Below are 227,633 nucleotides of genomic sequence, written 5' to 3'. Positions count from 1 at the left end.
GACGGGCGCGGCGCGTCGCTGAAAATCCGGGGTCGCGATCTGTTGAACGGTGTCCCCAAGGAAACCGAGATTTCTCAGGCACAAGTCGCTGAGGCGCTGGCCGAACCCGTGCAGCAGATTTGCGAAGCCGTGATGACCGCGCTGGAAGCGACTCCGCCCGATCTGGCGGCTGACATCGTGGATCGCGGCGTAATGCTGACCGGCGGTGGAGCGTTGCTTGGCGAGCTGGATCTTGCCTTGCGCGAACAGACCGGTCTGTCCATCTCGGTCGCGGATGAAAGTCTGAACTGCGTGGCGCTGGGCACCGGCAAAGCGTTAGAGTTCGAAAAGCAACTGCGCCACGTCATCGACTACGACAGCTGACAGGCCCGCCCCGCGCAGTCGGGGCTGGTCTCGTCTGGTGTGACCGGAGGCCATCTTGGCAAAAAAGAGCAATCAGAGCGACATCTATGCCCGCCCGCTGCGCAGGCTTATGGTCGGGATTCTGATGGTTTGTCTGTTTTTGGTCTTCCTTGTCTGGCGCATCGACAGTCCACGCGTGGAACGGTTTCGCGCCAATCTGGTGGATCGTGTGGTGCCCAGTTTCGATTGGGCCTTGGTGCCCGTCACGAAACTTGTGGGTATGGTCGAGGATTTTCAGTCCTACCAACGTATCTATGAACAAAATCAGGAATTGCGCCGCGAATTGCAGCAGATGAAAGCCTGGAAAGAGGCCGCGCTTCAACTGGAACAGGAGAACGCGCAACTTCTGAACCTGAACAATGTCAGGCTGGATGCGCAACTGTCCTATGTAACCGGCGTCGTGTTGACCGATAGCGGGTCGCCGTTCCGGCAATCGGTGCTTCTGAACATCGGGGCGCGCGACGGGATAATTGACGGCTGGGCCACCACGGACGGTCTGGGCTTGGCGGGCCGTATCTCGGGTGTCGGTCAGAAAACAAGCCGTGTCATTCTTCTGACTGACAGCAACAGCCGTGTGCCGATCATGGTTCAACCTTCGGGACAGACGGCCTTGCTGGTGGGCGACAACTCGGTCGCGCCACCGATTGATTTCCTTGAAGCGCCGGAAAAAGTGCGCCCTGGCGACCGTGTTGTCTCGTCAGGTGACGGAGGGGTTTTCCCGGCGGGGCTTTTGGTGGGGCACGTCGCCATGGGCACTGACCGTCGTTTGCGTGTCCGTCTTTCCGCCGATTATGAGCGGTTGGAGTTTCTGCGGGTTCTACGCAGTCACCCCGGCGAAAAAGTGGATGATGACGGGGCTTTGATCGTCTCGACGCCTGCGCTTCCCCCGCTGCCAGAAACGATCATTGATGACCTGGAACCCGACGCGCAATCCGATACGTCCTCGGCGGAAGGAGCCGACGGATGACGGACCACCTTACCCTCATGCGTTGGCTGTTCTCGATGGCACTTGCCGCTATCGCGGCGGTTGTGCTGTTCGCCCGTCTTTTGCCGATCGACCTTACGCCGGGGCGCTTTCCCGGCCCAGACATCCTGTTGGCTTTCACCTTCGCATGGGTGCTGCGCCGTCCGGATTATGTGCCGGTCCTTCTGGTTGCGATCCTGTTTTTTCTGATGGACATGTTACTGTTGCGTGTGCCTGGCGTTTGGCCTTTGATGGTTGTTGCAGGGTCCGAGTTCCTGAGGCGCCGCGAATCCGGTCTGCGCGAACAGCCATTCCTTGTCGAATGGGGGCTGGTCGCGATGACGCTGTTCGCCATGCTGATCGGGCAGCGAGTCTTGTTGGCGGTGTTCTTTGTTGATCAGGTGCCACTTGGCCGAGAACTGATGCAGTTGATTTCGACGACGGGGGCCTATCCGCTGGTGGTCTTTGTATCGGTCTTTCTGCTGGGCGTTGAAAAACTGCAACCCGGTGATGATGCAATTACAAGGCAAACGTCATGAAACGATCGCCAATTGATACCGAGAAAAGCGCGCGCGGCATCACCCGTCGAGGTCTTTTTCTTGGCGGATTGCAAGTATCTTTCGCTGCCTTGCTGGTGGGTCGAATGCGGTTCATGCAGGTCGATCAGACCGAAGAATATCGCACACTTGCAGAAGAAAACCGCATCAAGTTTCAACTGATCCCGCCCGCCCGTGGCATGATCCATGACCGGAATGGAAAGCTGATCGCGGGCAACGAGCAGAACTATCGCATCGTCCTGGTGCGCGAAGACGCCGGTGATCCTGCCAAGGTTTTGAAACGGTTGCGCAAGATCGTCTGGATCGAGGATGAAGAGATTGCACGTATCCTGTCCGAGATGAAGCGGCGCAGTTCATTTGTGCCGGTCACGGTGGCGGATCGTGTGGCCTGGGAAGATGTTGCCGAAGTTGCGATCAATGCGCCCGTGTTGCCAGGAATCACGCCCGAGGTCGGATTGTCGCGTATTTATCCCCGAGCCTCCGATTTCGCACATGTGGTCGGCTATGTCGGTCCGGTGTCCGACTATGATCTTGGCAAACTGGAAGACCCGGACCCGCTTCTGCAAATTCCGCGTTTTCAGATAGGTAAAAGCGGGGTTGAGGCGAAGCTGGAACTGTCTCTGCGCGGCTCAGCCGGCACGCGCGAAGTCGAGGTCAACGCAGTCGGGCGTGAAATGCGCGAACTCGGCCGGGAAGATGGGCAGGCGGGCGACAATATCCAGTTAACCATCGATGCGGATCTTCAAGCCTATGTTCAGGCGCGGATGGCAGGTGAGAGCGCGGCGGCGGTGGTCATGGACACGCAAACCGGCGATATATTGGCCATCGGATCGACCCCGTCCTTTGACCCAAATAAATTCGTCCGGGGCATTTCGGGACCGGATTACAAGGCGCTGCTGGACGACCCTTACCGCCCGCTTGCGGCAAAACCGGCACAAGGCACCTATCCGCCGGGATCGACATTCAAAATGATGACGGCATTGGCCGCGCTGGAAGAAGGCGTGATTGGGGTCGATGAAATCGTAAAATGTATCGGGTATATTGAAGTTCGCAATCGACGGTTTCATTGCTGGAAACGGGCTGGGCACGGCAAGGTCGATTTGGTGAAAGGCCTGCGTGAAAGCTGCGACGTCTACTACTATGAGATCGCGCAACGGGTGGGGATTGACAAGATCGCCGCGATGGCCCGACGTTTCGGTCTGGGCGAGCAGCCTGATCTGCCACTGTCCGCAGTCGCGGATGGTTTGATTCCGGACAAGGCATGGAAAAGAGAAGCCCGCAGCGCCGAATGGGTGATAGGCGACAGCCTGAATGCGGGGATCGGACAAGGCTTCGTGTTGACATCGCCGCTGCAACTGGCCGTGATGACGGCGCGGGTTGCGACTGGTCAAGCCATTTCCGCACGGCTGGTGCGCGCGATCAACGGGGTGGAGCAGCCGATCCTGAACGATGGACCGCTGGGCATCGGACAAGCCAATCTGGAGATCGTCCGGCAAGGGATGTACGAGGTTGTGAATGCCAAACGTGGCACGGCTGGGCGCTCCAGGATCGTAGCCGAAGGTCTTCGCATGTCCGGCAAGACCGGCACCAGCCAAGTGCGTAATATCACCAAAGCAGAACGCGCGCGCGGTGTGACCCGCAACGAAGACTTGCCGTGGAACCGGCGCGACCACGCGCTGTTTGTCTGCTATGCGCCGGCAGAAGCACCGCGATACGCGGTATCTGTGGTGGTGGAGCATGGCGGTGGCGGATCAACGGTCGCCGCCCCGATCGCGCGCGATATTCTGCTGCAAACCATTTACGAGGGCGAACCGCCGATTGAAGCCTATCCCTCCAGCCAACGTGGCACCATTCGATCGCGTCAGCGCGAGATAGAAGAATTGCTGAGCCGCCCCCCTGCCGAACGCTTTGCTGACCGGAACGATCAGGCATGAGTTATCTGGAGTATAACGTAAAATACGTGCCAACCGGTTTGCGGAAGGTGCTTTACATCAACTGGTTTCTCGTCCTGCTTCTGACAGCAGCGGCCTGCGTGGGATTCCTGATGCTCTATTCCGTGGCCGGGGGCAGCATGGAGCCGTGGGCTTCGGCACAGATGAAACGGTTCGCCCTTGGTATGTCGCTGATGTTTGCCGTCGCGATGGTGCCGATCTGGTTTTGGCGCAACATGGCAGGGCTGGGATATATCATATCGCTGGTCCTGTTGGTCCTTGTCGAGTTTGTCGGCTCGACCGGTATGGGGGCGCAGCGTTGGATAGATTTGGGATTCATTCGATTGCAGCCATCCGAGTTGTCGAAAATCACCATGGTGATGATCCTTGCCGCCTATTACGACTGGCTTGATATCAAGAAGGTCTCGCGCCCGTTCTGGGTGCTGTTGCCGATCATCCTGATCCTGTTGCCGACCGCGTTGGTTCTGAAGCAACCGGACCTTGGCACGTCGATCCTTTTGCTTGTGGGCGGCGGTGCGATCATGTTTCTGGCCGGTGTCAGCCTGTGGTATTTCGGCGTGGTGATGGCGGCGGGAATTGGGCTGGTGACAACTGTGTTCATGTCACGCGGCACGGATTGGCAGTTGTTGAAGGACTATCAATACCGCCGCATTGATACCTTTCTGGACCCGTCAACCGACCCGCTGGGGGCGGGGTATCACATCACCCAGTCGAAGATCGCGCTGGGGTCGGGGGGGTGGACTGGTCGGGGCTTCATGCAAGGCACGCAATCACGGTTGAACTTCCTGCCGGAAAAGCAGACAGATTTCATCTTTACCACCCTCGCAGAAGAGCTGGGCTTCATCGGCGGTGTATCCCTGCTGGCGCTCTATGTTCTGATCCTGGCATTTTGTATCGCCGCGGCTCTGCAAAACAAGGATCGGTTCAGTTCGCTTTTGATATTGGGCGTGGCGGTCACGTTCTTTCTGTTCTTTGCGGTGAACATGTCGATGGTGATGGGGCTGGCACCTGTTGTGGGTGTGCCGTTGCCGCTGGTCAGCTATGGTGGTTCGGCGATGCTGGTTCTGCTCGTGGGCTTTGGACTGGTTCAAAGCGCACATGTCCACAGGGCGAGGCAGAAACGGTGAGCATCAATGTCCTCTACGCCGGCAATCCCAAACTTTGGCCGGTCTATGACTTCGAACTGAGCAAAGCGCTGGATGAGCATGGTATCTCCGCCCACTTGTCGCGCGACATCACCCCTGAGGATGTGGATTATATCGTCCATGCCCCGAACGGTCCGGTGCAGGATTTCCGATCTTTCACGCGCACTAAAGCCGTGCTTGGCCTGTGGGCGGGCGTTGAAAAGGTGGTGGGCAACCCGACTTTGACGCAACCCTATACCCGGATGGTCGATGACGGGTTAACCGAAGGGATGACCGAGTGGGTCACGGGCCATGTGCTGCGCCACCATCTTGGGATGGATCAGTATATTCACAGAACCGACCCAATCTGGTATCAGCCCGCCCCACCTTTGGCGCGTGATAGGACGATCACTGTTCTGGGCCTTGGGGCCTTGGGGGCAGCTGTCGCGCAGTCGCTGCGGGCGCTGAACTTCAATGTCTGCGGCTGGAGCCGAAACCAGAAAGACATCGCTGGCATTGACTGCCACAGCGGGGACGACGGGTTGCGCGACGTGCTGTCCCGTGCCGAAATCGTTGTCCTTCTGCTGCCCAGGACATCGGCCACCAAGAACATCTTGAATGCCGAGCGTCTGGGTTGGTTGCCGACGGGCGCCGTGATCATAAATCCGGGGCGGGGGCCGTTGATCGACGATCAGGCATTGTTGGCCGCGCTGGACAGCGGGCAGGTTGGTCATGCCACCCTTGATGTGTTCCGGGTTGAACCCTTGCCCGATGATGATCCCTATTGGGCGCATCCCAAGGTGACGGTCACACCGCATATCGCGGCAGATACCCGCCCGACCTCAGCGGCGCGGGTCATTGCGGAAAACATCCGACGGGGCGAGGCAGGTGAGCCGCTGTTGCACGTGGTTGATCGGGGTGCCGGGTATTGATTGGGTCTGTCGCCTAGATGTCCATCCAGATCGTCACCGGTCCGTCGTTCACCAGCGAGACTTTCATATCCGCCCCGAAGCGTCCCTGCTCGGTCGAAATCCCAAGCTGGCGCAGGGCATCCGCGAAGTGATCATACAGCCGTTCCCCTTCGGCGGGGATCGCGGCGGTGGAAAAGCCCGGACGGTTGCCACGCGATGTGTCAGCGGCCAGCGTGAACTGGCTGACCACCAACGCGCCACCTCCGGTATCAAGCAACGAGCGATTCATCTTACCCGCATCATCCTTGAAAATGCGCAGTTTCGCGATCTTGGCGGCCAGCGCATCGGCATTGGCGTCGCTGTCGCCCTCCATCGCGCAAACAAGGATGAGCAGACCCGGCCCGGTCTGTCCAATCTGTTCGTCATCGACATGGACGGCGGCTTGGCTGACGCGTTGGATCAAGGTTCTCATGCTTGGTTTTCCTCTCCATGCCGGCGCACCCATTCATCCAGCGGCGCGCGCGTGGTGCGAAAATCGTTCGCGGGGTGCGTTTCATCGGCATAGCCGAAGGATATCCCGCACAGGATGATGCGATCTTCCGCCAGACCGAACCAGTTGCGCAGAAAAGGCGCATAGGCTGCGACGGCGGCTTGCGGGATCGAGGCGATGCCAAGCGATGTGGCCGCCAGTGTGAAGCCCGTAATGAACCCGCCGCAGTCCAGAAAGGCATAGGAGCCAAGCTCGGCCGGGGCGGTCAGCAAGGCAAAGCAGGGCGCGCCGAACAGTCGGAAGTTTTCCATCATCTGTTGGGCCGATGCCGCCCGATCGCCCCGCGCAACGCCAACGCTTTCATAAAGCTGCAAGCCGCAGGTCTTGCGCCGGGACTGATGCACACCGGTATAGGCGCTGGGCCAAGGAATGTCGGGGGTTTGGGCGGCAGTCATCGCGTGGCTATAAAGTGCAGTGCGCAGACGATCTGTTTCAGCGCCCAGTGTGACATCGACCTGCCATGGCTGCGCGTTGCACCAGCTTGGCACTTTTTGCGCGGCGGTCAGGATTTGGGTGATCGTCTCGTCACGCACCGGATCGGACCGAAATGCGCGGCAGGAATGTCGGGTGCCAAGAAGCGCCGTAAAATCTTCATATTGCATTGTGGGGTCCTATTGGCTTTGGGCCGATAGATAACCGATTGTTGCCGCCACAATCAGCCCCAAAATTACAGCGAAAGTGATCTTCCACGCGGAGTAGGGCCGTTCACCTTGCACGCGCCCGTTTTGCCCATTCACCACGAACCGATAGGTCTTGCCGCGATACTTGTAGGCGGCGAGCCAGACCGGCAGCAGAATGTGTTTGAAAGTCACGTCTGACATCTTTGTATCCATGGAGGTGACGCGCTGGCGGTCCCCTCCAATGTCGAATTTAACATCCCGCAGGATGATCCGGTTCATATAATCGCGGGCTTCGGAAAAGCCCTGCTCCAGATCGACGGTGTAGCCCTCGGCCTGAAACCCGGCCAGATATTCGGGTCGGTAAGGTTCAAGCCGCGACAGGTCCCATGGTTCCAGCGCATCGGTGTATTTTTTCGGCAATCCGCGTGACGCCAGCACAACAACATCATCGAAGAACCGCGCGACCCGCCCGGACACCGGGCGCCACCTGACGGTTTGCGAGCGCTGCTGACGTCGTTTGCCATTGATCGACACCGTTCGAACGCGGTCATGCACCGTTCCGCGTTGACCGCTATAGGTCGTGCGCGTGTCGGCGTCATAGGTCCAATAGGGGACATAGATCCCGGACATGCGGCGCCCCTTTCGAGCGTATTCACGCAGGCCGTTGGGTGCAAACCACAACCGCCCCAGCCATTTGGTCATCGCCTTATGCGCATCGCGTTCCTTGAGCTCAAACGGGGCAAGACCCTTGGGCTTAATCCGCCGATGCGCGCCTGTGTCGGTGACAATCGGCGTGGCGCAGAATGGGCATTCCGAGGCGTGAGTCTTTCCGTCGAACTCGATCAACGCTGCACAGTTCGGACAGGTCAAGACGCGTGTGACCTCTATCTCTGATTCAGGCAGTTGTTCGGACAGCGCACGTTTCAGATCCAGTTCGCGAATGACCGCGACGGCTTGCGGACGATCATCAATCGCCTGTTCAGCACCACAGTAATCGCAGGTCAGCAAGTTGCGTTCTGGATCGAAGCGCAGATCTGCCCCGCATTGATTGCAGGGGAAGCGATATTCTTCCAATGGCGCTTGGGGGTCTTCTGTGTCTTCGCGCGGATTGGCCATCCGGGTCAGCCTCGTATCTCAGGCAGTGGAAAGGGTCGGGCGGCACTAGGGTCGCCCAAAGCGATCAAGCGCCCGGAGCGGGGGGTGGCAGAACGGTGAACAACTGGGCCAGCTCTGAAACGTCTTCAGCCCGTTTCCAACCATCCTGACCGGGGGTCCAGACATGGGTGTCGCGTGTCAGACCACCGGAAGCAGACATGCGGCCCAATGCAGCCTTGGAAAATGGCCCCTTGGTTTCGCCATTTTCCGCAACATGCCAGACACGCTCGACCGGTGGCGGTGGAGGCGCTTGAGGGGCGGTTGCCGCGGGAGCAGCCCCCCAAGGACCGGCCTGTGCCATCTGTCCAGCCATTGCCATACCCATTCCCACACCAAGCCCCGCGCCCATGCCGCCGCCGCTGGGGTTCTGCGCGGCGGCAGTCATGGCTTCGGCGGCGGAATACTGTGTGAACGCGCCCAGATCGCCAGCCACACCCATCGAGGTGCGCTTGTCCAAGGCGGCCTCGACCGCTGGGGGAAGAGAGATGTTTTCGATGTAGAATTCTGGGATGATCAGGCCATATTCGGCGATGATCCCCGAAATTTCGGCGGCGATAAGTTTACCCAGATCAGCCGTGTTTGCGGCCATGTCCAGCACTGGGATGCCCGAACCCGCAATCACGCGGCTGAAGGCTTGCACGATGATGTTGCGGATCTGAAAGCTGATCTCGTCCATCGTGAATTCGCCGTCTGTGCCCACGATTTCAACCAGAAACTTCGCCGGGTCCGAGACGCGAACACTGTAGGTGCCGAAGGCACGGATGCGCGTCGGCCCGAATTCTGGGTCACGCAACATGATCGGGTTCTTCGTGCCCCATTTCAGGTCGTTGAATCTGGTCGTGTTGACGAAATAGACCTCGGACTTGAAGGGCGATTTGAACCCGTGGTCCCAGTTGCTGATCGTGGTCAGGATCGGCATGTTGTTGGTTTCCAACATGTAAAGTCCCGGTGTGAACACGTCGGCCAACTGGCCTTCGTGGACAAATACGGCGGCTTGCCCTTCGCGCACCGTCAGTTTCGCACCATATTTGATCTCGTGGTCTTCACGTTCGAACCGCCAGACCATGGTGTCGCGGGTGTCATCCACCCAATGAATAACGTCGATAAATTCGCCGGTCAGAAAATCAAGAATTCCCATTGTTACGCTCCCTCCCTGGGGTGTCGGTCATACTGCGCCGCCGGTCAATTCGGCGGCAATTTGTTTGATGATTGGGCGAGCCTCGTCCGCCGTCATGTTCGGTCGCAACCGATCATCATAAAGCATACGAAGCAGGTTTTCGTCATGCGTGGTCAGAAGACCGAATTCCTCGTCATCATTGAAGATCGACGGGCGGGCCATCGGGCTGTCATTGGATAGACCCAACCCTTGAGCAACTTCTTCATGGATGCAGGAGGTTCGCATCAGATCCGGGTGTTCGCTGCGGATCACGGCTACCGCTTGCTCGAACTGGCCATTATTGGCCGGGTCACGCCCAAAAACGAGACAATAGGTATCACGCGGCATGTCGATCACCGCACGTTGGCTAAGCGCACTGATCCCGGGAACCACCCGGCGCAGTTCCGGCCCGAAGGCTTTGCGCTCATCCTCGTTCAGAATATAGACGTGAAAATTTCCATCTCCATTGGTCATGCTGATCGGGTGGCCGGTGATCCGGGCCAGTCTGCGCACGTATCTGGACAGAGTGGCCCGATCTTGTGCCTTTTGCTCGTCCGGTGTGGACAATCCAAACTGTAGAGACACCCGCACCGGTTTTTCCCACCGCGTCAGGCGCGATGCATTTTCACGTGCGATCAGGCGTCCGCCGGCTGACGAATATTCCTGAAAGAACGCGATACGCTCGAAATTACGCGCAAGCATGGCCGCGCTGAACGGCACATCAGCGCCGCCCCCGTCGGTGCGCAACAGGCCCTGCGTCAACAAGCTGCGTTGAACGCTGGTGTAATAGGCGGCCAATGCCTCGCTTTCCGCACTGGGCACCACGGGGATCGAGATTGCCCTTGGTTTCGGTGTGGGCGATGTGGGCAGGCCCGCCCCGCTGGGACCGGCCATCTGACATCCCGACAGCGCCAGCATCACTGCCAACGCTCCGGTTGCCTTCGTCAAAGCGTTTCGCCGCATTCCGTCCCTTTCGCAGTCCGTTTATCCGCCTGGCACCGAGCTGGCCATGTTATGCGCAGATGCCGTGCCACGCGACGTGGCTGCGGCAAGCGTTTCTTTCAACTCGGCTTCCATTTTTATCAACTCTTCCTCGGCGGCTGCGCGTTTCGCCTTGCCCTCATCTGCAATCGCCAGACTTTCTTCGATTGTGGCGATCAGTGTCGCATTGGCGGATTTCACGGCTTCAATGTCAAAGACGCCGCGCTCCATTTCCTTGCGCACCATGCGGTTGGCCTCTTGCAGGTTCTCGGCATTTGCGGTCAGTAGTTCATTGGTCAGGTCGGTGGCGGATTTCACGGCCTTCGCAGCTTCGGCGGACCGTTGGATGGTCACTGCCTGCGCCAACTGGGTTTCCCACAGCGGCACGGTGTTCACCAAGGTCGAGTTAATCTTCGTCACCAGAGACTTGTCGTTTTCCTGCACCAAACGGATCGAGGGCAGCGACTGCATCGTCACCTGACGGGTCAGTTTCAGATCATGCACTCGACGTTCCAGATCATCCCGCGCGGCGCGCAGGTCGCGCAATTCCTGCGCTTTGATCACGCCCTGATCTTCTGGCGCACCTGCCACTTCGGCTTCTTTGGCGGGGATGATGGTATCATCAAGTTCGGCCAGCTTGGCCTCGCCCGCCGAAATATAGAGCGCCAGCTCGTCATAAAACTCCAGCGTCTTTTCATAGAGCTTGTCGAGTGATTTGATGTCTTTCAAAAGTGTATGTTCGTGACCTAGAAGATTGTCGGTGATCTTGTCGATCTGTCCCTGAACATCTTCATAGCGCGCCATGAATTTCGCGGCGGGTGCCATGCGGCCCAGCAGTTTCTCCCACCAACTGCGTTCGCGACGCATGTCCATCTCGCTGATCGAAAAGCCGCGGATCGTAGTGACGATGTTGCGCAGGCTGTCGCCGGCTGGCCCCACATCCTTGTTGCGCACGCCGGCCAGCATGTCCTGACTGATGACCTGCAACTCGGCCTGAGCCGCCGACCCAAACTCGATAATCGACTGAGTGTTTTCCATGTCGATCTCGGCCATGCGCTTTTCAATCTCGGCGCTGACTTTCTTGTTGGCCTTTTCCAACGGCACAAGCGCGCTTGAGGGTTCGGGCAGCACGACCGCCGTCACGTCTTCAATGTCCTTCAAGGCTGCTTCGGCCTTCTGGCGGGTTGTATCGGTCATTTGAAAATCCTCACAAGTTACTCGGTTCGCACGCCTTCGCGCGCCAGTCTTTCGCGCAGAACCTCGATTTCGACATCAAGGTCGGTGCGGTTGTCATTCAGGAATTGTCGGGTGCGGGCGGCGAAATTGGCTTCCAGATCGTCCAGCAGGGTTTCATAATCCGCGCGCGCCGTGCCACCGGGCTCGCGCATGTAGATGTCAACAAACTTGGCTGTCGCGTCACGTGCACCCAACAAGTATACACCCAGGTATTTACGTGCAGCGGTCAGGTCGCGGGGGTCGTCTTCGATCGTGCGAAACATATCACGGGCGGTTGCGATGAACCGGTCTACGCGCCCCTCAAGCCGACGATCCTTGGTGCGGTCGATGGTATCTTTCATGACGCGCAGATGTTTCTCGGCCTCGTTGACGGCTCGGGCAACACGGTCGGTCTGAAACTCATCCACATCTTCCATGCCTTTGTCGCGCAGTGGATCCAACCCGAACGAAAACATGTGCAGACCGACGCCCAGAAGTCCAAGCGCCGCCGCGATGATCGGCATGCCATCCACCGAGCCTGCCAGAAACAAGCCGATCCCAGTCATCGCCGAGCCGAACAGCTTGCGCGGAATGGCCGGGCGACGCGCGATCTTGCGAGCGTCATATTCTTCCTGGGCCAGGATGCCTTCGCGCGTCAGCCAGGCGGCGGCGATCAAGGCTCCGAACGCCAACAATCGCAAGATCAGGTCGCCGGGATCGCGGAAGAACGCCAGAAAAGCCAGCGGTATGGGGGCAAGAAACAACAGGTTGACCCGTCCGCCTGCGCGCGAGCGGGTTTTGCCATGATAAGGCGACCGTTCGGCAGGTCCGACATCAGGTCGTGTGTCAGAGTTCCGATCTGATGATTTCGGGCTGAACTCTCCGCCAAAACGCTGTGACATCACGCGCCCCCTGTGATGGAGACATAGAGGATCAACGCGACAAGCACGAAAAAAGCGGTCTTTTGTAGTCCGGTTTCAGACAATCGGGTCCCTTTCCTGGTCACCGTTTCAAAGCCAATATAGGGTCGTATGCTCTCTATCGCTATGGGTTTGTTGACGGAATGCCGTCAGGCCGCCGAAGGGTCTGGTTGGGCTGCCGAAGGTTGGTGTTCGATCAAGCGGTCCCTGTTCCCTTGGTGTGCGACGATGCTCACTTTATATGGGTGCGCTAACATGACAACGGGGAAACGCGCCAATCGTTCCCCGGACATGTAACCGCTTGCGGTCAGCCCTCTAACGGGGCGGATTGAGCGCGCCACTTGCGCAAGGCGCGTCCCATCACCCGATCCCACAACGGCGGGATCAAGGCGATCGTCGCCATCATCGGCAGGGAATAGGGCAACATTGGTGCTTGTTTCGCATCGGGCAGGGTCAACGCAGGATAAGGCCGCATCGGATGGGCGTGGTGGTCTGAATGGCGCGGTGCATTCAACATCATGTGGGACGAAAACCAGTGCGGTGCGTTCCAGCTGTGACCCACGTCCACGGGCACATAATCGCCGTCTGCGCGCTTGTCGCGCAACAGCCCGTAATGCTGGACGTAGTCTGACAACAGTAACTGCATCTGAGCGTGAAGACTCAGCAGAAGATAGGCCAGAAAACCGCCAATTCCACCTATCCACAAGGCGATGCCCATCGTCAGGATAGCCCCCGCGACATAGATGTAATAGGGGTTCATTTCCCGCCGGTGGCTGCGTGCAAGGTCTTGCTTTTCCATCTCATATCCCGCGACGAATGATCCAACCCAGGCGCGCGGCGCAAAGTCATAGAAACTCTCGCCTTCTTCGGCGGTGTTGGGGTCGTCGGGCGTTGCCACCCATCGGTGGTGCACTTTGGGATGGGCTGAACTGTGGTGGCCGAACAGAAGCGTGATATAGACCCATTTGCCAAGCGTGCGCAGTTTCCAGTTGCTGCGATGGATCAACTCGTGCGCATTCGCGTTGGAAACCTGCCCGAAAAACAGCCCAGTGGCCAGAAACGTGCAGGCGGTCGCCACAAGGCTGTGCTGCATCCCACCACCAAGTGAATAGACAACAAGACCCAACAAACCAAAATGGCAAAGCGCAAGCAGGGCCGACAGAAGATCGGCGTCATCGGCTGTTTCATCTTCGTCCAGTGCGGGCGAGATACGCGCGATGATCGCGTCCAGCGCATAGGCCAGCAATGTCATATAGGTCAGGGCCGCAACGGCAAACCAGCCCCCGAAAAGTGCTGCCAGCGCGATCAGCACGACGGGCGTAAGGCTGGCAATCGCGAAAACTCTCATTGGATGTGTTAAAAAACCTGCCATGGGTTCTCCGCTTGCGGCCTCAGGTGAGGACTTGCGCGAAATATCGTGGAAACGGCCAGGATACGCAATCCGCCACATCTATGTCGCTTTTGAATGGCGTCGGTTTGGGCGCGCTGTTTATTGTGGGGCCAGGACATGATTGGGGATCGCAATGGCGCTGGACGGTAAAAAAGGCATCTGGAAATCGGGCAAAGGCAAAGGGCCCCGCAGGCCCAAAGGCCGCCAGATTGATCCTGTGGCGCTGGAGGAGGTTCAGGCACTGTTGGGCGACCGCCCGCGGCGCCGCGATCTTCTGATCGAATTTCTGCACGTGATACAGGATGTCCAAGGCCACCTGTCTGCCGCCCACCTGCGCGCGCTTGCCCACGAATTGAAGATCGGCCAAGCCGAGGCTTACGAGGTCGCAAGCTTCTATGCCCATTTCGATGTGGTGCGTGAGGGTGAAACGCCTCCGCCAGCACTGACCATTCGTGTCTGTGACAGCCTGTCCTGCGAGTTGGCAGGTGCCGAAGCGTTGCAAAGTGCGCTGGAAGACGGATTGGACGCAGATCAGGTGCGCGTGGTGCGGGCACCCTGCATGGGGCGCTGCGATACAGCACCGGTGTTGGAGCTGGGCCATAACCACATCGACCACGCCACGCCCGAAAAGGTTCACGCCGCCATCGCCGCCGGAGACACACACGCCAAACTGCCTGCCTATGAAGACCTCGCGGCTTATCGCGCCGCTGGAGGTTATGCCAAGCTGGAAGACCTGCGCGCCCATGGCGATTGGGAAGCGGTTCAGGAAGATGTTCTGGACGCTGGCCTGCGCGGGCTTGGCGGGGCCGGGTTTCCGTCGGGCAAGAAGTGGGGCTTTGTGCGCGCCAATGCCGGCCCCCGCTATCTGGCGGTGAATGGCGACGAAGGCGAGCCGGGAACGTTCAAGGACCGTTACTATCTGGAACGCACACCGCATCTGATGCTGGAAGGCATGTTGATCGCCGCTTGGGCGGTCGAGGCTGAAACCTGCTTCATCTACATGCGTGATGAGTACCCGGCGGTGTTGGAAGTTCTGCGCCGCGAGATCGCTGCGCTGGAAACCGCAGGGCTGGTTGCGCCGGGCTATATCGACCTGCGCCGGGGTGCTGGCGCTTACATCTGCGGCGAAGAAAGCGCGATGATCGAATCGATCGAAGGCAAGCGCGGCCTGCCGCGTCATCGCCCGCCATTCGTGGCGCAGGTGGGGATATTCGACCGCCCAACACTGGTACATAACGTGGAAACCCTGCATTGGGTGGCCCGCATTCTGCGCGAGGGTGGGGACATTCTGACCGCAGAGGAAAAGAACGGGCGTTCAGGTCTGCGCAGCTATTCTGTTTCGGGTCGTGTGGCCAATCCGGGTGTATATTTGCTACCCGCTGGATCGACGATCCGTGATGTCATTGACGCCTGCGGCGGTATGGCCGGCGGGCATCGTTTCAAAGCCTATCAACCGGGCGGTCCGTCTTCGGGCTTGTTGCCCGCATCGATGGACGATATCCCGCTGGATTTCGACACACTCCAACCACATGATACGTTTATCGGCTCGGCGGCGGTTGTGGTCCTGTCGGATCAGGACAGCGCGCGCGATGCTGCGCTGAACATGCTGCGGTTCTTCGAAGATGAAAGCTGCGGTCAATGCACGCCGTGCCGGTCGGGCTGCGAAAAAGCGGTGAAGCTGATGCAGGCCGACCGCTGGGATCAGGATTTGCTGACTGAGCTTTGTACTGTGATGCAGGATGCCTCGATCTGCGGGTTGGGGCAGGCGGCACCGAATCCCATTTTGCTGACCATGAAGCACTTTCCCGACGAAATTTGACGCGCCTTCGGCGGCAGTGTTCTTCCCACGTCACACTTGATCCGTGTGGCCGTGCCGCGCATCAGTATGCACGTGGTAAGTCTTCTGCAAACACCCGATCTTAACGGCCTTCGTTCAAGGATGACGACATGAGCAACCTGCCGATCCTGTTGGGCCTGTGTTTTTCCCTGGCATATTTCCCCCTGACCTCGTCCGCGCCGTCTTGGCCGCGGTCGGCCATCAAGACCATACCGCTGTTGGCTTTCGCGCTGGCGGCCTATCTTGCAGATATGGGGCCATACCTTGTGGCAGGGCTGTTTCTGTCCGCGTTGGGGGATCTTGGCTTGTCGCGTGACGGAAACGGGCCGTTTCTTTATGGATTGTCCGCGTTTGCCTTGGCGCATCTGGCTTATATTCTGCATTTTCTGGGGGTCTCGGGTGCGCCGTTGTGGGATGCGTTCTGGACGGCTCCTGTTGTTGCAATCGCCCTTGTCGCCCTGATGGTGTCGACCGAGGTGTGGCTGGCAAGCCCTACCGGACATTTGCAATGGCCCGTCCGCATCTATGTCGTAATTATCGGTGCCATGGGGCTGGCCGCGCTGACATTGCCGTTCGGGTGGACCGTGGTTGGCGCGGGATTGTTTATTGTCTCGGACGTAATCCTTGCAATCAATCTGTTTCGGATGTCCGACACACATCACCATCGGCTTAAGGCCGGATACGCAGTCTGGGCGTTCTATATCGCAGGGCAGGCGTTGATCCTTTGGGGTGGGTTACAAGGCTGACCGCCACGCTGCCCCCTTCCATCCGTCCCCCATGTGGCTTAGGTGGAGAGTAAGCGATCAAGAGGGCGCACATGGCTTTTTTCTCGAAACTCAAGGAACGTCTGTTCAAATCGTCATCCAAGCTGGAAGAAGGGCTTGAGGCGATTGTCGAGGATGGTGGCGAAGAAGAACTGGTCGAAGCTCCAGTGGATGCCGGTAAGGCCGACAAGTCAGCACCGCTTGTGCCCCCGTCGGAAGCGTCGGATGTAGCGCCTGAGCCTGAGCCTGAGCTTGAGCCTGAATTTGATCAAGCCGCGGCGGATGCGGAATATGAAACTCTCATGGCCGAAATGGCAGACGTGACGCCCGAACAGGCGGCGGCTGCGGAGGCTTTGGAGCCTTGGGTTGAGCCTGATGAGGGGATCGCCGGATCGCTGAATGAGCAGCTCGATGAAGTTGAGGACGTGATCGAAACCTTGGCAGAACCGGCCAATGAAGCGATGGTTGAAGAGGCCCTTGAAGCGCCGGAAGAGGTCGCGGAGGCTTCACCCGAACCCGAACCCGAACCCGAACCCGAGTCAACTGCACCTGCCGCTCCCGCACCGCTGGATGTTGCCGCCGAGGTGGCACCAGATCCCGCCGCAAGACCCGGCCTTTTGGGTCGCATGTTCGGACGACGAGAGGCCAAGACCGTCGTGCGCCGGATCGTCGATGACGACATGTTGGAAAGCCTTGAAGATCTGATGATCACTTCGGATATGGGCGTCGACACGGCGATGCGTGTGACGGCCAACATCTCTGAAAGCTATTTCGGAAAGAAATTGTCAGTGGACGAAATAAAATCTGTTCTGGCCGCCGAAGTCACCCGCATCATGGAACCCGTCGCTGTTCCCATGCCGCTCTATTCCAAACGGCCGCAGGTTGTGCTGATCGTGGGCGTGAATGGTGCGGGCAAAACCACGACGATCGGCAAACTGGCAAGCCAGTTCACGGCTGCGGGGAAGAAGGTCGTGATCGCGGCGGGCGATACGTTCCGCGCCGCGGCGGTCGAACAATTGCAGGTCTGGGGGGACCGCGCCGGTGTCCCCGTCCTGACCGCGCCCGAAGGCTCGGACCCCGCCTCACTTGCGTACGATGCCATGACCAAGGCCGAGGCGGACGGTGCCGATCTGCTGATGATCGACACTGCCGGACGATTGCAAAACCGTGCCGATCTGATGGAAGAACTGGCCAAGATCGTGCGTGTTATCAAGAAAAAGGACGACACTGCACCGCACAATACCATTCTGGTACTGGATGCGACCACGGGGCAGAATGCCTTGTCGCAGGTTGGGACGTTTCAGAAACTTGCCGATGTGTCCGGGTTGGTGATGACGAAGCTTGATGGCACCGCAAAGGGCGGCGTTCTGGTCGCATTGGCCGACAAGTTCGCCTTGCCCATACACGCGATCGGAGTAGGCGAGCAGATCGACGACCTGGCTCCTTTCGATCCCGAAGAATTCGCCCGTGCCCTGATCGGCATCACCGAATAGGCACGTGTAATGAGTGAGCGGGAATGAGCGATTGGCTGCTATCGCTGGAAGGCACCGAGGCTGGTCAACAGGTCGCGTTGATGCTCGCCTTGCTTGCCGCTTTTCTTCACGCGCTCTTCGGGGCGTTGCAGAAGGGGCGTCATGATCCGTGGCTGTCACGCGGTGCGATTGATTTTTCATACGGTGTGATCGCGGCACCTTTCGCCTTGTTTGTCGTGCCATGGCCCGAACCGCATATGTGGCCGATCTTTGCCGTCGCGTTCGTAATCCATGTCACCTACAAGATCGCACAAAGCTATACTTATGTGCTGGGGTCCTACACGGTCGTTTATCCGGTGGTGCGCGGCACTGGCCCCTTGTTTACTGTGATCGGGGCCGGGCTGTTGTTTGGCGAACATTTCACCACCGTGCAGTGGCTTGGGGTGGCGACCTTGGTTGCGGGTATATTCGCGCTGGCGGCCTATAACTTGCGGCATTGGCCGTTGGGACGCGCACAGTTGAAGCCGGCGCTCGCCATGGCGGTTGTGACTGGCTTGTTCGTTGCGGCCTATACGACGTTTGACGCCTATGGAATCCGCGCCACAGCCAACCCCTTCACCTTCCTTGCGTGGTTTTTCTTCATCGACGGGTTCTTCATGCCCGTCATTGCCGGTCTGCGCTGGAGGAACATGTCAAACCGCCCGTCGCTTGGCCCCTTGATGAGGCGGGGTTTGCTTGGGGCGTTTGTTGCCTATTTCAGCTTCGGGTCAATCATGCTGGCCACCCGGCTGGACAGTGTCGGTGAAGCAGCCGTGTTGCGCGAAACCTCGACCGTTTTTGCGGCGCTGATCGGCTGGCTTGTGCTGAAAGAACGGGTCGGTCCGCGTCGTGTCGCGATGATGGCTTTGATCGCCGCAGGCGCCGTGATAGTCGAGATGGGCGGATAAGGAGGCACTATGACCGAGAAGCAGGTAAACCCGACCCTGAGGGCAGCGTTGGAATATGGACCAATCATATTGTTCTTCGTGGCCTACACGTTTCTGAAAGATCGTAGCTTCATGGTCGGCGGCACCGAATATTCGGGTTTTGTCGCGGTAACGGCGATGTTCATCCCGGTGCTTGCTCTGGCGACCTTGGCGATGTGGAAGCTTACCGGACACCTGTCAAAAATGCAGATCGTGACGCTTGTGCTGGTGATAGGCTTCGGCGGCATGTCGATCTGGTTCAACGATGAACGCTTCTTCAAAATGAAACCGACGATGATCTATCTGCTGTTTGCGGGTATTCTGGGCTTCGGCCTGCTGCGCGGCACCAGTTATCTTGAGGCCGTGATGGACCGCGCGCTACCATTGGAGCGCGCAGGCTGGATGATCCTGACCAAGCGGTTGGCCCTGTTTTTTCTGGCGCTTGCCATCGCGAACGAAGTGATCTGGCGCAGCATGTCCACCGACGCTTGGGTGAATTTCAAAACCTTCGGCCTGCCGTTGGCGATGTTTGCGTTTTTCATGACGCAGGCCGGACTGTTCAAGCGTTACGGGACAGACGAGGACGCCAGTGAAAGCTGACGCCCGCTTGGCGTGCCGCCCTATCGTTTGAACAAAACGTCCTGCGCTTTCTTGTCGGTTTGCAGATTTCCACGTTGGTCTGACGCCACGGCGCGACCGCGTTGCACCGCTGGGCGCGCGCCCACCTCTTCCAGCCAGCGGGCAAGGTTGGGTTTGTCGTCCAGCGTCTGGTCCTGCCCTTCCCACAACGACGCCCAGCCCCAACAGGCCATGTCGGCAATCGAATAGAAGTCACCGGCCAGAAAGCGATTGTCGGCAAGTTGCCGGTCCATCACGCCGTAAAGCCGTGCGGTCTCGGTGCGATAGCGGTCCTTGGCATAGGGCAGGTCGTTGGGCGGATCCATGGACGGCGCGTATTTCAGAAAGTGATGCGCCTGTCCGGCCATCGGCCCCAAACCGCCCATTTGCCACATCAGCCATTGATCCACCGCAATCCTTTCACGCTCGGTCGTGCCGTAAAACGTGTCAGTCTTGCGGGCAAGGTATTGCAGGATCGCCCCGCTTTCAAAAATCGAAATCGGCGCAACGTCCGGCCCGTCGGGGTCAATGATGGCGGGCATCCGGTTGTTGGGCGCGATTTTCAGAAAGTCCGGCTTGAACTGATCACCCGCGCCGATATTCACCAGGTTTACTTCGTAAGGCAGCGCCATTTCCTCCAGCGCGATGGATATTTTCCATCCGTTCGGAGTGGGCCAGTAATATAGCTCGATGGGTTTGGGCATGTCGTCTCTCCTTCGTTACGGGCAGGATGACAGGCTTTGGTCGATTGGCAAGACAGCAACGGGTCTGCGGCTTCAGGAACGGGCAAGCGGGTGGCGGCTGTGCACTTGACGCAATTCACAAGGGGCGCTAGGGCTAACGCGTGGCGATTTGTTTACCGGATTGCGGGCCACGTAAAATATTCTGCTAAAGAGGTCAGGGACCTTGCGGGCGACATGCCCAGCAAATTCACCCCCGGCGCTCGTGATGCGGTGGGGGTTTTTTTGTGCGAAAGGAACGCGCGATGACAGAGGCGAAATCGGACTGGTCGAAACGGACGAAGGCGGTGCATGGTGGCACCCGTCGCAGCCAGTATAATGAAGTCAGTGAAGCGATCTTTCTGACGCAAGGCTTCGTTTACGACAGTGCCGAACAGGCCGAGGCACGCTTTATCGAAAGCAGCCGGGACGAGTTTATCTATGCCCGCTATGGCAACCCGACCGTCGCCATGTTCGAAGATCGGATTGCGGCGCTCGAAGGCGCCGAGGACGCGTTTGCGACCGCCTCGGGCATGGCCGCTGTCAACGGGGCGTTGATGTCGGTTCTGAAAGCCGGGGACCATGTGGTTGCCGGGCGGGCGCTGTTCGGTTCGTGCCTCTATGTTCTCGAAGACATTCTTGCGCGGTTCGGGGTCGAGGTGACGCTGGTCGATGGCACCGACCTTGAAGCTTGGCGCGCTGCTATGCGCCCCGACACAGCAGTCTGTTTCTTCGAAAGCGTGTCCAATCCGGCGCTTGAGGTGATCGACATCGAAGGCGTTGCCCAGATCGCCCATGAGGTTGGCGCGCTGGTTGTCGTGGACAACGTCTTTGCTACTCCGGTGTTTAGTCGGGCAATTGAGCAAGGTGCCGATGTCGTTGTCTATTCCACCACCAAACACGTGGACGGGCAAGGGCGGTGCCTTGGTGGCGTCGTGCTGGGCACACAGGACTATATCCGCAAAACGCTTGAACCCTACCTGAAGCATACTGGCGGCGCGATGAGCCCGTTCAATGCGTGGGTCATGCTGAAAGGGTTGGAGACGATGGAACTGCGCGTGAAGGCGCAAGCCGCGTCAGCGTTCGAGATCGCAAGCGCCTTGGAAGGTCATGAAAAACTGGCCCGTGTTGTTCATCCGTTGCTGGACAGCCACCCGGACAAAGCTTTGGCTGAGCGTCAGATGATCGGCGGGGCGGGCACCGTTCTGGCCCTGGAACTGGCGGGGGGAAAAGAAGCCGCTTTTCGTTTTCTGAATGCGCTTGAGATTGTCTTGATTTCAAACAACCTTGGCGATGCGAAATCCATTGTGACCCACCCAGCGACCACCACGCATCAACGCCTTCCAGATGAACAGAAAGCACTGTTGGGCATCACGCCGGGCCTTTTGCGTCTGTCCATCGGTCTTGAAGACGCGCAGGATTTGATCGCGGACCTGATGGCCGCCCTAAACGCCGCCTGAATGGTCGCATCCTGAGCATCGTGTTTGGAGAATCCTTGTCACACACTTATGTTATGAGGGTGCGACAGGATCGGAGGGTCCGATATGAACCAGATGAAGCGCAAAGGGGGTATCGCCCCTGACGCAGCCGCAGCGCGTGATGCGCTTGACGTGTTGCGCGACTGGGCTGCAAAGGCCGACCCGGTCGAGGTCGCAAAGCTGGACCCGGCGATTGCCCGCCTTTTACCGGGTGCTGAATTGCCGAATTATCCTGACCTCAACCGCGACTATCCGGCCGATTTCACGCCTGACGCGGCTTACAGGGCGACGATGCCCGACCTGCAAAACGGCCCTGCCAGTCTTATTCAAGGTGCCAAGCGGCATATTCAGCACGTGGGCATCTCGAATTTCCGACTACCGATCCGCTATCACACCCGCGACGGCGCAGACGTGACGCTTGAGACCTCGGTGACAGGGACCGTCAGTCTTGAGGCGGGCAAGAAGGGCATCAACATGTCGCGCATCATGCGCAGTTTCTATGCCCACGCGGAAAAGACCTTCAGCTTCGACGTGATCGAAGCCGCATTGGATGATTACAAAACGGATCTGGAAAGCCTGGACGCGCGCATTGAGATGCGCTTTTCCTACCCAGCGCGGGTCGAAAGCTTGCGGTCTGGCCTTTCCGGTTATCAATATTACGACATTGCGCTGGAATTGGTCGAACATCGCGACCAGCGACGCAAATTCATGCATCTGGACTATGTTTACTCCTCAACCTGTCCCTGTTCGCTGGAACTGTCCGAACACGCGCGGCAGATGAGGGGGCAGTTGGCAACGCCACACTCGCAACGGTCGGTCGCGCGGATTTCAATCGAGAAGATCCATCAGCCGCATCACACGCTGTGGTTCGAGGATCTGATCGATATCTGCCGCAACGCGGTGCCGACCGAAACGCAGGTGATGGTCAAACGAGAGGACGAACAGGCTTTCGCCGAGCTGAATGCAGCAAATCCGATCTTTGTCGAGGACGCCGCGCGCCTGTTCTGCGAACACTTGCAGAAAGATGCACGTATCGGAGATTTCCGCGTTGTCGCCAGCCATCAGGAAAGCCTTCACAGCCATGATGCGGTGTCGATCCTGACCGAAGGTGAGACGTTTGAAGCCGAAAGCCTTGATCCAAAACTATTCTCGACCCTGTTTCACGTTGGCTAGGATTGCGCATGTCATGGCAGCATTGCGGTTTTCGCAATGGTAAAGTCAATCATGCTGACCTAAACTAGATGCAGGGAGGAAACCACAAGTGATAAAACGAGGTTTCCAATGGCAACTTATAGCACAGACATCAAATTCGACCGTCATCCGGTGCGTGCCCGCATCGCGTCGTTCTTCGCGTCGATTGGCCAAGCCATCATTATTGCAAGCGAAAGCCGTTCGCGTATGGACCAAATCAAAGCACTTGAAGCTCGCAGCGACGACGAATTGGCCGAGATGGGCTTGAAGCGCGAAAACATTGTGCAGCATGTTTTCCGCGATTTGTGTTACATCTGATCAGACACATCTGCGCATCTTTGATGCGTGTGATTTGATCTGATCCTTGACAGTCAACATGGCTGAGGCCAACCCTGCGCCCATGTTCGATCTGCGACCTGTCGTATATGTCACCGGCCTTTTGGTTGCCGCCCTGGGAGTCACCATGGTGATTCCGATGGGCGTCGATCTGTTTTACGGCAGCCCTGACTGGGCAGTCTTTCTTGAAAGCGCAGTCATCACGACGCTGATTGGTGGATCAATGTCGCTGGCGACAGCCAACGGCGTTGGCAAGGGGCTGTCGATCCAGCAAACCTTTCTGCTAACCACCGGTGTCTGGATTGCATTGCCCGTCTTTGGCGCGATCCCTTTCGTTCTATCCGATCTTGGCGTGCGACCGGTGGACGCGTTTTTCGAGGCGATGTCGGGTCTGACAACCACAGGGGCAACCGTGTTGTCGGGGCTTGATGACATGCCGAAGGGGCTGTTGTTCTGGCGGGCACTCTTGCAGTGGTATGGTGGCATCGGAATCATCATTGTTGCCATGGTTTTCCTGCCTGAATTACGGGTGGGTGGGATGCAGATTTTCCGATCCGAGGCCTTTGACACGATGGGTAAGGTGCTGCCCCGCGCCGCTCAGATCGCCGGGCGCATCAGCCAGATATATTTGCTTCTGACAGTTGCTTGTGCCGTCCTGTATGTGGCAGTCGGTTTGCCGCCGTTTGAAGCAATCTATCATGCAATGACGACGCTATCGACCGGTGGATTCTCGTCAACTGACAAATCGTTCGGCGCCTTTCAGGGTGTTCCGGAATATGTCGCAGCGGTCTTCATGATCTTGGCCAGCCTGCCTTTTGTTCGCTATATCCAACTGCTCAGCGGCACGGCACGGCCGATTCTGCATGACACTCAGATCCGAGCCTATCTTATCATCATTCTGACCATCACATTGATGATGACGGTGTATCGGCTCATCGCGAACGGCGACTATCTGGAGCATGGCTTTCGTGAAGGTGTCTTCAACGTTACCTCGATCATAAGTGGCACCGGCTATTCCAGTGTTGACTATCAGCTTTGGGGAACGTTCCCGGTGGTTGTGTTTTTCTTTCTTGGTCTGATCGGCGGGTGCGCTGGGTCGACCGCCTGTTCGATCAAAGTGTTCCGTTACCAGCTGCTTTTTGCCTCGATCAAGGCGCAAATCCGATCAATCCATTCGCCTCATGGCCTGTTCACACCGCGCTATGCCGGGCGTCGCGTGGATGACGAAGTGCTGTCCTCGGTCATGGGTTTTTTTGTGTTTTTCGTTGTCACGCTGGGGATTGTTGCCGTGCTGCTGGGCATGACCGGACTTGATTTCACAACATCAGTTTCTGGCGCGGCTACCGCCGTCGCGAATATCGGCCCTGGCCTTGGCGAGATTATTGGACCGGCAGGGAACTTCGGCAGTTTGAACGATACCGCAAAGTGGATATTGGCCATCACGATGCTGATCGGCAGGCTGGAGCTTTTGGCCGTCTATGTCTTGTTCACCGTGAAATTCTGGCGCGGGTAAGTCTGCCCGCGCAAACACAGCGGGCAAACTTGGTGACAGTTCAGAAACGATCGCCTATTTCCAGCAGCTGACCAGAACGGTCATGCCGACTGCCTGTGCGTTCAGATCCACCGGATCCAAGGATGCACCCGCATCGGTGGCGTCCGGTGTGACCCCGTTTTCAGCAAGGAAAGACGTGACGGATGCGGCATCCAGCGCAAAGCTGACACCTTCGGGAAGCGTGCGATTTGCGAATGACTGGCTGGGCAGGAGCATTCCCATCACAGCGCCACCGGCGTCCAGCACCGGCCCGCCGGCATCCCCAGGAAGCGCCGCAAGGGTCAGGCGGTTCAACTCGGTTTCGCCGTTCAAACCGGTCAACTCGGACAGGCTGCCATAGGTCAGGCTGGGCGCGCTCAGCCGCCCTTCATAGCTGTATCCGGCGACCGCAACATCGGATTTCAGGCGCGGATCAACCGTCAGGAAAGCCGCATAGGCCAGAGGGGCCAGTGGATTCTGTGGCGTTAGAAGCGCCAGACCGCGAGTTTCGTCCAGAGCCGCGACATCGGCAACGTAGTCTTCGTTTACAGTGACACGGCCACACCCTCTGACCGCCTCTGCCGTGGTCAGGATTGTTCCCTTGGCATCGACATAAAAACCTGAACGCGACATCTCGGGCGTGCGGATTTCAAGACCGGACAGAAGGTCGAGGCTTTGGGTTGCAGCATCCAGCCCCGCATTGTCTGGTAATGCCTGTGGGCCAAGCGAGGCAAAGCTGGACTTCATGTCCTGCAAGACCTTGTTGCGACGTTTTTCGTCGCCCACTGGCCAGATCAAGGTGAAGCCTTTGACCGTTCCATCCACCAATTGTGCTTGCGTGTAAGATGTGATTTTACCATCCGTGCCCTCAATCGTGAACGAGCTCTTCTTGCGCTCGCGTGGGCCTTCGACCGGCACGATCTCAAGCGATTGCAGGATATCGTAAAGGCCATATAGCGTGTCCTGATCGCCGGTCTGGCTGATCAGCACCACACGCACACCGCTGTCGCCCTTTGTGTCAAAATGCACAAACGGTGCCTCATAGCGTGCAAACTCGACGATCGCGCTTGGAATGGCGACTGATATCCCGGCCTGAATGTCCTCGTAAGGACGAATGCCCAAGGACGCGATGACAGACTGAAAACTTGCCAGAAGTTCTTCGCGCTGGCGGGTGGTCAGAACGCCCGTTGGATCATAGCCACGATCAGTCTGCCAAGCCGCCATGGACCGACGCGTGCCGGCACCAAACGCCCCGTCGATGGCCGAAGTATAATACCCTTCCCATTGCAGTGCGACCTGCAATGCCTTTCGGCCGTCGCGATCCAGAAGCCTTTCGCTGCCCAAGGCCTCGCGCCGGGTCTCGTCCCGTGGCGGTTCAGGCTCGGTCAGGGTCGGGGATGTGTCAGGTTGAGCCACGGACGCAATCTGATCACCCTGTTCAGGTGCTTGGCTTGATTCCGTTGCAATCTTGGCGGCATCAGAAGCTTCAAGCGGGTCAGTGTTCAGTGTATTGGCCCCGACCGGCCAGAACTGTTGCCGCAACTTGCTGGAAAAGGTGATGAAGCTGTCACGCGGGATCAGCCCGGCGTTCTTCAAGGACCGCATCTGAATATTTGCTGCGTCTTCGGTATAGGGGCCAAGAATGACGCCATACCAGTTGCCGCCAATGCGGAATCCGTTCACGCCGTCAAGCCGCGCGGCATAGCTGCGCACCCGCTCTTCAGCTTCGCCGAGGGTCGGTTGCGCCTCGATCTGGATCCAGAACAGGTTTTCAGTCTGAACCCCTGATGCCGACGATGAATTTTGCTGGGCTATCGCTGGCAGGCTGATCAGGCTGGCCGCAACTCCGGTGAAAAGGGCAGCAGCAATACGTTTGGTCATGGATCCTCGTGGCCTTCGCGGCATGGCTTGAAAAGTCTTCGGGCAGATAAGCATCCCCCCTGGGCATGGTCAATAACTGGGTCGCAATATGACAGTTTCGTGCGGTGGGTCCAGCGTGTTCATCAATATTTACGCGAAACGCCAGCGCTTGTAGCCTGACCGGTTCAAAAGCGGCGCTTTCACGCGTTGACCCTTTGGGGGGCAGGCCGTATTGAGGGCTGATATTCCGGGAACGACCATACGGGCAGGGCCATGGGCAATAGCGAAACGCGTCCAAAAAGCTTTCAAGAGATCATCCTGCGGCTTCAGATCTACTGGGCCGAACAGGGCTGTGCGATCTTGCAACCTTACGACATGGAAGTTGGCGCGGGCACCTTCCATCCGGCCACCACGTTGCGTTCGCTTGGTTCTCAACCGTGGGCGGCGGCCTATGTGCAACCATCGCGACGCCCGACTGATGGGCGCTATGGTGAAAACCCGAACCGATTGCAGCATTACTATCAATATCAGGTGCTGATCAAACCCAGCCCGCCCAATCTGCAAGACCTCTATCTTGGGTCACTGCAAGCCATCGGCATCGACATGGATCTGCATGACATCCGATTTGTCGAAGACGACTGGGAAAGTCCCACGCTTGGGGCCTGGGGTCTTGGGTGGGAAGTCTGGTGCGACGGTATGGAAGTCAGTCAGTTCACGTATTTCCAGCAAGTTGGCGGCTATGACTGCCACCCTGTTTCAGGCGAACTGACCTATGGGCTTGAGCGTCTGGCGATGTACATCCTTGGCGTGGATCACGTGATGGACATGCCGTTCAACGATCCCGGTGCGCCAATCCCGCTGACCTATGGCGACGTCTTCAAGCAGACGGAAGAAGAATACGCCCGCTGGAATTTTGACGTGGCCAACACGGATGTGCTGCTGAAACAGTTCGAAGCGGCCGAGGCAGAGTGCAACGCCATCCTTGATCAGGCACATGTGGATCCCAAGACAGGCAAGCGTATCGTCATGGCGCATCCCGCTTATGACCAATGCATCAAGGCCAGTCATTTGTTCAACCTGCTGGATGCACGTGGCGTGATTTCGGTCACGGAACGTCAGGCTTATATCGGGCGAGTGCGTGCGCTCGCAAAACTCTGTGCGGATGCCTTTGTGCAGACCCGTGCAGGTGGCTGGACGAAAGAGGACGCGGCGTGAGCGGCAAGATCATTGGAATATTTATTGTGATAACAGCACTTATCGCAGGTGCGGCACTCTATTGGTTGCAGCTCTACGCGTATTACGACGACGTATCATTGAACACCGAACTGCGTATGACGAATGTTGTAACGGGCGAACCCGAGGTCGTGCTTTACGAAAACTTTCAGGGGATTGACGCCGACAGTTCTCCGCTTCGGTTCCGCGGGTGTTTCACTACGACCATGAGCCTTGCGATGCTGACCGAGACCTTCAAGACATATGAGCAGGCAACGCCCCTGACCGCACCCGGCTGGTTCGACTGCTTTGACGCCAGCCAGATAGGCGCCGCCTTGGAGGCCGGAGAAGCCATCGCCTTTTTGGGCGAACGCGACATTCAGGACGGGGTGGACCGTGTGGTCGCAATCTTCCCTGATGGCCGGGGTTATGCCTGGCATCAGCTGAACGAAAAATACAGCGAGTGAACGATATGCCCGACCTGCTGATTGAACTCTTTTCCGAAGAAATCCCGGCGCGGATGCAAAAACGCGCTGCGGAGGATCTGAAAAAGCTCGTGACCGATGGTCTGGTCGAGGCCGGGTTGACCTATGCGGGTGCCGCCGCGTTGTCGACGCCGCGCCGCCTGACACTTGCCGTCGAAGGGCTGCTGGACAAATCGCCGGACACGCGCGAGGAGCGTAAGGGGCCCAAGGTGGGCGCACCAGACAAGGCAATCGATGGGTTCTTGCGCGGCGCAGGTTTGACCCGCGAACAGCTTGAAGAACGCGACACGCCCAAAGGCCCGGTCTACTTCGCATTGATCGAACAGAAAGGCCGCCCCGCTGCCGATATCGTCGCCGAGGTGCTGGAGGCCGCGATCCGCAACTTCCCCTGGCCCAAAGCCATGCGCTGGGGCGCGGGCAGCCTGCGTTGGGTGCGCCCGCTACATTCGATCCTGTGCATCCTGTCGGATGAGGCGGGGGCAAGTGTGGTGCCTTTGGATGTCGACGGGATCAAAGCGGGCGACATGACCGAAGGGCATCGTTTCATGGCACCCGGACCTTTCGCCGTGGTCAGTTTTGCGGATTACGAGGCGAAGTTGAAAGCCACCAAGGTGATCCTGTCGTCCGACGAGCGCGCCGATCATATCTGGGCCGAAGCGCAGAATGCGGCGTTTGCCCAAGGGTTGGAGATCGTCGAGGATCGGGGCCTGCTGGCCGAGGTTGCGGGGCTGGTCGAATGGCCCGTCGTGTTGATGGGCGATATTGCGGATGAATTCATCCCGTTGCCGCCGGAGGTTTTGCAGACATCCATGCGCGAGCATCAGAAATTCTTTTCGGTGAAAAACCCGAAATCGGGCCTGATCGAGAAATTCGTGACCGTCGCTAACCGCGAAACAGCGGATCATGGGGCGACCATATTGGCGGGCAACCAGAAGGTGCTGTCCGCCCGTCTGGCCGATGCCAAGTTTTTCTGGGAGAACGATCTGCGTGTGGCCGAAACCGGTGGTGCGCCGTGGCTGGACAGCCTGTCGAACGTCACCTTCCACAACAAGCTGGGCACGCAAGGCGAGCGGATCGAACGAATTGCGCAGTTGGCCCGCGCGATTGCTCCATCCGTTGACGCTGATCCTGACCTGGCCGCAAAAGCCGGGCGCTGGGCCAAGGCCGATCTGTCATCCGAGATGGTCTATGAATTTCCAGAGCTTCAGGGCCTGATGGGCAAATACTATGCCGCGCCCGCAGGCTACCCGGTCGAGGTCGCGAATGCGGCGATGGAACATTATTCCCCGCTTGGACCGTCAGATGATGTGCCGTCTGCCCCGGTTTCCGTGGCTGTGGCGTTGGCCGATAAGCTGGATACTCTGACGGGCTTCTGGGCGATTGATGAAAAGCCCACCGGCTCGAAAGACCCGTTTGCACTGCGCCGCGCGGCGCTGGGGGTGATCCGGTTGGTGTTGGACAATGATCTGCGTATCGCGCTGGACCAGCTTTTCGATGCCCAATTGCTGCGTCACGAGATTGAATTGAATGAAAACGGGTCCGTGCGCGAAGCTTTGCTGCGCGATCTGGACAAAGAGATCGCGGACCATGGCGTGTTCGGTGCAGCCATCCGCACAGTCTTGGACCATTTTGATGGCGATTTGTCCAAGCATCTTGAGAAGGTGAAAGAAAGCCTGCCCGATACTTCGCGCGACCTGCTCGGTTTCTTCCATGATCGTCTGAAAGTCTACCTCCGCGACAAAGGCGTGCGCCACGACGTGATCGACGCCTGTCTTGCGATGCCGAACAATGACGACCTGACCTTGCTGGTGAAGCGGGCCGAGGCGCTGAGCACTTTCCTGACCACTGATGACGGTGAGAACCTGCTGCAAGGGGTCAAACGCGCCAGCAACATTCTGGCGCAGGCGGAAGATAAGGACGGCGTGGAATATTCCTATGGCGCTGATGTGAAATTCGCAGAAGCGGACGAGGAAAAGGCGTTGTTTGCCGCGCTGGACACAGCGGAAGCCGCGATCAAACCAGCGATGGAGGCCGAGGATTTCGCCGCCGCCATGCAGGCGATGGCCAGTCTGCGCGCGCCCATCGATGCGTTTTTTGAAGCGGTTCAAATCAATACCGACAATCAGGTGGTGCGCCGCAACCGTCTGAACCTGTTATCACGTATTCGAATGATCTGTGCGGGCGTCGCAGACCTGTCCCGTATCGAAGGCTGACGTGTTTCTACCGGTTGCCCCCGCAAATTTGTGGCAACCGGGCTGACCCGGTCAGATACGGCCCCATTTTGTCGCGTGTATTGCATATAACGTAGCACTTGTTTGACGCGCCGCGCGCGCTATGGTGGCGTATGACATCCGTGCTGCGGTGCAGAAAAAGTGAGAGCCATGACCTTCACAGAGATCACGCCGACAGCGGCGATTGAGAACGCACGCCATGGCGGGCGGGCGAAATGCCTGCAACGCCTGATCCGGCTGGATATGCCTGTACCACTTACCGTCGCCCTGAGTTTCGACGCCGTTCACGGTATATCCGCAGGCGACATGCCTGATCTTGGCGCGATGCTTGCACTTTTTGGCTCTGACCCACTGGTTTCGGTGCGACCGTCATCCGAAGACCCAGATTGGGGTGGCCCGGGGGCTATACTGAACATCGGCATGAATGACGCGGTTCATGCCAGGCTGACAAAGTCGCATGGGGAAACCGCGGCCAACGCGCTTTATTTGCGGTTCATCCAGTCCTATGCTGTTCATGTCGGGCGTCTGGATCCTGACGAATTCGAAACCTTTTCGACGCCATCCCCAGACGCTTTGCGCGCGGCGCTAGAGCTTTACGAGGAAGAAACCGAGAGCTATTTCCCGCAGGATCCGAAAGAACAATTGGCTGAAATCCTACGCTCGATGGCGCGCGCGTGGGAGGGTACGACGGCGCGGCTACTGCGGCAGGCCAAGGGGGCACCGGCGGATGCAGGGCTGGGACTTGTGGTGCAGAAAATGGCCTTGGGTGTTGGGCAAAATACTTGTGGGTCAGGTGTCATTCAGTTCGTCAACGGACAGACCGGCCGCAGAGAAATTCGCGGGCGCTATCTGTGTAAGAGCCAGGGTCGGGACGCGTTGACCGACGCCGAAGACCGCGACGTCATGTATCTGACAAAAGATCGTCGCGGGCGTTCAATCGAAGAGGTTTTACCGGAAAACTTCGCCAATCTGCTGAAATACGGCGAGCTGTGCCGGACGCGTTTGCGCGAAGAGATGGAGATTGAGTTTACCATCGACAATGAGGAACTGTTCATCCTCGACGCCGTGCGGGTGCAGCGCAGTGAACGTGCCAACGTGCGCATTGCCGTATCACTGGCCAATGACGGGATCATCAGCCGGGAAGAGGCTGTCTTGCGTATTCCCCCCCGTGCGCTCAGCGAATTGCTGCACAGCCAGTTTGACCCAAGCGACAAGCGTGACCGTTTTGCCCAGGGGATTGCCGCCAGTCCGGGGGCCGCAACAGGCAAGATCGTCTTCAACGCCCGCGCAGCGCAGGCCATGGCGGCCCAAGGTGAAAACTGCGTCCTCGTGCGCAGCGAAACCAGCCCGGAAGATATACGTGGTATGCACGCGGCCAAAGGCATTCTAACGGTCCGGGGCGGTATTACCAGCCATGCGGCAGTGATCGCGCGTGGTCTGGGCCTGCCTTGTGTGGTCGGTGCGCAAGACCTGTCGCTGGACAAGAAGCAGCGTAAACTGATCGCCAAGGATGGACGCGAATTTGTCGAAGGCGACGTGATCAGCATTGATGGTGCGCTTGGCTTTGCCTATGCGGGCGCGGTGAACATGTTGCCGCCCGAACTGGGCGAGGGGTTCCAGACCCTGATGGCTTGGGCGGATGAGTTTCGCGATATAGGCGTGCGGGCGAACGCTGACACACCGCCTGATGCGCGCAATGCCCGCATGTTTGCCGCCGAAGGCATTGGCCTGTGCCGGACCGAGCATATGTTCATCGACGATGACCGCCTTCTGGCGATGCGCGAAATGATCTTTGCCGATCACGCCAATGATCGCCGGACTGCGCTTGACCGTCTGCTGCCGATGCAGCGCGACGATTTCACCGAGCTGTTCGAGATTATGCAAGGTCTGCCGGTTTGCATCCGCCTGTTCGACCCGCCGCTGCACGAGTTTTTGCCGCACGGGCGCGAAGGTCTGCGGGAACTGGCCGAGGCGCTCGACCTGCCCTTGCGCGACGTTGAACGGCGGGTGGATGGCCTGCGCGAATTCAACCCGATGCTGGGCATGCGCGGCGTGCGCCTGGGCATCACTGTGCCGGAAATCTATGACATGCAGGCCCGCGCGATATTTGAAGCAACGGTCGCGGCCTCCAAACTTGGCGATCCCGTGGTGCCCGAGGTGATGATCCCGCTTGTATCAGCCAAGCGCGAGGTTGAGATGGTAAAGGCTCGGGTCGACGCCGTGGCCGCCGAAGTGCGCATCGAAACCGGATCGGATTTCACCTATCGGTTGGGTGTGATGGTGGAAACGCCGCGTGCCGCCCTGCGCGCGGGCGAAATTGCGCAACATGCCGCCTTCATGTCTTTCGGGACCAATGACCTGACCCAGATGACCTATGGCCTGTCGCGCGATGACGCAGGTCGCTTCATGGGCGAATATGTGGCTCAGGGTGTCTATGAAGAAGACCCGTTTCACATGCTAGACGCTGACGGGGTGGGCGAGCTGTTGCAGATGGGTGCAACACGCGGGCGGGATGCGAACCATGATCTGACTTTGTCGATCTGTGGCGAACATGGCGGCAACCCAGAATCGATCCGATTCTGTCGCGATGCCGGCTTTGACTATGTATCGTGTTCCCCCTTTCGAGTGCCCATCGCCCGATTGGCCGCCGCTCACCTTGCGCTGGAGGGTTGGGCAGAAGAATATAGGCTAATAGACTGAAAATATGACAATAGTCATTGGAAGAGGGCATTCCGATCGGCGACTTTAACCGTCGCTCTCACACTGTGACAACCTGCCTGACTGGACCAAAGCCGCTTTTTTTTGTACCCAGACCGCCAGACATCAAACGTTTTCCGGTGTGGGGGGATAACGAATGTTTCAGCTTCTTCAGAAGGTGGCTGCGGGGCTTTGCTTTGCTCTGGCGCCGCTGGCAATGCCAGTATCCGCAGTCGCACAAAGTGCCGCCAACCCGTTTGGCGCGTTGTTGCTGCATGATCGCACCGCGGTTGAGACAATGGCTGAGGACCGGATAGCAGCTCTCGGCATCCTGCCGTCCCCTCGCAAGGTCAGCGCGCCAAATGAAGTGCTGGCGACGAAATATTCGCCCAAATGGTTGGCGACGCTTCCCAAGCCACGTCAGGACGAAGAATCGCGCTGCCTGACCGAAGCGCTGTATTTCGAAGCGCGCGGGGAAACGATCAAGGGTCAGTTCGCAGTTGCCGAAGTTATCATGAATCGGGTTGAAAATCCTCGGTATCCAAATTCAGTTTGCGGTGTGATTAATCAGGGCACGGGTCGAAAATATGCCTGTCAGTTCACATTCACCTGTGACGGTCGACCCGAAGTGATCAACGAACCGGCCATGTTTGCGCGGTTGGGCAAGGTTGCGCGAGCGATGATAGATGGTATTGATCGCCCTTTGACGGGTGGAGCGACACATTATCACACCAGCGCCGTCGCGCCTGCGTGGGCCAGCCGATTGACACGCACGGCGAAAATCGGCGTGCATCGGTTCTATCGATAAGGTACTTTCATGTGACGCGCCCAGGGGCGTCTGTGTCGTTTTGCGCTGGCAATCAGACCTCTAAAAAGGGCAATGTGACCGCATCTTTGATGAGGGTCACAATGACAGACGAAACCGCAGCCGCCTTTGGATCATTGGACCTTCGCGCCGCGTCACAGCCGGACCAGACCCCCACGCCCGACCGCATTTCCGTGCGCGATCATCAGGTCGAGGTCGAAATCGGGGCTTTTCAATCCGAACGCGACACGACGCAACGGCTTAGCTTCAGCGTTGTGGTCGAGGTTGCTCCAAGCCAAGGCGCGCAGACCGATGATGTCGATGATATCCTGTCCTATGATACAATCACCGAAGCGATCACGGCTGAGCTTGCTGCGGAACGTCTGAACCTGCTTGAAACCTTGGCAGAGCGAATAGCAAAGCGCATTTTGGCAGAACCGCAGCCGCTGCGCGTCTTTGTGCGGATCGAGAAGCTGGATCGTGGCCCCGGCAAGTTAGGGGTCGAAATCATGCGCACCCGCGAAACCGTGGCGTCACAGCGCGACACCCATGCGGCCCCGGACTTGCGGGTGATATTGCTGGAAAACGAAGCGTTTGCCGACCCGGATTTGCCGCTGTTTCTGGATCGCCTCGGCGCGGACTCGCGCGCCTTTGTTTTGTGCGTCGGCCCTGCTGTCACCCGTGTTCCGCAGGTTGCTGACGGTGACGCGCAAAGACACATTGATCTGTTGGAGATCGAACAAAACGCCTGGCGCCTGACCGCCATCGACAAGCGGTGCGTCGTGGTCGGAACGCGGACCGAACTGGATTGGGGCATGAAAAACAACCAGATCAGCGTTTGGGCACCCTCTAAACTCGTGCTGGACGCTGTGGACGGCCCGCGCGATTTCACCCCCCCTCGCCTTGCCCAATGGTTCGCCAGATTGATGGGGGCAGAAACGGTCGTGACGGTTGGTCCGGCCCACAGCGCTCTGGCCGATTTGCCATGACCGCGCGCCTGCAACCCATCGCGCGGTCAGGCGTGCCTTTCGCGGGTCATTCGCTTGCCGGGTCCGCCGACCTGTGGTTCGATGAAGTGTTGTTGCGCGACCGCAATGTCCCGGCAACTCGGAAATCTTTGGCAGAGTGCACAGCGCAGGAGCAAACCCGGCTGTCGCAACGTCGTGCGCCAATATGCGATCTGCCGATGGACCGCCCCCGGATAATGGGTGTCTTGAACGTCACACCTGACAGCTTTTCCGATGGCGGCGATCACGCCAGCCTGGACGCCGCTGTCACCCGTGCCCGCCAGATGGCAGAAGAGGCCGATATTCTGGACATCGGCGGTGAAAGCACCCGACCCGGCGCAGAGGAGGTGTCGGTGGCCGAAGAAATCCGCCGCACATCGAAGGTCATCGCAGCGATACGCAACGCCGGGATCACCACTCCGATTTCCATCGACACCCGAAAAGCGCGTGTGGCCGAGGCCGCGTTGGACGCAGGCGCCAATATGGTCAATGACGTGGCCGCGTTCACCTTCGACCCAGAGCTTGCCGATCTGGTGGCCGAGCGTGACGTGCCGGTCTGCCTGATGCACGCGCAGGGGCGGCCGGATACCATGCAGCACAACCCACGATATGATGACGTGTTGTTTGACGTGATGGATTTCCTGGAGGATCGTATCGCCTTTGCCACTGGTCGTGGTATTGCGCGTGAGCGGATAGTGACCGACCCCGGTATCGGGTTTGGTAAGACTCTGGAACACAATGTGACTTTGCTCAGAAACCTGTCACTGTTACACGATCTGGGTCTGCCAATCCTTCTGGGCGTGTCGCGCAAGCGGTTCATTGGGACAATCGGACAGGCCGCCGAGGCGAAAGAGCGATTGGCTGGGTCGCTGGCTGTTGTGTTGCATGGCGTGCAGAATGGGGCACAGATCCTAAGGGTCCACGACACGTATGAGACCCGGCAGGCCATTCGCCTGCAACAGGCAATGATGAAAAGAGAGAGCTAGGCAGTGGTTGATAGACTTTTCGGAACAGACGGCGTGCGGGGTCTGGCAAACAGCTGGCCAATGACCGCAGAGATGGCTCTGAAGCTGGGCGCTGCCGCTGGCCGCCATTTTCGCCGTGATGGGTCGAATGGCCACCGTGTGGTAATCGGCAAGGATACGCGCTTGTCAGGTTATATGCTGGAAAACGCATTGACCGCTGGTCTGACCTCGACCGGTATGAATGTGCTGTTGCTGGGTCCGGTTCCGACCCCAGCCGTGGGGCGGCTGACACACTCGATGCGGGCGGATCTTGGGATCATGATCTCGGCGTCGCACAACCCCTATCATGACAACGGTATCAAGTTCTTCGGCCCCGATGGGTTCAAACTGTCGGACGAGGACGAGGCCGAGATCGAAAGTCTTGTGCACCACGGTGTCGACCCCGTTCAGAACCAAAACATCGGGCGGGCCAAGCGGATCGACGAAGGGCGGATGCGCTATACCGAATACCTGAAAACCACCTTCCCCGAAAACAAGCGGTTGAACGGGATCAAGGTCGTGATTGATTGTGCCAATGGGGCCGCCTATCGCACTGCGCCGGAAACCCTTTGGGAACTGGGGGCCGAGATTGTGCCGGTGGGCGTTGCGCCCGATGGCACCAATATCAACAAGGGGTGCGGGTCCACCGACACAGCTCTGGCGGCCAGGACAGTCGTGGAAACCGGCGCCGATCTGGGCATCTGTCTTGATGGCGACGCCGACCGCATCATGATTATCGACGAAAAAGGGCAGGTTGCCGATGGCGATCAGGTCATGGGTCTGTTCGCAAGCCATTGGGCGAGTGAAGGACGCCTGAAAGGTGGCAAGCTGGTTGCGACCGTGATGTCCAATCTTGGACTGGAGCGGTTCATGTCAGCGCAAGGGCTGGAACTGTTGCGCACCAGGGTCGGCGACCGCCATGTTGTGGAAGCAATGCGCGCCGGGGGCTACAACCTTGGCGGCGAACAGTCGGGTCATATCGTCATGACCGATTTCGCAACGACGGGTGATGGTCTGCTGGCGGGTATCCAGTTTCTGGCCTGCATGATCGAAACCGGCAAACCTGCGTCCGAACTGTGCAGGGTGTTCGATACCGTGCCGCAGCTTCTGAAAAACGTCCGCTACTCTGCCGGGCAAACGCCGCTTGAGGCTGACAGCGTGAAAGCCGTCATCTCGGATGCCGAGACGAAATTGAACGGGCAAGGGCGTCTGTTGATCCGCAAGTCGGGAACCGAGCCGTTGATCCGTGTCATGGCAGAATGCGAGGATGATGCACTGCTTGCCGAAGTCGTCGACGGCATCGTGGCCGAGGTCGAAACCGCCGCCTCAAGCGGCTGATCGTCCAGATCCCTTAAGCATCCTCGTCAGGCTGACCCACTGACTGATGGCCAGACCTGTCAGGATCAGCGCGAGCGCGATGAAGAAACGTAAGGGCAGGGCCTCGGACAAGACCCAGGCACCGAAGACCATCGACCAGACGGGCACCTGATAATTCACCAGTGTCATGAACACCGATCCGGCGCTGCGAATGATCGACACCCTCAGCAACGTCGCCAGCGCGGTTGGGACCAGTCCCAACGCAATGATTGCCAATCCGGATCGCGAGCCGGACCAGCCGGGCACGCCTTCTGTCGCCAACATGACTGGCAAAAGAACGAGCGACCCCACCACCAGTGTCAGCGCGGCCAAGGTGACTGGATCGACCGGCGGGCAGCGCCGCGTGAAGATGGACGCAACCGAATAACACAGGGCTGCACCGATGCAGGCCAGTTGGGCCAGCGGCTCAGCCCCTTGTCCAAGCTGCGTAAGACCCGGACCAATCAGCACCAAAGCACCGCAGAAGCCCAATGATACGCCGATGAACTTTCGCGTGTTCAATGGTTCGTCCGAAAAGAAATGGGCGAGCGGCAGCACCATCAAAGGGATTGCCGCCATAGACAAGCCAGCGAAGGCAGATGGCACGAATTGTTGCCCCCAACTCAGCAGAACGAAGGGCAGGGCAGTGGACAGAAGACCGATCCATACAATGTAGTTCCAAAGCGTGCGATCCCAGCGCGGGATGCCCCGCCCGGTGATCACCATCACCGCCAATAGTGCGACCGCGCCCAAGGTTGTGCGGGCGGCTGCCACAGTCACGGGACCATAGCCTTCCAATGCGATGGACACGACCATGAAGGTCGCGCCCCATATCAGGCCAAGCGCCATGACGCCGCCCCAGTCGCGGTGGGTGGGATTGTCTGTCATGCTTCCCACTTAACTCGTGAATTTCATGATGTCATCCGTTGAAATTGCATAATAGTAAGTTATGGCTTACGGTAAGTAATGACTTACCAAGAATCACTTGCCGCACTGGCGGACCCGACGCGACGCCGAATTTTCGAGGCGATCGTGGACGCGCCGCGACCTGTAGGAGAGCTGGCGCAAGACATGCCCGTCAGCCGCCCCGCCGTGTCGCAACATTTGAAAGTGCTGTCCGACGCCGGTCTTGTCATGTGTCGCGTCGAAGGTGCGCGCCGGATCTACGCGGTTCGCCCTCAAGGGCTTGCGCAGTTGCGGGCGTGGTTGGACAGGCACTGGGACAACGTCATGGATGGTTTTGCTGAAGAAATTAACGGAAGGGACGGCTTAGATGACTGATCCAATTGTGAAAAAACTGAATGTCGCCTGTGATCCTGATCGCGCCTTCGATGTGTTTGTAAACCGCACTACGTCGTGGTGGCCACTGGGTGATCATGCGGTCTCCGCTGGTCAGGGTAAGGCAGCACTAGCCGTCACCATCGAACCGCGCGTTGGCGGAGCGGTCTATGAAACTATGTTCGACGGCGCCCGAACAGATTGGGGCAAAGTGCTGGTGTTTGAGGCCGGTCGCAAGCTCTCTATGACCTGGCACCCCGGCAATAACGCAGATGCACCGACCCGCGTTGATGTGGAATTCGAAGGGTTGGGTGACGGCACGACACGGGTGACGCTGACCCATTCCGGTTGGGAGGTTTGGGGAGAAGATGCCGACACCCGTCGCGGCAGTTATGATGGCGGTTGGGACAACGTGTTCGGCATCTGCTATGCAGCGGCTTTCGCGGATTGAGAGACGAAAAAGGGCGGCCGCGCGGGCCACCCTTCCAAGGACTGTCGTCGATCTTAGTTCTTTTCCTGATCGACCAGTTTACCGGCCGAGATCCAAGGCATCATGTCGCGCAGCTTCTTGCCGACGACCTCGATCTGGTGCTCGTCATTGGCCCGGCGCGACGCTTTGATGGTCGGCTGCCCCACGGCGTTTTCCAGCATGAAGTCACGCACGAATTTGCCCGACTGGATGTCTGCCAGCGTTTCCTTCATCGCCTTCTTGGTCTGCTCATAGGGCAGAATGCGCGGGCCGGTGACATACTGGCCATATTCTGCGGTGTTTGAGATCGAGTAATCCATGTTCGCAATCCCGCCTTCATAGATCAGGTCCACGATAAGCTTGGTTTCGTGCAGACACTCGAAATATGCCATCTCGGGCGCATAGCCCGCTTCGACCAGCGTTTCAAAGCCGCAACGGATCAGTTCGACGATGCCACCGCACAGAACGGCCTGCTCACCGAACAGATCGGTTTCGCATTCCTCGCGGAACTTGGTTTCAATGATGCCCGAGCGTCCGCCGCCGATGGCCGAGCAGTAGGACAAGCCGATTTCCAGCGCCTTGCCGGTCGCATCGGTGTTCACGGCCACAAGGCAGGGCACGCCGCCGCCTTTCTGGTATTCGCCGCGCACGGTGTGACCCGGACCTTTGGGGGCCATCATGATGACGTCCACGCCTTCTTTCGGCTCGATCAGTCCGAAATGCACATTCAGACCGTGGGCGAATGCAATTGCGGCACCGGGCTTGATGTTGTCATGCACGTATTTCTTGTAGGTCTCGGCCTGTAATTCGTCGGGCATGGTGAACATGATCAGGTCGCACCAGGCTGCCGCTTCGGCAATGCCCATGACCTCAAGCCCTTCGGACTGGGCTTTTTTGGCGGATTTGGAACCTTCGCGCAGGGCGACGACAACGTTTTTTGCACCCGAGTCGCGCAGGTTCAGCGCGTGCGCGTGACCTTGGCTGCCATAGCCCAGAATGGCGACTTTCTTGTCTTTGATCAGGTTGATGTCGCAATCGCGATCATAATAAACGCGCATATCAAGCGCTCCTTGCATGAGTTTCGTTCTGACGGGCATCATAGGGGCGTTGTTCACGGTGGCGAGATGGGCGACGACAGTATTTTCGCCCAAATTGGTCATTTCAATTCGCCAATCTTGGTGATAATGAGAAAATCATGCTCGATGACACCGATAGGCGCATCCTTAGACAAATGCAGGCCGACCCAGCGATGGCCTTACCGGACTTGGCTGATCTGACCGGCGTGTCCTCCGCGCGGCTTGCGCGCCGGATCGAACGGTTGCGCGACCAGAATATCCTGCGTGGCCCGCGTGCCGTCATCAACTGGCGCGCCTTGGGCTACACGGTCGAAGTCAGCCTGCGCATCACGCTGGACAAAACACAGGTGCGAGCATTTGACGAGTTCATCGAAGCCGCGCGTGACATTCGCGAAGTCATCGAGATTCAGACCTTTCTAGGCCGCGTTGATGTCCGTCTGTCCGTCATCGCCCGCGATATGGCCCATTATCAGGCGATCTATCGCGACCAATTGCTGGCGCTGCCGCACATCGCCGACATCGAGGCACTGATGCATGTGGCGCGGATCAAATCGGACGAGGCATTGCCGCTGTGATTGAGTTGAACGATATCGACCGGGCGCTTCTACGCGCCTTGTCCGAGGACGCAACGCAGTCGGCCGGCGCGTTGGGGCGAGTTGTCGGGCTTAGCCAACCGGCGACATGGCGGCGCATCAAACGCCTGACCGACCACGGTGTGATTGCCGGGCGGCGTTTGGACTTGGACCGGGAGGCGCTGGGCTTTGGCGTCGCTGTCTTTCTGGGCATCAAGCTGGCCACCAAGGGGCGCGTCAGTCTGGAAGATTTCGAACGTGCGGTGTCGGCCATCCCCGAAGTTCAGACGGTTGAGCATGTGTTGGGAATGTATGATTACCGCCTGCGCGTGGTGGCCCGCGACATTGCTGATTTCGAACGGGTGCTAAGGCGCCGGATCATGACGCTTCCCGGTGTTGGGGATGTTGAAGCCAATGTCCTTCTGTCCGAAGAACGCCGGATGGGGCCGATTTGACGCCTTCCAAACCGGACCAATTTGGGTCACGGTGAACCCAACCTGGAACCCTTGAACGGAGTCTGCCATGAAAGCCCTTTTGCCTGATATTGACCCGGATGGAATGCTGGAATTTTCGGTGGTGTTCACCGACCGATCGCTGAATCATATGTCCAAAGCCTTTCAGGGCGTGATGAACGATATCTCGGCCACGTTGAAAGAGGTCTACAACGGGGACGCCGTGGCAGTCGTACCCGGCGGCGGCACCTACGCGATGGAAGCCGTCGCGCGCCAGTTTGCCACCGGCAAACGTGTGTTGGTCATCCGCAACGGGTTCTTTTCCTTCCGGTGGAGCCAGATATTCGAGATGGGGTCGATCCCGTCAGACGAAACGGTGATGAAGGCCCGCCGCGTTGGCAATGCGCCTGACGCCCCATTTGCACCCGCCCCGATTGACGAGGTGGTGGCCCGCATCACGGACGAACGTCCCGATGTTGTCTTCGCCCCGCATGTGGAAACGGCCAGCGGAATGATCCTGCCGGATGATTATTTGAAAGCCGTGGCTGATGCTGTGCATTCGGTGGGCGGCATCTTCGTGCTGGACTGTATCGCGTCTGGCTGTGCGTGGGTTGATATGAAGGCAACCGGGGTGGATGTGCTGATCTCGGCCCCACAAAAAGGGTGGTCGGCGCAGCCCTCTGCCGGGCTGGTTATGATGAACAAAGCCGCCCGTGATCTGGCGAAAGCGGCGATCTCGACCTCGTTCGCGGTCGATCTGGGCAAATGGCTGTCCATCATGGAAGCGTATGAGGGCGGCGGTCACGCTTATCACGCGACCATGCCAACAGATGCGTTGCGCGCCTTCCGCGACACGATGTTGGAAACCAAGGCCTACGGGTTCAACAAGCTGCGGGAGGCTCAATGGGAACAAGGTCGCCGGGTGCGCGAACTGCTGGCGTCCAAGGGCGTGAAATCCGTGGCAGCGGATGGGTTTACCGCGCCGGGGGTCGTTGTGGCCTATACCTCAGACCCGGATATCAAAGCGGGCAAGCCGTTTGCCGCTGAAGGCGTTCAAATCGCTGCCGGTGTGCCGTTAATGTGTGACGAAGGCGACGACTATTCCAGCTTCCGTCTCGGGCTGTTTGGCCTCGACAAGCTGTATGACGTGGACGCAAGTGTGGCCCGGCTGGACGCCGTTCTGTCAAAAGTGCTGTGACAGGCAGGCGCGCGGATGTCGCCCGCGCGCTTTCAGTGATGTCTGGCGGTCAGGCTTTGCCGCCAGCCATCAGGACCAGCAAGATGTAGATTACCGGAACCGTCGCGACCGCGACCAGCCCGACACCTGTCAGGCCCATGGTCAGAAACGCAAGGACAAGCACGAGCACGATGCCACCAAAAATGCCGAATGTAATCTTCTCGGCGCGGGCATCGGCGGCTTTCTGTTCCGGGGTTTGTTCGTTTGTCATGGCTGTGTCTCCTGTTCGCTGTTTGGTTGGGGTATCATTCACTTGTGAACAGAACGGAATGCGACAATCCGGCATTGCGGCGGCATGACGCAGACAGGTTATTTTGGTCCCAACCCGGCCCGCATCACGCGTTTGCGCATCGGAGTCACGTCATGCACCGCTTTCAGCCCAATCAGACGAATTGCCTGCATGACCCCGTCGCCCGACCGGGTGACACGGTTGAACAGGTCAATCACCCGCGCCCGCCGCGCTATGTCACTGGCGCGGATCTTGGCATAGGCTTGCATCATCGGCGCATCGCCAAGCGTGTGGGGGGATTTCACGGCCAAGTCCAGCAATGCGATCACGTCATTCAGCGACGTGTTCAGCCCTTGCGCGCCAATCGGCGGCAAGGCGTGCGCGGCCTCTGCCACCACGGCCACGCGGCCTGACGTCAGTTGATCCGCCGTTTGTGTGATGATCGGCCAGACCGAGCGATTGCCTTGAAGATGCATCCGCCCAAGCAGGCCGGTCGAGCGGGTGAACATCACATCCTCGAACCGGGCAACCGGCATGTTCATCAGTTCCACCGCGCGCGGACCCTTGTTCATCCAGACGATAGCGGATGCATTCTGTCCGTCGATGTCGGGTAGCGGCACGATGGTAAACGGACCACCTTCATTGTAAATCTCGGTCGAGATGTTCCGGTGCGGTAAGTCATGCGTCACCGTGAATGCCAGAGATTTCTGGCCATAGCGGGTGGTGGAGATGGAAATTCCAGCCGCTTCGCGCAAGGGCGAGAATTTGCCATCCGCCGCAACCCCCATTCGTGCCCGCACGATGTCGCCATTGGTCAGCGTCACGATAATCTGGCCCGTGCGCTGCACGAGCGAACGAAATCCTGTGCCATAGAGGGATTTGATGCGCGGCTGGTCTTGCAGATAGCTCCAGATTTCCCGCCGCACGACCCAGTTCATCAGGTTCCAGCCAAAGGGCTCGTTGCCCATGTCATCGGATTGGAAGACCCGACGCTCGCGGGTTTCGGGGGGCCAACCGACCGTGTCGATCACCGCCAATTGATCCAAGGGTTTTGCGTGGGTTTTCAAAATGGGCCACAGCCCAATTCGATCGAACAACTGTCGTGCGGGCTGCAAAAACGCGGTGGAGCGCAGATCTGATTTGTCCTCATCCGCCGTGATGACCGGTGTGAACGGGTCCGCCATGACGACGCTGAACCCGGCCTCGGCAAAGGCGGCAGCGGTGACTTGTCCGGCGATGCCACCACCCGAGATGAAGATATCAGCGCTGTGGTCCGTCATGGATCATTCCTTCGTGTCAGGGCAGGCGGCATCAACAAGCTGGTGCAGGAATGTGGTCAGATTGTCGGTGTGGTGGTGTATGTGATCGGCTGGCGCGGGGTCCGGTGCAACATGGACCGTACGCATGCCCAAAGCGTGGGGCACGGCCAGATTGCGCGGATCGTCTTCGAACATCGCTGCAACCTCGGGCATCAACCCATCGCGGGCAAACACCGCGTCAAAGGCCGCCCGGTCGGGTTTGGGGTGAAAATCTGCGTGTTCCACGCCATACACCGCATCAAACAACCCCGCCAATCCCCGCGCGGCCAGCACCCGTTCGGCATAGGGTGCCGAGCCGTTTGTATAGACGATCTTGCGACCGGGCAGCGACCGAATGTGCTGCGCCAAGGCCGGATCGACCTCAAGATGCTCCATCGAGATGTCGTGTACATCATGCAGGTAAGGGGCAGGATCGACCCCGTGTTCACGCATCAGCCCGGCCAGCGTGGTGCCATAGGTTTTCCAATAGTATTGGCGAAGCTGGTCAGCCTTGTCCCGGTCCACGCGCAATTCCTGCATCACCCAATTGGTCATGCGGATTTCGATCTGATCGAACAGCCGCGCATGGGGTGGATACAGCGTATTGTCCAGATCAAAGACCCAGGCGCTGACATGAGAAAAGCGATCTTTCACCATGGCGTGACGCTATCCTTCTTGGCAGGCCAAGGGAAGGGGACGGGATGAAGTTCGGGCGGGCTGCGACAGTATGTTTGCCGGTTCATGTTTGCTTTGACCAGTCGTGCGTGGTTAGGTAACGCGATAAAATGCCCGAAGCATGAACGAGGACGACGTGGCAGAAACCAAACAGGGACAGAAAGACGCATACGAGCTGATCCTCGAAGCGATAGATACGGGTACGTACAAACCGGGTGACAGGCTGGTCGAGAGCGAACTGGCCGACAGATTCGGCGTATCACGCACACCCATCCGCGAAGCTCTGCAACGGCTTGAGACGCAGTCGCTTCTGACGCGGGATGGGCGCAGCCTGATCGTTGCATCGCTGAGCCATAATCAACTGGCCGAACTTTACGTGGTGCGTTCGGCGCTTGAAGGTTTGGCCGCGTCACTGGCGGCCCAACACGCCACGCCGGAAGAGATCAGCGTGCTGCGTGAAATGGTCGAGGACGACCGCAAGCGCCTGTCTGATCCGGCGGCCCTGTCGCGATCTAACCGCCGTTTTCACAAGCAACTGCATCTGGCATCACACAACCGCTATCTGGTGCAGCAGTTGGATCTTGTGCACCGTACGATGGCCTTGCTGGCAACCACGTCGCTGGCTGCTGAAGGGCGAAGCGAAAAAGCAATTGCCGAACATGACGCGATTGTCACCGCGATCGAGGCGCGGGACCAAGTGGCGGCGCACACTGCGCTCAAGACCCATATCTCAAAAGCGTTCGAAACGCGGATCAAGCTGGATTCATTGGCGGGGGAATAATCCCCTCGGCATCAGGTTCATCAAACTTACCATGCTGGGTTTTATCCCAGTAAAAAGGTTTGGTCATGATCTCGGTAAAGCCTTTCATCGCGGCCAGCGACGCGAGCGGATAATAGAAATGCAAGGTCGGCACCCAGAACCGCAGCCATCGCAGCTTGTCGTTGCTGACCGCCTGGATGCCAACGGTAATGGTCAATAGCTCGGTTGCCATAAAAACCGTGCCCAGGAGGATCAGAAGCTCACTGGGCATCACCCCGCGCAACGGGTGGGGCAGACCAAGGGGGAACGCCCAGAACGTCCACAGGATCGGGGCCAGAAGGAACTGTGAGAGGCTGCCAAGAAACAGGATTTGAAACCCAAGGAATTTCCACCAACCCAGATCATGCAGAAGTTTGCGGGGCTGACGCATATGAACGCCATAGGTCATGGCATAACCTTTGATCCAGCGCGAGCGTTGTTTGATCCACGGCCAGACGCGGCAATTGGCTTCTTCTTCGGTGACGGTGTCAATCAACTCGGTCCGATAACCATGCCGCGCCAACCGGATCCCCAGATCGGCGTCTTCGGTGACATTATGGGCATCCCAACGCCCTAGCTCCTCCAATGCGTCGCGGCGAAAGAAAAGGGTCGTGCCACCCAGCGGGATAGCGAATCCCGCACGTTCCACACCGGGCAGCACAATTCTCCACCAAGTGGCATATTCGACGGTAAAACAGCGGCTTAACCAGTTTGTGCGCGCGTTGTAGAAATCCAGCTTGCCTTGCAGACAAGCCACCTCGGCCCCGCGTTGGGCGAACCTGCGCACGACTTTGTGAATTTGGTCAGGGTCTGGTGCGTCCTCGGCGTCATAGACGCCAATCACCGAACCTCGGCAAAAATCCAGCGCAAAATTCATCGCGCGTGGTTTGGTTTTCACCACCCCACGCGGCACCACGATCTGCCGCATCCAACGTGGTAGATTAGCCTGCGCGAGGGTCTCTTGCGTCAAAGTATCATCTTCTTCGACCACCAGACACACATCCAATAATTCTTTGGGATAGGACAGCCGCGCCAACCGTTTCACCAAACGCCCCGCGATCTCGCGTTCCTTGTAAAGCGGGACGAGAATGGAAACGGTTGGCAGTTTCAGAAACCCGTGTTTCGGAGCGGATTGTTGGGGGTTCAACGGCGTGGGCGCCCCCCGGCGCCAATACTGAATGGCCGCAATGCCTTTGAGCGCCGAATTCAGAAGCAAGGTCAAAACCGCCCAGATCACCAGCGTTAGAAAACCCGCGAAAGACGAGACAACGAAGATGGCGCACAAACAGATCACAAGTGCGGCCGCAAATCGAGCGACAGTTCCTGCCTGCCAACCGCGACAGCTTTCCGAATCGGAGACGCGGGTTTCGGCGTGGAGTGCCAGCGATCTGTGCCGCATCGCAATCAGCGCGGCCTGAATGTCGCCTTCGGGGGCGACGGCCAGAAAACAGCGCCCCCATTCGGCGGGAAACGTGCGAGATAGCGTGCGGAATTCATCCGGGCGAGAGCAAATGATGACGGTTGCCCCGCCGACCGATTTCCATGGTACGATCCCGTTCCTGATGCAGAATGCGGCACCCAATTGGTCAATCAGACGAACATCTGGCGGCTCGCGTTGCAAATCTGCAATCTGGCACCGATATTGCAGGGCCAATCCAGCATAAAGATCGGCCTCACGCACCCAGCCTTGGGTCAGAAGGATATCACCAAACCGCGCATCCTCGCGGGCCTGTAGCGATACCGCCATGGCGAGGTTTTCAGGGCTTACAGCACCCATCTCCACAAGGATTTGTCCAAGTGGTTTACGCGTTCGCCGACGTGGTATGACAGAGGTCGTTGCCTGCGGCGACGACCGGGCGTCGGTTTGAACAAGGCGCAGGTTGGCGGTTGGCATCTTCGTGCTCTTTGGATTGTCAGACCAAGAGAGCATGTCGAACCTTTGGTTAACGACGAGTTAACCAAAGGTCTATCTTGCAGATTTGTGTGAAATTAGAAGCGGTTTAGGCCCGTGCGTCCATGGCTTGGGCGAAGCGTTCAAACAGATAATAGCTGTCCATCGGACCCGGGCTGGCTTCGGGATGGTACTGCACCGAGAATACCGGGCGGTTTTCCATGCGCAATCCACAGTTTGATCCGTCAAACAACGACACGTGAGTTTCAACCACGCCGTCTGGCAGGCTGGCTGTGTCCACCGCGAACCCGTGGTTCATCGAAGTGATTTCGACCTTGCCCGTATCTTTGTCTTTCACCGGGTGGTTTGCACCATGGTGGCCGTGGTTCATCTTGATCGTCCGCGCGCCAAGCGCCAGCGCCAGCATTTGATGCCCGAGGCAGATGCCAAAGACAGGAATGTCTGTGGTGTCCAGGATCGTCTTGATCATCGGGACCGCATATTCACCCGTTGCGGCAGGATCTCCGGGCCCATTGGACAGAAACACTCCGTCGGGGTTCAGGGCCAGCACCTGGTCGGCCGTAGCGGTGGCGGGCAGAACGGTGACATCGCACCCTGCCGAGGCAAGGCACCGCAGAATGTTGCGTTTTGCGCCATAATCCAACGCGACGACCTTGTGGCGCGGGGTGTCCTGCTTGGGATAGCCGTCGGGCCAGGCCCACCGCATCTGGTCCCATTTGTAGCTCTGCGCACAGGTGACGTCCTTGGCCAGGTCCAACCCCTCCAACCCAGAAAACGCGCGGGCTTCGGCGACCAGCGCCTCGATGTCGAAATTACCCTCTGGGTCATGGGCAATGGCCACATGCGGCGCGCCCTGATGGCGGATCGCGCGGGTCAGACGCCGTGTGTCCACGCCACCAACCCCAATTCGGCCACGTCTTGCCAGCCAATCAACCAGCCGTTCTGTGGAACGCCAGTTAGATGGCTCGGTCGGATCCCATTTGACCACCATCCCCGCAGCGACCGGTTCGCCTGTCTCGTCATCCTCGGGGTTCACACCGACATTGCCGATATGCGGAAAGGTGAAGGTCACGACCTGGCCGGCGTAAGACGGGTCGGTCATAATCTCTTGATACCCCGTCATAGCGGTGTTGAAACACAGCTCGGCGGTGGTGGTGCCGGTTGCCCCGAACCCATGGCCATAGAATATGGTCCCATCGGCAAGGGCCAGGCAGGCGGTGGGTTTTGCAGATGCTTGGACTTGGGCGGTGGCAGCGGACATGTGGCGACTCCCGATCGACAAATTGGCGCGAAACTAGAGGTGCTGGCCTGTCGGGTCAAGAGGCAGTGGAAATAGCGGGCAATTTTACATCTTGTTATTTATCAACATCTTAGAAGATTGCCCTTCCGGTTGAATGCCCCTGCTCTTTTCGATAAGTTGCGAGCTTCGTAAAGGTCACTGTAGATGGATGGACCCATGGACATGCGCAGCCAGGTGAATGACGCCCTGAAGACGGCGATGAAAAACAAGGATGCGGCGCGGTTGTCGACGCTTCGCTTGATCAGCGCTGCGATCAAGGATCGCGATATTGCCATGCGTGGCACCGGAGACGAGGCTGAGGTTACGGACGCGGATGTTTTGGCAATTCTTGGCAAAATGGTAAAGCAACGTCAGGAAAGCGCGCGCGCCTACGAAGAAGGCGGACGGTTGGAGCTTGCTGAGAAAGAGCGCTCGGAAATCGTTGTGATCGAAGAGTTTCTGCCGAAACAATTGTCCGACGAAGAAACCGAGGCCGCTGTTGCCGAGGCCATTTCCGAGGTGGGAGCGGACAGCATTCGGGACATGGGCAAAGTCATGGGCGCCTTGAAAGCCAGATTTACCGGGCAGATGGATTTCGGAAAAGTTGGGCCCATGGTGAAAGAGAAGTTGGGGTAAACTTGACCCTTGCCAACTTGGGCAGGACTTTTCGCACCGATCAGGTATACTGTGTGTATCCGCCGTGCGAGACACCTAAGCCATGCTGACAATTGAACGAGCCAGATTTCCTCAGGATGCGCAAATCGTTGCGACCCTGTTCCTTGGGTATATCGCATTCCTTTTTGATCGATCGCCCGAAGAGCGGGAAAATATCCAGAAAAAATATGACCCGGATAAGATCGATGATCTGGTGACAGGATTTTCGCAGATACACGCCCGTCCGCATGGTGATCTGCTTCTGGCATATCACGGCGAAAAACCCGTTGGCTGTGGAATGATGCGCACGCTGGAGGATGGAATTGCGGAGATCCAGCGAGTTTTCGTGACCGATGAAGCGCGTGGGCTTGGGGCAGGGAAGGCGCTGACCTTGGCGCTGATGGATCAGGCCCGGAAAGACGGCCACTCAAGCGTCCGTCTTGATACCGGTCGGGCGTTGGTCGAAGCATCGGGCCTGTACGAGAAACTGGGCTTCAAGGAATGCGCCCCCTATCATCAGGAAACACCTTATCTGGATCATTTGATCAGGTATTACGAGCGCCCGCTTTAGGCCGCCCTCGCACGGCTTTTGCCCGGTTAACCAATAGATTTGGCGCGCAACAACACCTCAGCAAGCTCGTCGTACAGTCGTGGCCGCTCTTTCTCGGATAGGAATGCGCCAATCTCGACTTCGCGATTGTTTCCTTTCAGCGTCACATAATTCGGGACGGGTCCGCCTTTCTTGTGCATCTCGACCGTGACCCAATAGGTATTTGCCTCCCAGTGTTGGACTTTTCGCCCCGGACCGTGGCGGGTCAGGGTCATGTGGTCAGACCAGATCAACAGTTTTTCAAGTATTTCGCCGTCCTTGTAGCTTTTCTCGATAAAGAACCACAGCGCGCCCATGGCGCCCAAAGCAAACGGCAGTAGCCACCACAGCGTCGTAGAGCCCAACAGCGCCAGAAGTGGGATCAGTATCAATGAAAAGCCCAGCCCCATGATCCAGACAAAGCCGCGACGTGGCAGGGACCGGAACGGCCATAGATGCAGCTCTGCTTTTGGGGCGCCGGGTGCGTCTGTTGGCATCCACTCGTAAGGCATCAGGACGGGCTTTCCAGCAGTTCAAGAACATCTATGAAGAACCGGAGCAGGTCGATGACGCAAGAGAAAAAGCTGAAACGGACGCAAGTGGCGTTGTCGTAACCCGGTGCACCGCTCGCCCAGACGTGATTGGCACAACGCGCGACGGTGGGGCACACTGGCCCTTATCTTGCGAGGAAGGGTATGATGCGATTTCTTTGGATTGGTCTGCTGTGTGCTGCCACCCCCGTCTTTGCGGATGATGCCCAGATTGTGGGCGCGACTGTAACACCCGCTGACGTTGGGTGGACCGTATCGGTGACGATTGCCCATGAAGAAACCGGATGGGATGACTATGCCGATGAATGGCGGATCGAAAATTGGGTGGGTGATACGTTGGGCACACGCGTCTTGCAGCACCCTCATGTCAACGAACAGCCTTTCACCCGAAGCCTGAAAGAGGTCACACTGCCGCAAGGAACCGAAGCCATCTGGATCCGGGCGCGAACCAGTGTCGACGGGTGGGGGGATGAACGATTTGAACTGACACTTCCCGTGGTCGAGTAGCCAGACGTCATACAGATATCAAAAGAAAAGGCCCGGACATCGACCGGGCCTTTTTTGCGATTGTCAGGTCCGCTCAGTGCGAGTGACCTTTGTCCCAGTCTTCCTGTTTGGGCAGGATTTCAAAGGTATGCTCGGGTGGCGGGCTGGGCAGGGTCCATTCCAGCGTATCCGCATATTCGTTCCAATAGTTGTTTTCGGTCACGCGTTTGCCTTTGAACAGCGTGTAGAACACGATGCCAATGAAGAACACGAAGGACGCGAAGGACAGAAACGCACCATAAGAGCTGATCTTGTTCCAGTAAGCGAACGCTTCCGGGTAGTCGATGTAACGACGGGGCATGCCTTGGCGGCCCAGGAAGTGTTGCGGGAAGAAGGTCAGGTTCACGCCGATGAAGAAGGTCCAGAAGTGGATCTTGCCAGCCAACTCAGGATACTGACGACCGCACATTTTGCCGATCCAGTAGTAGATGCCTGCAAAGATACACATCACGGCACCGATCGACATCACGTAGTGGAAGTGCGCCACAACATAATAGGTGTCGTGATACACCCGGTCCACGCCAGCTTGTGACAGCACAACGCCGGTCACGCCACCAACGGTGAACAGGAACAAGAAGCCCATTGCAAAAAGCATGGGTGTCTTGAACTCGATCGAACCGCCCCAAAGCGTCGCGATCCAAGAGAAGATCTTGATCCCGGTCGGCACTGCGATGACCATCGTTGCCAGCATGAAGTAAGATTGCTGGGTCAGTGACATGCCAACCGTGTACATATGGTGCGCCCACACCACGAAGCCGATAAAGCCAATGGCAATCAGTGCCCAGACCATCGGCATATAGCCAAAGATCGGTTTGCGGGCAAACGTAGCAATCACGTGGCTGATCAGACCGAAGCCGGGCAGGATCACGATATACACTTCGGGGTGGCCGAAGAACCACAGGATGTGCTGATACAGCACCGGATCGCCACCGCCCGACGGATCAAAGAATGTCCCGCCGAAGTTGCGATCAATCAGCAGCATGGTGATCGCGCCCGCCAGAACCGGCAGCGACAGCAGGATCAGCCAAGCAGTCACGAAGATGGACCAAGCAAACAGGGGTACCTTGAACAGGGTCATGCCGGGGGCACGCATATTCAGGAACGTGGTGATGATATTGATTGCACCAAGGATCGACGAGGCACCGGAAACGTGCACAGCGAAGATTGCAAGGTCCATGGAATAGCCGCCTTCCGAGGTCGACAAAGGCGGATACAGAACCCAGCCAACGCCCGACCCAAGCTGGTCATTGCCACCCGGCGCCAGCATGGAGGCCACGCCAAGCGCCACACCCGTAGCGTAAAGCCAGAACGACAGGTTGTTCATGCGCGGGAAGGACATGTCCGGAGCGCCGATTTGAAGCGGCATGAAATAGTTGCCAAACCCGCCGAACAGGGCGGGGATGACCACAAAGAACATCATCAAGACACCGTGATAGGTTATCAATACGTTCCAAAGGTGGCCATTTGGCGTGCATTCGGCCGATGCGTCAGCGATGAAGCGCGCACCTTCAAGGCACATATACTGAACACCGGGGTTCATCAGCTCAAGCCGCATGTAAACGGTGAAGGAGACGGAAATGAAGCCCGTCAGACCGGCCAGAAACAGATACAGAATCCCGATATCTTTGTGGTTGGTCGACATGAACCATCGGGTAAAGAACCCGCGATCATCGTGGTGGTCATGGTCGTGAATGGTTGCGTCCGCCATGTATCCCTCCCTTTAGGGTTAACGTGACCGGGGCAAGGAGCAACCTCACCCGGCTTTTTAACGTGTGTAATATGAGGCGCGGAAGCGGGCAATGTCGCAATGGCCGCAATCGACAAAAAAATTCACCCCGCACCGGTATTTACCGGGCGGGGCGCTTCGTTTCAGCAGAAAACCGGCGTTATCGCCGACGCGTCTTAGTTGGTTGCGGTCGAATCGCTTTCGGTCGCTTCATCTTCAGACGCTTCGTCTTCGGCGGCTTCACCATCATCCGACATCTCAGAAGAGAAGGTCGCCAAGAAGGCAACGATGTCTTCCGGTTTGCCCCATTTGAACGTCATTTTCGACTTGGCGGCGGAATCACCGGTATATTCTTTCAGGAACCCTTTGGGATCCTTGATGTATTCCACCAGCGTTTCTTCGGTCCAAACCAGACCGGCTTCGCCGGCAGCAACGATCGAATCGCCGTATTTGAAATCCTCGTAGGCACCAGCTTGCCGACCGACAACGCCGTAGAGGTTCGGGCCGGTCTTGCCACCTTTGAACAGTGCTTCGCCGTTCTCGTCAGCAATAGTGTGACAGGATTTGCATTTTTTGAAGTCTTTTTCGCCTGCGGCAACATCACCTTCTGCGAAGGCTGTGCCCGAAAGCGCAAGAATCATGACGGCGGAAGAGAGAATCGTCTTCATTTTGGTCCTCTTGATAGATTATTTTACGCGTTATGCGTCTTTCTCGTGCGGACCCTGCAGTCATAACAACCCAATTGAAAGACGGCGTGCTGTCGCAGGGAGTTTAGGGATCCACACAGTCTAGTTTTCGCCGACAGGGCCGAAGACCGTATCAAAACATCTGCGCAAGGCATTGTCCACATCGACCATCGTAACAGGCAAACCAAGATCAACCAAGCTGGTCACGCCATGTTCGGAAATGCCGCATGGCACAATGCCCGAGAAATGTTCCAGATCCGGTTCGACATTGATTGATATGCCATGGAAGCTGACCCATTTTCGAAGACGCACCCCGATTGCGGCGATCTTGTCTTCTGGCGACCGCCCCAAGGCTGTTTTGGGCTTGTCGTTGCGAACCACCCAAACCCCAACACGACCTTCGCGCCTCTCTCCGGTGACGTTGAACTCGGCAAGCGTGCTGATAACCCATTCTTCAAGAGCGTTGACGAACGCACGAACATCGCGCCCACGCTTGCCCACATCCAGCATCACATAGGCGACGCGCTGGCCTGGCCCGTGATAGGTGTATTGCCCGCCACGCTTTGACGCGTGGACCGGAAACCGGTCAGGTGCCACAAGATCCTTCCGGTCGGCAGAAGTTCCCGCTGTGTAAAGCGGCGGGTGCTCCAGAAGCCAGATCATCTCGCCTGCTTCGCCGCGTGTCATGGCATCGACATGCGCTTCCATACGCGCGACTGCGGCGTCGTAATCGACCAGTGTGTCGGCGGTCTCCCACGTGACAGGGGGCATATCAGGCAAGGCTTTCATAAGCTTCATTTGGCACCGCCTTGAGGCTTTGTCAAAAAGCATCCTGAATTATTTCCGGCACGCGTTTTTTGGACTTCACATCCCAAGACCCCTTCGCTATGAAGCGCGTCACCTAGCCTGGGCTTGCGGTCGTGGCGGAATTGGTAGACGCGCAGCGTTGAGGTCGCTGTGAGGTAACACTCGTGTGGGTTCGAGTCCCACCGACCGCACCATCCTTGCAGATATTCACCCAATGACAGTCACTATGTTGGTCGGACCGGGTGCCGAGCGCTTGCCCGCTGTTCCGACGCAAGGCTATGGTCACGCCATGATTGATCCAGCCGACAAAGCCTTCCTGACCGACCTGTTCAATGCGGCGATCAGGGCAGCTGACGCAAAGAAGGTCTTGCAGGGTTATCTACCTGCCAAGCCGAAGGGCAAAACCGTGGTCATTGGCGCGGGCAAGGGGGCTGCGCAATTGGCGGCGGCCTTTGAAGAACTATGGGGTGAGCCGGTCGAGGGGGTCGTCGTCACACGCTACGGCTATGGGGCACCATGTCAAAACATCCGGGTAATGGAAGCCGCGCATCCCGTGCCGGATGCGGCAGGGCTTGCGGCCGCGGACGCCCTGATCGAGGCGGTCAGCGGGCTGTGCGAGGACGATCTTGTCGTTGCGTTGATCACCGGTGGAGGGTCCGCGCTTCTGCCTGCGCCGCCCGGTGGCCTGACGCTGGATGACGAACAGCTATTGAACGAGGCGTTGCTGGCCTCCGGGGCTCCGATCTCAGTGATGAATGCGATCCGCAAGCATGTATCGCGGATCAAGGGCGGGCGTCTGGCGATGGCCGCGTTCCCTGCCAACGTGCTTAGCCTGATCGTGTCGGATGTGCCCGGCGATGCCCCGTCGCAGGTGGCATCCGGCCCAACGGTGCCTGACGAGGCTGATCAGGCACAGGCGCTCGCGGCAATCTCGGCGTGGAATATTGATGTGCCGCCACATATCGTGGAGTACATACGGACCAATCCGGCACCCGCGCCGTCAGATCCGGCATTTGCGCGCAACCGGGCAGAGGTTGTCGCGTCGGCCCGATTGAGTCTGGAAGCCGCCGCCGCACGGGCGCTGATGTTGGGCATACCTGCTGTGATCCTGTCTGACGCAATTGAAGGCGAGGCGCGCGAGGTCGCGAAGATGCACGGTGCCATGACGCACGAGGTTCTGACCCGCAATCGTCCGTTCAGCGCCCCCTGCGTCTTGTTGTCGGGTGGTGAAACGACCGTCACCTTGAACGGCGCGGGGCGCGGGGGGCGAAATACCGAGTTCCTTTTGTCTTTGGCGATCACCTGCGAGGGCCTGAACGGGTTCACCGCCTTGGCCGCGGATACCGACGGGATCGACGGATCAGAAGATAATGCCGGGGCGTTTGCCAATGGTCGGTCTGCCGGGCGGTTGCGCGCCATGGGTCAAGATCCGTCCGCACTGTTGGCCGCGAACGATGCTTGGGGGGCTTTCGATGCTTTGGGTGATCTGTTCTCGCCGGGGCCAACGGGCACCAACGTCAATGACTTCCGGGCCATTCTGATCCGATAACCTGACGGATGGGGCGCCGCGCACAGCGCCCCAACGACCTCTATGCGGCCAGTTTTTCGATATGTGCGTCGGCGTCGGCTAAGCCATCTGCGCCGGTTGCGGAAATAAACTCGACATCAGAAATGCCCATGAAGCCCAGAATGTGTTTGAGATACGGTGTCACGAAATCATGTGGTGCCCCAACAGGTGTGCCAGCCGATGCGGTCACCACGATAACGCGCTTCCCGGTCAACAGGCCTTCGGGTGTGCCGTCTTCGCGGTAGCGAAAGGTGACACCGGCACGCGCAAGGTGATCGACCCACGCCTTCAGTGTGGACGGGATCGAAAAGTTATAGGTCGCGGCGGAAATCACGATCAGGTCGGCGGCCTGAACCTCGGCTACGATCTGATCTGAAAGAGCGAGTGCGGCGTTGTCGTTTGCGCTCCGCGCCTCGGGCGGGGTAAAGGTTGCGGCGGTCCAGGCGGCGTCCAGATGCGGGATGCCCTGTGCCAGATCGCGGGTGGTCACAGTGGTGTCAGCGTGTTTGGCAACCACTTTGTCAGCCAGTGCGCGCGAGATCGAACCGTCGGTCCGGGCGGAACTGTCGATGCGAAGGATGTGTGTCATGTTGTGCTCCAGTTTTGCTTTGGAGGAAATATGTGACCTTGCAAAAACAAACGCAATCTGCGCAATTTAACAGTATATGTTGGAAAATGCACAGAAGACTTGAATGAATCACTGGGACGAGATCAGAACCGCCTATCACGTCGCGCGGGCGGGCACGGTCAGCGGCGCAGCGGAAGCCTTGGGCATCCATCACGCGACGGTCATTCGCCATATTGACGCGCTGGAGCACCGGTTGGGCGTGAAACTGTTTCAACGCCACGCGCGCGGCTATACACCGACCGAAGCGGGGGCGGACCTTGCGCGAATTGCGCAGGTGACGGAAGACCAGTTCACCCAGCTCGAGGGGCGGTTGAAGGGTCAGGGGGATGATGTAGCGGGCGATCTGGTCATCACAGCCTTGCCCGGTTTTTCCGCGCGGTTGGCCCCGGTGTTGACGGAATTTCAATCCCGCCATCCCGGACTGCGCGTGCAGCTTTTGACCGGGCCGAGAATTTTCAAGCTTGAGTATGGCGAAGCGCATGTTGCGATCCGCGCCGGGACTGCGCCGCAGGAACCCGACAATGTGGTCCAGCCGTTCCTGGATGTAACCTTCGGCCTGTATGCCGCCCAAAGTTACATCGACAAGCACGACCTGCCGACGGAAGAGACATTGGCCGACCATCGTTTCATCGGAACGGGTGATCTGAACTCTCGCGCGCCGTTCATGCGGTGGCTTGCGCAAAATATCCCGGCCGAGAACGTGCGGTTTCAAGTGTCCGATGACATCGCAATGCGTGAGGCGTTAATCGCCGGAGCAGGCTTGGGCTTTGCGGTGGATGGGTCGCAGGACGGTCTGGTTCGGATCATACCATCCAAAGAAGAATGGAAGTCGCGTTTGTGGCTTGTGACCCATGTCGACCTTCATCGGTCAACCAAAGTACAGGCTATTCTTGCCCATCTGAAAGCCGCCGCGCGCCAATGGGCAAAAGATGATGCGGGCCTGTCCTTGCCTTAGCCGTTATGATCGTCGCGAAGTTCGGTTTCAAGGAACCGCTCGAAGGCATCAAGGTTCACGGGTTCGAACTGTCCAAACCCCTGCATCCAGACCGATGCATCGCGCAACGCGTCGGGTTCCAGCTTGCACCACTTCACCCGTCCGCGCTTTTCCTGGCTGATCAGCCCGGCGCGGGTCAGGATCGTCAGGTGCTTCGAAATCGCTGCCAGCGACATCTCGAACGGCTCCGCGACGTCTGTGACGGCCATGTCATCTTCCAGAAGCATTGTCAAAATGGCGCGCCGGGTCGGGTCGGACAGGGCGGCAAAGGCAAGATCAAGACGAGTGCTCATGCCTTTGGGTTAAGTCTGGGCGGTTCAATCGTCAACCAAATGGTTGAATAAGCGGATTTCACACGAAAGGGGGTCTGACGTGGGCCTGTGTCGCCGCAACGAATCCCGGCCCAGATCAAAAACGATATATATCAATACTTTAAACAATATCCTGTTCGCGCTAAACACCGTTGACTCACAACGTTCCAGCCCTTAGCACATGCAGCAACCGTTACCGGAGGCATTTCCTTGTCCAACGAACCCGATCGCGAGCGTTTGCGACAGCTCGAGACGCGCCTGAAAGAGGCGAAGGGTGAGGAGAAGCAAAAAAAGACCGGAGACGAGGCCTACAATCAGGCGTCCTTCGCCTGGCAGATGGTCATAGAGCTTACCGTCGGTCTGTTGATCGGCTTTGGCATCGGATACGGGTTGGATGCACTGTTTGGCACGAAACCCATCTTCATGGTGCTGTTCATAATGTTGGGTTTCGCCGCAGGCATGAAGGTTATGCTGTCCACGGCTGCCCAAATGCAGAAGAAAGCGGAAGATGCGCAGAACGCGCAGACCACCGCGGAAGAAGAGGGTAACGGACGTGGCTGATCAAAGCGCAAAACAGGGTGGCGGCCCGATCATCAAGATCGCATTCTTTGTTGTTCTGGCTCTGGTGCTTCTGTCTGGCTTGCTTTTCGCGCCGGAACAACCTGGTCTGGCCATTCATCCGATGGAACAGTTCGAGATCAAACCGCTGTTTGGCGGTGATCATCTTGGGACATTTACCCCGACCAACCAAACGCTTTGGTTGTTTCTGGCAATCGTCGGCGTCGTGCTGCTGCTGGTCGTCGGATCGCGTGGTCGTGCGATTGTGCCGACACGTGGGCAGTCGGTCGCCGAACTGGCATACGGCTTTGTTTACAAGATGGTCGAGGACGTTGCGGGCAAGGATGCCGTCAAGTATTTTCCTGGCGTCATGACCCTGTTCATGTTCATCGTTTTCGCCAACGTCCTTGGTCTGATCCCGACCAGCCTCACAACTACCAGCCATATCGCTGTCACGGGGGTGCTGGCCCTGATCGTGTTTGTTTTCGTAACAGGGCTGGGCTTTGTGAAACACGGCGTTGGCTTTCTTGGGTTGTTCTGGGTGTCGGCCGCACCGTTGCCGCTGCGCCCGGTATTGGCCATCATCGAGATCATTTCCTACTTCGTGCGCCCCGTCAGCCACTCCATTCGTTTGGCCGGCAACATGATGGCTGGCCACGCAGTGATCAAGGTTTTCGCCGGCTTCGCCGCAGCCCTTGGGCTGTTCGGCTTCCTGCCGATCCTCGCAATTGCAGCGTTCTTCGCTCTCGAAGTGCTCGTGGCCTTTATTCAGGCTTATGTCTTCGCGATCCTGACCTGCGTATATCTGAAAGACGCACTGCATCCGTCGCACTAAGATAAGACGGTTGCAGCCCGCTCATCCAACCAATTCAAGCATTCCAACGTAAGGAGAAATCACAATGGAAGGCAATATCGCTCAAATGGGTCAATTCATCGGTGCAGGTCTGGCAGCTATCGGTTCGGGTGCCGCCGCTATCGGTGTGGGCCACGTTGCTGGTAACTTCCTGGCTGGTGCCCTGCGCAACCCGTCGGCAGCTGCCGCACAAACGGCGACCCTGTTCATCGGCATCGCATTTGCAGAAGCTCTGGGCATCTTCTCGTTCCTGGTCGCACTTCTGCTGATGTTTGCTGTCTAAGACCTGAACCTTCCTTACGAAGGGGTGGATCATCCTTGATCCGCCCCATCTAATCCGGTTCCAGGAGATAAGACATGGCAATTACTACGCAACAGACCGCGGCAGCCACAGAAGGTGGTGCAGAAGCCGCAGGCATGCCGCAGCTGGATTTCTCGACCTTCGGGAACCAGATTTTCTGGCTCGTTGTCACGCTGGTGGTGATCTATTTGGTCCTGACCAAAGTCGCATTACCTCGGATCGAGGCTGTGTTGGCGGAGCGTCGGGGCACGATCACAAGTGACCTGACGGCGGCCGAAGATCTGAAGCAGAAGGCCGTCGAGGCCGAAGAAGCCTATAACAAAGCCCTTGCCGACGCCCGTGCAGAAGCAAACAAGATTGTTGCAGAAGCCCGCGCCGACATTCAGGGCGAAGTCGATGCAGCCGCCGCCAAGGCAGATGCAGAGATTGCGGCCAAGGCTGCCGAAAGCGAAGCCGCCATCGCGGAAATTCGCGCCGGTGCGGTTGACAGCGTAAAAGCGGTGGCCAAAGACGCGGCGAAAGAAATCTTGACATCAATGGGCTACAAGGCGGACGCCAAATCAATCACCGCTGCGGTGACTTCGCGGATGAAAGGGTAAAGACATGAAGACATTTACTCTTGCGCCACTGTTTTTGGTAATCGCAGCGCCGGCATTTGCCGCAGAAAAAACGGGTTGGGCTGATCTGGCAAACACCGATACTGTGGTCGTGCTGGCTTTCCTGCTGTTCGTTACCTTCCTGGGATATATGGGCGTTCACAAAATGCTTGGTTCCCAGTTGGACAACCGCGCCGAAGGCATCAAGTCCGAACTTGAAGAGGCACGTGCGTTGCGTGAAGAGGCGCAGACCATTCTGGCGTCTTATGAACGCAAGCAGAAAGAAGTAGCCAAACAGGCTGAACGCATTGTCGCCCATGCGAAAGAAGAAGCAGCCAACGCCGCGACAGCTGCGAAGGAGGACCTGAAAGCCTCGATCGCACGTCGTCTTGCGGCCGCGGAAGACCAAATCGTTTCGGCGCAATCCGCCGCAGTGAAAGAGGTCCGCGATACTGCGGCTCAGGTCGCAGTGGCTGCCGCGCGCGATGTGATCGCCAAGCAGATGACAGCAACCGAGGGCAACAGCCTGATCGACGATGCGATCAAGACGGTTGAAGCCAAGCTGCACTAAGCCTCAGATCAATCGACATTCAAGGAACCCGGCCATTCAGGTCGGGTTTTTTGTTGGATCCGGAGGCGTGTGCCGCGACTCTATGTGCGTTCCTTTTCGTAGGTCAGACGCTGGCGCGCGACCTCTTCGTTCCGGTCAGCGCGGCGCAGATCGGCATAGGCTTGCGTCACGAAATCCATATGCGCTTCTACAGCCGCCCGCGCACGGACTGGGTCACGTGCCTGCAACCCGTCATTGATGGCCCGGTGCTGTTCTAACAGGTCAAGGCGTGTGTTGGTGATCTGGATCACCACCTGACGGCTGTAAAACACCCCTTGCTTCAAAAGGTCATACATCGCCCGCATCATGTGAACCATCAGCACGTTGTGGCTGGCTTCAATGATTGCCATGTGAAAATCGCTGTCCAGATCGGCACCTTGCCCCTCGGCTGCGTCTTCCATCTTGTGAAACAGTTCCGCGATCACCTTCAGATCGGTGTCGGAAGCAAATCTGGCGGCACGCTCGGCGGCCAGGCCCTCCATATCCCGGCGAAACGCGATGTAGTCATAAACCGCTTCGTCGTGACGCGAGAAAAGCTGAGTCAACGCAGGTGGAAAGGAACTGTCCAGGCTTTCACTGACGTATATGCCAGCGCCTGCCCGGCGGGACAGAAGACCCTTTTCCTCAAGATCAGCAATCGCATCGCGCAAAGAGGGTCGAGACACGCCCATACGATCAGAGAGGTCCCGCTCAGACGGCAGGCGTTCGCCGGGGCGCAGAATGCCACGCAATATCAACAGTTCAATCTGCTCAACCACTGATTGTGACAGCTTGCCTGCCGCTATTTTCTGAAAAGGCATTCTGTGTCCTGTGCGCGAATTGGTCATATTATATGACCACACTCACAGCGTTGTCTCAATGAAAAAAGCCGGACAGATGCCCGGCTTTCTTGGGATTTCGACTTGCGGGTCAGTTGCGGATCGGACGAATGATAATCTCGACCCGACGGTTTTGCTGACGGCCATAGGCATCCAGGTTCGATGCAACCGGACGGTCTTCGCCATATCCGATAGTGACGACGCGAGAGGTCGGAACACCGTTCGATGTCAAAACAGCTGCTACTGAAGCAGCCCGGCGGCGCGACAGGGACATGTTGTAATCGGCATCCCCAACATTGTCGGTGTGACCCACAACTTCGATCACCGAGTTCGGATATTGGCGAAGGTTGTCCGCGACGGCGCGCAGATCGGATTGCAGCGCATAGCTGACATCGGCGCTATCTGTCGCGAACAGGATGTCCTGCGGAAGTGTGACGATCAATTCGTTGCCGGTATTCACGATCTTCACCTGATCATTGTCGATCGACTGGCGCAAGTCGCCCGCCTGTTTGTCAAGCTGCTGACCGATTGCACCCCCGACGATGCCACCGATGACGGCACCCACAGCGGCCTTGCCCAGTTTGCCGTCGCCTTTGCGGGTAGCCCCCAGAAGGCCACCGGCGATGGCACCGATTGCCGCACCGTTTTGTGTGCGCGGACCGAGATTGCTGGTGGGGCTTTGGGTTGGCGACGTACAGGCGGTCGTGGCCAGCGCGCCAACAATGGCGAGCGTTAAGATTGAACGTTTTACGTGCATACTGCATTCCTCGGGTTTGTTATTCTCGTTTGTCTTACATGAACGACGATTGATATCGAATAACAAGCCCGATTTTTGACAAAACCGGGCGGAAATCAGGCGCTTGCGACATCCTCGGTCTGGGCGCTTTCCCAGGCAAGCAGCGCTCGTTTCACCGGCAAGCCCCAGTGATAACCGCCCAACGCTCCGGATTTGCGCAATGCCCTGTGACAGGGGATCAGCCAACTGACCGGGTTGCGCCCAACGGCGGTGCCAACCGCACGCACCGCGCGTGGCGAGCCGATTGTTTCGGCGATCTGTGAATAGGTCGTCACGTGGCCCGATGGGATGGACAACAATGCCTCCCACACCTTGATCTGAAACGGGGCACCGATCAAATGCAGGGGCGTCATGCCGCGCTGATTAAATGCCTGATCGACCCATGGTGCCAAGGTCTCGGGGTCTTCGCGGAAAATCGCATTGGGCCAGCGGGATTTCAGATCAGCCATCGCCACTTGCGGACCGGTTTCAGACGCAAAACCCAGACCGCAAATACCCCTGTCCGTCCCCATGACCAAAGCCGGACCAAAAGGGCTGTCAAACCATCCCCAATTGATCGTCAAGCCATCACCGCCCGCAGCATAGGCGCCGGGGCTCATCGCTTCCCACCGCAGAAACAGGTCGTGGAGCCGTCCCTGCCCGGACAGCCCGACAGAATGCGAGGTTTGCAACGTCGAAAACCGGTCCTGCAACAAGGTCTTGGCATGGCCCAGCGTCAGAAACTGCTGATACCGCTTTGGCGACACCCCGACCCAGCGCGAGAACACGCGCTGAAAATGGGCGGGGGACATATCCATCTTGGCGGCCAATGTTTCCAGCGACAAGGGCTCTCCGTCGGTTGCGTCGATATGCTCGATCGCGCGGCGGATCACGTTGTAATGATAGCTGTCTTCCTGGCGTGTCATGGCGGCCTCTTTTGTTCTGTCGTCCCAGATTGGCGCGGATCGCCCTAACAAAGCGACCCGGAAATTGCGCATCCGCTCGAAATCACCGGGCATCCGCCTTGTCGGATTGTTCAGAAACGGGCATAGCATCTGCATGGTAAAGCAACTGGGATATCACCAGATCCGTGCGATCTTTGACCGCTTTCACGCGACAGAGCCAGAGCCGAAAGGCGAGCTTGAGCATGTGAATGCCTATACGCTGGTTGTGGCTGTGGCACTGTCGGCGCAGGCCACCGATGTTGGCGTCAACAAGGCGACACGTGCGCTGTTCCAAATCGCGGATACGCCGGAAAAGATGCTTGCGCTTGGTGAAGAGGGTCTGATTGAACACATCAAGACCATCGGTCTGTATCGGCAGAAGGCCAAGAACGTCATCAAGCTCAGCCGCATTCTGGTCGAGGATTATGGCGGTGTCGTTCCAAATTCCCGCGCGGCGCTTCAATCGCTTCCCGGGGTCGGGCGCAAGACGGCCAATGTGGTTCTGAATATGTGGTGGGGTGTGCCCGCGCAGGCGGTTGATACACACATCTTTCGTGTCGGAAATCGCACCGGGATCGCGGTCGGAAAAGACGTGAACGCGGTCGAACGTGCGATCGAAGACAACATCCCCGCAGATTACCAACAACACGCCCATCATTGGCTTATCCTGCACGGGCGTTACACCTGCAAAGCGCGCAAGCCAATGTGTGGAAACTGCATTATCCGGGATCTCTGCCCCTACGAGGACAAGAATATATGACGAAAAAGTATAAGGTGGTCGGCATCGGCAATGCCGTTGTGGACGTGTTGACCGTGGCGGATGACAGCTTTCTGGAGATGATGGGGATCGAAAAAGGCATCATGCAGCTGGTCGAACGCGATCGGGCCGAGGTGCTGTATGGTTCGATGAAGGAACGCAAGCAGGCGGCGGGTGGATCGGTTGCCAATACGCTGGCCGGGATTGGGAAGCTGGGCTTGCCAACCGGTTTTGTGGGTCGTGTGCACGATGATGCGCTGGGTCACTTCTATGCCGACGCGATGGAGATGGACGGCACGCGTTTCATCAACCCGCCGGTGCCGGGCGGAGAACTGCCGACATCGCGATCCATGATCTTTGTCTCGCCTGATGGCGAGCGGTCGATGAACACCTATCTGGGCATCTCGGCCGAATTGGGGTCCGAGGATGTCGACCCGGACGTTGCAGCAGATTCCGAGATTGTTTTTCTGGAGGGATACCTGTTCGACAAGGACAAGGGAAAAGACGCGTTCATCGCAATGGCGCAGGCGTGTCGGACCGCAGGCGGTCTTGCCGGGATCGCCATTTCCGATCCTTTCTGTGTCGAACGTCATCGGGACGACTTCCTGTCGCTGATCGAAAACGATCTGGATTATGTCATCGGCAATGAAGAGGAGATTAGATCCCTGTTCCAAACCGATGATATGGAAGACGCGATCGCCAAAACCGCCGCGATTTGCCCGATGGTGGTGTGCACCCGTTCGGGCGATGGTGTTGCGATTCTGGCAAATGGCGAACGCGTGGATGTAGCTGTCGAACGCATTGTGCCTGTTGATGCAACAGGGGCTGGCGACGGATTCGCGGCGGGTTTCCTCTATGGTCTTGCGATCGGTGCCGATATGCGCACATGCGGTGAAATGGGCTGCGTAATAGCAGGTGAAGTGATCCGACATATCGGACCACGCGCCGACCGCAACCTTCTGGCGCTGTTGCGCGACAAAGGGCTGGTCTGACCCGAATAGGACGGCGGTGCGGAATCAATCGCCAAGTTTGGCGTGCACCTCGTTCAGATCAATCTCGCCGACAGGCATCTTGTTGGCCGGGTTTTCAAAGTCGTATTTGAACAGCTCGAAATCGTGTTTGTAGATTTCATAGACCAGATGCATCGACAGATCGTCAAAGTAATCCTCGACGGGGTGGGCCCGTTTCGGGCCGTGGCCTTCACTTTCATTGAAGCGGGGAATGTCGGACAGAATCACTGGATGCGGTGTTTCAATTGCATCAAGCACTTGCTGCATCCCGTCATTGAATTGTTCGGTCCAGACGATGTTGTCATAGCGTCCGCCATTGGCAATGAAGGTTGCCACATGTCCAGACATCGCCGACCAGTGAATATCCGGGTCCATCGGACGCCGCCACCGGATCGTATCGCGGGCAAACAACAGGAACCGCCGGAAACTCTTCACCTGGTCAAATTCAAAACCGCTATCGGGATCGCCAACTTCGATCCCGTATTTCTGGATCAGAAGCGGCACGAGATTTCCGCGATACCGGCGGCCGTTGCGCTGAATACCACAAATCTTGTCAAAGAAGCTGGACAGAATCCGGGTATAGGGATTGCGAACACAGGTGAACGCATAGCTTGAATGCGCCAACACATTGTCTTCGATCAGCTTTTGTGACGCATCCTGCGCCCATTTGTGCAGCCCGCCGGTGCTGTCATGGATGTCGCCGTCGAAGAACTTGCCGTGATCCGAATAATACATGATCTGGCCGATGGTCGAGCAGGCGCATTTGGGCACGACCCGATACACAACGCTTTCGCTTTCGGTCATCCAGGTGCCGGGAAATCCCATAAACTCAATACCTCCGAGGTCCTTTCAACGACCGATTGCGCAAACCATAGCTATACCGCCCAGAAAAAAGCAAAGAAACACTGTTTATTCAACGGTCTTTCACGCTATCAATGGCCGCAGTCTTCGTGCCTACAAGGATTTTGTGACGTCACCATGGCCAAAATTGCCTTCATTCTGCTGTGCCACAAGGATCCTGACGCAATCATAAATCAGGCAACGCGACTGACGGCGGTTGGTGATTGTATGTCGATTCATTTCGATGCGAGCGCCAATCCCGAGCATTATCAGAAAATTCGCGACGCGCTGGCAGACAACCCGAACGTTACTTTTGCGCGAAAACGCGTCAGATGCGGCTGGGGCGAATGGTCCTTGGTGCAGGCCACCCTGAATGCAGTCGAGGCGGCGCTGGACGATTTTCCGCGTGCCACACATTTCTATATGGTGTCCGGCGATTGCATGGCCATCAAGTCCGCAGAGTACACGCATAAGTTCCTTGATTCCTCTGACGTCGATTACATCGAAAGTTTCGACTATTTCGAAAGCGATTGGATCAAGACCGGCATGAAAGAAGAACGGCTGATCTATCGCCACTTCTTTAACGAACGGACCCAGAAGCGCCGGTTCTATACCAGCTTCAACCTGCAAAAAAAGCTCGGGTTGACGCGAGAGATTCCACATGATGTTCAGGTGATGATCGGCAGCCAGTGGTGGTGTCTCAGGCGGCGCACGGTTGAATGGATCGTAGAATTCGCCCGCAAGCGCAAGGATGTCATGCGGTTCTTCCGCACCACATGGATCCCCGACGAGACCTTTTTCCAGACCTTGGTCCGGCATCTCGTGCCCGAAGGGGAAATTCGCTCGCGCACCCCGACGTTTCTGATGTTCACCGACTATGGTATGCCCGTCACGTTTTATGATGACCACTATGATCTGCTTCTCAGTCAGGATTTTTTGTTTGCGCGGAAGATCAGCCCGGAGGCACGTGAGTTGAAGCGCCGTTTGGGAGATTTGTATGCTGCCAAAGGTGTCACGTTCCAGATCTCGAACGAGGGGCGCAGCCTGTTCAAGTTCCTGACGGGCCGTGGTCGGATCGGGCAAAGGTTTGCTCCGCGATTCTGGGAGGCTGAAAGCAGTCTTGGACGGGATCGCGAACTGCTGATCATCGTGTCCAAGAAATGGCATGTCGGCAAACGGCTCTTGCAAAAGGTCGCCGAGGTGACGGGGCTTCCCGCCATCGAATATCTGTTTGATGAAGAAAGCTGCCCGATGCCTGATCTTGGGGGGATCGAAACGCGGATGGGCAAGCGCACGCGGCACCGCCGGGCGCTGATGCGGATGCTATTCGACTACCATGACACCAATCGCTTGGTCGTTTGCATGGACCCGAACAACCTTGATTTGTTGCAGGACTTCTTTTCTGACAGATCAACGACCCGGCTGTTGGAGGTCCATTGCGATTTCACGGATGATTATCTGCTGGGCCACGCGAAACGGGTGGGGCTGGCGGGTGACAACACACCGCGGGACGCAATCGACCGATTGTTGCCGACGATCCGATCCGATGTTGCTTTTGAAAGTGAACAGATCCGCGATGCTGGCTTTTCCGAGTTGTATCGGATCAGCGAAACCGCCAGCGTGGAAGAAAATACCGTGCCGCTGTCGCGCTTCCTATCAATCTCGGAGGATCATGCCAAAGAGATTGCAGGGCGGAGCCATCTGTTCGCCGATTGACGATCCCTTCCGGATAAACGACAGGAGACCACCATGCCCTACACCTATGACGATCAGAACATTTTTGCGAAGATACTGCGCGGAGAAATCCCAAATGATACGGTCTATGAGGATGACTATGCGCTGGCGTTTCGGGACATCCAGCCGCAAGCGCCCGTCCACGTTCTGGTGATCCCCAAAGGGCCATATGTGAACCACGACCATTTTGCCAACGCCGCAACAGATGCCGAGATCGCCGGCTATACCCGTGCCATCGGCAAGATATGTGAAGCTTTGCGGATTGCGCCTGGTGGCAACGGGCGAGGCTATCGAACCATTGCCAATTCCGGCGAGGACGGCGTGCAGGAGGTGCCCCATTTTCACACGCATATTCTGGCTGGGCGCGTGTTGGGCCGGATGTTGAAACGCGCCGATGACTGATCGGTTCTGCCTTGCAGCGCGTGGCGGTGCTGGTATCATGCGACGAAACGCAAGAACGAGGTGTCTGTGATGACCCAGTCTCCACCCGAAACCAAAATTGTGGACAGTTATAAAGTCGCCTGTGATGGGGGCGAAGGTGCGCTTGGCCACCCGCGCGTTTACCTGCAAATTCCAAGGGAACATGGCTGGGTGGAATGTCCTTATTGCGACGCAAAATTCGTTCACAAGGATCATGCGGGCACGGCGGCATAAACGTCGCCAACCGGTCAGATAAGACGGGCCGCGGGCAGACGCCACGCGGCCTTTTGCGTCTCGGCGCGCATGAAGAAAAGGGAGGGGCCGATGAGCTTCGGTAAAGGTTGTCATCTGCATCTGGTCGACGGGTCGGCCTTTATTTTCCGTGCCTATCACGCGCTGCCACCTTTGACGCGCAAGTCCGACGGATTGCCCATCGGGGCTGTTGCCGGGTTTTGCAACATGCTGTTCAAATTCATCGAAGATAATGCGGGCCCGGATGCGCCAACCCATGTGGCCGTGATCTTCGACTATTCAGGCAAGAGCTTTCGGAACGACATGTATCCGCTCTACAAGGCCAACCGACCACCGGCGCCAGAAGATCTTGTGCCGCAGTTTCCGCTGACCCGCGATGCCACCCGCGCATTCAACATTGCCTGCATCGAAAAAGAGGGATTCGAGGCGGATGATATCATCGCTACCCTTGCAAAACGCGCCAACGACGAAGGCGCGCGCGTGACCATCCTGTCGTCTGACAAGGATCTGATGCAGCTGGTCGGTGGTGGGATCGAGATGCTCGACCCGATGAAGAACAAACGCATCGGAGTTGAGGGGGTCGAAGAAAAGTTCGGCGTTGGCCCGGACCGTGTCGTGGATGTGCAGGCGCTTGCGGGCGACAGCGTGGACAACGTGCCGGGCGCGCCGGGCATCGGGATCAAGACGGCGGCCCTGCTGATCAACGAATTTGGCGATCTGGAAACGCTTCTGGAACGCGCGGGCGAGATCAAGCAACCCAAACGCCGACAGACCTTGCTCGATAACGCCGAGCAGATTCGCCTGAGCCGCGAGTTGGTGAAGCTGGACGAAGACATGGAGATGGACCTTCCCTTCGAGGAATTGGAGTTGAAAGAACCCGACCCCGAAACGCTGTTGCAATTCCTAGCCGAAATGGAGTTTCGCACGCTGACCAATCGCGTCGCAAAGAAGTTTGAGGTGGATCCGCCAGAGATCAAGATTGTCGAACCGGAGGCCGACGCAAGTGGTCCCGAAATGCCCGATATCAATCCCGAGAGTTATGAATGGGTGAAAGACGCGACCACTTTGACGGCTTGGATCGACCGCATTATTGGGCGTGGATATGTGGCCTTTGACACTGAGACCACTGGTTTGGACGAGATGCGCGCGGAACTGGTCGGCATCTCGCTTGCGGTCGAGCCAGGCGAGGCGTGTTATATTCCCCTGATCCACAAAACCAGCCAGACGGATGATCTGTTCGGCAGCGATGATCTGGCTGATGGGCAGATGCCGCTGGACGAGGTGTTGGCCCATCTGAAACCCGTGCTTGAGGATCCCGCGATCCTGAAAATCGGGCAAAACATGAAATACGATGCAAAGATATTGGCGCGCTATGGAGTCGATATTGCACCGATTGATGACACGATGCTGATGTCTTATGCGCAAAATGCCGGGCTGCACAATCACGGCATGGACACGCTGTCTGACCGGTACCTGGGGCACACGCCGATTTCCATCAAATCACTGCTTGGCAGCGGCAAATCGGCGATCACCTTTGACCGTGTGCCAGTCGAGGATGCGGTGAAATATGCCGCCGAGGATGCCGATATCACACTGCGGCTTTGGCACTATCTGAAACCGCGTCTGCACAGCGCCAAAGTGACCCGTGTCTATGAGCGTCTGGAACGTCCACTTGTGCCGGTGCTTGCGCAGATGGAAATGGCAGGCATCAAGGTTGACCGCGATGTGTTGTCGCGCATGTCGAACGCCTTCGCTCAGAAAATGTCCGGGTTCGAGGCAGAGCTTTACGAAATTGCGGGCAAGGATTTCAACGTGCAAAGCCCGGCGCAGGTTGGGGAAATCCTGTTTGACCAGATGGGGTTGGAGGGCGGCAAGCGCACAAAATCGGGACAGTGGTCAACACCGGCTGATGTTCTGGCCGATCTGGCCACCGAACACGACTTTGCCGCCCGCGTTCTGGATTACCGCCAGCTTCAAAAGCTGAAATCGACCTATACCGATGCGTTGCAAGACCACATCCACCCGGAAACGGGTCGCGTGCATACATCGTACTCGATTGCCGGGGCTAACACGGGGCGTCTGGCCTCGACCGACCCGAATCTGCAAAATATCCCCGTGCGCTCCGAGGAAGGCCGTCGCATCCGCGAAGCCTTCGTCGCGCCAGAAGGCACCAAGTTGATCAGCCTCGACTATAGCCAGATCGAGCTGCGCATTCTGGCTCATGTGGCCAATATAGATGCGTTGAAGCAAGCCTTCCGCGACGGGCAGGATATCCACGCGATGACCGCATCCGAGATGTTCGACGTGCCGATGGAGGAGATGACACCCGACATTCGCCGTCAAGCCAAAGCGATCAATTTCGGTGTGATCTATGGCATCTCGGGCTTTGGTCTGGCCCGCAACTTGCGTATTCCGCGATCAGAGGCACAGGGCTTCATTGACCGCTACTTCGAACGGTTCCCCGGTATTCGCCAATATATGGAAGACACGGTTGCCTTTGCGAAGGAACACAAGAGGGTCGAAACCCTGTTCGGTCGTCAGATACACACGCCCGAGATCGACGCCAAAGGCCCCCATGCGGGCTTTGCCAAACGCGCGGCGATCAACGCACCCATTCAAGGCACGGCTGCCGATATCATTCGCCGCGCGATGATCCGTATGCCTGATGCCATTGCCAAACTGCCTGCCAAGATGCTGTTGCAGGTTCACGACGAACTGATCTTCGAGGTTGAAGATGGCGCCGTGGATGAGGTGATCGAGGTCGTGCGAGACGTTATGGAAGGTGCGGCCGAACCGGCGGTGAAACTCGATCTGCCACTGACCGTTGACGCAGGCATCGGTATGAACTGGGCCGAGGCACACTGACCGCTTATCCCCTTGGGTCAATGCCTTGTTCAGCCAGTTGCGCGTAAAGCGCAGGCAAGCTTTTGTCGCGCTCTTCCCGGAACCGTTCCCCGGTTGAGAACCCCTCGATCCGGTCGATGCGGAACATGCGGAAATCTTCGCGCAGTTCGCACCAGCTGACAACGCACCACCCGTTTTTCCATAGCCACAAAGCCAGGGGGCGGATATCACGCGTGGTCTTGCGCGCCTCTTCATCGGCATATGTCAGGGCAAGGCGCAGACGACCGTCGATGGCGGCTTCGATCTGATCAATGAAATGCCTGTCGCGATCAGATGGCATCAGGTTTGGACCGGCGTGGATTTCGACCCGGTCGGCCTGCGCACCAAGACTGTCGGGCAACACGGACCGTACCTTGACCAAGGCTTCCGTTGCCGCACGTGCCATGGAGGCGCCGCCCATCCGTTCGATCAGGCGGGTGCCTGCGATGACTGCCATCACCTCGTCGCGGGTGAACATCAGGGGCGGGATGTCATACCCCGCCCGCATTACATATCCGACGCCGGCCTCGCCTTCGATCGGGACGCCTGATCCGATCAGGTCCGCGATGTCGCGATAGATCGTCCGCTCGCTGACTTCCAGCGTGTCAGACAGATCACGCGCGGTGGTCAGCCGACCGCCCCGAAGATGTTGGATGATCTGAAACAGGCGGTCGGCACGGCGCATGGCCTATCCTTTCGGTTCGAACAATCCAATCGAGTTGCCGTCAGGATCGGTGGCATATTGGAAACGGCCCGGCGGTATTTCGATGACAGGGCCAGTCATGGTTCCACCAGCAGCTTCGCACCGTTTGGCACAGGTTTCCAGCTTGTCAGGTGTCGCGATATGCACGGTGGGGCCATTTCCATTGGTGGCAGGCTTTCCGGCATAAAGATGACCGCCCACGCCTGTCATGTCACTGGAAAAATTGGCCATGGGGGTGGGGCCGGTCTCGTCAATTGCCATCTTCCACTGGAAAACCTCGGAATAGAATGCGACGGCCTTGTCAAGGTTCGTGACTGGGATTTCTGCCCAGACGACAATGGGTTGGGTGTCCATGATATGCTCCTTCATATGTTGTTGGTGAAGCCTGTATCGCACACCCCTCCTGACAACGTGCTGTCAGGAGGTTGGGCCTTGGTCAATCTCCGCCTCGATTGATCTGACGGGGTGGGCTGGAAATTGCGTGGCCGCCCTAATCGTCGTTCGCTGAGCTTGACCAGAGACGCAGGTGCTATAGGCTTCGGAGGTCTGATCAGAGGGCTGACATGCGCCGAATATTTCTTACTGCCGTAATCCTGACGTCAATCACTCTGGCGGGGTGTCAGACCACCAAAACACAATCTCCCAGTGGCAATGTTACCTTCTGCGATCGCGTGATCGGCTGGGAGCCGATTGCCGGCGAAAATGGTGCCGAACGGGCGGTAACGCGTGCAGAGGTTTGTTCGAAACCAGCCGATGCTGGCGTTTGGATGGAGGTCGGGCAAGTGCATTCGAAACTGAGCGGTCGCAGCTTTTGGCTTTGGATGCCAAAAGAAGATCGCCATCTGACTGTCTCGTCCACCGATGGGACACCGATGCTGTCCGGATGGTCGCTCCAGGCCCGTCCGTTTGGATGGGCGCACGAGGTTGTGGCCGTGCCAGATCCGGGCAAGATCAACGCAGGTGCCTTGCCTGCCGGGGCCTGCCCGCGAAAGGCGGTCGGGAAAAAGCCAGAAAAGCGTTACTGTATTGCCAGCAATTAGGCGTTTCGTGGATGGTTCAGGCTTGAAGCGCGGCGAACCGCGTCAGGTGTCGCCGCGCGGATCCAGCAGACGTTTCATCACATCATCCGATGTAATCCGACCGATCGGCTTGCCGCGTTCGGTGACGGACAACTCCGCCTGACCATCCAGAGCCGTCATAACCTTGCCCACACGGTCCCGTACATCGACGCTGACGGTGGCAGCGCAGGTTTCGTCGGTCATGACATCCCGGGCAGTCAGAACGCCCAGCGGGTTCATGTGGGCGACGAAATCGGCCACATAGTCGTCAGCGGGGTGCGTAAAGATATCGCGCGGCGTGCCACATTGCACGATACGCCCACCTTCCATGATCGCAATCCGGTCGCCCAGTTTGAACGCCTCGTCCAGATCGTGACTGACAAAGATGATCGTACGTTTCAGGGTTTGCTGCAATTCCAACAACTCGTCCTGAAGCCGGGTGCGGATCAGGGGGTCAAGGGCCGAAAACGGCTCGTCCATCAACAGGATTGGAGCTTCGGTGACAAAAGCGCGCGCCAGGCCAACACGTTGCTGCATCCCGCCGGACAAATCGCCAACCTTGCGGTCAGCCCAATCGGACAGGCCCACAAGTTCCAACTGTGCGTCCACCCTGTCTTTTCGGTCGGCGGCGGAAACGCCGTCAAGCTCCAGCCCCAGCCCGACATTCTGACGCACGGTCCGCCATGGCAGCAGGCCAAACTGCTGAAACACCATCGCGACACGGCGGGCACGGATGCGACGCAGCGTGTTCTTGTCGGCATGGGTCACATCGACCAAGACGTTGCCGTCGCACACATGTGCGGCACCACGCACCACGGGGTTCAGCCCGTTCACCGCGCGCAGAAGGGTTGATTTTCCTGACCCGGACAACCCCATCAGCACAAGAATTTCTCCTTCCTGCACGGTCAGCGAGCAATTGTGAACGCCGAGAACCTGGCCTGTGGCCTCCTGAATTTCAGAGCGGCTCAAACCCTGATCCATCAGAGGCAGGGCTTTGTCAGGCGATTGGCCGAACACGATCGAGACGTTGTCGAATTTGACGGCAACTCCCGCAGTGTCTGTTGGGGGCGAAATCTGGGTCATCTTAACGCTCCACTCGCAAAACGCGATCAAGCATGATCGCCACAACCACAATGATGAACCCGCTTTCAAACCCGAGCGCGGTGTTCACCTGGTTCAACGCCCGCACGACCGGCACGCCCAGACCGTCGGCCCCAACAAGGGCGGCGATAACGACCATGGACAGTGATAACATGATGGTCTGGTTCAGACCGGCCATGATCTGAGGCAGCGCATAGGGCAGCTCCACTTTCCACAAGATTTGCCGGGGCGTGGCACCAAAGGCCTGCGCCGCCTCCAGCAAGGCGGGGGGTGTGGAACTGACACCCAGATGGGTCAGACGGATCGGTGCGGGCAGCACAAAGATTACGGTTGCGATCAGGCCGGGCACCATGCCGATGCCGAAAAACACGATGGCCGGGATCAGGTAAACAAAGGTTGGCAGCGTTTGCATCAGGTCCAACACCGGACGCATGGCGCGAAACAGCCGTGGGCGATGGGCCGCCGCGATGCCGATGGGCGTGCCGACCGCCATGCAGACCACGCAGGCCGACAGAACCAGTGTCAGGCTTTCGGTCGTTTCCTCCCAATAGCCCTGGTTCAGGATGAACAGGAACCCGAAAAACACCAGCGCGCAGGTTTTCCAGTTGCGTTGCAGAAGCCACGTGATGGCTACGAAAACCGCCGTCACCAAAAGGGGATGTGGGGTTTGAAGCACCCACAGGATGGCGTCGATCAGCAATTCCATCAGCCAGCTGAGCCAGTCAAAAAACGGCTCTCCCGTGTCCTGAAGCCAGTCAAACAGCCGTTTGGCGGTCTTCCCGACGGGTATCTTTGTCTCGGTCAGCCAGTCCATGCTCTGCCTTACTTACAGAAAGATCGAAGAAACGCGCCGGAGAACCCCCCGGCGCGTCCTTGGTTCAGGTTCGGATCACAGACCCAATGCGCCTTTGACGGCGTCAACGCTGTCGCCACCATCGACGGTGGTCACGCCATCCAGCCACGCCATGAAGGCGTCGGGATTGGCTTTCAGCCACGCGCTGGCAGCATCCGCAGGATCTTCGCCGTCATTCAGAATTGCGCCCATGATCTCGTTTTCCATGGCCAGAGTGAATTCCAGGTTTTGCAACAGCTTGCCGACATTCGGGCACTCTTCAACATAGCCCTTGCGGGTGTTGGTCATCACCTGTGCGCCACCCAAATTGGGTCCGAAAAAGTCGTCACCACCGGTCAGATAGCCCATGTCGAAATTGGCGTTCATCGGATGCGGTTCCCAGCCAAGGAATACAATCGGATCACCCTTTTTGTCCGCACGTGCCACTTGCGCCAGCATCCCTTGTTCCGAGCTTTCGACGACTTCAAAGCCCTCAAGGCCAAAGGCATTGTCGTCGATCATCGACTGGATCAGACGGTTGCCATCGTTGCCCGGCTCGATACCATAAATCTTGCCTTCCAGCGCCTCGCTGTTGGCGGCGATATCGGCGAAATCCTTGATGCCCATATCCATGGCCGCCTTGTTCACGGCCAAAGTGTATTTCGCGCCATCAAGGTTCATGCGCACGGTGTCCACGGTGCCAGCTTCGCGATAGGGCGCGATGTCGGCTTCCATTGTGGGCATCCAGTTGCCAAGAAATACGTCAATGTCGCCTTCGGCCATCGACGTGTAGGTGACGGGCACCGACAACACCTTGATATCAGTATCATAACCCAGCGCGTCCAACACGACGGTGGTGGCTGCCGTGGTGGCGGTGATGTCGGTCCAGCCGACGTCCGATAACACGACTTCGTTGCAGCCTTCTTGCGCAACGGCGGCGGTGGCCACGGCGGAGAGTGCAATGGCTGATAGAGTTGTTCTGAGGTTCATTTATTCGCTCCCTGTGTATTTGTGTAGTTTCTTATTGACCGACGGTTCAGGCATCCCGAACCACTCGTGCCAACCCTAGCGCAGTGGGTGCACGGGTGAAACCAGCTTCATTGGTCACAGACGCTGCTTATTATTGATTGACGAGTCAATCAAAAAAACGCAAACCTGCCCAGATACCAATATTGGAGGGGGCATGCCGAAGCTTGGAATGGAGCCGATCCGGCGCGGTGCGTTGGTGCAAGCCACGATTCACGAGATCGGGCGCGCGGGCAGTCTGGATGTCACCGTGACGCAGATTGCCAAGCGGGCGGGCGTGTCCAGCGCCTTGGCGCATCACTATTTTGGTGGGAAGGACCAGATTTTTCTGGCCGCGATGCGTCATATCCTGTCGGTCTATGGCGCGCAGGTGCGGGCAGCCTTGTTTGGTGCCATTTCGCCGCGCGATCGGGTCGAGGCAATCATCCGGGCGAATTTCGAAGCTGGCAACTTCCGCCCGGAAGTCATCTCGGCCTGGTTGAACTTCTATGTCATGTCCCAAAGCAATGATGGTGCGCGACGCCTTTTGCGTGTGTATCAACATCGCCTGCACTCAAACCTTGTCGATGGCCTGCGCCCGCTTGTCGGCGACGACGCGCATGACGTGGCTGACACCCTCGCGTCGATGATTGACGGTCTCTATATCCGCCACGCCCTGCGTGAAGACACGCCAAGCGGCGTCCGCGCCTGCGACCGGGTTCTGGCCTGTCTTGATGTCATACTGGAGACTTACGCATGACCAAACCGAACATCCTGATTATTATGGTGGACCAACTGAACGGCACGCTGTTTCCGGATGGCCCGGCGGATTGGCTGCACGCTCCGCACCTGAAGAAACTCGCGGCGCAGTCGGTTCGGTTTCAGAACGCCTATACCGCCAGTCCGCTTTGCGCGCCGGGTCGCGCCAGTTTCATGTCGGGCCTGCTACCTCGCCGCACCAGGGTTTATGACAACGCAGCCGAGTTCGCGTCGGACATTCCAACTTATGCGCACCATTTGCGCCGCGCCGGCTATCAAACCGCGCTCTCGGGCAAGATGCACTTTGTTGGCCCCGATCAGATGCACGGGTTCGAGGAACGTCTGACCACCGACATATACCCCGCCGATTTCGGGTGGACGCCGGACTATCGAAAACCCGGCGAACGAATTGACTGGTGGTATCACAATATGGGGTCTGTGACAGGCTCCGGGGTCGCCGAGATTTCAAACCAAATGGAGTATGACGACGAGGTTGCCTATAACGCCTGCGCCAAACTCTATGATCTGGCGCGTGGGCATGATGCGCGCCCATGGTGCCTGACCGTCAGCTTTACCCATCCGCACGATCCGTATGTGGCGCGTCGCAAATACTGGGATCTCTATGAGGATTGCGAGCATCTTTTACCCGAGGTGCCGGCGATGGATTACGAAAAGCACGACCCCCATGCGCAGCGGATATTTGACGCCAATGATTGGCGAAGTTTTGACATCACCGATGACGATATCCGCCGCTCGCGCCGCGCCTATTTCGCCAATATCTCGTATCTGGACGACAAGGTGGGCGAGATGCTGGACGTGATGGAGCGCACAAGGCAAGAAGCCATCATCCTGTTCGTGTCAGACCATGGCGACATGCTGGGCGAGCGCGGGTTGTGGTTCAAGATGAACTTCTATGAAGGCTCTGCGCGGGTTCCCCTCATGATCACCGCCCCCGGATTGAAGCCGGGACGGATCGAGGCGGCCGTATCGACGCTGGATGTAACCCCGACGCTGGCCGATCTGGCGGGCATTTCGCTGGATGACGTGAAACCCTGGGTCGATGGCGAGACACTTGTTCCCTTGGCCAAAGGAGAGGTGCGCGAAAGCCCTGTTGCAATGGAATACGCGGCGGAAGCCTCTTATGCGCCACTTGTCTCTTTGCGATATGGACCATGGAAATACACCCGTTGTGCGCTGGACCCTGATCAGCTTTTCAACATCGAGGCCGATCCGCATGAATTGACCAATCTGGCAGATGACCCGGCGCATCTGGGCACGCTGAACAGTCTGCGTGCGAAGTCAGAAGCGCGTTGGGATCTCGCGGCCTATGACGCCGAGGTGCGCGAAAGCCAGGCCCGGCGCTGGGTGGTGTATGAAGCCCTGCGCAACGGCGCCTATTTCCCATGGGATTACCAACCACTGCAAAAAGCGTCCGAACGCTACATGCGCAATCACATGAATCTGGACACTCTGGAAGAAGGTCAGCGGTTCCCGCGTGGGGAATAAGCGACCCATAATCGGCGGAACGAATATGCAAGCAGAATACATCATCGTGGGTGCAGGCAGTGCGGGCTGTGCGATGGCCTATCGACTGGCCGAGGCGGGCAAGCGGGTTCTTGTAATTGAGCACGGCGGATCAGATGCGGGGCCATTCATCCAGATGCCCGCCGCGCTGAGCTATCCGATGAATATGGGCCTGTATGACTGGGGGTTCAAAACCGAACCCGAGCCGCATTTGGGTGGCCGCACCTTGGTGACGCCACGCGGCAAGGTGATCGGCGGATCCAGTTCGATCAACGGCATGGTCTATGTGCGGGGGCATGCCAAGGATTTCGACCATTGGGCGGCGATAGGTGCGGATGGCTGGTCCTATGCGGATGTGTTGCCGTATTTCAAACGGATGGAGCACTGGCATGACGGGGGCCATGGCGGGGATGCAGGCTGGCGCGGTAAAGACGGGCCGCTGCACGTCACCCGTGGCCCCCGCGCCAATCCGCTGTTCCATGCCTTTGTCGAAGCCGGGAAGCAGGCCGGGTATCCGGTGACGGGCGACTACAACGGGCAGCAGCAGGAAGGCTTTGGCCCGATGGAACAAACCGTCTGGCGCGGACGGCGCTGGTCGGCGGCGAACGCCTATCTTCGCCCCGCACTGAAACGGGACAATTGCGAGCTGATCCGGGCCTTCGTCCGAAAGGTCGTGATCAAGGAAGGCCGCGCCATCGGGGTCGAGGTTGATCGTGGCGGCAAGATCGAAATCATCCACGCTGAAGCCGAGGTGATCATCGCCGCAAGCTCGATCAACTCTCCCAAGCTTCTGATGCTGTCTGGTGTCGGCCCGGCGGCGCAACTGGCCGAACACGGGATTGAAGTGGTCGCCGATCGCGCGGGCGTCGGTCAGAACCTGCAAGACCATCTTGAAGTCTATGTGCAATACGCGGCGCAGAAACCGATCACGCTCTATCGCTATTGGAACCTGGTCTGGAAAGGCATTCTGGGCGCGCAATGGCTGTTCACGAAAACGGGGCTGGGCGCGTCAAACCAGTTTGAAAGTGCCGCGTTCATCCGGTCGCGCGCCGGTGTCGAATATCCTGATATCCAGTATCATTTCCTGCCCATGGCTGTGCGCTATGACGGCACCGCGGCTGCCGAAGGGCACGGCTTTCAAGCCCATACCGGCCCCATGCGATCACCGTCACGTGGGGAAATCACGCTGAAATCGGCGGACCCGAACGAAGCCCCGCGCATCTTCTTCAACTACATGTCCACAGACCAGGATTGGGAAGACTTCCGCACCTGTGTTCGCCTGACTCGTGAAATCTTTGCCCAGGACGCATTCAAGGATCATGTGAAGCATGAAATCCAACCCGGCAACGCTCTGCAAACCGACGACGAGATAGACGGCTTTATCCGTGAACATGCGGAAAGCGCCTATCATCCCTGCGGCACATGCCGGATCGGGCGGGCCGACGATCCAGGTGCGGTGGTCGATCCCGAATTGCGGGTGATAGGGGTGGATGGATTGCGTGTCGCCGACAGTTCGGTCTTCCCGCGTATCACCAACGGAAACCTGAATGCACCTTCAATCATGGTAGGGGAAAAGGCAGCGGACCATATTCTGGCGCGCCGACTTCCTGCGTCAAACGACGCACCCTGGATACATCCGGACTGGCAAAATTCGCAACGGTAACAACCACTGGTTTGATCCCGGTCAATGCGGCGGGTGGTCAACGCGCGCAATCTTGCGACGGACCAAGAGAAAAAGGAGAAGTCGCGAATGTCTCACACCCCCCATGAACTGCACGAAGAGTTCCCGGAACTGGTCGATCGAATGACCGAGATGAAGCAGTCGGACGCCCATTTCGCCAAACTGGCAGATGAATATCACGAGTTGAATCGTGCGGTGCACCGCGCGGAAACCAATGTGGAACCTACAGATCAGTTCAACGAAGAGGAAATGCGCAAGAAACGCGCGGTCTTGAAAGACCAGATTTACCGGATACTGACGGCGGCTTAGGTCAGGTTGTTCGGTCGCGATCCGGGTCGTCGCCTCTGGTTTCCGATGCGGTTGGCTCAGTAAAGAGCTTCGATCCACTTATGCATCTTTGCAACCGCATCTTTGTTCCAAATAGATGTGTGACCTGCATTTGGATAGGTGATAAACACTTTGTTTGGGCTGGGCGACAGTTTGAAAAGCGTTCGGCCCATCGAGACTGGAATCGTTTTGTCGCTGCCGCCGTGCAAGATGAGCAAAGGTGCATCGGTCTGTTTGATCGTGCGTTTTGACGGCCACAGATCGGACCTTGCGCTGAACAGGGGAAGCATCGCGGGATTCTTGTAAGCGACCAGATCGACAAGTGAAGTGTAAGGTGCTTGCAGGACAATACCGAGCGGCGGTCGTTTACGCCCGACCGCGCTGGTAGCTATTTCCAGCCCGACGCCCGTGCCAAGGCTCTCGCCCCAAATGATTGTGGGGCTGTTGCCGACCAGCGTTGGCAATGCGTCGTATAGTTGATTGGCGCGTTGCTGTATGAGCTGGCGGCTTGGAAGGCCCTTGCTGCCATTCATGCCGGGGTAGGCCATCGCGACAACTCCGTAACCTCTGTCAAGAAACCACGGGAACTTCCAGCGTCGTACGTGCAGATTCCCACCCGATCCTGGCAGGTAGAACACAGTCGGTTTGCCGGGTTGGGGTTGACCAACCCACAAGACCAGCCCCTGGAAGCGTTTTTCCACCAATCTTTTATCGACCGATTTGGGGTCCGCACGTGCTGGATCGAACTGATAAAACACCCGGCGTTCCAGCAGCGTTTGCGCGGATTGTGCGGTTGCCGGGGTGCCGGGCAGTGAGACAAGGGTGAACACTGCCAGAAGAACCGTTAACAGGAAATTATTCATCGTTTGATCTCGTATGGAAGTGTGCCACGTGAATATGGATCGACTTGCAGCTTGCGTTCAAGGGGAGGAACGGATCGCTGGTGGCAATACTGGCGTTCACAGATGCGGCAGGAGACGCCAATGGGCTCGAACGCCGCGTCATTCGTGACATCCAGATCGTCAGCATAAACCAAGGCGCCCGCATGTTTCACTTCGCAGCCCAGCCCGATTGCATAGCGTCGCACCGGGGCGTCAAAACTGCCCCCCGATTTCGAAACGTTCCGCGACAGGCAGAAATATCTGACCCCATCGGGTGTCTGCGCGAGCTGACGCAAAAAACGTCCTGGTGTTTCAAAGGCTTGGTGGACGTTCCACAAAGGGCAGGCGCCGCCGAAACGGGCGAACTGAAGGCGCGTGGCCGAGTGTCGCTTGGTGATGGTGCCAGCCTGATCGACCCGGACGAAGAAGAAGGGAATTCCCTTTGCGCCGGGGCGCTGAAGGGTAGAGAGACGGTGGGCCACTTGTTCGATCGACGCACCAAAGCGATCTGCCAGCCGTTCAAGGTCGTGTCGCGTCTCGTGTGCTGCGGCAAGAAACTGCTCATATGGCAGACGAGCGGCCCCGGCGAAGTAGTTGGCAAGTCCGAGTTTCGCAATGGCACGGGCTTCTTCGGTCTGGAAACGGGCAAAATCCAGCGTGGCTTCCAGCAGCGCATCTTGGGTCAGCAAGGCGATTTGCATCAACAACTGGAACTCCTGCGTGGCGCGGGGCGGGCGCTTGGACAGGCGCAGAACCCGGTTTTCGGGGTCATAGCTGCGCATCGCATCCTGATCGACCCGTTGAAGCCGGATCCCTCGATCCTTCAACACGGACTCCGCCATTTCGGCAGAGTCCAACCCGCGGGCTTTTCCGGTGGTAGCGAAATGTTCCGCCGCGCGATCCACAGCGTCAATGTAATTATCGCAATAGTGAAAGAAGTCGCGGACTTCGTCCCATGGGCTCGCCTTTGACTGATGATCCACGTTACCAAGGTTTTCATCGAGTGATGCCAGCCGTTCGTGGCCCATGCGATAGGCGCGGTGCAGTTCCAGCAAGGCATGGGCAAGCGCGGGCGCGTTGGACGCCGCAAGTCTGAGATCCGCCAGCGGCGGCACGTCTGAAAACACCGGGTCCGCGAAAGCTTCACGCATGTCACTGACCAGCCGTTCGGCGTCACCTGTGGACAACTCGGCCACGTCGAAGCCAAATTCCTGCGCCAGTGCCAACACCACTCCGGTCGATACCGGTCTGTTGTTGTTCTCCATCTGGTTCAAATAAGGCAGGCTGACACCAAGCTTTTCGGCAAAGTTTTTTTGCGTCAATCCAAGTCGGGAGCGGATTTCACGAAGTTTCACACCAGCATAGAGCTTCTGAGTGGCCATGCGCAGGGCATTCCTTTGAGGGGTTTGCAGAGTTTGCTACTGAAACCTCATACCATTTGCAAAGGCATCGCGTCAAAGGTTCAACCGCTTTTCGCGTTGTTTCACCAGCAGGATGGCACCCACCGCCAAAGCCGAGGATGAGAGCATAAGAAGCAGAAGCGGCATAGCGGTTGATCCGGGGGCCAACAGCCATCCGGCCAAGGCTGACAAGGCTGCACCGCCACCGATGTTCAACGCCCCACCAAGACCCGAAGCGCTGCCCGCGAGATCCGGCCGCACGCTCATCATGCCCGATGTCGCGTTGGGTAGGGTCATACCATTGCCGACGCCGACCCATGTCATGAAGCCGAAAAAGACATACTCGGATCCGAAGCCAAGCAGGAAAAGTATAAGCGAAAGGGTTAGGCCCGCAGCCGTGATAATGGCCCCCCAGAACACCATATTGGTCAAGCCGATCCGCATTGAATGGCGCCCAGAGATATAGTTTCCGACGAGATAGCCGGCAGCAGGTGCACCGAAGAACAACCCAAGACGCGCCGGGCTCATGCCGTAAATCTCGCTGCCGACAAACGGCGCGCCGCCAAGATAGGCGAAAAACGCGCCCGACGTCAGCGCTGCCGACGCGCAGTAACCCCAGAATCGCGGTGACGTCAGCAGGGACGGATAGGCGCGGAACTGGGCGCGGAACCCACCCACTTGCGGCGTGATCGTTTCGCCCAGATCGCGCCATGTCAGAAGGATTGCTGCAACACCCGCGCCAGCTTGTAGCCAGAAGTTGGCTTTCCATCCGAACGCCTGATCCAGAACGCCGCCAATCGACGGTCCGATCATCGGAATGATCGACATCCCCATGGTAACATAGCCGATCATTGAGGCCGCCTGATCGCCGGGCACCATGTCACGGATTGCGGCGCGTGACAGGACGACACCGACAACGACAGATGCCTGTAGCATTCGAAAGCCCAGAAAGACCTGAACAGAGGGCGCATAAATGCAGCCAAGTGTCGCAAGGATATAGATCGCAAACCCCGCCATGATCACCGGGCGGCGACCAAACCGGTCAGACAGCGGTCCGACCACGACCTGCATCAGCGCGTTGACGCACAGATAAAGCGCGACCGACAATTGCACGATGCGATAATCGGTGTCGAAATACCGTGCCATGCCGGGCAGCGACGGCAGAAAGACATTCATCGACAAGGTTGCCGCTGCGGCCACGAATGTCAGCGTAAAGACATGTGGCGGTGTGGTGGGATCCAAAAAACGGGATGCGGTTTTTGACGGCATCTGTCATGGCTAGGCGCGGTCATGCAGACTGTCCATCCTGAGATCGCATAATTTGCAGTTATTCAATTTGCAATATCTACATTGCAATAAATTTGCAAATTCGCCCAATTTCTCTTTCAGGATGGGCGGTTAAGCGTTACTTTGCCTCGAAATCAAGGAGTGCCGCCAGATGAAAGATATCCTTCAGGAGCTGGAAGATCGCCGCCAAACCGCCCGACTTGGGGGCGGTCAGCGTCGGATCGACAATCAACACAAAAAAGGAAAGCTGACCGCGCGTGAGCGGGTCGAGCTTCTGTTGGACGAAGACTCGTTTGAAGAATTCGACATGTTCAAGGCCCACCGCTGCACCGAATTCGGTATGGAGGCAGACAAGCCCGCAGGTGATGGGGTTATTACCGGGTGGGGCACCATCAACGGGCGTCTGGTTTACGTCTTCAGTCAGGACTTTACGGTCTTTGGCGGATCGCTGTCGGAAACACACGCAGAAAAGATATGTAAAATCATGGATATGGCGATGCAGAACGGCGCGCCTGTCATTGGTATCAACGATTCTGGCGGTGCGCGCATTCAGGAAGGTGTGGCGTCTCTGGCCGGTTATGCCGAAGTGTTCCAGCGCAACATTATGGCCTCGGGCGTCGTGCCGCAAATCTCGGTGATTATGGGGCCATGCGCGGGTGGTGCTGTCTATTCGCCAGCCATGACAGATTTCATCTTCATGGTGAAAGACAGTTCCTACATGTTCGTGACCGGTCCAGATGTTGTAAAAACCGTGACCAATGAAGTGGTGACAGCCGAAGAGCTTGGCGGCGCATCGACACATACCAAGAAATCTTCGGTCGCGGACGGCGCGTTTGAAAATGATGTCGAGGCACTGTCCGAAATTCGCCGCCTCGTTGACTTCCTGCCCCTGAACAATCGTGACAAGGCGCCCACGCGTCCGTTTTTCGATGATCCCGCACGAGTTGATGAAAGCCTTGATACACTCGTGCCCGACAACGCCAACGCGCCTTATGATATGAAAGAACTGATCGCGAAACTTGCCGACGAAGGCGATTTCTATGAGATTCAGGAAGACTTCGCCAGGAACATCATCACCGGGTTCGTGCGGCTGGAAGGTCAGACTGTCGGCGTGGTCGCCAACCAACCGATGGTGTTGGCCGGGTGTCTGGACATTGACAGCTCACGCAAGGCAGCCCGCTTCGTGCGCTTTTGTGATGCGTTTGAAATTCCGATCCTGACGCTGGTGGACGTGCCGGGCTTCCTGCCGGGCACCAGTCAGGAATTCGGAGGCGTGATCAAACACGGCGCAAAACTGCTGTTTGCTTATGGCGAGGCGACGGTGCCGAAAGTCACGCTGATCACCCGCAAGGCCTATGGCGGGGCGTATGACGTGATGGCGTCAAAGCATCTGCGCGGCGACTTCAACTATGCCTGGCCCACCGCCGAAATCGCTGTGATGGGTGCCAAGGGTGCCACCGAAATCCTCTATCGTTCCGAACTGGGTGATGCGGAAAAAATCATCAAACGCACGCAGGATTACGAAGAGCGGTTCGCCAATCCCTTTGTCGCAGCCGAGCGTGGCTTCATTGACGAAGTGATCCAGCCGCGCTCGTCTCGGATGCGCATCTGCCGGGCCTTTGCCTCCTTACGCAACAAGAAGCTACAGAACCCGTGGAAAAAACACGACAATATCCCGCTTTAAGCATGGCGCATTTCACGCGAAATCGCGGCCGATTGGGCCTTGGCAGAGTGGTGGCATGTGTCGCCGCCCTATCTTTGTCTGCACCAGTTGCGGCGGGATCCGCTGGTGCACTGTTTGAACCTGGCACGAGGATCAATGTGCCTTCAGGACAAGAGATCACGTTTCTGGATGTGATTGAAGGCGAAGAAAGTGCCGGTGGCACTGCGGTCCGGGTTCGTTTTCTCGCTCCGCGCATCGCCCGAAAAAATGGGGAAGTAGAGTTCTTGCAGGCAGAAGAAGATATGGCCGCGCTGTGCCAGGATTATGTTTTGCCTCAAATGGTGAATGCCGGTGCCGCACTGCCCGCCCAAATCATCATCGTTCTGTCTGATCGCGTCGTTGAACATGGCGTGGCAGATCAAGATGCGACCCAGTTTTTTGAAGCCTACCGCCCCGAAGGCGGCATGTGTGTTTGGGAGGGGTTCTGATGGCCTTACCCTACATGACCAAACACAAGGGGTTTCCGGGGCGACTTCCGGGGTCGGACTTTCAGTTCACCATTCGCCGACCCAACAAATCCGGCGCGACCCCCCTTATCGCGCGTGAACGCTTTGCCGATCGCCGCCCCGCAGACCGCCGTGCCGATGCCGGCTTCATGGGCGCGCTGTGGGATTATTTTGGAGATCAACCGTTTGAGCGTGGAAATCTGGATGCCGGACGCTTGTCATGGTTGTTCGGGCGCGAAGTCATAGCGGCCGAAGATCCGTTTGACCCGGAAAGCTATGAAGCCCTTCTGGTGATCGACGTGAACCGTGCAACTGCCGCATTTCCGGACATTTTTGAGGATTGATCGGCATGAACCCGCCCGCCCACTCTTCGAACCGGCAAATTCCAGCCCAAAAGCTGATGATGGCTGCAAGGCGTTCTTGTAACACGGGAAAAGCGTGCCAATCTGTTCCTCAAGCGGAAAGCATATCCCCGTTTTCCGCTATGGTTTGTCGAAACCATTACCCTTCCCCTTCTTCAGCCCGGTTCTTTGCGAAAGCAACTGAACCGGGCCTCTTTTTTGCCGATTGCGCGGGTTCCGCCGGGCATGGGAGAAAATTGTGCTTTCGAAATTCTGCAAATCAAGGCAAACTGGGTGTAATAAATAATACAACCAGAGGCAGTCGAAGATGCAGATCAGCAAACTATTCGTGGGGGCCGCAGCCCTTGTCGTGCTGGCAGGATGCCAGTGGAACGATCTTCAGCGCGCCGGTGTCGGCGCGGCCACAGGTGCGGTGGTTGCGAAAGCGGCCAGCGGCAACCTTCTTACAGGCGCGGTCATCGGCGCGGGCGCGGGTGCGCTGTGCGACGATGTCGGCATGCGCATTTGTAACTGACACCAACGCCGCGTCACGCGGCATTTCATATGTTTTTCAGCCCGCCGGGACCATTTCCGGTGGGCTTTTCTATGCCACTTTGCGCGATGGGTCAGCCCGTCGTGCCCATACATGAACGGAAGGGACAGGACATGTTCAAGAAGATCCTGATTGCAAACCGGGGCGAGATCGCCTGCCGCGTGATCAAGACCGCCCGAAAGATGGGTATCCAGACGGTTGCCATCTATTCGGACGCTGACAAGAACGCGCTTCATGTAAAAATGGCGGACGAGGCGGTTCATATCGGCCCCCCACCTGCCAACCAATCTTATATCGTCATCGACAAAGTGATGAAGGCCATCAAGGACACGGGTGCCGAAGCCGTGCATCCGGGCTATGGGTTCCTCTCTGAGAACTCGAAATTCGCCGAAGCGCTGGCCGCGGCTGGTGTCGCCTTTATCGGGCCGCCCGTTGGTGCAATCGAAGCCATGGGCGACAAGATCACGTCCAAGAAAATCGCGCAGGAAGCGGATGTGTCGACAGTGCCCGGTTACATGGGGCTTATCGAAGACGCGGACGAAGCCGTGAAAATCTCGAACGAAATTGGCTATCCAGTGATGATCAAGGCCTCTGCTGGTGGCGGCGGCAAGGGCATGCGGATTGCCTGGAACGATGACGAGGCCCGCGAAGGCTTCCAGTCGTCAAAGAACGAAGCTGCCAGTTCGTTCGGGGATGATCGCATCTTCATCGAAAAATTCGTAACTCAACCGCGACACATCGAAATCCAGGTTCTTTGCGACAGCCATGGCAATGGTGTGTATCTGGGCGAGCGAGAATGCTCGATCCAGCGCCGCAACCAGAAGGTTGTGGAAGAAGCGCCTTCGCCGTTCCTTGACGAAAAAACCCGCAAAGCGATGGGCGAGCAAGCGGTCGCCTTGGCGCAGGCCGTGGACTATGCGTCCGCCGGCACCGTGGAATTCATCGTCGATGGCGACAAGAACTTCTATTTCCTTGAGATGAACACCCGTTTGCAGGTGGAACATCCCGTGACCGAGCTGATTACAGGGGTCGACCTTGTGGAGCAGATGATACGCGTAGCGGCGGGTGAGAAATTGTCGATCAGTCAGAAGGATGTCACCCTGACGGGCTGGGCGATCGAGAACCGCCTTTATGCCGAAGACCCTTACCGGGGGTTCCTGCCGTCAATAGGTCGGTTGACCCGCTACCGCCCGCCCGAAGAAACCGCAGCCGGTCCGCTGTTGGCAAATGACAAGTGGCAGGGCGACGCGCCAAGCGGAGACATAGCGGTTCGCAATGATACCGGTGTGTACGAGGGTGGCGAAATCTCGATGTATTACGACCCGATGATTGCCAAACTCTGCACATGGGCCCCCACGCGGGATGAAGCGATCGAAGCGATGCGTGTTGCACTGGACAGTTTCGAGGTTGAAGGTATTGGACATAACCTGCCGTTCCTGTCAGCTGTGATGGATCACCCGATCTTCATCAAGGGCGATATGACGACAGCCTTCATCGAGGAACAATACCCCGATGGGTTTGAAGGTGTCGAACTGGCGCAGGACGTGCTGAAGCGTATCGCCGCTTCCGCTGCCGCAATGCACCGGGTTGCCGAGATACGACGCACCCGCATTACAGGCCGCATGGACAATCACGAGCGAAAAGTGGGCAAACACTGGGTCGTGACGCTGCAAGGCACTGAGTTCGCCGTCAAGATAAAGGCGGACAAGAAAGGGTCAACCGTCAAGTTTGCGGATGGATCAAAGTTGCGGGTGAAGTCGGACTGGACACCTGGCGACAGTCTGGCCGTTCTCGAGGTTGGTGGCGATCCGCTTGTTCTGAAAGTGGACAAGATCACCGCAGGATTCCGCATGCGGTCGCGTGGGGCTGATTTGAAGGTCCATGTGCGCACCCCGCGCCAGGCCGAACTGGCCCGTCTTATGCCCGAGAAACTGCCGCCAGATACCTCGAAAATGCTGCTGTGCCCGATGCCGGGATTAATGGTGAAGGTTGGTGTGGAAGTTGGGCAGGAAATTCAAGAAGGCCAAGCGCTTTGCACCATTGAGGCCATGAAGATGGAGAACATCCTGCGCGCCGAGAAGAAAGGTGTCGTGACCAAGATCAACGCCACGGCAGGCGACAGTCTGGCGGTTGACGAAGTGATCATGGAGTTCGAATGAAGATGAGTATGGCCGCCACGATGACACGCGAAAGGCGCATTGAACCCGCGGTAGCGGTCGGCGTCAGCGTGGCGGTTTTCTTGCTGGTGCAGGCTACGGCTTACGACCTGGTTGGAGCGTTCGAATATCCGCTGGATGACGTCTATATCCATCTGGCTGTGGCAGAACAGATCGCGGCTGGCGGATATGGGGTAAACCCCGGTGAATATACGTCGGCTGCGTCTTCGCCGATTTATCCATTCTTGCTTGTGCCGTTCGTCGGAACCGCCATACACGCCTATGTTCCGTTGGTCTGGAATGTCGTTGCGTTGATCGCATGCGCGGTTCTGTGGGGGCGGATCGTTCAGAACGCAGTGCAGGATTGGCGCGTGGCACTTGCGCTGGCTATCCTCGGCCCGCTGGCGTTCAACCTTGCAGGCATTGCGCAGGTGGGCATGGAACATACCTTGCATGTGCTGGCTGGCTTGGCCGTGCTGCGAGGCTTGCAGCAACAACTTGACGATGACCGACTGCATTGGCTTCTGGTTGCAGGTATGGTGTTGGGTCCGCTTGTTCGGTTTGAGGGTCTGGCCATAACAGGCGGTGCGGCCCTTGCGTTGGTGATGATGGGACGGTGGAAGACCGGTCTGTCGCTATTTGCCGTCGCATTGGCATTGGTTGCCGGTTTTATGGCCTTCCTGACCTCGCTTGGCCTTGAACCTTTACCGAATTCGGTCATGGCAAAATTGGCGGGTGGTGGACAAGACAGCCGCTTCAGCCTGCTTGATCTGCCGATGAAACTGGCAACCCAGTTGCTGTTGTCAGACAAGGCCATCGTGATGTTGTTCGCGGTGGTGATCGCCACGGTGGCCATTCCGCGCGTAGATCGCAAGGCGCGCGCGATTTTGGCAGGAGCGGTTTTCGCAGGAACGGGGCATTTATTGCTGGGGCAGTTCGGCTGGTTCAACCGGTACGAGCTTTATGCGCTGAGCTTCGTGTTCGGCATGGTCATGCTGGGCTTGTTCCAGGCAGAAAACATGAAATCAGCGCGCGCGCTGTTGATCGTCGGCTTCGCTTACCTGGCGCTTTCTTATGGGGTGTGGCTGGTCCAGAATGGCAAATACGGCGCGTTGGGCATCTATTCTCAGCAACGCAACATGAGCACTTTCGTGAAAGAAGTATATCAAAAGCCCGTTGCAGTGAACGATTTGGGATATGTCGCTTGGAACAACCCGAATTACGTGCTGGATTTATGGGGACTGGCTTCATACCGCGCGCTATCCACCCGGCTGGACAACCCGTATGACGGTTGGGCGGACGAGATCGTAAAAGACGCGGGCGTCGAGCTTGCAATCATTTATGACCACTGGATTGACGACGGGATCGGGGACGATTGGGTCAAGGTGGGAACGCTCGTTTATACCGGCGCGCGCGCCTTCCTTGGGGGGCCGATCGTCAGCTTCTATGCCACCACCCCTGCCGCTGCACCCGAGTTGCGAAAACAGATTGCAGACTTCGCCCCGCGCGTCGTCGGCGCCGCTGAACTGCGGGTCGAGGATGTGCCATGACGGGCGGTTCAACAAAAGCAGTAAGCCCGCAGATGTGCGGCGACCAGATATGACGAAAAGGATGACGTGATGAGCGATACAGCCAAGTGGAAGGAACTGGCCGAGAAAGAACTTCGCGGTCGCGCGCTGGATGACCTGACGTGGAACACGTTGGAAGGCATCGAGGTCAAGCCGCTTTACACCGCCGAGGACACGCAAGGGTTGGGCCATACGGGCACTCTGCCGGGTTTCGGTCCGTTCACCCGCGGCGTGAAAGCGACCATGTATGCGGGCCGTCCCTGGACGATCCGGCAATATGCCGGCTTTTCAACCGCCGAGGAATCGAACGCCTTCTATCGCCGCAACCTTGCGGCAGGTCAGCAGGGTGTCTCGGTCGCCTTCGATCTGGCCACGCATCGGGGATATGACAGCGACCACCCGCGCGTGGTGGGCGATGTGGGCAAGGCCGGTGTTGCGATTGACAGTGTCGAGGATATGAAGATCCTGTTTGACGGCATTCCGCTGGACTCGGTCTCGGTCTCGATGACGATGAACGGCGCGGTGATCCCGATCCTCGCCAATTTCATTGTGGCGGGGGAAGAGCAGGGGCACGACAAGGCGCTGCTGTCTGGCACCATTCAAAACGACATTTTGAAAGAATTCATGGTGCGCAACACCTATATCTATCCGCCGGAACCGTCGATGCGGATCATATCGGACATCATCGAATACACATCGAACGAGATGCCAAAATTCAACTCGATCTCGATATCCGGCTATCACATGCAGGAAGCGGGCGCGAACCTGGTGCAGGAGTTGGCGTATACGCTGGCCGATGGTCGCGAATACGTGCGCGCGGCGATCGAGGCCGGCATGGACGTGGACAAGTTCGCGGGGCGTCTGAGCTTCTTCTTCGCCATCGGCATGAACTTCTTCATGGAAGCCGCCAAACTGCGCGCCGCCCGCACCCTGTGGCACCGCGTGATGACTGACTTCAAGGCCAAATCCGAACGCTCGAAAATGCTGCGCACGCACTGCCAGACCTCGGGTGTCAGCTTGCAGGAACAAGACCCCTATAACAACGTGATCCGCACGGCGTATGAGGCGATGTCGGCAGCCCTTGGCGGCACGCAGTCGCTGCACACAAACGCGCTGGACGAAGCTATCGCGCTGCCCACCGATTTTTCCGCTCGGATCGCACGAAATACGCAGATCATCTTGCAGGAAGAAACCGGTATCACCAATGTCGTCGATCCTTTGGCCGGATCTTACTATGTCGAGGCGCTGACCGACGAGTTGATCAACAAGGCCTGGGCCTTGATGGAAGAGGTCGAAGAGATGGGGGGCATGACCAAGGCTGTCGCCAGCGGCATGCCCAAACTGCGGATTGAGGAATCTGCGGCCAAGCGCCAGGCGATGATCGACCGTGGCGAAGAAACCATCGTCGGTGTCAACAAACACCGGTTAGAAAAAGAAGACCCGATCGACATTCTGGACGTGGACAACGTGGCCGTGCGCGAAAGCCAGGTTGCACGCCTTGAAAAGATCCGCGCCACGCGGGACAGCGCGGCCTGCGAGGTTGCATTGGCCGAACTGACCCGCCGTGCAAAAGAGGGTGGCAATCTGCTTGAAGCGGCCGTCGAAGCCGCACGGGCCCGTGCAACAGTCGGAGAAATCAGCATGGCTATGGAAAAAGAATTCGGCCGTCATCGCGCCGAAGTGAAGACGCTGGCCGGTGTTTACGGTGCGGCCTACGAAGGCGACGAGGGCTTCGCCGCGATCCAGAAATCGGTCGAAGATTTCGCCGAAGCCGAAGGCCGGCGCCCGCGCATGCTGGTGGTGAAGATGGGCCAAGACGGGCATGATAGGGGCGCGAAAGTGATCGCCACCGCCTTTGCCGATATCGGCTTTGACGTGGACGTTGGCCCACTGTTCCAGACCCCGGAAGAAGCGGCACAGGATGCCATCGACAATGATGTGCACATTGTGGGCATCAGTTCCCAGGCTGCGGGCCATAAGACCTTGGCCCCGCAATTGGTGAACGCACTGAAAGAACAGGGTGCCGAAGATATCATCGTAATCTGCGGCGGTGTCATTCCTCAGCAGGACTATGATTTTCTTTACAAAAATGGCGTGCAGGCGATCTTCGGACCGGGCACGAATATTCCCGAAGCCGCGCAGGACATCCTGAAACTGGTGCGCACGACGCGCGACTGACCGATAAGACACTTGCAGCTGGCGGCTTTTCCCGCCAGCGTCACCCCAGACCAGAAGGAGAGAAGTTTGGCTCTGGGAGAGATTGATCACCTTGTGGTGTCCTCCGCAACGCTGACAGAAGGCGTTGCGTTCATCGAGGACCTGCTGGGGGTGCCCATGGCGGGGGGAGGAGAACACCCGCTCATGGGCACCCACAATGCGTTGTTGTCGTTGGGTCCATCCGCCTATCTGGAAGTTATCGCGATCAATCCAGACGCGCCTGCGCCGTCGCGCGCGCGTTGGTTTGACCTGGACTATTTCACCGGTCCCGCACGTCTGACCAACTGGGCGCTTCGGGTGCCGGATCTGCACGAAGCGCTGCACAGGGCGCCCGATGGGATGGGGGACGCCATTGCGCTGGAACGGGGCGATTATGCTTGGGACATGGCGATCCCGCAGGATGGGCGGTTGCCGTTTTCGGGTTGTGCGCCGGGGCTGCTAAGCTGGAAGGGACGGCAGCCTGCACCAAATCTGCCCGACCACGGTCTGCGCCTTGCTGCGCTGGAAATCACCCACCCCGAGGCCGAGGCGCTGTCTGTCGCACTTGCTCCGCTGATTGCAGATGGCCGAATTTCTGTCCACACGGGCACGCCGGGCTTGACGGCTTGGTTGGACACCGCGAATGGGTTGGTCAAACTGCCATGATACGCGCCGCGACCCAGGCGGATATTCCAGCCATTCTTGACCTGTGGAACCTCGCAATCCGTGAGACACTGATCACCTTTAACACTGTTGAAAAGTCACCAGACGATGTGGCGGATGCCATTCGCGACTACGATGCGTTTTTGGTTGCCGAGCATGACGGGCTGGTGATTGGTTTTGCGGCGCTGTTTCCCTTCCGCGCGGGCGCGGGCTATGCCCATACCAAAGAGCATTCCATCATGATATCACCAAACGCACGAGGGCAGGGATCTGGCCGCGCTTTGATGGCCGCGCTGGAAACTGCCGCGCGTGACTTGGGGGTTCATTCCATGATCGCCGGCGTTTCGGCCTCAAACCCTGATGGCAAACCGTTTCACGCGGCCATCGGCTTTGAAACCGTCGGCCGCGTCAACGAAGCAGGACGCAAGTTTGACCAGTGGCACGACCTCGTCCTGATGCAAAAGAAGCTCTAGGCTGGTTCAGCCGTTGCTTTCTCTGTCTCTCGGACTGGGTTGCCAGCCATCAGCAACACGGTTGCCCCAATCGCCGCAGACAGCGCCGAGGCGACAAGAACGCCGAGCCTGACATCATTCATCAGGGTTTGGTCAGCAAAGCTGAGGCTGCCAATAAACAGTGACATGGTGAACCCGATACCAGCCAGCGCAGACACGCCATAGATATGTATCCACCCCACACCATGCGGCAGACGCGCCAACCCGAATCTAACGGTCAAGAAGGTCAATCCCAGCACGCCTATCTGTTTGCCCACGACAAGCCCGGCGACGATGCCAAACGGCACCGGGGCGAACAGCGCCTCTAGCGACATGCCTTTCAGGGATACGCCCGCATTGGCGAAGGCGAAAATCGGCACGATCATGAACAGAACATAGGGTGCCAATGCGTGCTCCAGGCTATGCAGGGGGGATTTCCCCCAGCGATCCTTGATCGGTATGAAGAAAGCGGTGGCCACGCCTGCAAGTGTTGCGTGAACACCAGATTTCAGAACCAGAACCCATAGAACAACGCCCAGAATCAGGATCGGTGCGATTCGGTGGATTTGACGCATGTTCAACCACCACATCAGAGCAAGTGGTGCCAGCGCATAAACGAGGTATTCGACCTTCAACTCGGCAGTATAGAACAATGCAATGACGATGATCGCGCCCAGGTCGTCCAAAATAGCGAGCGTCAGAAGAAAGACTTTCAGCGCCGCAGGCGCACGCGCCCCGATAAGCGCAAGTATGCCCAACGCAAACGCGATATCAGTCGCCGCTGGAATGGCCCACCCGCCAAGCGTTTCTGGGTTTGACCAGTTGATCGCCGCATAGATGACGGCGGGCACGGCCATCCCGCCTACAGCCGCCATACCCGGCAAAATGACATCTCGGGGATTGCGCAGTTTGCCTTCCAGTATCTCGTGCTTCAGCTCAAGACCGATCAACAGGAAAAATACCGCCATCAGACCATCGTTGATCCACAGGATAAGCGGCTTGGACAGGCCTTGGTCATTGATCAGGATAGAGAATTTCGCCCCCAAGATGTCGTTGACCTGCCCCGCGATGGGCGAGTTGGCGGCAATCATGGCAGCAATTGCTGACAGCATCAGCAGCACGCCCCCCGATGCGTCATGGCGAAAGAAGCGGTCAAACATCCTTAGGAGCATTCACGTATCCCTACAATTTTGGTCATATTTGGTGACAAATGGTGCCTTTGGGTGAAAAATCAAGATGAAAAAGATGGTAAAACAGCAAGCGATCCAGTGCTTTGCCGTAGAAAACATTCAGTTAGCTACGCGCTTTCTGCTCGTTTTCGGGTGCCGGACTGTGTAACAAATGCCGCATGTCTATTTGGTCTCGAATAACTGATGCGTTGTCTGCCCTCGCCAAGGGGGAAAGCCTGTCTGACGTGTTCGCCAATTTGCGCACGCCTCCCGAACGCTCGGCGGGGTTCGCGATCGCGGTGATCGCGCTGGGCGCAAAAATGGCCAAAGCCGATGGTCAGGTGACAAGGGACGAGGTGTCCGCCTTCCGCGAAGTCTTTGACATCCCGCAAAGCGAGGAAAAGAACGCGGCGCGACTGTTCAATCTGGCGCGCACGGATGTGGCGGGGTTCGAGCTTTATGCGCAGAAGGTGGCAGCGATGTTCGGGCCGGACGATCCGGCGCTTTGTGATCTGATGGAGGGACTGTTTCACATCGCGATCGCAGACGGGGAATATCACCCGGCCGAGGACGATTTCCTGCAGCACGTGTCTGACATTTTCGGCATCTCGCCACGCAAGTTCAAGGCCCTGCGCTCGCGGTTGGTGCCCGATGCCGACCCTGATCCTTACGACGTTCTGGGGGTCACGCCGGACATGACACTGGACGAGATCCGCAAGGTCTGGCGCAACGAGGTCCGCGAAAGCCATCCAGACAAGATGTTCGCGCGCGGGGTGCCGGAAGAGGCCGTGAAACTGGCAGAAAAGCGATTGATCGCGGTCAACCGGGCCTGGGAAGAGATCAGCAAGGCGCGCGACTGATGCGGATTGCGACCTACAACGTCGAGTGGTTCAATTCGCTGTTTGACGATGAAGGTCGACCGCTGATCGACGAACAATGGTCGGGGCGACGCGATGTTACACGACGCGCGCAGTTGAAGGCGGCGGGCATCGTGTTCAAGGTGCTCGATGCAGATGCCGTGATGGTGATCGAAGCCCCGGATCAGAACAGGCGACGTGACACAACGGTTGCCCTTGAAGGCTTCGCCGAAATGTTCGATCTGCGCGCCCGCAAAGCATTGATCGGTTTCGCCAACGACACTCAACAGGAAATCGCACTGCTTTATGATCCGGACGTGTTTTCGGCCCGCCACGATCCGCAAGGGGATGTGGGTGGGATCATCGCGCCGCGGTTTGACTCGACGTTCCAGCTTGACCTCGACACGGATGCATCGCCCGAACCCATCGTGTTCTCGAAACCACCGCTTGAGGTGGAACTGACACATCGCGAAAGTGGAACGCCAATGCGTCTGATCGGGGTGCATGTCAAATCCAAGGCACCGCATGGGGCGCAAGGGCCCAGTGACGTGATGCGTCTGGCAATCGAAAATCGCCGCAAGCAAATGGCGCAATGTATCTGGATACGTCAACGGGTCGACGAGCATTTGCAGGCCGGTGATCCATTGATCGTATTGGGTGATTTCAATGACGGTCCCGGGCTGGATGATTATGAAAAGCTGTTTGGTCGATCCGGTGTCGAAATCGTCATGGGCGAGGAAGACGCGATCTGCATGTATGACCCCCATGCGCGCATGATCCTGACCCACAAATCGGGCGCGCGCCCCGCGACGTCCCGGTTCTATATCGCCAAGGAACGGCGGTATCTTCAGGCGCTGTTGGATTACATCATGGTGTCACCTGATCTGGCTGCAAAGTCTCCGCATTGGCGGATATGGCATCCTTTCGACGATCCCGAATGCTACGGCGCGCCTGAACTGCGCGAGGCGTTGTTGACAGCGTCCGATCATTTTCCGGTGTCGATTGACTTCGATCTGTAGCCTTCACATTGCCCTGATCGCGCCTACATGCAGGGGATGAAACAGATTGCAAAAACCACCGTGCTGACCTTGATCGCCATCGCCGGTCTGACCATTCCGACCATGGCTGCGGAGAAGGATAGCCCTTCGATCGAAAACCCTGAGCTGTCAGAGGGCGCAGAGCTTCTGAACCGGGGTTTTCAGTTGCTTCTGGAAGGATTGGCCAAAGAAGTCGAACCGATGGCTGACAAGTGGGCCGAAGGTTGGGCTGAATTGGTCGAGCGGTTCGGTGACTTGAATGCCTATTACCCTCCTGAAACCCTTCCAAACGGGGACATCATCATCCGGCGGCGCACCCCACCGGAAGTCGAGGCGACGCCGCCCAGTGAAACCGAACTTTGACAGCGGGGTTTTGGGCGGCGTATCAGCGTCGGAATTTGACGATGCCTTCTGCCTGAAGCGCATCGGATAACGCAGTAAAGCGGGCTTGGGCGACCTCGCCAAACAGGTCTTTGCCGCTGTGGTCCAGCGTCAGGATAAGTTGCCGCTTCTTCGGAAACCATTTTAGAGATGCAAGTTTGGTCGGGTCTTTCATGGTCAACATTGCCCCGAAGCGCATTGCTTTGCCCAGAACTTCGGCGCGGTTGATATTCTTCTCGGTCAAGATCCCGAACAACGGCTCGAACCGCGATCCTTCGCGCGCATTTTTGTAACGGTGCAGAAGCGCCAGCCCCAGAAATACGCGTTCCTGATGGGTTAACCCGCCAAGGTTTGCGCGGGTCGCGTTGTCAAAACAAACCTCGTGGCGATAATCCGGGTGGGCGCGCCAGCTGACATCATGCAGCAGGCAGGCGGCCTTTATCACCCGCAATTCGCTGGTCTTGGCGGCTTTGAACAAAGGTTGTAAAAACGCGAATAGTCGTTTGCCAAAGCCAGGAATGCGGGCGTCTTTCTGTTCGGCGGCATAACAGGCTTCGATCAGCGGATCGCGACGACGCAGCCGCTCGGGCATCTGTTGATACAGCAACCCTTCGCGGATGCCGAATGAACTGACAGCGATCTCTTTCGGGCGAAACTCGCGGATCAGGCGTTTCAACACCTGTGCTGCGATGGGCACCAGCGCCATCCGGGCGGCAGATGTGCCGGTGCGCTGTCGCACCGCGTCAAGGTCAACCTCGTCGATCCATTTCAGGGTGGTGGCAAGGGATTTCGGCGTCATGCGGTATTCATGCAGCACCGTCAGGGGATAGCCGCGCCGCTCCATATCCAGCCGCGCGATGGCCCGCCATGAACCGCCCACCAGAAACAGGCGTTTGTGATCGGTGCCCATATCTTCGGCAAGCTGTTGCACCACGCGCGCAATCTCGGCCTTCAGACCTTTCTTGCCACCCGGAACACTGGTCAGCTTCAAGGGTCCCAGCGGCGAGGTGACACGCTTGCCAACTTGCCCGTCCGAAATGCTGGCCAGCTCCAGAGACGAGCCACCGATATCGCACATCAGCCCATTGGCGTCCGGCCAGCCCAGCAGCACACCCTGGGCGGAAAAGCGGGCTTCTTCTTCTCCGTCTATGACATAAATGTTCAATCCGGTCTCACGCAGGACCTCAGCACAGAAATCCGGCCCATCGCTGGCTTCGCGCACCGCTGCGGTGGCAACGGCGGACAAGGGTGGCATTTTCATCCCGTCAGCCAGTTTTTGAAAGCGTTTAATGGCCGCAAGCGCGCGCGCGCGACCCTCAGGGTGAAGCCGACCGGTCTCTGACAGTCCGGTGCCCAAACCGCACAGGATTTTCTCGTTGAAGAAATAGGCCGGACTGCGAGCGGCCCCGTCGAACACAACCAGACGGACCGAGTTCGAACCAATATCCACTACGCCAACGCGGCGCAGTGCCCGCACGGATGGGTCATCAAACAGCGGACGTCCAAATGGCCCCCAATCGTCACTGGTCTCGCCGCGTCCGTCCATCGATTGTCCCCCGTTTGGTGGTGGTAAGTTAGCCGGGTGCCCGCTGGTGATCAATCTTCCGAATGGGTCAGTTCCGGAACGTCCGACGCCCCAGCCGAGCCACGCCCCGAAAGTGACGGGTTTTCCATGAAGAAGCGGTGGCAATTGAACGGTCGTTCGATCGTGCTCAGATCCGCGCGATGGAAACTGCCATCGGGCTGCATGACCCAACTTTGAGCGACATCGGCCAGATTGGCGGCCATGATCTGGCTCACGATCTGAGCCTTGACGGTGGCGTTTTCAATTTCGATCAAGGTTTCCACGCGGCGGATCAGGTTGCGCCCCATCCAGTCTGCGGACGACATGTAAACCCGCGCCTTTTTCGACGGCAGCCCGTGGCCATTACCGAAACAGACGATGCGCGAATGTTCAAGAAAGCGCCCGACGATGGATTTCACCCGGATGTTTTCCGACAACCCCTTGATGCCCGGTCGCAACCCGCAGATGCCCCTGACCACCAAGCTGATTTCAACCCCGGCTTGCGACGCGGCATAAAGCGCGTCGATCACGTCCGGTTCGACCAGAGAGTTCATTTTTGCCCAGATCTCGGCCGGTTTGCCTTCCCTGGCATATGCCGCTTCGGCCTCAATGCGTTTGATCAAAGTCGATTTCAGGTCCAGCGGAGAAATGGCAAGGTTTTCCAGCGATTGCGGCTCTGCATATCCAGACAGATAATTGAAAACCCGCGTCGCATCGCGCCCAAGAGCGGGGTCACATGTGAACAGGCTGAGGTCGGTATAGATGCGCGCAGTAATGGGATGATAGTTGCCGGTGCCATAATGCGTATATGTCACCAGTTCATCCCCTTCGCGCCGCACGACGGTCGAGATCTTGGCGTGGGTTTTGTAATTGATGAACCCGTAAACGACATGTGCACCTGCGCGTTCCAGCCGTCGTGACTGTCGGATGTTTGCAGCTTCGTCAAACCGCGCCTTCAACTCGACAAGGGCGGTGACGGATTTCCCATCTTCAGCTGCTTCGCAAAGCGCCGACACAATCGGGCTGTCATGCGAGGTGCGATACAGCGTCTGTTTGATCGCAACCACGTTCGGATCAACTGCCGCCTGATGCAAAAAGCGGACCACCATGTCGAAGGTCTCATAGGGATGGTGCAGCAGCATGTCTTTTTGCCGAATGGCGGCAAACATGTCGCCATCATGATCTTGCACACGTTCCGGCACACGTGGCGAGAAACTGGGCCACAACAAGTCGGGCAGGTCTTTCAGGACAAGCTGGCCAAGATCGGCCATGCCGATCATACCATCCACCTCGACAATCTCGTCGCTCGTCACCTTCAACTCTCGCATGATCATTGACAGCAGCCCGGATGGCGCATCCTTGGTGATTTTCATGCGCACAACTTCGCCCCGACGGCGCCGTTTCAGGGCGGTTTCGAACTCGCGCACCAAATCTTCGGCTTCGTCCTCAACTTCAAGATCGCTGTCGCGGAGGATGCGAAACGCGCAATTCCCTTTTTCGACGTAGCCGGGGAACAGCAGGTCCAGATGCACAAGCAGGAGGTCTTCCAGCGGCAGGAAACGGTATTGTCCGTCTTCCGCGGGCAGGGGCACGAATCGGTCGATCTGCTGCGGGATAGGTAGCAGCGCTTTCAGCTTTTGCTTGTCAGATTTGCGTTCAAGTTGCAGGGCCAGCGTATAGCCGGTGTTCGGAATGAACGGAAACGGGTGCGCCGGGTCGATGGCCAGCGGCGACAGAACCGGAAACACCTGGCTAAGGAAAATTTTATCCAGATAATCGCGATCGGCCTGTGTCAGGTTGTCGCGGCGGCAGATGATGATGCCTTGGCTCTGCATCTCACCCGCCAATTGCTCAAACGCCTCTTGCTGGCGGGCCATAAGCGCACGGGCGTCGGTGTCGATCAGCTTTAGCTGTTCAGTCGGGCTGAGGCCGTCGGCGGCAGGGGTCGTCACACCTTCACGAACCAGTTCGCGCAGACCCGCGACGCGAACGGTATAGAACTCATCAAGATTGGCCGCCGAAATTGACAGAAAGCGCAGCCGCTCCAACAGCGGGACACGGGGATTTTCCGCTTCTTCCAGCACCCGCCAATTGAAGCCGAGCCAACTGAGTTCGCGGTTAAAGAACCGACGTGGCCCCTCATAGTCCTCTGGCGGCAATTCCAGCGGGGCAGGAAACCCCGAGGCAAGAAAATCTGCAAGTGGAATCAGCGGTGTGTTGGTCTTGTTCATGACCACACTCTAACACGCCTGCATGTGACGGGAAGATGACGTTATGTCCCTGATCCCATTTCATCCTGCAAAAACCGGGCGGCCAGATTGCGGGTCAGCGGGCGACCCTCGGACAAGGCAGCATGATCCAGTTGTTCAACCAACGCCGCCGCCGCTGCAAGCGATCGGTCCATGCGAGGCAGAAGATAGTCGATCAGATTGGCCGGAACGGCAATTTGGCGATCGTCGAACAGCTTGACCAGCACGGCTGACAGCAGCATGTCGTCGGGTGCGTTCAGCGTGGCGATCGTCGTGCCTTCCATCCGGCTTTTCAGGTCGGGCAGGTCGATGCCCCAACGCGACGGAGGCGCAATACCTGTGATCAACAGTGATCCGCCCTCGGCCAGAACCAGATTATGCAAATGAAAAAGGGCCGCTTCCGCGTTGGTGTCGCCCGCGACCTGATCGGCATCTTCAACGGCGACCGAGTGCCCTGCCAGGGTCTGAATGTCGGTATCAATCAGGTTGGTCGACGGGATGATCCGGGCCTGCACCATCCCCGCCCACACATGCGTCAGGTGCGTTTTTCCGGTTCCGGCGGCGCCGACCAGCACCAGCTTCCGGTCTGGCCAATCTTGCCAAGTCTCAACCGCCGCCATTGCGTTCGTGTTGGACGGCGTGACAAGAAAATCATCCAATCCCTGCGCCGCATGAGCGGGCAGGTCGAATGTCAGTTGCTCAGCCATTATTCAGCGTCGCTTTCGTCGCCTGCCTCTTGCGTCGACAACCCTTTGTACAACAGCCCATCCTGGTATTTCCCGATGAAGAACCGTGCAACAACCCCCATAGAGGCAGCCACCGGAACAGCCACCAGCATTCCCACGAATCCGAACAGTGAGCCAAAGACAGACAACGCCAACAAGAGCCAGACCGGATGCAGTCCGACCGAGCTGCCTACCAGTTTCGGGGTCAGGATGTTGCCCTCAAAAAACTGGCCAAGCACGAAAATTCCTGCGACTGCCCCAAGTTGCCACCAATCCCCCCAGAACTGGAACAGCCCCAGCCCAATGGCCAAAGTGCCGCCGACGATGGCACCGACATAGGGGATGAACGTGATCAGTCCGGCGATGAAGCCGACGACCATGCCAAATTGCAACCCGATAACCATCAACGCAACGGCGTAATAAGTGCCAAGGACCAGGCAAACGGTCCCTTGGCCGCGAATGAAGCTGGCCAATGTGCGGTCGATATCGCTTGCGATCTGGCGGACTGCCGGCCGGTGGTCAAGCGGCAGAAGGCCGTCGATCTTGGCCACCATCCGGTCCCAATCCAGCAGCAGATAGAAGGCGACGACGGGCGTCACGATCAGCAGGACCACAACGTTGATCACACCCATGGCAGAGCTTACGATCGTGCCCACAAGCTCTCCGCCACGTTCCTTGATGGCTTGGCCGAGACTGGCCAGAGATTGGCGCAAGGTCGAATTTTCGTCCATCAGCGATGGTATGTTCTCGGTCAGAAAGACCTCGAGCTGCTTTAGTAATGCAGGCGCTGCATCCGCCAGGGCTATGGCTTGCGAAACCAAAGTCGGCACCACCATCAGGAATGCGATGACAAAGCACAAGATTGCAAAGAACGAGATGATCACGGTAGCGGCGACACGTGACAGCCCCGCAGCCTCCAGCCGATCCGCAACCGGGTCAAGGAAATAGGCGATAGCGCCGCCCAAAATGAACGGCATGATCACATCACCCAGATACCATAGGGCAAATGCCAGCACGGCGATGGTGATAGACCAGAATTTTACCTGCGTTTGAACGGGTAACGCCATTTCGGCTCCTTTTGATGCTGCTCTCTATGTCGCCCAGCTTGGAGGGCAATTCAAGTGCAGGTCTTGGATGGCTGCAATCAGCCAGCGGACAAGTTCGCTCTTGCTCCGGTTGCGTATTGGGTGAATTATTGGCTGCATTGATGGTGTCCGGCATATCAAAGGAGTTCCCAATGCGCGTTGTTCTTGCGATCAGCCTTGCAAGTGTTTTGCTGTCGGCTTGTACGGGTAATGAATATGAACCTCGCGAACCGGGGATCACCTTTTCTGGCGAAACCCGGGCAGGCGTCACCTATAAAGATGGCGATATATCCCCGGATCAGGACACCAAGATAACGATTAGTGTCGGGGGGTCGATCTAGCGGACCTTCGATGCCGTTCCGGGCCACCGTCACCCCACGTGAAAACCAGCCCGCAAACCATTGTATGATTGCCCCGCCCGCGTTGATGTCATAGACCGCATGGGACGTTTTCGTGATTGAACAGAGGTCCCCATGCGCCTGTCTCGCTATTTTCTGCCCGTTCTGAAGGAAACCCCTTCCGAGGCGCAAATCGTTTCGCACCGCTACATGCTGCGTGCTGGTATGATCAAACAGCAATCTGCCGGTATCTATTCCTGGTTGCCGCTGGGCTTCAAAGTCTTGCGCAAGATAGAAAACATTGTGCACGAGGAGCAAATCCGCGCGGGCCACATCCCGATGTTGATGCCGACCATTCAGTCCGCAGACCTGTGGCGCGAAAGTGGACGCTATGACGGCTATGGCGAGGAAATGCTGCGGATGCAGGATCGACATGGGCGCGACATGCTGTTTTCGCCCACGGCAGAAGAGATGATCACAGATATCTTCCGTGCGCATGTGAACACCTACAAAGACCTGCCACTGACCATGTATCAAATACAGTGGAAGTTCCGCGATGAGATCCGCCCACGCTTCGGCGTTATGCGTGGCCGCGAGTTCTACATGAAAGACGGCTATAACTTCGACCTGACGAAAGAGGATGCGCTACACGCCTATAACCGCCATTTGGTCAGCTATCTGCGCACCTATGAGCGGATGGGCCTGCAAGCCATCCCAATGCGCGCCGATAGCGGTCCGATCGGGGGCGACTATACGCACGAATTCCTTGTGTTGGCCGACACGGGCGAAAGCGAGGTGTTCTATGACAGTGAAGTCACTGACCTGACCTTTGGCGACCGCGACATCGACTATGACAATGTGGCGCAATGTCAGGGCGTTATGGACGAATTCACGTCGCGCTATGCCCGCACAGACGAAACCCATGACGCCGCCGATTTCGATAAGGTGCCCGAAGATCGCCGTCGCGTCGCACGCGGGATCGAAGTGGGGCAGATCTTCTATTTCGGCACCACCTATTCCGACAAACTGGGCGCGACAGTTGTCGACAAGGATCAAAACCAGGTGCCGGTTCACATGGGTTCGCATGGCATTGGTGTCAGCCGCCTGTTGGGTGCGATCATCGAGGCCAGCCATGACGACAAGGGCATCATCTGGCCCGAAGGTGTGACGCCGTTCCACTGCGGGATCGTCAACCTGAAGCAAGGCGACGACGAAGCCGACGCGGCCTGCGAAGCGTTGTATAAGCAACTGTCCAATGCCGGACTGGAACCGCTTTATGACGACCGCAATGAACGCGCAGGCGGTAAGTTTGCGACGATGGACCTGATTGGCTTGCCCTGGCGCATCACCGTGGGACCGCGGGGACTGAAGAATGGTGTGGTCGAACTGACCTGCCGCCGCACAGGCGCAAGCGAAGACCTGACGCCGGACGCGGCTGTGGCGAAGGTGATCAAGATTTTTGAACCGCACCACGTGCGCGGTCTCTGATCCAATTGGATCTCTGCAAGAAACGGCGTGCCACGTTGGTGTGCCGTTTTTTGAAGGCGCTGTGGCGGCGCGACTTGACCTGACCCGTTGGCTTTGGAAGGCTGAGGATAAATAACAAACGAGCAGGTGATGCAATGATCCGGACTTTGGCAATGATAGGCGGCTTCGCGGGTGCCGTGGTGATGAGCCAGTTTCCCGAGTTCACACAGCAATACATGCAGCGTCTTGCGGGCGCACGGACCGAGTTGAAGATCGTGACTGCTGGGTTCGAATTGACGGCACAGGCCGCCGGATATACCCGTGACGAAGCCCTTCGGAATATGGGGGGCACCAGCTTTCAGGACAATTTGCGCGACCAGATGAAACGCAACTTCACGCGCTATGAGCGTTTGGATTCCGCCTACACCGCGCTCAAAGGCACCGAACCCCTGGCGCGATTGGCGAAGGTCTGGCACTTCCGCGACACAGATTTGGCCAAACGCACGTGGGAAGATTTCCGCCCTGCCATCCCTGTAACCGCCGATGGCTTGCTTTGTGCCGGTATCGGCTTTGTCGGGGGATGGCTTCTGGTGTCGTTGATCCTTGGCGCATTCATGCGCCCGTTTCGACGCAGTGCCTGACCCTTCGCCGGACGGCTATGTGGCTGGTCAGAATCGCAGGTTCAGGCCAACCTTGACGCTATGGAACAAAGGTGTCGCAAGCGTGTTGTTGCCCAACCCGTCTGATAGCGTATCTTTTCCATAGTTCATGTATTCATACTCACCCGTGATCGACAGGCGCTTGGTCAGCGGCTGCTCGATCCCGACGCCCAGAATGTATCCATTCGTGGCGTAGGTTTCGTTGATGGCAATCGGTCCCGATGATCCCGTTCCCATAACGCTGTAATCGAACTCGGCGCGAGATAAGCCAACCGTGCCATAGACGACGGAGTTCAGAACCGGCCAGACATAACCCGCCTTCAGGCGAACCGACAGCGCGTGGTTCATGGATGTTGTCCCGCTATAGCCGTTGGCGTTGAACGCATCCTCGATCATCCCACCTTCGACGGCTAGTTCGGGGCCGAACACCCAGCGGTCCAACTGCCAGCGATAGCCTGCGCGCAGACTGCCGCCCCAACCGCTGTTTTCGTATTTTCCAAGGTTGAAGCTGTTGCCCGATCCCTGCGTGACGCCAATGCGATCCCCACCGCTGAAATTATAGCCCAGCGTGCCCCCGACATATACGCCTTCCCAGAACGGACTTTGGTCGGTTGCGAAATTCTGGACCGGCGCTTCAACGACCGGGTCTGACAGATTTCCGGCAGAGGCCGTGTGGGACGCCAGCACCAGGGAAAGACAGGCGAAGGATTTGGAAAAATAAGAACTGCGACACATGATAATCCACCAGCAAATAGCACAAAGACAGTTGTTCTTTAGCCACAAAACTTGGGGTATGAAACAAAATTTTGTGACATATCTAGTGTGGCGAGGTGGCAATGTCTGCTTTGCAAATTTGTGGTTCATCTATCACGGGAACCGCTGGTGCATCATACATCCGTGGCCGCTTGTACTTTGCCGATAATGAAAAGGACGCGTTGGTGGGGCGTCGGTCACGCGGTATGTTGCAGATGTTCTATTTCGGCCCTGTTGTCACTCGGTTCACGTGGCCCATCTTCCGGCCCGGTTTCGCCTCGGCCTTGCCATAGAGATGCAGTGAAGCGTTTCGCTCACCGGCAATTTCTGGAACCCGGTCCATGTCGTCACCGATCAGGTTCTCCATCACCACATCCGCATAGCGTGTGCCGTCCCCCAAGGGCCAACCGACAACGGCACGAATATGCTGCTCGAACTGATCCACGCTGCATCCCTGCTGAGTCCAGTGGCCGGAATTGTGAACGCGCGGGGCGACCTCGTTGACGATAAGGCCTTGATGGGTAACGAAAATCTCAACACCCATGACGCCGACGTAATCCAGCGCGTTCAGGATGTTCGCGGCCAGCAACACCGCGTCGGTGCGTTGAGCACTTGTCAGTCGCGCGGGCACCGTCGTCGTGGCAAGGATCCCATCCTTGTGCACGTTTTCTCCGGGGTCAAAGCAGGCAACCTTACCATCGGCGCTGCGGGCCGCGATGACACTGACTTCATGGCTGAACTCTACAAAACCTTCCAGAACCGAAGGCGCGCCCTGCATATCGGAAAAGGCTTGGTCCGCCTGATCGTCGGACATGATGCGGGATTGTCCTTTTCCGTCATATCCAAAGCGTCGTGTTTTCAGGATCGACGGAGTTCCGACCAGTTCAATCGCTTTCTTCAGGTCGTTAACCGTCTCGACCTTTTCATATGGGGCTACGCGCAATCCAAGACCGGACAGGAAGTCCTTTTCGGTCAGTCGATCCTGACTGATGCGCAGCGATTCGCGGCCCGGACGAATGGTGCGGTGCTGCTCCAGCACATCCAGCGCAGTGGTCGGGATGTTCTCGAACTCGTAGGTGATAACGTCGACAGATGCGGCGAACGCCTCAAGCGCGGCGGTGTCGTCGTATTCGGCGGTGGTCAGGCGGTCTGCAACCTGCCCGGCGGGCGGGTTCGCACCCGGTTCAAAGATATGGGTCTTGAAGCCAAGACGAGAGGCCGCGACCGATAACATCCGTCCCAGTTGGCCACCGCCAAGAATTCCAATTGTGGACCCAATGGGCAGGGGCTTAGTCATCTTGTGGCTCTTCCGGGATCGACGCAGACAGCGCGGCGCGCCACGCATCAAGACGCTGTGCAAGGGCCGGGTCCGACAGCGCAAGGATACCAGCTGCCATCAGCCCAGCATTTGCAGCACCAGCCGCGCCTATGGCCATTGTTGCGACCGGAAAACCCTTCGGCATCTGCACGATGGAATACAAGCTGTCTACACCAGACAAGGCGCGAGTTTGGATAGGCACCCCAACAACAGGCACACGCGTTTTCGACGCCATCATGCCGGGCAGATGCGCTGCCCCACCGGCCCCTGCGATGATGACATGAAGGCCTCGATCGGCCGCGGTCTTGCCATAGTCCCAAAGTCGATCCGGGGTGCGGTGCGCCGAGACAATCTTTGCCTCATACGCAACGCCGAGTTCATCGAGAATGGTGGCGGCTTCTTTCATCGTGGGCCAGTCCGATTGGCTGCCCATAATGATCCCGACTTTCACATCTGTCATAGTGACCTCGTGTCTTGGAAGCCCGCTTTATAAGGGGAAGGGCGCGCGATGCAATCAGGCAATGATGTCCGGTGTCAGTTTGTCCTCGATCCGGGCGATCTTGTCCTTCAACGCCAGCTTCTGCTTCTTCAGCCGCCGCAGTTGTAACTGATCGGCCATGCCACGTTCTTCCAATGCGTGAATGGCGTCGTCCAGATCCCGGTGCTCGGCGCGAAAGACTTCAAGCTCCACACGAAGCACATCTTCGGTCTTCATCTCTTTTGCGTTGCTCATCTATGCAGATCGTTCTTTCTGGGGCGCGTGCAGCGGCAGTTTAACGTCAAGCGGGGACCAAGGCCAAGGAAAAGCCGCCTCTTGCAACCCTTTGGCCGAGCCCCCATATTTTTCGCAGGGTCGCCTGCGTGGGGCCCGCAAACGTGTCGCTTATTCAAGGACGTGTCGATGACAAAGATGAACTTGGGAACTCATCCCTTTCTGCTGGGCTTTGAACAGCTTGAGCGTATGGTCGAACAGGCTGCGAAATCGGGTAAGGACGGCTATCCCCCTTTCAATATTGAACAGGTCAGTGACCGGGCCTATCGCATCACGCTTGCGGTGGCGGGGTTCGCGGATGACGATCTGTCGATCACGGTTGAGAATGCAAAACTGGTGATCCGGGGTGCGCAACGCGACGATGGTCAGGAGCGTGTGTTTTTGCACCGTGGCATCGCTGGTCGCCAGTTCATGAAAAGTTTCGTGTTGGCCGATGGCGTGGATGTCAGAGGCGCGCGCACGGAAAACGGGCTGCTGCATATCGATCTTGAACGCGCCGAGCCTGAGCGTCTTGTGCAGACGATTAAGATCAAGAAGGGGTGAACTGATGAATTACAAACTGCCATTTGGCCAATCCGAGATTGGCAACATCGTCTATGTCAAAGCTGTCGCGATTGCCGATTTGCCCGATGCCATTCAGGACGAAGCACGCGCGCAAGCGGATGGGGCTGACACGCTCTATGCCGTGCACCGCGAAGACGGAGAGCAACTGGCCTTGGTCGTTGATCGCGATCTAGCCTATGCGTTGGCCCGCCAGAATGATTTTTCGCCGGTCTCGATCCACTGATCCGAGCCGGGCACATGAACCAATGAAAAACCCGGGGACATGCCCCGGGTTTTTGCGTTCTTATTGGTGGGTTTATCCCCGGATCAGACCCATGTTTTCCAGTTTGAGCAGAACCTGGTGGGCGCAGTTGTCCACGTCGACATTTTCCGTCTCGACGCTCAACTCGGGGTTCTGTGGCACGTCATACGGGTCCGAGATGCCGGTGAACTCCTTGATCTTGCCTTCCCGCGCGAGCTTATACAGCCCCTTGCGGTCACGGCGTTCGCATTCTTCGATCGAGGTCGCGACATGCACTTCGACAAACGCGCCAAACTGTTCGACATCCTCGCGCACTGCACGCCGCGTCGTGGCATAGGGTGCGATGGGCGCACAGATGGCGATACCGCCGTTTTTCGTGATCTCGGACGCGACATAGCCGATGCGGCGGATGTTCAGATCGCGATGCTCTTTCGAAAAGCCCAACTCGCTTGACAGGTTCTTACGCACGATGTCACCGTCCAGAAGCGTGACGGGGCGCCCGCCCATCTCCATCAGCTTGACCATCAAGGCGTTCGCGATGGTCGATTTTCCCGAGCCTGAGAAGCCGGTGAAGAACACGGTGAAGCCCTGTTCGGCGCGCGGCGGCTTGGTTTTGCGCAATTCCTCGACCACGGCAGGGAAACTGAACCATTCCGGGATTTCAAGACCTTCCGACAGGCGACGACGCAACTCGGTGCCCGAGATGTTCAGGATCGTCACATCATCCTTGTCAGTGATTTCATCCGCTGGTTCATATTGGGCGCGGTCCTGCACATAGACCATATGTTTGAAGTCGACCATTTCGATGCCCATTTCTTCCTGATGCACGCGGAACAGGTCTTGGGCATCATAAGGGCCATAGAAATCGTCACCTGCGGCGTTCTTTCCGGGGCCTGCGTGGTCACGGCCGACGATGAAATGGGTGCAGCCGTGGTTCTTGCGGATCAGCCCGTGCCAAACGGCTTCGCGGGGACCGGCCATACGCATGGCAAGGTTCAGAAGGCTCATCGTCGTTGTCGCGCCGGGGTATTGATCCAGCACGGCCTCGTAGCACCGCACACGCGTGAAGTGGTCGATATCACCTGGTTTGGTCATGCCCACAACTGGGTGAATCAGCAGGTTGGCTTGCGCTTCTTTCGCGGCGCGGAATGTCAGTTCCTGATGCGCGCGGTGCAGCGGGTTGCGGGTCTGAAACGCCACGATACGACGCCAGCCCAGTTTGCGAAAATAAGCCCGCAGCTCGTTCGGCGTGTCGCGACGGCCACGGAAATCATAGTGGATCGGCTGTTGGATGCCGACAATCGGCCCACCCAGATAGACCTTGCCTGCCACGTTGTGCAGATAGTTCACCGCCGGGTGCGTGTCGTCATCGGCGCCAAACACCTTCTCGGCCTCGCGGGATTTGTTCGGCTCCCACCGGTCGGTAACGGTCATCGTGGCCAGAATAACGCCCTCTTGATCGCGCAGCGCGATGTCTTGGCCCAGTTCGATCGTCTGGGCGAAGTCTTCGGATACGTCCAGCGTGATCGGCATTGGCCACAGCGTGCCATCGGCCAGGCGCATATTTTCAACGACGCCGTTGTAATCGTCTTCGGTCAGAAATCCTTTCAGCGGGTTGAACCCGCCGTTCATCAATAGCTCCAGATCACAGGTCTGGCGTGGCGTCAGATCGTGGCTGATCAGATTGCCAGCTTCGACTTTCAGCTTCTGCGCGCTTTCATACGAAACATAAAGCTCGGGGATGGGCGATAGGTTGTTCTGCATTGGATGTGTCCTGTGTTTTATGGGCGAGAGGCCGCTTGCAGAACCGGTCAGTTCGGCGTGCAGCGCGTCGTATTCAGCGAATTTACGAGCAAGGAACTGATCTCGAAGCCGCACCATCTCGGCCGCACCTTGTGCAGTGATGGCATAGGCGAAGCGTTGGCGTTTGTCCGGCCCGGTGCGTTCACCGATCTGGATCAATCTGCGGCCTACCGCAGACCGCAGCAGGGCGTTCAGACGACCGAGAGAGATACCAATTGCCGCCGCCGTCGCGCGCTGCGACGCCTCTGGCGCCAGATCAAGCTGGCGCAGAAGGCGGAAGATCTGATCTTCCTCGGCGGAGTTGGTTTTTGTCAGGTGCGACGTCATGGCTTGCGACTCAAAGAGTGTTCACGCGTGAACGCATTGCATGGTTTGCAGCAAAGGCAAAGCGGAAACTCGTGAATGCACGTGATATCGCCGACCGTGGCCCATGGGCAACGGCCGCTGCGCAGGATCGTAAACGATCAGGGGAATGGAATTGGCGATCCCGCAATTCGCACCAATGCCGGGCGGGTGTCGAACAAGACCAGATGGGTCAGTTCCGGGCGCGAACGCGAGGAATACATCAATGCTTGCGCACCATCTGCGCGGGCGTGATCTGAAAATGCCCATGTCGGCGCAGGATGACCGGCGGCCCGTTTGTTTTGCCAAACCGCCGAGGCTGCTGACTGCCCGCGAATGTCCGCAACACGGTCAAGTGTGACGTCAAGCGGCACAATGTGGCGCGGTGCGTCATCGGGAGTCAGATAGCGTTCGATCGCGACGCCGCATCCTTCAACAGAAAGGGAGGTATAGATGGCCCATTAACCAGAATGGTGAAAGCGCCCTTCGGGGGCCTGCGCCGGCAATGTCGCATCCTGATCAGTGAAGACCAGACGATAGGCATTGCCGGTGTAGGGTATCATTCTTGTTCGGCAAGAAAGTGTTCGGCCTCAAGCGCGGCCATGCAGCCCATACCGGCGGAGGTCACAGCCTGACGATATTTATAATCTGTCAGATCGCCTGCTGCAAAAACGCCGGGGATCGAGGTCGCGGTCGAATCCGGTTTCGTCACCACATAGCCACCCATATGGGTTTCCAGGACGTCCTTCACCAACTCGTTCGCGGGCGCGTGGCCGATGGCGATGAAGACGCCCTTGGCCGGGATTTCCGTGATCTCGCCCGTTTTGACGTGTTTGACCCGCACCCCGGTGACGCCCAGCGGGTTTTCATCGCCCACGACCTCTTCCAAAGTGTGATCCCACAGGGGCACGATCTTTTCGTTCTTCATAAGGCGATTGATCAGGATTTTCTCGGCGCGCAGCTCGTCGCGGCGGTGAACCAGCGTCACTTTGGACGCGAAGTTGGTCAGGAACAGCGCTTCCTCAACAGCGGTGTTGCCGCCGCCGATCACGACAATCTCCTGTCCGCGATAGAAAAAACCATCACATGTGGCGCAAGCCGACACGCCGAAGCCTTTGAATTTCTCTTCGCTGTCCAGTCCCAACCATTTGGCACGCGCGCCGGTGGCCAGAATAACCGCATCAGCCTTGTAGATCGTGCCGCTGTCACCGGTGGCTGTGAAGGGGCGTTCTGACAGGTCCAGATCGGTGATCAAGTCGCCAATGACCTCGGTGCCCACCGCTTTGGCGTGCGCTTCCATATTGACCATCAGATCGGGCCCCTGGATTTCGGTTTCGCCCGGCCAGTTCTCGACCTCGGTGGTCGTGGTTAACTGACCACCGGGTTCCATGCCCTGCACAAGGATTGGTTCCAGCATCGCGCGGGACGCGTAAACGGCAGCGGTATAGCCAGCCGGGCCGGAGCCAATGATAAGGACTTTTGTGTTACGTGTTTCGGACATGCGGATTTCCTTGAGCCTTCTGGGTTTCCAACGCATATAAGGCGACCGGCGGCTGGTGGAAAGCCCGTGCGCGCTTTGGAAGGAAAGACAACGCGGCGTATCATTGTCTGTTCACGCAGAAATTATGTTGCGCATGCGCGAAAGATTGTTGCGCATTCAGACGTTGGCGAGTAATCTCTGCGCAATTTCCAACGAAAACTCTGGTTCTGCCGGGATCAGTGGACCCACCCGAGAAGGTTCATCAATGACCGTAAGCAAACTTGATCCGATTGATCGCATGATTCTTGCCGAGCTTCAGGCAGATGGTCGCATGACGAATGTCGAACTGGCCAAGCGGGTGGGCATTTCTGCCCCCCCCTGTTTGCGGCGGGTCAGAACGCTGGAAGAACAGGGGCTTATCCGTGGCTATCACGCCGATGTTGATGCACGCGCGCTTGGTTTCGAAGTGCAGGTGTTCGCCATGGTCGGCCTTGTCAGTCAGGCCGAGGCAGATTTGTCTGCGTTCGAAAACCAGTGCCGGGGTTGGTCGCTGGTTCGCGAATGTCATATGCTGAATGGCGAAGTGGATTTCGTTCTGAAATGCGTGGCACCGGATTTGTCCACGTTTCAGACCTTCCTGACCGAAGAGTTGACAGCGGCCGACAACGTGGCGTCGGTCAAAACCTCGTTGGTCATTCGTGGGGCGAAGGACGAGCCCGGTGTGCCATTTGATGTGCTGGAAGCCCGACTGGGTGCGGCACCCTGATGCCCAACGGTTTCTAAAGACGAATGGCCGAGATCAGGCGGCCATAATCCGATTCATTCTTATGGCAACTGCGCCGGTAGGAATAGAAACGGTCCGGGTCGGAATACGTGCAGTGGCCGACCCATTCAGCATGACCCACCCCGGCTTCGCGCAGCAGGTGAAGGCCAAAGCCCGGCAGATCGAACAGCGCGCGATCCCCCTCGCCGCCTGCGAAAAAGCGGCCATAGTCAGGGTTTTCGATCATGAAATCGTCAAAGAACTCCGGCCCGACCTCATAAGCGCGTTGACTGATCGTCGGCCCGATGATGGCCGTGATGCCACCACGCGTGGCCCCCAGCGCGGTCATTGCGTCGATCGTAGCCTCAAGCACTCCGCCAAGCGCGCCTTTCCAACCGGCATGGGCCGCGCCGATGACACCGGCATTGCGGTCCGCAAAAAGCACCGGTTGGCAATCAGCGGTCAGGATCGTCAAGACAAGACCCGGCGTGGCCGTGACAAGCGCATCGGCTTTTGGTTTGGCGCCGTTGACCGGTTCATGCAGTGTGACCACATCGGGCGAATGAACCTGATGAACGCCGCACAGATTGTTGGGCTCGACGCCCATCGCGCCAGCCACACGTTCCCGGTTGATCATCACCAGTTCGGACTGATCCTGACTTCCTATCCCGCAATTCAATCCGGCATAAACGCCCGACGATGCCCCGCCCCGGCGCGTGAAAAAGCCGTGTTTCAGGGGTGCCAAGGCGTTTGAAGTGATGATTTCAAGGGTCATGCCAGGTCAGCTTGGTTGGGTGTTCGGATCAGGCCGGGCAGGTCAGGCGCATCTGCGCGAGTCAGTCCGAGCACTTTGAAGAGCGTCCCCATTTCATCCGGGTGCGTCAAGCGTCGGTGCGCTTTGACATGCGCGTCCAACGCGTCACCGGTCAGTTTGCTGGCCAATGCCTCTGCCCGTTGGGTAATGCCCAGCCGCTCCAGAAAGATGCCTTGCGGGGTCAGAAGATGTGGTGAAAGTGGGGTCGCTGATCGCACCAATGCTTCGAAATCCACATGTGCGGTCAGATCCGCCTCGCCGGGGCAGAGCAGCGGGTCGACATGGTCGTGTGCCGCGATGGCTTGCAATGTGTCGCCGACCGAGCGCCAATCGCCATAGTCGATGATCAGGGCCGCACCGCCGTGTCTTTCAATCCGGCTGGCGATCTGCGCCATGATGGCGGGGACAGACGGGCAAAGCTCGACCAGATCGCCATCGCGTGTGTCGTCCAGCCGAAACGTCAGATCGCGAACGGGCAGGCGAGTTGTCAAGCCAAACACCAGCTTGTCTTCCCCAAGACCAACCTGACGTTCGCGCCATCCTGTGCCGTCCTTCTGGAACTGGCGAATGGGCAGGGCGTCAAAAAATTCATTGGCAACACAAAAGAGCGGTGCCTCGGGCAAGGTGTCGGCAGTGTCGTGATGAATGATCGCACGGGGCGCCAGCGTCTTGGCTTGCGCTGCTTTCTGGGCCGCAGACGCCTCGACCAGATGAACCTCGGCTGCGGCGAGAAAGCCCGGCACGTTTTTGGTAGCGCGCAGAATGTCTTCCATCAGGGTGCCGCGCCCCGGCCCAAGCTCGACCAGTGCGAAGGGGGCAGGGGCACCTTGATCAAGCCAAGCCTGCGCCAGTGCCAGCCCCAGAAGTTCCCCGAACATCTGGCTGATTTCGGGTGCGGTGATGAAATCGCCACTTGCGCCAAATGGATCACGGGTCGTGTAATATCCGTAGTCCGGATGCAGCAGGCATTCTGACATGAAATCCGCAACCGAAATTGGCCCGGAGGCTTCAATGCGACGCCACAATATCCGGGCAAGTCGGGTCATCAGGGCGTGGGCACCACGTTGCGACGGGCCGCCCAGATCAATGTGGCCACGCCAATCACGATCATTGGCAGCGTCAAGGTCTGCCCCATGGTTAGCCCCCACTCTCCAAGGCGAATGACATGGCCCCATGGATTGTCTGGTGTGATGAATTGCGCATCCGCTTGCCGGAAAATCTCGACAAAGAAGCGCGACAGACCGTAGCCAAGAAAGAACAGCCCGGTCAGCATGCCCGGGCGCTTCAGCCACCCGCGTCGGAATGCCAGAGTCAGAAGGATCGCGGCCAGCAAAAGCCCCTCAAGGATGGCTTCGTAAAGCTGACTGGGGTGGCGCGCGCAGGCGCCAAGTGCGGCGTCCCAACCCGGGCAACTTTGCGCCGCATCGCCAGGGAATATGACGCCCCAAGGCGCGGTGGTTGGGCGGCCCCAAAGCTCGGCATTGATGAAATTGGTGATCCGGACCAGTCCGATGCCAATCGGCGCAGCGATGGCCATCAGATCCGCCAGCTTGGCCACGGCGATCCCGTGTTTGCGGGCATATAGCCAAGTGATTGTGATAATGCCAAGAAACCCGCCATGGAAGGACATGCCGCCAGTCCAGATCTTCGGAATATCCAGCGGGTTTTGCAGGAAATATGCCGGGTCATAAAACAGCACATAGCCCAGACGCCCGCCCACCACGATGCCGACAATTGCCCAGGTGGCGAGGTCTTCCAACTGAGTTCGCGTCATCGGCACGTCGCCACGCCACAGTGCCGGCTTTGAAATCGCCCGCGCAATGATCCACCAGCCTACGGCGATACCGACCAGATAACCCAGCGCATACCAGCGCAGTGCGAAGGTGAAACTGCCAATCTCGACCGAGAAAATCTCGGGTGAAATGGCGGGGAAGGAGATTGCTAAAAACATGTCACATTCCTGACCCTGACAGGGGAGGTAAGTCAACCTTGTCTCTGCCCCGGATATCCCCATATATGAGGCAACAAGCGAGGAGATGCCGATGCAGACACGCAACAAAATCCTGGACGATATGTCCCAGTTGATGACCAATGCCATGGGGGTCGCCCAAGGCGCCAAGGACGAAGCGGAAACCGCGATGAAAAGCTGGATGGACCGCTGGCTGGCAGATCGCGATTTCGTGACTCGTGAAGAATTTGATGCTGTGCGCTCCATGGCTCAGAAAGCACGCGAGGAAAATGAGGCGTTAAAGTCACGTCTGGACGCGCTTGAGAAGAAAAAAACAAAAAGCTGATCGCGGCGGTGGGTCCCGGCGGTCTGTCGAAGGCTCACATTGCGGTTTCTATTTTAGAATAGGCGGCTTGTTGGGGTCCGATCCGGGCGCAACCGGGGCCAAACGCTTTTGCGGTTTGGGTTTAGGCAGGTCGAACCGGATACCCAGTGCCGCCAGTTTGCCCGCCACCTGATCGTGGTTGGCAAAGAAGCCCACATCCATTTCACCCGCCTCAAGCCCCGAAAATGTCAGAGCTTCGTTTGCCGCTCCTGCCAACGCGTGCTCGGCACCGGGGACGACATCCACGAAGCCAAGCAGATGCCCTTTCCGGCCATCGGCATAGGTTACGCCCACCAAACAAGCATGGCTTGCCAGCCCACCTGCACTGGACAGCTTGACGCCCAGCGCCGAGATCAGGGTGTCGGGTGCCGTTGGCGCGCTGACTTCGGCGATGCGCGCCTCTATTTGCTTCGGCCCGGTTTTCAGCGTGTTGGCCAGCCAAGACATCGCGTCTGACGGGATCAGAATCGACGATGGCGCGACCCCCAGATTGAGCCCCAGACCGACATTTTGCCCGGCCAACATGCTGGCAACCAACCGACCCGGAAGTGCGGCATAGGGGGCGGGGGCACCGACAAACTCGGCCAAACGATCCTCGCGATCGAACACGAGCGCGAAATTTGCACCATCAAGCTCGAACAGGTCAGGCGAAATCTCGTCGCCGTCCGGTTCCTCGGTCAGCAGCAAGAACAGTTCGCCATCTGCCAGACGCTCATAAAACCGAAGCCGTGCTGCGTCGTCTTCCAGATTGGTTTGCATTGCAGCATGGGCGGCATCAAGGCGGGTCGTCTCGGTCATCATGCGTCCTTTACGCTTGGGTATAAAAGCACCTCTGCCAGTCGGGATTGCAGAACCGGCAAAAGTTCGGCTTCGAACCAAGGGTTTTTCTTCAGCCATCCCGTATTGCGCCATGACGGATGAGGCAAGGGAAACAGCCGCGGCGCATTATCGCGCCAGGCTTTGACGGTGTCCGTCACTCCTTTCCTCCGGCCAAGATGCCGCGCTTGCGCATAGCCCCCGACCAGAAGCGTCACGGATGTTTCAGCAAGAGTGCTGTCCACGCGATCCGCCCATGTCTTTGCGCAGATCCGGGGCGGCGGCAGGTCCGAGCCCTTTGCATCGTAGCCCGGAAAGCAAAACGCCATGGGGGTGATGGCGATGCGAGCTTGATCATAGAACGTGTCTCGGTCCACCCCCATCCAACTGCGCAGGCGATCCCCCGACGGATCGTCGAAGGGCAGGCCAGACTTGTGCACACGCAGCCCCGGCGCTTGCCCGATGATGCGGACCCGTGCGCCAGGCTGAAACCAGACCACCGGTCGGGGGGAATGGCCTGTCTGAGTGGCAGCAAAACGGTCGGCACATAAACGGCAGGCCCTGATGTCATCTGTCAAGCTGGGCATTGCCTCAAGCTAGGCGCTCCGGACAGGGGGTGCAACATTTCGACATTTGTCGAAATAAGGCTTGCTATTGGTTATCATTTCCATATTTCTAGAAATATGAAACACGAATCTCTTGAACCGCTCCAAGTCGATATTGCGGCCTCGCAATTTGCCGCGCTCGGGTCTGAACACCGCCTGTCCGTTTTGCGCATCCTGGTGCGCGCGGGGCCTGAGGGGCTGCCGATTGGCGCCCTGGGGGAACGCTGTGGGATCACGGGGTCGACCCTGACCCACCACATGAAAATCCTTGCAGCAGCCGGGTTGGTAAAGCAGAAGAAGCAAGGGCGCAGCATTATTTGCGCGGCAGCCGAATATGAAGTGATGCGCGCGCTGTCCGACTATCTTTTGTCGGAATGCTGTGCCGATTGCCCAGACAGGTAGGGTCAGGATCATGGCTGACACAACGCATTCCCGAACGACCTCGAAGCATTGGACCATCGACAAGGCCTGGATTGCCATCCTGCTCATTCCAACTCTTCTCGTGCTGTTTGCACCGACAGAATTGTGGTCCACGATCACTTTCGCGCTGACAGCGCTGACGAACACGGCGCCGTTTATCCTGTTTGCGATCCTTTCTGTAGCTTACCTGAAGGCAACGGGGGCAGAGAACCTTTTGGCAAGTGCGTTTGAAGGTCGCGAGGCGCGTATGATCGTGGTGGCGGCATTCGCAGGAGGTTTGTCACCTTTCTGTTCCTGCGAAGTGATCCCATTCATCGCGGCCTTGCTCGCGATCGGCGCACCCTTGGGCGCGGTCATGGCGTTCTGGCTGTCTTCGCCATTGATGGACCCGGCAATGTTTGCCATCACAACCGGCACACTGGGCACCGAGTTCGCCGTGGCAAAATCAATCGCGGCGGTGTCGATCGGGTTGTTCGGCGGGTTTACCGTCAAGGCCCTGGCGAAGTCGGCGTTGTTTACAGACCCGTTGAAAAACACGCCCGCACCGGCATGCTGTTCATCGTCAGGTTGTGGCACTGGATCCGGCGCAGAGATCTACTCCGGTGCAGTCAATTGGCGCTTCTGGAGCGAGGGCGCGCGACGTTCGACATTTCAGAAAACGGCAATCGAAAATGCGCTGTTCCTGACAAAATGGTTGCTTCTGGCCTATTTGATCGAAGCTCTGATGCTGCGCTACGTGCCCGCCGAACTTGTCGCGCAAGTGCTGGGCGGGACAGGCTTTGGGCCGATCTTGCTGGCTGCACTTGTCGGTGCGCCGGCCTATCTGAACGGATATGCAGCGGTGCCCATGGTGGCGGCCCTGTTGGAACAGGGTATGTCAGACGGTGCGGCCATGTCTTTCGTAATAGCGGGTGGGGTCAGCAGCATTCCCGCCGCCATGGCGGTCTCGGCGTTGGTCAAACCTCGCGTATTCGCGGCCTATCTTGGACTGGCCATGATCGGCGCGGTTGCTGCGGGACTCATCTGGGGGATGGCTGCCTGAACCATATGTGAAACAGATATTGCTCTCGACCATTGTCGTTTGACCCCAGTTGAAGTATTTCCTGAACTGAACGAACACAAAGGTCGCGCCCCAGCCTTTCATCGCCGGGACGCGACCTGTTTGTAAAACCGGAACTAGACGGGGCATCTTATGTATCGCGTATGGAATTTTATCACGACCTACTCGATCCTGCTGATCAGCGGCGCTGTGGTTGCGCTGATCTGGGCCAATATTGATCCGAGTTCTTATCATCATGTTGTTGATTACCCATTGTGGTTCAACAGCACGATCGGAGTTGATATCGGTTATTGGGAATACGCCTATGGCGAAGCAGCGATTGAATTTGAATATGGCGATGTCGAGCGTGTGGTGACATTCCACTATCTTATCAACGACATCCTGATGGCACTGTTCTTCGCCATCGCCGGGAAAGAGGTCTGGGAAGCCGTTATTCTTGAAAACGGATCCCTGCGCGGCAAAAAGGCAGCGACGCCGCTGGTTGCAACAGCCGGTGGTATGCTGGGTCCGATTGCCATCTATCTGGGAATTGCATATTTTCTGGGTTCGACGACCTTTGACGCGGTGGCGCGTGGTTGGGCCATTCCAACCGCAACCGATATTGCCTTCAGTTATTTGATCGGGCGCATGGTTTTCGGGGCAGGTCATCCAGCGGTGCGATTCCTGTTGCTTCTGGCCATTGCCGATGATGCCGCCGGACTGATCATTCTGGCGATTTTCTATCCCTCTGGCGAACTGGCTCCGGTCTGGCTGTTGCTCTCGGTGGTCGCGTCTGCCGGAGCGTTCTTTTTGTTTAACTGGCTCCCGCGGCGCATGGATCGTGGTAATCAGTTGCGCCCACGCTCGACCTGGATGCGCAAGAACCTGAAATGGTATCCCTATGCCATTGCGGGCTGTCTGAGCTGGTTTGGCTTTGCGCAATCGGGCATTCATCCGGCGCTGGGCCTTTTGCCGGTCATTCCGGCCATTCCGCACGCCGATCGCGCGTTCGGCATCTTTGCCGAGGCTGAAAGATACCTCCACGACATCCTGAACGACATGGAGCACGGGCTGGCCATTCCGGTGGATATCGTGCTGTTCTTCTTTGGCCTCTTAAATGCCGGGGTGGAATTCAGTGCGATCTCCGAGGCAACATGGCTGGTTTTGGCTGGCCTGATCATCGGGAAACCCGTTGGTATCTTCATCATGGGGTGGCTTGCGGCTTATCCCATGCGGCTTGGGTTGCCAGCGGGGATGCGCGCGGTCGATCTGATCGTGATTGGCTTCGTAGCGGCAATCGGCTTTACCGTATCATTGTTCGTGGCCTCAGTCGCTTTCTCGACCGGACCGGTGCAGGATGCTGCGAAGATGGGTGCATTGTTCAGCTTTGGGGCGGTTTTCCTGTCGTTCGCCGCGGGAAAGATCCTCAAGGTGCAGAAACAAGAGGGGTAAGGCCTCTCGCTCCGGCCCCATCGGGCCGGAGACACCCGCCCCGTGACCATTCGAAGACCATCTACCCGCATTCCCCCGCTAATCCTTGATGTGCGATGGTGGTCTTCGACATAATGATGCCCAAGTGAGCAATTATAGCGCATCATTAAGAAAGCTTGTGTACAAGCGTTAGGCGAAAGCAGTGCCGGGGCACCCAATGCTCGAGTTCGATAATGTCAGCAAGTCGTTCTGGACAGGACAACAACGCAAAGTCATCCTGGACGATGTCTCCTTCCGGGTTGAGCTGGGGAATTCTTTGGGCATTCTTGCACCCAACGGGACGGGCAAGACCACACTCATCAATATGATGGCAGGGCTTGAAAAACCGGATGAGGGCGAGATCCGGCGCGGTTGCCGGATTTCCTTCCCTCTCGGGTTCATGGGCGGTGTGGTTGGCAAGTTGTCCGCCAAGGAAAACGCGCGCTACATTGCGAAGATTTATGGCCTTGACCCGGATTACATCGAGGCATTCACGCGCTGGCTTTGCGAACTTGACGAATACTATGATTTCCCTGTGGCGACCTATAGCGCCGGGATGCGCTCGCGGTTCTCCTTTGCGCTGCTATTGGCGTTGGAGTTCGATATCTACCTGATCGATGAAGGGATGCCGCAAAGCACCGATGCCCAGTTTAACCGCAAGGCCGGCGATGTGCTGCGGGAAAGGCTGGTCAAATCAACGGTAATCATCGTATCGCACCAGGCGCAGACACTTGAAAAATTCTGTCAGTCGGCGGCGGTTCTGCGAGATGGGCAGTTGTACATGTTTGAAACTTTGGAAGAAGCGAAACGGCTTTATGACTACCAAACCCAAGGCTAAGAAATTTCGCATCAGCCGAACGACGCGCGCGCCGCAATCCGACCCTGCGCATGTAGACAAAGATGTCTTTGCCCAGCGGGTGCAGGCCGCTGCGGGTCAGGCCAAGGCGGCGGCGAGCGGGTCCGGCAACTCCTCCGCGCAACCGCGCGAGCCAAACCCGATGGAGCAGATGGCGCAATCGCCCACGGAAGACGGCTTTCCGAAAGAAGGGTTTGTGTCCAAGGAAAATTCAACCAAGGCAGGACCGAGCGATGAAGCGCCCAACGATGATGCGGTAGCGGCAATCGAAGCGATCCGGAAAGAGGGGCTGACCGGTCGCCAGCTCAGGATGGCGCGCCGCGTTGCCCAAAAACATGGTGTTGAGATCGAAAGCGATTTCGATGCGGTCTATCGCCTTCGCCAGGCGGGCATAGATCCTTTCAAGCGGTCCAACATGCTGGAACTGGTCGGGGCCGATGGAGGTGGAAAATTCGGCGGTCGGGCGTCCAACAACCTGCCGCAAACCCGGCCCATGCCGCACCTTCCGGCGAACCACGCCTATGACGACGCCGATCGCGCCAGATCCATTCGCGAAATCCAGGTCGATATTGCCCGCCGGCGTCGCCGAAAGCTTCGTCTGCTGTTTGTTCGTCTGGCGTTTTTTGTGTTCCTGCCGACCATCATCGCGGGAATCTATTATTACAACTATGCGACGCCAATGTATGCGACGAAGACAGAGTTTGTCATACAAAAGGCGGATGGCGCGGGCGGCAGTGGACTGGGCAGTCTGTTTGCCGGATCGGGATTGGCAACCTCGCAGGACAGTATCACTGTTCAGAGTTATCTGACCTCGCGTGATGCGATGCTCAGACTGGACGGCGATATTGGTTACAAATCTGTGTTTGCGGATACGCGCATTGACCCGATCCAGCGCCTTGACCCCGATGCTACCAATGAACAGGCCTATAAGCTTTACAAGAAAAACGTAAAGATTGGCTTCGACCCAACCGAAGGCATCGTCAAGATGGAGGTTGTTGCGCCCACGCCTGAACAGAGCGCGCAGTTTTCCGAAGTGTTGATATCTTACGCAGAAGAGCGCGTCGATGACATGACGCAGCGACTGCGCGAGGATCAAATGGAAGGCGCGGTTTCAAGCTATGAAAAAGCAGAGCGTGACATGCTGGAAGCCCAGGCCGAAGTCCTGCGCCTACAGGAAGAAATGGGCGTTTTCGATGCGACGTCAGATGCCTCGGCCCTGATGACACAGATCACCGGATTTGAAAGCCAGTTGCAGGAAAAACGACTGACTCTGCAACAGCTTCTGGATAACACACGCCCCAACAGAGCTCGGGTTGACGGGCTGCGCGGCGATATCGGGCGACTGGAAGCCTTGATCTCGGAGTTGCGTGGCAGACTAACTGAAACGGGTGGTGAGAACGGATCCTTGGCTTCTGTCAGCGGACGGTTGCGGATCGCACAGATCAATCTGGAAACGCGCACCGCTTTGATGCAGCAATCATTGCAGCAGTTAGAAACTGCCCGTATCGAGGTGAACAAGCAAACTCGCTATCTGGAATTGGGCGTGCGCCCGGTTGCGCCGGACGAGCCGACATATCCGAGATCCTTTGAAAATACGATCCTCGCGTTTCTGATTTTTGCAGGCCTGTATCTGATGGCGTCGATCACAGCGTCGATCCTGCGGGAACAGGTGTCGTCCTGATATGGGGGATGTCGTCGTCAGGGACGTGCATGTGGGCAATTTTCGCCCACTGACCATTATTGCAGGCCCGTGCCAGTTGGAAGGGCGCGATGATGCGCTTCGGATCGCCGAACACATGGCACGGGTCTGCCGCGATTGTGGGATTGGCTATATCTTCAAGGGATCGTTTGACAAGGCAAACCGTACCTCCCTTTCCGGCGTGCGGGGGCCGGGAATGGCTGACGGGCTCGCGGTGCTTGCGGCGGTCAAGAATGAACTGGATGTGCCGGTCCTGACGGATGTGCATCTGCCCGATCAGTGTGTTGAGGTGGCGGAGGTCGTCGATGCCATTCAAATCCCCGCCTTCCTGTGCCGTCAAACAGATCTTCTGGTTGCTGCCGCGCAGACCGGGAAGCCCATCAACGTCAAGAAAGGTCAGTTTCTGGCACCATGGGATATGGAACACGTGGTCGACAAGATCGTCAATTCAGGCAACATGCAGGTGATGTTGACAGAGCGCGGCACCTCTTTCGGATACAACACTCTCGTCACCGATATGCGCAGCCTGCCGCAGATGGCGGCGCTGGGCCATCCAGTTATCATGGATGCCACCCACGCGGTCCAGATGCCTGGCGGGCAGGGGGCCGCATCCGGTGGTCAGCGCGAATTTGCGCCGGTGCTCGCCCGCGCGGCGGTATCATTGGGGATTGCCGGGGTGTTCATCGAGACCCACCCAGACCCGGACACCGCACCGTCGGACGGACCGAACATGATCCCGCTTGACCAGATGGCGCGGCTTATAGCGGATCTGGCCGCCTTTGACGGTCTTGCAAAAGATCGACCGCTGAGGGGCGTTTAATGCGCATTTGTCCAAGCGGCTTCCGCGAATATGATGCCCGCTGGCGATATCCTGAGGATATCGATCTGGATGGAATGACCGCCGTCGGAATGGGGCTTGGCACGCAAATGGCGCGCCGAAACGTCGGGCGCAAGATTATTGTCGGCCACGACCACCGAAGCTATTCGCCCGCCATGAAACAAGCGCTGAGTGATGGTCTTGTCCAGACCGGAGCGCAAGTATGTGACATTGGCATGTGTTTGTCCCCTATGGCCTATTTCGCGCAATTCCATCTGGATGTGGACGCAGCCGTCATGGTGACTGCCAGCCACAACCCAAATGGCTGGACCGGTATCAAGGTCGGGTTTGACCGCCCCTGCACCCATGGCGGGGACGAGATGGCGGAATTGAGAGATATCATCCTTGGTCGAGATTTTGTCGCGAATGACGGAGGGAAGATCACGCCGGTTTCCGGTGTAAGCGACGCCTATCTTGACGACTTGGTTGCAAATGACACGATCACGCGCCCCCTGCGCGTGGTTTGCGCAACCGGAAATGGAACTGCCGGTGCCTTCGCGCCGACGCTGTTGCGCCGTTTGGGCGTTGATGTGGTCGAACGACATTGTCGGTTGGATCATAGGTTTCCCCACTACAACCCGAACCCGGAAGCATTGGAAATGCTCGACGATATGGGGAAGGCCGTCAGGGAAAGCCGTTCGGATTTCGGCATTGGATTGGACGGTGACGGAGACCGGATCGGCATTGTCGATGAGACGGGAGAAGCGGTTTTCGCGGACAAGCTGGGGCTTTTGCTTGCGCGCGATCTAGCGGTCGCACACCCGGATGCGCATTTTCTTGTGGATGTCAAATCCACCGGTTTGTTCGCCATCGACACTGTTCTGTCATCATGTGGCGCGACGGTTGAATACTGCAAAACAGGCCACAGCCATGTGAAGCAAAAACTCCGATCTACAGGCGCGCTGGCTGCATTTGAAAAATCTGGTCACATCTATTTCGGACCGCCCGTCGGGCGCGGCTATGATTGCGCTTTGCGTGCGGTGGTCGCGCTGTGTCGTTTGATGGACCATCAACCCGGCTTGTGCCTTTCAGACATAGTCGCCGGACTGCCTTCCAGTTGGTGCTCTCCCACCCTGTCACCTGCATGTCCCGATGATCAGAAATACACAGTCGTTGAACGGCTAACGGCCGTCTTTCGGCAGATGCAGCTCCGCGGTGATACGATAGCAGGCCAGAAGATCGTGGACATACTGACCGCCAACGGCGCGCGCGTTCAACTTGAAAGCGGTTCTTGGGCGTTGGTTCGGGCCTCCTCGAACACGCCAAACCTGGTGGTGGTTTGCGAAAGTTTCACAAGCAAAGCGCACCTTCATACCGTGTTCACCGATTTTGACAGGATCCTGCGGCAAGAGCCTGTGATCGGGGTATATGACCAGGCCTTTGCGGCGCTGACACAACCCTAACCCACAAGTTGGTCTGCCTGTCAGATGGGCGCGGCCACCGTTTGTCCCAAGGTCAAATGTCTGATCCCGATTCTGGTATTGATCGGTCATTTTAGGGTTGCGCCCTGCTTTGCCTTTGGCTAGGAAAGCGCGCACTGCTGGGGTGTAGCCAAGTGGTAAGGCAACTGTTTTTGGTACAGTGTACCGTAGGTTCGAATCCTACCACCCCAGCCAACACTCATAACAATTTCAAAACAGTACGGTTTCTCGGATTTTTGTCCGTGTATTCCGGGGCCTTTCGGGGTGTCCGGATATCCCAGACCCGGAACATGCCGTAAATCGGTGGGATTCTGCCAATAGTCTGGAAACGGCATTTGCTCGGTCGACGGTTGGGTGTGTTTGATGCTGTCGGGATCGCGCGGCACTGGTCCAAACAAAACCCGTGCATTTTACAGGGTGCGGAACGTTTCTCTTTGCTCATCCCAAAGCGCAGGGATAGCGTGGCGCAGCAACCATTCAGTCGTCAGGCCAGTTGGTTGAGAACCGGCAAATACATCACGCACAACATCCGGCGCCAGGAAGGCCAGATCGACCAGCTTGTAAACCCGGGGTTTTGATACGCCTTCGGATGCAGCAATCTCGGCATAGGTTTTCCCTGCGCGGATCAAGTCAAAGTAGTGATGTGCCTTTCCGAGTTTGCAGGCCACCTGCTGCGTCTGACCGCCTTTGGCCCGGTTCTGACCTTGCTGGCGGCACTGTCCCTGCGCAAGCATGCGCGCTGAACATGCGGCGGCTGACAAACATCTTCTGGCTTGCGGGCAAGGAGCTGAAAAGCGTGCTGGGCGATCCGGTGATGGTGATCCTGATCCTTTGGTCCTTTGTTATCGCCGTCATGCTGGAGGCAAGCGGCGCCGGCGACGCGGTTTACAACGCCGCGATCGCCATTCTGGACGAGGATAATTCCGGCCTGACACGGCAGTTGACCGATGCCCTTGGGCCGCCATGGTTCCAGCCGCCGGTGATAATTGCACCCGACCGGATGGCCGCGGAAATGGATGCCGGACGGATCATGTTCGTGCTCAGCTTTCCGCCGGGGTTCGCGGCCGACGTGATCGCGGGTCTTGCGCCTGCCGCACAGCTTGACGTCGATGCGACGGCGGTCAGCCAGGCGCAGCTCGGCGCCGACTATATCGCCAATATCCTGACCTCTGAAACCCGCGTGTATCTGACGGGCAGCCCCGATGCACCCGAACCCGCCGTGCTGCTGGAACTGCGCCGTGCGTTCAACCCGAATGGCAATCCGGTTTTGTTCAAGGCGATGTCGTCCCTGCTCAATCAGCTATCGTTGCTGACCATTGCACTGACCGGCGCGGCGATGCTGCGCGAGCGCGAACAAGGCACCATCGAGCATCTGATGGTGATGCCGCTGACGCCGTTCGAAATCGCGCTTTCCAAGGTGTTTGCCAATGTCGTCGTTCTGGCCGCCTTCACGCTGTCGCTGTTCTTCGTGGTGCAAGAGCTGTTGCAGGTGCCGGTGGCCGGATCGGTGCCCCTGCTGCTCGCCGGAACGGCGGTCTATCTGGCGGCGGCGGCGGCAATCGGCATGTTCCCGGGCACGATGGCGCGCAGCATGGCGCAATTCGCGCTGTTGGTCATCATGGTGATCATACCCATAATCATGCTGTCCGGCGGTATGGGGGCAATTGAAAGCCAACCCGATGTCGTGCAACGCCTGACCATGGCACTGCCGTCGCGCCATTTCCTGGCTTTCGCCAAGGCGGTGGTGTTTCGCGGAGCCGGAGCCAGCACGGTCTGGCTGGAGCTGTCGCTGATGGCAGGACTGGGTCTCGCGTTTTTCGTGGCAAGCCTTGCCCTGTTCCGACGTTCCATGAGCTTGTCCGGATGATATCGGGCGTTGGTTGGATGGAACTGCTTGCAAACGCCCGCCACATCACCTTGCTGGGCTCGCGGTCAGCCAAGCAATTGCCCTACCGCAAACCAACTTGCCGGGTATGGCAAACCTCCGCAGCGCCGCCTTTATGTGATCCTCCGACATGCGCCTGTCGCAGCGTGTCACCATCTCGGTGGACAAACACGGCGGTCAGTCCAAATTCCTTGGCCCAGATCTCGCTCTTCTGCTGTCCTGAAACCATAAGGGCCGTGGCCCACGCGTCTGCTTCCATGCAGGTTTTCGCAAGAACGGTCACCGATGCAGGTGCCCCCGTCAGAGGGCCGCTGCGGGCCGGGTCCATCGTATGTGAGAATCGTTTCCTACCTGCTTCGATCCAATGACGGTAATCGCCTGATGTGGCGACAGCAGCATCGGTCAACTCGATGATCGACAATGGTGTCCGCGTTTCATAGTCGGGGCGCTCAATGGCAACGGTCCATGCTTGGCCATCTGGCCGTTCACCAGAAGCGCGCATTTCACCGTCGAGGCCTACAAGGGCATTGGTGATTTCGAAACGGCCTAGCACGGCGATCATGCGGTCAACGGCATAGCCTTTGGCGATACCTGACAGGTCCAGCGTGAGCGGGGCCAATTTACGGGCTTTCATCGTATCGGGATCAAGCAAAAGAACCTCGTGGGTCGGGGAGCGCGCCTTGCCGAGAGTGGTGCGTATCGCCTTGGGGTTTGCCTTTTGTGGTCCGAACCCCCAGGCAGTGACGACATCGCCCATACCGATATCGAAAGCACCATTCGAAAGCCGCCCGATCTCCAGCCCTTTTGCCAGAACCTCCATCAGTTCAGGTGGCACGGAAACCCATGTTCCGACCGGCGCGCCATTCAGACGCATCAGATCGCTTTCGGGTTTCCATGTGGACATCTGGCGGTCAACCAGGTCCACGCTTTCGGTGAATGCAGCGCGGATTGGTTCCAGGTCAGCGCCTGCGGGGGTATGGAACAGCGCAGACCAACGGGTGCCCATCGTCGGGCCGTTCAGGGCATGACGCACAAGATCAGTAGGTATCTTCGTCATAACGTCCCTCTGCTTTCAAAGTTGCAGGCGTCAATCCAGCGGGTGCCAGGATATCGGTCAGTGCATCGGTGACGCCAGCGGCCATGTCACGCCCACCACAAACCAAAACCTGCGCTCCGTCGCTGATCAGCTTGGCAATCCGTTCAGCATCGCTGCGCAGAGCATCCTGCACGTAAGCGCGGGCGCTGGTCCGCGAAAAGGCACTGGTGACTGAGGTAAGCCGCCCGTCTTTCTGCCAGTCCTCCATTTCGCGCTCGTAGAAAAGATCGCTGTCGGGATGCCTTGCGCCAAAATAGAGATGCATGGGACGGCCCGCACGGTTGCTGCGTGCAAACCCTGCCAGCGGGCCGATACCGGTTCCCGCACCGATCAGGATCACGGGCTTGCGCCCTCGAACGGGTTGGAAGTCAGGGTTGCGGCGGATGAACCCTTGCACGCTGTCGCCAACGGCCAGGTCCATAAGCTGACCTGAACAAAGCCCACCAGGATGGCGGCTGACGCAGATCTCTACAAATCCGTCGCTGCGTCCGGAAGCCAGAGAATAGAACCGTGGCACATGCGAGCCCTCGGGAACGATGCCCAACAAGTCACCTGATAAGAATCGGCCGAAGGCTCGCCCGGCAACTCGCGTCCAAAATCCAACCTTGGGAATGGCAAAGCGCAGGATCGCGGCGGGGGTTTGCATCTCGGCCCCGTAGTCGCGGCGCGAGATCAGGGTCAGCGCATGACTGCGCGGGATCGCCGGATTGTGTGACAGTTCCAATGGCTGACCAAGTGAGCGGCCCAGATCACGGCCCCAGCGGGCGAACTCCTGTGGCGACTGGCGGTCGACCGTTGCCAGCGGCAACAATTGCTTCCAGCCTTTTTCCTCGGCCAAACGGGTTACATCGGCGGCATAGGCGCAGAACTCGGGGAACTTGCTGTCGCCGAACCCCAGCACAACCAGCTGCATGTCGGGGGCGCCTGGCAAGGCCGCCAGCCGATCAAGGAAACCTTTGGCCGAGGCAGGGGCTGTGCCCTCGCCATAAGTGGCGGCCAGCACGATCACCCGGTCGGCGCGGCTATAGCGATCTGGCGTAAACCTCGACATCGGTGCCGCGTGAACCTTATGGCCTGCTTGCGTCAATGCATCATGCAAGGTCGCGGCAAAGCCCCATGTGCTGCCCCCTTCGCTGCCGACCAGCAGGATTGTGTCTGCCTGTCCGGCCGCAACATTGCCTTTGATCCGGGGTCGTGCCCGGCGAGCCTGCACCCAGAGGACCACGCCAGTTGCGGCCATGAACGGCGCACCAAGCGCCATTAGTCCCAGGATCATCCCCAGCCAGGCCATGCCTTGTCCCGTGTGCAGCATATAGATCGTCTCGTTGAAGCGTTGCCACGCGCCTGTATCGGCCCAGACCAAAACCGCCCCTGTTCCCTGATCGATATAGCCCTCGCCCATGTTGGTCTTGAGCATGAACACATCAGTAGGGTCATCGGGGTAGGGAAAGGTCAGTTCGCGCAAGCTGTCCACCGGTGTGTCGCGCAGCAGTGCCATCATGCCGGGCGCGGCACCGGTCTGTTCACTGACCTTGGAGGGAAACGCCGGGGCGCTGCCCTGTGGGAGCAAATCAAAGGTGCTGGCGGTCATGAACAGCGCGGTGGCTGAAGACAGGACAAGCCCGGCGACAGTGACCCGCGCCACTTCGACATGCAACCGTCCCATCAGTGGGCCACGCAGGCGTGAGACAAAACGTCGCCAGCCCCCTGTCCGCCGCGCTGTTAGCATCAGGCCCGAGATCGACAGCACCAGAAGCGATGCCGCCCCCGCCGCCGCGGTCAGCCGTCCTGCGTCATCCAGAAACAGCGAACGGTGCAGGTTGGTTATCCAGCGTTGAAACGCGGATGGCTCGTAATCGGCCAGACCTGCACCTGTCGCAGGGTCGATCAACACCGATCCGGGGCGACCTTCTTCGAAATAAAAGGCAGTAATCCGCCCGGACGGCGCGCGGCGGATTTGCTCAATCCCCGGAAAGGTCGCGGCTACGCGTTCGGCCAATGTGGCCACACTTAAGGCAGGCTCGGACTGTGCGGGGGCTTGCACGGCCTCCAGCGCCGGAAGAACCGACAGGACGGCACCGCTGAGGGTCATGACGACGATCAGCAGAGCCGCAATCAGGCCAGGGAATTTGTGCAGCGCGCGCAGCATGGCAAGGCTCCTTCGTGGTGGCTTACATGTCGTAGGTGAAATCGCGGATGTACCGCCGCCCGGTAACCGGTTGTCCCGCGCCTTCAGTGGTCAGTGGCACGACCACTTCGGACGGGCTGTCGCGCATGTCCTCGACCGAGGCGTCGATATGCAATTCATATCCTGCGTCAAACAGCGCATCGGCCAGATCAAGCGTGATCTTCAACTGCCGCCCGGCGCCGACACTGGCCCCGGTGATGCCGTTGATCTCGGCCGGATTGCCTGCGGTGGCGCGATACCAATCGCTGAGATGTTCGTAATATTTTGCCTTACCACCAGCCATCCAGAGGCTACCCATATAGGTGCCCTGCGCATCGGTGACATAAAGCGCGAGATACGCGCCATCGCCGCCATATTGGTTCATGTTGGCGGTCAATGTGACGGGTTTGGCAATCGCCAGCGCCGGAGAGGTCAGGGCGGTGGTCAGTGCAAGGGCGGATAACAGGGTTCTCATGGGAAATCTCCTATTTGATTTGTTTCAGGTTCTGTTTGCTGGACACGGCTGATGCCAGCCTGACGGGACCGGAAAATTTGCTTCAGCCTGACGTCAGGTTCCGTCGGTCAAGAAAAAAGCCCCGCTGCACTGGAGGTGACAGCGGGGCCAGTCTGCAAAACCAACGGGACAAGTGGTCTGCAGGGTATCGCCTTGCGGTCAGGCGATGTCGTTAGGAGCTGGAGCACGTTTGCGACCGGTGATCATAGCGCGAAGAAGGTTTTCGTGGTGACGGCGCGACGCAAGAATGACGCCTGCAATATGCAGCAAAGCAAGCACCAGCGTCAGATTGGCCAGCACCTCATGCACCTCTTCAAGTGCTTCGCCGCCACCTCCCCGGCCTGTGTCATCATCGGCAAAAGCCGGGGTAACAACTTGGGACAGATCGGGCAGGTAAGCCATGCGCTCCGGTTCGACCATCAGCCAGCCGGTGAAGGCAGTGGCCGACAGAGTGACGAGGAGCGCAAGAACCATGACCGCTCCGGCGGGGTTGTGGCCGACATACCGCGCCTCGCGGCCGCGTAGCATGTCGCGCAGGTAACGCGTTACGGTCCCCGGTCCGCGCACGAACTGTGAAAACCTGGCGTATCGAGAGCCGATCAGCCCCCAGACCAGCCGCAGGCCGATCAGACTGGCAGCGGCATAACCGGCCCAGATGTGCCAGCCCTCGCTTTCATCACCGGTCAGCCAGGCGATTGCAAAAGCAAGGACCAGCGACCAGTGAAAAAGTCGCACCAGAGGATCCCAAACGCGGATCATTGTTCAACGACCGGTGGTGCGCCGGGGGTAAACAACCCATTGTCCGGCGGCGCGACGGTCCCGCTTGGGGCAGCGTTCTTGCCTCGGCCACGATAATCGTCATCATCGTCGTCATACTCCCACTCGACCACATCCAGTGTGGCGGGATCGAGCTTGACTTCAATGTTGCGACCCTGTGCATCGCGGCCCTTGACTTCATAGCAGCCGTCATCGGTCTTGATCCGGCGCACTGTCCATCCTTGGGCCTCCGCCATTGCCTGCACCGCCTCACGTGGTTGCCAGTCGGTCATTGGCACCCGACAATCATCATCGGCAAGAGCGACACCTGCCGCTCCAACACCAACCAAAAGGGTTGTTGCCATAAGATATTTTTTCATTGTTCCATCTCCTGAAACTCGTGATCATGAGGCTTTTTCTCTCACCGACCTGACGCCCACCTGAAGCGCGCGGGTATTGTGCTTCAGGTGCATGTCAGCTTTGCCAGTGATAGAAGAGGTACAAACGGAACAGGAATCAGATATGCGTGTGCTGCTGATCGAAGACGATACGGTGCTTGGAGCCGCGGTACGCGACCAGATTGCCGCTGACGGGCATTCCATAGACTGGGCCACGCGGCTGGATAGGGGGGGTGAATATCTGGATGTCGCGGCCTATGACCTGATCCTTCTTGACCTGATGCTACCCGATGGGCGTGGGCAGCCGTTCCTGCGCGCACTTCGCAAACGGGGCGACGTGACGCCGGTGATTATCCTGACGGCGCTTGACCAGATAAGCGACCGTATCGAGGGGCTGAACGCCGGTGCCGACGATTACATGGTCAAACCCTTCGATCTGTCCGAGCTGTCCGCGCGCGTCGGTGCCGTGGCGCGACGGTATGCTGGCAACCCGAACCCGCTGGTCACTCTGGGCGATCTGGAGATCGATCTTGCCGCGCACTCGGTTCACCGAGCTGGCAAACCTGTGTCGCTGACGGCACGTGAATGGGTACTGTTCGAAGCTTTCGTGCAACGTCCGCAGCAGCTTTTGTCCAAGGCACAGTTGGAGGAGCGCCTCTATTCTTTTGAATCTGATATCGAGAGCAACACGATTGAGGTGCATGTCAGCCGGTTGCGCAAGAAACTGGGGCGGGAGCGGATCGAAACCGTGCGCGGACTCGGCTACCGCTTGGGTGCTGCGTGAGGTGGCCCGGTTCCCTGCAAGAACGACTGGCCTTGACGCTTGGTGTCGGACTGACGGCGCTTTGGCTGGGCACAGCATGGGCGACCGCGACCCTGTTGCGCCACGAAATGAACGAGGTGTTCGATTCCAAGCTGGAGGAAACCGCGCAGAGTATCCTGCCGTTGGTTGCCTTGGATATCATCAGCCGTGAAGAAGAAGGAATAACCCAGCGCATAGCTACCCTGCATGAACACGATGAGTTCTTTACCTACATCGTGCGCGACAATCAGGGGCGTGTTCTGATACGGTCGCACGCGGCTGAGGACGCGGATTTTCCGGCGTTCGAGGCGATGGGGTTCCGACAGACGGCCACGCACCGACTATATTACGATGCAGCCCTTCAGGGCACCATCACCATCGCCGTCGCCGAACCACTTAGCCATCGCGCCGACGTTGCACGCGAAACGCTGATGGGGTTGGCACTGCCGCTGATCGTGGTCGTCCCGCTCGGCCTGATCGGGGCTCTGCTGATGGTTCGCCACAGCCTGCGCCCGGTGCGCCGTTTCGGCGACACCGTCGCCAGCCGTGGCGCGCGGGACCTGTCGGCTGTGGGCGATGGCGACCTGCCTGCCGAAATCATTCCGGTGGCCGAGGCCGTCAACCAGCTTCTCGACCGCTTGCGCCGCGCGTTGGAGGCCGAGCGCAGCTTTACCGCCAACGCAGCGCATGAACTGCGCACTCCAGTGGCGGCGGCACTCGCGCAGACCCAAAGGCTGATGGCCGAAACCACCGATGCCGATGCAGCCGGGCGGGCGGCAGAGATCGAGGTTGCGCTCAAGCGGCTGACCCGCCTTTCCGAGAAACTCATGCAACTGGCGCGCGCCGAGGGAGGTCGCTTGCGACGTGATGCGGTGTCGGACCTGCGACCCGTTTTGAGTATGGTGCTTGCGGACTTCGATAAGGCCGCAGGTCCGGAGCGCATTCAAAGCTCACTTCCGAATGACCCCGTGTTGTCGGATCTTGATCCCGACGCCTTCGCGATTGTCGTGCGAAACCTGATCGAGAACGCGCTGCGTCACGGAATTGATGGCAGCCCTGTTCAGATCACTCTGACGAGTGACACTCTTAGTGTGATCAACGACGGCCCGCCGCTTGCCGCCGAAACCCTGGCGGGGCTGACTGGGCGTTTCGAACGTGGGCAAACTGTATCAGGCGGTAGTGGGCTGGGCCTGTCCATCGTGCAGGCGATTGTCGATGGGGCGCAGGCAACGCTGGAACTGCACTCCCCGGTACAGGGTCGGACGGACGGATTCGAGGCGGTGTTTCAATTCCCTGGCCGCGCGCTGACAGGTTTAGCATCGCCCGAAACGCAGTGGTAGGAATATCGATTGACGTGCATCAACGCCAAAGCGCTTTCGGCTTTGTAGACTTTGTAGATGGATATACTTGCAGATCATGACCATGCGCTTGTCAAAGAAGCTGCCCAAAGTCTGACACAAGCCGAGACAACGCTTCGCGGAAGTCGTTCATCCAAAAACGCACTGAAGCGGGCATTGGCGCACTCGCAGCGAGTTCACGCTTTGTCCCGCGACTTGTAAACTCGCGGTTTCAGAATTGCTGCGGCCTGCCTGAACGACTGCAATTTCCGCCGCAATGCAAAGCAACATATTTTGCCGACGCGGCACAAAACCTGCTGCGAGCGCACGCAGCAGGTTTTCGGCGCTTCCGCTGTGGGCTCAACTCAGCCATTCGCCGCGTTTTACATAAAGGAACGCATGCCAAGCCAAAGCGGTCGTTGGTTTCGTTGCTGCAATTGTATAATTCATCCCGTTGCCGACCGTATTTATCGACGGCAACGGGCTGAGAATTGGCCTTCTCGCTAGTACCCGATTGCGTCGAGCACCTGATTGATCATGCCCAGTATCTTTTGCGCATGTGCCTTGTCGTCGAGCAGGAGCTTGCAATTCCCTTCATCCTCTTCTGTTTCCAGATCCTTGTCGATCTCGACAAGCTCTTGAGCCCACATGTCTCGTTTGTCATGCCATTTTTCAAGCTCAACCACATCCTCTTTCATCATTGGCCCCTGTATCCGGGCTTCGCCTGTTTTGAAGTTAATTCGGACCTGATCGGGGTGGGGCAGGGGGCAGGCAAATGTGTGATGCCCAAGGCTTCTCTGCGTTGTAATTCTTCATTCCAACAGACGTTTTAGGCAATCGCTGTCTGAGCCCACTAATCTGACATTTGCTTGTTTTCGCGTTCCGTTGACCCCAAGAGTTCCGCGAACAAACGCTGAGACCGGTGTTGACCCGTGACTGCATTGATAGCCAGGGCACGCATCACTGCCTGCGCCATTGGAACTGTCACATTCCGGTCTCCGTCGCGCACTGTGAAGTCGCGGTAAGCCTCGTCGAGTATTATACCTTTGAGGCGTTCCTCGTTGAGCATAGGTTGCTTGTTTTTCGACCCACGTGGCCGCCCCTTGGAATTGCCGGATTGCATCTGCAATCATCTGCACAGGTTTTACTGTCGGATGCAGGGCCGGTTCTTCCATGCGATTACCGTGACGGGTGTTGACGCCGCGATATTCCCAGACATTCGTGCGGTATCGCCCATGTTGACCAAGTTCAAAATTGTTTATGTGCGCCGAAGTGCCTTTCTTGAACACGAAGATTAACTCATGTCGCAAGCGGTAGAACGTCCCCATCCCCAGATCATTCAGATCCCGGTCGCTGAGTTCGGAAAGCTCGCGATACGGCCTGTGATAGACCCTGCGCCTTGCAAGCACGTCCAGCATTTTGTTTCGCGATTGATGAAAAAATGTGCGGCCAGCTTCCAAAACGAACTCTGGTCCACTCTTTGAGCGTGCGATTGTCATGCTACCACCTCGTCTATTGCTGTTTCTGCGATGCAGTACCTATGCTGCACTGCAGAAGCAGGCGTGAACTTGAGCGCTAACAAATTATCAATTCGGCACAGGACCCGTGCCAGGTTGGAACAGGCGGTTGAAGTGATATGAACATTCCCGCGCAGATGTTGATTTTTGCGACCGTTGTCGAGCAGGGAAGCACTTCGGCCGCGGCGCGTTCTATGGGACAGACCCCGTCAGCGGTCAGCAAGCAAATTGGTTTGCTTGAAGATAATGTCCACGACCGCCTGCTTAACCGATCCAGAACCGGTGTTTCTCCGACCCGGGAAGGCCAGGAATTCTATCAAAAATGCAGAGCTATGGCCGAGAAATACAAAGAGACCGAAGCTCTTATAATGAAATTGGATGGCATCCCGCGCGGTAGGTTCAAAATCGCGCCCTCCGTGGCATTCGGAAAATCGCAGCTGACCCCCGCGCTTCCGAAATTCATGGAAGAACACCCCGGAGTCGACGTGTCCCTGGACCCGACAGACAGAGAGGTTGATTTACAGGGCGAAAGATTCGACGTCGCAATGTTTGCTAAAAAACGAAACCTTGCACCAAAGCCCCGTGCCTTCATCGACTTTCTGGTCTGTGAGTTTCGAAACTCCAACGAACAACCGGCCAACGGCATCGCACCACGCCCTCAGGCAACCGCAGTCCCATGACCAAAGACCTTACCATAGTCGTCGTGGAAGAGGACCGCGACCGCGCCATTGCCATCGTCGACGCGCTTAAGGATGCTTGCGGGTGCGACGTGTTCGTCATCAACAATTCCAGCAGTCTGGCCCGCAAGATCGCCGCCCATTTGCCGGACATCGTGCTGATCGATGTCGACAATCCCACGCGTGACATGATGGAAGAACTGACACTGGCATCTGGCCCGTTGGAACGCCCTGTCGCCATGTTCGTGTCCGGCGCGGCGGGCGGTCTGGCGCAGGCAGCAATCGAGGCTGGCGTCTCGGCCTATGTGGTCGACGGCCTTTCGCCGGGGCGGATAAAGCCGGTCATAGACACCGCGATTGCGCGCTTTACGATGATACGTCAAATGCGCAGCGAACTGGCCGAGACACGGCTGGCACTGGAAGAACGCAAGGTGATTGACCGCGCCAAAGGTCTGTTGATGAAAGCCAAGGGTCTGGACGAGGGCGCGGCATATGCTTTGCTGCGAAAGACGGCGATGGACCAGGGGCGGCGTGTTGCGGATGTAGCCGAGGCATTGGTAACGGCATCGGGGCTTTTGGGATGAAGACCGTTTCGATACCAGTTGCCTATATGCCGTTGGTGGATGCGGCCCCGCTGATCATCGCGCAGGAAATGGGCTTTGCCGAGGCTGAGGGGATCTCGCTTGACCTGATCGCCGCCCCATCTTGGTCTTCGGTTCGCGACATGTTGGCCTTTGGCAGCGTGGATGCGGCGCATATGCTGTCACCACTTCCGGTCGCGATGGCGATGGGGTTCGGTGGGGTCGCAACAGCTTTGTCGGCCGTATCGGTCCTGTCGGTAAACGGCAACGTCATCGGTGTGGGCAAGCCGCTTGAAGACCGGTTGCGAAGCGCAGGATATGGGTTCGATTTCGCTGATCCAGTTCGTGCCGCTGACGCGCTGGCGCAGGTTAGTCACGGACCCATCGTGTTTGGTGTGCCATTTCCGTTCTCGATGCACGTGGAATTGTTACGGTACTGGAGCCGCGCTTCGGCGCTTGGATCAGAAGGCATCGTGATCCGCACCGTGCCTCCGCCCCTGATGGCAAATGCGCTGGCCGCCGGGGACGTGGATGCATACTGCGTCGGTGAGCCATGGGGATCCGTTGCGGTTGAACAGGGCGCTGGCGCATTGCTATTGCCGGGAAGGTCGATCTGGAGCTTTGCACCGGAAAAGGTTTTGGCTGTCCGCACACATTGGGCCGAGACAGAACCAGACTTGTTGGGGCGTCTCATGCGAGCGGTATGGAAAGCGGGCCGCTGGCTGGCCAACCCGGAAACACACGCCACGGCCAGCGATCTTCTGTCACGCAAGGCCTTTCTTGATGTCCCATCTGAATTGATCGACCGTGCGTTGTCGGGCCATTTGACGGTGTCGGGGCGCGGTGAGCAACGCCACGTAGAAAGATTTCTTGAGTTCCATTCAGGTGCCGCCAGTTTCCCATGGCGCAGTCAGGCAAAGTGGATTGCGGAACAGTTGCACAAATCGCATGGCAGCGGCACCCCTTTTGATAAGGACAAGATCGCAAAGGTATTCCGCTCGGATCTGCACCGGAAACACCTGCGCACAACGGGATGTGACATGCCGGGCGCGTCCGAGAAGGTCGAAGGCGCGATTCGTCACGCCATGCCGGTCGCCTCTGCGGGTGGGGGGCTTACTCTGCTGCCGAACGAATTCTTCGATGGCCACATATTTGACCCTGCTGATCGTTAAGTGACCAAATTTTGTGCAGGACGTCGTGTGCATCCTGTTTTCGGCACTCGTCCACTCGGTCATCTTGCGTTCACGCTGCAATGCAGCAATAGTCAGATTGCATCCACAACGGGGTGGATCGCAACGAATTTACTCCCAATGACAGGGACGTTCTGAGCAAGGTCGCTCGCTTTCCGCCGATGGTTCGGTGGTCAGTGATCGGCCTTTTTTCTGTTTTTCGCCCGGCCTTCAACTGGATGGATCGGGTGCTTCGAAAGGATCAAACATGAGACCTCTCCTCCTTGGCCTTGCAGCCACAACTGCGATGATCAGCCCAGCCTTGGCCGAGTTGCTGGACGTTGAAAAGGATGAACTGACCATTGGTTTCATCAAGCTGACGGATATGGCGCCGCTCGCCGTGGCATATGAACAAGGGTATTTCCTTGATGAAGGCTTGTTTGTGACGCTAGAGGCTCAGGCCAATTGGAAAGTCCTGCTGGACGGCGTGATCGACGGGCAGTTGGACGGTGCGCATATGCTGGCGGGTCAGCCACTGGCCGCCACCATCGGATATGGGACCGAAGCCCACATCGTGACGCCGTTTTCGATGGACCTGAACGGTAATGGCATCACGGTATCTAACGATGTGTGGGACATGATGCGCCCGCATATCCCGTCGCTAGAGGATGGCCGTCCGCAGCATCCGATCTCGGCCAAGGCGCTGGTTCCCGTCATCGAAGAATTCAACACCAAGGGCGAGCCATTCAACATGGGGATGGTCTTTCCTGTCTCGACCCACAATTACGAGCTGCGTTACTGGCTGGCCGCGGGCGGTATCAATCCCGGCTACTACAGCCCCGATAACATCTCGGGCCAGATCAACGCCGATGTGCTGCTCTCCGTGACCCCGCCGCCGCAAATGCCCGCCACGATGGAGGCCGGAACGATCCACGGCTACTCCGTGGGCGAGCCGTGGAATCAGCAGGCGGTGTTCAAGGGCATCGGTGTGCCGGTCATCACCGACTACCAGCTTTGGAAAAACAACCCGGAAAAGGTGTTTGGCCTGACCGACGAGTTTGTCACCGAAAACCCCAATACCACCAAAGCAGTAGTGCGTGCGCTGATCCGCGCGGCCATGTGGCTGGACGAAAATGACAACGCCAATCGTCCCGAAGCCGTCGAAATCCTGAGCCGACCAGAGTATGTGGGGGCCGATTACGACGTGATCGCGAACTCCATGACCGGGTTCTTCGAATTTGAAAAAGGCGACAAGCGAGACATCCCCGATTTCAACGTCTTCTTCCGCCACAATGCGACCTATCCTTATTACTCCGATGCCGTCTGGTACCTGACGCAGATGCGCCGCTGGGGTCAGATTGCTGATCCGCAAACCGACGCGTGGTTCAAGGACGTCGCGGCCAGCGTTTATCGTCCCGACATCTATCTGGAAGCCGCGCGTTCACTTGTGGATGACGGTCTGGCAAACGAGGCGGATTTCCCTTGGGACAGCGACGGCTTCAAAGCGCCGACCCCCGCAGCGGATATCATTGACGGCATTCCCTTCGATGGTCGCACGCCAAATGCCTACCTCGAAAGCTTGCCGATCGGCTTGAAGGGCGCTCAGACGGTCGTCGGCGACCGGGTTGAGGGCTAAGCCACATTCGCGTGGGTGGCCGCCCACCCACGCCTTTCCAATTCCGCAGGAGACAATTCGATGAGCATCGCAGACCCGAATTTCAACGCTGAAACCGCGCGTGAAGCCCGACGCGAACGTCGCTTTACCCGGATCAACACCGCCGACAAGTGGTTTCAGGTTATCGGCCTTGCTTGGCTGACCCCGATCCTGAAAGCCATCGCCGGCGACAACCCCAAAGCCCAGATAAGTGAAATCTGGCGTCTTCTGGGCGTGCCTTTGCTGGCTATTGCGGGGTTTTTGATGCTTTGGTCTGCGCTGGCCCCGACCGTGCAAACCTCGCTTGGGGCGATCCCCGGCCCGGCACAGGTCTGGACCGAGGCAGTCAACCTGCACGAAGACGCGCAGTCCAAGGCTGTTTCGCGCACTAAATTCGATGCGCAGGTCGCAACGCTGAACGAGCGCCGCATCGCTCAGGGGAAAGAGCCGGTCGAACGCGCCTATACAGGTGCGCCAAGCTATTACAGCCAGATCTGGACCTCGATCAAAACGGTATTCTTTGGCTTCCTGATTGCCAGCGCCGTGGCCATTCCGCTGGGTATCGCCGCTGGTCTGTCACCCATCGCAAACGCCGCCCTGAACCCTATCATCCAGATCTTCAAGCCGGTCTCGCCGCTGGCATGGTTGCCGATCGTGACCATGGTGGTGTCCGCCGTCTATACGACCTCGGATGGCATGTTCGCGAAAAGCTTCCTGACCTCGGCGATTACAGTGACGTTGTGTTCGCTTTGGCCGACGCTGATCAACACCGCACTTGGCGTGGCCAGCATCGACAAGGATTTGGTCAATGTCTCGAAAGTGTTGAAGATGAACACGTGGACCAAGATCACCAAACTTGTCCTGCCATCTGCCCTTCCACTGATCTTTACCGGCCTTCGGCTAAGCCTTGGCGTCGGCTGGATGGTCCTGATTGCCGCTGAAATGCTGGCGCAAAACCCGGGCCTTGGAAAGTTCGTCTGGGACGAGTTTCAGAACGGGTCGTCCAGTTCGCTGGCCAAGATCATGGTTGCGGTTCTGACCATCGGCATCATCGGCTTCCTGCTGGATCGCGTGATGTTTGCCCTGCAATCGCTCTTTACCTTCACGAACAACCGGTGAGCACCATGAGCATTCTGAAACTCGAAAACGTCTCGCAAAGCTTCGGTGCCGGCACACATGCCACCCATGTGCTCAAGAACATCGACCTGGATGTGCAAGAAGGGGAATTCCTTGTCCTCTTGGGCTTTTCCGGCTCTGGCAAAACGACCCTCATCAACTTGATGGCGGGGCTGGAACAGCCGACCAAGGGCAAGGTGACGTTCAAAGGCAAACCCGTCACCGGTCCCGGCCCAGAACGCGGGGTGGTTTTTCAAAGCTATTCCCTGATGCCGTGGCTGACTGTGAACGGCAATGTTGGGCTGGCGGTCGACACAGTGTTTCCCGGGCTGGATAAAGCAGAACGGGCCGAGAAAGTCGCGCATTACGTGAACATGGTTGGTCTTGGCCACGCCGCCACGCGCCGCCCGGCGGAACTGTCGGGTGGGATGCGCCAACGGGTCAACGTGGCCCGTGCATTGGCGATGAACCCCGAAATGTTGCTGCTGGACGAACCATTGTCGGCGCTTGATGCCCTGACCCGCGCCAATCTGGCGGACGAGATTGAACACATCTGGGACGCTGACAAGAAAACCTGCGTGCTGATCACCAATGATGTGGACGAGGCGATCATCCTTGCCGACCGGATCATCGCCCTAAACCCCGATGGCACCTTGGGGCAAGAGTTCACAGTGACCATTCCCCGCCCGCGTGACCGGATGGAGATGAACACCAACGACGCCTTCAAAAGCCTGCGCGCGGACGTGACCAAATACCTGATGGATGTGGGGATCGAGGCCAAAGTCGAAGGCACGCGCCGGTTGCCCGATGTGACCCCGATCCACGGTTTGCCGACAGTCGTCGCCGAGGCTCAGAAAGGGACAATCCAGAACCGCTATTTGAAGTTTAGTCAACTGCACAAGGTCTATCCGACGCCAAAAGGCCCGCTGACCGTGGTCGAAGATTTCGAGCTTGACATCAACCGCGGCGAGTTCATTTCCCTGATTGGTCATTCGGGTTGCGGCAAATCCACAGTGCTGACCATGGCTGCGGGGCTGAACGAGATTTCCAAGGGCGCTATCGTGCTGGATGGCACTCATGTCGAAGGTGCCGACCCCGAACGGGCGGTCGTGTTCCAATCACCCAACCTATTCCCGTGGTTGACGGCGAAAGAGAACGTGGCGATCGGGGTGGACAAAGTGTATCCCCGCGCCTCTCAGGCTGAACGCCAGGATGTGGTGGAATACTATCTTGAACGGGTCGGGCTTGGTGATGCGATGGACAAGGCGGCATGCGACATGTCCAACGGCATGCAGCAACGCGTCGGCATAGCCCGCGCTTTCGCATTGTCACCCAAACTGCTTTTGCTCGATGAACCGTTCGGGATGCTCGACAGCCTTACACGGTGGGAATTGCAGGAAGTGCTGATGGAGGTCTGGTCGCGCACCCAAGTCACCGCGATCTGCGTCACCCATGATGTGGACGAAGCGATCCTTTTGGCCGATCGCGTGGTGATGATGACCAACGGGCCGCAAGCGACCATTGGCAAGATCGTCGATGTGGACCTTCCGCGTCCACGCACCCGAAAGGCGCTGCTGGAGCATCAGGATTACTACAAGTATCGCCAACAAGTGCTCGATTTCCTTGAGGAATATGAACACGGCGCAAACCCCAAACCAAAATCAAAAACCCCCGAAACTATTGCGGCGGAGTGATCCCATGAAACAGAAGCTAGTCATCATCGGCGCCGGTATGGCATCCGGCCGTGTCATTGAACATCTGGTGGAAGACGCGCCAGACGCGTTCGATATTACCTTGTTCAACGCCGAACCACGCGGCAACTATAACCGCATCATGCTGAGCCCTGTGTTGTCGGGCGAAAAGGCCTATGCCGATATTGTCACCCATGACGACGATTGGTATGCGGCGCATGGTGTGACCTGCCGCTTCGGCGAACATGTTACCGCCATCAATCCCGAATTGAAGGTGGTCGCAGGCCAGAATGATCACGTTCCCTATGACAAGTTGATCATCGCGACAGGATCCGCGCCGTTCATCATTCCGGTGCCCGGCAAGGACCTGCCCGGTGTGATCACCTACCGTGATCTTGATGATACCAACGCCATGATCGACGCCTCTGCCAAGGGCGGCAAGGCCGTGGTCATCGGTGGCGGACTTTTGGGTCTTGAAGCCGCGGCCGGACTGGCCGAGCGGGGCATGGATGTCACCGTTGTGCACCTGATGGGTCACCTGATGGAACGGCAACTGGACGAGGCGGCGGGCTATCTGCTGCGCAAGGATCTGGAACGTCGCGGCATCACCGTGCGCACCCAGGCTTCGACCAAAGCGATCATCGGCGATGGTCATGTCGAGGCGGTGCTGCTGGAGGGCGACGAGACGCTGCCCGCCGATCTGGTGGTTATGGCCGTGGGCATCCGCCCCGAAACGCGTCTTGCCACCGACGCCGGCCTTTCTGTCGCGCGCGGTGTTGAAGTAAACGCACAGATGCAAACCTCGGATCCGGATATCTATGCCGTGGGCGAGTGTCTGGAGTTTGACGGGCATCTCTTCGGGCTGGTCGCGCCGCTCTATGATCAAGCCAAGGTGCTGGCTGGCACGCTGTTGGACAAAGCTGCGGCCTTCGTGGTCAAGGACACCGCGACCAAGCTGAAAGTCACCGGCTGCGATCTGTTCAGTGCGGGCGACTTTGCCGAGGGCGAGGGGCGCGAGGACATCGTGCTTCGCGACCCGTCGCGTGGCATCTACAAACGTCTGGTAATAGAGGACGACCGTCTGGTCGGCGCGGTGATGTATGGCGACACCGTCGACGGCAACTGGTTCTTCCAGCTTATCAAAGACGGCACCGAGATCGAGGACATGCGTGAGACGCTGATATTCGGTCCGGCCTTTCAAGGGGGCGATTCTGCGGACCCTCTCTCAGCCGTTGCAGCATTGCCGCGTGATGCGGAGATTTGCGGCTGCAACGGCATATGCAAAGGCACTATTGTTGACGCCATTGCGCAAGGTGCCACCGATCTGGGTGCGGTGAAAGCCCAGACCAAGGCCAGCGCCTCTTGCGGGACGTGCACGGGGCTGGTCGAACAACTATTGCAGGTCACGCTGGGTGATGAGTTTCAGATACCGACAGCGCAACCGATCTGCGGCTGTTGTGATTTGACGCATGAAGATGTGCGCCGGCTGATCAAAAGTCAGGAACTGAAAAGTCAGGAAGCCGTGTGGCAGGAACTGGGCTGGAAGACGCGCAACGGTTGCCATGTCTGCCGCCCCGCAGTGAATTTCTACCTGCTCGCTGATTGGCCGCTGGAATACCGCGACGACCCGCAAAGCCGGTTCGTCAACGAACGCAAGCACGCCAATATCCAGAAAGACGGCACCTTCAGCGTCGTGCCGCGCATGTGGGGCGGGATCACCAACCCGGCCGAGCTGCGCGCCATCGCGGATGCAGCCGACAAGTATGATGTTCCAACCGTCAAAGTAACCGGCGGCCAGCGCATTGACCTGTTGGGCGTGAAGGGCGAAGACCTGCCCTTCATCTGGGCCGATCTGAACAAGGCGGGGCTGGTGTCCGGTCACGCCTATTCCAAGGGCCTGCGCACGGTGAAAACCTGCGTCGGCACGGATCATTGCCGCTTTGGCACGCAAGACAGCACCGGGCTGGGCATCCAGCTTGAACAGGCGCTTTGGGGGTCTTGGACACCGCATAAGGTCAAACTCGGTGTTTCGGGTTGCCCGCGCAATTGCGCCGAAGCGACCTGTAAGGACATCGGGATAATCTGCGTCGACAGCGGTTATCAGGTCAGCGTTGCCGGGGCAGCGGGAATGGACGTCAGGGAAACCGAACGCCTGTGCGACGTCGAAACCGAGCAGGAGGCCATCGACGTGACCATCGCCTTTGTTCAGCTTTATCGCGAGAACGCGAAATACCTCGACCGGGCGTATAAGTGGGTGGACAAGGTCGGGCTTGACTGGGTGCAAGACCGGATCGCCGATCCCGACGAACGCCAGCGCCTGATCGAGGCTTTCGAACTGTCGCAATCCATCTATCGTAAAGACCCTTGGGCGGAACACGCAACCCAAGCGCAGCGTTATCAACCACTGGCAGATCTGACACTGGAGGCCGCAGAATGAACTGGATCGACATAGGCCATATCGACGAGATCCCCATCCGTGGCGCGCGTAAAATCAAGACCCCCCTCGGATGTGTTGCGGTCTTTCGCACCGCAGAAAACGAGGTATTCGCCGCGACCGATAGCTGCCCCCACAAGGGCGGCCCCTTGTCCGAAGGCATCGTCCACGGGCAGTCCGTGACCTGCCCGCTGCACAATTGGGTGTTCGATCTGAACACCGGGCAAGCTGCGGGCGAAGATGGCGCGATCACGACCTTCCTTGTTCTGGTGCAGGACGGGCGCGTTCTGATCGATGGTGCAAAACTTGACAGCCGGAGCGCAGCGTGATGGACGGCTCCGGCCTGCCGGTTACCCGCTCCACCTGTCCTTATTGCGGGGTTGGCTGCGGTGTGCTTTTGCAACCCGATGGTCAAGGCGGGTTGAACGTGCGAGGCGATCCGGACCATCCGGCAAACTACGGGCGTCTGTGCTCGAAAGGCACCGCGTTGGGCGAAACCGTCGGGCTGGAACAGCGGCTTTTAGCCCCCCGCGTGGACGGACGTGACACAAGCTGGGATACAGCGTTGCAGCTGGTAGCAGATCGATTTTCGCAGACCATCGCCGAACACGGGCCTGACAGCACAGCCTTCTATGTCTCTGGCCAACTGCTGACCGAAGATTACTATGTCGCCAACAAGCTGATGAAAGGTTTTGTCGGCTCGGCCAATATCGACACAAACTCGCGCCTGTGCATGGCGTCTTCGGTGGCAGGTCACAAGCGGGCTTTTGGCACCGACACGGTGCCCGGCACCTACGAGGATATCGACGAGGCCGATCTGGTGGTGCTTGTCGGATCGAACCTCGCATGGTGCCATCCGGTTTTGTATCAACGGCTGCTGGCCGCGCGCAAAAAACGCGGCACGAAGGTCGTCGTGATCGACCCACGCCGCACCGCCAGTTGCGACGGGGCAGATATGCATCTGGCCCTGCAACCCGGCTCGGACGTCGCCCTGTTCAATCGATTGCTTGTTGCTCTCTATGACGGCGGCGTGTTGGACGTGGCGTATATCGCGCGCACCGACGGGTTCGACGCCGCACTTAAGGCAGCATGGAATGACAGCTCTAAACCGACCGGCCTGTCTGAAGCCGAGATTCAGGCTTTCTGTAGCCTGTGGATGAGCACCGACAAGGTTGTGACGATCTATTCGCAGGGCGTGAACCAGTCCACATCCGGTTCGGACAAGGTCAATGCCATCCTGAATTGCCATCTTGCGACCGGTCGCATCGGCAAGCCGGGTTGCGGACCATTTTCCGTCACCGGTCAGCCAAATGCGATGGGCGGGCGTGAAGTTGGCGGGTTGGCCAACATGCTTGCCTGTCACCTCGATCTGGAAAACGCCGATCATCGCGCCGCCGTGCGCGGGTTCTGGGGGGCCAAGACGATTCCCGATAAACCCGGCCTGAAGGCGGTCGATATGTTCCGTGGCGTCGGCGACGGACGGATCAAGGCGTTGTGGATCATCCACACCAACCCCGCCGTGTCCATGCCCGAGGCGGACGCCGTGCGCGATGCCATTGCGGCATGCCCCTTTACTGTGGTCAGTGACATCACCGACCAGACGGACACCGCACGCCTTGCCGATGTTCTATTGCCCGCCTCCGCCTGGGCCGAAAAAGACGGCACGGTCACAAATTCTGATCGCACCATCAGCCGCCAGCGAAGCGTCCTACCGGCACCCGGTCAAGCGCGCCCCGACTGGGATATCCTTGCCGAAGTCGGACGACGGATGGGGTTCGCCAAAGCTTTCGACTATGGCAGCGAGGTCGAAATCTTCAGGGAATATGCCGCTCTGTCAGGCATTGCCGGACAATTTGTCCGCGACTTCGATATCTCTGCGCTGTCCGACCTGACCGATACCGAATATGCCAATCTGACCCCGCAGCGTTGGCCGATAAGTGCAACACGCAAGGGCGGGCGGTTCTTTGCGAACGGGCAGTTCTTTCATCCCAATGGCAAAGCGCGGATGCTGCCCGTGTCTTGGAAGCCGCCAGCCGCAAAGACGACACCGCGCTTTCCCTTCCGGCTCAACACTGGACGCGTGCGCGATCAGTGGCACACGATGACACGCACCGGTCTAAGCGCGCGCCTTTCGGCCCACCTTGCCGAACCTTTCGTCGATATCCATCCAGAGGATGCGCGCAGTCTGGATATTAAACCTGCCGATCTCGTGCAGATTTCCAGCCCTACGGGAACGGCGATCCTGCGCGCGCGCATCACCGATGCGGTGCCGCTCGGACAGGTCTTTGCACCAATGCACTGGACTGGCGAAACCGCCCCCGCGGCCCGGATCGGTGCAGTTGTCGCAGCCGCTTTCGATCCAGTGTCGGGTCAGCCTGAAAGCAAGGCTGGCGTGGCGGCGGTCAGTCGGTTCAAGGCCGCGTGGTACGGCTTTGCCATCTCTCGCGACGACATGAAACTGGACACTGACTATTGGGCCGTGGCCAGAACATCGTGCGGCGTCAGGGCAGAGCTCGCCGGCACCGCGCCAGTGCCAGATTGGGATGCCGAGACCCGGCGAATGTTCAATGCGCCCGATGCGCACCTGACCTCAATCATCGATGCGAAACGCGGCAGGGCACGCATTGCCTTGCATCAAGATGGTGCACTGATCGGCGCACTGTTCGTTTCACCGACCCCCGTGGCTGTCATGCGCGATTATCTGGCAACTCTGCCCGGTTCTGCCTCGGCAGATATCCTGTCTGGTCGCCCCCCGGCAGATGCACCCAATCCGGGACCTGTGCTGTGTTCCTGCTTCGGGATCGGGATCAATACCATTGTCAGCGCCGTCGAAACCAAGGGACTGATATCTGTCGAAAGCATTGGTGAAGCGCTCGGGGCTGGGACAAACTGCGGATCTTGCAAGCCTGAGATTGCCGAGGTGCTGCACAAACTTCGCGCGAAGGAGGCCGCAGAATGAGTTTTGCAGGTCATGTCTGCACTCTGGAGCGGGGGCGAGGGCTGTCGCGGTCTCTCAAGCAAGATGAAGCGTTCGATGCCATGTCATAGATGCTGCGCGGGGATGCAGCGCCCGAGGCCGTGGGCGCACTGTTGATGCTGTTGCCTATGAAGGGTGAAACCGCTGAAGAAATCGCCGGTTTCGCGCGTGCGGGGCAAGCCCACCTGCCGGCGCTGCCATGGCGCTCGTCGGCACTGGCCAAGGCGCTGCGTTGCCCGGTCTACGTGGCTGATCAGCCCGATTGGCGTGACATTACGACGCCTGCAATCGTAGACCGGGATCCGGTCGTGGTGGACATCGGCAGCAATGGGACCGCGCCGGTTCCAGCCCAGCGTCAGCCGCCGTGTGCCGCGGAGGGACCGGTCGGCGCAAAGACCGGGCAGAGCTTGTTTGTTGGCGCAGGTCCGGGCGCGCGCGACCTGTTGACGTTGCGCGCAATCGAGCGCTTGCAGGAGGCCAACGTGATCTTCTACGATCAGCTGGTTGATGAAGAAGTTCTGGAACGTGCTCGCCGCGATGCCGAACGACTTTTCGTCGGCAAGCATATCGGTACATTCATGGCCACAGGATCGCATCGACGCGATGATCGTGGCCGGGGTGTGCCACAGTCGCCGCATGCTCCGGCTGAAATCCGGAGAACCGGGATTTTTCGGCCGCGCATCTGAACAAATCTGTTCCACCCAAGCCGTCGGAGATCCAGTCATCATAGCGCCCGTTGTGACCGCTGCCTGCGCCGCAGGGCCCATCCTGATCCCTAGTCTGACCGAGCACGAGTTCGCAGAAACGCATGTCGAGGAAGTCAGCACTGACAGTGCTGAGGATCCATCGCGCGTCGGCAAACGCTTGTCCGGCCCCGGCACGACAACCGCCCTTCGTATGTCCGTGGGCCAAGCTGGGCGACTCGCACGTTTACTGACCGAACAGGGCACACTTCTATACAAACCGTCGACATTTGTGCCAACGTCTCGAAACAGGGCGCGCGGATAATCCGGGCTACGGTCGCATTGATGACGGATTGCAAAAGAGATCACGACATCATGGGCTGCGCAGTGCTGCTCGTCACATGGCACAAAGGTGCTTACGCGACCAAACCAATACCGTTCGCTGCGGCGCGAGGCTGTGAAATCATATCATACAACAACGCTAGGCCCGTCTGATCGGGCGTTTGTTGAAACGGCAATGTTCTGATAGGTCCGCATTCGCTGCTTCGACCAAACTATAGCGAACAGTCGGTCTGAAATCCGCTCCGCAGCGCGGTTTTGAATGACCGGATCGATGAGATATGCCGCGCTGCCGAAAATCTGTTGCTGCGTGCGCAAAAGAAGATTTAGACCCTATGCGACCGCATCCACCGCAATCTCATAAGGCTGCATTGTCCCGCGCAGCCGCCGTCCAGCGTTACTCTTGCGAATGTCAGCAATCTAGAAAAGCGGCTGTTGCCGGGTGAAACGGTCAATGTCTCAGAAGCGGCGCTCGGACGAAACCGCTCGCGCGGCAATGGCGCTTGTGGCAGGTGTTGATTTCCTGCTGATCGGTCTGCGTATTTTGCGATCTTGCGATCTTGCGACCTTGTCTGACGATGGGACTTTCCCAGTCGACAGTGGAGGTTCCGATGACAGAGGAGAGAACAACATCGCTGCGTGAGCGGATGAATGAGGATATGCGCATTCGTGGCCTGGGTGACAAGTCCCAGCAGGCGCACAAGCGGTTCACCGGGATGACGCGTCGGTGGTCTTCAACGAAGGCAAATCTCATTTGCTTCTCTCCGCAAAGAACACCGTGGCCGTTATAAAACATCCATGTCCTTCAGGAGCATACGGTTCTCGTCCCGCAGCCCCGCGGCCTCGCGTTCGAGATCGGACTGGGCGGTTGGCTTCTCAGGATTGCGCCGATCCTGCTGGATCCGGCGGTTCTGTGTCGAGAAGCTGATCCCAAAATCAGTTGCCACTTGTTTACGCGGCAGCCCGCTCGTTAACGCCACGCGCTCTGCTTCGGCGCGGTATTCCGGGCTTGGTTTAGGTGCCATCAATGTCTCTCCCTTGTGGTAAAATACCAAGTCAAAGGAGTGGAACATTTCCGTGACAGGTCCAGAGGGCCTGATCCCGCCAGCGCATTGCGATCGCCAATCTGATCCCTTGTATCGACCCGGTCAGCAATGACGACTTGCCCGCAAGGTCATTCATCTTCACACCCTTGTATTTCGAGGCGCTTGCGCAACTCGGTCTTCAAGACTTTGCCATAGTTGTTCTTGGGAAGGTTTGCGACCAGCACATAGTCCTTGGGTCGCTTGAACCGTGCGATCTGGGAAAGGCAAAGCGCATCCAGTTCCTGTGGGTCAACCGCTGCATTCGGGTGGGGCGCAACAAATGCCACGACGACCTCGCCCCACTCGGCATCCGGGCGACCAACGACGGCAACCTCGCGCACGTTTGGGTGGGTCAACAACACTTCCTCGACCTCGCGTGGATAGATGTTTGATCCGCCCGAAACGATCATGTCCTTGGACCGGTCCTGAAGGGTGACATACCCGTCGTCGTCCATCTGGCCCATATCGCCAGTCCACAGCCAGCCGTCGCGAATTGTGTTTGCTGTGGCCTCGGTGTTTTGCCAATACCCAAGCATCACGGTCGTGCCCTTCACGACTATTTCACCGGTTTCACCACGCGGCAGTTCGCGCCCGTCGCGATCGACAATCCGAACCCGGACCACGCTTTGTGCCATCCCGACCGAGGCAAGCCGCGCTCGCCAACGGTCGTGGGTGCGGTCGGCAACGTCGGTGCGTGTCAGGGCGGTGATCGCCATTGGGCATTCACCTTGACCGTAAATCTGAACGAATTTCGGGCCGATGACATCGACCGCTTCGATGATGTCTGCCAAATACATCGGACCGCCTGCATATACGATTGTCTTTATTCCCTCGCCAGACCGACCCCTGCTTTTTGCCGCATCAACCAGTCGCCGTACCATTGTCGGTGCCGCAAACATCGAGACATTTTTGAGCTGCGGCGCAAGGTCAAGGATTTCGGCAGCATCGAAGCCGCCGCTGTCCGGCACCACATGGCGCGCACCCCGAAGTACGTGCATGAAGTTGTAAAGGCCTGCGCCATGTGACATCGGTGCAGCGTAAAGGATGGCATCCTGTGGTTCGACCGTGTCGACATCGACGAAATAGCTCAACGTCATGGCCATGAGGTTCCCGCAGGACATCATCACACCCTTGGGCTTGCCCGTTGTGCCGGATGTGTAAAACAGCCACGCAAGGTCATCAGATGACATCTCGACCGGTTCCGCCATCGGGGCCGTGGCGCGCATTGTGTCGAATTCGGGGGCATCGACCGAGATCCGGGCGGTCAGGCCAGTGACCGTTTCGGCTTTAATTTCACCGGCAACATCATCCGAGACGAACGCAGATCGCGAACCTGAATCGGCCATGATCCATGCTGCCTCTTTCGGATGCAGCTTTGCGTTGATCGGAACGGCGACCGCACCGGCGAACCAGATGCCGTAAAGGGTTTCCAGATACTCGGTGCGATTGGTCATGAAAAGTGCGACACGATCGCCCTTTTCGATACCACTCTGCTGCAACGCAACGCCGATTGCTGCGGCGGACCGCGCGAAGTCTGCATAACTGGCAACGACCTTGTCGCCCTTCATCAGTGCTGGCGCGTCAGGTGTCCGTGCTGCGGTGCGTAACAGCCATTCAGCGAAATTCATTGCTTGGTCTCCGAACAGGAACAGACCTTGCCCGAGAGGATATTCTGCTTTCGACCTCAGGCGCCGACCGAGCATCCCCTGACCGCATATCCATCCAAACGGCTTTTCTTGACCCCATGCTTGCCTCCCTTTCCGACCCACAGGATTACAACACTTCCTTCCCCCAGACGATCCCTGAAACGGCGTTATGGAGGGTTAAAAAATGGATGAACTGGCAAGCCCCGGAAAACCGGCTTGATGGACTGAACGTAACGGAACATCGGGCGACCCGCCCACCCTTTTCGATAATTCTTTTGTATTCCCAAGCACGGCCAACCGGATAGTCATTTCGAGATATTTGATCTTCAATTTCGGTCCAGACTGGAAATTTTCCGTAAAATCTGCATCCTGTCAGATAGCTGATCGGGGGGCCGCCATGCGTTATCTTGCTGCTTTAATCCTGCTTGTTGCACTTTCAAATCCAGCCAGAGCGCAGGATCGTGCATCCACGGTGCTTGTTCTGGATGCCTCTGGTTCGATGTGGGGACAAATTGACGGAACGGCCAAGATCACCATCGCACAGGATGTGCTTGATGACTTGTTGCAGACACTTCCGACGGATCAGGCCCTTGGCCTGACAGTGTATGGACATCGCCGCAAGGGCGATTGCACTGACATTGAAACACTGGTGGCACCGGGGGTTGGCACCCAAACTGCAATCTCAACTGCGGTGAACGCAGTAAAGCCCAAGGGTAAGACCCCGATGACCGACGCTGTGATCGCTGCCGCGCAATCTCTTCGTTACACAGAAGAAAAGGCGACTGTGATCCTTGTGTCGGACGGGATCGAAACCTGTAACCCGGACCCCTGCGCCGCCGCCCGCGCGCTTGAGGAGGCGGGCGTTGATTTCACCGCCCACGTGATCGGGTTTGATATCAACGACCCCGAGGCCATGGCGCAGATGCAATGTCTGGCGGAGGAGACCGGTGGCACCTTCCGGTCGGCTGCCAATGCGGGCGAGCTTGGGGCGGCATTGGTCGAAATCGCGTCAGCCCCCGAGCCGGAGCCTGAACCAGTTACCATTTCGTTCCGTGCGACCTTGGGAAAAGGTGGCCCCGAGATTGATGATGGGCTGGTGTGGTCCTTTGCACCTGATGGCACGGGTGAGCAGACGGCACCCACCGGTGCCACCCGGCTTGAACTGCTGCCGGGTGATTATACCGTTTCAGTTCTGCGGCTTGAGGATGAGTTGACTGCCGAGACGGTATTCAAAGTGGCCGAACAAGCCAAGACGGTTACAATTGCACTGCCTGAAATCGCTTATCGGGCGTCACTGGATGCAGTTGACACTGCCCCCATCGGATCGACGATCGAGGTCACTTGGGATGCCGAGATCGGCGACAATGACTATGTGACGATTGTCCCACCCGAAGCGAAGCCCGGCACATACCGCAATTATACCTATATCTCGAAGGGCAATCCTTTGCCCCTGACGATGCCATTGACGCCCGGGACCTATGAGCTGCGTTACATCCGAAGCGGCAGCGGTAAGCAGGACGTCACGGCAGCCCGTTCCATTGTTGTCACCGATCTGACTGTCACATTGGACGCCGCTGATGAAATTGGGGCCGGGGCGGTTCTGGAAGTCGCTTGGGATGGGCCGGGATATGAAAACGACTATATCGCGATCACCGCGCCTGATGCGGAAGACAGGACATACGAGAACTACGCCTATACCAATCGCGGCAATCCCGCCGAAGTCACAAGCCCCATCGAACCGGGAGCCTACGAGCTTCGCTATGTCGCTCAGGGCAATCCCCTGCGGGTGCTGGCCCGTCGTCCCATCACGGTTCTGCCCGTCAGCGCATCATTGACTGCCCCTGACCAAGTGGTTGCCGGGGCCGCTGTTGATGTCGAGTGGGAGGGGCCGGACAACAAGAACGACTATATCTCGGTCGCGGCGTCCGATCAGGAGCCCAACAAATACGTCAACTATGCCTATGCGAACCGCGGAAATCCGGTGTCGGTGACGATGCCACTTGATCCAGGCACCTACGAGCTGCGTTACATCGCCCATGGAAACCCCGCCAAGATCATCGCGACCCGACCAGTCACGGTCGTCGCGGCGCAGGTCACGATAGAGGCGCAGTCGGGCGCTGTCGCCGGGTCTGATGTTGAAGTCACGTGGGATGGACCAGACAACAAGAACGATTACATCTCGGTTGCATCTGCCGACCAGCCACCGAACAAATACGTGGCTTATGTCTATACGCAACGGGGCAATCCAGCCGCGATCAAGATGCCGCTTGATCCGGGCACCTACCAGTTGCGTTACATCGCACATGGTAATCCGGCGAAGGTCCTTGCCACGCGCGAGATTTCCATCGTTGCGGCTCAGGTCGCGCTCGAAGCCGTCGACACCGCCGAAGCCGGGGCCTCTATCAATGTCATTTGGCAGGGGCCGGACAACAAGAACGACTATGTCGCGGTGGCGGCACCAGACCAACCGGTCAACAAATACACGTCCTATGCCTATACCAGCCGGGGCAACCCATCGAAGATCACGCTGCCGCTTGAACCGGGAACTTATCAGTTGCGCTATATCGCCAATGGCAGCCCGCAGCGAATTCTGGCGACGCGCGACATCGGCATCGTCGCGGCCACCGCCGCTCTTGATGCCCCTGAAACGGCGGTCTCGGGAACCGAGATTGACGTTTCCTTCGTCGGGCCGGCCAATAAGAACGATTTTGTTTCAGTTGCCGCCATCGGGTCAGAGCCGGGCGAGCATCTGAATTATCAGTATGCCCAGCGCGGCAACCCGGTTCGGTTGAAAGTCCCAGTAGAAACAGGCACCTATCTGATCCGTTATATTGCCCATGGAAATCCGAAAAAGGTGCTTGCGCGCCGCATGTTGAAAGTTGTCGAGGCAAGCGAGACGGTTGTAGAGGAGGCCGTTCTTGAGGCTGCCGAAAGCGCCGCGGCGGGTGGGCAAATTGACGTGTTCTGGGTTGGGCCGGACGATGAAGGTGATCTGATCGCGATCAAGAAGATCGGGTCCGATACGGTCGAAGCCTCGGTCGCGACCGCCAGCGGCAACCCGGCAGCCTTGCAACTGCCGAACGAGCCGGGGGATTACATGCTGCACTATCTGTCCGGTCAGGGCCAAAGTTCGATCGGCAGGCGTCCTCTGTCCGTGAACTGAAGCGACACTTTTTTGCCAAGACGAAAATTTCAGAACTGTCCGTCTTGCCGGTTCACTCTGAGGTATTGGTGGTCTGATCGCTGACGGGCTTTCCGGGATGGCGTGGGGGACCGGCACGGCGGATCAGCCAGGCAGCCCCCAGCAGGTCCGGGATGCCGACCAATGCGCGTCGGAAGTTGGAATATTTTGACTGTCCGCCTTGGCGGGCCTGGTGGGATACCGATACCGTTTGCACCTCCCAGCCTTCGCGCAGCATCATGGCTGGCATGAACCGGTGGATGTGATCGAACCATGGCAGATCGAAATAGGCCTCGCGGCGGAACGCCTTCAGGCCGCACCCGGAATCACGCACGCCATCCTTCAGCAGCGCCACGCGGATTGCGTTCGCAGCCCGTGACGCCCAGCGTTTCGCCGATGTGTCCTGACGGCCAACACGCTGCCCCTGCACCAGTCCCAATGCCTCGCAATCTTCGGCCAGAAACGGGGCCAGCAAGATCGGAATCTGGTCAGGCGGATTCTGTCCGTCACCATCCAATGTCACGATGATCGCACCACGTGCGGCGCGCACTCCCCGCCGGATCGAGGCCGATTGTCCGACGCTTTGATCGTTTTGCAGCCAGGTGAACCAATCGTGGGCCGAGGCCAGCCGCATCAAGGCATGATGCGTGCCGTCGGTCGACCCATCGTCAATCACGACAACCTCGAACGCCTGATCCTTTAGGACCTGCCCGACCTGCTCTACAAGGGGGGTGATTGCGACAACTTCGTCTCGCGCCGGGATGACGACACTGATGTCCGGGGTGGGGTCGGTCATGATGAAGGCTCCGAATTGGGGGCATCGGCGGCGCGCCAGATGGCATGCGGTGCGTTGCGGAACAGGATTTGGCGATAGGGTGGCCACATGGGGCCAAGCTCGTCCGGGCGTCCGACGACGATGCCGTCCGGCTGTTTGGCCAGCCAGGCGGGCAAGTCAGCCGGGTCGATGATTTCGGTGACGGGGGATGTCAGACGACCTGCAAAATTGAACTCGGCATTATACTGGCGACCAACATAGGCGATGCCCGCCTCTTGATAGGGAGCGATGATGCTTGCGATCTTCTTCGTGTCAAAAACATCGTGAATGGCGCTGACACCGATCAGGACGTTCAGCGACAAGACCGTGCCCAGCGTCAGAGTAAGCGCGCCGGACAATCCGCCTTGATGCACCGCCATCCAGCAGACGGCCAGCATGAATAGCCCCCATGCCAGCAGGTTGGTTGTCGGTTCCAACAGTCGCGTGTCCGAGCCCAGATCAATCAGCCCCGCTCCGGCCAGGATTGCCGCCACGGCGGCCAGCAGCAAGGGTGCAGCTGCCATTGCCGGACGGATCGTTGTGCCCTGAGGCAGCAGACGTGCCACGATCAAGGCAACGGCTGGAAGGTCGGGCACAAGATAGTGCACCTGTTTGCCGCTGATCAGGCTGAACAGAAACAGTGCCGAGAGCGCCCAGATCGCAGCCAGGCTTAGTCCGGCATCACGCCAACGGGCCTTGAAGGCGGCTTTCCAGACGGCGGGCACGAAGAACCACGGGAACAGGAACAGCGGAAGCAGGGCGGTGAACCACCACCACGGTCGGGCATGGGCAAATGAACTGCTGATCCGCCCTGCGCTTTGCGTCCACAGGATCTCGTCCCGGTAGGCCGGACCGCCGGTCAGGATCGCGGGCACCAGCCAGAGCGCAACAACGCCAAGCGCCGTGGCCAGGGCGGTGCCAACGCCCGACAGGGTCCACCGCCAGCTACGATTCTGCCTTGAGCGCGCCCAGAGCGGCACAAGAAGGATGGCGGGTCCAACATGAACCAGGATCACCGGCCCTTTCGCCAGCACACCCATCGCCAACGCTGTCCCAACAGCGGCCCACCAGCGGCGATCCCCGGTGTCGACCGCGTTGACCAGCGCCAAAAACCCGGCGAGTGCGGTTGTCGCCAGCAGGGCGTCGAACATGGTCAGGCCACCCGATATGGCGAAAATGATCATTGCGGCAAGAACCATGATGGCGCGCGATCCGATTGTCGCATCGTCGGGCCACAGCTTGGTAGCGAGCCGCCCTGTCAGTGATATCGCAAGCACTGCAAACAGTGGCCCGACCAGTCGCGCCGACAGTTCGGAAACACCGGTGAACATCCAGATCAGATTGATTGCCCAGAACAGAAGGGGGGGTTTGTGTGTGTAGATGTCATAATTTTTGGTCGGGACGAAGTAATTGCCGCTTTGCCACATCTCCCACGCGACGGCGACATAACGTGTCTCGTCAATCGGGGTCAGGGGGCGCAGCAAGGTTCCGGCCACCGCGACCAGAAAAAACGCAACAAGGGTCCAGAGTGCGGCGACTGTTGGTTTCATGATGACGCCATCCCGCGACGGCGTTTGATCAAGATGAGGTTGCGCACATATACAACCAGACCCGTCGCTTGCCCAAGAATGAACACAGGATCTTGCCGCCAGATGGCATAGGACAGCAGGGTCAAACCACCGGCAAGGCTAAACCACCAAAAGGCCAGTGGCACGACGCTTTCGCCCCGCCGTTCGCTGACGATCCACTGAACCAGGAACCTGGATGTAAACAGCGCCTGTCCCAAAAAGCCGATCCCGAGCCATATTGTGCTGACTGACATGAAAATCCCACCTTTGCCAACCGGCGGGCTGTGCCGGCGGCTGGCTCATCGCACGACCACCTTACCGATTGCTGACGGATGCCCTATTGTGGCGAAAAAAGTGGATGAAGACCTGAATGCGATTATTGGTTGTCGAAGATGAACAAGATCTGGCAGGTGCAGTGGCCGATCATTTGCGAGCGGTTGGCCACGCCGTCGACAATGCCGGAACTTTGCATGATGCGCTGGCTGCGGTGCGTGCCACATCTTATGATCTGGTGCTTCTTGACCTGCACTTGCCTGATGGGGACGGGCTGTCTCTGGTGCGTGATCTGCGCGACAGGTCAGTGGGGACACCGGTCATGATTGCCACCGCGCGTGACAGGATCATGGAAAGGATCGAGGGGTTGGAAGCAGGTGCCGACGATTATCTTGTCAAACCCTATGATCTGGACGAAATGGTCGCCCGTATCGCCGCCATTCTGCGTCGGGCTGACAGCAGCCGCGCAGCCCTGCGCCAATTCGGTTCGATCAGCGTCGTTCCTGCGACGAAAACCGTGCTTCGGGATGGCCAGCCGGTGGGGCTGACACCGAAGGAGTGGGAAATTCTGGACCGACTCAGCCGTCGGCCCGGCATCACCGTTGCGAAGGCCGAGTTCGAAGACGCCCTTTATGGGTTTGGCAGCGAGGTCGAAAGCAACGCGATCGAAGCCCACATCAGCCGCTTGCGTTCAAAGCTGGGGCGTGGCGCGATCGAGACTGTGCGCGGTTTCGGCTACCGGATGGGGCAGGGATGAGCGTGCGTAACAGTCTGTCGCGTCGCCTGTCGCGTTTCGTGATCCTTGGTTTTGCGGCGATCTGGCTGCTTGCGCTGGTCGCCACAGCGGTGGTTTTGCGGCACGAGCAGCAGGAGTTCGCGGACACGGTTCTTCAGGAAACCGCGCGGATATATCTTCCGGCCATCGTGACTGATTATCGGGTCGCGCAGGACACCGGTGCCACCATGCCATTCGAATTCGGGGACGATCCCAGATTCGGCGCGCGCGGAGGATCGGATAGCGACGCCGCTGCTTTGGTTTATCGTCTGCTTGACCGGTCGGGGACGGTGCTGATGATTTCATCAGGTGGGTTGGATGTTACGTTTCCAACTTACGGCGTAACGGGTTTCACAGAAACCGAAAGCCACAATTTCTATACGACATCTCCGAACGGCGAAGGCTTTCTGATGCAGGTGGGAGATCCACGGCAAGAACGATCCGAGGCTTACCTTGAGAGCCTTACGGCACTGATGATCCCGATGTTGGCGATTCTACCGCTGGCTTATCTGATGGTCGCTTGGATTGGTCAAAGGGCATTGTCACCGCTGGATCAGATGCGCGACGAGATCGAAGCGCGCAGCGACGCGCGCCTTGATCCGATTGACGCCGGTGGTCAGCCTGCCGAATTGCGTGCGATCACTGCCACTTTGAACGGGTTCATGATCCGCCTGTCACAGGCACTGGACGGTGAGCGCGCCTTTGCGACCAACGCGGCACATGAATTGCGCACGCCGGTGGCCATCGCGTTGGCGCAGGTGCAGCGGATGCGCGAGGAAACCGGGAATGACAACGCTGGCAGACTTGCAGCAATCGAAGAGGCGCTGAAGCGGATGAGCCGTCTGGTGGTGCGGCTGTTGCAGGTCGCCCGCGCCGACGCCGGGATAGGAATGTCACAAGATTCCCATGACCTTCGCAAACTGTTGGATATTGTCCTGAGTGAAAGTCAAAGGGATCCCGGCCGCAGGGAACGTCTGAGGGTCGTGCGTCCTGATCAGCCGGTGCTTTGCAAACTCGATCCCGACGCGTTTGCAATGATTGCAGGCAACCTGATTGACAACGCATTTCAACATGCCCCACCGGAGACCGTGATTGATATCGAACTGACGCAGTCTGGTGTTCTGCGGATCGTGAATGATAGCCCGGCGCTTTCACCGGCAGAGCTTGAGCGTTTGCCAGGTCGCTTTCAGCGCGGGATGAAAGGTTCGGACGGATTTGGGCTGGGCCTGTATATCGCTGATAAGATCGCGCGTCATTCGGGCGGTCGTCTGGTGCTGAGATCACCGCCCAGTGGAAAGGACAGGGGGTTTGAAGCACGCTTCATCGCGCGGTCAGAGCAGCGCTGACAGACCCATGAACGGCCCCGCGCCAACGGCAGAGCGGGTGATGAAAAATGCGTTGCCGCAAATCGGGTATGTGGGGCTTTCAGCCGATAGGGGGTCGACCAATGCAGGGCGGTAACTGAAAAAAGTTTCATCGTTCAGTATCAGTGCGGTGCAGCCGACCAATTGGCAGATCTTTGAAAACTTAGTTTCAAAACAGATATATACTCTGCTTTCAAAGCAACACATTCAAATCAATGAACTTTTCCTGTGAACCGGTATTCTGGACAATTCGGCGCATTCTTTGATCCAAGTCAATATGTCGCACCATTGTCGGGTCTAGATACGATGTACGAGCCAGCAATTCGCGAGCCAGTCTTATGTCAGCATCACATACCCGACGCGCCTTTTTGAAAGGTAAAGTTCAGGGGATTCCGCGTCAACGGCCTCCCGGAGCCGGACCTGAGGCTGAGTTCCATGACGCCTGCACCCAATGCGGCGAATGTGCGGCGGCCTGCCCCGAGGGGATCATCCTGAAAGATGCGGGCGAACGGCCGTTCCTCGACTTCAATGCCGGCGCGTGCACTTTCTGTCATGCGTGCACGGATGCCTGCGACTTTGGGGCGCTGTCGCCAGAGAACGAATGGCTGTGGCGCGGCGCGGTTGAAAGATCCTGTCTGTCGATGAACGGGGTGAACTGTCGCGCCTGCGAAGACCACTGTGACCAACGCGCCATAGGGTTCCAGATGCAGACCGGTCGCCGCGCCCAGCCGGTTCTGGACGAAGACCTGTGCAACGGCTGCGGGGGCTGTTCGATGGCGTGCCCCGTCGGAGCCATCTCGTTCAAGAAAATCAAACCGGAAACGGGCGCCCGCTCGTAATGAGTATCTGCGGCAGCCTTGGGCGCACGATACCGGTCATGACCGGTCAGGACATGTCTGCCATCGACACTACCGCAGGCGGCGAAGTGCATACCCGCTAAGACGGTCGCATTAAGACGGTCGCATTGTCGCGACCGTCGACGACACGCCAGACATTCCTGCATCCGACCAGATCACGAAAATGCACCAGATCGCCGGTGTCCCGACCATCACCCCTCCTTACCACCATTTCCAAGGTTGGACGGTGAACCCGCCGCTGCTTCGACGACCGATCATCAATAAGGAGCCGCAAAATGTCCGTGACGTCGCTCCGATGGCTTCTGACGACCAACGCCGCCGCCAAGCTTACGACGATCGGGCTCCAGTCCAGCAAGATCGGCTCCCACACGGGTCACTGTATGGCGTTTGGTTGGATCGCCGTGGCGGACGTGTTCTACCAGGACGAATTGCGGTTTGCTCGGAACTATCGGTAATAATCACCAGTGTGTCGCGCATGAATTGCCTGACAACTGGCAAGCGCGCTTGAGGCAGTGTCTGACCAGCTTGCCGTCGGGGGTAATCTGACCTTGCCAGCGGGCGCGTTGTGACTGACGTCAAAGAGGATCTGAGTGGCGATCCGTCGGGGTCATCGAAATAATCGCAGAACCAACTTGCACGCATCCGACAATGATAACGGCGCGCTGATCTCAGCGCGCCGTTCCTTTGTTCGATCACCAGATCAGTTCAGCGCCGCATCGGTAATGGCGCTGGTCCATGCGCCTTCAGGCTCCATGGTAATCACCGGGTCCGAGCCACCGGTCAACAGTGTCTCGACCGTCCGCTCATAGGCGGCGGGGTCAAGCGCGCCGTTTGACCCCGCGGTCAGCTTGGCAATCTCGCCCATCATGCGAACCTGATGCTTTTCGGTCTGTGCGCCGGTTTCATCATACTCAAGCACGATCATCGCCGCGTCTTCCGGGTTCTCTTCGGCCCATTTCCAGCCTTTCATCGACGCGCGCACAAAGCGTTCCATCTTGTCGACAAAGGCTTCGTCGCTCAGGTTTTCTTCCAATACGTAAAGACCGTCTTCCAGCGTCGCGACGCCCTGATCCTCGTATTTGAAGGTGATCAGTTCGTCCGGTGTCACACCCGCGTCGATGACCTGCCAGTATTCATTATATGTCATGGTAGAAATGCAGTCGGCTTGACGTTGCAGAAGCGGGTCGACGTTGAATCCCTGTTTCAGAACCTCGACTCCGTTTTCACTGGCTCCATCTGTCGAGATACCCATTTTGGACATCCAGCTCATGAACGGGAACTCGTTGCCGAAGAACCAGACCCCAAGCGTGCGATTGGTCAGATCATCCGGGCTTTCGATGCCCACATCGCCCCAGCAGGTCAGCATCATGCCGGACGATGCGAAGGGCTGTGCGATATTGACCAGCGGCAGACCTTTCTCGCGCGCGGCAAGGGCGGCGGGCATCCATTCAACAATGACATCAGCCCCGCCACCGGCGATTACCTGTGTGGGTGCGATATCTGGCCCGCCCGGCAGGACCGTGACGTTCAGATCTTCTTCGGCATAGAACCCCTGATCCAAGGCAACGTAATAGCCCGCGAACTGGGATTGCGTGACCCATTTAAGCTGTAAGGTCACATCATCCGCTGCCATTGCAGTGCCTGATGTGACGGCCAGGGCCAAGGCCCCGATCACTGAATTGAATTTCATCTTTTTCTCCTTGTTGAACTTAGATTGTTTTTATTCTTGCTCAGCCTCTTTGGGATGGGTGCCAGAACGTCACCTTCTTTTCGAACCATGCAACCACACCATAGAAGAGCGTGCCTGCCAATGCCGCGACAACAATCTCGGCCCAGACAAGGTCAATTGACAAGCTGCCGACGCCGGTCGAGATGCGGAACCCCATGCCGCGGGTGGGCGACCCGAAATACTCGGCCACGATCGCGCCGATCAGGGCGAGCGTTGCGCCGACTTTCAGACCGTTGAAGATGAAGGGCATCGCGGCTGGGATGCGCAGTTTCCATAGGGTTCTGGAATACCCCGCGGCATAGGTTTTCATCAGGTCGCGCAGCATTGCATCGGTTTCGCGCAACCCTTGCACAGTGTTCACCAGCACCGGGAAAAACACCATCACCACGACAACAGCAGCTTTCGATTGCCAGTCAAAACCGAACCAACTGACCAGAATGGGTGCGACCCCCACGATCGGAAGGGCCGCAACGAAATTCCCGATCGGCAAAAGACCACGGGTCAGAAATGGGGAACGATCAATCAGGATCGCCACGACGAAAGCGGCGGCAGCGCCGATGAAGTATCCACGCAATGCGCCTTTCAGGACGGTTTGTGTGAAATCTTCCCACAACATGCCGGTCGATCTGGAAAATGTATCCGCGACCGCAGAAGGCGGAGGCAGAATGGCTGCCGAGACATTGAAAGTGTGGACCAGGGCTTCCCATGCGACCACGAGGGTCAGCCCGAATATGACCGGCACCACAAAGCGCACGAGCGTTGTATCCGACCATTTCGAGCGAACCATCGCGACATTTGCTGCCCAGGCGGCCAGCCAGAAGATGATGGCAATGATCAACCAGTTCATGAGCGCATCCCCATCCGCCGCAAAAGCACCTGCTGCGTGCGGTCAATAAGGGTGACAAGCACTCCGGCCAGGATGGCAGCTGCAAACAGCGCCGCCCAGATGGCCAGCGGCGTGCCGAACTGATCGCCGATCAGGATACGCGCGCCAAGTCCGCTGATCGCACCGGTTGGCAACTCGCCCACGATCGCACCGACCAAGGCGGCGGCAATGCCGATCTTGAGCGATGTGAACAGATAGGGCAGCGACGCCGGCACACGCAGTTTCAAGAACCGCTGCACGCCCGAGGCGCTGTAGGTTTTCAGCAGATCCAGTTGCTCGGCGGTTGGGGACCGCAGCCCTTTGACCATGCCGACCAGCACGGGGAAGAAACACAGATAGGACGAGATCAAGGCTTTCGGGAACCCCCGTCCCTCGATCCCCACTTGTGATGACAAGACGATGATCATCGGGGCCAGGGCCACGATGGGAATGGCCTGCGAAATGATCGCCCATGGCATTACCGACATCTCGATCACGCGGGATTGCACGATGGCAACCGCGCCTGCAATTCCGATGGTGGTACCAAGAACGAAGCCCCAGAATGTTGACTGTAGAGTGATCCAGCCGTGATAAATCAGGGACCGCTTGGACCAGGTGCGGCCCTTCAGCACCATAGCGCCGGTGGTTCTCCAAAGTTCCTGGCCAACCTGTACCGGCGTCGGAAGGCGCGGACGCTCCAGGCTGTATCCGGCCGCGATATGCTCGCGGTTCTTGACCATCAACACCCAGTTTGACATCTCGCGCCGTTCGACCGCCGACGGCGGATCAATCATGGCCCCATTCCGCTCGGCGTGATCCAGCGCGACGCGAATGTTCATGGGCGCGACCGCCAGATACCAGATGACCACAATTGCGACCAACACGGTCAGAACGGAAAGCGCGGTTTTAGTCATAGGAATGCCCCGCCCGCAGCCCTTCACGCACCCGATGTGCCACGTCCAGAAACGCCTGTGTGTCGCGAATGTCCAGCGGGCGATCCGCCGGCAAAGGGTTTTCAATCACGTCGGATATCCGACCCGGACGGGGCGACATGACGACGATCTTGGTGGACAGATACACCGCTTCGGGGATCGAGTGTGTGACGAACGCTATTGTCTTTTCTGTCTTTGCCCACAGCTTCAAGAGCTGTTCGTTCAAGTGGTCGCGCACGATCTCGTCCAGCGCACCGAAGGGTTCGTCCATCAGCAGGATGTCCGCGTCAAATGCCAGCGCCCGCGCGATCGAGGCACGCTGTTGCATTCCGCCAGACAATTGCCACGGAAACTTCTTTTCGAACCCGTCCAACTCGACCAGCTCCAGAACGCGCTTGATGCGGGCATTCTGATCGGCTTTGGAATAGCCCATAATCTCCAGCGGCAGACGGATATTCCGTCCAATCGTGCGCCAGGGATAAAGCCCTGCGTGCTGAAAAACATAGCCATAGGCGCGCGATTTGCGCGCCTCACGCGCGGACACCCCGTTCACGGTGATAGAACCGCCGGTAGGTTGCTCCAGATCGGCCATGCAGCGCAGGAATGTCGTCTTGCCACAGCCCGACGGGCCGATGAAGCTGACAAAATCGCCCTTGTCGATATCAAGCGACACGTCCTTCAGCGCGTGCACCGGGCCGTCATTGGTTTGAAAGGTCAGCGAGAGGTTGTCAGCGCTGATCGCTGTATCCGTCATGTATGTTCGCTTTCCTTAGATGCCGGCAGGGATGTTCATCGGATCGCGCTTGACCATCTTCGGGCTGGTCAGCTCTTTCCATTTCGACAGGGCAATATTCGCGGATGGGAAGGCAGGGCGCGGGACGAAACGGCCACGTCCCGGTTGCGGCTGGTTGTTCTGTCCCCAACCCCAGATGACTTCACCCCGGCTCAGCGTGTAACGCGACTGTGCTTGCACCTCGAATCCTTCAAAGACATTGTAATCCAGCACCGAATGGTGGTTCGACACGCTGATTGTTTTCGAGATCTTGGGATCCCAAACGACAATATCCGCATCCGCTCCTTCAACAAGCGCCCCCTTCTTGGGATAGATGTTCAGGATCTTGGCGACATTGGTCGAAGTCGCCGCGACAAACTCGTTCGGCGTCAGCCGCCCGGTTTCGACCCCGTGGGTCCACAAAACCGCCAGACGTTCCTCAAGTCCGTTCGACCCGTTCGGAATCAGACAAAAATTGTCCTTGCCCATCAACTTCTGCTCACTGGTGAAGGCTGCGTGATCCGTGGCAACAACCTGCAACGATCCAGACTGCAACCCGGCCCACAGACTTTGCTGATGCTCCTTGTTGCGGAAGGGCGGCGACATAACCCGGCGCGCCGAATGCATCCAGTCACCCTTGAAATACTCGCTTTCATCCAGTGTCAGAAACTGGATCAGCGGCTCACCATAAACGCGCATCCCCTTCTGACGCGCGCGCCGAATGGCCTCATGCGCTTGCTCGCAACTGACATGCACGATGTAAAGCGGCACGCCTGCCGCGTCCGCAATGGTGATCGCGCGATTGGCCGCTTCGCCCTCGAATTCCGGCGGGCGCGAATAGGCGTGACCTTCTGGCCCGGTGATGCCCTTGGCCAGCATCTCGGCCTGCATATCCGCCACCAAATCGCCGTTTTCGGCATGCACCATCGGCAGCGCGCCCAACTCCTTGCACCGCTTGAACGAGGCGAACATCTCGTCATCCTCGATCATCAACGCGCCCTTGTAGGCCATGAAATGCTTGAACGAGTTGACCCCCATATCGACCGCGTCTTTCATTTCGTCGAAGACGTTTTCGTTCCAACCGGTGATCGCCATGTGATAACCGATGTCGGAACATATCTGCGGTGCCGACTTGCGGTGCCATTCGTTGATCGCGTTCTTGATCGAACCGTCTTCACCGGGCAGGCAGAAATCCACCAACATCGTGGTGCCGCCAGCCGCCGCCGCCCAGGTGCCGCTTTCGAATGTTTCGGCCGCCGTCGTGCCCATGAAGGGCATTTCCAGATGCGTATGTGGGTCGATACCGCCAGGGATCACATAAGCGCCTTCGGCATCAACATACGTGTCCCCCTTCAGATCCTCACCGATCTGCTTGATGATTTCTCCTTCGATCAGAACATCGGCTTTCCATGTGCGGTCAGCGGTGCAGACTGTGCCACCCTTGATGACTTTGGTTCCCATTTTTTTCTCCCTGATGGCCAGGCGCAGTTTTCCTGCTTCTTCTGGCGAAAAATATCCCGGGGTCCGGGGCAGCGCCCCGGCTCCCCTGTCACATCACTCGACGATCTCGGCGGTTTCCAGCACCGCGTGCAGCAGCACATCCGCCCCCGCCTGCGCCCATTGTTTCGAGATGTCCTCAGCCTCGTTATGGCTCAGCCCATCCACGCAAGGGCACATGATCATCGCAGTCGGTGCCACGTCATTGATCCAGCAGGCGTCGTGACCGGCACCCGAGACGATGTCCATATGGCTATAGCCCAGATCTTTCGCGGCGCCCCGCACTGCATCCACGCATTTTTCGTCAAAGGCGGGCGGGTCGAACTGGCCCACGATCTCGCACGAGAAGTTGACGCCGATATCTTCGCACAGTTTCGGCGCACGTTCCATGAATTCGGCGACCATTGCGTTCAGCTTGTCCAGAAGATGAGTGCGCATATCGACGGTAAAGACCACCTTGCCCGGAATGATGTTCCGGCTGTTGGGATAGACGTCGATATGCCCGATTGCACCCACAGCATTTGGCTGGTTCGCCATCGCAATCTCGTGCACCAATTCTGTCACCAGTGCCAAGCCACGCCCGGCATTCTTGCGCATCGCCATGGGGGTGGATCCGGTGTGGCTCTCTTTGCCCGTCACCGTGCATTCGATCCAGCGCAACCCCTGGCCATGAGTGACGACACCGATATCCTTGCCTTCGGCTTCCAGAATGGGACCTTGTTCGATATGAAGCTCGAACATGGCGTGCATCTTGCGCGCACCGACTTCTTCGTCACCGACCCAGCCGATGCGTTTCAACTCGTCCCCGAATTTCTTGCCTTCGGCATCTTCGCGCGCATAGGCCCAGTCTTGCGTGTGCTTGCCCGCAAACACGCCCGAGGCAAGCATCGCGGGGGCAAACCGCGTGCCTTCCTCGTTGGTCCAGTTGGTCAGGACAATCGGGTGTTTGGTCTTGACGCCCATGTCATTCAGTGTGCGGATCGCTTCAAGACCACCCAGCACACCCAGCACCCCGTCATATTTTCCGCCGGTCGGCTGCGTGTCCAAGTGCGAGCCCATATAGACGGGCAGGGCGTCCGGGTCTTCGCCGGGGCGGGTGGCAAACATGTTGCCCATCGTGTCCACTCCCATGGTGCAGCCAGCTTCTTCGCACCATTTCTGGAACAAGGCGCGGCCTTCGGCGTCTTCGTCGGTCAGGGTCTGTCGGTTGTTGCCAGCCGCGACACCCGGCCCGATCTTGGCCATCTCCATCAGGCTGTCCCATAGGCGGTCAGGATCAATGCGCAAATTGCTTCCGTGGCTCATATCAGTCTCCCAATTGGATTTGCTTGCGGCGGCGCGGAGTTTGGATTCCGTCTTGACGACAGGCTGACGGATTTCTGCACGATCGGTCAATCTTTTTCTGACCGATCGTGCAGAAACACCTGTTTTTCGTGCAAAACTCGTGGCACAAGATGAAACCCTGTGCGGGTTTTGCATGGGAACAGTGAATGTGAAAAGCGACGTGAACAGGACGACTCAAGGCATACAAAGCCGCAATCGCGAAGAGGTGACAGCCCGAATATTGGTTGCCGCCGAAAAGGTTTTTGCCGAGTTTGGCTATGCTGGCGCGTCGATCAGCCGGATCGCTGCATCCGCCGGAATACCGAAATCCAATGTCGTCTACTACTTTGAAACCAAAGAGGCGCTCTATCGTCGTGTCGTGGGCGAAATCTTTGATATCTGGCGTGCGGCAGCAGACAGCATCACCGTGGATAATAATCCGATCCAGGCGCTGGGCGAATATATCGACACAAAGCTCGATCTGGCCCGCACGCGCCCCTATGGTTCGAAGGTTTGGGCAAACGAGATCATTCAACGCGCGCCCATCGTGCAGGACTATCTGGAAGATGAACTGCGGTCATGGACCGAAAACCGGATTACGGTGATCGAGGCTTGGATTGAAAACGGCCAGATCCGCCCGATCAGCGCGCGCCATTTGCTCTATGCCATTTGGGCCACGACGCAACACTACGCAGACTTCACCCACCAGATCACGACGTTGAACGACGGGGTCGAACTGTCTGACGCGCAGTGGAAGGACACCAAGACCGCGGTGAAAGACCTGCTGCTGCGTGGCGTGGCCCTGCCGAACCGCGACCGGGGCTAGGAGCGAGACAAATGGCGAAAGCAGGATCCACATCCGGTCCCACCCGCATCCAGCGCGAAAAGCGGAAGACCATCTTTGAGGCCGCGCTGGACGTGTTTTCCGAAAAGGGATTGCGCGGAGCGACTTTGGATCAGATTGCCGATGCGGCCGGGATTTCAAAGCAGAACATCGTCTATTATTTCACCGGCAAAGAAGCGATTTACTCCGAACTTCTGGAAAGCCTTCTGGAAGAATGGGTCAGCCCCCTGCGCGACCTGTCTGAAGATGGCGACCCGCTGGAAGAAATCCTGATCTATGTGAGCCGGAAGATGGAAATGTCGCGCGAGATGCCGCGTGAAAGCCGCCTGTTCGCGACCGAGATCCTGCATGGCGCGCCGCGTTTGGGCAACATGCTGACCGATGACCTGAAGACGCTGGTGGATGAAAAGGCCGCCGTGATCGCCAATTGGATGGTCGAGGGGCGGTTGGCCACAATAGACCCGCATCACCTGATCTTCTCGATCTGGGCAATGACTCAGCATTACGCCGATTTCGATCTTCAGGTGCAGGCGGTGTTGGGGCCAGTGCGCAGCGACACTCGGTTCGAAGATGCCGAGGCATTCATCAAGCACATGCTCGTCAGAACGCTTCACCCTTAAGCAACATCGCAAGGGCAAGCAGGGTGGCCGCTACTCCGGCCATCAAAAGGGCAGGGGGTGTGGTGCCGTAGAACAGGAAATCCCACAGAACCACCCAGCTTGGCACCAGATAGGTATAGGCCATGACCTTGCTGGCGGGCAGGCGTTGGCTGGCATATTGGACCAGAAAGAATGTGCCGGCGGTTGTGACAACGGCAAGATAGCCGATGACCATCCAGACAGCCGGGCGAAGGGACGAAAAGTCGGTGTTCATCAGGTCGCCAGCCCCGTAGATACCGGTCACGATCAGCGACCCCAACACCGTCCCGATCGACGTTTGCAACGGTTTTACATCGCTTGCCAGTTTCCGCGCGAGCGCTGGAACCAGCGCGTGACCCAACGCGCCGACGGCGAACAGCGCCTCGCCACGCCCAAGCTCAAACCGCAATAGCGCGTTGATATCTGCACGAAAGATCACCCAGACGGCCCCGATGGCCCCAATGGTCAGGGCAATCAGCGTCCAGCGCCCCGACCGCTGCCCCGCGATCAGCAGCCCGCATCCTGCCGCCATCAAGGGTGTCAGGGTGAAGACTGCTGCCGTCGATACGGCGGTGGTGATGCGCAACGCCTCGAACATGGTGATGAAATAGACGGCCATCAGGCCGCCCATCAGCCCGAAGCGCCAAAAACCCGTGAAGACCGGGCGCAGCGGAATACGCAACACCCGTGCCAGTCCAAACAGGACCAGTGCGGCCAGCGCAAATCGCACCGTGTTCAGCGCCGCAGGCGCGATGTCCTTTGCGACGATGTGGCCAAAGCTGAACGACAACGACACCAGCGCCGAGAACGACAACATCGCCAGATGGCCCTGCCGGGCGGGGGGCAGGGCCATTCCAACCTTACTCGGCAGCGGCGGCGCTTGGGTTGTTGGGGTGGGTCGTCCAGTTGGCATAGTCTTCCTTCACAACCGTTCCCGTTCGTTCATCCATCGCACCGGGGGCGATGGTTTCCATGGTGATACAGCCCTCGACCGGGCAGACATTGACGCACAGGTTGCACGCCACGCATTCGTCGTCCTTCACGTCGAAAACACGATCCTCGGACATGCTGATCGCTTGGTGCGAGGTGTCTTCGCACGCGGCATAGCAGCGCCCACATTTGATGCAAGCCTCCTGGTCGATCCGCGCCTTGGTGACGTGGTTCAGGTTCAGATATTGCCAGTCGGTGACGTTGGGCACGGCACGGCCGACGATCTCGTCGATCGAGGTGTAACCCTTTTCGTCCATCCACTGGCTCAGGCCCGAAATCATTTCCTGCACCACCTTGAACCCGTAGGTCATCGCCGCCGTGCAGACCTGCACGTTGCCCGCGCCAAGCGCCATGAATTCGGCTGCATCGCGCCACGTGGTCACACCGCCAATGCCCGAAATCGGCAGACCGCGCGTGCCCGGGTTGCGCGCGATCTCGGCGACCATGTTCAGGGCGATGGGTTTCACCGCTGGACCGCAATAACCGCCATGGGTGCCCTTGCCGTCGATCATCGGCTCGGGTGCCATCACGTCCAGATTGACATTGGTGATCGAGTTGATCGTGTTGATCAGGCTGACCGCATCCGCGCCGCCATCCTTCGCGGCCTGCGCCGGCAAAAGGATGTTGGTGATATTGGGCGTCAGTTTCACGATGACGGGCAGGTCGGTGGCTTCCTTGCACCAGCGCGTGACCATCTCGATATACTCCGGCACCTGACCGACGGCCGACCCCATGCCGCGTTCGGCCATGCCGTGCGGGCAGCCGAAGTTCAGCTCAAACCCGTCGCAACCAGTTTCGGCAATGCGCGGGATGATGCGTTTCCATTCATCCTCTTCGCAGGGCACCATGACCGAGGCGATCAGCGCGTGATCGGGATAGTCCTTCTTGACCCGTGCCATTTCCTCTAGGTTCACCTCAAGCGGGCGATCCGTGATCAGTTCGATGTTGTTGAGGCCCAATAGGCGGCGATCAGATCCGTGGATCGCGCCATAGCGGGGGCCGTTCACGTTGACGACAGGTGGCCCTTCAGCGCCGAGCGTTTTCCAGACCACTCCGCCCCAACCGGCTTCGAACGCGCGGCGCACGTTGTATTCCTTGTCGGTGGGCGGGGCCGAGGCCAGCCAGAACGGGTTGGGTGACGAAATTCCAAGAAAGTTCGATGTCAGGTCGGCCATTAGCTTGCTCCTGTCAGAGTGGCGTGGATGTCCATGGCCGCATCGCGACCTTCGGCAACGGCGGTGACGGTCAGATCGTCCCCGCCCGAGGCGCAATCGCCCCCGGCCCAGACCTTCGCCAGGTTGGTTTTCTGCGCGTCATCGACGGCGATCTTTCCGCCGTCCAGCGCCAGCAGGTCGGGTGTTTCGCCCAGCTTTTGGCCGATTGCCTTGAAAAGTTGGTCGGCGGGCAGGGTGAAGGTCTCGTCCAATGTCTCCAACTTGCCGTTACGCGTTTCGGTATAGGCGAGGGTCACGGCACTCAGCGATCCGTTCCCCTCGATCCCTACCGGGGTCGCATTGCAGATCAGCCTCACGCCTTTTTGCCGGGCCAGGTCCTGTTCGAACTTTGACGCTGCCATGGCCTCTTGGCCGCGTCGATAGACGATGGTGACGTCCTCGGCGCCCAGCAGCTTGGCTTGCACGCCTGCATCAATCGCGGTCATGCCGCCGCCGATGACGACGACACGTCGGCCAACGGGCAAGGCGGCAAGATCGTCAGCCTGACGCAGATCGGCGATGAAATCGACCGCTGCCGAGACATTGTCCTTATCCTCGCCCTCAAGCCGCAGCGCGTTGACGGCGGTCAGACCCATGCCCAGGAACACGGCGTCAAAATCACTTTGCAAACCGTCCAGGGTAATGGATTGGCCCAAAGCCTGGTCATAGCGGATGTCGATCCCGCCAATGGCCAAGAGCCAATCCAGTTCCTTCTGTGCGAAATCGTTGGTGGATTTATAGGCGGCGATGCCGAATTCGTTCAGACCGCCACCTTTGGCCCGGGCTTCAAAGACCACGACATTGTGCCCCAGCATTGCCAAGCGGTGTGCACAGGCAAGACCAGCGGGACCAGCGCCCACAACGGCGATTTGCTTACCAGTTTCAGGCGCACGCACGAACGGGTGCACGCCTTTGGCCATCAACGTGTCGGTGGCATAGCGTTGCAGACGGCCGATTTCGACGGGCTTGCCTTCGGCGATCTCGCGCACGCAAACCTCTTCGCACAGTGTCTCGGTCGGGCAGACCCGTGCACACATCCCGCCCAGAATGTTCTGGTTCAGGATCGTCTTGGCCGCCGCTTCGGGCGTGCCGGTTGCGATCTGGCGGATGAAAAGCGGGATATCGATGGAGGTCGGACAGGCCGTCATGCAGGGCGCATCATGGCAAAAATAGCACCGATCCGCGGCCACAAGAGCCTCGTGTTCGTCATAAGCTGGATGGAGGTCCGAAAAATTGGCTTGCACTTCGGCTGGCGCCAATCGGGCCGGAGAAACTCCGTTCTCTCTGTTGGTTTGGGGCATTTTCTGATTCCCATTCTTGTTTTGATCTTTCCATGAAGGCACATATTCAAGAATTTTACCAGATGGTAAAAAATATATAATGCGACTTTCGATCAAGCCTCAGCGGGTCTTGCAATTCCTGTTTTCCATCACCCCGAGCGTCGCCCCTCTGCATCCGTTGACAATGGATGGCTGCCACGCTGTGCCGTTCTGCGACCGTTCCAAGCCGTCGCGCGAAGCTCTGGCGCGGTTCGGCATGTCAGGGCTTGACCGGATCGAGCCCGAACACCGCTCGCCCGACGGCCTTTCGCGATGCGGTCAGGACAACCAGATCAGATCCTGGTTGCTTAACACGCTATTATATGGTCATTATTACATGACCGGCGGTCATTTAAGTGTTGGCAAGACGGACGGCGATAACAACAGAAACTGCGATTAGGGGGCTGATCGTTGCAAATCACAGTGAATGGCGTTGTGCATGACGTGGATGTCGAAGACGACATGCCGCTGCTGTGGGTGTTGCGTGACGAAATCGGCCTGAACGGGCCGAAATATGGCTGCGGTGTTGCGGCCTGCGGGGCCTGCACCGTGCATGTGGACGGAGTTGCCGTTCGATCATGCCAGACGCTTGTTTCAGATGTGGACGGTCCCGTGATGACGATAGAAGGGCTGGGAACGCCCGATCACATGCATGCTGTTCAAGCGGCGTGGTTGGAACATCAGGTCGCGCAATGCGGTTATTGCCAGGGCGGTCAGATGATGCAAGCCGCCGAGTTGCTGTCCTATATATCCGACCCGTCTGATACAGATATTGATGAAGCAATGTCCGGCAACCTGTGCCGGTGCGGCACCTATCCCCGCATCCGTGCTGCCGTAAAAACGGCTGCCAAGAAATTGCAGGGCGCTTGATCTTGGGACGTGCCGGAACCATCGCCCGCCGCACATTCGTTGTCGGATCCGTCGCCATTCTGGGCGGTGTCGCGTTCGGCTATTATCAATACAAACGACCAGCGAAGAACCCGCTGCTGGACAGGCTGGCGGATGGTGAGGCTGCGCTGACGCCTTATGTTTTGATCAACGCCGAAGGTATCACGCTGATCACACCGCGCGCAGATATGGGGCAGGGAAGCTACTCGGTTCAGGCGGCGTTGATCGCCGAAGAGCTGGATGTCGAACTTGACCAGATCAGGGTCGACCCCGGCCCGCCCTCGAAAGCCTATTACAATACCGCGCTGGCGAATGACGCGGTCCCGTTTCCAAGCACCGATCAAAGCATGGCCGCCAATGCGATGCGCGGGACCGTTGATGCGATCATGAAATTCATGGGAATGCAGTTGACAGGTGGATCAACCACTGTGCCCGATGGATACGAGAAGCTGCGCGTGGCCGGAGCGGTCGCCCGCGAAACGCTCAAGGCTGCGGCAGCCCAACAAAGCAGGTTGGCCGTTTCACAGTTGAAAACGGAACGCGGAGCGGTGGTGTTGCCCGATGGCGAACGCATTCCGTATCGGGCGCTGGCCGCAGCAGCTGCCCAGATTGATCCTGTCACTGATGTCACCTTGCGCCCATCGACCCAGTGGCGCCTCGTGGGTAAACCCATGCAGCGGGTTGATATGGTAAGGAAATCCACTGGCAGCCAAAGCTACGGGATTGACCAGCGGATGGAGGGGATGGTCCATGCGGCCATCCGTCTGAACCCGCGCAAAGGGGGCGAGGTCGTCAGTTATGACGCCACGACCGCTGAAACCATGCGCGGCGTTGAACATGTTATTCCAGTAACCGGTGGTGTCGGCGTGATTGCGGACAATACCTGGCGGGCTTTTCAGGCGGTGGATGCCATCGATATCGAGTGGGGTCCGGCCCCATACCCCGCCGCGCAGGACGAACACTGGCAGGCGTTGGCCGATACGCTGGACACGGCCAATCCTGATGGTCAGCCCCGCGACGATGGAGATATGGATGCCGTCACGGCCACGATCGAGGCCGAATATCGCGCGCCCTATCTGGCCCATGCCCCGCTGGAGCCATTGAACGCCACGGTGCTGGTGACAGCTGCCCGCGTGGATGTCTGGACCGGGAACCAGATCCCGCGAATGTCACAGGCCAGCGTGGCCAAGATGACGGGCGTTTCGGTTGAAGATGTGCATGTGCATATCCTGATGATGGGCGGCAGTTTTGGACACCGTCTGGAAGACGAAGTGGTGAAGCGCTGCACCGAACTGGCGATGGCACTTCCGGGCACGCCGGTCAAGCTGACCTATAAGCGGGAAGAGGATACGGCGCAGGATTACACCCGCCCGATTGCATTGATGCGCGGGCGTGGCGCTGTTGAAGACGGCAAAGTTGCTGCGATGGAAATCCGGGTTGCCAGCCCCTCTGTGCTGGATAGCCAGATGGGCGAACGGCAAGGGCTGGGCTTGCCCGGTCCTGACAGCACGATCACGCAGGCCTTGTGGGACCAGCCCTATGCCATTCCGCATTACCGTATAACAGGCTATCGCGCGCCAAAATTGGCGCCGGTCAGTTCGTGGCGGTCCGTTGGCGCGTCGCAGAATGCGTTTTTTCACGAGAACTTTTTGAACGCTTTGATCCATTCCGCGGGCGCTGACCCGGTCGAGGAGCGCCTGCGCTTGATGACGGACCTACCCTCGCGCAAGGTATTGGAAGCCGTGGCCGAAATGTCGGACTGGGGCGGATCGTCTGGTGCAAACAAGGCGCGTGGCGTGGCGTTCAGCTTGTCCTTTGGCACACCCGTCGCCGAGGTGATCGAGATCAGCAACACGGAAAACGGCATCACACTGGACAAGGTTTGGGTCGCTGCCGAGGTGGGGCGTGTCGTCGATCCGACAAACTTTGAGAACCTCGTTCAAGGCGGCGTAGTCTGGGGGCTGGGTCATGCGATCAATAGCCAGATCACCTATGCCGATGGCGGGGCCGAGCAGGAAAACTTTTTCGATTTCGAAGGATTGCGCAACTATCAAGCGCCCGAGATTTTCGTGCGAGGATTGGAGAACCGCGATTATGTCACGGGGATCGGCGAACCCCCGGTGCCACCAGCCGCCCCCGCCTTGGCCGAGGCGATCTTTCAAGCCACCGGAGAGCGCCCGACCGAGATGCCGTTTGCCAACAGATTCACATTCGTCTGACCAACCCTCCATCACTCACGGGGTCAGACAACAGCGCGCTCGCCGGCAACGGCGGGCGCGTTCGAATTTGGTGGTGGGGTCAGCAAACAGGGGCGTTGCCCCTCTGCGCTTGCGCGCATTCACCCCAGGATATTTTGGGCCAGAAGAAGGTTTGGAGAACTCCGAGTTGGCGTGTCGGACCTAGCGACCGCGCCGGTTGCGCCCCGCCCGCTGGCCCGGTTTCCCCGCGGTTGAACGCCCTTTTGCTTTCTGGGCGGCGTCGCCTGCCGCCTCGATCGCGGATTGGCGGGCGAGGGGGTCATCGGCGATGGCGAGTTCGACGGCTTCCAGGCGGTGAACCTCGTCGCGCAGGCGGGCGGCTTCTTCGAATTCGAGGTTTTCGGCGGCCTTGCGCATTTTGGCTTTCAGGCCCTCAAGATGCGCAATCAGGTTGTCCCCGATCATCGGTTTGTCGATGGTGGCGGTGACGCGTGACATGTCGGTGTCGCCGTCGTACAGACCGGACAACACGTCATCGACATTCTTTTTCACGGTCTCCGGCGTGATGCCGTGCAGCTTGTTATAGGCTTTCTGTTTCTCACGCCGCCGGTTGGTTTCGTTCAGCGCACGCTCCATCGAGCCGGTGATGCGATCCGCATACATGATGACGCGGCCTTCGGCATTGCGCGCGGCGCGGCCGATGGTTTGCACGAGTGAGGTTTCCGAGCGCAGGAACCCTTCTTTATCCGCGTCCAGAATGGCGACCAGACCGCATTCCGGGATGTCGAGACCTTCGCGCAGCAGGTTGATACCGACCAGCACGTCAAAGGCGCCAAGGCGCAGGTCGCGCAGGATTTCAATGCGTTCGATCGTGTCGATATCCGAGTGCATGTAGCGCACGCGGATCCCCTGTTCGTGCAGGTATTCGGTCAGGTCTTCGGCCATGCGTTTGGTCAGGGTTGTGACCAATATTCGCATGCCGCGCGCGGCGACCTTGCGCACCTCGTCGAGCAGGTCATCGACTTGCATGTCCACGGGGCGAATTTCGACTTCAGGATCCACAAGGCCGGTGGGACGGATCACTTGTTCGGCAAAGACCCCTCCAGTTTGTTCCAGCTCCCAACTGGACGGCGTGGCGGACACGAAGATAGATTGCGGGCGCATCGCATCCCATTCTTCGAATTTTAACGGACGGTTGTCCATGCAAGATGGCAAGCGGAAGCCATGTTCGGCCAGCGTGAATTTTCGGCGATAGTCGCCCCGATACATGCCGCCGATCTGTGGCACGGAGACATGGCTTTCATCGGCAAAGACGATGGCATTGTCTGGGATATATTCAAACAGCGTAGGGGGCGGTTCACCCGGCGCGCGGCCTGTCAGGTAACGCGAATAGTTTTCGATGCCGTTACAGAAGCCGGCGGCCTCTAGCATTTCAAGATCAAACTTGGTCCGCTGTTCAAGGCGTTGGGCTTCCAGCAGCTTGCCTTCTTCTTCGAACTGGATCAGCCGCACGGCAAGCTCTTGCTTGATGTTCTGGATCGCTTGTTTCAGCGTCGGCGTGGGCGTGACGTAGTGTGAGTTTGCGTAGACGCGCACTTTCTCAAGTGTGTCCGTCTTCGCTCCGGTCAATGTATCGAATTCGGTGATGGCTTCAAGCTCTTCCCCAAAGAAGGATAGCCGCCAGCCGCGGTCTTCCAAATGGCTGGGCCAGATTTCCAGACTGTCGCCACGCACCCGAAACGATCCACGCTGAAACGCGTTGTCATTGCGTTTATATTGCTGGGCCACCAGATCACGCATGACCGATCGTTGGTCATAGTCTTTGCCGACCGTGATGTCCTGCGTCATGGCGGTGTAGGTTTCGGGTGAGCCGATGCCGTAGATGCAGCTGACCGAAGCCACGATAATCACATCATCACGTTCGAGAAGTGCCCGCGTGGCCGAATGGCGCATCCGGTCGATTTGTTCATTGATCTGGCTTTCTTTCTCGATAAAGGTGTCAGATCGCGCGACATAAGCTTCGGGCTGATAATAATCATAGTAACTGACGAAATATTCGACCGAATTGTCGGGGAAATACCCTTTCATCTCACCATAAAGCTGGGCGGCAAGGGTCTTGTTGGGGGCAAGGATGATCGCGGGGCGCTGGGTTTCTTCAATGATCTTGGCCATGGTGAAGGTCTTGCCGGTGCCGGTCGCGCCCAACAGCACCTGATCGCGTTCACCAGATTTTATACCGCCCACCAGTTCAGCGATGGCCGTGGGCTGATCGCCCGCGGTTTTGAAGGGGGTATGCATGACAAAGCGCTTGCCGCCCTCAAGTTTGGGACGGGCGGTTGGGGCAAGCGTCGGGTTGGTCAGCGGGCTGTGGGTCATGCGAATCCTTCCGCGCATTAGAATGGTCACATTTTGTTCTTCTTCAAGAGGTAAGGATTACTTTACCTTTCCCTCCCCATAATTAGCGAATTGAGCGAAATGCCTGCATTTCGGACTATAGGGTTCAGATAGTGGCCTTCGGATATGTGAAGGCATTTACCAGTAGGCAACCATAGGTTGCACCAGTGAAAAGAGGAGCGTAAGGCCCCTTTTTGATCTCGGCTATCTAAACATCAGAAAATAAAGAAGAAAAAATATATAATCGGCTATTTTTTCTTCAAAATATGCAACTAAAAGTGTTTTTAGCTCTTGCTCGCGCTTGGACATCACGCTAGGTTTGTCTTGCAAGCAGCAGAACGGACTGCCGGTGGCGACGATACACCCACCCCACCCCTCGCTCCCTCGGAGCTACCGGCAGCCACTCTGATTTCTCAAAACCACCACTCACGATGCGCTTCCGGCCCGCAGTTGGGCTGGAAGCCACTGGTGCTGCTGCCGGCATCGAATTCCAATTTTGCTTGAATTACATCCACGCATCCCTGATAAACCGCTCAGGCTTTCAAGGAGATCCCAGATGCGCGCACGTATCTATCAACCCGCTCGTAACGCCATGACTTCAGGGCAGGCTAAAACAAAGGTTTGGCTGCTGGAATATGCTGCGGATGAGGCGCGAGACGTGGATCCATTGATGGGTTGGACCAGTTCGTCGGATACACAAAGCCAGGTGCGGCTGAAATTTGATACGAAAGAGGCTGCTCTGAACTATGCCCGTGAACGCGGTATCGAAGCCATTGTTCAAGAACCGCACAAGCGTCGGCCGAACATCCGTTCCGGCGGCTATGGGGACAATTTTGCCACCAATCGTCGCGGCCCCTGGACCCACTGACACTGTGAATCGGGTCAAAGCTGTCTCGAAATCGGGGTAAAGTTCCTGCGAAACACCGCCCGGATCAATAGGTTGGTCTCGTGGCCGAAGCGCACACAATAGTTGGAGTCATAGGTGACCGACCGGGTCGCCTTCTTTGTCTGTGTTGAACAGAGAGTCATTCCGATTGATCTCACACGATCCATCATTCGCAGCGAATGTTTCGAGGAACGGAGAGGAAAGAGGGCGGCGACAAGGCACCAAAGATGCGCTTGAACTTTACCGTCCGGTGATTGTGCGACTTCAGCACAATGAGCTGCGGGCGGAAGATAGTTGCACCATCATTCACCAGATCTCTCATCAACCGCGGTTTTGCGGGTGATTTGCGGTCCTTGGTCTGTTTCGACGGTGCGATGCAAGGGGTTGTCACCTGTAAAGCAATCTGCCACGTCGTCCGATGAGGGCATCCGCGCAACGTCATTTCATCGTCCACACGTTCGATACTGTTCAACCAAGATCCAGCAACACGCGAGTCATCATGGCATCGCAGGCCTGAAGCTCGGAAAGAGCTAAACCCTCGTCGGGTTTGTGCCCGTCGGCCGCCATATTACCCGGGCCGACAACCACAGTATCCAAACCCAGTTCCGCGAAAAAACCGGCCTCGGTACCAAAAGCAACCTTTGTGACTTGATCGGTCGCGGCGAAGGACAAAGCACGATCAACTGCGGGGGCATCACGCGACGTATCCAACCCGAAATAGGCAGGTCCCTCGGTAATCCTGACCGCGTTTGCATTACCAAACATCTTGCCGACTTTATCAGCCGATTGTTGAATTTGGGCGCGAATGCTTTGCACAGGAAGGTTGGCCAGATGGCGAAACTCCATTTCGATCTGCGCAAGGTCTGGCACGATGTTCAACGCCTTGCCCCCGGTGATCCGCCCGACATGCACGGTCGAACAGGGGATGTCATAGGCGTCGTCCGTTGGCCCCTTGGCCAATTCCTCCTGAAGGGCGCGCATCTCGTCAACAAAACTTGCGGCCACGTGGATTGCGTTCACGAAGTTCGGCGCCAGAGCGCTATGGCCCGACTGGCCGAGGCAATCGACGCGCAGCGCGACCTTGCCCTTGTGCCCCGTCGCCACCTGCATTGAGGTCGGTTCGCCAACAATCACCATGCGCGGCCTGCCCAGGAGTGGCGCGAGGGTGGACATCATGTCGCGAATACCGACGCAGCCGACCTCTTCATCATAGGAAATCGACAGGGTCAGGGGTGCCGAAAGTGGGGTGTGTTGCGCCTGCTCGGCCAGCGCAAGGGCCGAGGCCAGAAACCCTTTCATATCCGTGGTGCCCCGCCCGACAAGCCGGTCTGCCCGCCGGGTCAGCGCAAAAGGCGGGCTGGACCAGTCCTGCCCTGCCACCGGGACAACATCGGTATGCGCCGACAGACAAATGCCACCATCGCCGGGTCCGATCCGGGCAAACAGCCCGGCCTTCTTGCCGCAGGGTGACGGGATGCGCGTTACCGCGAACCCGGCCATGTGCAGAAGGTTCTGAACATAGTCGATCAGGTCCAGATTGCTGTCGGCGCTGACAGTCGGAAACCCAACCAGCCGCTCAAGAATGTCGAGTGTGCGGTCCATATCGCCTCTTTCTTCGGCACCTGTATCCTGACCGATCTGCGGGGAAAGGAACAGGCGCGTTCAATCCACGGCCAGCGCGGTAATTTCGCGGCGGAAGGGCAGCGCGTCGCCAATATCCTCGCTGTCCAGTTCACGTGCATAGCGGTGGCCCGCATAGGTGGCCCATGCAATTGGGCCGGGTGCATTGGCGTCACCGATCAGTTTGACTGACTTGATGCCCGCATCTGCCCACTCGGCCTCGCGTGCCTTCAGGTCGTTGTAAACGCTGTTGTTTTCGAGTTTGGACGAAACGAGCAACACGCCATCACATTCAATCGCCCGCCGCTGGTCAGTGAACATACAATTGGTTTCGACATGATCCTTGCCGATGGACATGACGCCGCGGTTCAGTTCGATTACAACGCCCATTCCAACCAGACGACGGTGGATTTCGTGCTGCTCCAACGTGTTCAGTGTCCATTCGCTGACATAGGCGGCGGGTGTCACCAGTGTCACCGTGCAACCTTTCTGGATCAATAGCTCGGCCATCACGCCACCCATATAGTAGTGGTCATCATCATAGATCACCACGTGACCTGAGGGGGCTGCCCCATCCATCAGGTCGTCGGGGGAATAGAGCGGCATGGCCGCGTCCGTCGGAAAGGGGATCACATGCTGCCGCGCAACCCCGTCGCGGCGCCACTTGGCCCCGGTCGCGATGCAGACATTTTCGAACCCGAACTCCAAAATGCTCTCGGCATCCAATTCACTGTCGAAATAGGTTTCGACATTGGGTTTTTGTCCGATCTGATATTCGCGGTAGTCCACCACGCGGCCCCAGGCCGACAGGCCGGGCAGCAACCGTTCGCGGGAGACACGCCCCCCGATGGCGGTGCCGGATTCGGCCAGGGCCACGTCATAGCCACGCGCGGCCAAGGCGCGCGTTGCCTCAAGCCCGGCAGGACCCGCGCCGACGACCAGCACGTTCGAGCTGTCGCCCTTGGCGTTCATTCGTTCCGGGTGCCAGCCCTTGCGCCATTCCTCCATGAAGGTGGGGTTCTGGGTGCAGCGGCTGATCGACATGGTCATGTCGCCAGTGATGCAGATGTTGCAGCCGATACATTCGCGGATGTCTTCGACCCGGCCTTCCTCGATTTTCTTCGGAAGGAAGGGGTCTGCAATCGAAGGGCGGGCGCAACCGATGAAATCCAGCGTGCCGGTGCGCACCATCTTGGCCATGACGTCGGGGCTGGTGAAGCGCCCGACACCGACGATGGGCTTGTCCGTCAGCTCGTGAATGCCCTTGACCAGTTGTTCCTGTGCGGCCTCTTCCTTGAAGCGGGACGGACCCGAGCAATCTTCCCACGTGCCTTGCGCCAGATCCCAAAGGTCAGGCAGGTTGCGGTTCATTTCGACGAACTCGCGCACTTCGGCGTTTGAAAAGCCAAGCTCTCCGATGGTTTCGTCCAGCGACACGCGCAGTGTGATGCCCATCGAGTCGCCAACAGCGTCCTTGATGTCGGCGATCACCTCGTTCACGAAGCGCGACCGGTTTTCAAGACTGCCACCATACTCATCCGTACGGTGATTGGTTGCGCGGCTCAGGAAGTGTTGGAAGATGCCGAACCCATGCGCGCCGTAAAGGCAGATCAGGTCAAAGCCCGCGTCTTGCGACCGTTTCGCTGCGTTCACGAACCAGCGGCGCAGATCGCGGATATCGCTTTTGTCCAGCGCGCGCGCCTGCACAGGGTCGTTGGTAAAGGTGCGGATGGGTTGGGCGGATACCGCCAGCGGCACCTCTTTCGTATAAAGGTTCGGTCCATTGACGCCCGAATAGGCCAATTGGATCCCCGCAAGCGCGCCATATTCCTTCATCCGCTCGGACATCTTGCGCAGCATTGGGATATCTTTGTCTTCCCACAGGCGCAGTTCGATGAACGGGGTGATTTCCGAGGTGTGGTGCATCTCGGTCTGTTCGGTGAAAATCACGCCCCAGCCGCCTTCGGCCTTGGAGCGCCGCATCTCGGCCGCCGCAGACGGATCGCGATACCCGCCGCCATTGCAATGGGGCACCTGATAGAACCGGTTCTTGGCGGTCACCGGCCCGATCTGCATGGGCTCGAAAAGGACGTCATAGCGTTTGTCGCGCACGTTTCATTCTCCTGTCAGGATCGCGTTGTCCGGCCAGCGTGACAGATGATCGGGTTAGGTAAAAGTCGAGGTTGCGAAAGCGTGGGTTAGGTTGGGGTTAAGCCCCGGCGTCGATGGCCTGACCCGGGTAATTCCAACCGCAGATCACCTCGGAGGCATGGGTGATGAAGGCGTTGACGGTCAACACATTGCGCGCGCCTTCGGGGATGATCAGGCCCAGTCGCATGGGGCGCTGTTCACCTTTCAACGGAATGAACACCAGCCGCCGCCCATCGGGGGAAAGGTCAGAGAAGGGGCGGATATTGGCAATCGCATAACCAAACCCGTTGGCCACCAGCGACCGCATCACCGCCATATCACGGGTGCGTTCGACAATCTTGGGTTTGCGCCCGGTCTGATCGAAGAAGCTCAGGAAATAATCGCTGCTCAGCGGCAGGTCGAGCAGCACCATCGGATAGTCCAGAAGCTCTTCGATATCGACCTCGTTTTGCCGCGCGAGGGGGTGGCCTTCGGGCACCATGGCATAGGGTGGCAATGTGCGTAGGGGTACGAATTCAAGGTCAGGCGGTATCTCGAGATCATAGGACAATGCCACGTCGATCTGCGCGCGGCGAAGCCGTTCGATCAAGTTCAGTTGGTCGGTTTCAATCTGGCTGACGCGGGTGTCCGGATAGGTCAGTTCGAATTGGCGTCGGATTGCAGGCAAAAGCATCTGCGCGAACGTCACCAGACAGCCGATGTTCAGCGGACCCTGAACATTGCCGGAAATATCCCCCGCCAGGCGGTTCAACGCCTCGGCCTCGACCAGCACTTTCTTGGCCTGCACCATGAACTGGCGCCCGGCTTGCGTCAGGCTTAGCCCATGGGCGTGTTTGCGCACGAAAAGGGGCAGGCCAAACTCGTCTTCCAACTGCGAGATTGCAGCCGAGATCGAGGGCGATGAGACGTTCACCCGTTCGCTGGCCTGCGAGATCGAGCCTTCCTCGCCCACGGCGACGAAATATTCCAACTGACGAAGAGTGAACCGCAAAGCCATCGTGCGATTATGCCCGACGGTTCAAGGGGTTCAAGCTTTATACTTGATCCACGTGGTCTTGAGCGCGGTATATTTGTCAAAGCTGTGCAGCGACAAATCACGCCCGAAACCCGATTGCTTCATCCCGCCAAAGGGCGTCTGCGCGGAAAGCGCATCCACCGTATTGACCGATACGGTCCCAGCAAAAAGCTTGTCAGACACCCTGAGCGCGCGGCTTAAATTGTCGGTCCAGACCGATGCGGCCAGACCATAGACGCTGTCATTGGCCATCGTGACCGCCTCGTCTTCCGTATCGAACGGGATGATCGACAGGACAGGGCCGAATATTTCGTCGCGCGCCAGAGGATCGTCGTGGCGCACATCGTCAAAAATCGTGGGCGGCACAAAGCACCCCTTGCCATCGACATAGGCACGCGCGCCACCAGCCACGAGATTTGCGGTCTTCTTGCCACCTTCGACAAAGCGCATGATGTTCTCGGTCTGCTTCTCGTCCACGATGGCGCCCATTTTGGCGGCAGGGTCCAAGGGGTCGCCCGGTTGCATCGCTTCGGCCCGCGCAATCATTTTTTCGACAAAGGCGTCCTTGACCCCACGTTCGACATAAAGCCGCGAGTTGGCCGAGCACACCTCGCCCTGATTGAAGAAAATGCCGAAGGCCGCCATGTCCGCCGCCGTGTCCAGATTTTCGCAATCGGCAAAGATCAGGTTGGGGCTTTTGCCACCAGTTTCGGGCCAGACCTGTTTCAGGTTCGACTGGCCCGAATACTCCATGAATTTCTTGCCAATGGCGGTTGACCCGGTGAAGGCCAGACAGTCCACATCCATATGCAAGCCAAGCGCCTGCCCGGCGGTGTGGCCAAAGCCCGGCACAACGTTCAGAACCCCGTCAGGCAACCCCGCCTCGGACGCAAGTTCAGCCAGACGCAGGGCGGAAAGCGGCGATTGCTCGGCGGGTTTCAGAACCACCGAGTTACCTGCCGCAAGTGCTGCTGCCGACTTCCAGGTGGCCATGTCCAAAGGGAAGTTCCACGGTGTCACCGCACCAACCACACCAAGGGGCACGCGCGACACCAGTGCCAGATCACCGGGGCCGGTGGGGGCGACCTCATCATAAATCTTGTCAATTGCTTCGGCATACCATTGGAAGAAATGCGCAGACCCCGGCGCGTCAATGGTTGCGGCATCCGTGACCAGTTTGCCCATGTCCAGACTGTCCAAAAGCGCCATTTCTTCAAGGTTTTCCCGGATCAGATCGGCCAGTTTCAACAACACTGCCTTGCGATCCCCGGCGGCCGTGCGGGACCATGATCCGGCCTCGAAAGATTTGCGCGCGGCGGCGACGGCCAGATCCACATCTGCCGCATCGCATTCGGCGACCGGGGTCAGCACCTCGCCCGTTGCCGGGTTGATGCTGTCAAAGGTCTTGCCTGACACCGCATCGACGAATTTGCCGTCAATGAAGGCCTGATTGCGAAAGCTCAGCGCCGCGGCGCGGGATTTCCAATCTTCAAAGCTATAGTCCAACATCATGTCACCCCTTGATTAATCGTCGCCCGGCACGCCGTAAGATGGCGCCTCGCGCGGGTCGAGCGCGCGTTGGACATAGGCGTCCAATTGCGGCTTGTAGATGTCCCAGGCGGTGGCGACCGCCTCGATCGGGCAGTCCTCGGTCCAGTCGCAGCGCAGGTCGGCCACCGGCCACGCCACCTTGTCAACCAGCATCATGCCCGCCGAATGCACCGGGCCGGCTTCGCCACCCGCGGCCAGACCTGCGCGCATCGCGGCAATCAAGCGATCACCCAGATGACCCGTGCTGGATAGAAATCCGTCCACGATGGCCTGCGGCACGCCGTCATTGGCAAGAAGATTGCCACCCGAGGCGACATCCTGCCCTTGCGCTTGTGTCCAGATGCCAAGGCTGTTCGGGCCCGAATGGATCGCCGTTGCGCCCTGTTTGTCTACTGCCAGAACCTGCCGGTATTCGATATGTTTACCAAGGTCTTTGACCCCCGCAATCGCTTCGCCCGCGCTCATGCCGCCTTGCATCAGGTCAAGCGCCAAGGGGCCAAGTGTCGGGTCGGTCACGTTCTGTGAGGCCACCGCACCAACGCCTGCCCGCGCATACGCGCAGCGCGCGGCGACGGCGGGCGAGGAAGACGAGATGGCCACGCCAAACATGCCGGTATCAGCGCAGCGGGCGACAAGGGAAAAGGTCATGCGGTCACTCCGGTATGACGGCGGTGCCGTCGATTTCCACAAGCCATTCGGGCCGTGCCAGGGCCTGCACCACCAACCCGGTCGAGACGGGATGCACGCCTTTGATATATTCGCCCATGGTGCGATAGACATCCTCGCGGTGGCGCACATCGGTGATATAGACGACCACTTTCACAAGATGCTCCATCGTTCCGCCCGCTTCTTCGATCAGTTGTTTGATGTTTTGCATGACCTTGCGGGTCTGCTCGACCGGGTCGTGACTGTCGATGCTCACAGCGTCATCAAGGTTCTGCGGGCACTGCCCGCGCAGCCAGACTGTCTTGCCGCCGTGGGTGACGACGGCCTGACACAGATCGTTGTCGAGGTTCTGTTCCGGATAGGTGTCCGACGTGTTGAATTTACGAATGCGGGTATGGGCCATGGGGGCTCCTGTCAGGTGTCAATGTCGGGCGGGCGTAGTGGACGATGTAATCCTTGACCATTTCTGATCCCGATTGCTTCACTTTATTGCGCGGCTGACTGTATCGGCGCGGCCATGCCGTCATAGTCCAGATAGGCCTGTTGTGTGGCGATCTGATCGGCGATGTGTTTTGCGTCATGCCAGACCCCCCACAGGAAGGTGGATCCGCGACGCGACTGCCACGGAAGGCCCAGGAAATAGACGTCCGGCACAACCGAGACTCCACGCTGGTGGATCGGCGCGCCTTTGTCATCAAACGCGTCAAACTTCATCCAGCTGAAATCCTGCCGAAAGCCAGTGGCCCAGATGATCGTGGTGATACTTTCTTTTGCAAGGTCAATCGACCGAATCGGGTTGGTCAGGCAATCGGGGTCGGGCCACATCTCGCGCGCTTCCGGTTCTTCGGGAAGCTCAAGGCCCGTGCGCGCCACGTAAGCGTCTGCGGCGTCCAGCATCTCGTCATAATTGGCGTCACCGGCTGCGATATTGCGTTGCAGATCATCACGAAAGCTCAATGTCCCGTTCTCAAAACGATCGGTCAGGCCCAGAAGGGTGACGCCTTCGCTCGCCAGTCGGCGGAAATCCATGGTCAGGCCACCGTAAGCTCCACTGACCGAGATCGTCACATGTTCCGTCCCAGGCTTTTGCGCAGACATGTCCCACAGACCAAGAACGCCCAGCCACCAAACGAAGTCGCGCCCGCGATAGCGGCGCGGCGGGCGGTCATGCGGCCCGACAGACAGGAACACCTTGCGGCCAGCGCGGTTCAGCTCGTCTGCGATCTGCGCCCCCGATGATCCCGCACCGACCACCAACACCGCTCCGTCCGAGAGCCGCGAGGGGTTCCTGTAATAAAACGAATGAATCTGATCGACCCCGGCCTGTTTGGGCACGATCGGTGGGATCACCGGATGTTGAAACGCGCCGGTGGCGGCAACGATCCGTTTGGCTTCGATCACACCGTCCGAGGTTTCGACCCGAAAGCCTGCACGGTCGCCAAGACGTTCGGCCTGCAACACCTCGACCCCGGTGCGGATCGGGGCATTTACCATCTGCGCGTATTCTTCCAGATAGTCCGCAACCCGATCTTTGGTCACGAACTCGTCCGGATCACAGCCTTTGAACTCAAGACTGGGAAACCGGTCGTGCCACGCGGGGCCATTGGCAACCAAGGCGTCCCAGCGGCCCGACCTCCACGCCTCGGCGATCCGGTTTTTCTCAAGCACCAGATGAGGGACACCGCTGTTTCCCAGGTGTTCGCTCAGGGCGATACCGGCCTGACCGCCGCCAACAACAAGCGTGTCTATCGTCTCAACAGGCATAATAAATCCTCTCAATCTGTGCAGATGGGCGCGCAGGTGTGGACAGCGTCGCACCATGTTCGGCGTTCGCTCTACTTTGACATGAGGTGCTGTATGGAAAAGAACGATCTCCATCAGCTTTGATTAGGCCACGACTAATCATCGCAGATATTGAAAAGGTTGTGCCTAAGCCAAACTTCGCAAGATACGAATTTTTGTGCGGGGTCTGTGCCTCTACCTTGAAGCAGAGACTCGGAGGTCACAATGCGCGAACATTGCCATCCCCCATCCGGGGGACACGACATGATACCATTGCGAACGCTAGGGTTTTCCGGAAGCACGGAGAGCTCAAAATGAATGACGGCACCCAGATCGCAGTGGATGTCCGCGACGCGGTGAAGCGCTATGGCGAGTTTACAGCCTTGCAAAAAATATCACTCGGTATCCGTGACAACGAGTTTTTCACACTGCTTGGACCATCAGGCTGCGGCAAGACAACGCTTCTGCGGATGATCGCAGGGTTCGAGGATGTGACCGAGGGCGCCATTTTCCTTTACGGAGACGAGATCGTCTCCCTGCCGCCGCACCATCGACCCGTGAACACTGTTTTCCAGAACTATGCGCTGTTTCCACATATGACCGTGCTGGACAATGTCGGGTTCGGGCTTGAGATGCGCGGCGCGTCCAAATCTGATGCCCGCAGTAAAGCTGGCGAGATGCTGGAGCTTGTGCAGCTGACGCAGTTTGCAGCGCGCAAACCGTCGCAACTGTCCGGCGGCCAGCAACAACGCGTGGCTCTTGCCCGCGCGCTTGCGCCATCGCCGAAAGTGCTGCTTTTGGACGAGCCGCTGTCGGCGCTTGACCTGAAACTGCGCAAATCCATGCAGATCGAGTTGAAGCACATACAGCGCGAAACCGGCATCACCTTCATTTTCGTCACCCACGATCAGGAAGAAGCACTGACCATGTCGGATCGCATCGCGGTGATGTCAGCCGGCAGCATGCAGCAATTGGGCGACCCCAAGGACATCTATGAACGCCCGCGCAATATGTTCGTGGCCGACTTCATCGGTGAAACCAATCTGCTGGAAGTGTCGGTGGACGCCATCAACAATGGGCGCGCCATCTGTCATCTGGGCGGCGGTCACGAGCTGACCTGTAACGCGGTCGACGAGGTAAGCGTCGGCTCTAGAGTGCATATGTCGGTGCGCCCGGAGCGCTTGTTTCTGTCCGAGGAGCCCACTGAATCGGAAAGCCTGAAAGGCACGGTTGTCGAAAACATTTTTATTGGCACCGACATCACCACGATGATCGACCTGCATGAAGGGCCGGATTTCACCGTTCGCACGTCTAACTCGGATCGCGGCATAAAGCGCATTTTTGATCCGGGCGCCGAGGTCTATGTCAACATGGAGGCAGGCTCGGCGCGCCTGTTGGTGGACTAGTGGCTGCCGGTGCTGCATCTGGCGGTTCCGCCGCCTCGGACACATATGCCGAGGCGCGCAATTGGCTTCTGCTGCCCAGCTGGGTCGTCATTGGCATTTTCGTGCTGGTCCCGGTCATCATGATGCTGGTCTATTCGTTCCTGACCAAGGAATTCAGGGGCGGCGTGATTTGGGAGTTTTCGCTGTCCGCCTATGACCAGTTCTTCTTTGATCGGGGGTTGTTTGGGGATGATGCCCCGAAACTAGAATGGACCTATATCGTGATCTTCTGGCGCTCGATCTGGCAGGCAGGCCTTGCGACCGTTCTATCGCTTCTGATCGGCTTCCCGACCGCGTATTTCATCGCAACCCGGCCTGAAAAGTCACGCGCAATGTGGGTGTTTCTGATCACCATTCCCTATTGGGTGAATCTGCTCATTCGCACCGTGTCGATGAAGTTTCTTCTGCGCGATCAGGGGCCGCTGAACGATTTTCTGATCAATATCGGCCTGATCGACAACCCACTGCATATCATCAACACCAATCTCGCTGTGCAGCTTGGCCTGTTCTACAGCTATCTGCCGTTCATGGTGCTGCCGATCTATGCCTCGGTCGAACGCTATAACTTCGCCCTCAGCGAAGCGGCGGCGGACCTTTACGCCACCAGATGGGTCACGCTGCGCCGCGTCCTTCTGCCAGCGGTGAAACCCGGCGTGATCGCAGGTTGTATCCTGGTCTTCGTCCCTTCGCTGGGTGCTTTTCTTGCGCCGGATCTTCTGGGCGGCGCCAAGAACTTCATGATCGGCTCGCTGATTGAAGAGCAGTTCAAGGGCAACGCAGGCAATTGGCCCTTCGGTGCCGCCGCCTCGATGATCTTGCTGACCATGGTTCTGATCATTCTTTTGATCTTCGCCCGTCAGCAACGCAAGGCGGAGGCAATATCATGAGCGCCAAGACTGACGTGAAAACCTATCCCGGTTTCAAGCTCATGACTTTGCTGTGTCTGGTCATCCTCTATGCCCCGCTGGTCGTCGTGACGGTCTATTCCTTTAACGCGTCGAAATCCATCACGGTTTGGGAGGGGCTATCGCTGCGCTGGTATGCGGATGTGTTTGTCGGGCCGGAAAGTGGCAAGTTCAAACAGGCGGCGATCAATTCGTTCACCATCGCGATCGTGGCGGCAACCATATCGACCACGATTGCAACATCTGCGGCGACAGCCATTGTGCGCGGCGGCAAGTTCCGCTTGCGCACAGCCTCGCTGGGTTTGATCAGCTTGCCCCTTATGGTGCCCGAGATCGTGACCGCGGTCGCCTTGTTGATCTTCTATAACTCGGTCGGGTTCACCCGCGGATACCTGACCATTCTTGTGGCACATATCGCCTTCTGTATCCCCTTCGCCTACCTGCCCATTCAGGCCCGGATGCAGGGGATCGAGGATACCTATGAACAGGCAGCGATGGATCTTTATGCCTCGAAGGCGCAGGCGTTCCGCCGGGTGCTGCTGCCGTTGATGATGCCCGGCATCATCTCGGGGTTCCTTCTGGCGTTCATCGTCAGCCTCGACGATTTCATCATCACCAATTTCGTCAAGGGCGCGGGGGTCGAAACCCTGCCCACGGCGATTTTTGGATCGGTGAAACAAGGGCTCAAGCCCAACATCATGGCGATTTCGACAATGCTGCTCAGCGTCTCGATCGTGATGGTGACGATTTCCTATTTCGTATCGAAATCGGACAACACAAAATAACTTAGCAGGGAGCTAACAATATGAAACTTCTGACACAATCTGCCATGGCGCTGGCCTTGATGGCCAATGCCGCCACCGCGGAAGGCGAGTTGGTCGTCTATCACTGGTTCGAATACATGCCGCAGGAGCTTTTGGACAAGTTCACGGCGGAAACCGGTATCAACGTCACCATGGACACCTACGACAGCAACGAGGCGATGTTGGCCTCGCTCAAGGCTGGTGGCATGGGCACCTATGACGTGGCGGTGCCCGGCGATTACATGGTTGCGATCATGGCGGGCGAGGGGCTTCTGGACACCATTGCGGACGGCGAGCTTGCCAACAAGGGCAACATAGCACCTGAATGGGCCGACCCCAGCTTTGACCCCGGCCGCACCCATTCGATTCCATATCAGTGGGGCTCGACCGCGTTTTCGGTGGATACCGAGGTCTATGGTGGTGACATCAACACAACCGATATTCTGTTCAACCCACCGGCAGAGCTTGCAGGCAAGATCAACATGCTGGACAGCCAGGGCGAGGTGATGGCGCTGGCATCGCTTCACATGGGCATTCCGCAATGCTCGTCCGACCGCGAGCAGTTGAAGGCGCTGAACGAGATGTTGATGAGTGCCAAGGAAAACTGGGCCTCGTTCAACTCGGATACCGCGAAGGAAGTGATGGTGTCGGGCGACGTGGCCGTGGGCATGATCTATGACGGATTCGGGGCCAAGGCGCGGGCGGAAAAAGCATCGCTGAAATATGCGTTCCCGAGCCAGGGCTATGTGGTCTGGATGGACAATGTTGTGCTTTTGAAAGATGCGCCAAACCGCGACAACGCACTGAAATTCATGGATTTCCTGCTTCAACCTGAAAACATCGCTGCGGTGTCGAACTATGCGCGTTATGGCGCAGGCGTCAGTGGCGTGGGTGAGTTCCTTGACCCGGAATTGGCCACGTTGCCCGAGGCCAACCCACCCTCAGAAGCCGGCCCGGGGGTCTTCATCGAGGTCTGTGACGAAGCCACGCAAGCAGTCTATGACCAGATCTGGACCAACGTGAAAAAGTAAGCTTGATCGTCTGGATTGAGGGCGGCCGGCAGGGCCGCCCTTTTGCTTGAAGGGGGTAAACATGGAAACGATTTTTACGGAAAAGCACCGCCTTAGAAACTCAAAGACCGAGCTTTTTGGTGGTCAACTTGTCGAACCGTTCGAACGCCCCTCGCGGGCGGAATATATCATTGAGCGCGTGCGCAAGGTTGATCTGGGTCCGGTGTCCGACCCCGATGACTTCGGGATGAACCCGATCCTTGCCGTTCATGAAGCGGGTTTCGTTGACTTTCTTCAAACCGCGTGGACGGAGTGGGTGGCCGAAGGGTTTCAGGGCGAAGCGATGACCACCGTCTGGCCCGCCCGCCGCATGTCCACCCGTATCCCCACACATATCGAAGGCCGGATGGGATACTATGCCCTGGCGTGCGAGACCTCGATTTCGGACGGGACTTGGGACGCGGCCTATGCCTCGGCTCAGGTGGCGCTGACCGGGGCAGAGCGTATCCGCCAAGGCGCGACCTCGGTCTTTGCGCTGTGCCGCCCGCCGGGTCATCACGCAGCCATTGACATGTTCGGCGGCTACTGCTTCCTGAACAACGCCGCGATTGCGGCGCAGCATCTGCTGGACAAAGGTGCCAAGCGCATCGCGATCCTGGACGTGGATTTTCACCACGGGAACGGCACGCAGGACATTTTTGACACGCGCAACGATGTGTTGTTTCTGTCGATCCATGGCGACCCGATGGATGCGTTCCCCCATTTTCTGGGCCACGCGGACGAGGTTGGCAGTGGCAGGGGCGAAGGTTTCACCGTGAACTATCCTTTGCCGCCTGGCACTGATTTCGCGACGTGGCGCGCAAGGCTGGCGGATGCGCTGGCGCGGGTCAAAGATTATGCACCCGACGTTCTGATCATCTCGCTTGGCGTCGATACGTTTGAAACCGATCCGATCAGCTTTTTCAAACTGACCTCGGATGATTTTATGGCCTATGGCGGCGATATTGCGGGGCTAGGCTTGCCCACACTTTTTGTGATGGAAGGCGGCTATGACATTGCTGAGATCGGGATAAACGCAGTGAATGTGCTTCAGGGGTTTGAAGACGGGGCATAATCCGGCAAGCTGCCGCCTGTGACCCAAAACGTGAAACTGACACCAGACAACATTATCCGGCTGACCGCTGCGATCAAGCATGTCGGGACGGCGGAATTTCCAGCACATTTCTGTGCCTTCTGCGCGGGCCTTGCTGGTGCAGATGCAGCATATCTTACTGCGTTTTTCGATGCGGACGGACCGGCCGAGATTTATTCGACCCGCAGCGATCCCGATACACTTGAGGCTCTTGCGCTTTACCTGGACGTCGCCTTCGTGCTCGACCCGTTCTACAAGCTGTTTCAGGCGAAAACGGGGGACCGTGTCGATGGGCTTGGCGATATTGCCCCGGACGATTTTCGACGCTCGGAATATTATGCGAAGTTCTTTCGTGCGGTAAAGCTGCGCGACGAATGCGGGGTGATGCTGCACCTGACGGATCAGGCCGCGCTGTTTCTGTCCTTGGGCGTTCGCGGCACGTCGCGTTTGCAAGTGGTGCGGCTTCGTGCCTGTCTGCCCGCAATCGGTGCCTTGGCACGGCGCCATTGGACCGTTCTGACGCCTGATCGCGTTGACGGCACCGGTCGACTGGCCGCCCACCTGGATCGCGCGTTCGAAGCGTTTGGCAGTTCGACCCTGTCCCCGCGCGAGGGCCAGATTGCGCGGATGATCCTGCAAGGCCATTCCTCGAAATCCATCGCGATCAGCTTCGACAACAGCCCGGAAACCATCAAGGTTCATCGTAAGCGCATCTATGCCAAGCTGGGCGTTGCCAGCCAGGGCGAGCTTTTGTCGCTGTTTTTGACAGCTTTGCGGCGGATGCCCGCGACGGCGACGGGTGATCCGCTGGCCTATCTCGACGCCACGCAGACCTGACGCCATTGCCAGTACCCCCTAGGGGTGACTGACCCGCAGTGGCAGGCTGCTGTAATTTAACGAGAACCGTTTCAGGCAAAGGAACCCTCGCCATGGCCACACAAGATGCAAATTCAGCATGGGCAAAGGACAAGGCACATGTGCTGCATCCCTACACCGATTTTGCGAGCTTCAAGGACGAGGGCAGTCAGGTCATCACGGGCGCGAAGGGCATGTATGTCACTGACAGTGACGGCAACCGACTTCTGGATGCCATTGCCGGGCTATGGTGTGTGAATATCGGACATGGACGACGCGAGATGGCGGATGCGATTTCGGATCAAGTCATGCAGATGCAGTATTACAACCCGTTTGGCCACTCGACCAATGAACCGGCTGCGGAGTTGGGCGCATGGTTGGCCTCGCACGCGCCAGGCGATCTGAACCACGTTTACTACACGACGGGCGGGTCCACCGCCAACGACGCGGCCATTCGGTTGGTGCATTACTATTTCACCATGAAAGGGCAGCATCGAAAGAAGAAGATCATCTCGCGGAATGATGCCTATCACGGGGCGACCTATGTCGCGGCGGAGTTGACCGGCATCCACGCCACCAAGATGAGCTTCGACAAAGTGGGCGAGCACTTTATCAACCACGTCTCGGCAGCCAACATGTATGCCAAGCCTGATGACGTGAGTGAAGAGGCATATTGTGATTATCTGGTGCGGGAATTCGAAAACCGGATCGAGCAGTTGGGTCCGGACAATGTCGCGGCCTTCATTGCAGAGCCGGTTATGGGAGCAGGGGGCGTATTGATCGCACCCAACGGCTATCATCGCCGCATGTGGGAGGTCTGCAAACGCCACGACATTCTTTATATTGCAGACGAGGTCGTGACTGCGTTCGGTCGTTTGGGCCACTGGTTCGCATCGGAGGATGTGTTCGATTATCAGCCGGATATTCTGGTCAGTGCCAAAGGGATCACATCAGGGTATGTCCCGTTGGGGGTGACGCTGATTTCGGACGAGATCTACGACGTAATCAGCCGTCCGCAATGCGAAGGCGGTGTTTTCTCGATGGGTCTGACCTATTTCGGGCACCCATTGGCGTGCCGCGCCGCCCTGACAAATGTCGAGATCATCGAGCGCGAGGGCCTGTTGGGCCATGCGCGCATGATGGGCGACCATTTCCAGTCTTCTGCCCAAAGGTTGAAATCGCTTGATCATATCGGAGATGTTCGGGGGCATGGGCTGATGCTGGCAATCGAATTGGTGGAAGACAAAGCAAGCAAAAAAGCCTTTCCGATCACCAAACAGGCAGGCGCGAACGTGTTCAAGAATTGTGTTAATGAAGGTGTTATCGTGCGACCGGTCGGAGATAAAATCATCCTCTCCCCACCTCTCGTGATCAACAAAGAAGAGATCGGAAAAATATTCTCTGTTCTGGGTCGCGCCATCAGTTCAATTTAGAGATGTCGAAAGCGCTTGATCACCCTGACGAATGAACGTTTTTACGGCTGGATATGTAGGATACGAGGCGTGCGACCAGACTGGTTCTTATCGTCCCAGAACGCAGCGTTGTGTTGCTGTCGAAAAGAGTACACAATCTTTGAGCACCAAGAGTCCCGGCAATACCAGTCGGATACAAGCGCGGCCGAACCGGACCCCATCTGTGTAACCCGCGACTCTGTCAAACGCTCTGTCTGGCCGCGTGTAAATGTTGGCCCGCGAGACCAGAGTGATCGAAAGGGAGCACATGTTCGATCTACACGTGCCATTCTTCAACCCGTTGTGGCGGCGTGTTGTCGTCGTTGCGATCTGCCTGGGATGGGCGCTGGTGGAGCTTGCGTTCGGTTCTGTCGGTTTCGCCGTGATTTTCGGGGCGGCCGGACTTTATACGGCACACCAGTTCTTTATTCGCTGGACCCAGACAGCAGAAAATGAAGACAGAAATGCCTGACCTGTTGAAACGCCCCTTCGGCACCCATGGCAAGGTGCACCAGATTACCCCTGAAAGCGCGGGTTGGCGTTATGTGGGGTTCGACCTTTATCGCCTGCGCGCGGGTGAGACTGCGGCCGAGGCCACCGGATCAACCGAGGTGATCTTGGTGATGATCGAAGGCAAGGCAAAGTTCACCGCCGCAGGCACCGATTGGGGGGAGCTGGGCACGCGCATGAATGTTTTTGAAAAAACCGCGCCGCATTGCCTTTATGTGCCCAATGACAGCGACTGGGCATTGGAATGCACCACCGACGCCACCATCGCCATCTGCAAGGCACCCGGCAACTCGGGCCACAAGGCACGGCGCATCGGCCCCGACGGCATTACCCTGACCAAACGAGGTGAGGGTACCAATACTCGCTTCATCAACAACATAGCCATGGAAGCTGAAGATTACTGCGACAGTCTGCTGGTCACAGAAGTGTTTACGCCCGCCGGCCACTGGTCCTCCTATCCAAGCCATCGGCATGACGAGGACGACTTCCCGCGCATCACCTATTTGGAAGAGACCTACTACCACCGGCTCAACCCCGCCAATGGCTTTGGTGTCCAGCGCGTTTATACCGATGATCTAGGGCTTGATGAAACCATGGCCGTCCATGACCACGAGGTCGTCTGCGTTCCCAAAGGACACCACCCGTGCGGCGCGCCTCACGGCTTCGAGATGTACTATCTTAACGTCATGGCAGGACCGCGCCGAAATTGGCGCTTCGTGGCAGCTCCCGAGGTTGAGCACTTGATGTGAGCGCCATGTGGAGAAATGGCAGAAAGCCTGTGGCTACACCCGCCTGCTAAAACGCCCTATGTCAAGGCGCTGACCCTGGCCTATACGATTGCAATCTTGTTGATGGTGGCCGGGCGGCGCGCATGATCTTGGCTTTCCGGTCCGAATGTCATCCGTTCCGCTCGATCATGGTCGCATCTGCCGTGTTGTCGATCATCCTGGCCCTGATGATCTTTTTGAACCTCCCGCACTCGGCGGCGGTGGTTCAGGGCGTCTCTTATGTCCCATGTCAGGAATTGCGTCCTTGGGACCTTTCACTGTAGCCTGAACCGCAGCACGGACTGGCATCGGGTCGGCGAGCATGATCACAGATATCGAAGACTACTTCGCGAAAGGATGCGGGCGTTGCAAACGTTTTGAGACGCTTGACTGTTCAACACAGGTTTGGGCCAACGGCTTGCGCGACCTGCGCCGCCTGTGTCGTGATGTTGGCCTGACCGAGCGCGTGAAATGGGGCCATCCATGCTATCTTAGGGGTGATCGCAACATCGCCATCATCGGCGCCTTTCGAAGCGATTTCCGCCTGACCTTCTTCAACGCTGCGCTGATGAAAGATCCGCAACATGTGCTTGAGAAACCGGGGCCAAATACTCAGAATCCCTGCCTTATCAGGTTCACCGCCACCGCGCAGGTTGCCAAGATGAATGCTGTTATTCGTTCATATCTGGCCGAGGCGGTATCCTACGCGGATGCGGGCGTTAATCCCCCCAGAACAGATACGACATTTGAGTTGCCGGACGAACTGATTGAGGTTCTGGCGGCCGATCCCGAACTTGCCGCCGCATTTGATGCGCTGACGCCAGGACGGCAGCGAAGCTATGTGATCAACCTCGGCGCTGCGAAACAATCCGCAACACGACTTGCACGTATTGACCGGTTTCGCGACAATATCATACTGGGCAAAGGCGCGAATGAAAGGTGACAAGCCGTCTGCTGGCGCGTTTCACAAGACCGACGCCAGAAACTCTTTCGCGCGTTTCGTTCGCGGGGCGTTGAAAATCTGATCCGGTGTGCCGGTCTCGATGATTTTGCCGCCATCCAGAACACAGACCCTGTCGGCAGCTTCCCTGGCAAATCCCATTTCATGGGTGGCAAGGATCATCGTCATATTCTGGGCTTTCAGCTTCAACAGCGTTTCCAACACCTCGCTGACCAATTCCGGGTCCAGGGCCGAGGTAACTTCGTCAAACAGCATGATTTTGGGCAGCATCGCCAGTGCACGGACAATGGCGACACGCTGTTGCTGACCACCCGACAATTGATCCGGATAGGCATTCATGCGGTCCCTCAGGTTGAACCGTTCAAACAGCTGTGTCACGTCCGGCAACAGATCTTTCCTTGACCGTTTGAATACACGGGATGGCGCAAGCAGCACGTTTTCGACTGCGGTCATATGCGGAAACAGGTTGAAACTTTGAAAAACCAGACCGATCTTGCGGCGAATGGGTTGCGGGGCGACACCCGGCAGTGAGATGTCGTGGCCGTCAAACCAGATCTCGCCCTCGTCAATCGGCTCAAGCAGGTTGATTGTGCGCAACAGCGTGGACTTGCCCGACCCGGACGCGCCGATCAGGCAGATCATCTCGCCTTCATTGACGTCCAGATCAATACCGCGCAGCACCTCTGTCGGGCCGAAAGATTTGGTGACGTTTGACAGGCGAAGAATGGACATCAACTGCGCGCCTTGTTCTGTTTCGCGATCAGATAGTCGGCAAATCGCGTGACGGGAATGGTCACGGCAAGGAAGATGATTGCAGCCCCCACATAGGGCGTGAAATTCGCCAGAAGCGATTTGTGCACACCGGCTTGGCGCAACAGCTCTACCGGGCCGATGAAGGACAGAAGCGCCACGTCTTTCTGCAACGCTACCAGCATGTTCATGTTGGCGGGCACGACACGGCGGATTGCCTGCGGCAGAACCACAAAGCGCATGATGTCGGAATGCGACAGGCCCAGCGATTTGGCCGCGGCCCGCTGGCTTTCATGAACGCTTTCGATGCCGGCGCGGAAGATCTCGGCCACATAGGCAGAATAGGTCAGGATCAACGCAAGCGAGCCCCAGATATAAGGGCTGTTCCATGGACGTTGCAGGCCAAGGCCGGGCACGCCGAAGCCGATCAGAAACACGATCAGGATAACAGGGACGCCGCGAAAAATGTCGGTGTAGAGCACGCCGAACACCCGCAGCGGAAACAGCGCAGGTGCGCGTGCGTCGCGGCACAGCGCGATGAACAGACCAAGAAAGGCGATGGCGGGCGTGCACCACAGGAAAATGGCAACATCCCAGCGAAAGGCGGACAACAGCGATGGGAAAGTCTTTGCAAGAATGTCCCAATCAAAGAAGCTGCTGCGCACACGATCCCAGCCCGGTGTCATCGGCAGAAGGATGACGATCAGGACCATCACAACAACAGTGCTAAGCGTCGCCACCGCCACCGATTTGCGCCGCGCCTTCTGTTCATAGATTTGGCGGGCCGTAAGGCCCGCGCTTGTGGTTTTCATGGAACGTGTCGTTACTTGATCAGCGGAACGCCGGTGGTTTCTTGCAGCCACTCGGCCTCGATGGCGGCGAGGGTTCCGTCATCCTTCATGGCTGACAAGGCTTCATCCACGCAGGCCTTCAGCGGGCTTCCTTCTTCCATCAGGATGCCGAATTGGTCGGGGTTCTCGCTGCGGTCGGCGGCGAACTGACCCAGAAGGGCACCGTCATCCAAGACCACGGCGCTGAGATAAAGTGCGGTCGGAAGGTCAAACAAGGCCGCGTCGATCTGGTTTGCCTTCATCGCCTCGACGACGTTCACGTTGTCATCATACAGAAGCGGCGTGTCCGCGGGTGCGATCGCCGAATTAACGGTTTCAAGCGCCGTGGTGCCCGCCATGACGCCCCATTTCAGGTCTTTCAGCGACGCAAGTTCGGCAGTGGCACCGCCGTCGATAGTGGGCTGGCGCACCAGAACGGCCATGGCTGCGGAATAATACGGTTCGGAAAAATCGACCACTTTCTCGCGGTCTTCGGTGATCGAGAATTGTTGCAGGTTCACGTCAAATTCTTTCGCGCCCGGTTGGATCGACTGGTCAAAGGTCGCGCGGGTCCAGACAACGGCGTCCTTTTCAAATCCCATACGCTTGGCGACTTCATAGGCGACGGCGGATTCAAAACCTGCGCCACTGGTCGGGTCGTCATCCATGACCCATGGGTAATAGGCGGGGTTGCCTGTCGCGATGGTCAGAACCTCGGGGGACAGGGTTTTACCGGCGGCGCAATGGGTGTCGGCAAGAGCAGAAGTTGCGCCCAGCAGGCTGAACATCAGGGCGGTTGTGAAAATCGGTTTCATCGGGAATCTCCAAATGGATGGCGCCCGTAACTTTAGGGCGGGCCGATCTTGACTGTCCAGATGAAGTTGAGATTTGAGGGCGGGAACATGGCTGCCCCCGCGTCAGGACAGGCGCGGCCGACGTTCCGACCGCGCCCGCGTTCATTCTTCGCGAAACGCCAGATCAAGGTAATCCGTGAAAGGCTTCAACAGATAGGACGCGGGGCTTTGCGCACCGGTCTGGATGAAGGCTTCGACGGGCATACCGGGTATAATCTCGTCCTCGCCCAGAAGATCAAAGGCGGCGGGATCGATTTCGACCTCGCCTGCGAAGTAGCGCTGTCCAGTTTGCTCATCCGTCATCGCATCTGCCGAAATCAGGCTGATTTGCCCGAACAACTCTGGCGTGGTGCGGGCATTGAAGGCCGGGAATTTCAGCACGGCTTCCTGCCCGACCGTTACACGGTCAATTTCCGCCGGGGCCAGTTGCACAGACACGATCAGCGGGCTGTTGTCCGGCACGATCGCGGCCACTTCGCCACCCGCAGGCACAACCGAACCGACGGTGAATACGTTCATGCCATAGACCACACCATCCACCGGGGCCTTCAGGTTCAACCGGGACAGTCGGGTTTCAACGGCGCGCAGTTTTTCCTGCAACTCTGCCTCTCGTGGTTGCAGGTTGCGCAGTTCTTCCTGTGCGCTTTCTTGCCGTTCTGACCGTGCCTTCAACCGCTCGATCTCGTAACCAGCGATGGCGTTCCGGGTGGCCGCAATCTGTGCCTCGGTCTCTCCGGACAGGCCATTGATCTGGGCAAGCTGTTTTTGCAAATCCAGAACCTGTGATCGTTCGGTCAGGTTTTTTTCCAACAAGTCCTGAAAGGTTTTCAGGTTGTTGTTCATCAGCGCGGCTTGCTCGCGGTTGGCGGTCAGTTGCTTTTCCAGACCGACAATCGTCGCTTCAGACTGCGCGCGCCGTTCGCGCAACTGATCGTCTGTCTGACTGAGCGTCGTGGCGCGAGTTTCGAACAGAGTTTGTTGCGTGTCCAGGATGCTTTGCAGGTCGGCATCGTCCTTGGCACCCGACAGAAGCGCCGGGCGGAACGTGATTTCTTCGGCTTCAACCGCTTCTGCGGACAGCCGGTCGATATTGGCCTGCACTTCAAACAGGGCGTGACGGATGATGTTTTGTTCAGACCGCAGTTCGGCGTCATCAAGCAGGATAATGGTTTCCCCCGCTTTGATGGTATCGCCGTTGCGCACAAGGATTTCCGCGACCACACCGCCATCCGGGTGTTGCACCACTTGTTTGCGCTGATCCACTTCGACGTAGCCCGATGCCACAACCGCCGCGTTGATGGTCGAATAGGCACCCCAAGCCACCAGTCCGCCCAACCCGATGACAAGCGCCCAAAAGCCCTGTTTTACATAAGTTTTTGCGTTCCAATCACTGGGCATGTTCAAGCCTCCGACCTTGCTGTGCCGGCACCACGGCCGGGCTTTTTCTGACGAATTTGTCCAGAACCTCCTGGCGCGGGCCAAAGGCACGCATCTTGCCACTGTCGATGAGAAGCACCCGTTCGCATTGCGCCAGCGCCGAGGGCCGGTGTGAAATGATCAGGACCGCCTGACCAGCCTCTTTTGCGTCCGAGATCGCCTGATTAAGTGATCGAACCCCGCTGTCATCCAAACTGGAATTGGGTTCGTCAAGGATCAGAACCGCAGGGTCTCCGAACAGCGCACGGGCCAGGCCAACCCGCTGGCGCTGCCCGCCGGACAGACGACTGCCGCCGTCGGAAATAACCGTGTCATAGCCATTGGGAAGACCTAGGATCAGGTCGTGCGCCCCAGCAGCGCGGGCGGCCTTGACGATGTCTTTTGGGTCGGCGTCGGGGTCAAACCGCGCTACATTCTGCGCAATCGTTCCGGGGAACAGCACCACGTCTTGCGGCAGATATCCCAAAAGACGGCCAAGCCGATCAGGCGCGTATTGATGAAGATCCGCACCGCCCAGCCGGATTTCCCCGGCGCGGGGCGGCCAAACTCCGGTCAGTGCCTTGGCCAATGTCGACTTTCCGGCGGCACTTGGTCCGATGACGGCCACTGCTTCGCCGGGCTGTATGTCAAAACTGACACCCATCAACAGGGGTTTCGTGGCACCCACAGGCACCACGGCAAGCCCTTTGACCTGCATCCGGCTTTCGGGTGCGGGCAGCGGCATCAGTGCAGGGCGGGGCGGGGTCGAGGTCAAGACGGTGCGCAGCGATCTCCATCCTTGTGCGGCCGCCTGAAACAAACCCCATTGTGCGACCGTTTGTTCGACGGGGGCCAATGCGCGGCCCAGTAGAATTGAACCTGCAATCATCGCACCGGGGGTCAATTCACCGCGCAGCACGAGCCATGCCCCCAAGGCGAGGATACCGGACTGCAACAGTAGCCGGAAGGCTTTGGTGGCTGCGGTCAGCCGTCCGCGTTTGTCGGCGGCAAAGATGCGGCTGCTCAGGGCATCGCGCCGCACCGTGCTCCAGTCATCGGCCAACGGTTCTTTCATGCCCAGACCCTGAACCGTCTCGATGGATTTGCGTATGTAGTCGGTGCGGCCATCGGCTTGGGCCGACAGTTGGTTTGCCTTGGACTGGGCAGCATTGCTGACGCGTTGATTGGCAAAGGCCAGAATGAACAGAACCATCCCGCCGGCCAGCGCAAACCAACCCATCATCGGATGGAAGATGAACAATAGCGCAAGAAACGCAGGAGCCCATGGAAGATCAATCAGTGCTGTCAGGGCAGGAGAGGCAAGCAAAGACTGAATGCTGGTCAGGTCACGCAGGCCGGTTGCCGGACGCGCACGTTGATCGGCATTCTCAGCTTGCCGCAACACGGCGTCGAAGACGCGCCGGTCAAGCGCCGACTGGAACCCTGCGCCAACCCGCGCCAGAACACGCCCTCGCACGTGATCCAGAAACCCCATCAAGGTATAAAGGAACACGACAAGTCCAAACAGGGCGACCAATGTTGCCGAGGATCGACTGGACAACACGCGGTCATAGACTTGCAGCATGAACAGCGGTCCGGTCAGCATCAGCAAATTAACTGCCGCGCTGAAGACGGCAACGCCGATAAGTTCATAGCGAAACCCCGCCAAAGTGCGGCTGAGTTCGCGCGATTGTTGTGTTGGATCGGTCATTTCCGCTCCGTTCTGGTCAGTCATGGCAGCAGGTGTGCCGCTTTGATCAGGCGACACGCCGTGGATACGGTTAGAAACGATTTGACGTCGGGTGCTGAAGGCTTCGCCTGATCAGCAGACCCTGAGTGGTCGTTTTGTCTCCGTGAGTGGTCGTGGCTAAAAAGGGCGAAATCCGATGGATGGGGAGTCTTCTCCGCTGGGTTGAGCTTGTTAGGCGATCCAACGCCTGTTTTCGCGAAGAATATCGGCGATCTTGCGCCAATCAGGACCTTTGGGCGGCGGAGGGTCGGGATTCCGCCCACTCTCAACGCCAAAAACGGTGCGAAAGTGCCGATTGCTCCCTGAGCGTGAGTCTTCGGTTCCGTCGAGGCGAGGTGAGTCGCCGGTCAGGTCTTTGACCGCCACCACCACAAGTCCGCCCAACGCCCATTCAGACCGGGCCTCTGCGATGGTGCGTGCCCAGGGCACTGGTCTTTGATGCGGGGGTCGTCATATGGTCGTGGCACCCTGGTCGCTGTGCGATGGTCAAGCGACTGTATTTGAGACAGAGAAGGCACAGGTGCCGATGCGTTGGTTCACACGTCGAAGCAGACCCAAACAAGCCGTTGTTACGGCCCGTTTCGATGCGCCACTTCTGCCGGACGCTCCATTTTGTGTGGTTGGCGACATCCATGGTTGCATGGATCTACTGTCAGAAGCGCTGGATCGGACCGCCGCGCGTTGGCCGGACCAGCCGGTGGTGTTTGTCGGCGATTACGTCGACCGCGGGCCAAACAGCGCCGAGGTGCTGCGCCATCTGTTCACTCTGCAATCCGCCAGCCTTGATCGGATCATCTGCCTTATGGGGAACCACGAAGATATGCTGATGGGCTTTCTGGACGGCACGTTGCACGATCACCGCATCTGGTTTCAGAACGGAGGGAACGCGACCCTGCAAAGTTTCGGGATAAGCCTGCCAGACAAAACACCGTCCAAGGATGATGTCGAGCAGATCCGTTCTGAAATGCAAGAGGTCATGGGGAACGAATTGATAGCATGGTTGCAGGGTCTGCCTTTGGTCTGGCGCTCGGGCAATGTTTGGGTGACACATGCCGGCGCTGACCCTGTTGTCGATATAGATCGGCAGGATCGCATGGCGCTGTTGTGGGGCCATCCGGATTTTCGCAAGCTGCCCCGGTCTGACGATCAGTGGGTTGTGCACGGCCATACGATAGTGCCCGAGGTCCGCCGCCGTGACGGGCGGATCGCGGTTGATACAGGCGCGTATCGGACCGGACAGTTGTCGGTCGTCCACATATCAAATGACGGGATTGAGGTGCTGGATTGATCTCCGCACAGGGTTGCGACGATTTTTCCGCCTTTTGAGGCCGAATACGGGTTGATGCGTGTGGCAGGTGTGACAACATCCGGTTGTGACGCAATAGGGGTTTAACACCCAAGCTGAAGAGCGGTGGAAACCATGAGCTCTGACAACAGTAATGCCAGCCGCACGCCGATTTATCGGATGCAGGATTTGACCAAAACCTACCGGACAGAAGCGGTTGACGTTCATGCTTTGCGCGGTGTCACCGCCGAGCTTCCGGCGGGCGAGATTGTCGTGTTGTTGGGTGCATCAGGATCGGGCAAATCCACGCTTCTGAATATTCTGGGCGGGCTGGATACGGCAACATCGGGCAAGGCGTGGTTTCGCGATCAGGACCTGACAACCAAATCCGACCGCGAATTGACGCGTTACCGGCGTGACCATGTGGGGTTTGTCTTTCAGTTCTATAACCTCGTTCCATCACTGACTGCGCGTGAAAATGTGGCGCTCGTGACCGAGATTTCGGGCCACCCGATGCCGCCGGAAGAGGCGTTGGAGCGTGTGGGACTTGGCCACCGCATGGACCATTTCCCGGCCGAGATGTCAGGGGGCGAACAGCAGCGTGTTGCGATTGCGCGCGCAATCGCCAAACGACCCGAGGTGCTTTTATGCGACGAACCCACCGGTGCGCTGGACAGCAAAACCGGTGTTCAGGTTCTGGAAGCCCTGCACAAGATCAACACCGAGCTTGGCACATCAACGCTTGTGATTACCCATAACGCGGGGATTCAGGCGATGGCACATCGGGTTGTGTTTTTCGCCGACGGCAGCATCACGGAAATTCGTGAAAACGCCGATCGGATCGAACCCAACGAGATCGTGTGGTAGCCATGCGGGTTCTGGACAGGAAATTGCTTCGCGACCTTCGTCGGCTCTGGACCCAAAGCCTGGCCATTTCCGCAGTATTGGCAGTTGGCGTGATGATCATGGTCATGTCCAACGGTGCCGAACGCAGCCTGCGTGAAACCCGCGATACGTTCTATGAGCGCAACCGGTTCGGCGATTTATTTGCAAGCGCGTCGCGCGCACCGGACGCTTTGGCGGCTGACATTGTGTCGATTGATGGCGTCATGCGCGTCGACACGCGGATTTCGGAATTTGCCATTCTGGACATCGCGGATATGTCCGAACCTGCGATGGGACAGGTGTTATCATTGCCTGCTTCGGGCCTTCCGGCCCTGAATATTCCAACGCTTACCAAGGGGCGTATGCCCGAGCCGGGACGGCGCGATGAGGTGTTGGTAAATCAGAACTTTGCCGATGCGCATGGCTTTGCGCCGGGGGATCGGTTTGGCGTTACGTTGAACGGGCAGAAGCGCGACTTGATGATCACCGGCACCGCGCTTAGCCCCGAGTTCATCTATACCATTGGTCCGAACTCGATCATGCCGGATGATCGACGTTTCGGCATCTTGTGGATGGCCGAAGATGTGCTGGGGGCTGCCTTCAACCTGACCGGCGCGTTCAACGCGGTCTCGGTCCAACTGGGTCGCAACGCGGCCCCGGACGTTGTGACCGACGCTCTGGATGACCTGTTGAAACCCTATGGTGGCACCGGTGCCTATCCGCGCAAGGATCAAATCTCGAACGCCTTTCTGGATGGAGAGCTGACGCAGCTTGGCGTGATGGCCGAAGTGGTGCCACCGATCTTTCTGGTGATCTCGGCGTTTCTGGTGAACATGGTTTTGGGGCGTTTGATTGCGCTGGAACGTGAACAGATTGGGCTGTTGAAGGCGCTGGGCTATCAACGGTTCGAAATCAGTTGGCATTATATCAAGCTGGCGCTGGTGATCGGTTGCGTGGGTGTGGCGCTGGGCTGGGGGTTCGGGATGCTGGCCAGTCGCGGCATGGCACAGCTGTACGCCGAATTCTTCCATTTCCCCTATCTTGTCTTCGTGCAGTATCCGTCGATTTATGCGGTGTCAGCCGCAGCGGGGCTTCTGGCTGCCGGGCTGGGCGCGATCAGCGCAGTGCGGCGGGTCGTCGGGTTAAGTCCGGCGGTCGCGATGGCTCCACCTGCACCCACGCGCTTTCGACGCGGGCTTTTGGATCACCTGATCGTTTGGCTTAAACCACGCCAGCCCACGATGATGATTCTGCGCGCTATCGGTCGTTGGCCGCTTCGGGCTGCGATGACCACGCTGGGGATCGCAACCTCTGCCTCGGTCATGATTGCTGCTCTGTTCATGTTTGATGCGATGGACGAATTGCTGGATGTGAGTTTCGTTCAGATCAACCGGCAGGATGCCATCGTGCAATTTGCCCTGCAACGATCCGAAAATGTGCTGGACGACGTCGCCAACCTTCCCGGCGTGCTGGCGGCCGAGGGCGTATGGTCAATGCCTGCGCGACTGACCAACGGTCATTTAGCCCGCCGCATCGCGATTGAAGGTCGGCGGCCCGAAGACAACCTGTCGCAAGTATTTGACACCGAAACACGCGTTCTGGTGCGGCCCGAACACGGTATCGTGCTGGCGCGCCGATTGGCCGATCATCTGAATGTCGGGGTGGGGGACGCGTTGATGGTCGAGTTTCTGACAATCCCGGACAGTCAGCACAAACTGACGGTGACAGGGCTGGCCGGGCAGTATTTCGGGCTTGGCGCCTATATGAATGCTGACACCTTGGCGCGGCTGTTGGATCAGCCGGTGCAGGTCACGCAAGCCAACCTTCTGATAGATGCGGGGCAAGAGGATGCATTGTTTCAGGCGATCAAGGCGGCCCCGGCTGTCGCGGGGCTGACGCTGCTTGCACAGGTGCGGCAGTCCTTCACCGATACCATCGCGCAGAACGCGGGGATGACCACCACGATCAACTCGTTCCTCGCCGCGCTGATAGCCATCGGTGTTGTCTATAACTCCGCGCGCATCCAGCTTTCTGAACGTGCCCGCGAGCTGGCCAGTCTGCGCATCCTTGGCTTCACCAAGGGCGAGGTCAGCTATATCCTGCTGGGCGAGCTTTTTTTGCTGACCGCGGCGGCGATCCCTCTGGGTCTGGTGATTGGCCGGCTTTTGGCTGGGGCGATGGTGGCAAGCTTTGACAGCGACCTCTATTCCATACCTCTGGTTGTGTCGCGTGGAACATATATGTGGGCGGCGGGTGTGGTGGCTGTGGCGTCAGTCGCATCGGCGATGATCGTGCGGCGGCGGATTGATCGGATGGATCTGGTCGCCGTTATGAAAACAAGGGAGTAACCCGATGAGCTGGAACATGCGCAAGACGATACTGGCAGGGGCGGCAACGGTCGCCGTGGCGGGCTTTGCCTATATCGCGACCAAACCGGAACCCGTGCCGGTTGACATCGCCGCCATCGCGCGTGGTCCAATTGAAGTGACCGTCAACGCCGAAGGCCGAACGCGGGTGCGCGATGTGTATGACGTATCAGCCCCTGTCGCGGGTCAGCTGGCGCGCAGTCCGGTTTCTATCGGAGATATGGTGAAGGCGGGTGAAACAATTGTGGCCCGGATCGCGCCCGGTGATCCCGCGTTTCTGGATGTGCGGTCGCGTGCGCAGGCCGAAGCGGCGGTGGCGCAAGCCATGGCGGCTGTGTCTGTGGCCGAAGCGCAGATATCGTTGGCCGAGGCGGACCTTGCCCATGCGCAAACGATCCTGAACCGTCTGCACGATCTGTATTCACGCGGCACCATCCCGCAGGCGCAGTTAGACGACGCCGAGTTGGGTGTCGATGTGGCAGCGGCCAAACTGGACAGCGCCCATGCAGCGTACGACATGCGCGTGGCCGAACTGGCCGCCCAGCGGGCCACATTGATCGAACCACGCGATCAGGATGACCCGGCTGAGGGGGATGCTTGCTGCATCGACGTAAAAGCGCCGGTGTCGGGCAAGGTTCTGACCGTCGTCAGCGAAAGCGCGCGGCCGGTTCTGCCCGGTGCCCCGATTCTGTCCATCGGCGAAACCGATGATCTTGAGATCACTGCCGAGATCCTGTCGACCGATGCCGTGCGCCTGACGCCCGGTGCTGCGGCTTACGTTGACAGATGGGGCGGCGATGCATCGCTGGAGGCGCGCGTTCGGGTGATCGAGCCGGCGGGATTTACCAAAGTGTCGGCGCTGGGGATCGAGGAACAGCGCGTGCGGGTTGTGCTGGACTTGTTGACCCCGAAAGAAAATCGCGCTGCGCTTGGCCATGGGTTTCGTGTCTTTCTGCGCATTGTCGAATGGCAGGGTGAGGGGGTGATCGTCCCGTTATCTGCGCTTTTTCGCGACGGTGGGGACTGGGCCGTCTTCGTTGTCGACGGAGACTATGTCGCGTTGCGAAAGGTCGAACTGGGGCATCGCAACAGCGAAGAGGCCGTGGCGCTGGATGGTCTTGCCGAAGGGGATCAGGTTGTCACCCATCCAGGTGACCGGGTCGCCGACGGCGTTCTGGTGGTGGATCGCGCCACGCTTTAAGGCAGAAACCCAACTTTGAAATTGACAGAACGGCGCATGATCGCCAAAGATCGCGCCATCCGCAGCGATGGCGTCGCTGCCCTGCGTGCTGGCCTAGTTGCCCGCGCAAGGTCCGGAGATCAACTGCCCTGCACGCCGGGGGGTTTGGTTGGCCGGGCACATCTATTCTCGGCCTCGGAATACGGAGACTTGAGAAATGTCACGCACCCAGTTTTTTGTTTGTGAGAACGGTGAAAAAGCACCGCTGCCCTTTTCGAAGGCCGAATATGAGCGGCGGTTGAAAACCTTGCGCGGAATCATGGCCAATCGCGGGGTAGAAGCGGTTCTGTTCACCTCGATGCACAATATCGCTTACTATTCGGGCTTCCTGTACTGCTCGTTCGGTCGCCCCTATGGCTGCGTTGTGACAGCGGATCGCTGCACGACCGTGTCGGCCAATATTGACGCGGGCCAGCCGTGGCGGCGCAGCTTTGGTGACAACGTCATCTACACCGACTGGGAGCGGAACAACTACTGGCGCGCGGTAAAAGACGTGATGGGTGGTGCCAAATCCGTCGGGATCGAGGGCGATCACTTGACGCTGGCCCAACGCGCCTTGGCCGAAGAGTTTCTGACCGGTGTCAGCTTCACCGACATCGCCCCGGACGCAATGAAAGCGCGCATGGTGAAATCGGCTGAAGAGATTGCGTTGATCCGTGAAGGGGCGCGTGTGGCCGACCACGGCGGAGCGGCCATTCGCGATGCCATCCGTATCGGTGCGCGCGAGATTGATATCGCCATGGCAGGTCGCGATGCAATGGAAGAAGAGATCGCTCGCGCCCATCCCGACAGCGAAATTCGCGACAGTTGGGTGTGGTTCCAGTCCGGCATCAACACTGACGGTGCCCACAACCCGGTCACCACACGCAAGCTGGAAGCAGGAGACATCCTGTCGCTGAACACGTTCCCGATGATCTCGGGCTATTATACCGCACTGGAGCGCACGTTGTTCATCGGCGAACCGGACAAGAACAGCCTTCGTATCTGGGAAGCCAACGTTGCCGCGCACGAGTTGGGCATTTCACTGATCAAACCCGGCGCGACCTGCTCAGGAATCACCGCCGAGATCAACAAGTTCTTCGAAAGCGAAGGATTGCTTCAATACCGCTCGTTCGGATATGGGCACAGCTTTGGGGTGTTGTCTCACTATTATGGTCGCGAAGCCGGGCTGGAACTGCGCGAAGATATCGACACGGCGCTGGAGCCGGGAATGGTCGTGTCGATGGAGCCGATGTTGTTCCTGCCGGAAGGCACGCCCGGTGCCGGGGGCTATCGCGAACACGATATTCTTGTTGTGGGTGAAACGGATGCCGAGAACATTACCGGCTTTCCTTACGGCCCTGAGCATAACATCGTGCCGGTATGACGCGAAATTCGCAAAAAGTGTCGGGATCGAACCGCGAAACCGTCATGTTTAATTAGAGGCTAAGGTTGTCGCGAAGATAAACTTCGCGACAACTTGTGGATTTGCTGTTGATATTCACGTTAGGTTCGTGTTGGCTTATGCCCAACAAACGAAAAGAAAAACATAGACCAGGGGGGTCACTTGGCTGATGCAGCTTCCAACGACGGGTTCGTCGTTTTTGATCGTGTCCAGAAAAGCTATGATGGGGAAACACTGGTTGTAAAAGACCTGAACCTATCCGTGGCCAAGGGCGAATTCCTTACGATGCTCGGGCCGTCGGGGTCTGGCAAAACAACATGTCTGATGATGCTGGCCGGGTTTGAAACCGCGACGCACGGTGACATCCGGCTTGGCGGTCAGCCGATCAACAATATCCCGCCCCACAAGCGCGGCATCGGGATGGTGTTCCAGAACTACGCGCTTTTCCCTCATATGACGATTGCTGAAAACCTGTCCTTCCCGTTGGAGGTGCGCAAGATTGGCAAGTCTGACCGAGAAGCGAAGATCAAACGCGCCTTGGACATGGTTGAAATGGGCGCCTTCGGCGGGCGTCGCCCGGCACAATTGTCAGGTGGTCAGCAGCAGCGTGTTGCTTTGGCGCGCGCGCTGGTGTTTGAACCTGAACTGGTGCTGATGGATGAACCCTTGGGTGCGCTGGACAAGCAGTTGCGCGAAAAGATGCAGTTCGAGATCACGCACCTTGCGCACCAGTTGGGTATCACCACCGTGTATGTGACCCACGACCAGACCGAGGCTTTGACCATGTCTGACAACGTGGCGGTGTTCGACGACGGGCGCATCCAGCAACTTGCACCGCCCGATCAGCTTTACGAGCGGCCGGAAAACAGCTTCGTTGCGCAGTTCATCGGCGAAAACAACACCTTGGAAGGCGTGGTGACGGAAATCAAAGGGGATACCTGCATCGTCAAACTGGACGATGGCGAGGTCATCGACGCGACGCCGATCAACGTCGACAAGGTCGGGGACCGGACCATCGTGTCGATCCGTCCCGAACGTGTTGAATATAACAAAGAGCGTCTGAAGAAGGGGGTTCACACCCTGAAAGCCGAGGTGCTCGAGTTCATCTATATGGGCGACATCTTCCGCACGCGATTGCGGGTGGCGGGCAATGATGAGTTCATCATCAAAACCCGGAATGCCCCGGATGTTGACCGACTGACGCCCGGTCAGCAGATCGAAATCGGATGGTTGCCATCCGACTGTCGCGCGCTCGACGCCTGATACCCATTGCTTCGGGGCCTGTGATGGCTCCGGGCATATTAGCCAGGGGTTTGCCATGTACCCGTTCATGCAGGCCCGACCAATCGAACGGGGATAACTAGGGAGAATAAAGTATGAAACTTGTGAAGACTCTTTTGGCCAGCTCTGCCCTGGCCGTCACCGCGGGTGCGGTTGCGGCGCAGGATATGGCCAACGAGCTGACTCTCGTTTCTTGGGGTGGCGCATATCAAGCCAGCCAGGTGAAGGCTTATGTAGAGCCTTATCTGGAAATGAACCCCGAGGTCAGCGTAACGTGGGACGAAAGCTCGGCGGAAGCCGTGGCCAAGCTGCGCGCGATGAACGAAGCCGGCAACGTAACCTGGGATTTGGTTGATGCCGTGGCATCTGATGCCATGCGTCTGTGCGACGAAGGTTTGGCGGAAGAACTGAACCATGATGAAGTTCTGGCCGCTGCGCCCGACGGCACATCGGCGTCGGAAGATTTCGGCGACCTGCTTGTCTCTGACTGCTTCGTGCCGCAGATCGTTTATTCGACCACATTCGGCTATCGCACCGACATGGTGGGCGACGAACCACCGACTTCGGTTTGCGATGTGTTTGACCTTGCGAAGTATCCGGGTAAACGCGCGCTGCAAAAGCGTCCGATCGACAATATGGAGTGGGCGCTGTATTGCGACGGCGTGGCCAAGGACGAGCTTTATGACACCCTGGGGACCGATGAAGGCGTGGCCCGTGCGCTGGCCAAGCTGGATACCATCAAAGACCAGGTTGTCTGGTGGACTGCTGGTGCGGAAACGCCGCAGCTTCTGGCAGACGGCGAAGTTGTGATGGGTTCGACCTTCAACGGTCGCCTGTTCTCGGCGATTGCCGAACAGAACCAGCCGATTGGTATGCTGTGGGATATGCAATCCTTTGACCTTGATGGTTGGGTTGTTCCTGCCGGTCTGCCTGCGGATCGCAAAGCCCGCGTGATGGACTTCCTGAAATTCGCTACGGACACCCAGCGTCTGGCGGATCAGGCAGCCTATATCTCGTATGGTCCGGCCCGCAAATCGTCGGCCCCGCTGGTCGGCAAGCATGCCGAACTGGGTATCGACATGGCGCCGCACATGCCAACCGATCCCGCGAATTCCGGTAACGTTCACGTCTATGACTATGAATGGTGGGCCGACAACCGCGACGATCTGAATGCCAAGTTCGAAGCTTGGCTGGCCAAGTAATTCTGGCTTTCGGGAGGGGCCGTCTGGCCCTTCCCACCCCAATAAAAACATTAGTTTCGGCACGAATTGTTTATGAATTTGACCACATCGAAACTGAAAAGAAGCTGACGCTGACAGGGATGACATGAGCGACATGACCGATACGAGCGGCCCCGTTCTGGCCGCAGATGGAACACCGCTGAAACGCAGCCTGAACAGGGCACTCAGGCGTCAAAAGATGCGCGCTCTGCTACTGATCGCGCCTTTGTTGTTGTTCATCATGGTCAGCTTCATTCTTCCGATTGCGGATATGCTGTATCGCTCGGTTGAAAACAGGATTGTCACCGAAACCCTGCCACGGACCGTGAAAGCGCTGTCTTCCTGGGATGCCAATTCTGGTGAATTGCCCGATGAAGCTGCGTTTGCCGCGATGGCGGCTGACCTGAAAGACGCCGCCGAGGCCAAAACACATACGAAAGTTGGCTCGCGGCTGAACTATGAATATCCGGGTATTTCATCGGTGTTTCGAAAGACAGGTCGGAATGCCAAGAAGTTTGACATCGAAAATGGCGGGCCCTGGAAAGAAGAACTGATCGACCAGAACGAAGACTGGGCTGATCCAGAAATCTGGCGCACCATTCAGACCTATTCACCACCTGTCACAGCCGGTTATTTCCTGAATGCCGTTGACATGCGCGTGGGGGCAGACGGGGCCGAAATGCGGCCTGAAAACGAGCGGATCTATATGAACTTGCTCAAGCGCACCCTTTGGATGTCGCTGTTCATCACCTTCTCCTGCATCGTTCTGGCCTATCCGGTTGCGTGGCTGTTGGCGAACCTGCCGACCCGTCAGGCGAACCTGCTGATGATCCTGGTGCTATTGCCGTTCTGGACATCGCTACTGGTGCGCACCTCGGCGTGGAAAATCCTGCTGCAACAACAGGGGGTGATCAATGACATCCTTGTTTGGATCGGGTTGGTGGATGACAACGCGCGCCTGATCATCATCAACAACCAGTTTGGCACGATCGTGGCAATGACGCACATTCTGCTGCCGTTCATGATCCTGCCGATGTATTCCGTGATGCAGACCATCCCGCCGACATATCTTCGGGCCGCGAAAAGCCTTGGGGCAACAGATTGGACAGCGTTCTGGCGAGTGTATTTCCCGCAGACCATACCGGGCATTGGCGCCGGCTCGATCCTCGTCTTCATTCTGGCCATTGGCTACTATATCACGCCGGCTCTGGTCGGGGGCACGAAGGGGACGTTCATCTCGAACCAGATCGCGTTCCACATCTCGACATCACTCAACTGGGGTCTTGCCTCGGCGCTGGGTGCCATACTTCTGGCGGTCGTTCTGGTGCTCTATTGGGCCTATGACAAGATCGTCGGCATCGACAACGTGAAGCTGGGATAACGGATATGAGCAAACTTCCTCCTTATACAACGACCGGCCAGCGGATTTGGCACTATACGTTTCTTGTGATCTGCGGATTGATCTTCTTTTTCCTGATTGCGCCGATTGCCGTGGTGATCCCGCTCAGCTTCAACGCCGAGAACTTCTTCACCTTCACACCTGAAATGCTGCGTTTCGATCCCGAAGGGTATTCACTGAAGCACTATCGCGACTTCTTCTCGAATCCGGATTGGCAGAATGCCATGTGGAACTCGATCAAGATTGCGCCCGTGGCGACTGTGATTTCGGTGAGCCTTGGCACATTGGCGGCCATCGGGCTAAGCCAACCACATGTGCCTGCCCGTCGGGCCATTATGGCGATCCTGATTTCACCGATGATTGTGCCGCTGATCATTTCGGCGGCTGGCATGTATTTCTTCTATTCCAAGATCAATCTTGCCGGCACCTATTGGGGCGTCGTTCTGGCCCACGCGGCGTTGGGCATTCCCTTCGTGATCATCACGGTGACGGCGACTCTCGTCGGGTTTGACCGATCCTTGACGCGGGCGGCCGCCAATATGGGAGCCGATCCGGTGACGACCTTTTTCCGCGTGCAGATGCCGCTGATCCTGCCCGGTGTCATTTCTGGCGCACTGTTTGCGTTCATTACTTCGTTTGACGAGGTTGTGGTGGTGATTTTCGTCGGCTCGGCCAAGCAGCAAACGCTGCCTTGGCAGATGTTCACCGGCCTGCGCGAACAGATCAGCCCCACCATTCTGGCGGTTGCCACGATCCTGGTGGCCGTGTCGATTGTTTTGCTGACAATTGTCGAGCTTCTGCGCCGTCGGTCGGAACGGTTGCGTGGGATGAGCCCCGGTTGATCGCGCACACGGCTTCTAACGAACAGCGGCACCCTTTGGGGTGCCGTTTTCGTTGACGGGCGCCCCGCCCCCTTCAGATCAGGGATTTGTTAACCAAATTCAGGCATCCGTGTCGCGAATGTGCCGATGGGTATAGGACCGGTTGCCACCCCCCCTTGCAGCCCCTTTCCAGCGGCACTAACATCATGCGTCAGGGGCCGACCCAACGGCGCTGGCGTGAACATGAAAGCAGGCTGAAATGCACGATCCTCTTGAAATTTATAACAACACCCTTGTGCCCATGGTTGTGGAGCAGACATCGCGGGGCGAACGGGCCTATGACATCTTTTCCCGCTTGCTGAAAGAACGGATCATCTTCGTGAACGGCGCCGTTCATGACGGCATGTCCAGCCTTGTTGTGGCGCAACTGCTGCACCTGGAAGCCGAGAACCCGAAAAAAGAGATATCAATGTATATCAACTCGCCCGGTGGCGTGGTGACGTCGGGCCTGTCGATCTATGATACGATGCAATACATCAAGCCTGCCGTATCCACGCTGGTCATCGGACAGGCGGCGTCGATGGGGTCGGTTCTGTCGGTGGCGGGTGAAAAGGGGATGCGGTTCTCACTGCCGCATTCGCGCATCATGGTCCACCAGCCGTCCGGCGGGTTCCAGGGGCAGGCCACGGACATCATGATCCACGCGGCCGAGACCCAGAAGGTCAAGGACACGCTGAACCAGATTTATGTGAAACACACCGGCAACGCGCTGAAAGAAGTTGAAAAAGCACTGGAGCGGGACAATTTCATGTCGCCGCAAGAGGCCAAGGATTGGGGTCATATCGACGAGATTGTCGAGAATCGTGGCAAGGGCGACGACGAAGAATAACGCAATGCCCGGCTTGAAACCGGGCATTGCCACACCGGGCAAGGCGCGGGAAAAACCGGATTGTGCCTGCCCGGACACTGCCCTAGACTTGCGGTGATGGAAGAAAATGCCGCTCGAACGGGCGCAAACCGGATCCCAGCGCGGACCCAATAGGACGAACTGATGGCGAATAACTCCTCTGGCGACAGCAAGAACACTCTCTATTGTTCGTTCTGCGGCAAAAGCCAACATGAAGTGCGGAAGCTGATCGCGGGGCCGACCGTGTTCATCTGCGACGAGTGTGTCGAGCTGTGCATGGACATCATTCGCGAAGAAACCAAGTCGACGGGGCTGAAGACCTCGGACGGGGTGCCAACCCCGATCGACATTTGCAACGTGCTTGACGACTATGTGATCGGGCAGGCCCATGCCAAACGCGTGTTGTCGGTTGCGGTTCACAACCACTATAAACGACTGAACCACGCTGCCGCGTCGGGCGACGAGATTGAGCTGGCGAAATCCAACATCATGCTGATTGGCCCGACGGGGTGCGGCAAGACATTGCTTGCGCAAACGCTGGCGCGCATTCTGGATGTGCCTTTTACCATGGCCGATGCGACCACACTGACCGAGGCCGGATATGTCGGCGAGGATGTGGAAAACATCATCCTGAAACTGCTTCAGGCGTCGGAATACAACGTCGAACGCGCACAGCGCGGCATTGTCTATATCGACGAGGTCGACAAGATCACCCGCAAGTCGGACAATCCGTCCATCACCCGCGACGTGTCGGGCGAGGGTGTGCAACAGGCGTTGTTGAAGATTATGGAAGGCACTGTTGCCTCTGTGCCGCCGCAAGGTGGGCGCAAACATCCGCAGCAAGAATTCCTGCAAGTTGACACGACCAACATCCTGTTCATCTGTGGTGGGGCATTTGCGGGTCTCGACAAGATCATCGCGCAGCGCGGCAAGGGCTCGGCCATGGGCTTTGGTGCTGACGTTCGTGAAAATGATGACCGCGGCGTGGGCGAACTGTTTCAGGAACTTGAGCCGGAAGACCTGTTGAAATTCGGTTTGATCCCGGAATTTGTGGGCCGTTTGCCTGTGATCGCGACGTTGGAAGATCTGGATGCGGAAGCTCTGGTCACTATTCTGACCAAGCCCAAGAACGCTCTGGTCAAGCAATACCAGCGCCTTTTCGAATTGGAGGACGCGCAGTTGACCTTCACCGATGACGCGCTGAAGGCCATCGCAAAACGTGCCATCGAACGCAAAACCGGTGCGCGTGGCTTGCGTTCGATCATGGAAGACATCCTGCTGGATACGATGTTCGATCTGCCGGGGCTTGAAAATGTCGATGAGGTTGTGGTGAACGAAGAGGCTGTGACCTCCGACGCCAAACCGCTGATCATCTATGGTGAGGCTGCGAAGGAAGAGGTTAGCGCAAGTTGATCAGACCGCAAAGGGTCACTGACTGCATGAAAAACCAGCCACCGCCTGCGCGGTGGCTTTTTCGTTCGGGCAGAGATCTGCGCCAAGCTGCCGCATTTTGCCCAAAGCCCACCCAATCCGGTGCAAAACACTGGACCTTCCGGGCAGCTTGCGCCATATGAAGTGAGAACAAAACCGGAGACTGACATGCGTTTCATCTTGTCCCTGCTGACCTGGTATCACCGCGAAACCATTGGCACACGTCTGTTCACCTGGCGCAAAGGCGTGAAAGTGGGTGAGGATGAGCAAGGCAACGTCTTCTATCGCAACCGTGATGACAGCCGTCGCTGGGTGATTTTCAACGGCGAACCTGAAGCGAGCCGCGTCAGTCCCGCCTGGCATGGTTGGCTGCACCACACGTTCGACAACAGTCCAGCCGAGGCGCCCCTGGCCCATGAGGCTTGGGAAAAGCCGCATCAGGTCAACCTGACCGGCACTCCGTTGGCCTATGCGCCCGCAGGCTCGTTGCGCCAAGCTGAACCGGCTGACCGCCGAGACTACGAAGCGTGGCAGCCTGAATAAGCGGCCTGCGTCGTCGGTACATTTTCGTATTCCCTGATCGAAAGGGGCTGCTATGAGCGATAGCCACACAACAGAAGTCGTCACCGGCAGCGTGGTTTTGGCCGCTGCTGTGGGATTTTTCCTTTATGCCGGTCAAATCGTTGGTCTGTCAGGGTCGGGTGACAGCAACAGCTATTCGGCTTCGTTCCGAACCGCAGATGGTATCTCGGTCGGCACGGATGTGCGTCTGGGTGGCGTGAAGGTCGGGACGGTCACAGGTATCAGCCTGAACCCGGAAACCTATCGCGCGGACACAGCGTTCACCGTGCAGTCCGATGTGGCGTTGCCTGATGACACCGCCATCATCATCTCGTCGGAAGGGTTGCTGGGCGGGTCCTATGTAGAACTCCTGCCCGGTGGTTCGCCGTTCAACCTGGAACCGGGGGCCGAGATTGAGGACACGCAGGGGTCCGTCAGCCTTGTTCAGCTTTTGCTGAAATATGTCGCCGGCAGCGAGGACACGAAGTGATCTTTCGCGCTGCCATCACGGCCGTTGCATTGATCGCCACCAGCTTTCCCGCCAGCGCCGAAACGGGCAAGGCGACCGGTGCCCTGTTGCGCGGTCTGGACAAGGTATCAGGCACGCCCATCGACTTCTCGATGAAGGTGGGTGACACGGTCGAACTGGGCAGGCTTCGCGTGACGTTGGGCGAATGCCGCTATCCCACCGATAACCCGTCAGGTGACGCATATGCGTGGCTTGTGATCCGGGATGGGAACGACGATCAGACCACGTTTGAAGGCTGGATGATTGCCTCATCTCCTGCACTCAACGCGCTGGATCATCAACGCTATGACGTTTGGGTTCTGCGCTGCACCACAGACTGAGCGTCGGGTAGCGGTTTCGACGTGATGTCGGCAACGCCATGTGAAAGCGCGGCTTCCAACATGTCGTGATAGTCTTTTCTTGAAATTTCGATCGCGCCCAGGCTGGCCAGATGTGGCGTCAGGAACTGCGTGTCGAACAGGGTGAAGCCTGTATTCGACAGGTGATGGGTCAGATAGGCCAGCGCGATCTTTGACGCATCCCGGCGGCGCGAGAACATGCTTTCCCCAAAGAATGCCCGTCCAAGCGTTACCCCATAGACACCACCGACAAGAGCGTCGCCGTCCCACAGCTCCAGCGCATGGGCATGGCCCATGTGATGCAGCTGCTTGTATAGATCAAAGATGGTGGTGTTGATCCAAGTCTCTTCGCGCTCTGCACAGGCCGCCACGACGCCTGAAAAATCCCTGTTCAAGGAGACCTGAAACGGACAGCGCCGAATGCTGCGTGCAAGGCTGCGCGAGATATGAAACCCATCCAGAGGGAAAATGCCACGCGCTTCCGGATCAACCCAGAAGACGCGCGGATCTTCGCGACCTTCGGCCATGGGAAACACCCCCATAGCATAGGCGCGCAGCAGAAGATCGGCACTCAGGGGCGGCGGGTCGTGTGGCGGGGCCAATGGCCCCTAGCCCAGGTTCTTGTCCAGCCAGCGTTCCAGCCAGTGGATGTTGTAATTGCCGGTTTGGATGTCCTTTTCTGCCAGCAACTGGTGGAAAAGAGGCACCGTGGTTTCGACGCCATCTACGATCAACTCGCCCAAGGCGCGATGAAGCCGGGCAAGTGCCTCGGGCCGGTCACGCCCATGCACGATCAGTTTGCCAATCAGGCTGTCGTAATAGGGTGGGATCGAATAGCCATCATACAACGCGCTGTCCATCCGCACGCCCAACCCACCCGGCGCGTGATACTGGGTGATTTTGCCGGGACACGGAGAGAAATTGGGCAGGCGTTCGGCATTGATGCGGATCTCGATCGCGTGACCGTTCACCTCAAGGTCATCCTGCCCGAAAGACAGCGGCATACCCTCCGCGACGCGAATTTGTTCGCGCACCAGATCGACGCCGAAAATGGCTTCGGTCACAGGATGTTCGACCTGCAAGCGAGTGTTCATCTCGATAAAATAGAACTCGCCATCTTCATAAAGAAACTCGATCGTTCCCGCGCCGCGATAGCCCATTTCGGCCACGGCGTTGGCGCAGATGCCACCGATACGGGCGCGTTCCTCGGGGCTGATGCTGGGGCCGGGGGCTTCTTCAAAGACTTTCTGGTGACGCCGCTGAAGCGAGCAATCCCGCTCGGCCAGATGCACACCGTTACCTTGGCCGTCTCCGAACACCTGCACCTCGATATGGCGTGGTTTCTGGAGGTATTTCTCCATATATACTTCGGAATTGCCGAACGCGGCTTTGGCCTCGGACCGCGCGGTCGAGAAGGCCGTGTCGATCTCGGCAGCCGTCTCGGCAACCTTCATGCCACGTCCACCACCACCAGCGGTGGCCTTGATGATCACCGGATAGCCCATCTCGCCGGCCACCTTGCGGGCCGTCGCAAGGTCGGGCACGCCGCCTTCAGATCCCGGAACGACGGGGATGCCCAGACTGATCGCAGTCTCCTTGGCGGTGATCTTGTCCCCCATCATGCGGATATGCTCGGCAGACGGGCCAATAAACGTAATCTCGTGATCTTCCAAAACCTGAACGAATTGTTCGTTTTCGGACAGGAAGCCATAGCCCGGATGCACCGCTTGTGCGCCCGTGATTTCACAGGCCGCGATGATTGCAGGGATCGACAGGTAGCTGTCGGTGCTGGACGGCGGGCCGATGCAGACGCTTTCATCCGCCATGCGCACATGCATTGCGTCCACGTCCGCGGTCGAGTGGACCGCCACGGTCTTTATTCCCATCTCGCGTGCGCCGCGGATGACGCGCAGGGCAATCTCTCCGCGGTTGGCGATCAGGATCTTGTCGAAATGGGCCATGTGATGTCCCTTATTCGATAATCATCAGGGGTGCGCCGAATTCAACGGGGGCACCATCTTCGACCAGAATGCGTTTGACCGTGCCCGATCGCGGTGCCGGTATCTGGTTCATGGTTTTCATCGCCTCGACGATCAGAAGGGTCTGCCCTTCCTCAACCTTGTCGCCGATGCTGACAAAGGCAGGCGTGCCCGGTTCGGCTTGCAGATAGACCGTGCCGACCATCGGGGATGGGACGGCACCCGGATGGCTTGCCGGATCGTCCGACGCGCGCGCGGTGCCGCCTGCCTCCGCAACCGCAGGTGATGGTGCCGGGGCGGCTGCCATGGCCGGCGCGGGGGCCGGTGCAGCAATCTGGACAACTTCTTTTGCGCGGCTGACGCGGACATTCAGACTGTCATTTTCACCATAGTCGCGCATGACCTCGACTTCGGACAGGTCATTTTCCTGTAGGATTTTTGCCAGTGCCTCGATGAAGGACACGTCATTTTCATGATGTTTTTTCGTCATGGGTCCTCACCCTTGTTTATTTTGCCCAGTGTTCGCGCAGGCAATGCATGATTGCAACGCTTATAGGACGCCAGGTAAAGGGAGAAAAGCGATTAAAGTGGCTCGTGGAAAGCCTGAGCCACAGATTTTTGTGAAACACTGTTGGTTGGTAGGAGTATTCCAACGCGTTGAAGGATGGTCCGGTCTGTCCGTTCAGCCATTTATGGATGTGGTATCGTCAACATCCCTGATGGTGTTGAGTTGTCATCGTCCGCTGACGCCGTCCCGATACGATCATCCTGCTGGTCGCGTGCACGTTCAGTTTCAAGTCGGGCCAGTTTTTGCTGCAATTTCTGGTCCAATTCCAGGATATTCACCTGAAAGCTGGGCGGCGGTCCGGCCAATGTGTCAGGTTCAATTTCAACCTCTGATGATGTCGGTGCAGCCTTATCCCGGGCTTGCGAAGCCGCGCTGGGATTTTTCGAGTTATGCATGTCCGCGCGGGCCTTCCCGGCGTTCGGCGCGGCTTCGATTTTCGAGCTGTCGGGCGGCTTGCGCGCCGGCGTGTTGGCCAGCAAACTGGCCTGTGCCCCCAACGGGGCTGGTATCGTGAATTCCATCGTCTTGCTCCGTCTTCGGTCAGTCCCCACCGTTTTCGAGAATAATTAAGTATTCTTTCGAAAGCGTTAATCGGGACACGCGGAAACGAGGAATGGCGAACCTCTAGAGCGGCATACCCGAGAATTTCGCCACCAGTTCGGGCAGCTTGCGTGCTCCGAATTTTTGCAGCAGCCGCGCGCGGTGGGCTTCAACCGTGCGATAGCTGAGGTTCAGCATCAGGCCTATTTCTTTTGATGTGCGGCCCTGGCAAGTCAGGATCGCTACATCTCGTTCTCTTGGTGTCAATGCCACGACAGGACGTTCGGCAGAGAGATCTGCAAAGCTCCAGACCCCTTGTTTGAAAGGCGTTTCCGGCGTCAGGCTGGTGCCACGCACGCGGCACCAGAACAGATCGCCATTCAGGCGGCGCATGATGCGCTCGTCTTCATAACGGCCAGTTTTTCTAAGCCGGTCGCCACCAACCCGCTCGACCTTCTCATAGTCTTTCAGGGACGGGTATAGCCGTTCCAGTGGCATATCCGTGAAAGCGTCCACCTGATCGCCGAACATCTCGGCAAAGCGCAGATTGCACTGCCGCACGATCCGGTTTTCGGTCAGCGCCAATCCGGTCGGTGCGTGCATGAAGGCAAGATCCATAGGCGTCATTGTTACATCCTGCCAAAGGTTTCGCAGCAATTCAATTGACTGCAATATTGGGTGACAAAGGCCAGTGCAGGAAGTTTCATGCAACAAGACCAGCCCGATTGGGCAGCGCGTTACAAACTCCAAAAAAAGGGGCGCGCCCGAAGACGCGCCCATTGTGTTCAATTATATGCCGATCAGACAGGGCAAGGACGGGTGCGATAGGTGCCGTCGCCATTGGAATAGGCACATTGGTTGGTCTGGTAGTTGCGCGCAACCATGATACCAGCCGCTGCCCCGGCCAAGGTCGTCAGCACGGTCCAGTTCTTGTTGGCACCGATGGCGTTAGCGGTGATCAGCCCGGCACCAATCCCTGCCACACCACCAACAATTGTTTTTTCCTGATCGGTCAGCGGGCGACTGCAAGCGGGCAGTGCCAGCACCGCAACGCTGGCGAGGGTCAAAATGGCTTTCTTCATAGTATCCTCCTGGATGAATCATGAGTTCACCTTAGTTTGTAAGGAATTGTAGCTGCAAGGGAATGTTGCGCGGGTCGCACGGGCAGGAAGCGGCGGGAACCCGCCAAGGATGTTTGGCTTCCTCTTACAGTGCTCGTTAAACCAGCCGTTTTTCACGCCAGAACGGCGATCACAGTCTGAAACATTCGACATTTCAGATGTTCGATGAGAGGTTGTGGCGGCACCGCCGAGGCTTTACATACACCGATCATACCTTTGCTCAGTGCTGAAAAGTACATCACAAGCCGCTAAGATAAAACAGATTTCTTGTAAATGGGCGAGAAAGAGATCAATGTTATTGTAAAGCCATGGCGGTGATCCGGCCGGGAAAACGATAACGGAGTTGCTATGCCACAGTCCCGTCTGACAGGAAGCCGCATTCGCGAGCGCCGATTGTTTCTTGGTCAGAAGCAATCAGCACTCGCTGCGGCCGTCGGTATCTCTGCGGCGTATCTCAACCTGATTGAACACAACCGCCGCCGGGCCGGGGGCAAGTTGCTGCAAGACATTGCGCGTGAACTCAATACCGACCCCCGATCACTGACCGAAGGGGCCGAAGTCGCACTGTTGGGCGCGCTTCAGGAAGCCGGGCAAAGAATGCCCGAATTGGCACCGGAATTGCATCGATCCGAAGACCTGGCAGGACGATTTCCGGGATGGTCGGCGCTGGTCGCCGCCCAACATCAGCGCATTCGCGATCTCGAGCAACTGGTCGAAGCCCTGTCTGACCGGTTAACCCACGATCCCGAATTGGCGGCTTCCTTGCACGAGGTTATTTCGGCTGTCACCGCAATCCGGTCGACTGTCGGCATTCTGACCGGAGGTGGAGACATCGACCCGGAGTGGAAGTTGCGCTTCATGGGCAATATGCGCGACGAGGGGCGGCGCCTTTCCAACGCAGCGCAAGGATTGGTCCAATATCTGGACGCGGGCGCGGATCGCGACATGGCGCCAGTCGTGCCGGGCGAGGAACTGTCCGCATTTCTTGATCGTCGGGATCACCATCTTCCCGAACTCGAAGGGCTGGACGGTGCGACGCCAGATCAGGTTGCGGCAAGAATTGACGCGCTGATTGCGCAGGTGGACAGTCTGCAAACCTCGTCCGCAAAAGACGTCACACGCCACCACTTTCAGCAATATGTCGAAGATGCTGCGGCAATGCCGCTGTCCGTGTTTCAGAAAGTGCGAACCGAAACCGCTGGCGATCCAAGCCAACTGGCAGTCCATTTTCATCAATCATTACCCGCGGTCATGCGTCGTTTGGCCTTTGTTCCTGCTGGGGATGACCATCAGGCAGTCGGGCTTGTGTCATGCGACGGATCGGGCGCGTTGTTTTTGCGCAAACCATTGCCCGGTTTTTCGCTGCCGCGCTTTGGGGCGGCCTGTTCCTATTGGCCGCTGTATCAGGCTCTTAGCCGTCCGGGGCATCCGCTGCGCACAGTGGTTGAGATGCCGGGACCAACACCGCGCAGGTTTCTGTGTCAGGCCATCTGTCTGCCGCGACAGGCGTTACGCTTTGACCTCCCTCCGGTGCACGAAGCGTTCATGTTAATCGAACCCCTGGATGAGACGCGAATAAGTAATCTGGAAGGTCCGGTTTTGCCTGTAGGTTCCTCCTGCCGCCTCTGCCCGCGGAGGGAGTGCGCCGCCCGACGCGAGGCGTCGCTTCTGTCCGCAGACCCCACGTGATGCCGCGAGAAGTCGAGCCTTTCGCACGGGTTGAAGCGATGCTGCGGCGTCAATCGGGTTTGGTTTGTTTTGACATGGGTGTGTGCATTGTCGATATTCATTCGCAAGGGCGTGGCGAAAGCCGCCCGAGCGGAGGGACAGATGACAAAACAGGTGCTCGTCATTGAGGACGAACCAAATATTGTCGCGGCGATCAGTTTCATCCTAAGTCGAGATGGCTGGTTGGTAGAAACGCATACCAATGGCGAGACAGCCGTGCAGGCCGTGCTGGACGCCAGACCCGACGCCTTGATTCTTGATGTCATGCTGCCGGGCCGGTCTGGCTATGACATTCTGCAGGAGTTGCGCGCGCATGACCTGACGCGCCGATTGCCTGTCCTGATGCTGACGGCCCGGGGGCAGCGCACCGATCGCGAACAGGCCGAGCGGCTTGGAGTGAACCGTTTCATGACCAAGCCATTCTCAAACGCCGAAGTCGTCGACACCCTGAACGAGCTTGTGCCGGGTTAGAAACGCGATGCCGTACCGCAGGACCCCCATATTGCCTAAACGGGCGGACCTAGCATGAGGTTTCGGCGTGAACCCCTTTTTCTGGCGCGCCAGAGCTATCGGCGGCGACGGTTGGAGGATGCCGCGAGGCTCTTGCCGATTTTGGGCGTGTTCCTGTTTCTTCTGCCGTTGCTGGCCAGGGGGGCTGGCACCGCTGCACAGGGGATGTATTTGTTCCTTGCATGGTTTGGTCTGATCGTCGCAACAGCGGTCATCGCGCGGGGGCTGACCCGCTGGCCCGACATGTCGCAAAACCCGAACGATGATCTGTCATTACCCTCCCCAGACGATCCGTCGGAACCGGCACCGCGTCGCGAGGGACGTGACTGATGCTCAGCTTCAATACGCTGGTCGCGGTCTGCTTGCTCTATGTGATGGTCTTGTTTCTGGTGGCGTTTGCCGCTGACCGCAGTGCGGCGCGCAACAAGAACCGGTTTCTCAGTTCTCCGCTGATCTATACCTTGTCACTGTCGGTCTACTGCACGGCCTGGACCTTCTATGGTGCGGTCGGGTATGCCGCGCGGTCCGGGCTTGAGTTTGTGACCATTTATCTGGGGCCGACCCTCGTGATGATCGGCTGGTGGTGGTTTTTGCGCAAGCTGGTTCGGGTTGGCCGCGCGCAGCGAGTGACGTCAATCGCCGATTTGCTGTCGTCGCGTTATGGCAAGTCAAACCTTCTTGGGGTGATCGTGACGCTGATCGCGGTCATCGGAACCACACCGTATATTGCCTTGCAGTTGCAGTCGGTTACACTGGCCTTCTCGGTCTTTGCGCGCGATCGGTCGGCGGGCTGGAACGTTCCCGATATGGATGCCACCGCCCTTTGGGTGGCGGGCGGTCTGGCGTTGTTCACCATCCTGTTCGGGACACGAAACCTTGATGTCAACGAACGCCACCACGGGGTTGTCACCGCCATCGCGGTCGAGGCCGTGGTCAAGCTGGTCGCCCTGCTGGCCGTGGGAGTCTTCGTCGTTTGGGGCGTCGGTGGTGGGCCGGTCAATATCGCGCTTGCAGTTGACGAGGCGATGCAGGCCACCCCCGGCGGTGCGTGGACCATCACCGGTGGGCGCTGGGTCGGGCTGACCTTCCTGTCCGCTGCCGCATTTCTGACCCTGCCGCGTATGTTCCATGTGCTGGTGGTGGAAAACCCCGGAGAGCGCCAGCTTGCCGTCGCCTCTTGGGCTTTCCCGACCTATCTGTTCCTGATGAGCTTGTTCGTCGTGCCGATTGCCGTGGTCGGTCTTGGCACCTTGCCAGCAGGTGAAAACCCGGACCTGTTCGTTCTGACCATCCCTTTGCATTTTGATCGGGACGGTTTGGCGATGCTGTCATTTCTTGGGGGGTTCAGTTCGGCCACATCCATGGTGATTGTGGCTTCGATTGCCTTGGCGACGATGGTGTCAAACCATATCATCATGCCAATCTGGTTGTCGATCAGGCCCGAAGAAGCCACCGTGTCGGGCGATGTGCGTCAGGTGCTTCTGGCTGCGCGCCGGTTGTCGATCATCGGCGTTCTGGTGTTGGGTTATCTGTATTTTCGTATGTCTGGCGGCGGCACGGCGCTGGCCGCAATCGGGATGATTTCCTTCACGGGCGTCGCACAGGTTTTGCCCGCGATGGCCGGTGGCTTACTTTGGCGAGGAGCCTCGCGCAACGGTGCGGCAGCCGGGCTTGTCACCGGTTTCGCCGTCTGGGCCTACACCCTGTT

The 227,633-nt window shown here is 58.2% G+C and carries 222 protein-coding genes, 2 tRNA genes, 1 pseudogene and 1 riboswitch (2 of these 226 running past the window's edge); of the genes and pseudogenes, 131 read left to right on the top strand and 94 right to left on the bottom strand.

What is annotated here, in order from left to right:
* The 6 genes in view from AC13C8_RS15270 to AC13C8_RS15245 are tightly spaced (at most 55 nt apart) and all read left to right on the top strand, a layout consistent with a single transcriptional unit that may run on beyond the window.
* Positions 1-363 carry the final stretch of a rod shape-determining protein gene (locus tag AC13C8_RS15270; RefSeq protein WP_091431404.1) on the top strand. The gene continues 675 nt to the left of window position 1, outside the view, so the window shows 363 of its 1,038 coding nt (coding positions 676-1,038); its start codon lies beyond the left edge, outside the window; it ends in the stop codon at positions 361-363.
* A 55-nt stretch (positions 364-418) separates the two neighbouring features.
* Positions 419-1,369 carry a rod shape-determining protein MreC gene (gene mreC / locus AC13C8_RS15265; protein ID WP_482848137.1) on the top strand — a complete coding sequence of 317 codons (951 nt, stop codon included), beginning with the start codon at positions 419-421 and terminating at the stop codon, positions 1,367-1,369.
* Positions 1,366-1,905 (top strand): hypothetical protein, encoded by a 540-nt coding sequence (locus AC13C8_RS15260; protein ID WP_091431400.1) that lies wholly within the window; start codon positions 1,366-1,368, stop codon positions 1,903-1,905. The genes mreC and AC13C8_RS15260 overlap by 4 nt, the downstream gene beginning before the upstream one ends.
* Positions 1,902-3,857 (top strand): penicillin-binding protein 2, encoded by a 1,956-nt coding sequence (mrdA, locus tag AC13C8_RS15255; protein WP_482848135.1) that lies wholly within the window; start codon positions 1,902-1,904, stop codon positions 3,855-3,857. Before AC13C8_RS15260 ends, mrdA begins: the two co-directional genes overlap by 4 nt.
* Positions 3,854-5,002: a rod shape-determining protein RodA gene (rodA, locus tag AC13C8_RS15250; protein WP_091431396.1), complete on the top strand. Its 1,149-nt coding sequence runs from the start codon at positions 3,854-3,856 to the stop codon at positions 5,000-5,002. The genes mrdA and rodA overlap by 4 nt, the downstream gene beginning before the upstream one ends.
* Complete coding sequence (locus AC13C8_RS15245; RefSeq protein ID WP_482848133.1) at positions 4,999-5,931, top strand: 2-hydroxyacid dehydrogenase; 933 nt, start codon at positions 4,999-5,001, stop codon at positions 5,929-5,931. Before rodA ends, AC13C8_RS15245 begins: the two co-directional genes overlap by 4 nt.
* Before the next feature lie 13 nt (positions 5,932-5,944).
* On the opposite strand, the gene dtd is transcribed toward AC13C8_RS15245, so the two are convergent.
* From dtd to AC13C8_RS15205, 8 genes are all read right to left on the bottom strand, one after another.
* Positions 5,945-6,382, bottom strand: coding sequence for a D-aminoacyl-tRNA deacylase (dtd, locus tag AC13C8_RS15240; protein ID WP_091431392.1), 438 nt, complete (start codon positions 6,380-6,382; stop codon positions 5,945-5,947).
* The gene (locus AC13C8_RS15235) at positions 6,379-7,062 is read right to left on the bottom strand and encodes a nitroreductase (protein WP_482848132.1); all 684 of its coding nucleotides are present in this window, start codon (positions 7,060-7,062) and stop codon (positions 6,379-6,381) included. Before AC13C8_RS15235 ends, dtd begins: the two co-directional genes overlap by 4 nt.
* 9 nt (positions 7,063-7,071) lie before the next feature.
* Positions 7,072-8,196, bottom strand: a complete 1,125-nt coding sequence (locus AC13C8_RS15230; protein WP_482848131.1) for a TFIIB-type zinc ribbon-containing protein — start codon at positions 8,194-8,196, stop codon at positions 7,072-7,074.
* A 64-nt stretch (positions 8,197-8,260) separates the two neighbouring features.
* Complete coding sequence (locus tag AC13C8_RS15225) at positions 8,261-9,373, bottom strand: SPFH domain-containing protein (RefSeq protein WP_482848130.1); 1,113 nt, start codon at positions 9,371-9,373, stop codon at positions 8,261-8,263.
* A gap of 27 nt (positions 9,374-9,400) precedes the next feature.
* A complete protein-coding gene (locus tag AC13C8_RS15220; protein WP_482848129.1) occupies positions 9,401-10,354 on the bottom strand; it encodes a DUF2927 domain-containing protein in 954 nt (317 codons plus the stop codon).
* A gap of 21 nt (positions 10,355-10,375) precedes the next feature.
* Positions 10,376-11,569, bottom strand: coding sequence for a toxic anion resistance protein (locus tag AC13C8_RS15215; RefSeq protein WP_091431383.1), 1,194 nt, complete (start codon positions 11,567-11,569; stop codon positions 10,376-10,378).
* Between the two features lie 17 nt (positions 11,570-11,586).
* On the bottom strand, positions 11,587-12,489 hold the full coding sequence (locus tag AC13C8_RS15210) for a 5-bromo-4-chloroindolyl phosphate hydrolysis family protein (RefSeq protein WP_482848128.1): 903 nt from the start codon (positions 12,487-12,489) through the stop codon (positions 11,587-11,589).
* Positions 12,490-12,814: 325 nt separating this feature from the next.
* Positions 12,815-13,879 (bottom strand): alkane 1-monooxygenase, encoded by a 1,065-nt coding sequence (locus AC13C8_RS15205; RefSeq protein ID WP_482848126.1) that lies wholly within the window; start codon positions 13,877-13,879, stop codon positions 12,815-12,817.
* Between the two features lie 151 nt (positions 13,880-14,030).
* Between AC13C8_RS15205 and AC13C8_RS15200 the strand changes: the two genes are divergently transcribed.
* The 5 genes from AC13C8_RS15200 (at position 14,031) to AC13C8_RS15180 (ending at position 19,535) form a co-directional block, all read left to right on the top strand.
* Positions 14,031-15,716, top strand: a complete 1,686-nt coding sequence (locus AC13C8_RS15200; protein WP_482848125.1) for an NAD(P)H-dependent oxidoreductase subunit E — start codon at positions 14,031-14,033, stop codon at positions 15,714-15,716.
* A 128-nt stretch (positions 15,717-15,844) separates the two neighbouring features.
* A complete protein-coding gene (locus AC13C8_RS15195; protein ID WP_482848124.1) occupies positions 15,845-16,480 on the top strand; it encodes a lysoplasmalogenase in 636 nt (211 codons plus the stop codon).
* Positions 16,481-16,551: 71 nt separating this feature from the next.
* Positions 16,552-17,991 (top strand): signal recognition particle-docking protein FtsY, encoded by a 1,440-nt coding sequence (gene ftsY / locus AC13C8_RS15190; protein WP_482848123.1) that lies wholly within the window; start codon positions 16,552-16,554, stop codon positions 17,989-17,991.
* 23 nt (positions 17,992-18,014) lie between these two features.
* A complete protein-coding gene (locus AC13C8_RS15185) occupies positions 18,015-18,917 on the top strand; it encodes an EamA family transporter (protein WP_091431373.1) in 903 nt (300 codons plus the stop codon).
* A gap of 9 nt (positions 18,918-18,926) precedes the next feature.
* A complete protein-coding gene (locus AC13C8_RS15180; protein WP_091431371.1) occupies positions 18,927-19,535 on the top strand; it encodes an inner membrane-spanning protein YciB in 609 nt (202 codons plus the stop codon).
* A gap of 20 nt (positions 19,536-19,555) precedes the next feature.
* Here AC13C8_RS15180 and AC13C8_RS15175 read toward each other — a convergent pair whose 3' ends face one another.
* Complete coding sequence (locus AC13C8_RS15175; protein ID WP_482848121.1) at positions 19,556-20,257, bottom strand: glutathione S-transferase N-terminal domain-containing protein; 702 nt, start codon at positions 20,255-20,257, stop codon at positions 19,556-19,558.
* 130 nt (positions 20,258-20,387) lie between these two features.
* Positions 20,388-20,466, top strand: a riboswitch (SAM riboswitch).
* A gap of 72 nt (positions 20,467-20,538) precedes the next feature.
* On the opposite strand from AC13C8_RS15175, the gene metZ reads away from it, so the two are divergent.
* The 4 genes from metZ to AC13C8_RS15155 all read left to right on the top strand — a co-directional run bounded on the left by metZ (position 20,539) and on the right by AC13C8_RS15155 (position 24,790).
* Positions 20,539-21,732: an O-succinylhomoserine sulfhydrylase gene (gene metZ / locus AC13C8_RS15170; RefSeq protein WP_482848119.1), complete on the top strand. Its 1,194-nt coding sequence runs from the start codon at positions 20,539-20,541 to the stop codon at positions 21,730-21,732.
* A gap of 84 nt (positions 21,733-21,816) precedes the next feature.
* Positions 21,817-22,923 (top strand): GTP cyclohydrolase FolE2, encoded by a 1,107-nt coding sequence (gene folE2 / locus AC13C8_RS15165; RefSeq protein WP_482848117.1) that lies wholly within the window; start codon positions 21,817-21,819, stop codon positions 22,921-22,923.
* A 108-nt stretch (positions 22,924-23,031) separates the two neighbouring features.
* Entirely contained in the window at positions 23,032-23,259 is a 228-nt protein-coding gene (locus tag AC13C8_RS15160) for a hypothetical protein (RefSeq protein ID WP_091431364.1), read from the top strand.
* A gap of 82 nt (positions 23,260-23,341) precedes the next feature.
* Positions 23,342-24,790, top strand: a complete 1,449-nt coding sequence (locus AC13C8_RS15155) for a TrkH family potassium uptake protein (RefSeq protein WP_091432615.1) — start codon at positions 23,342-23,344, stop codon at positions 24,788-24,790.
* A gap of 54 nt (positions 24,791-24,844) precedes the next feature.
* Here the strand turns inward: AC13C8_RS15155 and AC13C8_RS15150 are convergent, their stop codons facing one another.
* Complete coding sequence (locus tag AC13C8_RS15150; protein WP_482848116.1) at positions 24,845-26,689, bottom strand: trypsin-like peptidase domain-containing protein; 1,845 nt, start codon at positions 26,687-26,689, stop codon at positions 24,845-24,847.
* A 252-nt stretch (positions 26,690-26,941) separates the two neighbouring features.
* On the opposite strand from AC13C8_RS15150, the gene AC13C8_RS15145 reads away from it, so the two are divergent.
* From AC13C8_RS15145 to glmM, 8 genes are all read left to right on the top strand, one after another.
* A complete protein-coding gene (locus tag AC13C8_RS15145) occupies positions 26,942-27,883 on the top strand; it encodes a glycine--tRNA ligase subunit alpha (protein WP_482848114.1) in 942 nt (313 codons plus the stop codon).
* A complete protein-coding gene (locus AC13C8_RS15140; protein ID WP_091431358.1) occupies positions 27,880-28,347 on the top strand; it encodes a DUF6446 family protein in 468 nt (155 codons plus the stop codon). Before AC13C8_RS15145 ends, AC13C8_RS15140 begins: the two co-directional genes overlap by 4 nt.
* Before the next feature lie 5 nt (positions 28,348-28,352).
* Positions 28,353-30,578 carry a glycine--tRNA ligase subunit beta gene (gene glyS, locus AC13C8_RS15135; protein WP_482848188.1) on the top strand — a complete coding sequence of 742 codons (2,226 nt, stop codon included), beginning with the start codon at positions 28,353-28,355 and terminating at the stop codon, positions 30,576-30,578.
* 168 nt (positions 30,579-30,746) lie between these two features.
* Positions 30,747-33,296 (top strand): pyruvate, phosphate dikinase, encoded by a 2,550-nt coding sequence (gene ppdK, locus AC13C8_RS15130; protein WP_091431356.1) that lies wholly within the window; start codon positions 30,747-30,749, stop codon positions 33,294-33,296.
* Positions 33,297-33,450: 154 nt separating this feature from the next.
* Entirely contained in the window at positions 33,451-34,101 is a 651-nt protein-coding gene (locus AC13C8_RS15125) for a cell wall hydrolase (RefSeq protein ID WP_482848112.1), read from the top strand.
* 101 nt (positions 34,102-34,202) lie between these two features.
* Entirely contained in the window at positions 34,203-35,087 is an 885-nt protein-coding gene (locus AC13C8_RS15120; RefSeq protein WP_482848110.1) for a dihydroneopterin aldolase, read from the top strand.
* Positions 35,084-36,091 (top strand): dihydropteroate synthase, encoded by a 1,008-nt coding sequence (gene folP, locus AC13C8_RS15115; protein ID WP_482848109.1) that lies wholly within the window; start codon positions 35,084-35,086, stop codon positions 36,089-36,091. The genes AC13C8_RS15120 and folP overlap by 4 nt, the downstream gene beginning before the upstream one ends.
* A 3-nt stretch (positions 36,092-36,094) precedes the next feature.
* Positions 36,095-37,447: a phosphoglucosamine mutase gene (glmM, locus tag AC13C8_RS15110; RefSeq protein ID WP_091431348.1), complete on the top strand. Its 1,353-nt coding sequence runs from the start codon at positions 36,095-36,097 to the stop codon at positions 37,445-37,447.
* Here the strand turns inward: glmM and AC13C8_RS15105 are convergent.
* The gene (locus AC13C8_RS15105) at positions 37,436-38,353 is read right to left on the bottom strand and encodes a DMT family transporter (protein WP_091431345.1); all 918 of its coding nucleotides are present in this window, start codon (positions 38,351-38,353) and stop codon (positions 37,436-37,438) included. The two genes, glmM and AC13C8_RS15105, sit on opposite strands and share 12 nt — an antisense overlap.
* Before the next feature lie 78 nt (positions 38,354-38,431).
* On the opposite strand from AC13C8_RS15105, the gene AC13C8_RS15100 reads away from it, so the two are divergent.
* Together AC13C8_RS15100 and AC13C8_RS15095 are read left to right on the top strand one after the other, a co-directional pair.
* Positions 38,432-38,746, top strand: a complete 315-nt coding sequence (locus AC13C8_RS15100) for an ArsR/SmtB family transcription factor (protein ID WP_091431342.1) — start codon at positions 38,432-38,434, stop codon at positions 38,744-38,746.
* Positions 38,739-39,194 carry an SRPBCC domain-containing protein gene (locus AC13C8_RS15095; RefSeq protein ID WP_482848107.1) on the top strand — a complete coding sequence of 152 codons (456 nt, stop codon included), beginning with the start codon at positions 38,739-38,741 and terminating at the stop codon, positions 39,192-39,194. The genes AC13C8_RS15100 and AC13C8_RS15095 overlap by 8 nt, the downstream gene beginning before the upstream one ends.
* A 53-nt stretch (positions 39,195-39,247) precedes the next feature.
* Here the strand turns inward: AC13C8_RS15095 and ilvC are convergent, their stop codons facing one another.
* Complete coding sequence (gene ilvC, locus AC13C8_RS15090; protein WP_482848105.1) at positions 39,248-40,270, bottom strand: ketol-acid reductoisomerase; 1,023 nt, start codon at positions 40,268-40,270, stop codon at positions 39,248-39,250.
* A 137-nt stretch (positions 40,271-40,407) separates the two neighbouring features.
* Here ilvC and AC13C8_RS15085 point away from each other — a divergent pair, with 137 nt between their 5' ends.
* The 3 genes from AC13C8_RS15085 (at position 40,408) to AC13C8_RS15075 (ending at position 42,510) form a co-directional block, all read left to right on the top strand.
* Positions 40,408-40,863, top strand: a complete 456-nt coding sequence (locus AC13C8_RS15085; protein ID WP_091431337.1) for an Lrp/AsnC family transcriptional regulator — start codon at positions 40,408-40,410, stop codon at positions 40,861-40,863.
* Positions 40,860-41,315 (top strand): Lrp/AsnC family transcriptional regulator, encoded by a 456-nt coding sequence (locus AC13C8_RS15080; RefSeq protein ID WP_482848104.1) that lies wholly within the window; start codon positions 40,860-40,862, stop codon positions 41,313-41,315. The genes AC13C8_RS15085 and AC13C8_RS15080 overlap by 4 nt, the downstream gene beginning before the upstream one ends.
* 67 nt (positions 41,316-41,382) lie before the next feature.
* Positions 41,383-42,510, top strand: a complete 1,128-nt coding sequence (locus AC13C8_RS15075) for an aminotransferase class V-fold PLP-dependent enzyme (protein ID WP_482848102.1) — start codon at positions 41,383-41,385, stop codon at positions 42,508-42,510.
* 49 nt (positions 42,511-42,559) lie between these two features.
* Here the strand turns inward: AC13C8_RS15075 and AC13C8_RS15070 are convergent, their stop codons facing one another.
* The 3 genes from AC13C8_RS15070 to AC13C8_RS15060 all read right to left on the bottom strand — a co-directional run bounded on the left by AC13C8_RS15070 (position 42,560) and on the right by AC13C8_RS15060 (position 44,733).
* Complete coding sequence (locus AC13C8_RS15070) at positions 42,560-42,760, bottom strand: hypothetical protein (protein ID WP_091431330.1); 201 nt, start codon at positions 42,758-42,760, stop codon at positions 42,560-42,562.
* A 98-nt stretch (positions 42,761-42,858) separates the two neighbouring features.
* Positions 42,859-44,058, bottom strand: coding sequence for an FAD-dependent monooxygenase (locus tag AC13C8_RS15065; protein ID WP_091431328.1), 1,200 nt, complete (start codon positions 44,056-44,058; stop codon positions 42,859-42,861).
* 3 nt (positions 44,059-44,061) lie between these two features.
* On the bottom strand, positions 44,062-44,733 hold the full coding sequence (locus AC13C8_RS15060) for a pyrimidine 5'-nucleotidase (RefSeq protein WP_482848100.1): 672 nt from the start codon (positions 44,731-44,733) through the stop codon (positions 44,062-44,064).
* Positions 44,734-44,872: 139 nt separating this feature from the next.
* Here AC13C8_RS15060 and AC13C8_RS15055 point away from each other — a divergent pair, with 139 nt between their 5' ends.
* A complete protein-coding gene (locus AC13C8_RS15055) occupies positions 44,873-45,532 on the top strand; it encodes a GntR family transcriptional regulator (protein ID WP_091431324.1) in 660 nt (219 codons plus the stop codon).
* Here AC13C8_RS15055 and AC13C8_RS15050 read toward each other — a convergent pair.
* Positions 45,504-47,444: a glycosyltransferase gene (locus tag AC13C8_RS15050; protein ID WP_177179350.1), complete on the bottom strand. Its 1,941-nt coding sequence runs from the start codon at positions 47,442-47,444 to the stop codon at positions 45,504-45,506. The two genes, AC13C8_RS15055 and AC13C8_RS15050, sit on opposite strands and share 29 nt — an antisense overlap.
* Before the next feature lie 106 nt (positions 47,445-47,550).
* Complete coding sequence (gene carA / locus AC13C8_RS15045; protein WP_091431320.1) at positions 47,551-48,723, bottom strand: glutamine-hydrolyzing carbamoyl-phosphate synthase small subunit; 1,173 nt, start codon at positions 48,721-48,723, stop codon at positions 47,551-47,553.
* Between the two features lie 195 nt (positions 48,724-48,918).
* On the opposite strand from carA, the gene AC13C8_RS15040 reads away from it, so the two are divergent.
* The gene (locus AC13C8_RS15040; protein ID WP_091432597.1) at positions 48,919-49,377 is read left to right on the top strand and encodes a GatB/YqeY domain-containing protein; all 459 of its coding nucleotides are present in this window, start codon (positions 48,919-48,921) and stop codon (positions 49,375-49,377) included.
* An 82-nt stretch (positions 49,378-49,459) separates the two neighbouring features.
* Positions 49,460-49,966 (top strand): GNAT family N-acetyltransferase, encoded by a 507-nt coding sequence (locus AC13C8_RS15035; protein ID WP_482848097.1) that lies wholly within the window; start codon positions 49,460-49,462, stop codon positions 49,964-49,966.
* Positions 49,967-49,992: 26 nt separating this feature from the next.
* On the opposite strand, the gene AC13C8_RS15030 is transcribed toward AC13C8_RS15035, so the two are convergent.
* Positions 49,993-50,496, bottom strand: a complete 504-nt coding sequence (locus tag AC13C8_RS15030) for a DUF2244 domain-containing protein (RefSeq protein ID WP_482848096.1) — start codon at positions 50,494-50,496, stop codon at positions 49,993-49,995.
* A gap of 183 nt (positions 50,497-50,679) precedes the next feature.
* Between AC13C8_RS15030 and AC13C8_RS15025 the strand changes: the two genes are divergently transcribed.
* Complete coding sequence (locus AC13C8_RS15025; protein WP_482848094.1) at positions 50,680-51,042, top strand: hypothetical protein; 363 nt, start codon at positions 50,680-50,682, stop codon at positions 51,040-51,042.
* 73 nt (positions 51,043-51,115) lie between these two features.
* On the opposite strand, the gene AC13C8_RS15020 is transcribed toward AC13C8_RS15025, so the two are convergent.
* The 3 genes from AC13C8_RS15020 to lipB all read right to left on the bottom strand — a co-directional run bounded on the left by AC13C8_RS15020 (position 51,116) and on the right by lipB (position 54,282).
* The gene (locus tag AC13C8_RS15020; protein ID WP_091431315.1) at positions 51,116-52,789 is read right to left on the bottom strand and encodes a cytochrome c oxidase subunit I; all 1,674 of its coding nucleotides are present in this window, start codon (positions 52,787-52,789) and stop codon (positions 51,116-51,118) included.
* A 194-nt stretch (positions 52,790-52,983) separates the two neighbouring features.
* Positions 52,984-53,475, bottom strand: coding sequence for a c-type cytochrome (locus AC13C8_RS15015; RefSeq protein ID WP_482848093.1), 492 nt, complete (start codon positions 53,473-53,475; stop codon positions 52,984-52,986).
* Positions 53,476-53,595: 120 nt separating this feature from the next.
* Positions 53,596-54,282 carry a lipoyl(octanoyl) transferase LipB gene (gene lipB, locus AC13C8_RS15010; protein ID WP_177179385.1) on the bottom strand — a complete coding sequence of 229 codons (687 nt, stop codon included), beginning with the start codon at positions 54,280-54,282 and terminating at the stop codon, positions 53,596-53,598.
* A 125-nt stretch (positions 54,283-54,407) separates the two neighbouring features.
* On the opposite strand from lipB, the gene AC13C8_RS15005 reads away from it, so the two are divergent.
* Together AC13C8_RS15005 and AC13C8_RS15000 are read left to right on the top strand one after the other, a co-directional pair.
* Positions 54,408-54,494, top strand: a tRNA-Leu gene (locus AC13C8_RS15005).
* 95 nt (positions 54,495-54,589) lie between these two features.
* Complete coding sequence (locus AC13C8_RS15000; RefSeq protein ID WP_482848186.1) at positions 54,590-55,849, top strand: glycerate kinase type-2 family protein; 1,260 nt, start codon at positions 54,590-54,592, stop codon at positions 55,847-55,849.
* A gap of 40 nt (positions 55,850-55,889) precedes the next feature.
* On the opposite strand, the gene AC13C8_RS14995 is transcribed toward AC13C8_RS15000, so the two are convergent.
* Positions 55,890-56,456 (bottom strand): FMN-dependent NADH-azoreductase, encoded by a 567-nt coding sequence (locus AC13C8_RS14995; RefSeq protein ID WP_482848092.1) that lies wholly within the window; start codon positions 56,454-56,456, stop codon positions 55,890-55,892.
* Between the two features lie 103 nt (positions 56,457-56,559).
* Between AC13C8_RS14995 and AC13C8_RS14990 the strand changes: the two genes are divergently transcribed.
* Positions 56,560-57,450, top strand: coding sequence for a LysR family transcriptional regulator (locus tag AC13C8_RS14990; protein WP_482848090.1), 891 nt, complete (start codon positions 56,560-56,562; stop codon positions 57,448-57,450).
* Here the strand turns inward: AC13C8_RS14990 and AC13C8_RS14985 are convergent.
* Entirely contained in the window at positions 57,447-57,782 is a 336-nt protein-coding gene (locus AC13C8_RS14985) for an ArsR/SmtB family transcription factor (protein WP_482848088.1), read from the bottom strand. The two genes, AC13C8_RS14990 and AC13C8_RS14985, sit on opposite strands and share 4 nt — an antisense overlap.
* Positions 57,783-58,010: 228 nt before the next feature.
* Here AC13C8_RS14985 and AC13C8_RS14980 point away from each other — a divergent pair, with 228 nt between their 5' ends.
* The 5 genes from AC13C8_RS14980 (at position 58,011) to AC13C8_RS14960 (ending at position 60,679) form a co-directional block, all read left to right on the top strand.
* A complete protein-coding gene (locus AC13C8_RS14980) occupies positions 58,011-58,361 on the top strand; it encodes an AtpZ/AtpI family protein (protein ID WP_091431299.1) in 351 nt (116 codons plus the stop codon).
* Positions 58,362-58,389: 28 nt separating this feature from the next.
* Positions 58,390-59,193, top strand: coding sequence for a F0F1 ATP synthase subunit A (locus tag AC13C8_RS14975; protein WP_091432589.1), 804 nt, complete (start codon positions 58,390-58,392; stop codon positions 59,191-59,193).
* Positions 59,194-59,257: 64 nt separating this feature from the next.
* Positions 59,258-59,494 carry a F0F1 ATP synthase subunit C gene (locus AC13C8_RS14970; RefSeq protein ID WP_055188564.1) on the top strand — a complete coding sequence of 79 codons (237 nt, stop codon included), beginning with the start codon at positions 59,258-59,260 and terminating at the stop codon, positions 59,492-59,494.
* Positions 59,495-59,568: 74 nt separating this feature from the next.
* A complete protein-coding gene (locus tag AC13C8_RS14965; protein ID WP_482848085.1) occupies positions 59,569-60,111 on the top strand; it encodes a F0F1 ATP synthase subunit B' in 543 nt (180 codons plus the stop codon).
* 4 nt (positions 60,112-60,115) lie between these two features.
* Positions 60,116-60,679: a F0F1 ATP synthase subunit B family protein gene (locus AC13C8_RS14960; protein WP_482848084.1), complete on the top strand. Its 564-nt coding sequence runs from the start codon at positions 60,116-60,118 to the stop codon at positions 60,677-60,679.
* An 80-nt stretch (positions 60,680-60,759) separates the two neighbouring features.
* On the opposite strand, the gene AC13C8_RS14955 is transcribed toward AC13C8_RS14960, so the two are convergent.
* From AC13C8_RS14955 to AC13C8_RS14945, 3 genes are all read right to left on the bottom strand, one after another.
* On the bottom strand, positions 60,760-61,518 hold the full coding sequence (locus AC13C8_RS14955; RefSeq protein ID WP_091432587.1) for a FadR/GntR family transcriptional regulator: 759 nt from the start codon (positions 61,516-61,518) through the stop codon (positions 60,760-60,762).
* Between the two features lie 109 nt (positions 61,519-61,627).
* A complete protein-coding gene (locus AC13C8_RS14950) occupies positions 61,628-62,293 on the bottom strand; it encodes a YiaD family glycine zipper/OmpA-like lipoprotein (RefSeq protein WP_482848082.1) in 666 nt (221 codons plus the stop codon).
* A 95-nt stretch (positions 62,294-62,388) separates the two neighbouring features.
* Entirely contained in the window at positions 62,389-63,237 is an 849-nt protein-coding gene (locus AC13C8_RS14945) for a bifunctional helix-turn-helix domain-containing protein/methylated-DNA--[protein]-cysteine S-methyltransferase (RefSeq protein ID WP_091432585.1), read from the bottom strand.
* A 133-nt stretch (positions 63,238-63,370) separates the two neighbouring features.
* On the opposite strand from AC13C8_RS14945, the gene nth reads away from it, so the two are divergent.
* Together nth and AC13C8_RS14935 are read left to right on the top strand one after the other, a co-directional pair.
* The gene (nth, locus tag AC13C8_RS14940; protein WP_091431289.1) at positions 63,371-64,015 is read left to right on the top strand and encodes an endonuclease III; all 645 of its coding nucleotides are present in this window, start codon (positions 63,371-63,373) and stop codon (positions 64,013-64,015) included.
* The gene (locus AC13C8_RS14935; protein WP_091431287.1) at positions 64,012-65,004 is read left to right on the top strand and encodes an adenosine kinase; all 993 of its coding nucleotides are present in this window, start codon (positions 64,012-64,014) and stop codon (positions 65,002-65,004) included. Before nth ends, AC13C8_RS14935 begins: the two co-directional genes overlap by 4 nt.
* Before the next feature lie 24 nt (positions 65,005-65,028).
* Here AC13C8_RS14935 and AC13C8_RS14930 read toward each other — a convergent pair whose 3' ends face one another.
* On the bottom strand, positions 65,029-65,847 hold the full coding sequence (locus AC13C8_RS14930) for a sulfotransferase family protein (RefSeq protein WP_482848080.1): 819 nt from the start codon (positions 65,845-65,847) through the stop codon (positions 65,029-65,031).
* 153 nt (positions 65,848-66,000) lie between these two features.
* Here AC13C8_RS14930 and AC13C8_RS14925 point away from each other — a divergent pair, with 153 nt between their 5' ends.
* From AC13C8_RS14925 to polA, 4 genes are all read left to right on the top strand, one after another.
* On the top strand, positions 66,001-67,578 hold the full coding sequence (locus tag AC13C8_RS14925; RefSeq protein ID WP_091431283.1) for a DUF5928 domain-containing protein: 1,578 nt from the start codon (positions 66,001-66,003) through the stop codon (positions 67,576-67,578).
* Positions 67,579-67,611: 33 nt separating this feature from the next.
* A complete protein-coding gene (locus tag AC13C8_RS14920) occupies positions 67,612-67,998 on the top strand; it encodes an HIT domain-containing protein (protein WP_482848078.1) in 387 nt (128 codons plus the stop codon).
* A gap of 69 nt (positions 67,999-68,067) precedes the next feature.
* On the top strand, positions 68,068-68,250 hold the full coding sequence (locus tag AC13C8_RS14915; RefSeq protein ID WP_091431279.1) for a zinc-finger domain-containing protein: 183 nt from the start codon (positions 68,068-68,070) through the stop codon (positions 68,248-68,250).
* A gap of 90 nt (positions 68,251-68,340) precedes the next feature.
* Complete coding sequence (gene polA, locus AC13C8_RS14910; protein ID WP_482848076.1) at positions 68,341-71,133, top strand: DNA polymerase I; 2,793 nt, start codon at positions 68,341-68,343, stop codon at positions 71,131-71,133.
* Positions 71,134-71,137: 4 nt separating this feature from the next.
* Here the strand turns inward: polA and AC13C8_RS14905 are convergent, their stop codons facing one another.
* Together AC13C8_RS14905 and AC13C8_RS14900 are read right to left on the bottom strand one after the other, a co-directional pair.
* Positions 71,138-71,836 (bottom strand): helix-turn-helix transcriptional regulator, encoded by a 699-nt coding sequence (locus AC13C8_RS14905; RefSeq protein ID WP_091431276.1) that lies wholly within the window; start codon positions 71,834-71,836, stop codon positions 71,138-71,140.
* A 3-nt stretch (positions 71,837-71,839) separates the two neighbouring features.
* Positions 71,840-72,208, bottom strand: coding sequence for a VOC family protein (locus tag AC13C8_RS14900; protein ID WP_091432582.1), 369 nt, complete (start codon positions 72,206-72,208; stop codon positions 71,840-71,842).
* Positions 72,209-72,417: 209 nt separating this feature from the next.
* On the opposite strand from AC13C8_RS14900, the gene AC13C8_RS14895 reads away from it, so the two are divergent.
* Positions 72,418-72,894 carry a hypothetical protein gene (locus AC13C8_RS14895; RefSeq protein ID WP_143064342.1) on the top strand — a complete coding sequence of 159 codons (477 nt, stop codon included), beginning with the start codon at positions 72,418-72,420 and terminating at the stop codon, positions 72,892-72,894.
* Between the two features lie 42 nt (positions 72,895-72,936).
* On the opposite strand, the gene choV is transcribed toward AC13C8_RS14895, so the two are convergent.
* The 3 genes from choV to AC13C8_RS14880 form a co-directional block, all read right to left on the bottom strand.
* The gene (choV, locus tag AC13C8_RS14890) at positions 72,937-73,995 is read right to left on the bottom strand and encodes a choline ABC transporter ATP-binding protein (RefSeq protein WP_482848075.1); all 1,059 of its coding nucleotides are present in this window, start codon (positions 73,993-73,995) and stop codon (positions 72,937-72,939) included.
* 1 nt (position 73,996) lies between these two features.
* Complete coding sequence (gene choW / locus AC13C8_RS14885) at positions 73,997-74,827, bottom strand: choline ABC transporter permease subunit (protein WP_091431270.1); 831 nt, start codon at positions 74,825-74,827, stop codon at positions 73,997-73,999.
* Positions 74,828-74,902: 75 nt separating this feature from the next.
* Positions 74,903-75,835 carry a choline ABC transporter substrate-binding protein gene (locus AC13C8_RS14880; RefSeq protein WP_482848074.1) on the bottom strand — a complete coding sequence of 311 codons (933 nt, stop codon included), beginning with the start codon at positions 75,833-75,835 and terminating at the stop codon, positions 74,903-74,905.
* Positions 75,836-76,028: 193 nt separating this feature from the next.
* Between AC13C8_RS14880 and betI the strand changes: the two genes are divergently transcribed.
* The 4 genes from betI to AC13C8_RS14860 all read left to right on the top strand — a co-directional run bounded on the left by betI (position 76,029) and on the right by AC13C8_RS14860 (position 80,123).
* Positions 76,029-76,610 carry a choline-binding transcriptional repressor BetI gene (gene betI, locus AC13C8_RS14875; RefSeq protein ID WP_091432579.1) on the top strand — a complete coding sequence of 194 codons (582 nt, stop codon included), beginning with the start codon at positions 76,029-76,031 and terminating at the stop codon, positions 76,608-76,610.
* Positions 76,607-78,115: a choline-sulfatase gene (betC, locus tag AC13C8_RS14870; RefSeq protein ID WP_091431267.1), complete on the top strand. Its 1,509-nt coding sequence runs from the start codon at positions 76,607-76,609 to the stop codon at positions 78,113-78,115. Before betI ends, betC begins: the two co-directional genes overlap by 4 nt.
* A 25-nt stretch (positions 78,116-78,140) precedes the next feature.
* On the top strand, positions 78,141-79,796 hold the full coding sequence (gene betA, locus AC13C8_RS14865; protein ID WP_482848072.1) for a choline dehydrogenase: 1,656 nt from the start codon (positions 78,141-78,143) through the stop codon (positions 79,794-79,796).
* Positions 79,797-79,883: 87 nt separating this feature from the next.
* Positions 79,884-80,123 (top strand): HP1242/YdcH family protein, encoded by a 240-nt coding sequence (locus AC13C8_RS14860; RefSeq protein ID WP_091432577.1) that lies wholly within the window; start codon positions 79,884-79,886, stop codon positions 80,121-80,123.
* Positions 80,124-80,179: 56 nt separating this feature from the next.
* Here the strand turns inward: AC13C8_RS14860 and AC13C8_RS14855 are convergent, their stop codons facing one another.
* From AC13C8_RS14855 to AC13C8_RS14845, 3 genes are all read right to left on the bottom strand, one after another.
* Positions 80,180-80,899, bottom strand: a complete 720-nt coding sequence (locus AC13C8_RS14855) for an alpha/beta hydrolase (protein ID WP_143064341.1) — start codon at positions 80,897-80,899, stop codon at positions 80,180-80,182.
* Positions 80,900-81,000: 101 nt separating this feature from the next.
* On the bottom strand, positions 81,001-82,404 hold the full coding sequence (locus tag AC13C8_RS14850) for a helix-turn-helix domain-containing protein (protein ID WP_482848068.1): 1,404 nt from the start codon (positions 82,402-82,404) through the stop codon (positions 81,001-81,003).
* Between the two features lie 72 nt (positions 82,405-82,476).
* Positions 82,477-83,691 (bottom strand): multidrug effflux MFS transporter, encoded by a 1,215-nt coding sequence (locus tag AC13C8_RS14845; protein WP_091431261.1) that lies wholly within the window; start codon positions 83,689-83,691, stop codon positions 82,477-82,479.
* A gap of 169 nt (positions 83,692-83,860) precedes the next feature.
* On the opposite strand from AC13C8_RS14845, the gene AC13C8_RS14840 reads away from it, so the two are divergent.
* From AC13C8_RS14840 to AC13C8_RS14800, 9 genes are all read left to right on the top strand, one after another.
* Positions 83,861-85,393: an acyl-CoA carboxylase subunit beta gene (locus AC13C8_RS14840; RefSeq protein ID WP_482848067.1), complete on the top strand. Its 1,533-nt coding sequence runs from the start codon at positions 83,861-83,863 to the stop codon at positions 85,391-85,393.
* Complete coding sequence (locus AC13C8_RS14835; RefSeq protein WP_143064340.1) at positions 85,363-85,860, top strand: DUF6497 family protein; 498 nt, start codon at positions 85,363-85,365, stop codon at positions 85,858-85,860. The genes AC13C8_RS14840 and AC13C8_RS14835 overlap by 31 nt, the downstream gene beginning before the upstream one ends.
* 14 nt (positions 85,861-85,874) lie before the next feature.
* A complete protein-coding gene (locus tag AC13C8_RS14830; RefSeq protein ID WP_091431257.1) occupies positions 85,875-86,222 on the top strand; it encodes a hypothetical protein in 348 nt (115 codons plus the stop codon).
* 325 nt (positions 86,223-86,547) lie between these two features.
* Entirely contained in the window at positions 86,548-86,754 is a 207-nt protein-coding gene (locus tag AC13C8_RS14825) for a hypothetical protein (protein ID WP_091431256.1), read from the top strand.
* A 131-nt stretch (positions 86,755-86,885) separates the two neighbouring features.
* Positions 86,886-88,931 carry an acetyl-CoA carboxylase biotin carboxylase subunit gene (locus tag AC13C8_RS14820; RefSeq protein WP_091432574.1) on the top strand — a complete coding sequence of 682 codons (2,046 nt, stop codon included), beginning with the start codon at positions 86,886-86,888 and terminating at the stop codon, positions 88,929-88,931.
* The gene (locus AC13C8_RS14815) at positions 88,928-90,478 is read left to right on the top strand and encodes a hypothetical protein (RefSeq protein ID WP_482848065.1); all 1,551 of its coding nucleotides are present in this window, start codon (positions 88,928-88,930) and stop codon (positions 90,476-90,478) included. The genes AC13C8_RS14820 and AC13C8_RS14815 overlap by 4 nt, the downstream gene beginning before the upstream one ends.
* A 69-nt stretch (positions 90,479-90,547) precedes the next feature.
* A complete protein-coding gene (scpA, locus tag AC13C8_RS14810; RefSeq protein ID WP_482848063.1) occupies positions 90,548-92,674 on the top strand; it encodes a methylmalonyl-CoA mutase in 2,127 nt (708 codons plus the stop codon).
* 66 nt (positions 92,675-92,740) lie between these two features.
* Entirely contained in the window at positions 92,741-93,358 is a 618-nt protein-coding gene (locus AC13C8_RS14805; protein WP_482848061.1) for a VOC family protein, read from the top strand.
* Entirely contained in the window at positions 93,355-93,828 is a 474-nt protein-coding gene (locus AC13C8_RS14800) for a GNAT family N-acetyltransferase (protein ID WP_482848060.1), read from the top strand. The genes AC13C8_RS14805 and AC13C8_RS14800 overlap by 4 nt, the downstream gene beginning before the upstream one ends.
* Here the strand turns inward: AC13C8_RS14800 and nhaA are convergent.
* The gene (gene nhaA, locus AC13C8_RS14795; protein WP_482848058.1) at positions 93,825-95,006 is read right to left on the bottom strand and encodes a Na+/H+ antiporter NhaA; all 1,182 of its coding nucleotides are present in this window, start codon (positions 95,004-95,006) and stop codon (positions 93,825-93,827) included. The two genes, AC13C8_RS14800 and nhaA, sit on opposite strands and share 4 nt — an antisense overlap.
* Before the next feature lie 188 nt (positions 95,007-95,194).
* On the opposite strand from nhaA, the gene AC13C8_RS14790 reads away from it, so the two are divergent.
* From AC13C8_RS14790 to AC13C8_RS14780, 3 genes are read left to right on the top strand one after another with little or no spacing between them, the layout of a single operon-like run.
* Complete coding sequence (locus AC13C8_RS14790) at positions 95,195-95,875, top strand: TerB family tellurite resistance protein (RefSeq protein WP_482848057.1); 681 nt, start codon at positions 95,195-95,197, stop codon at positions 95,873-95,875.
* Positions 95,875-96,891, top strand: a complete 1,017-nt coding sequence (locus AC13C8_RS14785; protein ID WP_482848056.1) for an endonuclease/exonuclease/phosphatase family protein — start codon at positions 95,875-95,877, stop codon at positions 96,889-96,891. The genes AC13C8_RS14790 and AC13C8_RS14785 overlap by 1 nt, the downstream gene beginning before the upstream one ends.
* Before the next feature lie 36 nt (positions 96,892-96,927).
* Positions 96,928-97,272 carry a hypothetical protein gene (locus AC13C8_RS14780; protein ID WP_091431241.1) on the top strand — a complete coding sequence of 115 codons (345 nt, stop codon included), beginning with the start codon at positions 96,928-96,930 and terminating at the stop codon, positions 97,270-97,272.
* Positions 97,273-97,294: 22 nt separating this feature from the next.
* Here AC13C8_RS14780 and AC13C8_RS14775 read toward each other — a convergent pair whose 3' ends face one another.
* Genes AC13C8_RS14775 through AC13C8_RS14760 form a run of 4 tightly spaced genes read right to left on the bottom strand, consistent with a single transcriptional unit; the run spans position 97,295 to position 102,895 of the window.
* Positions 97,295-98,836 (bottom strand): Ppx/GppA family phosphatase, encoded by a 1,542-nt coding sequence (locus AC13C8_RS14775; RefSeq protein WP_482848054.1) that lies wholly within the window; start codon positions 98,834-98,836, stop codon positions 97,295-97,297.
* 50 nt (positions 98,837-98,886) lie between these two features.
* Positions 98,887-101,085, bottom strand: a complete 2,199-nt coding sequence (locus AC13C8_RS14770) for an RNA degradosome polyphosphate kinase (RefSeq protein ID WP_482848053.1) — start codon at positions 101,083-101,085, stop codon at positions 98,887-98,889.
* Between the two features lie 41 nt (positions 101,086-101,126).
* The gene (locus AC13C8_RS14765) at positions 101,127-101,810 is read right to left on the bottom strand and encodes an HdaA/DnaA family protein (protein WP_482848051.1); all 684 of its coding nucleotides are present in this window, start codon (positions 101,808-101,810) and stop codon (positions 101,127-101,129) included.
* A complete protein-coding gene (locus AC13C8_RS14760) occupies positions 101,810-102,895 on the bottom strand; it encodes an AI-2E family transporter (protein ID WP_482848050.1) in 1,086 nt (361 codons plus the stop codon). The genes AC13C8_RS14765 and AC13C8_RS14760 overlap by 1 nt, the downstream gene beginning before the upstream one ends.
* An 11-nt stretch (positions 102,896-102,906) precedes the next feature.
* Between AC13C8_RS14760 and AC13C8_RS14755 the strand changes: the two genes are divergently transcribed.
* The 3 genes from AC13C8_RS14755 to AC13C8_RS14745 all read left to right on the top strand — a co-directional run bounded on the left by AC13C8_RS14755 (position 102,907) and on the right by AC13C8_RS14745 (position 105,359).
* Positions 102,907-103,254: a hypothetical protein gene (locus AC13C8_RS14755; RefSeq protein ID WP_482848048.1), complete on the top strand. Its 348-nt coding sequence runs from the start codon at positions 102,907-102,909 to the stop codon at positions 103,252-103,254.
* 132 nt (positions 103,255-103,386) lie between these two features.
* Positions 103,387-104,739, top strand: a complete 1,353-nt coding sequence (gene proS / locus AC13C8_RS14750; RefSeq protein ID WP_482848046.1) for a proline--tRNA ligase — start codon at positions 103,387-103,389, stop codon at positions 104,737-104,739.
* 134 nt (positions 104,740-104,873) lie between these two features.
* Positions 104,874-105,359, top strand: a complete 486-nt coding sequence (locus tag AC13C8_RS14745) for a DUF2937 family protein (protein WP_091431230.1) — start codon at positions 104,874-104,876, stop codon at positions 105,357-105,359.
* Between the two features lie 27 nt (positions 105,360-105,386).
* On the opposite strand, the gene AC13C8_RS14740 is transcribed toward AC13C8_RS14745, so the two are convergent.
* The 4 genes from AC13C8_RS14740 to AC13C8_RS14725 form a co-directional block, all read right to left on the bottom strand.
* A complete protein-coding gene (locus AC13C8_RS14740) occupies positions 105,387-106,112 on the bottom strand; it encodes an outer membrane protein (protein ID WP_482848044.1) in 726 nt (241 codons plus the stop codon).
* A gap of 238 nt (positions 106,113-106,350) precedes the next feature.
* Positions 106,351-107,427 (bottom strand): 5-(carboxyamino)imidazole ribonucleotide synthase, encoded by a 1,077-nt coding sequence (locus AC13C8_RS14735; protein WP_482848042.1) that lies wholly within the window; start codon positions 107,425-107,427, stop codon positions 106,351-106,353.
* Positions 107,420-107,908, bottom strand: coding sequence for a 5-(carboxyamino)imidazole ribonucleotide mutase (gene purE, locus AC13C8_RS14730; protein WP_091431225.1), 489 nt, complete (start codon positions 107,906-107,908; stop codon positions 107,420-107,422). Before purE ends, AC13C8_RS14735 begins: the two co-directional genes overlap by 8 nt.
* A 54-nt stretch (positions 107,909-107,962) precedes the next feature.
* Positions 107,963-108,181 (bottom strand): YdcH family protein, encoded by a 219-nt coding sequence (locus AC13C8_RS14725; RefSeq protein WP_091431223.1) that lies wholly within the window; start codon positions 108,179-108,181, stop codon positions 107,963-107,965.
* A 168-nt stretch (positions 108,182-108,349) separates the two neighbouring features.
* Between AC13C8_RS14725 and AC13C8_RS14720 the strand changes: the two genes are divergently transcribed.
* Entirely contained in the window at positions 108,350-108,763 is a 414-nt protein-coding gene (locus tag AC13C8_RS14720) for an Hsp20 family protein (protein WP_091431222.1), read from the top strand.
* A 4-nt stretch (positions 108,764-108,767) separates the two neighbouring features.
* On the top strand, positions 108,768-109,007 hold the full coding sequence (locus tag AC13C8_RS14715; RefSeq protein WP_091431220.1) for a DUF1150 family protein: 240 nt from the start codon (positions 108,768-108,770) through the stop codon (positions 109,005-109,007).
* A 72-nt stretch (positions 109,008-109,079) separates the two neighbouring features.
* On the opposite strand, the gene AC13C8_RS14710 is transcribed toward AC13C8_RS14715, so the two are convergent.
* The 3 genes from AC13C8_RS14710 to trxB form a co-directional block, all read right to left on the bottom strand.
* Positions 109,080-111,155 carry a bifunctional sulfate adenylyltransferase/adenylylsulfate kinase gene (locus tag AC13C8_RS14710; protein WP_482848039.1) on the bottom strand — a complete coding sequence of 692 codons (2,076 nt, stop codon included), beginning with the start codon at positions 111,153-111,155 and terminating at the stop codon, positions 109,080-109,082.
* Between the two features lie 137 nt (positions 111,156-111,292).
* A complete protein-coding gene (locus AC13C8_RS14705) occupies positions 111,293-111,574 on the bottom strand; it encodes an RES family NAD+ phosphorylase (protein ID WP_482848183.1) in 282 nt (93 codons plus the stop codon).
* Positions 111,575-111,729: 155 nt separating this feature from the next.
* Complete coding sequence (trxB, locus tag AC13C8_RS14700; RefSeq protein ID WP_091431217.1) at positions 111,730-112,671, bottom strand: thioredoxin-disulfide reductase; 942 nt, start codon at positions 112,669-112,671, stop codon at positions 111,730-111,732.
* Positions 112,672-112,915: 244 nt separating this feature from the next.
* Between trxB and AC13C8_RS14695 the strand changes: the two genes are divergently transcribed.
* Positions 112,916-113,416 (top strand): Lrp/AsnC family transcriptional regulator, encoded by a 501-nt coding sequence (locus AC13C8_RS14695; RefSeq protein WP_091431216.1) that lies wholly within the window; start codon positions 112,916-112,918, stop codon positions 113,414-113,416.
* Between the two features lie 13 nt (positions 113,417-113,429).
* Here the strand turns inward: AC13C8_RS14695 and pgeF are convergent, their stop codons facing one another.
* Genes pgeF through lgt form a run of 3 tightly spaced genes read right to left on the bottom strand, consistent with a single transcriptional unit; the run spans position 113,430 to position 116,178 of the window.
* Positions 113,430-114,188: a peptidoglycan editing factor PgeF gene (pgeF, locus tag AC13C8_RS14690; RefSeq protein ID WP_091431214.1), complete on the bottom strand. Its 759-nt coding sequence runs from the start codon at positions 114,186-114,188 to the stop codon at positions 113,430-113,432.
* Complete coding sequence (locus AC13C8_RS14685; protein ID WP_091431212.1) at positions 114,185-115,273, bottom strand: class I SAM-dependent methyltransferase; 1,089 nt, start codon at positions 115,271-115,273, stop codon at positions 114,185-114,187. The genes pgeF and AC13C8_RS14685 overlap by 4 nt, the downstream gene beginning before the upstream one ends.
* The gene (gene lgt / locus AC13C8_RS14680) at positions 115,273-116,178 is read right to left on the bottom strand and encodes a prolipoprotein diacylglyceryl transferase (protein ID WP_482848036.1); all 906 of its coding nucleotides are present in this window, start codon (positions 116,176-116,178) and stop codon (positions 115,273-115,275) included. The genes AC13C8_RS14685 and lgt overlap by 1 nt, the downstream gene beginning before the upstream one ends.
* 91 nt (positions 116,179-116,269) lie before the next feature.
* Here lgt and AC13C8_RS14675 point away from each other — a divergent pair, with 91 nt between their 5' ends.
* A complete protein-coding gene (locus AC13C8_RS14675; RefSeq protein WP_091432572.1) occupies positions 116,270-116,521 on the top strand; it encodes an accessory factor UbiK family protein in 252 nt (83 codons plus the stop codon).
* 48 nt (positions 116,522-116,569) lie between these two features.
* Here the strand turns inward: AC13C8_RS14675 and AC13C8_RS14670 are convergent, their stop codons facing one another.
* Both AC13C8_RS14670 and AC13C8_RS14665 read right to left on the bottom strand, forming a co-directional pair.
* Positions 116,570-117,358, bottom strand: a complete 789-nt coding sequence (locus AC13C8_RS14670; protein WP_482848034.1) for an SseB family protein — start codon at positions 117,356-117,358, stop codon at positions 116,570-116,572.
* Positions 117,358-117,963, bottom strand: a complete 606-nt coding sequence (locus AC13C8_RS14665) for a uracil-DNA glycosylase family protein (RefSeq protein ID WP_482848032.1) — start codon at positions 117,961-117,963, stop codon at positions 117,358-117,360. The genes AC13C8_RS14670 and AC13C8_RS14665 overlap by 1 nt, the downstream gene beginning before the upstream one ends.
* A 96-nt stretch (positions 117,964-118,059) precedes the next feature.
* On the opposite strand from AC13C8_RS14665, the gene AC13C8_RS14660 reads away from it, so the two are divergent.
* The 8 genes from AC13C8_RS14660 (at position 118,060) to AC13C8_RS14625 (ending at position 125,958) form a co-directional block, all read left to right on the top strand.
* Positions 118,060-118,383, top strand: coding sequence for an ArsR/SmtB family transcription factor (locus AC13C8_RS14660; RefSeq protein ID WP_482848031.1), 324 nt, complete (start codon positions 118,060-118,062; stop codon positions 118,381-118,383).
* Positions 118,384-118,393: 10 nt separating this feature from the next.
* Entirely contained in the window at positions 118,394-119,443 is a 1,050-nt protein-coding gene (locus AC13C8_RS14655; RefSeq protein WP_482848029.1) for a permease, read from the top strand.
* A 150-nt stretch (positions 119,444-119,593) separates the two neighbouring features.
* Positions 119,594-120,892, top strand: coding sequence for a Na+/H+ antiporter NhaA (locus AC13C8_RS14650; RefSeq protein WP_482848028.1), 1,299 nt, complete (start codon positions 119,594-119,596; stop codon positions 120,890-120,892).
* 196 nt (positions 120,893-121,088) lie between these two features.
* Complete coding sequence (locus AC13C8_RS14645; RefSeq protein WP_091431200.1) at positions 121,089-121,748, top strand: ABC transporter ATP-binding protein; 660 nt, start codon at positions 121,089-121,091, stop codon at positions 121,746-121,748.
* Positions 121,726-123,447, top strand: a complete 1,722-nt coding sequence (locus tag AC13C8_RS14640) for a KpsE/RkpR family capsule polysaccharide export protein (protein WP_482848027.1) — start codon at positions 121,726-121,728, stop codon at positions 123,445-123,447. Before AC13C8_RS14645 ends, AC13C8_RS14640 begins: the two co-directional genes overlap by 23 nt.
* Before the next feature lies 1 nt (position 123,448).
* The gene (gene kdsA, locus AC13C8_RS14635) at positions 123,449-124,285 is read left to right on the top strand and encodes a 3-deoxy-8-phosphooctulonate synthase (RefSeq protein ID WP_091431197.1); all 837 of its coding nucleotides are present in this window, start codon (positions 123,449-123,451) and stop codon (positions 124,283-124,285) included.
* Positions 124,285-125,745, top strand: coding sequence for a phosphomannomutase/phosphoglucomutase (locus AC13C8_RS14630; protein WP_482848025.1), 1,461 nt, complete (start codon positions 124,285-124,287; stop codon positions 125,743-125,745). Before kdsA ends, AC13C8_RS14630 begins: the two co-directional genes overlap by 1 nt.
* 138 nt (positions 125,746-125,883) lie before the next feature.
* A tRNA-Gln gene (locus AC13C8_RS14625) sits at positions 125,884-125,958 on the top strand.
* A 215-nt stretch (positions 125,959-126,173) separates the two neighbouring features.
* Here the strand turns inward: AC13C8_RS14625 and AC13C8_RS14620 are convergent.
* Positions 126,174-126,392: a hypothetical protein gene (locus AC13C8_RS14620; protein WP_482848023.1), complete on the bottom strand. Its 219-nt coding sequence runs from the start codon at positions 126,390-126,392 to the stop codon at positions 126,174-126,176.
* A 116-nt stretch (positions 126,393-126,508) separates the two neighbouring features.
* Between AC13C8_RS14620 and AC13C8_RS14615 the strand changes: the two genes are divergently transcribed.
* Positions 126,509-127,630, top strand: coding sequence for an ABC transporter permease (locus AC13C8_RS14615; protein WP_482848022.1), 1,122 nt, complete (start codon positions 126,509-126,511; stop codon positions 127,628-127,630).
* 82 nt (positions 127,631-127,712) lie between these two features.
* On the opposite strand, the gene AC13C8_RS14610 is transcribed toward AC13C8_RS14615, so the two are convergent.
* The 5 genes from AC13C8_RS14610 to AC13C8_RS14590 form a co-directional block, all read right to left on the bottom strand.
* Complete coding sequence (locus tag AC13C8_RS14610; protein ID WP_091431191.1) at positions 127,713-128,705, bottom strand: FAD:protein FMN transferase; 993 nt, start codon at positions 128,703-128,705, stop codon at positions 127,713-127,715.
* On the bottom strand, positions 128,686-130,893 hold the full coding sequence (locus tag AC13C8_RS14605) for a PepSY domain-containing protein (protein ID WP_482848021.1): 2,208 nt from the start codon (positions 130,891-130,893) through the stop codon (positions 128,686-128,688). Before AC13C8_RS14605 ends, AC13C8_RS14610 begins: the two co-directional genes overlap by 20 nt.
* Before the next feature lie 22 nt (positions 130,894-130,915).
* The gene (locus AC13C8_RS14600; RefSeq protein ID WP_091431187.1) at positions 130,916-131,386 is read right to left on the bottom strand and encodes a DUF2271 domain-containing protein; all 471 of its coding nucleotides are present in this window, start codon (positions 131,384-131,386) and stop codon (positions 130,916-130,918) included.
* Positions 131,387-131,584: 198 nt separating this feature from the next.
* Positions 131,585-132,184, bottom strand: a complete 600-nt coding sequence (locus AC13C8_RS14595) for a cytochrome b/b6 domain-containing protein (protein WP_091431185.1) — start codon at positions 132,182-132,184, stop codon at positions 131,585-131,587.
* Entirely contained in the window at positions 132,181-132,561 is a 381-nt protein-coding gene (locus tag AC13C8_RS14590) for a PepSY domain-containing protein (protein WP_482848020.1), read from the bottom strand. The genes AC13C8_RS14595 and AC13C8_RS14590 overlap by 4 nt, the downstream gene beginning before the upstream one ends.
* Positions 132,562-132,703: 142 nt before the next feature.
* Here AC13C8_RS14590 and AC13C8_RS14585 point away from each other — a divergent pair, with 142 nt between their 5' ends.
* Positions 132,704-133,363, top strand: coding sequence for a response regulator transcription factor (locus tag AC13C8_RS14585; RefSeq protein ID WP_091432566.1), 660 nt, complete (start codon positions 132,704-132,706; stop codon positions 133,361-133,363).
* Positions 133,360-134,721 (top strand): ATP-binding protein, encoded by a 1,362-nt coding sequence (locus AC13C8_RS14580; protein WP_482848018.1) that lies wholly within the window; start codon positions 133,360-133,362, stop codon positions 134,719-134,721. Before AC13C8_RS14585 ends, AC13C8_RS14580 begins: the two co-directional genes overlap by 4 nt.
* 500 nt (positions 134,722-135,221) lie before the next feature.
* On the opposite strand, the gene AC13C8_RS14575 is transcribed toward AC13C8_RS14580, so the two are convergent.
* Complete coding sequence (locus tag AC13C8_RS14575) at positions 135,222-135,419, bottom strand: hypothetical protein (protein WP_091431179.1); 198 nt, start codon at positions 135,417-135,419, stop codon at positions 135,222-135,224.
* Between the two features lie 111 nt (positions 135,420-135,530).
* Entirely contained in the window at positions 135,531-136,217 is a 687-nt protein-coding gene (locus tag AC13C8_RS14570; RefSeq protein WP_482848017.1) for a DUF1127 domain-containing protein, read from the bottom strand.
* A 137-nt stretch (positions 136,218-136,354) separates the two neighbouring features.
* On the opposite strand from AC13C8_RS14570, the gene AC13C8_RS14565 reads away from it, so the two are divergent.
* The 11 genes from AC13C8_RS14565 to AC13C8_RS14515 all read left to right on the top strand — a co-directional run bounded on the left by AC13C8_RS14565 (position 136,355) and on the right by AC13C8_RS14515 (position 150,199).
* Positions 136,355-136,915: a LysR family transcriptional regulator gene (locus AC13C8_RS14565; RefSeq protein ID WP_482848015.1), complete on the top strand. Its 561-nt coding sequence runs from the start codon at positions 136,355-136,357 to the stop codon at positions 136,913-136,915.
* Positions 136,912-137,496 carry an ANTAR domain-containing response regulator gene (locus AC13C8_RS14560; protein WP_091431173.1) on the top strand — a complete coding sequence of 195 codons (585 nt, stop codon included), beginning with the start codon at positions 136,912-136,914 and terminating at the stop codon, positions 137,494-137,496. The genes AC13C8_RS14565 and AC13C8_RS14560 overlap by 4 nt, the downstream gene beginning before the upstream one ends.
* Complete coding sequence (locus tag AC13C8_RS14555) at positions 137,493-138,665, top strand: CmpA/NrtA family ABC transporter substrate-binding protein (RefSeq protein ID WP_482848013.1); 1,173 nt, start codon at positions 137,493-137,495, stop codon at positions 138,663-138,665. The genes AC13C8_RS14560 and AC13C8_RS14555 overlap by 4 nt, the downstream gene beginning before the upstream one ends.
* 265 nt (positions 138,666-138,930) lie before the next feature.
* Positions 138,931-140,298: a CmpA/NrtA family ABC transporter substrate-binding protein gene (locus tag AC13C8_RS14550; RefSeq protein ID WP_482848011.1), complete on the top strand. Its 1,368-nt coding sequence runs from the start codon at positions 138,931-138,933 to the stop codon at positions 140,296-140,298.
* Positions 140,299-140,358: 60 nt separating this feature from the next.
* The gene (locus AC13C8_RS14545; RefSeq protein WP_091431166.1) at positions 140,359-141,435 is read left to right on the top strand and encodes an ABC transporter permease; all 1,077 of its coding nucleotides are present in this window, start codon (positions 140,359-140,361) and stop codon (positions 141,433-141,435) included.
* A 5-nt stretch (positions 141,436-141,440) separates the two neighbouring features.
* Entirely contained in the window at positions 141,441-143,126 is a 1,686-nt protein-coding gene (locus AC13C8_RS14540; RefSeq protein WP_482848009.1) for an ABC transporter ATP-binding protein, read from the top strand.
* Between the two features lie 4 nt (positions 143,127-143,130).
* Positions 143,131-145,560 (top strand): nitrite reductase large subunit NirB, encoded by a 2,430-nt coding sequence (gene nirB / locus AC13C8_RS14535; RefSeq protein WP_482848007.1) that lies wholly within the window; start codon positions 143,131-143,133, stop codon positions 145,558-145,560.
* Positions 145,557-145,886 (top strand): nitrite reductase small subunit NirD, encoded by a 330-nt coding sequence (gene nirD, locus AC13C8_RS14530; protein WP_482848005.1) that lies wholly within the window; start codon positions 145,557-145,559, stop codon positions 145,884-145,886. Before nirB ends, nirD begins: the two co-directional genes overlap by 4 nt.
* A complete protein-coding gene (locus AC13C8_RS14525; RefSeq protein WP_482848182.1) occupies positions 145,886-148,516 on the top strand; it encodes a molybdopterin-dependent oxidoreductase in 2,631 nt (876 codons plus the stop codon). The genes nirD and AC13C8_RS14525 overlap by 1 nt, the downstream gene beginning before the upstream one ends.
* 89 nt (positions 148,517-148,605) lie before the next feature.
* Positions 148,606-149,220, top strand: coding sequence for an SAM-dependent methyltransferase (locus tag AC13C8_RS14520; protein WP_091431158.1), 615 nt, complete (start codon positions 148,606-148,608; stop codon positions 149,218-149,220).
* A gap of 790 nt (positions 149,221-150,010) precedes the next feature.
* The gene (locus AC13C8_RS14515; protein ID WP_482848004.1) at positions 150,011-150,199 is read left to right on the top strand and encodes a hypothetical protein; all 189 of its coding nucleotides are present in this window, start codon (positions 150,011-150,013) and stop codon (positions 150,197-150,199) included.
* Between the two features lie 142 nt (positions 150,200-150,341).
* On the opposite strand, the gene AC13C8_RS14510 is transcribed toward AC13C8_RS14515, so the two are convergent.
* Complete coding sequence (locus tag AC13C8_RS14510; protein ID WP_482848002.1) at positions 150,342-150,581, bottom strand: transposase; 240 nt, start codon at positions 150,579-150,581, stop codon at positions 150,342-150,344.
* A 149-nt stretch (positions 150,582-150,730) separates the two neighbouring features.
* Entirely contained in the window at positions 150,731-152,269 is a 1,539-nt protein-coding gene (locus tag AC13C8_RS14505; protein ID WP_482848001.1) for an AMP-binding protein, read from the bottom strand.
* A 415-nt stretch (positions 152,270-152,684) separates the two neighbouring features.
* Here AC13C8_RS14505 and AC13C8_RS14500 point away from each other — a divergent pair, with 415 nt between their 5' ends.
* Positions 152,685-155,450: a vWA domain-containing protein gene (locus AC13C8_RS14500; protein ID WP_482847999.1), complete on the top strand. Its 2,766-nt coding sequence runs from the start codon at positions 152,685-152,687 to the stop codon at positions 155,448-155,450.
* Positions 155,451-155,502: 52 nt separating this feature from the next.
* On the opposite strand, the gene AC13C8_RS14495 is transcribed toward AC13C8_RS14500, so the two are convergent.
* The 3 genes from AC13C8_RS14495 to AC13C8_RS14485 are packed head-to-tail and all read right to left on the bottom strand — an operon-like array spanning position 155,503 to position 158,104.
* Positions 155,503-156,264: a glycosyltransferase family 2 protein gene (locus tag AC13C8_RS14495; protein ID WP_091431153.1), complete on the bottom strand. Its 762-nt coding sequence runs from the start codon at positions 156,262-156,264 to the stop codon at positions 155,503-155,505.
* Positions 156,261-157,832 carry an ArnT family glycosyltransferase gene (locus AC13C8_RS14490; RefSeq protein ID WP_482847997.1) on the bottom strand — a complete coding sequence of 524 codons (1,572 nt, stop codon included), beginning with the start codon at positions 157,830-157,832 and terminating at the stop codon, positions 156,261-156,263. Before AC13C8_RS14490 ends, AC13C8_RS14495 begins: the two co-directional genes overlap by 4 nt.
* Positions 157,829-158,104, bottom strand: coding sequence for a lipid-A-disaccharide synthase N-terminal domain-containing protein (locus AC13C8_RS14485; RefSeq protein ID WP_091431150.1), 276 nt, complete (start codon positions 158,102-158,104; stop codon positions 157,829-157,831). The genes AC13C8_RS14490 and AC13C8_RS14485 overlap by 4 nt, the downstream gene beginning before the upstream one ends.
* Positions 158,105-158,220: 116 nt before the next feature.
* Here AC13C8_RS14485 and AC13C8_RS14480 point away from each other — a divergent pair, with 116 nt between their 5' ends.
* From AC13C8_RS14480 to napF, 3 genes are all read left to right on the top strand, one after another.
* Positions 158,221-158,880, top strand: coding sequence for a response regulator transcription factor (locus tag AC13C8_RS14480; RefSeq protein WP_482847995.1), 660 nt, complete (start codon positions 158,221-158,223; stop codon positions 158,878-158,880).
* Positions 158,877-160,244 (top strand): sensor histidine kinase, encoded by a 1,368-nt coding sequence (locus tag AC13C8_RS14475; protein WP_482847994.1) that lies wholly within the window; start codon positions 158,877-158,879, stop codon positions 160,242-160,244. Before AC13C8_RS14480 ends, AC13C8_RS14475 begins: the two co-directional genes overlap by 4 nt.
* A 356-nt stretch (positions 160,245-160,600) precedes the next feature.
* A complete protein-coding gene (gene napF / locus AC13C8_RS14470; RefSeq protein ID WP_091431145.1) occupies positions 160,601-161,101 on the top strand; it encodes a ferredoxin-type protein NapF in 501 nt (166 codons plus the stop codon).
* 718 nt (positions 161,102-161,819) lie between these two features.
* Here napF and AC13C8_RS14465 read toward each other — a convergent pair.
* The 6 genes from AC13C8_RS14465 to AC13C8_RS14440 all read right to left on the bottom strand — a co-directional run bounded on the left by AC13C8_RS14465 (position 161,820) and on the right by AC13C8_RS14440 (position 168,219).
* Positions 161,820-162,809: an ABC transporter substrate-binding protein gene (locus AC13C8_RS14465; protein WP_482847992.1), complete on the bottom strand. Its 990-nt coding sequence runs from the start codon at positions 162,807-162,809 to the stop codon at positions 161,820-161,822.
* A gap of 40 nt (positions 162,810-162,849) precedes the next feature.
* Entirely contained in the window at positions 162,850-163,695 is an 846-nt protein-coding gene (locus AC13C8_RS14460) for an ABC transporter permease (RefSeq protein ID WP_482847991.1), read from the bottom strand.
* On the bottom strand, positions 163,692-164,627 hold the full coding sequence (locus AC13C8_RS14455) for an ABC transporter permease (protein WP_091431138.1): 936 nt from the start codon (positions 164,625-164,627) through the stop codon (positions 163,692-163,694). Before AC13C8_RS14455 ends, AC13C8_RS14460 begins: the two co-directional genes overlap by 4 nt.
* Positions 164,620-165,399: an ABC transporter ATP-binding protein gene (locus AC13C8_RS14450; protein ID WP_091431136.1), complete on the bottom strand. Its 780-nt coding sequence runs from the start codon at positions 165,397-165,399 to the stop codon at positions 164,620-164,622. The genes AC13C8_RS14455 and AC13C8_RS14450 overlap by 8 nt, the downstream gene beginning before the upstream one ends.
* A 15-nt stretch (positions 165,400-165,414) precedes the next feature.
* Positions 165,415-166,878 carry a dihydropyrimidinase gene (gene hydA, locus AC13C8_RS14445; protein WP_091431134.1) on the bottom strand — a complete coding sequence of 488 codons (1,464 nt, stop codon included), beginning with the start codon at positions 166,876-166,878 and terminating at the stop codon, positions 165,415-165,417.
* A 93-nt stretch (positions 166,879-166,971) separates the two neighbouring features.
* Positions 166,972-168,219 carry a Zn-dependent hydrolase gene (locus tag AC13C8_RS14440; RefSeq protein ID WP_482847990.1) on the bottom strand — a complete coding sequence of 416 codons (1,248 nt, stop codon included), beginning with the start codon at positions 168,217-168,219 and terminating at the stop codon, positions 166,972-166,974.
* A 139-nt stretch (positions 168,220-168,358) separates the two neighbouring features.
* Between AC13C8_RS14440 and AC13C8_RS14435 the strand changes: the two genes are divergently transcribed.
* Entirely contained in the window at positions 168,359-169,063 is a 705-nt protein-coding gene (locus AC13C8_RS14435) for a TetR family transcriptional regulator C-terminal domain-containing protein (RefSeq protein WP_482847989.1), read from the top strand.
* A gap of 11 nt (positions 169,064-169,074) precedes the next feature.
* Complete coding sequence (locus tag AC13C8_RS14430) at positions 169,075-169,701, top strand: TetR family transcriptional regulator C-terminal domain-containing protein (protein ID WP_091431131.1); 627 nt, start codon at positions 169,075-169,077, stop codon at positions 169,699-169,701.
* Here the strand turns inward: AC13C8_RS14430 and AC13C8_RS14425 are convergent.
* Genes AC13C8_RS14425 through AC13C8_RS14415 form a run of 3 tightly spaced genes read right to left on the bottom strand, consistent with a single transcriptional unit; the run spans position 169,682 to position 173,224 of the window.
* Entirely contained in the window at positions 169,682-170,572 is an 891-nt protein-coding gene (locus AC13C8_RS14425) for a DMT family transporter (RefSeq protein ID WP_245744744.1), read from the bottom strand. The genes AC13C8_RS14430 and AC13C8_RS14425 overlap by 20 nt on opposite strands.
* Positions 170,573-170,579: 7 nt before the next feature.
* The gene (preA, locus tag AC13C8_RS14420; RefSeq protein WP_482847988.1) at positions 170,580-171,884 is read right to left on the bottom strand and encodes an NAD-dependent dihydropyrimidine dehydrogenase subunit PreA; all 1,305 of its coding nucleotides are present in this window, start codon (positions 171,882-171,884) and stop codon (positions 170,580-170,582) included.
* Entirely contained in the window at positions 171,884-173,224 is a 1,341-nt protein-coding gene (locus AC13C8_RS14415) for an NAD(P)-dependent oxidoreductase (protein ID WP_482847986.1), read from the bottom strand. Before AC13C8_RS14415 ends, preA begins: the two co-directional genes overlap by 1 nt.
* Positions 173,225-173,303: 79 nt before the next feature.
* Here AC13C8_RS14415 and AC13C8_RS14410 point away from each other — a divergent pair, with 79 nt between their 5' ends.
* The 3 genes from AC13C8_RS14410 to AC13C8_RS14400 are packed head-to-tail and all read left to right on the top strand — an operon-like array spanning position 173,304 to position 176,349.
* Positions 173,304-173,642: a hypothetical protein gene (locus AC13C8_RS14410; protein WP_482847985.1), complete on the top strand. Its 339-nt coding sequence runs from the start codon at positions 173,304-173,306 to the stop codon at positions 173,640-173,642.
* Between the two features lie 11 nt (positions 173,643-173,653).
* The gene (locus AC13C8_RS14405) at positions 173,654-174,112 is read left to right on the top strand and encodes a (2Fe-2S)-binding protein (protein ID WP_482847984.1); all 459 of its coding nucleotides are present in this window, start codon (positions 173,654-173,656) and stop codon (positions 174,110-174,112) included.
* Positions 174,113-174,114: 2 nt separating this feature from the next.
* On the top strand, positions 174,115-176,349 hold the full coding sequence (locus AC13C8_RS14400; RefSeq protein ID WP_482847983.1) for a xanthine dehydrogenase family protein molybdopterin-binding subunit: 2,235 nt from the start codon (positions 174,115-174,117) through the stop codon (positions 176,347-176,349).
* A 180-nt stretch (positions 176,350-176,529) separates the two neighbouring features.
* Here AC13C8_RS14400 and uvrB read toward each other — a convergent pair whose 3' ends face one another.
* Entirely contained in the window at positions 176,530-178,704 is a 2,175-nt protein-coding gene (gene uvrB / locus AC13C8_RS14395; RefSeq protein WP_482847982.1) for an excinuclease ABC subunit UvrB, read from the bottom strand.
* Positions 178,705-179,278: 574 nt separating this feature from the next.
* Here uvrB and AC13C8_RS14390 point away from each other — a divergent pair.
* Positions 179,279-179,590, top strand: coding sequence for an ETC complex I subunit (locus AC13C8_RS14390; RefSeq protein ID WP_091431124.1), 312 nt, complete (start codon positions 179,279-179,281; stop codon positions 179,588-179,590).
* A 184-nt stretch (positions 179,591-179,774) separates the two neighbouring features.
* On the opposite strand, the gene AC13C8_RS14385 is transcribed toward AC13C8_RS14390, so the two are convergent.
* The 8 genes from AC13C8_RS14385 to AC13C8_RS14350 form a co-directional block, all read right to left on the bottom strand.
* A complete protein-coding gene (locus AC13C8_RS14385) occupies positions 179,775-179,930 on the bottom strand; it encodes a hypothetical protein (RefSeq protein ID WP_482847981.1) in 156 nt (51 codons plus the stop codon).
* Positions 179,931-180,076: 146 nt separating this feature from the next.
* On the bottom strand, positions 180,077-181,210 hold the full coding sequence (gene argE, locus AC13C8_RS14380) for an acetylornithine deacetylase (RefSeq protein WP_091431123.1): 1,134 nt from the start codon (positions 181,208-181,210) through the stop codon (positions 180,077-180,079).
* Positions 181,211-181,270: 60 nt separating this feature from the next.
* On the bottom strand, positions 181,271-183,340 hold the full coding sequence (locus AC13C8_RS14375) for an oxidoreductase (RefSeq protein ID WP_482847980.1): 2,070 nt from the start codon (positions 183,338-183,340) through the stop codon (positions 181,271-181,273).
* A 97-nt stretch (positions 183,341-183,437) separates the two neighbouring features.
* Positions 183,438-184,376 carry a LysR family transcriptional regulator gene (locus AC13C8_RS14370; protein WP_482847979.1) on the bottom strand — a complete coding sequence of 313 codons (939 nt, stop codon included), beginning with the start codon at positions 184,374-184,376 and terminating at the stop codon, positions 183,438-183,440.
* Between the two features lie 30 nt (positions 184,377-184,406).
* Positions 184,407-185,903: an aldehyde dehydrogenase gene (locus tag AC13C8_RS14365; protein WP_482848180.1), complete on the bottom strand. Its 1,497-nt coding sequence runs from the start codon at positions 185,901-185,903 to the stop codon at positions 184,407-184,409.
* A 15-nt stretch (positions 185,904-185,918) separates the two neighbouring features.
* Positions 185,919-186,593, bottom strand: a complete 675-nt coding sequence (locus AC13C8_RS14360) for a DUF1028 domain-containing protein (protein ID WP_482847978.1) — start codon at positions 186,591-186,593, stop codon at positions 185,919-185,921.
* Between the two features lie 4 nt (positions 186,594-186,597).
* A complete protein-coding gene (locus AC13C8_RS14355) occupies positions 186,598-187,014 on the bottom strand; it encodes a RidA family protein (protein WP_091431116.1) in 417 nt (138 codons plus the stop codon).
* An 83-nt stretch (positions 187,015-187,097) separates the two neighbouring features.
* Positions 187,098-188,375 (bottom strand): flavin-containing monooxygenase, encoded by a 1,278-nt coding sequence (locus AC13C8_RS14350; RefSeq protein WP_482847977.1) that lies wholly within the window; start codon positions 188,373-188,375, stop codon positions 187,098-187,100.
* A gap of 332 nt (positions 188,376-188,707) precedes the next feature.
* Here AC13C8_RS14350 and AC13C8_RS14345 point away from each other — a divergent pair, with 332 nt between their 5' ends.
* The 11 genes from AC13C8_RS14345 to AC13C8_RS14295 all read left to right on the top strand — a co-directional run bounded on the left by AC13C8_RS14345 (position 188,708) and on the right by AC13C8_RS14295 (position 198,214).
* Entirely contained in the window at positions 188,708-189,799 is a 1,092-nt protein-coding gene (locus AC13C8_RS14345; RefSeq protein ID WP_091431113.1) for an ABC transporter ATP-binding protein, read from the top strand.
* A complete protein-coding gene (locus tag AC13C8_RS14340) occupies positions 189,799-190,725 on the top strand; it encodes an ABC transporter permease (RefSeq protein WP_482847976.1) in 927 nt (308 codons plus the stop codon). Before AC13C8_RS14345 ends, AC13C8_RS14340 begins: the two co-directional genes overlap by 1 nt.
* On the top strand, positions 190,722-191,528 hold the full coding sequence (locus AC13C8_RS14335) for an ABC transporter permease (RefSeq protein ID WP_177179346.1): 807 nt from the start codon (positions 190,722-190,724) through the stop codon (positions 191,526-191,528). Before AC13C8_RS14340 ends, AC13C8_RS14335 begins: the two co-directional genes overlap by 4 nt.
* A 20-nt stretch (positions 191,529-191,548) precedes the next feature.
* Positions 191,549-192,577: an extracellular solute-binding protein gene (locus AC13C8_RS14330; RefSeq protein ID WP_091431108.1), complete on the top strand. Its 1,029-nt coding sequence runs from the start codon at positions 191,549-191,551 to the stop codon at positions 192,575-192,577.
* Between the two features lie 61 nt (positions 192,578-192,638).
* Positions 192,639-193,670, top strand: coding sequence for a histone deacetylase family protein (locus AC13C8_RS14325; protein ID WP_482847975.1), 1,032 nt, complete (start codon positions 192,639-192,641; stop codon positions 193,668-193,670).
* Positions 193,671-193,688: 18 nt separating this feature from the next.
* On the top strand, positions 193,689-194,525 hold the full coding sequence (locus AC13C8_RS14320; RefSeq protein WP_482847974.1) for a helix-turn-helix transcriptional regulator: 837 nt from the start codon (positions 193,689-193,691) through the stop codon (positions 194,523-194,525).
* A 92-nt stretch (positions 194,526-194,617) separates the two neighbouring features.
* On the top strand, positions 194,618-195,976 hold the full coding sequence (locus AC13C8_RS14315) for an aminotransferase (RefSeq protein ID WP_482847973.1): 1,359 nt from the start codon (positions 194,618-194,620) through the stop codon (positions 195,974-195,976).
* 247 nt (positions 195,977-196,223) lie between these two features.
* Positions 196,224-196,466: a hypothetical protein gene (locus tag AC13C8_RS14310; RefSeq protein ID WP_482847972.1), complete on the top strand. Its 243-nt coding sequence runs from the start codon at positions 196,224-196,226 to the stop codon at positions 196,464-196,466.
* Positions 196,459-197,253, top strand: a complete 795-nt coding sequence (iolB, locus tag AC13C8_RS14305; protein WP_482847970.1) for a 5-deoxy-glucuronate isomerase — start codon at positions 196,459-196,461, stop codon at positions 197,251-197,253. The genes AC13C8_RS14310 and iolB overlap by 8 nt, the downstream gene beginning before the upstream one ends.
* A 122-nt stretch (positions 197,254-197,375) precedes the next feature.
* Positions 197,376-197,555 carry a hypothetical protein gene (locus AC13C8_RS14300; RefSeq protein ID WP_482847969.1) on the top strand — a complete coding sequence of 60 codons (180 nt, stop codon included), beginning with the start codon at positions 197,376-197,378 and terminating at the stop codon, positions 197,553-197,555.
* 38 nt (positions 197,556-197,593) lie between these two features.
* Complete coding sequence (locus tag AC13C8_RS14295) at positions 197,594-198,214, top strand: YdeI/OmpD-associated family protein (RefSeq protein ID WP_482847968.1); 621 nt, start codon at positions 197,594-197,596, stop codon at positions 198,212-198,214.
* Between the two features lie 21 nt (positions 198,215-198,235).
* Here AC13C8_RS14295 and AC13C8_RS14290 read toward each other — a convergent pair whose 3' ends face one another.
* The 5 genes from AC13C8_RS14290 to AC13C8_RS14270 form a co-directional block, all read right to left on the bottom strand.
* Complete coding sequence (locus tag AC13C8_RS14290; protein ID WP_482847967.1) at positions 198,236-198,964, bottom strand: amino acid ABC transporter ATP-binding protein; 729 nt, start codon at positions 198,962-198,964, stop codon at positions 198,236-198,238.
* Positions 198,964-199,794, bottom strand: coding sequence for an amino acid ABC transporter permease (locus tag AC13C8_RS14285; protein WP_091431092.1), 831 nt, complete (start codon positions 199,792-199,794; stop codon positions 198,964-198,966). Before AC13C8_RS14285 ends, AC13C8_RS14290 begins: the two co-directional genes overlap by 1 nt.
* A gap of 11 nt (positions 199,795-199,805) precedes the next feature.
* Complete coding sequence (locus AC13C8_RS14280; protein WP_482847965.1) at positions 199,806-200,627, bottom strand: ABC transporter substrate-binding protein; 822 nt, start codon at positions 200,625-200,627, stop codon at positions 199,806-199,808.
* A 141-nt stretch (positions 200,628-200,768) separates the two neighbouring features.
* On the bottom strand, positions 200,769-202,064 hold the full coding sequence (locus AC13C8_RS14275) for an HlyD family type I secretion periplasmic adaptor subunit (RefSeq protein ID WP_482847963.1): 1,296 nt from the start codon (positions 202,062-202,064) through the stop codon (positions 200,769-200,771).
* Entirely contained in the window at positions 202,054-203,817 is a 1,764-nt protein-coding gene (locus AC13C8_RS14270; protein WP_482847962.1) for a type I secretion system permease/ATPase, read from the bottom strand. The genes AC13C8_RS14275 and AC13C8_RS14270 overlap by 11 nt, the downstream gene beginning before the upstream one ends.
* A gap of 631 nt (positions 203,818-204,448) precedes the next feature.
* Here AC13C8_RS14270 and AC13C8_RS14265 point away from each other — a divergent pair.
* The 14 genes and pseudogenes from AC13C8_RS14265 to AC13C8_RS14200 all read left to right on the top strand — a co-directional run bounded on the left by AC13C8_RS14265 (position 204,449) and on the right by AC13C8_RS14200 (position 219,461).
* On the top strand, positions 204,449-205,120 hold the full coding sequence (locus AC13C8_RS14265; RefSeq protein ID WP_482848178.1) for a metallophosphoesterase family protein: 672 nt from the start codon (positions 204,449-204,451) through the stop codon (positions 205,118-205,120).
* A 132-nt stretch (positions 205,121-205,252) separates the two neighbouring features.
* On the top strand, positions 205,253-205,984 hold the full coding sequence (locus tag AC13C8_RS14260; RefSeq protein ID WP_091431086.1) for an ABC transporter ATP-binding protein: 732 nt from the start codon (positions 205,253-205,255) through the stop codon (positions 205,982-205,984).
* A gap of 23 nt (positions 205,985-206,007) precedes the next feature.
* The gene (locus AC13C8_RS14255) at positions 206,008-208,350 is read left to right on the top strand and encodes an ABC transporter permease (protein WP_482847960.1); all 2,343 of its coding nucleotides are present in this window, start codon (positions 206,008-206,010) and stop codon (positions 208,348-208,350) included.
* Between the two features lie 4 nt (positions 208,351-208,354).
* A complete protein-coding gene (locus AC13C8_RS14250; protein ID WP_091431083.1) occupies positions 208,355-209,569 on the top strand; it encodes an efflux RND transporter periplasmic adaptor subunit in 1,215 nt (404 codons plus the stop codon).
* Between the two features lie 196 nt (positions 209,570-209,765).
* Positions 209,766-210,974: an aminopeptidase P family protein gene (locus tag AC13C8_RS14245; RefSeq protein ID WP_482847958.1), complete on the top strand. Its 1,209-nt coding sequence runs from the start codon at positions 209,766-209,768 to the stop codon at positions 210,972-210,974.
* A gap of 180 nt (positions 210,975-211,154) precedes the next feature.
* Positions 211,155-212,255, top strand: a complete 1,101-nt coding sequence (locus AC13C8_RS14240) for an ABC transporter ATP-binding protein (protein ID WP_091431079.1) — start codon at positions 211,155-211,157, stop codon at positions 212,253-212,255.
* Positions 212,256-212,368: 113 nt separating this feature from the next.
* Positions 212,369-213,475: an extracellular solute-binding protein gene (locus AC13C8_RS14235; protein WP_482847956.1), complete on the top strand. Its 1,107-nt coding sequence runs from the start codon at positions 212,369-212,371 to the stop codon at positions 213,473-213,475.
* 124 nt (positions 213,476-213,599) lie between these two features.
* On the top strand, positions 213,600-214,874 hold the full coding sequence (locus tag AC13C8_RS14230) for an ABC transporter permease (protein ID WP_091431076.1): 1,275 nt from the start codon (positions 213,600-213,602) through the stop codon (positions 214,872-214,874).
* 14 nt (positions 214,875-214,888) lie between these two features.
* Positions 214,889-215,734: pseudogene (locus AC13C8_RS14225) on the top strand (ABC transporter permease); the annotation flags it as partial.
* Positions 215,735-215,972: 238 nt separating this feature from the next.
* Positions 215,973-216,602: an ATP-dependent Clp protease proteolytic subunit gene (locus tag AC13C8_RS14220; RefSeq protein ID WP_091431072.1), complete on the top strand. Its 630-nt coding sequence runs from the start codon at positions 215,973-215,975 to the stop codon at positions 216,600-216,602.
* A 162-nt stretch (positions 216,603-216,764) separates the two neighbouring features.
* Positions 216,765-218,033, top strand: a complete 1,269-nt coding sequence (clpX, locus tag AC13C8_RS14215) for an ATP-dependent Clp protease ATP-binding subunit ClpX (protein WP_091431070.1) — start codon at positions 216,765-216,767, stop codon at positions 218,031-218,033.
* Positions 218,034-218,219: 186 nt separating this feature from the next.
* Positions 218,220-218,594: an NADH:ubiquinone oxidoreductase subunit NDUFA12 gene (locus tag AC13C8_RS14210; protein ID WP_482847954.1), complete on the top strand. Its 375-nt coding sequence runs from the start codon at positions 218,220-218,222 to the stop codon at positions 218,592-218,594.
* Between the two features lie 52 nt (positions 218,595-218,646).
* Positions 218,647-219,102, top strand: coding sequence for an outer membrane lipid asymmetry maintenance protein MlaD (gene mlaD, locus AC13C8_RS14205; RefSeq protein ID WP_091431066.1), 456 nt, complete (start codon positions 218,647-218,649; stop codon positions 219,100-219,102).
* Positions 219,102-219,461, top strand: coding sequence for a DUF2155 domain-containing protein (locus AC13C8_RS14200; protein WP_482848176.1), 360 nt, complete (start codon positions 219,102-219,104; stop codon positions 219,459-219,461). Before mlaD ends, AC13C8_RS14200 begins: the two co-directional genes overlap by 1 nt.
* On the opposite strand, the gene aat is transcribed toward AC13C8_RS14200, so the two are convergent.
* The 6 genes from aat to AC13C8_RS14170 all read right to left on the bottom strand — a co-directional run bounded on the left by aat (position 219,425) and on the right by AC13C8_RS14170 (position 223,648).
* The gene (gene aat / locus AC13C8_RS14195) at positions 219,425-220,081 is read right to left on the bottom strand and encodes a leucyl/phenylalanyl-tRNA--protein transferase (RefSeq protein ID WP_482847952.1); all 657 of its coding nucleotides are present in this window, start codon (positions 220,079-220,081) and stop codon (positions 219,425-219,427) included. The two genes, AC13C8_RS14200 and aat, sit on opposite strands and share 37 nt — an antisense overlap.
* A gap of 6 nt (positions 220,082-220,087) precedes the next feature.
* Positions 220,088-221,440: an acetyl-CoA carboxylase biotin carboxylase subunit gene (accC, locus tag AC13C8_RS14190; RefSeq protein ID WP_091431064.1), complete on the bottom strand. Its 1,353-nt coding sequence runs from the start codon at positions 221,438-221,440 to the stop codon at positions 220,088-220,090.
* Positions 221,441-221,450: 10 nt separating this feature from the next.
* Positions 221,451-221,948, bottom strand: a complete 498-nt coding sequence (accB, locus tag AC13C8_RS14185; protein ID WP_091431063.1) for an acetyl-CoA carboxylase biotin carboxyl carrier protein — start codon at positions 221,946-221,948, stop codon at positions 221,451-221,453.
* 200 nt (positions 221,949-222,148) lie between these two features.
* Positions 222,149-222,547, bottom strand: a complete 399-nt coding sequence (locus tag AC13C8_RS14180; protein ID WP_091431061.1) for a hypothetical protein — start codon at positions 222,545-222,547, stop codon at positions 222,149-222,151.
* Positions 222,548-222,650: 103 nt separating this feature from the next.
* On the bottom strand, positions 222,651-223,193 hold the full coding sequence (locus tag AC13C8_RS14175) for a LuxR C-terminal-related transcriptional regulator (protein WP_091432526.1): 543 nt from the start codon (positions 223,191-223,193) through the stop codon (positions 222,651-222,653).
* Positions 223,194-223,366: 173 nt separating this feature from the next.
* Positions 223,367-223,648 carry a glucose-6-phosphate isomerase gene (locus AC13C8_RS14170; RefSeq protein WP_091431060.1) on the bottom strand — a complete coding sequence of 94 codons (282 nt, stop codon included), beginning with the start codon at positions 223,646-223,648 and terminating at the stop codon, positions 223,367-223,369.
* Positions 223,649-224,035: 387 nt separating this feature from the next.
* Here AC13C8_RS14170 and AC13C8_RS14165 point away from each other — a divergent pair, with 387 nt between their 5' ends.
* The 4 genes from AC13C8_RS14165 to AC13C8_RS14150 form a co-directional block, all read left to right on the top strand.
* Positions 224,036-225,376, top strand: a complete 1,341-nt coding sequence (locus AC13C8_RS14165; RefSeq protein WP_482847951.1) for a short-chain fatty acyl-CoA regulator family protein — start codon at positions 224,036-224,038, stop codon at positions 225,374-225,376.
* Positions 225,377-225,517: 141 nt separating this feature from the next.
* Positions 225,518-225,886 carry a response regulator transcription factor gene (locus tag AC13C8_RS14160; RefSeq protein ID WP_091432523.1) on the top strand — a complete coding sequence of 123 codons (369 nt, stop codon included), beginning with the start codon at positions 225,518-225,520 and terminating at the stop codon, positions 225,884-225,886.
* Between the two features lie 54 nt (positions 225,887-225,940).
* Positions 225,941-226,255: a hypothetical protein gene (locus AC13C8_RS14155; protein WP_482847949.1), complete on the top strand. Its 315-nt coding sequence runs from the start codon at positions 225,941-225,943 to the stop codon at positions 226,253-226,255.
* Positions 226,255-227,633: the 5' portion of an ATP-binding protein gene (locus AC13C8_RS14150; RefSeq protein WP_091431056.1), read on the top strand. Its footprint extends 1,333 nt past the window's final position; the window shows 1,379 of its 2,712 coding nt (coding positions 1-1,379); it begins with the start codon at positions 226,255-226,257; its stop codon lies off the right edge, out of view. Before AC13C8_RS14155 ends, AC13C8_RS14150 begins: the two co-directional genes overlap by 1 nt.

It is taken from the genome of Aliiroseovarius sp. B-4, from assembly GCF_056857795.1.
This window is presented reverse-complemented; position numbering and strand designations above follow the sequence as displayed.

Excerpts from the sequence above, each read along its gene's own strand:
- AC13C8_RS14800 (WP_482848060.1), top strand. The coding sequence starts at position 93,355 with ATGATACGCGCCGCGACCCAGGCGGATATTCCAGCCATTCTTGACCTG.
- AC13C8_RS14915 (WP_091431279.1), top strand. The coding sequence starts at position 68,068 with ATGACCCAGTCTCCACCCGAAACCAAAATTGTGGACAGTTATAAAGTC.
- AC13C8_RS14615 (WP_482848022.1), top strand. The coding sequence starts at position 126,509 with ATGCGGCGGCTGACAAACATCTTCTGGCTTGCGGGCAAGGAGCTGAAA.
- folE2 (WP_482848117.1), top strand. The coding sequence starts at position 21,817 with ATGAACCAGATGAAGCGCAAAGGGGGTATCGCCCCTGACGCAGCCGCA.
- AC13C8_RS14840 (WP_482848067.1), top strand. The coding sequence starts at position 83,861 with ATGAAAGATATCCTTCAGGAGCTGGAAGATCGCCGCCAAACCGCCCGA.
- AC13C8_RS14295 (WP_482847968.1), top strand. The coding sequence starts at position 197,594 with ATGATCACAGATATCGAAGACTACTTCGCGAAAGGATGCGGGCGTTGC.
- AC13C8_RS14455 (WP_091431138.1), bottom strand. The coding sequence starts at position 164,627 with ATGACTAAAACCGCGCTTTCCGTTCTGACCGTGTTGGTCGCAATTGTG.
- AC13C8_RS14780 (WP_091431241.1), top strand. The coding sequence starts at position 96,928 with ATGAAACAGATTGCAAAAACCACCGTGCTGACCTTGATCGCCATCGCC.
- lipB (WP_177179385.1), bottom strand. The coding sequence starts at position 54,282 with ATGAAAGCCTTGCCTGATATGCCCCCTGTCACGTGGGAGACCGCCGAC.
- betI (WP_091432579.1), top strand. The coding sequence starts at position 76,029 with ATGCCGAAGCTTGGAATGGAGCCGATCCGGCGCGGTGCGTTGGTGCAA.
- AC13C8_RS14665 (WP_482848032.1), bottom strand. The coding sequence starts at position 117,963 with ATGCCCAGCTTGACAGATGACATCAGGGCCTGCCGTTTATGTGCCGAC.
- mrdA (WP_482848135.1), top strand. The coding sequence starts at position 1,902 with ATGAAACGATCGCCAATTGATACCGAGAAAAGCGCGCGCGGCATCACC.
- accB (WP_091431063.1), bottom strand. The coding sequence starts at position 221,948 with ATGACGAAAAAACATCATGAAAATGACGTGTCCTTCATCGAGGCACTG.
- AC13C8_RS15105 (WP_091431345.1), bottom strand. The coding sequence starts at position 38,353 with ATGACAGACAATCCCACCCACCGCGACTGGGGCGGCGTCATGGCGCTT.
- AC13C8_RS14505 (WP_482848001.1), bottom strand. The coding sequence starts at position 152,269 with ATGAATTTCGCTGAATGGCTGTTACGCACCGCAGCACGGACACCTGAC.
- AC13C8_RS14965 (WP_482848085.1), top strand. The coding sequence starts at position 59,569 with ATGGCAATTACTACGCAACAGACCGCGGCAGCCACAGAAGGTGGTGCA.
- AC13C8_RS14460 (WP_482847991.1), bottom strand. The coding sequence starts at position 163,695 with ATGAACTGGTTGATCATTGCCATCATCTTCTGGCTGGCCGCCTGGGCA.
- AC13C8_RS14630 (WP_482848025.1), top strand. The coding sequence starts at position 124,285 with ATGCGCATTTGTCCAAGCGGCTTCCGCGAATATGATGCCCGCTGGCGA.
- AC13C8_RS14895 (WP_143064342.1), top strand. The coding sequence starts at position 72,418 with ATGCGCCGAATATTTCTTACTGCCGTAATCCTGACGTCAATCACTCTG.
- AC13C8_RS14550 (WP_482848011.1), top strand. The coding sequence starts at position 138,931 with ATGAGACCTCTCCTCCTTGGCCTTGCAGCCACAACTGCGATGATCAGC.
- AC13C8_RS15085 (WP_091431337.1), top strand. The coding sequence starts at position 40,408 with ATGCTCGATGACACCGATAGGCGCATCCTTAGACAAATGCAGGCCGAC.
- AC13C8_RS15020 (WP_091431315.1), bottom strand. The coding sequence starts at position 52,789 with ATGGCGGACGCAACCATTCACGACCATGACCACCACGATGATCGCGGG.
- AC13C8_RS14595 (WP_091431185.1), bottom strand. The coding sequence starts at position 132,184 with ATGATCCGCGTTTGGGATCCTCTGGTGCGACTTTTTCACTGGTCGCTG.
- AC13C8_RS15050 (WP_177179350.1), bottom strand. The coding sequence starts at position 47,444 with ATGCCAACCGCCAACCTGCGCCTTGTTCAAACCGACGCCCGGTCGTCG.
- AC13C8_RS14490 (WP_482847997.1), bottom strand. The coding sequence starts at position 157,832 with ATGAAACCAACAGTCGCCGCACTCTGGACCCTTGTTGCGTTTTTTCTG.
- AC13C8_RS14575 (WP_091431179.1), bottom strand. The coding sequence starts at position 135,419 with ATGATGAAAGAGGATGTGGTTGAGCTTGAAAAATGGCATGACAAACGA.
- AC13C8_RS14495 (WP_091431153.1), bottom strand. The coding sequence starts at position 156,264 with ATGACCGACCCCACCCCGGACATCAGTGTCGTCATCCCGGCGCGAGAC.
- AC13C8_RS14385 (WP_482847981.1), bottom strand. The coding sequence starts at position 179,930 with ATGAGAGATCTGGTGAATGATGGTGCAACTATCTTCCGCCCGCAGCTC.
- AC13C8_RS14905 (WP_091431276.1), bottom strand. The coding sequence starts at position 71,836 with ATGCGCCGTGCCGACCGCCTGTTTCAGATCATCCAACATCTTCGGGGC.
- betA (WP_482848072.1), top strand. The coding sequence starts at position 78,141 with ATGCAAGCAGAATACATCATCGTGGGTGCAGGCAGTGCGGGCTGTGCG.
- AC13C8_RS14210 (WP_482847954.1), top strand. The coding sequence starts at position 218,220 with ATGCGTTTCATCTTGTCCCTGCTGACCTGGTATCACCGCGAAACCATT.
- mlaD (WP_091431066.1), top strand. The coding sequence starts at position 218,647 with ATGAGCGATAGCCACACAACAGAAGTCGTCACCGGCAGCGTGGTTTTG.
- ppdK (WP_091431356.1), top strand. The coding sequence starts at position 30,747 with ATGACCTTCACAGAGATCACGCCGACAGCGGCGATTGAGAACGCACGC.
- AC13C8_RS14950 (WP_482848082.1), bottom strand. The coding sequence starts at position 62,293 with ATGCACGTAAAACGTTCAATCTTAACGCTCGCCATTGTTGGCGCGCTG.
- nhaA (WP_482848058.1), bottom strand. The coding sequence starts at position 95,006 with ATGTTTGACCGCTTCTTTCGCCATGACGCATCGGGGGGCGTGCTGCTG.
- AC13C8_RS14450 (WP_091431136.1), bottom strand. The coding sequence starts at position 165,399 with ATGACGGATACAGCGATCAGCGCTGACAACCTCTCGCTGACCTTTCAA.
- AC13C8_RS14565 (WP_482848015.1), top strand. The coding sequence starts at position 136,355 with ATGAACATTCCCGCGCAGATGTTGATTTTTGCGACCGTTGTCGAGCAG.
- AC13C8_RS14775 (WP_482848054.1), bottom strand. The coding sequence starts at position 98,836 with ATGGACGGACGCGGCGAGACCAGTGACGATTGGGGGCCATTTGGACGT.
- AC13C8_RS14270 (WP_482847962.1), bottom strand. The coding sequence starts at position 203,817 with ATGACTGACCAGAACGGAGCGGAAATGACCGATCCAACACAACAATCG.
- clpX (WP_091431070.1), top strand. The coding sequence starts at position 216,765 with ATGGCGAATAACTCCTCTGGCGACAGCAAGAACACTCTCTATTGTTCG.
- AC13C8_RS14645 (WP_091431200.1), top strand. The coding sequence starts at position 121,089 with ATGCTCGAGTTCGATAATGTCAGCAAGTCGTTCTGGACAGGACAACAA.
- AC13C8_RS14415 (WP_482847986.1), bottom strand. The coding sequence starts at position 173,224 with ATGCCCCAAACCAACAGAGAGAACGGAGTTTCTCCGGCCCGATTGGCG.
- AC13C8_RS14510 (WP_482848002.1), bottom strand. The coding sequence starts at position 150,581 with ATGGCACCTAAACCAAGCCCGGAATACCGCGCCGAAGCAGAGCGCGTG.
- AC13C8_RS15145 (WP_482848114.1), top strand. The coding sequence starts at position 26,942 with ATGGGCAATAGCGAAACGCGTCCAAAAAGCTTTCAAGAGATCATCCTG.
- AC13C8_RS14715 (WP_091431220.1), top strand. The coding sequence starts at position 108,768 with ATGAATTACAAACTGCCATTTGGCCAATCCGAGATTGGCAACATCGTC.
- AC13C8_RS14735 (WP_482848042.1), bottom strand. The coding sequence starts at position 107,427 with ATGACTAAGCCCCTGCCCATTGGGTCCACAATTGGAATTCTTGGCGGT.
- AC13C8_RS15185 (WP_091431373.1), top strand. The coding sequence starts at position 18,015 with ATGAGCGATTGGCTGCTATCGCTGGAAGGCACCGAGGCTGGTCAACAG.
- AC13C8_RS14250 (WP_091431083.1), top strand. The coding sequence starts at position 208,355 with ATGAGCTGGAACATGCGCAAGACGATACTGGCAGGGGCGGCAACGGTC.
- preA (WP_482847988.1), bottom strand. The coding sequence starts at position 171,884 with ATGGCCGACCTGACATCGAACTTTCTTGGAATTTCGTCACCCAACCCG.
- AC13C8_RS15065 (WP_091431328.1), bottom strand. The coding sequence starts at position 44,058 with ATGACGGACCACAGCGCTGATATCTTCATCTCGGGTGGTGGCATCGCC.
- AC13C8_RS14740 (WP_482848044.1), bottom strand. The coding sequence starts at position 106,112 with ATGTGTCGCAGTTCTTATTTTTCCAAATCCTTCGCCTGTCTTTCCCTG.
- AC13C8_RS14960 (WP_482848084.1), top strand. The coding sequence starts at position 60,116 with ATGAAGACATTTACTCTTGCGCCACTGTTTTTGGTAATCGCAGCGCCG.
- iolB (WP_482847970.1), top strand. The coding sequence starts at position 196,459 with ATGCCTGACCTGTTGAAACGCCCCTTCGGCACCCATGGCAAGGTGCAC.
- AC13C8_RS14480 (WP_482847995.1), top strand. The coding sequence starts at position 158,221 with ATGCGATTATTGGTTGTCGAAGATGAACAAGATCTGGCAGGTGCAGTG.
- AC13C8_RS14300 (WP_482847969.1), top strand. The coding sequence starts at position 197,376 with ATGATCTTGGCTTTCCGGTCCGAATGTCATCCGTTCCGCTCGATCATG.
- AC13C8_RS15260 (WP_091431400.1), top strand. The coding sequence starts at position 1,366 with ATGACGGACCACCTTACCCTCATGCGTTGGCTGTTCTCGATGGCACTT.
- choW (WP_091431270.1), bottom strand. The coding sequence starts at position 74,827 with ATGGACTGGCTGACCGAGACAAAGATACCCGTCGGGAAGACCGCCAAA.
- pgeF (WP_091431214.1), bottom strand. The coding sequence starts at position 114,188 with ATGACCCTTGAAATCATCACTTCAAACGCCTTGGCACCCCTGAAACAC.
- AC13C8_RS14945 (WP_091432585.1), bottom strand. The coding sequence starts at position 63,237 with ATGACACGCCAGGAAGACAGCTATCATTACAACGTGATCCGCCGCGCG.
- AC13C8_RS15205 (WP_482848126.1), bottom strand. The coding sequence starts at position 13,879 with ATGGCAGGTTTTTTAACACATCCAATGAGAGTTTTCGCGATTGCCAGC.
- AC13C8_RS15000 (WP_482848186.1), top strand. The coding sequence starts at position 54,590 with ATGATTGATCCAGCCGACAAAGCCTTCCTGACCGACCTGTTCAATGCG.
- AC13C8_RS14430 (WP_091431131.1), top strand. The coding sequence starts at position 169,075 with ATGGCGAAAGCAGGATCCACATCCGGTCCCACCCGCATCCAGCGCGAA.
- AC13C8_RS15210 (WP_482848128.1), bottom strand. The coding sequence starts at position 12,489 with ATGTCACAGCGTTTTGGCGGAGAGTTCAGCCCGAAATCATCAGATCGG.
- metZ (WP_482848119.1), top strand. The coding sequence starts at position 20,539 with ATGACAGAGGCGAAATCGGACTGGTCGAAACGGACGAAGGCGGTGCAT.
- AC13C8_RS15035 (WP_482848097.1), top strand. The coding sequence starts at position 49,460 with ATGCTGACAATTGAACGAGCCAGATTTCCTCAGGATGCGCAAATCGTT.
- AC13C8_RS14765 (WP_482848051.1), bottom strand. The coding sequence starts at position 101,810 with ATGGCTGAGCAACTGACATTCGACCTGCCCGCTCATGCGGCGCAGGGA.
- AC13C8_RS14500 (WP_482847999.1), top strand. The coding sequence starts at position 152,685 with ATGCGTTATCTTGCTGCTTTAATCCTGCTTGTTGCACTTTCAAATCCA.
- proS (WP_482848046.1), top strand. The coding sequence starts at position 103,387 with ATGCGCCTGTCTCGCTATTTTCTGCCCGTTCTGAAGGAAACCCCTTCC.
- AC13C8_RS15075 (WP_482848102.1), top strand. The coding sequence starts at position 41,383 with ATGAAAGCCCTTTTGCCTGATATTGACCCGGATGGAATGCTGGAATTT.
- AC13C8_RS14970 (WP_055188564.1), top strand. The coding sequence starts at position 59,258 with ATGGAAGGCAATATCGCTCAAATGGGTCAATTCATCGGTGCAGGTCTG.
- AC13C8_RS15070 (WP_091431330.1), bottom strand. The coding sequence starts at position 42,760 with ATGACAAACGAACAAACCCCGGAACAGAAAGCCGCCGATGCCCGCGCC.
- AC13C8_RS14285 (WP_091431092.1), bottom strand. The coding sequence starts at position 199,794 with ATGAAAACCACAAGCGCGGGCCTTACGGCCCGCCAAATCTATGAACAG.
- AC13C8_RS14790 (WP_482848057.1), top strand. The coding sequence starts at position 95,195 with ATGTCTATTTGGTCTCGAATAACTGATGCGTTGTCTGCCCTCGCCAAG.
- AC13C8_RS14465 (WP_482847992.1), bottom strand. The coding sequence starts at position 162,809 with ATGAAATTCAATTCAGTGATCGGGGCCTTGGCCCTGGCCGTCACATCA.
- AC13C8_RS15120 (WP_482848110.1), top strand. The coding sequence starts at position 34,203 with ATGACAGACGAAACCGCAGCCGCCTTTGGATCATTGGACCTTCGCGCC.
- AC13C8_RS14660 (WP_482848031.1), top strand. The coding sequence starts at position 118,060 with ATGAAACACGAATCTCTTGAACCGCTCCAAGTCGATATTGCGGCCTCG.
- AC13C8_RS15200 (WP_482848125.1), top strand. The coding sequence starts at position 14,031 with ATGGCGCTGGACGGTAAAAAAGGCATCTGGAAATCGGGCAAAGGCAAA.
- AC13C8_RS14670 (WP_482848034.1), bottom strand. The coding sequence starts at position 117,358 with ATGACCGAGACGACCCGCCTTGATGCCGCCCATGCTGCAATGCAAACC.
- AC13C8_RS14280 (WP_482847965.1), bottom strand. The coding sequence starts at position 200,627 with ATGAAACCGATTTTCACAACCGCCCTGATGTTCAGCCTGCTGGGCGCA.
- AC13C8_RS14410 (WP_482847985.1), top strand. The coding sequence starts at position 173,304 with ATGCGACTTTCGATCAAGCCTCAGCGGGTCTTGCAATTCCTGTTTTCC.
- AC13C8_RS15230 (WP_482848131.1), bottom strand. The coding sequence starts at position 8,196 with ATGGCCAATCCGCGCGAAGACACAGAAGACCCCCAAGCGCCATTGGAA.
- AC13C8_RS14815 (WP_482848065.1), top strand. The coding sequence starts at position 88,928 with ATGAAGATGAGTATGGCCGCCACGATGACACGCGAAAGGCGCATTGAA.
- AC13C8_RS15215 (WP_091431383.1), bottom strand. The coding sequence starts at position 11,569 with ATGACCGATACAACCCGCCAGAAGGCCGAAGCAGCCTTGAAGGACATT.
- AC13C8_RS14555 (WP_482848013.1), top strand. The coding sequence starts at position 137,493 with ATGAAGACCGTTTCGATACCAGTTGCCTATATGCCGTTGGTGGATGCG.
- AC13C8_RS14440 (WP_482847990.1), bottom strand. The coding sequence starts at position 168,219 with ATGAGCCACGGAAGCAATTTGCGCATTGATCCTGACCGCCTATGGGAC.
- AC13C8_RS14995 (WP_482848092.1), bottom strand. The coding sequence starts at position 56,456 with ATGACACACATCCTTCGCATCGACAGTTCCGCCCGGACCGACGGTTCG.
- AC13C8_RS15150 (WP_482848116.1), bottom strand. The coding sequence starts at position 26,689 with ATGACCAAACGTATTGCTGCTGCCCTTTTCACCGGAGTTGCGGCCAGC.
- AC13C8_RS15225 (WP_482848130.1), bottom strand. The coding sequence starts at position 9,373 with ATGGGAATTCTTGATTTTCTGACCGGCGAATTTATCGACGTTATTCAT.
- AC13C8_RS14525 (WP_482848182.1), top strand. The coding sequence starts at position 145,886 with ATGGACGGCTCCGGCCTGCCGGTTACCCGCTCCACCTGTCCTTATTGC.
- AC13C8_RS14290 (WP_482847967.1), bottom strand. The coding sequence starts at position 198,964 with ATGTCCATTCTTCGCCTGTCAAACGTCACCAAATCTTTCGGCCCGACA.
- AC13C8_RS15195 (WP_482848124.1), top strand. The coding sequence starts at position 15,845 with ATGAGCAACCTGCCGATCCTGTTGGGCCTGTGTTTTTCCCTGGCATAT.
- AC13C8_RS14520 (WP_091431158.1), top strand. The coding sequence starts at position 148,606 with ATGCTGCGCGGGGATGCAGCGCCCGAGGCCGTGGGCGCACTGTTGATG.
- AC13C8_RS14345 (WP_091431113.1), top strand. The coding sequence starts at position 188,708 with ATGAATGACGGCACCCAGATCGCAGTGGATGTCCGCGACGCGGTGAAG.
- AC13C8_RS14745 (WP_091431230.1), top strand. The coding sequence starts at position 104,874 with ATGATCCGGACTTTGGCAATGATAGGCGGCTTCGCGGGTGCCGTGGTG.
- AC13C8_RS15100 (WP_091431342.1), top strand. The coding sequence starts at position 38,432 with ATGACTTACCAAGAATCACTTGCCGCACTGGCGGACCCGACGCGACGC.
- AC13C8_RS15180 (WP_091431371.1), top strand. The coding sequence starts at position 18,927 with ATGACCGAGAAGCAGGTAAACCCGACCCTGAGGGCAGCGTTGGAATAT.
- AC13C8_RS15155 (WP_091432615.1), top strand. The coding sequence starts at position 23,342 with ATGTTCGATCTGCGACCTGTCGTATATGTCACCGGCCTTTTGGTTGCC.
- AC13C8_RS14785 (WP_482848056.1), top strand. The coding sequence starts at position 95,875 with ATGCGGATTGCGACCTACAACGTCGAGTGGTTCAATTCGCTGTTTGAC.
- glyS (WP_482848188.1), top strand. The coding sequence starts at position 28,353 with ATGCCCGACCTGCTGATTGAACTCTTTTCCGAAGAAATCCCGGCGCGG.
- AC13C8_RS14390 (WP_091431124.1), top strand. The coding sequence starts at position 179,279 with ATGCGCGCACGTATCTATCAACCCGCTCGTAACGCCATGACTTCAGGG.
- AC13C8_RS14330 (WP_091431108.1), top strand. The coding sequence starts at position 191,549 with ATGAAACTTCTGACACAATCTGCCATGGCGCTGGCCTTGATGGCCAAT.
- ilvC (WP_482848105.1), bottom strand. The coding sequence starts at position 40,270 with ATGCGCGTTTATTATGATCGCGATTGCGACATCAACCTGATCAAAGAC.
- AC13C8_RS14640 (WP_482848027.1), top strand. The coding sequence starts at position 121,726 with ATGACTACCAAACCCAAGGCTAAGAAATTTCGCATCAGCCGAACGACG.
- AC13C8_RS14365 (WP_482848180.1), bottom strand. The coding sequence starts at position 185,903 with ATGTTGGACTATAGCTTTGAAGATTGGAAATCCCGCGCCGCGGCGCTG.
- folP (WP_482848109.1), top strand. The coding sequence starts at position 35,084 with ATGACCGCGCGCCTGCAACCCATCGCGCGGTCAGGCGTGCCTTTCGCG.
- AC13C8_RS14155 (WP_482847949.1), top strand. The coding sequence starts at position 225,941 with ATGAGGTTTCGGCGTGAACCCCTTTTTCTGGCGCGCCAGAGCTATCGG.
- AC13C8_RS14935 (WP_091431287.1), top strand. The coding sequence starts at position 64,012 with ATGACGAAAAAGTATAAGGTGGTCGGCATCGGCAATGCCGTTGTGGAC.
- AC13C8_RS15025 (WP_482848094.1), top strand. The coding sequence starts at position 50,680 with ATGATGCGATTTCTTTGGATTGGTCTGCTGTGTGCTGCCACCCCCGTC.
- AC13C8_RS14830 (WP_091431257.1), top strand. The coding sequence starts at position 85,875 with ATGACCAAACACAAGGGGTTTCCGGGGCGACTTCCGGGGTCGGACTTT.
- AC13C8_RS14355 (WP_091431116.1), bottom strand. The coding sequence starts at position 187,014 with ATGGCCCATACCCGCATTCGTAAATTCAACACGTCGGACACCTATCCG.
- choV (WP_482848075.1), bottom strand. The coding sequence starts at position 73,995 with ATGACCCAGATTTCGCCCCCAACAGACACTGCGGGAGTTGCCGTCAAA.
- AC13C8_RS14605 (WP_482848021.1), bottom strand. The coding sequence starts at position 130,893 with ATGCTGCGCGCGCTGCACAAATTCCCTGGCCTGATTGCGGCTCTGCTG.
- trxB (WP_091431217.1), bottom strand. The coding sequence starts at position 112,671 with ATGTCCGAAACACGTAACACAAAAGTCCTTATCATTGGCTCCGGCCCG.
- AC13C8_RS14650 (WP_482848028.1), top strand. The coding sequence starts at position 119,594 with ATGTATCGCGTATGGAATTTTATCACGACCTACTCGATCCTGCTGATC.
- ftsY (WP_482848123.1), top strand. The coding sequence starts at position 16,552 with ATGGCTTTTTTCTCGAAACTCAAGGAACGTCTGTTCAAATCGTCATCC.
- AC13C8_RS14360 (WP_482847978.1), bottom strand. The coding sequence starts at position 186,593 with ATGACCTTTTCCCTTGTCGCCCGCTGCGCTGATACCGGCATGTTTGGC.
- kdsA (WP_091431197.1), top strand. The coding sequence starts at position 123,449 with ATGGGGGATGTCGTCGTCAGGGACGTGCATGTGGGCAATTTTCGCCCA.
- AC13C8_RS14770 (WP_482848053.1), bottom strand. The coding sequence starts at position 101,085 with ATGAACAAGACCAACACACCGCTGATTCCACTTGCAGATTTTCTTGCC.
- AC13C8_RS15160 (WP_091431364.1), top strand. The coding sequence starts at position 23,032 with ATGGCAACTTATAGCACAGACATCAAATTCGACCGTCATCCGGTGCGT.
- AC13C8_RS14610 (WP_091431191.1), bottom strand. The coding sequence starts at position 128,705 with ATGACGAAGATACCTACTGATCTTGTGCGTCATGCCCTGAACGGCCCG.
- AC13C8_RS14160 (WP_091432523.1), top strand. The coding sequence starts at position 225,518 with ATGACAAAACAGGTGCTCGTCATTGAGGACGAACCAAATATTGTCGCG.
- AC13C8_RS14475 (WP_482847994.1), top strand. The coding sequence starts at position 158,877 with ATGAGCGTGCGTAACAGTCTGTCGCGTCGCCTGTCGCGTTTCGTGATC.
- polA (WP_482848076.1), top strand. The coding sequence starts at position 68,341 with ATGAGCTTCGGTAAAGGTTGTCATCTGCATCTGGTCGACGGGTCGGCC.
- argE (WP_091431123.1), bottom strand. The coding sequence starts at position 181,210 with ATGGACCGCACACTCGACATTCTTGAGCGGCTGGTTGGGTTTCCGACT.
- nirD (WP_482848005.1), top strand. The coding sequence starts at position 145,557 with ATGAACTGGATCGACATAGGCCATATCGACGAGATCCCCATCCGTGGC.
- AC13C8_RS14710 (WP_482848039.1), bottom strand. The coding sequence starts at position 111,155 with ATGACGTCGCACCTGACAAAAACCAACTCCGCCGAGGAAGATCAGATC.
- AC13C8_RS14655 (WP_482848029.1), top strand. The coding sequence starts at position 118,394 with ATGGCTGACACAACGCATTCCCGAACGACCTCGAAGCATTGGACCATC.
- AC13C8_RS15040 (WP_091432597.1), top strand. The coding sequence starts at position 48,919 with ATGGACATGCGCAGCCAGGTGAATGACGCCCTGAAGACGGCGATGAAA.
- AC13C8_RS14860 (WP_091432577.1), top strand. The coding sequence starts at position 79,884 with ATGTCTCACACCCCCCATGAACTGCACGAAGAGTTCCCGGAACTGGTC.
- AC13C8_RS14760 (WP_482848050.1), bottom strand. The coding sequence starts at position 102,895 with ATGGCGTTACCCGTTCAAACGCAGGTAAAATTCTGGTCTATCACCATC.
- AC13C8_RS14570 (WP_482848017.1), bottom strand. The coding sequence starts at position 136,217 with ATGACAATCGCACGCTCAAAGAGTGGACCAGAGTTCGTTTTGGAAGCT.
- AC13C8_RS14165 (WP_482847951.1), top strand. The coding sequence starts at position 224,036 with ATGCCACAGTCCCGTCTGACAGGAAGCCGCATTCGCGAGCGCCGATTG.
- AC13C8_RS15055 (WP_091431324.1), top strand. The coding sequence starts at position 44,873 with ATGAACGAGGACGACGTGGCAGAAACCAAACAGGGACAGAAAGACGCA.
- AC13C8_RS14985 (WP_482848088.1), bottom strand. The coding sequence starts at position 57,782 with ATGAGCACTCGTCTTGATCTTGCCTTTGCCGCCCTGTCCGACCCGACC.
- accC (WP_091431064.1), bottom strand. The coding sequence starts at position 221,440 with ATGGCCCATTTCGACAAGATCCTGATCGCCAACCGCGGAGAGATTGCC.
- AC13C8_RS14425 (WP_245744744.1), bottom strand. The coding sequence starts at position 170,572 with ATGGCCCTGCCCCCCGCCCGGCAGGGCCATCTGGCGATGTTGTCGTTC.
- AC13C8_RS14230 (WP_091431076.1), top strand. The coding sequence starts at position 213,600 with ATGAGCGACATGACCGATACGAGCGGCCCCGTTCTGGCCGCAGATGGA.
- nth (WP_091431289.1), top strand. The coding sequence starts at position 63,371 with ATGGTAAAGCAACTGGGATATCACCAGATCCGTGCGATCTTTGACCGC.
- AC13C8_RS14515 (WP_482848004.1), top strand. The coding sequence starts at position 150,011 with ATGTCTCAGAAGCGGCGCTCGGACGAAACCGCTCGCGCGGCAATGGCG.
- AC13C8_RS14900 (WP_091432582.1), bottom strand. The coding sequence starts at position 72,208 with ATGGACACCCAACCCATTGTCGTCTGGGCAGAAATCCCAGTCACGAAC.
- AC13C8_RS14845 (WP_091431261.1), bottom strand. The coding sequence starts at position 83,691 with ATGCCGTCAAAAACCGCATCCCGTTTTTTGGATCCCACCACACCGCCA.
- dtd (WP_091431392.1), bottom strand. The coding sequence starts at position 6,382 with ATGAGAACCTTGATCCAACGCGTCAGCCAAGCCGCCGTCCATGTCGAT.
- AC13C8_RS14350 (WP_482847977.1), bottom strand. The coding sequence starts at position 188,375 with ATGCCTGTTGAGACGATAGACACGCTTGTTGTTGGCGGCGGTCAGGCC.
- AC13C8_RS14220 (WP_091431072.1), top strand. The coding sequence starts at position 215,973 with ATGCACGATCCTCTTGAAATTTATAACAACACCCTTGTGCCCATGGTT.
- AC13C8_RS14170 (WP_091431060.1), bottom strand. The coding sequence starts at position 223,648 with ATGAAGAAAGCCATTTTGACCCTCGCCAGCGTTGCGGTGCTGGCACTG.
- carA (WP_091431320.1), bottom strand. The coding sequence starts at position 48,723 with ATGTCCGCTGCCACCGCCCAAGTCCAAGCATCTGCAAAACCCACCGCC.
- AC13C8_RS14825 (WP_091431256.1), top strand. The coding sequence starts at position 86,548 with ATGCAGATCAGCAAACTATTCGTGGGGGCCGCAGCCCTTGTCGTGCTG.
- AC13C8_RS15030 (WP_482848096.1), bottom strand. The coding sequence starts at position 50,496 with ATGCCTTACGAGTGGATGCCAACAGACGCACCCGGCGCCCCAAAAGCA.
- AC13C8_RS14335 (WP_177179346.1), top strand. The coding sequence starts at position 190,722 with ATGAGCGCCAAGACTGACGTGAAAACCTATCCCGGTTTCAAGCTCATG.
- AC13C8_RS14315 (WP_482847973.1), top strand. The coding sequence starts at position 194,618 with ATGGCCACACAAGATGCAAATTCAGCATGGGCAAAGGACAAGGCACAT.
- AC13C8_RS15060 (WP_482848100.1), bottom strand. The coding sequence starts at position 44,733 with ATGGTGAAAGATCGCTTTTCTCATGTCAGCGCCTGGGTCTTTGATCTG.
- AC13C8_RS14600 (WP_091431187.1), bottom strand. The coding sequence starts at position 131,386 with ATGAGAACCCTGTTATCCGCCCTTGCACTGACCACCGCCCTGACCTCT.
- AC13C8_RS14820 (WP_091432574.1), top strand. The coding sequence starts at position 86,886 with ATGTTCAAGAAGATCCTGATTGCAAACCGGGGCGAGATCGCCTGCCGC.
- AC13C8_RS14180 (WP_091431061.1), bottom strand. The coding sequence starts at position 222,547 with ATGGAATTCACGATACCAGCCCCGTTGGGGGCACAGGCCAGTTTGCTG.
- AC13C8_RS14955 (WP_091432587.1), bottom strand. The coding sequence starts at position 61,518 with ATGCCTTTTCAGAAAATAGCGGCAGGCAAGCTGTCACAATCAGTGGTT.
- AC13C8_RS15095 (WP_482848107.1), top strand. The coding sequence starts at position 38,739 with ATGACTGATCCAATTGTGAAAAAACTGAATGTCGCCTGTGATCCTGAT.
- AC13C8_RS14850 (WP_482848068.1), bottom strand. The coding sequence starts at position 82,404 with ATGGCCACTCAGAAGCTCTATGCTGGTGTGAAACTTCGTGAAATCCGC.
- AC13C8_RS14310 (WP_482847972.1), top strand. The coding sequence starts at position 196,224 with ATGTTGGCCCGCGAGACCAGAGTGATCGAAAGGGAGCACATGTTCGAT.
- AC13C8_RS14880 (WP_482848074.1), bottom strand. The coding sequence starts at position 75,835 with ATGAACCTCAGAACAACTCTATCAGCCATTGCACTCTCCGCCGTGGCC.
- napF (WP_091431145.1), top strand. The coding sequence starts at position 160,601 with ATGTCAGCATCACATACCCGACGCGCCTTTTTGAAAGGTAAAGTTCAG.
- AC13C8_RS14920 (WP_482848078.1), top strand. The coding sequence starts at position 67,612 with ATGCCCTACACCTATGACGATCAGAACATTTTTGCGAAGATACTGCGC.
- AC13C8_RS15220 (WP_482848129.1), bottom strand. The coding sequence starts at position 10,354 with ATGCGGCGAAACGCTTTGACGAAGGCAACCGGAGCGTTGGCAGTGATG.
- uvrB (WP_482847982.1), bottom strand. The coding sequence starts at position 178,704 with ATGACCCACAGCCCGCTGACCAACCCGACGCTTGCCCCAACCGCCCGT.
- AC13C8_RS15175 (WP_482848121.1), bottom strand. The coding sequence starts at position 20,257 with ATGCCCAAACCCATCGAGCTATATTACTGGCCCACTCCGAACGGATGG.
- AC13C8_RS14925 (WP_091431283.1), top strand. The coding sequence starts at position 66,001 with ATGGCCAAAATTGCCTTCATTCTGCTGTGCCACAAGGATCCTGACGCA.
- AC13C8_RS14930 (WP_482848080.1), bottom strand. The coding sequence starts at position 65,847 with ATGGGATTTCCCGGCACCTGGATGACCGAAAGCGAAAGCGTTGTGTAT.
- lgt (WP_482848036.1), bottom strand. The coding sequence starts at position 116,178 with ATGTTTTTAGCAATCTCCTTCCCCGCCATTTCACCCGAGATTTTCTCG.
- nirB (WP_482848007.1), top strand. The coding sequence starts at position 143,131 with ATGAAACAGAAGCTAGTCATCATCGGCGCCGGTATGGCATCCGGCCGT.
- AC13C8_RS15235 (WP_482848132.1), bottom strand. The coding sequence starts at position 7,062 with ATGCAATATGAAGATTTTACGGCGCTTCTTGGCACCCGACATTCCTGC.
- AC13C8_RS14245 (WP_482847958.1), top strand. The coding sequence starts at position 209,766 with ATGTCACGCACCCAGTTTTTTGTTTGTGAGAACGGTGAAAAAGCACCG.
- AC13C8_RS14370 (WP_482847979.1), bottom strand. The coding sequence starts at position 184,376 with ATGGCTTTGCGGTTCACTCTTCGTCAGTTGGAATATTTCGTCGCCGTG.
- betC (WP_091431267.1), top strand. The coding sequence starts at position 76,607 with ATGACCAAACCGAACATCCTGATTATTATGGTGGACCAACTGAACGGC.
- AC13C8_RS14725 (WP_091431223.1), bottom strand. The coding sequence starts at position 108,181 with ATGAGCAACGCAAAAGAGATGAAGACCGAAGATGTGCTTCGTGTGGAG.
- AC13C8_RS14540 (WP_482848009.1), top strand. The coding sequence starts at position 141,441 with ATGAGCATTCTGAAACTCGAAAACGTCTCGCAAAGCTTCGGTGCCGGC.
- AC13C8_RS14275 (WP_482847963.1), bottom strand. The coding sequence starts at position 202,064 with ATGCCCAGTGATTGGAACGCAAAAACTTATGTAAAACAGGGCTTTTGG.
- AC13C8_RS14485 (WP_091431150.1), bottom strand. The coding sequence starts at position 158,104 with ATGTCAGTCAGCACAATATGGCTCGGGATCGGCTTTTTGGGACAGGCG.
- AC13C8_RS14325 (WP_482847975.1), top strand. The coding sequence starts at position 192,639 with ATGGAAACGATTTTTACGGAAAAGCACCGCCTTAGAAACTCAAAGACC.
- scpA (WP_482848063.1), top strand. The coding sequence starts at position 90,548 with ATGAGCGATACAGCCAAGTGGAAGGAACTGGCCGAGAAAGAACTTCGC.
- purE (WP_091431225.1), bottom strand. The coding sequence starts at position 107,908 with ATGACAGATGTGAAAGTCGGGATCATTATGGGCAGCCAATCGGACTGG.
- AC13C8_RS14685 (WP_091431212.1), bottom strand. The coding sequence starts at position 115,273 with ATGACCCGACTTGCCCGGATATTGTGGCGTCGCATTGAAGCCTCCGGG.
- AC13C8_RS14235 (WP_482847956.1), top strand. The coding sequence starts at position 212,369 with ATGAAACTTGTGAAGACTCTTTTGGCCAGCTCTGCCCTGGCCGTCACC.
- AC13C8_RS14560 (WP_091431173.1), top strand. The coding sequence starts at position 136,912 with ATGACCAAAGACCTTACCATAGTCGTCGTGGAAGAGGACCGCGACCGC.
- AC13C8_RS14545 (WP_091431166.1), top strand. The coding sequence starts at position 140,359 with ATGAGCATCGCAGACCCGAATTTCAACGCTGAAACCGCGCGTGAAGCC.
- AC13C8_RS14720 (WP_091431222.1), top strand. The coding sequence starts at position 108,350 with ATGACAAAGATGAACTTGGGAACTCATCCCTTTCTGCTGGGCTTTGAA.
- AC13C8_RS14260 (WP_091431086.1), top strand. The coding sequence starts at position 205,253 with ATGAGCTCTGACAACAGTAATGCCAGCCGCACGCCGATTTATCGGATG.
- AC13C8_RS14695 (WP_091431216.1), top strand. The coding sequence starts at position 112,916 with ATGACCGTAAGCAAACTTGATCCGATTGATCGCATGATTCTTGCCGAG.
- AC13C8_RS14675 (WP_091432572.1), top strand. The coding sequence starts at position 116,270 with ATGCAGACACGCAACAAAATCCTGGACGATATGTCCCAGTTGATGACC.
- AC13C8_RS15015 (WP_482848093.1), bottom strand. The coding sequence starts at position 53,475 with ATGAAGACGATTCTCTCTTCCGCCGTCATGATTCTTGCGCTTTCGGGC.
- AC13C8_RS14590 (WP_482848020.1), bottom strand. The coding sequence starts at position 132,561 with ATGAAAAAATATCTTATGGCAACAACCCTTTTGGTTGGTGTTGGAGCG.
- AC13C8_RS14585 (WP_091432566.1), top strand. The coding sequence starts at position 132,704 with ATGCGTGTGCTGCTGATCGAAGACGATACGGTGCTTGGAGCCGCGGTA.
- rodA (WP_091431396.1), top strand. The coding sequence starts at position 3,854 with ATGAGTTATCTGGAGTATAACGTAAAATACGTGCCAACCGGTTTGCGG.
- AC13C8_RS14990 (WP_482848090.1), top strand. The coding sequence starts at position 56,560 with ATGAATCACTGGGACGAGATCAGAACCGCCTATCACGTCGCGCGGGCG.
- hydA (WP_091431134.1), bottom strand. The coding sequence starts at position 166,878 with ATGGGAACCAAAGTCATCAAGGGTGGCACAGTCTGCACCGCTGACCGC.
- AC13C8_RS14175 (WP_091432526.1), bottom strand. The coding sequence starts at position 223,193 with ATGACGCCTATGGATCTTGCCTTCATGCACGCACCGACCGGATTGGCG.
- AC13C8_RS15125 (WP_482848112.1), top strand. The coding sequence starts at position 33,451 with ATGTTTCAGCTTCTTCAGAAGGTGGCTGCGGGGCTTTGCTTTGCTCTG.